The organism is Sphingomonas sp. BK481, from assembly GCF_014194875.1.
Taxonomy (GTDB): domain Bacteria; phylum Pseudomonadota; class Alphaproteobacteria; order Sphingomonadales; family Sphingomonadaceae; genus Sphingomonas; species Sphingomonas aerolata.
This window is the reverse complement of the sequence record NZ_JACIAP010000005.1, coordinates 1-230,686: the sequence shown is the minus strand read 5'-3', so window position 1 is coordinate 230,686 and position 230,686 is coordinate 1. Positions and strand designations below refer to the sequence as shown.

The following is a 230,686-nucleotide window of genomic DNA, read 5'->3' as shown; positions in this document are numbered from 1 at the left end:
CGACGCCGATACCATCGAGCACGATCCTATCGCTGCGCCTCGCGACGTGCAGCATCCCCTGCGACCGTGCCATCCGCTCCATCAACGTCGCTGGCAGGGTGTCGCGCCGTCCCGCGGTAACCGGTCCGCGGATCCATGCGCGCGCCTCGTCACCGGTCATGCGGTAACAGGTAAAGTCGGGGGTCCGCGCGGCAAGTGCGATCAATTCGCCGATCGCGCCACGTCGTTCAGCCAGGTCCTGCGAACAGAGTCGCGCGGCCGTCTCGATCGCATGGCCGACGGTATGCGCCTCGGTCGCGATCTGCACCTGCAGCAGCCGGTTTGTCCGCGACAGCGCCGCAAACGCCTCGGTCAGCCGTGCCAGGTTCCGCGCCGCGACCCCGCCGCGCTTTTCCAGCCGATCGTGCCGCGCGGTCCGCATGATCGTCACTTCGCCGATGACGCCAGCAGCGACGAACCACATCAATGGCTGAAGCGAGAGATGGAACAGATGGTCGAGATAGTCGCGCGCGCGCGTGTCGTCGTGGACATGCGCGAGCCATAGCCCCGACGCGATGGCGGCGGCAACGACGCCGGGGCCGGTGCCATAGGCGAGCGCCATCACCAGCACCGGCAGCCAATAGGGGTTGGGCTGAACGCGCGTGAAGCCGGTTTCGCCCGTTAGCCACCAGTCGAGCGCCGCCAGCGCGGCGAAGGTGAGCGCGATCTCCAAGGCAATCCGCAAGGGGCGTCGCCACCGGGCCTGCCATTTTGGCGCAGCGTCGTCGTGCGTCACTGCGTATCCCCGAGGCTGCGTGTCAGCAGCGCGCGCGCATAAAGCTGGCGGCCGGCAAAGCCCTGCCGCGCGATCGACGTGATGCCGCCGCTGCCCTCGACCCGCCACGCGACCGCGATCGGGGCGGCGAGGCCGAGGCTGGCGGTGGGGCCATCGCCGCCGAACCGATCGACGGTCCAGCCTGCGAGCGCGGTCATCTGCACCGCGCCGACCGCGCCACTGGCGAGGCCCTGGAGGGTGTGGTTCTCGCGGGTGGCCAGCGGGATGACGGCAAGGCGGTCTGCGCCAAGCTGCATACGCTGAACATATTCCGCGTCGAAGCGGTAGGTCAGCCCGAGCGCCGGGAACTGACGGCGAATGAGATAATCCACCCCGGCGCTTGCGACGATGGTGTCGCTTGCACCACTACCGTTTGCGAGGCCGTACCGGTAGGCGCCGATATCTCCTTGCGCGACCACGCCTGGCGTCAGGCGGTAGGTGACGCCGATCAGCGCGCGCGAGAGATACCCTCCCGCCAGCACCTGCGCCGGGGTCGAATAGTCGGGCATGTGGCGGGTCACGGTCGCGCGGAATTGCGCGTCGGCGGCCCCTGCCGTGATCCTGGCACCGCCACCCGTCACCGCGTCGTCAAGCGCGGCGGAGGCGAAGAGCTGGATGCGGACCGCGCCGTCGAATGCTGCGGCCAGCGACGCGTCGACGACGGTGTCGCCGGATCGCTCGGTCGGCGCGGCGGTGGCGACACTGCTGACGAGATGGCGAACGCCGCCGCCAACGTCGAGGGTGTCACCGACAGCTGCATCGATCCGCGCGGCGAATTCGGTCTGTGCGAGGTCGCTGCCGTCACGCGCGGTGATACCGATGCTGGCGGTGCCGGCTGCGGCGGCGATCGTACGCCGTGCGGCCAGGTCGTCCGCCTTGAGCGCGCGGTACTCGCGGGCGGCGCCGCGGACGTCGCCCTGCGCGAGACGCGTGTCGGCGAGCAGACGGGCGGCGCGTCGGTCGGCAGGATAGCGCTGTGCCAGCTTCGTAGCAGCGCGCAGGGCCGATCCCGGATAGCCGGCGGCCACGTCCGCCTCGATTGCAGCCAGTGCGGCGTCGGACGCGCTGTCGTCGGCGGTTTCGAGCAGCGCGGCGTCCGCGGGTGGAGAGAAGGCGAGCGCGACGACCGGGCCCGTCTGCCGCCAGCGCATCGTCCAGCCCGCCGCGGGACGGAGGACCAGGCTGTCGTCGTTCCAGCGCAGATCACCGATTGCCTCGCCCGCCGCCTCGCGGAACGCGGCGAGCCGCGCCGGCGCGATCGGTCGATCGAACCGCGCGACCAGTTCGCCGTCACGATCCTCGATCCGGACGACGGCGTCGTCGGGCCAGGCGAGCCGGGACTCGGACGTGACGATCCGGCCATCCGCAAAGACGGTCCGGGGTATGGTCAGCACCGGCGCATCCGCGAGGCAGAAAAACAGGATGATCACTGCGCCAGCACCGTCCGCGCCCGGCCCGGCTGGCCCTGCGTGATCAGCAGCCGGGCGTGCAGCGCGGCGAGCGATCGGTCCTGCGGCGTTTCGGATCGCAGCGTCTCGACCAATCTTACCGCCTCGTCCCGTCGACCGAGCTTCTCGAGCAGTTCCGCGCGCGCCCTGCTGTCGGCGGGAGTCTGGGCGAGCGCGCGTTCGAGCCAGGGGCGTGCCCCCCGCACGCCATTGATCCGCGCCTGCACGTCGGCCATCAAGCGCAGCGCGGGCAGATCGGTCGGGGTGGTCGCAAGATGCGCGTCGAGCCATTGTCCCGCAGCCTTCGCATCGCCGGCGTTCCACGCCACCCAGGCGAGATCGAGCTGATCACGCGGCGCAGCGATCCCGGCAGCGACGCGGCGTTTCGTGATCGCCGCCGCCTGTGCCAGATCGATCCGCACGGGCGCCGCAGCTGACACGGCACGGACCTGATCGGGGGACAGCGTGCGGCCGTCGAGCAAGGCCGCCAGCACCGTCCGACCAGCGGCGTCATTGCCCGCCGCGCGCGCCAGAGACAGCCGCATCAGCATCACGTCGGTCTCGTCCGCGAGCGGATGCCGGGTGACGAACGCCAGCGCCGCGCCCGGTTGATCGCGTTCGGCATAGCAGGCCAGCCAGGTGCGCTGCCGGATCGCACTGCCTTGCAGGCTCTGCTGTTTCAGCCAAGCGAGATCGTCGGATCCGGGGCGCGGACCCATCAGGTAGAGCAGGCGCTGCGCTGCCGGCGCAGTCGGTGCGAGCCCGGCCGCCGCACGCCGCAGCACCGCCGTCGCATCCCCGCGATACCCGGCCGCGATCAGGCGCTCCGCAATCGGCTCGAGCGGCGCGCCGGATGCGGTCGCATGTGCGAGCAACTCGGTCCGCAGACCGGCACGGTCGCCGGCCTCGGTCAGGATCACCTCGCGTGCCGCCTGTCTCTGCTCGACGGGGAGAAAGCCGGCTGCCCGCAATCCTGCGGCGGTGTCCTTGGAACGCGCCGCCACCCGGATGGCGAGCCAGGGATCCGCGGCGCGCCAGTTCGCGGTCGTCGTGGTGTCAAGCAACGCGATCAGATCGCGCCGCCCGGCCTTGTCGGCCCGCCGCGCAAGATCGAGCGCCAGCGCGGTATCGGGCGGCGGGATAACGTGGTTCGCCGCCGCCACGATCACCAAGTCGGGCCGATCGATCGCATAGGCTGCCGCGACGATGTCCGCAGCAGGCAGGGGGCCGCGCTTTTCCGCTGCCCGCGCGACGAGCGCGGCGGCGTTCGCATCGCGTCCGGTCCGATGAAGCAGGTCGATGCGGAGGCGCCACGTCGCGGCGGTCGCACCATCGGGCCGGGCCGCAAGATAGTCGAGCGCAACCGCCGGTCGCTTCGCAGCGACCAGATCATAGGCGACCTGAAGCGTCGACACCGGCTGGCCCTCGGCGATCAGCCGCGTCGTGAGCGTCGCGAGCGTCGCTGCGTCCGCAGTCGCGATCTGCGCCGTGATCGACGGATGCGCAGGCGGCAGCACCGGCGATGCTGGCGCCGGCATCGAACTGCGCGTGGCCAAAAAAGGCACCGGCTGCGCCCGACGAACGGCGGGGAGGATCTCGCGCTCCTTCGGCAACAGCATCAGCCCGCCCGCGAGCAGACCGATCCCGGTCAGCGCGGGCAGCAGGAGCGCAAGCCGTGCGCGGTGGCGGTCGATCCTCACCCGGCCGGCTCCGGCATGAGGCGGTCGAGCGCCAGGGTCGCGACATAGGGGCTGAACCCCGCCGCCCGCTCGCGCGCATACAGTGCCGCGACCTGTTTCGTATCCGCCGGATCCCAGTAATCCAGCGTCATCAGCGACAGCGCCGGATTCCACGCCTGTGCGGTGCGCAGGCGACCCGCTTGCCATTCCCAATCCGAATCGCTCAGCAACTCATAGTGTTTGGCCGTGAAATTCCACCGCGATGCCATCGCCTCGCCGAGCAGATAGTCGATCTTCGGTGCAACGTCGGGCAGCAGCGCATAGCCGCGGTTGAGCATGATGCGGATCTTGGGGAAGCGGGCGCACACGGCGGCGATCAGCGATACGCCTGCTGCTACCATGCCCTTGTTGGCCACCGGATCCTGCTGTTCCATCGCCTCGGCATTATCCATCGTATCGATGAAGATTCCGTCATAGCCGAGCGCGAGGATCGCGGGGACGAGCTGGTCGAGCACCGCCGCCCGCCACGCCGGATGACGCAGGTCGGCGAGCCGCGCGTCGGGCCAGTTGGGGTTGGCGGCCTTGAGCGCGCCGGCCTTTTCCAGCCCGGCGAAATAGGGTCGGTTGCGCTCGACTTCCCCGAAGCTGACATAGCCGAGCAGCGTGCTGCCCGGGCCACGAAGCGGCGCGATCGGACGCGCGTGATGCGGCTCGAGGACCAGCAGCGCGCAGCCGCGTGCCAGCACGGGGTCGGTCGCAGCCCCGTAATCGACGCCCCAGCGCGACGCGGCGTTCGCGGATGGTCCGGGCGCGGCATCCGACTGGAGCCGGCCGCCCAAGGTCCAACCAGCGGCGCCGAGTGCGAGCATCCGCTGGACGATCCTCCGCCGGGCGATATCCGTAAATCCGGTCACAACAGACGTCCTCCATGCCCCACGACGGAGGGATTGTTGCCGACAAACAGCAGATAGGTGAGGTTGACCGTCGCTTCGGCGACCATCGCGAGGCCGACCGACGCCCCGACGACGGCGCCGGCCATATAGCCCCAGCCGAACGCGGCGAACCCCGTGTCCCATTGGAGAAGCGTCGCCACGCCGCTGCCGATGGCGAAGGCGGTCCAGGTCACGAGGATCCGCCCGAACAGGTCATAATAGGCGAGCACGACCGTGGCTGCGATCACCACGAGGTGGAAGACGGTGCCGAGCGCGGTCTGGCGAAACGCGAAGACCGCGCGTGCGTCCGCGCCGATCAGCTCGAACAGCGGCACCGCGAACACCCAGGCGAGCGCCGCGACGAGGGCCTGCACCAGCAGCATGATCCGAAGTCCGTCGAACATCGTCCGCGCGAGGTCACTGCGCGCCTCCTCGATACGCTGCAGCGTCGAGGTGCCGGTACACCGGACGATCATGTCGCCGAATGCGCGATCGAACCGCGTCTCGGCGACGATCAGCAACAGCGTCAGGCCCGGCACCATCGTCAGCAGCCCCAGAAAGCTGCCCTGATCGTTGATCGGGTTCAGCCGAATCAGCCCGATCGCGCGAATGCTCTGCGGCCCTGTCCACAGGAGCCATTTGTCGATCCAGATCGCCGCGACCCCGGCAATGCCCGCCGCGGCAACGATAAGTGCGAGACGTGGCGCCATCGCGTCCCGCGTCGGCAGGACGGGCGACGCGGAGAAATGTCGGCGGATCACCGCCATGATCGCGGCGAGCGTCAGGCCGACGCCCCCGGCAATGACGGCAAGCACGGCAGAGACGTCGGGGCTTGGCAGGAGCGCCAACAGCAACGTCGCGACGCCGATGCCGAGCAGATAGGCGAGCGGAATCGCTCGGTACCGGCGCAGCGCGGTAAGCAAGGGCGCGACGATCCAGACCTGCGTCAGCCAGGCGAGGATCAGCGTCGCAAGCGCGGCCTCGCCGAGCGGAAGCCCGGCAAGGGTTCCGAACACGATCGCCCCGATCGCCAGCGCGATCCCGCCGCCGGCCGCCAGCGCGACCAGCATGATGCCCGACACGCCGCCTGCGTCCCGCGCGAAGATCCGATCCGCGGCCATCCGCGTCGCGAGAATGCCGACCGGCGCCGCGGCGAGTGCGGACAGGCTGAACGCATAGACAAGGATCGTCTGGACGGTCCGCGCGCCGCGTGCGCCGAGATGCGTGCCCAACCAGTGGGTGAGCAACGCCATCGCGACCGCGGTGATCAACCACGGTCCCGCGCTGATCACCGCACCGAATGCAGCGGCGCCGACGATCCCGCCGACACCGCCCTCGCGCGCGGTTTTCGCTAATTGAAAGCCTATGCCCGCCATAACTTCGCCGGCCTATGGCGCAGCTTACATGAAGAAATCGTTCGCGGTCAGCACGTGTTGACCGGCCAACGCGATCGAGAAATCGGCGCCCGCACCGCTGTCGATATTGCCCTCGACGACGGTGAATTCCTTCCCGCCGATCATCTGGTAGCTGTAGCGCAGCTGCCCCGGCGCGGTGAAACGCGCGCTCGTGCCGATGAAGCTGAACGCCTGATCGCCGCGTGCAAACAGCGACGTGTTGGCGTCGATCATCGACAGGTCGATCTTGTCCTGCCCGACGGTAAAGTCGGTGATCACGTCGCGCGACGCCGATGCCAGGCTGTCACCCCTGGCCTCGAACCGGAAGATGTCCGCGCCGGCACCGCCGGTCATCATGTCCAAGTCGTCGCCACCGATCAGGATGTCGTTGCCGTCGCCGCCGCTCAGGATATCCCTGCCATTGCCGCCGATCAGCGTGTCATTGCCCGCGCCGCCGTTGAGCATGTCGTTGCCGAGCCCGCCAATGAGCCGGTCGTTGCCGCCGAGCCCGTTGAGCACGTCATTGCCCCAGCTGCCGTCGAGCACATCCTGCTCACCGATGCCGTTGATCGTCTCGGAGAAGATCGTCCCGGTCTTCGTGATGCCGACCACGTCCGTCACGCCGATCGTCAGCGTCTGCGTGTCGATCGCGCCGCGTGCGTCGGTCGCGACCACCGTCACGCCGTAGATATTGTCGCGATTGGCATCGGTCGGTGCCTCGAAATCGGGCGCGTTGACGAACTTGAGCACACCCGTCGTCGCGTCGATCGAGAAATTCGCGCCGTCGCCGCCCGCACCGATCGAATATTTGATCGAATCGCCCCAGACGCTGTTGGCGTCGGTCGCGGTGATCGTCGTCAGTGCCGTGCCGTTCTCGGCGATCGACAGCGATCCCGTCGTGCCGCCCGCGAACGACGTCAACACCGGATCGACATTGGCTTGGTGACCGATTTTGACGTCGTGAACGCCGATCGCGCCGAGGTCGATGGTCAGGATCTCGCCGATCTGGCTGGCGATCGTCCCGCCGCTCACCGTCGTCCAGTCGGTCCCGGGCGCCTTGAGGTCGACCGTGACCTTGCCCTCGCCCTCGACCGTGAACGCGAGGTCGCGGCCGTCGCCGCTCAGCGTCGTCAGCGTCGCGCGCATCGGCAGCGCGGTGATGTGGGTCACGTCGTCCGCCACCGCGCCCATCGTGATCGCATAGGTCCCGCCCGCCTTGGGCAGGAACACGGTGTCCGCGTCATAGGCGTACCAGTTGGCGACACCCTTTATCACCTGGCCGCTGCTCTGGCCGTCGACGTCGAGCGAGAAGCTGCCCGTCGTCGCGCCGACCATCGCGGTGATCGTGTTGCCGACGACGGTCGAGGTGATCGTCGCATTCTGGAACGCGCTGACCCGGCCTGCCAGATCGGCAAGCGTCACGAACTCCACCCCCGCCGCGGCGGCCTGCGCGATGAAGCTGGTAAACATCTGCTTGGTGTACGGGCTGGTCGCGCCATCGCTCGCCCACATGGTCGGGCCGTAATCATGCCACGGCCACACCACGACCGGCGCATCGCCACCGGCGGTCAGCGCGGCGAACTCCTTGGCCCAGATGGCGCTGGCTTCGGCGACGGTCTTCTTCTGGAATTCGATCAGCGAAAAGTCGAACGACGTGTTCGGCGCGATATACACCTTGTCGTCCGCGGCGTTCTGCGGCGTCATATACCCGACCGCGTTGGGATAGCCCGCACCGACGCCCGAATAACCGCCGCTGAGATAGGTCACGTATTTCAGGATTTCCTGGCTCGTCGCGATCTGCTCAGGCGCGCCCGGTACCGCGGCACCGCCGACCGTCACGGTCTTGGCAAGATACGCGCTCAGCTGCTTTTCCAGCTCGGCACGCGACTGGCCGAACTCGAACGCAATCTGCGCGTCGGTCAGCAGATTGGTGTTCTCGGGATGCGTGTAGCTGTGCGAGCCGACCTCGTTGCCGGCATCGAGCAACGCCTTGTAGACGGGCAGCGAGACCGCCCAGTCGGTTGTCTGACCGTTCGCGGCATCGTTGCCGACATTGACGTAATAGCTGCCGACGAAATTATAGTCGGTCTTCCATTCGGTGAGGATCGGCAGCAGCTTGTCGTAGATACCAGGCGCGGTCCCCGCCGGATTGACCTCTTCGCGCTCCTGGCTCTGGTCCATGTCGACGCGCGACGCGAACAGGCCGCTCTGCCGCGTCATCTGCAATCCGACCGACAGGCCGTTGCCATGGACCGAATAATCGATCGCCTTCTGGAGCAGATTGTCGTCGGCCATCACCGCTTCGCTTGAGAACAGCACGTTGCGCCCGCCGGTCTGCGTCGCGATCGCCGCCGCATAGGTCTGGCCGTTGACCGTCTCGGTCGCGATCGTCGTGCCGGTTCCGCTGACGCTGGTGAACGCGTTCCAGCCGATGCCGGTATATTGGCGGATGACCTGCCCGTCGGCATAGCCGTCGAGCACCAGCTGTGATGCATCGCTCGCCTTCACGGTCACGTCGGCCGGAAAGCCGCCGGTCACGCGCGTCGCGTCGAACAGCAACTTCATCCGCGAATAGGAGTCGCCGGCCAGCGCGGCATTGTCCGCGCCGTTGGTCATGAACTCGCCCGCCGCGACCAGACCGATGCCGAATTGCGTGGTCGCCTGTTCCAGCGTCTGCGCAATCTGGTCGGCTTTGCCCGCCTCGACGTTGCGGAACGACGGGAAGACGATCGTGTCGTATCTCGCGAGCGTCGCCAGGTTGGTGAGATCGCCTTCGGTCAGGATGTCGAACGGTACGCCCGCCTGCATCGCCTGGCTCTGCGCCGCCATGAACAGCTGCGAATACGCGGTCTTGCTGAAATAGGCGTTGGCGGTCGTATCGGACCAGACGATCGCGATGCGGTGCGTGGGATCGGCGACGACGCCGGTGTCGTTGAACACGGTGAACGCGGGGTTCGAATAGCTGCCGGGCAGGAAGGCCGTGTCGTTGACGTCGTAGATCGTGTCGATCGCGTTCGGATTGCCGATCGCCGCCTTGGGGACCTTGAATTCGACGGTGGTGCGATCCGCCGACCACGCCGCCTGCAGGCCGCTGGCGATCAGCGTCTGTCCCGCCGCCCCGCTGTACAGCGAGACCGTGCCGTCGGCGGCGAAATTGACGTAGAATTCGGCACCGCCTGCGAACCCGAACACCTGATAGCCGGTGGCCGCGTTGCGATCGGTGTTGAGCCACGCGGTGGTGTTTGCGCCGATCGCGGTCGGCGCGGTCATCGCGAAGGCAAAATCCGCGCCGTCGCTGCGGGCATAGATCGCGTAGCCCGCGCCAAGGCCACGGTCGATCCGGTCGCCGGCGGTCCAGTCGTTCAGAGCGCCATCAACGATCACTGGTGTTGCGTTCGCCATTCTTCGTCCCCGCCGCGGTCACGAGCTTCATGCGTGGGCTAGGCCGCTCGTCATCAAGCTCGAGCGTCACCTAACGAAGACCGTCGGTCTTTCGAACAACTTAGATGGATGGTTAACGCAGAACGTGTATCACCATGGTACGCGATTACTGGCGGTATACCCGAGCGACGGGGCGGCGGCGTCACTTGGGTGAACCCGGATGAATGGCAAAGCGGCGCCAACGGTTACGAACATTGATCAGAAGCGCCTATCGGGTCAGGCTAACCCGGTTTAGCCAAGGTGAATTCAATCCGCTGCATGCGAATGACTAGCCGCGCCTTGTCGGCCTTGTCCTTGGCCGGTGCGTATCGATAATGCTTTATCATCGAAGAACAAGCGCCGGTATCGAATGGCGCAGAGCCGCTCGACGTTATAACCGAACAGCGTCGGATCGCGCCGTCTTCCCCGACCAGATAGCCCAGGGTGACAGCAACGGACTTCTGCCCCGCCGGCAGCTTCGCGACTTCCAGCACGATGTCTGCCGGCACCTTGGGTGTAGGGGTAGAAGCATCGAAGAAGAGCTCCATGTGCCACCGAACCCGCATTCGGTAGACACCGTACATGGGCGACCCGGTCTCGTCCGTAGCCGGCGCATATTTACCCCGCAGCACCCCGGCGGCACACGCCTTCAGGTCCAGATCCTTGGATCCGCTGGTCGAGACAACGCCGCACGTCTGAGGTTTTCCAGTCGGATCGATCAGGATCTCGACCACCGTGTAGCCGCTCTTGCCCGTACCGACTGCGCGCGAGACGTAATCGTCGGACGTGAGCATCTCACTCGCGTTGCGGACGATCACGGGCGTCAGCGTGCCCTGTCCCCCCAGCACGAGCATCACCAGCCAGAACATTCGCCTCTCCCCGTTGCGGATAGTGCTTCGTGGTAGCTGGAACCCTGGGCGGTTGACGCTTGCCTCGCTGGTCGGTTCGCACACCGCACCCGATGCCCGCAGATGAAATTCCTCCCGGCAGCGCACCCAACGGCAATCCGGGCTCCGGCAGCTAAAGCATGATCATCTGACCCTGCCGCGAGCCCGCGGCTCCGCCGGCCGAACCGATCGCATCCAAAGGGGTGCCCGTCAGGCGCGGGCGGCATGGTGCGGCGTCCCGTAACGGCGGAAGACATGGCTCTGTGCGACCCGACCCCTGCGGCTACAGACGTCCCGCTATTGGCGTTTAGGCCCAACGGCACGTCATGGGGCCGGATGACCGTGCGCCATCATGACGTCGAGCTTGCTCTTGGGCATATTGATCAAGAGCCCGTTCTTGTTTTTTGCAAAGGACGGAAAGTCCACCTCGACGCTCCCGATCGCACTCGACACGACCGCAAAGCCTTTACCGACGGTCTCGATCTTGCCGACGACGAGTCCCTTTGCGTCATGGACGTCCAGCCCCTGAATGATGTCTTTCGGCCCCGCCGGGACCGGCCGCATCGTCAATCGATTGGCGTCGGTAACGCTGACTGCGAAATCCCGGAAATTTTGCTGACGGTTGAATTCCCCCGTACCGCTGTCGTTCGCCCCGAATCCCTGCGCCGAAGGGAATTGTTGTCCCTGGGCTCCGGTTGCCGATGCGAGAACAGATGCGATCATGCCAAGCAAAAGCCCCCGCATTTCATCCCCCCATCATATTATGCAACCAGCGTATCCTGCTTTCATATCGCGGGCAATACATCGAGTCGGTCTGATAAAATAAGCAGTAGGTAATTTAATACAAAACAACTGGCAGATTAAACTGGCAATCAACCATCGGAATAGGGTTGGGATGGCGAAGTATTTGAACTGGTAACTGAACCGGGAATTGCCGAGACGACCTGGCAGCTGCCGACCTTTGGCTTAGCGCCGGTGGCGGGAGAAGAACGCCCACATTGCCTCATTGTCGACGACCGACCAGCTATGCTGCCCGCCGCGCGTCACACGCGCCGCGACGTTCGTGCCGTGCTGACAGCGGGCATAGCCCTGTTCGTAAACCGTCGCGCCGAGGTTGCGGGCATAGGGATCCGAGCAGCCGTTCAGCACGGCCCAGCGTTGCAGCGCGGTGGTTTGTGAATATTGCCAATAGGGCGCGCCGCCGCCGGTGATGGGGTTTGTGGTGTCGGCATCGCCGGCGAAGGCGAGGAGGGGCAGCGGCGCTGTCGAGCGACACGTCGCGGGATCGGCGCGTGACACATCGGATGCGAGGGGGCGTCCGGCACGCAGTCCGACCACCGGCGCGATCGCGGCGAAACGGCGTGCGGCGACGCAGCCCAGCCAGGACGTCATCCGTCCACCACCCGACAAGCCGGTCGCGTACACACGCGCGCCGTCGACGCAACCGGTTGCGACAAGCCGGTCGATCAGCCCCGTCAGATACCGGACATCGTCGCGTGCACCGCGTGCCGGCATGCTGCCCGTGACGGTCGGCACGCCGGGGATGTTCCAGACAAAGCCGCGATCCGCGACGATTCCGCCATCGGGCGCCGCGACGACGAAGCCGTGGCGATCCGCCGTCTCGGCGAGGTGGCTGTCGCGCAGCATCTCCGCCCCCGTGCCGGTGCTGCCGTGGAGCAGGACCACAAGCGGCACGGGCCCGGTCACGCCCGCGGCAGGAAGGTGAAGCATCGCGCGTTCAGGCAGGGCCTCGATGCTGCCAGGACGGCACTCGGCGAGCGCGACACCCGCAACGAAGCAGAGAGCAAAGGTAATAAGCAGACGAAATACCACCATGTGTCCGATCCTCGACGTCAGCCATCCGCGCTGAAAAGTCCCTGTAATAGCAAGGAACGCGTGTCCAGACGCGCGTCACGTCCTGCGTCGTCGGTGGATCGAGACCCCAGCGCTAGGATTGCGGCAAGTTGGCGAGGCGGCGTTCCACGCCGTTCCAGAACCGCTCGAGCCGATCGAGCGCGTGTCGCTTGATACGGTTGACCTCGTCGTCGGTCATGACCTGTACCCCGGTTGCCTGAAGGCTGCCGAAATCCTTCAACATGCGATGCGCCGTAGCCTGACAGGCCCTGACCGGATCAGTGTCGCTGGCGAGCAGCAAGGCATACAGGTTTTCCAGCACGAAGCCCTGTGCAGCCAGTGCGCCGGCCACGGCTTCGGCAAATTCGTCGTCCACTGGGCATCTCCGTCCGCCGTGCCGCGGTGTGTAGCGAAGCGCTAAGCGTTCGGAAACCGCGCTTATCGAGCGTGTTGCAGCGATGACGTCGTCGTCACGACCGCCGCGAATGATCAGGTGGCTGATGTGGGCGGTGGCAAAGGGCAGGGGGCCTCCTCAGATCGGGCGTTCCGGTGACATCGCGCCGCTAATCATCACCCCCGCGGCTGACCAGCATCCGGCAGAGTGGCTCGACCGTGCGCACGACCCGCGCCACGGGTTCGTCGCAACCCCGCGCTACCCAGTCGCGCGCCACCGCGAGGAGCCCGTGCATGGCGCCGGCACGGCACAGCGGCTCGATCGAGCCGGGGACATGGGTCGGCACCAGCGTGCCGGCGATCAGGCCGGCGAAGCTGGCCATCGAGCGTTCGAACAGCTCGTCGACCTGCGGGTCGATGCCGGACAATTCTGACAGGAAGACGCGCGCGCTGGCCGGTTCGTCGCGCAGCAGGTCGTAATAGGCGGTCAGCAGCGCGATCAGCCGATCCTGCGGCGTCCCCCCCGCCGCATCGGCCGCCGCGGCGACCCGTTGCGTCACGAACTGCGTGACCTCGCCGAATGTCGCTAGAAGCAGCGCGTCGCTATTGGCGAAGGCTTCGTAGAAATAGCGCGGGGTCAGCCCGGCCGCGCGGCAGACCGCGGTCACCGTCGTGTGCCGATAGCCCTGCTCGCCATACAGCGCGATCGCGGCGCGGATCAGCCGGCTGCGCCGTTCGAGGCGCCGCTCGCTTGCCGATGCACCGCCATAGCGCCGTCCGCCCTGGCTTGCCGCCCTCGATTTCAAGTGATAACTCCTGTTTCCAGATAACGGCGGTTGCTGTCGCACCCTTCTATCGGAGCACTCCGGCATGGCAATTGAGACTGCGTCCATCCCCTCCGGCTCCGGGACCGCGGAAGAGCTCGACATCGTGATCGTCGGTGCGGGTCTGTCGGGGATCGACGCGGGTTATCGCTTCCAGACCGAATGCCCGGGCAAGAGCTACGCGATCCTCGAGGCGCGCGATGCGATCGGCGGCACCTGGGACCTGTTCCGCTATCCCGGCATCCGTTCGGATTCAGACATGTACACGCTCGGCTTCCCCTTCCGCCCCTGGCCGAGCGACCAGGCGATCGCCGGCGGCGACGCGATCCGCGACTATATCGCCGACACGGCGCGCGCATTCGGGATCGATGCGCATATCCGCTTCGGCCGCCGCGTCGTTCGCGCCGCCTGGTCGTCCGCCGATGCGCGCTGGACGGTCGAGATCGAGCGGGACGGCGCGGCGCCCGAGCGGATCGTCTGCCGCTTCCTGTACATGGGCAGCGGCTATTATGATTATGACGCCGGCTTCACGCCGCCCTTCGAGGGGGTCGAGGACTACTCGGGGCAGCTCGTCCATCCGCAGCACTGGCCCGCCGACCTCGACTGGACCGGCAAGCGCGTGGTGGTGATCGGCAGCGGTGCGACTGCGGTGACGCTGGTGCCGTCGCTCGCCGAAAAGGCCGCGCACGTCACGATGCTGCAGCGCTCGCCGACCTATATCGTCTCGCGCCCGTCGCAGGACGGCTTTGCGCGGTGGACGCACCGGGTGCTGCCCAAAAGCATTGCCGACAGCGCGACCAAATGGAAGAGCGTCGGACTCGGCATCGCCACCTACGCCTATGCGCGTAAGCGCCCCGATCACATGAAGGCGCTGATCCTGAAGGGCGTCCGCGCGCAGTTGCCCGAGAATTACGAGGTCGAGCGCGATTTCGAACCGCGCTACGATCCGTGGGACCAGCGCATCTGCCTCGTCCCCGATGCCGACCTGTTCGAGGCGATGCGCGGCGGCAAGGCGGAGATCGTGACCGATCACGTCGCCCGCTTCACACCGACCGGCATCGCGCTTCGATCGGGCCGCGAACTGCGCGCCGATATCGTCGTTACCGCCACGGGCCTCGTCCTGCGCCTGCTGGGCGGCGTCGAGCTCGTCGTCGACGGGCAGGTCGTGAACCCCGCCGACCGGTTGATCTACAAGGGTATGATGGTGAGCGACGTGCCGAACCTGGCGCTTGCCTTCGGCTATACCAATGCATCCTGGACGCTGAAATGCGATCTGTCGGCCCGCTACGCCTGCCGCTTGCTGCGGCACATGGACGCGAACGGCTATGATATGTGCACGCCCACGCACGACGACCCCTCGGTGACACCCGAGCCGATGCTCGGCTTCACCTCGGGTTATGTTCAGCGCGCCAACGCCATCCTGCCACATCAGGGGTCCAAGGCGCCGTGGAAGGTGCATCAGAACTATGCGCTGGATCTCGCCGCGCTCAAATTCGGCAAACTGGAGGACGGGACGATGCGGTTTGACAAGGCGCGCGGTGCCGTCACTCCGGCGCCAGTCGAATCACCGCGCTCTGCCGTTTCGATCGGCGCGGTGACGGCCGCGGCGGCGATCGCAGCAGTCGGCGGTCTTGCGCTGTTCGCCAAGCTGAGCCAGCGGCGGACCGAGCGGATGATACCCGCCGATGGTGCCTTCATCGACGTCGACGGCCGCCGGATGCACTATCTCGACCGCGGCACCGGACCGACAATCGTGATGATCCATGGCCTTGCCGGGCAGATGCGCAACTTCAGCTATGCTCTGCTCGACCGGCTCGCGACCGACTACCGCGTCATCCTGGTCGACCGGCCCGGCTCCGGCTATTCGGCACCCGGCGAGACCGCGAATATCCGCGCGCAAGCCGCCCAGATCGCGCGCTTCATCGCGGCGCTGGAGCTCGAGAAGCCGCTGGTTGTCGGCCATTCGCTCGGCGGCGCAGTCGCGCTCGCGCTGGCGATCGATCACCCGGAAGCGGTCGGTGGCCTCGCGCTGATCGCGCCGCTGACCCAGCCGCAGGATAGCGCGCCGAGCGCGTTCGCGGCTCTCGCGATCGTCTCCCCCGCCGCGCGCAAGGCGGTGGCCTGGACGCTCGCCACACCCGCCGCGATCCTGGCGGGCGAGAAGGGCGCAGCCGCGGCGTTCGCCCCCGAGGCCGTGCCCGCCGATTTCGCGACGCGCGGCGGCGGCGCGCTGGTGTCGCGGCCGGCAAATTTCGAGGCAGCCTCTGCCGATCTCGTCGCTGCCAATGACGACCTGCCCGACATGGTCGCGCGCTATCACGGCCTCTGGCTCCCGATCGCGATCCTCTACGGCCGCGACGACCGGATTCTCGATCCCGAGGTACACGGCGCCCGCTTTGCCGACATGGTGCCGCACGCCGCGCTGACGCTGATCGACGGCGGCCACATGATCCCGGTGACGCGGCCCGACGAAACCGCGGCGTGGATCAGGACTCAGGCCGATCGTCTCGGCTGATCGAACCAGCCGGGGGGGCGCCGCGATCTCAGAACAGACCGTCGCAGTCGTCCGCCTCCTCTGACATCGCAGCGACCTCGGCTTCGGGCTGGTCCTGGGATGGCGAAAAGCGGGTATGCACCTGGCGTTCGCGTGCCATCGTGTAGAGTGCGTTGATCGCTTGAAAAAGCTGCTCACCGGTGGTCGAGATGCTCTGGCTCGCTTCGACCAGCGGCATCGCCAGTGCATCCAGTTTCGCGTTGATGCGCGCCAGCGGCTCGGCAACGGCGGTTTCACAGTCCAGCGTGCTGGTCATCTCCGCGACGATGTCGTGGATCGCACCCGCATCACGGTCGAGGCCGGACATGCCCTGACGCGTGAGCAACGCCCCCGCGCGAATGACCGCGAGCGCTTCGGGCAGCGACCCTGCCGTCGCTTCGTCGCCATCGGGGGGCGAGCCGATCGCGTCGGCGGCGTCGCTCAGCTGTTCAAAGGCGCTGGCGATCGATGCCGAGACAGCCTCCAGGGTGTTGACGGCACAGCGGATCTCGGTCGCGATACGCGCCAGCCCGTCGCCCTCGCGACCCATGCGGAACGAGCGCAGATCGGAATTCCACGCCATGATCCGCACGCCGCTCGTGACCCGGTGGATCGTCGTCAGCCGGTCGCCCAGGCGTCTGACGGTGGCAGAGGCTTCGGATCCCAATTGCGTCGACCGCATGTCGGCGTCGCGCAACTGCGCGGTGACCGCATCGACATCGGCGACGCTCTGCTCAAGCAGCTGCAGGAACGCGCCATCGCTCGTCCGCTCGACGCCGCTCGATTCATGCGGTGCCACCATCGTCGCGACCTGCGTTGCGATCGCGCGGAAATTGCCGCCCAACAGACGCGATTCCTTCTGGAGATCCGCGGCCGCGTCGGCGACCTGTGCCGCGAGCATCGCCATCACCTGGCCTTCGAGCGCGCTGGCGGCAGCCGGATCGCCCGCACGGTTGAGCTCGTCGACCGCCGTACCGAGCAGGCTGCAGGCCTGAGCGACATGTTCGAGCCGCTGCCGGGTGATGTCGCCGATCTGCAACGCGCCGTGCGCCGCAGATAGCTTGCTGCGAATGTCGCGGGCAATCGTCGCGATCGTCTCGGCACGCCGCGCGGCCTCGATCTGGTTCTGCTGGAGTCCGATCGCGTCCGCGGCGAGCTTGTCGGGAACATGCGGGCACAGGCGCGCGCATTCGGACGCCAGCACGCGGTTCACGTCGACGACGCAGGGAACCGTCGATGCGAGCTGCCCGACCTCCTTGCTGATCTCGTGGATTTCGCGTTCGCTGACGTCCAGTTCGGCGACCATCGCGTCGGCGAACTCGGCAAAACCATGCGCGCCAGCGGCCGCGACTTTCAGATACTGGCCGCAGATCTTCAGCAGATCGAGCGTCCGGTCGACCCGCCCGATTTCCGTCTGCACCGTTCCGCTCGCCTGCTGAAGGATGTCGAGCGAATGCTGCCGCGTCCTCTGTCGTGCGGGCAGGCTGGCGAGCTGGTCGGCATTGGCCTGCATCGTCGCAACCGCGCGGTCGGCGGCGTCCCGGTCGAGCGCATTGGTGACGCTTTCGAGGCTGCCGATCAGGTTTCCGACCGTGTCATAGGCCCGTTCCAGCGACCGCCCGGCATCGACGAAGCGCTGGTCGAGCCCGCTCGCCACGCTCTCGAGCTCGGTTGCCAGCACGCTCCACGCCGGCATTTCGTCGCCGTCCCGATCGGACTCGACAGCCTTGTGTTCGACCCGTGTCATCGTCCTAGCCCCTATTGTGCCGTTGCGTGCAAGACGTCGCGGGCGATGTGATGCAACGGGACGACCCGATCGACGCCGCCCAGCGCGATCGCTTCCTTGGGCATGCCGAAGACGATCGACGTCGCCTCGTCCTGCGCGAAGGTGCGGCCGCCCGCCTGTTTCATCTCGAGCATCCCGCGCGCGCCATCGTCGCCCATGCCGGTCATGATGACGCCGATCGCGTTCGTCCCCGCAGCGGTCGCCGCCGAGCGGAACAGGACATCGACCGATGGCCGGTGGCGCGAGACCAGCGGCCCGTCGCGGACCGCGACGAAATAGCGGGTCCCGCGTCGCTCGATCATCATGTGTCTGCCGCCGGGTGCGATCAGGACCGTGCCGGGCAGGACGGGATCGCCGTCCTCGGCTTCCTTGACGGTCACGACGCACAGCGTGTTCAGCCGATTGGCAAAAGCGCGCGTGAAGTTTTCCGGCATGTGCTGGACCACGACGACACCGGGCGTGGTCGCGGGCAGCGCCGTGAGGACCTCGCGCAGGGCCTCGGTTCCCCCGGTCGACGCGCCGAGGCATACCACGCGCTCGGTCGCGCGGTTCATCACGCGACCGCTCGGGGGCGGCAGCACCGCGTCCGCGGTGAGCTTCTGCTCGAGCCGGCCCGGCCGGCTGCCATTGGACGCTCGCAGCGAGACCCGCACGCGCGCCGCCGCCTTGATTACGTCGCGGATCTGGAGATTGTGATCCGCAAGATGCTCGGCGAGCCCGGCACGAGGCTTCACGATGACGTCGACCGCGCCCGCCTCCAATGCCTGCAGCATCGCGTCGGAGCCCTTTTCGGTGACCGACGAGCACATCACCACGGGGAGCGGGCATTGTGCCATCAGCTTCCTCAGGAACGTGATGCCGTCCATGCGCGGCATCTCGACGTCGAGCATCATCACGTCGGGCACTTCGTCCTGGATGCGGCGGGCCGCACTGAACGGGTCGGCGGCGGTGCCCATGACGGTGATCTCTGGATCCTCCTCGAGGATCGCCGCAAGGGCATGCCGCGCGACCGCGGAATCGTCGACGATGAGCACACGGATTTTTCCGGAGACGGCCATGGATCAGCTCCGCTGGAAAACGGTGTGGGCGACGGGCACGAGCGGGAGTTCGTGCCCCGTGATCGATTCCGAATGACCGAGGAACAGGTAGCCACCCGGCGCGAGCCTGCTGACGAGCTTCGAGACGACCTCATGCTGGGTCGGCTTGTCGAAATAGATGAGGACGTTGCGGCAGAAGATCAGGTGCATCGGCTCGCCGACCGGATAGACCTCGTCCATCAGGTTGAGCCGGGCGAACGCGATCGCCCGGCGCAACTCGGGTATCACGCGGACTTCGCGACGCGCCGGATCACGCGATTCCATCAGATATTTGCGCCGCAGCGCCGCCGGAACGGGCTCTGCGAGATCGGCGGGATAGATGCCGCGCCGGGCGATCTCGAGCACCTCGGTGTCCAGATCGGTCGCCAATACGCTGTAAGCGATGCCGCGGCGCGTGGCGGCAAACTGGTCGAGCAGCATCGCGATCGTGTAGGGCTCGGGCCCGGTCGAGCAGGCGACGCTCCAGGCACGGATCGTCCGCAGATAGGTCGCTTCCATGCCGGGAAGTGCCACGTCGCGCAGAAAGTCGAAATGGACCGGCTCGCGGAAGAAATCCGTCTTGTTGGTCGTCACCGCGTTGATCAGGTGGATGCCTTCCTGATCGAGATTATTGTCCGTCAGGACATGGCGACAATAGGCCTCGAGCGTATCGAACCCCAGCGCGCGTTGCCGGCGCCGCAAACGCCCTTCGAGCATCGTCCGCTTGCTCGCCGGCATCCGGATCCCGGCATAGTCGAAGATATAGTCGGCGAGCTGCGCGAACTCGCGCGGGCCGATCTGGTCCGAGGCGCTCGGCGTAGCTTTGACGATCGGGGAGATGAAGGACACGGGAGCCAGCTCCAGAAATGACGAGGGACCGTTCGAGGCGGCACCATGAGGATTGGGTGTCAGGGGGCGCGACGCGACCCCGTCATGCGGCGCTGGCGTGCAGGACGCTGACCTCGGCGCTGGAGAAGATCTGCGCGACATCGACCAGTACGACGAAACCCTCGGTCCGCTTGACCACCCCCGCAATATAGCGCGACGGCCAGCGGACGCCGATATCGGGCGCCGCGCCGATCTGGCCGCGATCGAAGGTGCTGACCTCCAGCACCCGGTCGACGACGAGGCCTAGGACCAGGTTGCGCCCGTCGACGGGGACATCGATCACGAGGATCCGCGTGCTCGGCGTCGGCGCGACTGGCGGCAGGCCGAGGCGTCGCCTCAGATCGATCGTCGTCACGCCCTCGCCGCGCAGATCGGTCAGCCCCAGCAGATAATCGGGGCCGTTCGGAATGTGGAAGGTCTCGGTCCAGTCGAGGATCTCGCGGACCAGCGTGACGGGCACCGCGAAGGTTTCGGCACCCAGCCCGAAGGTCACGGCCTGCAGCTCTCCGGCGACGCTCATGCCGCGCACCCAGCACAGGCTGCGGAGCGGGGGCGTGCCGCACCACCCGCCCGGGACCCGCGGGACCGATCAGTGGCCGTCGCCGAGCATCGTTCGATTGACCCGTACATGTCGGTCCTTCCAGCGTCAGAGGAGTGCCGGCGCGAGCACGGCGGGGGCGGCGCGGCCACCAAGCAGCGGGTCGAAGATCCGCGCGATATTGGCGAGGACGATGACGCCCTGCGGCGTCCGCACCAGCTCGCGGATGAAATCGCGGCGCCAGCGCAGGCCGACCGTGGGCGGGGTCTCGCTAGCATCGCGATGCAGGGTCGCGACCTCGTGCACCTTATCGGTGCGGATGCCGATCTGGGTCGGGACGCCGTCGACGTCGAGCTCGACCACCACGATCCGGCTGTCCATCGTCGATTCCGCCGAGGGCAGGCCGAACGCCAGGCGCAGGTCGGCGATCGGGATGATCTTGCCCCGAAAGTTCGCGACGCTCGCGACCAGCCGGTCCGCACCCGGCACGACCGTTTCGGGCAGCAGGTCCAGGATCTCCCGGACTAGGACTGCCTCGACCGCGAACTTTTCGGCTTGCAGATCGAACGTCAGCACCTCGAGCCGGCCGTCTTCGTCCCACTGGGTTTCCGTCGTGTCTTCCATGGTCATGCAACGGCGCGAAGCCGCTCCTCCTGATACTGGCCCAGCGCGACGAGCTGGACGACGTCGAGGATCAGCGCGACGCCGCCATCGCCGAGGATCGTCGCGCCGGCGAAGGTCGGGACGTTGCAGTGCACCGCCGACATCGGCTTGATCACGGTCTGGTGGCTGCCGATGATCTGGTCGACCACCAGCCCGACCCGCTCGGTGCCGGTCGCGATGATGACTATCTTCTGGTGGACGCTGGGCTTCGTCCCCGTCGCGAACATCTCGCGCAGCCGGACGAACGGAACGAGCCGATCGCGCAGCGTGATGAAGCTGCGCCCGCGCGAACGCAGGTCTTCCTCGAGGCTGAGTTCGATGCATTCCTCAACCACGGCGAGCGGAATGACGTAGCGACCGTCGCCGACCCGGATCAGCAGCCCGTCGATGATCGCGAGCGTCAGCGGGATGCGCAGCGACATCGCCGACCCCTGACCCGATACGCTCGCCACCTCGATCGTGCCGCGCAGGCTCTCGATCGTGCGCTTGACGACGTCCATCCCGACACCGCGGCCCGACAGGCTGGTGATCTGCGGCGCGGTCGAGAAGCCGGGATGGAAGATCATCTGGAGCAACTCCTGGTCGCTCACGATCTGTCCCGGCTGGAGCAGTCCGTGCGCCTCGGCCTTGGCGCGCACGCGCTCGCGGTCGATCCCGTTGCCGTCGTCACGGATCGTGATGACGACCTCGCCGCCTTCCTGACGTGCGGACAGCCGGACCTGCCCGACCTCGGGCTTTCCCGCGGCAAGGCGCCGCTCGGGCGGTTCGATCCCGTGATCGCAGGCGTTGCGGATCAGGTGGATCAGCGGATCGGCGAGCCGTTCGATCACCGTCTTGTCGACTTCGGTCGTCTCGCCGTCGGTCGACAGCTCGATCGTCTTGCCGGTATCGCGCGCGATGTCGTGGACGAGGCGGCGGAAGCGGCCGAACAGCGTGGCGACGGGTACCATGCGCAACACCATCACCGTGTCGCGCAATTCGCTCGCCAGCCGCTCGATCTCCTCGGAGATGGAGCGAAGCGCAACGTCCGTCGCGTTGCTGCCGCTGCTATGCGCGAGCTGCGACAGCCGGCTCTGGACGATGACGAGTTCGCCCACCCGGTCCATCAGCAGGTCGAGGCGTTCGGCGGGTACCCGGACGCTTTCGCCGGTCTTGGGCGCGCCGCGGCCGTTCGGGGTGGTGGCCGGGTCGCGATCCTGCACCGGTGGCATCGTGTCGACCCGTGCGGGCGGGAGCGCAGACGGCGTCGTCCCCGCGCCAGGCGGCGGCGCGGTATCCTCCACGTCGTCGCACGACGTGTCGCCGATCGCCTCGATCTGAAGATCCAGGTCGTCGAGCACGAAGATGAAGACATCCTCGAGGTCATCCCGCGACACCGCGCCGCGCACTTCGATATCCCAGCCGATATGGCATTCGGTCGGCACCAGCTCGGCAAGCGGCGGCACCTGGTCGGTCCGCGCGACGATCCGGCAGTCGCCGAGCGTGCGCAATTCATCGAGCAGCGCGAGCGGGTTGATGCCATTCTGCATCGCTTCGGGGGGCAGGCGGAGCGACAGCCGCCACCCCTGCACGACGGGCGGTGCCTCCGGCGTCGGCGCGGGCGCGCCGTCGAGCGCCGCCTGCAGCTTCGCCAGGATCGCGTCGCCTTCCGCCTTGCGGTCGGTCGCGTCGCCCTCGATCAGCGCGCGCATGTGGTCCTGCGCGGACAGGATGACCGCGATCAGCTGCGGCGTGGCGGGGGTCAGGTTCTTGCGGACGCGGTCGAAGGCGGTTTCGCAGTGATGCGTGAAGCTGGCCAGCGCGTCGAAGCCGAACATCGCGCCCGAGCCCTTGAGCGTGTGCAGTCCGCGGAACACCGCGTCGATCAGCTCGTGATCGTCCAGCCGGTGACCCAGATCGAGCAAGCCCTGCTCGACCTGTTCGAGGACTTCACCCGCCTCGACGCGGAATGCGGCGACGGGGTCGTTCTGGCTCACCGTCCGAGGACCTTGCGCACGACCCGGATCAGCTGTTCGGGGACGAACGGCTTGACCAGCCAGCCGGTCGCGCCGGCGGCCTTGGCCTGCTGCTTCATCGCATCCTCGGATTCAGTGGTGAGGAACAGGATCGGGGTACCGCATTGCGCGGGGTTCTTGCGCAGCGCGCGGATCATCGACAGCCCGTCCATGTTGGGCATGTTGAGATCGGTGATGATCATGTCGAAGCGGCTGCCGCTGGCCTTGCTCAGGCCCTGCGCGCCGTCGGCGGCCTCGCTGACGGTGTAGCCAGCCCCGGTCAGCGCCATGCGGATGGCGACGCGTATGCTGGTGGAATCATCGACGATAAGGATGGATGCGCTCATCGCGGCAGGTCTCCGTGAAACCAGAAATTCTGATCGGCTGATGGGATATCGGTGAGGAAGCCCGCGCGCCCGAGCAGCGCCGCCAGCGCGTCGTGCACCGGCTGTGCGAGGCGCAGGGACTTGCCGTCGCGTTCGGCCTGACGGCGCGCCGCGCAGACGAGCTGCAACAGGCTGACATCGGCTTCGACAACGGCGGAGAGATCGAGTTCGATCGCGTCATGCTGCTCAAGCTGCGACGCGAGGTCCGCAGCGAACGGCACCACCGAGCTGGTCGTGACGGTGGCCGGTACAAGGATGATTTGCGCCATGCGTTCCCCCATTCTCTCCGACCGGCAGCTTCGCGCGGCCGGGTCCGCTGGTTCATTATAGACGGCGGCCAAGAGGTCCGTTCCGGACCCATCGCTTATTTTCGATCAGGTCGTCATTGACGCCGCAAGGCGACCGCGCCCGACGGCGCGATCGCCTCACCACAGCGTCAGCGATTGCGTCTGATTACCGGCTAGGCCGCCCGCCTGCGCAATCCGCGCTCAGGCCGCCTGCGCGCCGAAAGCATCGTCGTCGGCGTCGGTGCCACCCTTGATTAGATCAAGCGCGAAGCCGTTCACGCGGGCCTGCTGGTCGGCGATAGAATTGGGCTTCGGCCGCTTGGCCTTGGCGCTTGGCCGGGCGGCGATTGGGCTGCGCGCGCTCACTTTGCGCTGCACGGTCGGGGCCGGCCGCCGATGGCCAAGGTCCGCGCCGCCGCCGGTCCGGAAATAGGCGATGCTGGCCTGGAGTTCCTCGGCCTGCGAGGCCAGTTCTTCCGACGTCGCGGTGATCTGTTCGGACGCACCGGCATTCTGCTGGCTGATCAGGTCGAGCTGCTGAATCGCCTCGTTGATCTGTGCCGCGCCGATATCCTGTTCGCGGCATGCCGCGCTGATCTCGGCGACGAGTTCGGCGGTGCGGCTGATGTCGGGCACCAGCTTGGTCAACATGTCGCCGGCTTCGGTCGCCGCGGCGACGGTCTGCGAGGACACCGATCCGATTTCTGCCGCTGCGACCTGACTACGCTCGGCGAGCTTGCGCACTTCCGATGCGACGACGGCAAAGCCGCGGCCATGTTCGCCCGCGCGCGCAGCCTCGACCGCGGCGTTCAGCGCGAGCAGATCGGTCTGCCGGGCAATCTCCTGGACGATGCCGATCTTCTCGGCGATCGTCCGCATCGCGTTGACCGCGCGCTGGACCGCGATGCCGCTGAGTTCGGCGTCCTTGGCGGACTGGCGGGCGATCTTTTCGGTCTGCGCGGCATTGTCCGCGCTCTGCTTGATGTTGGCGGCAATCTCTTCCATCGCCGAAGACGCTTCTTCGGCAGCCGCCGCCTGCTCGGTCGCGCCTTGCGAGACCTGCTCGGAACTTGCCGACAGCTCCTGGCTTCCGGCCGAGACGTTGTCGGCGGCGCCGCTGGCCTTGCCGACGACGTTGCGCAATTGCTCGATCATCCGCACCAGCGCCTGGCCAAGGACATCCTTGTCGGACATGGGCTGGTGCGACACGGCCAGATCGCCATCGGCAATCTTGTCGGCCAGATCGGCGCTCACCCGAAGATTGTCGACCATCCGCACGATCGCCTGTCCAAGCGTATCCTGGTCGGACAATGGCTGATGCGCAAAGCTCAGATCACCGTCGGCGATCTTGTCGGCGAGACTGGCGCTTACCCGCAGATTGTCGACCAGCGCGTTGATCGAATCCTTCATGCGGCGGTGGTCGCCCTGGCAGGGGATCTCGACCATCTCGCGCAGGTCGCCGACGCTGGCGAGGTTAAGGACGCGATTGCCCTCCTCGATCGGCAGCAGCGTCGCGTCGAGCATCGCGTTGATCCCGCAGACCAGTCCGGCGAAATCCCCGACGAAGCGCGTCTCGTCACCGCGCTGGCCGAGCTCGCCCGCCGTCGATGCCTTGATCAGCCGCTCCACCTCGCCAACGATATCGCGCAGGTTGCGCCGAAGTGTCTCGATGGTGTCGTTGATGAAGGCTTTCTTGCCGGGAAAGGCTTCGAGCGGCGCGTCGAAATTGCCTTCGCCAAACGCCTTGATGCAGGCCATCGCCTTCTTCTTCACGGCGATATGGTTGCCGACCATGGTGTTGACGCCGCGTGCCATGGTGCCGAAGTCACCCTTGAACCGGTCGGCCGCGACGATGACGTCGATGTCGCCCTTGTCGTGCTCGGAGGACATGTGGTTCAGTTCGCTGATCAGGCCCTGCAGATTTGTGCGCAGCGTCTCGATCGTTTCGTTGATGAACGCCTTCTTGCCGGGGAAACGCTCTAGCGGGGCGGCGAAATTACCCTCGCTGAATTCCCTGACGCAGGCCATCGCGGTTCTTTTGACCGCGATGTGGCTGCCGACCAGAAGGTTGAGCCGCTTCGCCATGACCGCGAACGTTCCGTGAAACTCGTCGACCGGCAGGATGGCGTCGATATCGCCCTTGTCATGCGCAGCGCTCCAGTCGTCGATCCGGGCGCTCAACTGGCCAACCGGGCGCAGCGCGCGATCGAGCATCTGGTTGATCGCGCACAGCACCGTCTGGGTCTGGCCGTTGGCGAGCGAAGTATTCGCCCGCTGTGAAAAGTCACCATCGGCAAACATGCTCTCGAGGCGCGCCAATTCGGACGTGAGGACGTCTGACGAGACGCCGCCGAGGATCTTTGCCAACATCAACGGATTCCTTTGTGCTGCATCATGTAAATCAATAGCTCAAACAACATGGCCGCGATTTGCCGCCGTCTGAATCTCACATGTCACGCCGATCTGGCCGCCGAGCGCGGAATCGGGGGACCGCCCATCAAGGTCAGCTTGATTATAGAGTGGTCAGGGCAGGGACGGTTTGGAGCGCACGACAATTTTCGCGATTGCGATCCGGTGCGCCGGGAGGCTGCCACCCGCACGTCGATGCGTGCCGGATCATGGACGTGGTCTGCGCCTGTAAATCCTGACCGGTTCTGCTAGTGGACGGCGATGCTCAAAATACGAACCAAGCGCCAGGGGATGGTAACGGCGCGCGCGCTCGATCGCCTCGTGGCCGTCGAGGCCTCGGTGAATGCTCTCGGCGACGAGGATCTGCTCGACCTTGCGGACATTTTCGCTGCGGGCGAGGCGACCCCGCTGCGCGAGATGGCGCAGGCCGAGATGCGCCGCCGCGCGCTCAGCCTGTGAAGCGATTCCCTTCACGCTTCCGGCGCCTCGATGGCGCGCTCGCCGATCTCGCTGTCGAGGAACCGATGTTGCTCACCGAGCTCGACGGCTTCCTCACCGGGCTGCTGATCTCCCCGGAGGCGATCGCGCCGAGCGAGTGGATGACCGTGATCTGGGGAAGCGAGTCCGACGGCACGCCGCCCTTCGAGGATCCGCTCGACGTGCAATGGTTCGCCGATGCGGTGGCGGCGCGACGTGATGAGATCGCGCGCGACCTTGCCCGCGGCAAGCTTCAGCCGATCTGCGACGTCGACGAGCGTGATGGCGAAGTTTTGTGGGAATATTGGATCGACGGCCTGACCGATGCAGTTGCGCTCCGCCCCGAGGCCTGGAACGCGCTGGCCGACGACCCCGCAAAGGCGGCCCCGTGGGCGCAGCTGGCAACGCTGATCGCGGTCGCGGGCAATGCAAGCGACCTCGACAGCGTTGAGATCAACGCGCTTCAGGACCGGGCGCCGGCCGAACTGACCGGAGCCGTTCAGCGCCTGTACGCAGCGCAGGGGAGCGTCGCCGGCCCGTCGTCACCCGACGCATCAACGGCGACCGCACCGAAAGTCGGCCGCAACGATCCTTGCCCTTGCGGGTCGGGGAAAAAGCAAAAGCGCTGCTGTGGCTGATCGGGGACGAGGGCGGCACGATGTGTGCCGGCCCCGCGTCCCCTCGGCCAACTCAGACGCTCTGCCGTATTACGAGAGCTCGATCTTCCCGTTCATGCCGGGCCAGTCCGAATAGCCGACGGCGCCGCCGCCATACCAATATTGCTTCGGCGCCTCGGCCAGCGGTGCACCGGTGCGCAGCCGGTCGACGAGATCGGGATTGGCGAGGAAGGGGCGACCAAAGCTGAACAGGTCGGCATTGCCTTCCGCCAGCGTCTGCTCGGCAAGCGCCAGCGTGTACTGGTTGTTGGCGATGTACGCGCCCGAGAAGCGTTTGCGCAGCGCCTGGAAGTCGACGCCGTCCGGCACGTCGCGCGTCTGCTGGGTCACGCCTTCGATATCATGGATGTACAGCAGCCCGATCTCCGACAGGGCATCGACGAACGTGTCGAAGGTCCGCCCGACCTGGCTGTCGAGCGGCGTCTTGCCCGGCTCGGTCGTGGCGGGCGAGATGCGGATCCCGACGCGGTTTGCACCCCAGACATTGACGACGGCGCGAACGACGTCGAGCGGGAAGCGCAGCCGGTTCTCGATCGAGCCGCCATAGACGTCGCTGCGCTGGTTGGTGCTGTCGCGGATGAACTGTTCGAGCAGATAGTTGTTCGCGGCATGGACCTCGACGCCGTCAAAGCCGGCGGCCTTCGCCTGTTCGGCAGCGCGGCGGTAATCCTCGACGATCGCGGGGATCTCGTCCGTCTCCAGCGCGCGCGGGGTGACGAAATCCTTCATCCCGTCGTTCGTGAAGGCCTGGCCCTCCGCCTTGATCGCGGACGGCGCGACGGGGAGGGCACCGTCGTGGAGATCGGGATGCGAGATGCGGCCGGTGTGCCACAGCTGGAGGAAGATCGCCCCGCCACGCCGATGGACGGCCTCGACGATCGGCGTCCATGCGGCGGCCTGCGCGTCCGACCAGATGCCGGGCGTCATCGCATAGCCGCGCGCCTGCGACGAGATGTTGGTCGCTTCGCTGATGATGAGGCCGGCATCGGCACGCTGCGCATAATAGTCGGCGGCAAAGTCGGGCGGGACACCGTCGTCGTTCGAGCGGCTGCGCGTCAGCGGCGCCATGACGATACGGTTCTGCAGTCGCAGATCGCCGATCGTGACGGGCTGAAGGACGGGGCTGTCGGTCTGGTCGGACATGATATGGTCTTCCGTTGGCGTGGGGAGAAGGGGGGCCGCAAGCTGTAACGCGCGAGCAGCCGCTAGATCCCGGCACGGCGGTAAGGGGAAGTGTCATCGCGACAGAACAGGACGACCTTCCGTATCCGGTTATGAGACACGGGCGCGGGTGTCGATGCTCGACCCCAACGGGATTTAGGCGATCACGGGCGGCTGTCGCTTCGGGGTCATCCGAAATCGCGTCACGAAGGCGCTCGAGGCCGCAAACGGTTCGCAACGCGGCGGGTGGGGCAGCACAGCGCCGGTCGGCGACCGCCCGACCGGCGCGTGTCGCGCTTCCCCTAAAGGGCCACCCTATAGCAGCTTGTCGAGGGTGATCGGCAGATCGCGGACGCGCTTGCCGGTGGCGTTGTAGACCGCGTTGGCGACCGCCGCCGCGACGCCGGTGATGCCGATCTCGCCGATCCCGTGCGCACCCATCGGTGTGTGGGGATCGGCGATATCGGTCCAGATGACGTCGATTTCCGGGACGTCGAGGTGCACGGGGATGTGATATTCGGCAAGGCTCGGGTTCATGATCCGGCCATTGCGTTCGTCGAACTGCGTTTCCTCCATCAGCGCCATGCCGAGCCCCATGATGATCCCGCCGCGGAACTGGCTCTTTGCCGTCTTGGGGTTGAGGATGCGGCCGCAATCGAACGATCCGAGGATCCGGCTGACGCGCGTCTCCCCAGTGACCGCATTGACCCGCACCTCGCAGAAGATCGCGCTGTGCGAGTGCATCGACCAGTGCATCAGTTCGAGCGGTTGCGACGCCGCCGCGGTGACGGTGACGCTGTCGCGCTGCGCACGCGTCAGGATCGAAGCGTAGCTTTCCCGCTGCGTCGGATCATCGATCTTCGCCAAGCCGGCATCCTCGCTGCCGACCGTATCCGCCGACAGCCCCGCGAGGGGTGAGTCGTTGCCGGCCAGCTTGAGCAGCTCGGCGACCAGCGCGTTATGCGCCGCGATGACGGCCGCACCGATCGCCGCAGTCTGCTGCGATCCCCCCGCCATGATCGCGCCCGGGATTGAAGAGTCGCCGTAGCCGACCTCGACCTGATCGAGCGACAGACCCAGTCGCTCCGCGCCGACGATCGCGGTGGTGGTCGAGGTCCCCATGCCCATTTCCGCCGCCGCGACCTCGATCAACGCGCGCACGGCATCGCCGTCCCGCGTGAGGGTGATGCGCGCCTGTGCGCCGGGCATCCGATAATAGGGATAGGTCCCGGTCGCGCAGCCCATGCCGATCTGCCATTCGCCATCGCGGCGCGTAGCCGGTTCAGGCTTGCGATCCGCCCAGCCGAAATGATCGGCGCCGTTGCGCCACGCCTTGACGATATGGCGCGACGAGAAGGCGAGGCCCGACGTCGGGTCCTTGTCCGGCTCGTTCAGGATCCGCAGCTCGACCGGGTCGATGCCCAGATCAACCGCGAGTTCGTCGACCGCGCATTCCAGCGCGAAGGTGCCGACCGCCTCGCCCGGCGCGCGCATGAAGGTGTTGGCCAGCATGTTCATCCGCGCGATGTCGACCTGCAGGCTGATATTGGGGCAGGCATAGGCGGCACGCGTGCCGAGGATGAACGGCTCGGGCATGTTGTTGTGCGGAGTCATGATCGACAGGCCGGTGTGGACCAGCGCATCGAAGTGCCCTTCCGCGGTCGCGCCGATCGCCACCCGCTGCTCGGTGAGGGATCGCCCGCCGACGACCCGGTATACACCCTCGCGCGACAGCGTGATCCGCACCGGACGGCCTGCCAGCTTCGCCGCGGCGGCACCGATGATCTGGTGATCCCACAAGCCTTTGCAGCCAAAACCGCCGCCGACATAGGGCGAGGTCAACCGGACCTTGTCGGGCTTGAGATCGAAGACCTCGCCGATCGTCTGCGCCTGTGCGGTGACCATCTGGCTCGCGTCGTGGATCACCAGCGCGCCGTCGATCCACGCGATCGTTGCGGCATGCGGTTCGATCGGGTTGTGGTTGTGGCGCGGGGTGCGATAGACCTGATCGACGACATGCGGCGCGGTGGCGAGCGCGGCGTCGGCATCGCCGATCCGGTTGTGCAGCGGCTGTCCCATGAACAGGCCCGGTTCGCGACCGTTCGCTTTCGCGTCCTCGAGGCTGGTCGTCGATGGCTCCGCGGCATAGGTGAAGCCGAGCAGCGACGCGGCATGGTCGGCCTGTTCCTGAGTCTCGGCGAGGACGCAGGCGATCGGCTGCCCGTTCCAGTGGATGCGGTCGTCCTGCAGGATCGGCAGGTCGGCGGGGCCCACCGCGGTCGGGGACGAGCCGAACATGCCCGGTGTGTTCATCCGTGGCGCGTTGAGGTGAGTCATCACCAGGACGACACCCGGCGCGGCGTCCGAGGCCGCGCTGTCGATCGCCGTGATTCGGCCGCGCGGGATCGTCGCATAGGCGAGTGCCGCATAGGCCATGTCGTCGAAGCGGAACTCAGCTGCGAAGCCTGCCTCGCCCTTGACCTTCAGCGCGCCGTCGAGGCGCGATACCGGCGTGCCGATCAGCCCGTGCTTGTGTGCGATCAGCGGATCGGGCCGGCCGCCGGGGATCCAGCTGTCGGGTGCCAGCGGAACGAGCTTCTCCATCGCGCCCTGCATCAGGCCCTGCGCCGCCTGCTTTGCGCTATCGATGATGCTCATGCCATGTCTCCCTTCGCCAGCTCGGCCAGCACCGCGGCCAGCGTTCGCGTCGCCAGTTCGGGCTTGAACGCATTGTCGCGAAGCGGCCGCGCGTCGGCGAACTCAGCGGCTGCGGCCGCCCGGAAGGCGGCCTCGCTGGCCAATTCGCCACGCAGCGCGGCCTCTGCCTTGGTCGCGCGCCATGGCTTGTGCGCGACGCCGCCGAACGCGATCCGGACGTCCGATATCCGGTCGCCGTCCATCTCGAGCGCCGCCGCGACCGAGATCAGCGCGAAGGCATAGCTCGCCCGGTCGCGCACCTTGCGATAGGTCGAGCGCGCCGCGACACCGAGCGGCGGCAGTTCGATCGCCGTGATCAGCTCGCCCGCCGCCAGCACGGTGTCGAGGTCGGGTCGATCGCCCGGCAGGCGGTGGAGCTCGCCAAAGGGCAGCGTCCGCGCGCCGTCGCGTCCCTCGATATGCACGACAGCGTCGAGCGCGGTCAGCGCAACGCACATGTCGGAGGGATGCGTCGCGACGCAGGCATCGGATGCGCCGAGAATCGCGTGAATGCGGTTGAACCCCTCGCGGGCATCGCACCCCGTACCGGGCGCGCGCTTGTTGCAGTGCGATCCGTCGGTGTCATAGAAATAGGTACAGCGCGTACGCTGCAGCAGGTTGCCGCCGACCGTCGCCATGTTTCGGATCTGCGCGGACGCCCCCGCCAGGATCGCGCGCGACAGCATCGGATAACGCGTCCGCACGCCGTGATGCTCGGCGACTGCGGTGTTGGTGGCGGCCGCGCCGATCAGCAGTCCGCCCTCTGCCGTCTGGGTGACCGCGGCGGACAGGCGGGTCACGTCGACCAATGTCTCGTGGCGGGCGACGGTCTCGCGCATCAGGTCGACGATATTGGTGCCGCCGCCGAGAAAGGCCGCGGTCTCGCCCGCACCCAGTCGCACGGCGTCGTTCACGGTATCGGCGCGCAGGTAGGTGAAAGGCGTCATGCCGCCATCTCCGCACTCTTCTCGGCGGTCGGCGCTGGCGCCATCGTCGCCTGGATCGCATCGATGATGCCGTTATGCGCGCCGCATCGACACAGATTGCCGCTCATCCGTTCCTGGATCTCGTCGCGGGTCAGGATCACCTCGGCGGCGAGGTCGGCGCTGACATGGCTCGGCACGCCGCGGCGCGCCTCCGCGGCCATGCCGATCGCGGAACAGATCTGCCCGGGCGTGCAATAGCCGCACTGGAACCCGTCATGCTCGATGAACGCCGCCTGCAACGGGTGAAGCGCCGCGGTCTCGGCCAGGCCCTCGATCGTCGTGATCTCACGTCCGTCATACTGGACCGCCAGCGCGAGGCAGGACAGGATCCGCTCGCCATCGACCAGCACCGTGCAGGCCCCGCACGCGCCCTGGTTGCAGCCCTTCTTGGTGCCGGTCAGGTGAAGCGTCTCCCGGAGGTGATCAAGCAGCGAGACACGGGGATCCGCCGGTCCCGGGACGGCGTTTCCATTGACAACGAACGACATGGCGATCTCTCCTGTGGCGCACCGCGCCGAGGGGCAGCGTACACCAGTTTATGTGTCGTGCAGATGTCTTTCAGGGGCCGGGGTGCAGCGCAAATCCAAAAAGATCAAACAGCGTGCTCGTCTCTCCGGTAAGGCAGGCGGCCAAGAGAAGCGCCGCTCGATAACCCCGGTCTCGATCGGCCGCCACGTCATCGTCGCGCCGCGCCGCGTGCGTCCCCGATCTCCAGCCAATAGCCATCGGGATCCTGCGCATAGATCTGGCGGACGCCGTCGAACCGGAGCTGCATCCTGTGCGGTGTGCCCGCAAGGTCGGTCCAGACGCGTCCGTGCTGGTCCAGCCAGGCAATGACGGTGGCGAGGTCGTCGACGTGCAGCGCCAGATGCTCGTTCCGGTTCGAGGGTGTCGGCGCCGTACGGCCGTCGAGGATGTGGAGCGCGAGGCCGTTGCCGAGATCGAGCCAGCGGCGGTTTTTGAGCGGCGTCGGGATGATCCGCAGGCCGAACGCCTCGTGGTAGAAGGTCGCGCTGCGATCGATGTCCGCGGCCTGGATCGCGACATGCTCGGCGGTCGCCGCGGGCGCCGCTGTCGTTTGCAACGCTGCGAGCGCGAGAAGAATGGATGGCACGATCATGAGGCCCGGTCCCTGAAATATGTGGTCAGCGCGTGTGTGACGATGAAGGCCCGGACCCATGCGGCGCGCCGTCGGCACCGTAGTCAAAGAAAGAACCGGGTGCGCCGCACGTGACGTGCAGCGCACCCGGTGATCGGGTCGACATCGGCAGGGGGGGGGCGCGCCGATATCGACCAGAACCGTGAAGTCATTAGAACTGGAAATTGACCGCCAGCGCGTAGGTGCGGCCGAAATAGGACGTGTAGAGCGGGTCCTGACGCACCGTGTCGACGGTCAGGCGATTGGTTTCGTCCGTGATGTTTGATACTTCGGCGATCAACTTGATATGCTCGTTGAGGTTGTACGAGGCCGATGCGTCGACGAAGATCGAACTCGCATTGGCGGTCGAATCTGCGTCGACCGAGCCGCTGGGGACGGCGGTCAGGAAGGCCGCGCGATAGTTGACAGTCGAGCGGATGCTGAACTTGTCGTCTTCATAATATAGCGTCCCGCTTGCCGTTTCGGGCGACAGCCCTACCAGCGGCGCGGTCCGGGACAGGGTCGGCGAGATGACGTAGTTGATGTTCGACCGGACCCGCGTGAAGTTGCCGAGCGCGCCGAAATTGCGCAGCACGCCGGGCAGGAAGGTGAAGGGCAACTGGACGTTGACCTCGAACCCGCGCAGTGGTCCGCCCTCCGTGTTGTTGCTGCGCTGGACGGTGAACACGTCGGTCGGGCGCAACTGCGTTCCGTTGAGCAGCGTCGCCGGCAGGCCGACATCCTGGAACGCGACCGCCTGGCTGGTCGTCTGGATATAGCTTTCGATATTCTTGTAGAAATACGCGACCGAGATCAGCGAGCCCTTGGCGAAATACCATTCGAGCGCCGCGTCGAACGTATTGGCACGGATCGGTTCGAGGAAGGGATTGCTGAAGGTTGCGGTCTGGATGACGAGGTTCGCGGAGCCTGCGGGGATCAGCTGCCCATAGGCTGGACGCGACATCACGCGCGCGACCGAGGCGCGCGCGATCAGCTCGGGCGTGATGTCGAGCGCGAGGTTCGCCGACGGCAGCCAGTCGTCATAGCTGCGGCCGACCTCCGATATCACGAACCGCGAGGGATAGAGCGACCCCGCGGGCGCAGCCGAGGTGATCGGGCCATAGGTGTCGAGCTTGGTATGGACGTACCGTACGCCCGCATCGCCCCGCAGCGCGAAGGGCAGCGAATTGGCGGTGTTGAACTTCACCATCGCATAGCCCGAGGCGTATTTCTCATCGACGCCGCCATACGTGCCCTTGGCGCATTCGAGGCTGCAATAGACATAGTTGTCGAGCCCGACCGCGTCGCGGAACTTCTCGGGATCGATCGAGACGAAATCCTGCAACAGCCCGTCCAGGTTGCTGCCGATGCCAGTCGTCACGGTGGTGAGGCTGGCGAGCGTCACGCCCGACGGCAAGGCAAGCGGCGTGTTGGTGGCGAGCTGCCGCTCGCGGGCGGTATATTTGTTGGTGCGATACTGACCGCCGATCTGCAGCGTGAAGTCGGGGGCGGCCTCCCATTCGCCGTTGAGCTCGAAGGTCTTGCTCGTGATCGTGTTGCGACGGATGAAGTTCGACAGCTGGCCGCGCTGGTCGCCATTGGCGAGCGGCGGGCCATATTGGAAGAGCGCGGGATTGGTCGTGTCGATCCCGTAGCCGATCTTCGGAATGTCGGGATTGTCGCGGAAGTCGATCGAGAAGTCGCGCGTGTCATTGGCATCGATCGCGACCTGCAGGCGGTCGACGTCGAGCCGCGACTGATTGATGCCGGCCAGACCATAGACCCGGACGGTGTCGGAAAAGCGGTGGTCGAGGTTCAGATTGACCTGGCGATAGGTCGAAGTGAACTTCTCCTGCTGCATCTCCGACCGCAGATCGACGCCGTCGAACAGCCCGTGGATCAGCGACCCATTGTCATCGACCTCGATCTCGCGAACCGACGTCAGCGGCTGGCCGTTGTTCGAGATCGCGCGCCCGAACGAGCGTGCATCGAAATAGGTGTCGAGCCGATCCACCTTGAACTGCGAATACAGGCCGTCGAGCGAGATGTCGGTATTGTCGCCAGGCTTCCATTGCAGCGTCAGCGTGCCCGCGAGACGCTGCTGTTCCTGGTCGCTTTTCGCCGGTCGCGGCAGACGGGGGAGATAGACGCCGCCGCCCGGACGACCGTTCACCCCGGTCCGGCTCATGACATAATCATAGGCCGCCGCCGTGCTCGTGCGCGGATTTCCGGTGCTGCAATCATTGGCGTCTGCGCCGATCGGCGTTCCGTTCGGCTGGGCGTAGCCGGCGGTCGGGCTGTTCGTCGCGGCCCCGCGAAAGCTGTAGCCGACCGGGGTGCAGAAGGGGAAGATCACGCCGGCGTTCGCGGTGCCCGCAGGCTGCGCCTGGCCATAGACCGTGGTCGGCACGACATCGGCGGCCGAATAGGCATATTCTGCGATATGGCGCTTCGAATAGGCGATGCTGCCGAGGATGCCGAACGTGTCGCCGAACTGCTTGGAGACCAGCGCGGACAGGCGCGGATCGGCCTTCTTGCTGATGTCGTTGTAGATTCCGCGCGCGGTGCCGGTGAGCACGAAGCTCTTCTTCTGGTCGAACGGCTTGGGCGCGCGCAGATCGACCGTCGCACCCAGCGAACCTTCCTCGACATCGGCCGACAGCGTCTTGCGGACCGACAGCGCCGAGAAGATTTCGGTCGGGAAGGTCACGAAGTCGAACGAACGGCCGGTCGCGACGCCGCCGCGAATGTCGGTGCCGCTGACCTGCGAGACGCCTTCCATGCCGTTGATGCGGACGCGCGTGAACTGCGCGCCGAGGCCGCGGACCGAGATATTGCGGCCCTCGCCGCCGTCACCGCGCGAGAGCGCGACGCCGGGGATGCGCTGCATCGACTCGGCGAGGTTGGAGTCGGGGAACTTGCCGATATCCTCTGCGACGATGCTGTCGATCGCGGCGGTCTCGTTACGCTTTTGGTTGAGTGCGTTGTTCAGCGAGGCGCGGAACCCGGTCACGACGATATCGGCGTTTTCCGGCTCGGACGTGGCCTGGGTCGGGTCGACGGGATCGGGTGAACTCGTCTGGCTGTCTGCTGGTTGCGGCACCTGACTGCCCGCGGTTCGCTGGGCCATGGCCGGCGCGGCGATCAACAGACCAATGACGCTCGTCGAGATAAGCAGCATGCGCTTATCGAAGCTCTTGTGGCTCAAGGACCCTCTCCCGATAGGCCGGTCGCGCTGAGTCGGCGCGGCCCGACATTTTGCCGCCCCAGTTTTCTAGGGTCGACGTAGGTCGTCAGGTATCAGGGCCGCAGAAATATGACAATATGGAATCATTTGGTCAGGCAAATAGTTTGACCAATATTTTGGCTCGCGTCAGACCGAGCGTCGCGCCAGGGCGCGGCGGCGCTGGACGGTCGCGGCCCGCGCGCGTTCGACGGCTTCGGTCTCGGTGACGTCGAGCAGGTGGTCGATCACACGCGCGAGGTGATCGCGCATCGCGTTGCGCGCGTCGACCGGCGAGCGGGCCTCCAGCGCGGTCAGGATCCGGCCGTGCTCGGCCATGCGGTTCTCCGTGCCGAGGCTTCCCGCCTTCGCGAGAACCTCGCGCGCGAGCGGCGAGCGGAAGCGCATGTCCCAGAAGTCGGCCACCGCGGAGATGATCACCGCATTGCCGGTCGCCTCGGCGATCGCGATGTGGAACCGGCGATCCGCGTCCTCTGCCGCGATCGTGTCGTCCTGATCCATCTGCGCCAGCAGACCGCGTAGCTCGACGAGCTGGTCCTCGGTGATCTCGGTCGCGGCGACCGCGGCGACTTCCCCTTCGAGCAGGCGGCGCGCCTCGGTGATCTCGAACGCGCCGATATCGAGTTCCTGCTCCGAGTCGTTCGATGACGATGCCAGCACGAACACGCCCGATCCCTTGCGGGCCTCGACCATGCCCTTCATCTCCAGCGCGATCATCGCCTCGCGGATCGTCGGACGACTGACCTGGAACCGCTCCGTCAGATCGCGTTCGGCGGGCAGGCGACCGCCGACCTGAAACACGCCGTCCGCGATGTCCGTCATGATCGCCTGCACGATCTTGCGGTAGAGTTTACCGCCGCCTTCAGCATCCTGCATTGCATTCCTCGTTCGATAGACGGCAGCCTGAACAGCGGCGCCGTCCCCTACATCGCGCGGACACCGGCATCGTCAAGTCCGGTAAGCCCCGAACCGGCGGAAACATCGATAAAATGCCTTACAATCTGTTTGCATGTGGCCCGACCACAAATTAGGGTTGGTTTTGGAGAGACGTACGGCAGCGACATGTCGGCGGTGAAACGATGCGAGACGACCGGACCTGTCCGGATAGGGCTGCCCAGCCTGTGCTCGCAGAGAAGAGAAAAGGGGAGGCGAATGGTTCGAGCGCTCGCAATTCTGACCTTGGCGGCCGCACCGTTGCTGCTGCAGCCGTCGGTCGACGCGGCCCCTGCGTCTCAATCCTCCACCGATCAGGCAAAAGCGCCGTGGCGCGACGTGACCCCGCGCGCGGGTCTGGCCGGCTGGCGCGCGACCGGGGGCAACGCGACCTACGCGTTCGAGAATGGCGAGCTGATCGGGCGCGCCGAGCCCGGCAAGACCAATAGCTGGCTCGTGTCCGAGGCCCAGTATGGCGACTTCATCGTCGAGTTCGACGCGAAGACCGATCCTGCGCTCAATTCGGGGATGATGATCCGCGGACAGAGCCGGCCCGATTATCGCAGCGGCGTCGTGCACGGCTATCAGGTCGAGATCGATCCGTCGGCGCGTGCGTGGAGCGCGGGCATGTACGATGAACAGCGCCGGCAATGGCTGTACACGCTCGGCCGCAACGCGCCCGCGCGGCAGACCTTTCGCTCGGGCGACTGGAACCACTACCGTGTCGAGGCGATCGGCACGCGGTTGCGCAGCTGGATCAACGGCGTGCCCGCGACCGATACCGTCGACGATGTCGACGCGCGCGGCTTCATCGCATTCCAGGTCCATGCGATCCCCGACGCGGACGCTGCGCGGCACCCCGAGGTGCGGTTCCGCAACGTCCGCGTCATCACCGATACGCCGGCGCGCTACGCGATGCCCGCGACCGCGCTGCCGCAACAGGGCTGGCTGAGCAATCGGCTGTCGGGAGAGGAGCAGCGCGAAGGCTGGAAACTGCTGTGGGACGGCAAGACAGGTGCCGGCTGGCGCAGCGCGAAGGGGACGGCGTTTCCGACGACGGGCTGGACGATGGCCGGCGGCGTGCTGCGCGTGGACGGCGGCGGCGGCGACCTCGTCACGACCCGCGAATATCGCGATTTCGAGCTTTCGGTCGATTTCAAGCTGGCACCCGGCGCGAACAGCGGGATCAAGTATTTCGTCGATGCTGGCCTGCTGAAGCGCAAGGGCGAGGCGCTCGGGCTGGAATATCAGCTGCTCGATGATGCGCGGCATCCCGATGCGAAGATGGGGCGCGACGGCAACCGGACGCTCGGCTCGCTCTACGACCTGATCGCGGCGAAGAACCTTTCCGACCCGGCCAGTCCGGGCAAGCGGATCAATCCGCCGGGCGAATGGAACAGGGCGGTGATCGTGGTGCGCGGCGCGCGTGTCGAGCATTGGCTGAACGGCTTCAAGATGGTCGAATATGACCGCGGGTCGCCGGCATTCCGCGCGCTGGTGGCGCAAAGCAAATATGCCGGGACCGCCGGGTTCGGTGAGGCCGTGCAGGGGCCGATCCTGCTTCAGGATCATGGCGACCGGGTCGAGTTCCGGTCGATCAAGCTGCGTACACTCTAAGGGGGATCAAACGATGGACCGTCGGACGATGATAAAGGGCGCGGGCGCGACGCTGGGCATGGCGATGACCGCGCGCAGCTATGCACGGATCAAGGGCGCGAACGACCGGCTGAGCGTCGCGATCGTCGGCGTGAACAGCCGCGGCCAGGCGCATATGAGCGCGTTCACCAAGGTCCCGAACGTCGAGGTCACGCATTTCTGCGACGTCGACTCGGCGGTGCTGGCCAAGCGCGCGGCGGCCTTTGCCGCGAAGGGCCATGCCGCGCCGCGGACCGAAGGCGATTATCGAAAGTTGCTCGACAACAAGGCGATCGACATCATCACCGTCGCGACGCCCGATCACTGGCACGCCAAGCTGGCGGTCGACGGGATGAAGTCGGGCCATCACGTCTATTGCGAGAAGCCGATCGGCATTGCGCCCGCCGAGGGCGAGGCGATGATCGCCGCGCAGAAGAACACCGGGCGCCAGCTCCAGGTCGGCAACCAGCAGCGTTCGAGCCCCGAGACGCGGCAGCTGCTCGCACTGGTTCAGGCGGGCGAGTTGGGCGACGTGTACGAGGCGCAGACCTGGTACGCCAATAATCGCGGATCGATCGGCAAGGGGCAGCAGGTCGCACCGCCCGTGACGCTCGACTGGGACATGTGGCAGGGCCCGCGCCCGCGCGCGGCGTACCGGTCGAACCTGGTGCCGTATAACTGGCACTGGTTCTGGCAATATGGGACGGGCGAGCTGTGCAACAACGCGATGCACGAACTCGACATCGCACGCTGGCTGATGGGGGTGACCTATCCGACGAAGGTCGAGGCGAAGGGGGCCAAGCGCTTCCACGCGGGCGACGACTGGGAGATGTACGACTCGCTGTCGCTCGACCTGAATTACGAGAACGACCGGGTGATCCGCTGGAACGGGCAGAGCTGCAACGCGATGCAGACCTATGGCCGCGGCCGCGGCGTGCTGCTGCTCGGCACCAAGGGGTCGGCCGTGGTCGATCGCAACGGGTTCGAACTCTATGATCTGGCGGGCAAGTCGATCCGGCAGGTAATGGCCAAGGCGACGTCGGAGACGACCGGCACGGTCGGCGAGGGTGTGCTCGACGTCTATCACGCGAACAATTTCGTCGATGTGATCCGCGGCAAGGCCACCACGCTCAACTCGCCGATCACCGAGGGGCATATCAGCACGACGCTCTGCCATCTGGGCAACATGGCCTATCGCACCAACAGCGTGCTGACCGTCGATCCCGCGACCGGCAGGCCGAGCAGTGCCGAGGCGATGAAGCTGTGGTCGGTCGCGTACGAACCCGGCTGGGAGGTCAAGGCCTGACGTGGGTATCGCCGCGCGGGTCGAGCGCTTCGTCGCGATGGGGACGCGGATCGAGCTTCACGTCTTCGGTGCAGGGTCTGAGGCTGCGATGGTCGCGGCACGGCGTGCGATCGAAAGCGTCGACGACGCGCTGACGATCCACCGGCCGTCGCCGACGACCGTGCTCAACGACGAACTGCTCGCCGGGCACGGCGTCGCGATCGGCGATCCGGTACTGATCGACGCGCTGGTCGCGATCGACGAGGCGCATGCGCTGACCCTGGGCCTGTTCGATCCGGCCGCCGATCGGCGGTTCGCCGGGGCGGGCTGGGGCGATCTCGTGTTCGACCGCAGCACCGCGCGGATCGCTGCGACCCGGCCGCTCGCGCTCGATTTCGGCGGCTTCGGCAAGGGCTTCGCGCTCGACCGCGCGGGCGCCGCGTTGCGCACTGCGGGGGTTGTCTGCGCGTGCCTTTCGGCGGGTGAAAGCTCGATCGCGGTGATCGGGGAGCATCCGTTGGGCGGCGGGTGGCCGTTCGCGATCCCCGATCCGTCGTGCACCGACGCGGTGCTCGTCGAGGTCGAGCTGGTCGACGAGGCGCTGTCGATCTCGACGACGGTTGGCGCGGGCACGCAGGCCCCCGAGCGCGCGGCTATGATCCGCCCCACCGATGGCGGGATCGTGACCGCGGCGCGCTGTACCGTGGCGATCGATCGCAGCGGCGGCGCTGCGGAGGCGATGAGCACCGCGCTGCTCGTCGCCGATGCGGCGCGCGCGCGACGCCTGCTCGACGCGGCGCCGGCACAGCGGTTCCTGTACGATCTTTCCAAGGCCGCGGCGCGGACCGACGACACAGCAAGGATGCAAGCGGCATGACCGACAAGGATTTCAACCTTTCACGACGATCGTTCATCGATCGCGTGCTGACGGCGACGGCGGGCGCGGGGATGGCGACGGCCGCACCCTGGGCGGTGTCCGCGGCCTCCGCGGCGGCGGGCGCCGAGCCGGTCAAGTCGAACCCGGTGCGGCTTGGCGTGATCGGCACGGGCGACCGCGGCCGCGCGCTGATCCAGAACATCGCCAAGTCGCGCAACTGCACGGTCGTCGCGATCTGCGACAGCTATGCGCCGAACCTCGTCAAGGCGCAGCAATGGGCGCCGACCGCGCGGCGCTTTGCCGATCACCGCGCGATGCTCGATGCGCGCGGGATCGACGCGGTGGTCATCGCGACGCCGCTCGACACGCATGCGAAGCTCTGCTTCGACGCGTTCGACGCCGGGCTGCACGTCTGGTGCGAAAAGGCGATGGCGCGGACGATCGCCGATTGCGGCGCGATGATCACGCACGCCAAGGCGGCGGGCAAGATCCTTCAGATCGGGCATCAGCGGATGTTCCACCCGACCTACCTCAACGCACTGAAGCGCGCGCGCGCGGGCGAGATCGGCACGCTGACACAGATCCGCGCGAGCTGGCACCGCAACAATGCCTGGCGCCGCGCGGTGCCTGCCGATGCGAACGACCGGCAGATCAACTGGCGGCTGTACCGCGACCGGTCGGCAGGGCTGATGACCGAGCTCGCGACGCATCAGCTTCAGGTCGGTAACTGGTTTCTCGACGCGGTGCCGACGCGGGTGATCGGGTCGGGCAGCATCTGTTTCTGGAAGGACGGCCGCGAGGTCTATGACCATGTCGCGCTGATCTACGAATATAGCGGCGGGCGGAAGCTGATCTACACCTCGCTGCTCAACAATGCGCGCTATGGCTGCGAGGAGCAGATCCAGGGCAGCAAGGGGACGATCGAGCCGGAGCTGGGACGCATCTATCAGGAAGTGCCCGCCAAGGTGCTGGCGTTGCAACGAATGCACAAGGACGTCGCGCGCGGGCACAAGCGCACCGTGCCGATCGGCGGCGCGACCTGGTTCCCCGAACTGCCCGTGACGACACCCGGCGAGTCGCTCGGCTGGGGCGAATATGACGAGACGATGCTGCAGTTCGACGGCTTTGGCGAGGCGGTGCGCGCGGGCAAGCCGCTGCCCGGCCTGTTGCGGCAGGCCTATCATGCGAGCGTCGCGTCGCTGCTCGGCGAGCAGGCGATGGACCGCAACCAAGCAATGACCTGGCCGACGAACCTGGTCGCGATCTGAAAGGGGATAGAGCTGTGAGCGACACCAACCGCCGGGGACTTCTCGGGCTCGGACTGACCGCAGGACTGGCCGCGGGCTTCGCCGCCGACGCGTTCGCGCAATCCGCCACGCGCGGCGACGCGCCGACCGAGGGCGCGGTGGCCAAGCCCGCGCCCGAGGCCAAATACCGCGTGCCGTTCGCGGTGATCGGGATGGACCACAACCATATCTATGGCATCACCGACGCGGTGATCCGCGGCGGCGGCGTCCTGACCGCCTTCTACGCGACCGATCCCAAGCAGATCGCGATGTTCCGCAAGCGCTATGGCGACATCAAGCTGGCGCGGTCCGAGCAGGAGATCCTCGACGACCGCGCGATCAAGCTGGTGTGCAGCGCGGCGGTTCCGGTGCTGCGCGCGCCGCTGGGCATCCGCGTGATGCGCGCGGGCAAGGATTATCTGAGCGACAAGGCCGCGGTCGTGACGCTGAAGCAGCTCGCCGACGTCCGCCGCGCGATCCGCGAGACGGGGCGCAAGTTCGCGATCATGTATTCCGAGCGGCTGGAGGTGCCCGCCGCGGTGATGGCGGGGCAGCTCGTCCATGACGGCGCGATCGGGCGCGTGATCCAGACGATCAACCTCGCGCCGCACCGCCTGTCCGCACCGAGCCGTCCCGACTGGTTCTGGGACCCGGCGCGCAACGGCGGCATCCTGACCGATGTCGGCAGCCACCAGGCGGACCAGTTCGTCTATCTGACGGGCAGCAAGCGCGCGCAGGTGCTCGCGTCGCAGACGGGCAATTTCGGCAATCCCGCGCATCCCAAGTTCGAGGATTTCGGCGACATGATGCTGAGCGGCGATGGCGGTGCGGGCTATGTCCGCGTCGACTGGTTCACGCCCGACGGCCTGTCGACCTGGGGCGACGGCCGCCTCTTCATCCTCGGCACCGAGGGCTATATCGAGCTCCGCAAATATGTGGACATCGCGGGACGTCCGGGCGGCAACCACCTGCTGATCGCGGACAAGAAGGGGACGCGCTATCTCGATTGTTCGAAGGTGCCGCTGCCGTTCGGACCGCAGTTCGTGACCGACCTGGTCGAACGCACGTCGGTGGCGCAGGATCAGGAGGGCGCGCTGCTCGCGGCCGAACTCGTGCTGACCGCGGAGGCGCGTGCGACTCCGGCGAAGCGATGACGGCGCGCCGCGGCGCGGCGGCCTGCACAGTGCTGCGCGCGTTCGGAATCGGCGTGGCGCTTGCGGCGGCCGCACCGGCCGCACCGGGGCCGGGTCGCGATCCGCTACCGCTCAGCGACTATGTCGATCCCCTGATCGGTACCGGGGACGACGACGAGGGCGACACGATCCCGGGGCCGACGCTACCCGCGGGGTCGATCCACCCCAGCCCGAACACGATCACGGCGACGACCAGCAATGCGGGCTATGACCGCGCCGCCCCGCTGAGCGGGTTTGCGCAACTGCATACGCAGGGGTCGGGCGGGGTGCCGAGCTATGGCACGTTCCTCGTCTCGCCGCAGACGGGGCCGCTCGCGACGACCGAGGCGGAGCATCTCTCGCCCAAGCGCGACGAACGCGCGCGGGCGGACGGCTACCGCGTGACGCTCGCGCGCTATGACACCGATGTCGAGATCGCGCCCGCGCATCACGCCGCACTCTACCGCTTCACCTTTCCCAGCAGCGGCGACGCGCATCTGCTGTTCGACGTGACGCGCAAGATCATGGGTGAGCTCGGCACCGCGGGATCCGAGGTGACGCTGTTTCCCGAGCAGGGCAAGATCGTCGGTCGCGTCCGCACCCGGCATTACTGGTCGCCCGCAGAGGTCGATATCTGGTTCGTCGCCAGGGTCGACGCGAAGCCGACCGCCTGGGGAGTCGAACGCGCCAACGTCCGCACCCCCGGCGCGACGCGCGCGAGCGCGCCCGCCGACCAGCCGCTACGCGCCTGGTGGACGTTCGGCAGCGCGGGTCGCGAGCCCGTCACGATGAAGATCGCGGTCTCCTTCGCCAGCGCGGCGCGCGCCGAAGAGCTGCTCGCACAGGATCTGCCCGGCTGGGACATGGCCGCGGTTCGCAGCGCGGCGGGCAAGGCGTGGAACGATGCGCTGGGGCGGATCACGATCGACGGGGTCGGCGCGGCGGACCGGCGGCGCTTCTACACCGCGCTTTACCACAGCGTCATCCAGCCGCGCGACCGGACGCAGGACCAGGCGGACAGCGAGCGCGCGTCGCCGCTTTACGACGATCACTATACGCTGTGGGACACGTACCACACGGTCTATCCGCTGATGTCGCTGATCCGGCCCAGCGTCTATGCGGGCGTGATCGGATCGTTCGTGCGGACGTGGGAACGCTATGGCGCGGCAGATACCGCGTTTATCGCCGGGCGCAATTTCCATGTCGGCCAGGCGGGCGACGAGGTCGACAATGTGATCGGCGAGGGGTTCCTGCGCGGTGTTCCCGGCGTCGACTGGCAGAAGGCGGCGAACGTCGTCCTGTTCAACGCGTTCGAGCGGCGCCGGCCGCGCTATCTGGTCGACGGCTATTTCGCGGTCGACGATCGCAGCCCCGAGGGGACGCCGCAGCGGTCGCGCTCGGGATCGGCGACGATGGGCATGGCGCTCAACGATTATTACGCGGCGAAGGTCGCGGCAGGCACGGCACACCCCGCCGAGGCCGCGCTGCTCGAGACGCGCGCGCGGAACTGGCGCAACGTCTGGGATCCGCGCGCGGCGAGCGACGGCTATACCGGGTTCGTGGGGCCACGCTTCGCCGACGGACGTTTCCAGCCGAACGATCCCAAGCGCGGCTGGGACGGCAAGACGCACGACAATTTCGGCTTCTACGAGGGGACGGGCTGGATCTACTCCTATGCTGCGGTCCACGACGTTCCGGGCATGGTCGCGATCATGGGCGGGCGCGCGGCGTTCACGCGGCGGTTGCAGCATGCGTTCGACGCGGGGCTGATCGACTTCACCAACGAGCCGTCCTTCTCGACGCCCTGGCTGTTCAGCGAGGTCGGGCGCCCCGATCTGACGAGCAAATATGCCGATATCGTCTTCCGGCGGTTTACCGCGGACGCCTATCCCGGCGACGAAGACAGCGGCGCGATGAGTTCGCATTACGTGTTCAACCGCCTCGGGCTGTTCCCGAAACTCGGCAGCGACCTCTATTACCTCCACGCGCCGCACCAGCCGCGGAGCCGGATCATGCTCGAGAGCGGGCGGACCTTCACGATCGTCGCGCGCGGGCAGGGGGCGGGGGCGCGCTACATCCGCGCGGCGCGGCTTAACGGGCAACCGCTCGACACGCCGTTCGTGTCGCAGGCCACGATCCTGCAGGGCGGGACGCTCGAGCTCGAGCTGGGTCGCACGCCGAACGACTGGGGTCGCGCGGCGTCGTCGCTGCCCTGAGACTCGATCGGCGTCAGCGCCAATGTGCGCCGGGTTCGCCGGGAACCACGGTCTTTGGTGCCGCGCTCAGCCTGCGGATCAGGTCGGTCTCCGCCTTGCGATACGGCGTGCCGTCGGCGCGGAAGACCTCGTGGAACCAGATCGTCGGCTCCTCCATCACATAGGGCTTCTTCCAGCTGTCCCAGGGCAGCCGCGTCTGCGTCTTTCCATCGACGAACCCCCAGTTCATCATCGCGACATTGTAGCGCTTGGCGATCGGCAGCGAGCCGTCGAACGTCGATCCATTGCCGCGCGCCATATATTCGGTGCACAGGATCGGCCGGTCATACGGCAGCAACTGGCGCACGCGCGCCTCGAACGTCTCGGGCCAGCTGTAATCATGGAAGCTGATGACGTCGGACTGGCCGAGCTGGAGCGTCTCCATCGGCGACAGCTTGCCGCCGGTCGGGGTCCAGTCGTCATGCTGCCACACGCCCGACGTCAGCGGCTGTGACGGGTCGGTGTCACGTGCCCAGTCGAACGCCTGCGCCAGAAGCGCGCGGACGAGCGGTTCCTTGCCCTTCTGGCCCTTATACTGGTCGGCGCCATTGTCGGGTTCGTTCCAGACGTCCCAGCCAAGGATGCGGTCGTCTTTCGCGAACGCCCCGACAATTCCCTGCACATAGGCCTTGTACGCGGGGTAGCGGCTCCGGTCGCGCAATCCCGGCAGGCCCGGACCCTGCACCCAGCCCGAATTGTGGACGCCGGGAATAGGCGGATGCTGGGGCCCGAGCTTCGGATCGGGATCCCAGCAGCTGTCGAACAGCACGAACAGCGGGCGGATGCCGTGCGCGTGCGCGATCGTCAGGAACGCGTCGATACGGCGCTTGAAGCCTTCGCTATCCTGAACCCAGAGCTGGTCGTGAAGGAACACGCGCATCGTGTTCATCCCGATCCCTTGGGCGAGGCCTAGCTCGTGATCGATCCGCTTGGGATCCCAGGTCGCCGCCTGCCACATTTCGAGCTGGTTGATCGCGGAGGCGGGGGTGTAGTTCGCGCCCACCAGCCAGGGCTGCCTCGCGTACCAGGCCTTGGCCTGCGCCTCGGTCCAGCGCGGGCGGGCATCGGCGGTGCCAACACTCAGCATAGTCGTCGCCGCGAGCGCGGCCAGCAATAGCTTGCCCATGTCTTCCTCCCCTGTCGGTCATTCTCGTTGCAGATCAGGTACGTCTGGCCGAATTAACGAAGGCCGGGCCGGTCCAACGCGGAAACGGCGAGGCAATTGCTTCTTCGTCGCACATAATTATAGGATTAGTAATAGGCGTCGCGCGGGTCAGCGTCGGCCGCGAACGGGAGCCCGGTTCTGGAAAAGCGTTTGATCTCACTCGATCGGGTGACCGCAGCAGGTTCGGTATTCGCCCTCAGCCACGTCAGTCGCGGTCGATGAGCTATACCGTCGCTGGCGACTGGGGAACGAGCAACCTGCGGCTCTACCGGATCGAGGACGGTGCGGTCGTCGATCGCGCCACGGGGCCCGGTATCGGGGACCTTGGCGACCAGACACCCGAGCAGGTGCTGCGCGCCGCGCTCGCACGCTGGCGCGCGACATCGGAGCCGCGCGCGATCCATCTCTGCGGCATGGTGGGGTCGCGCAACGGCTGGATCGAGATTCCCTATGTCGACTGTCCTGCCGATCCGGCGACCTGGGCGGCGGGATCGGCGCGTGCGACGGTCGACCGGATCCCCGTCACGATCGGCGCGGGGCTTGCCTGCACGCGCGGCTCTGGCGCACCCGATGTGATGCGCGGCGAGGAGACGCAGATCTTCGGTGCGATGGCGCTCGTTCCCGGTCTTGCATCCGGACGTCATCTGATCGCGCTGCCCGGTACGCACAGCAAATGGGCGACCGTCGAGGACGGTCGGGTGACCGGGTTCCAGACCTTCGTGACGGGCGAGCTGTTCGCGCTGCTGCGGCGGCATTCGACGTTGACGCGTGCGGCGGCGGATGATGGCGCGCCCGAGAATGACGCCGTCGGTTTCGACGCGGGCCTCGACCGCATCTCGGAGGGCGGTCATCTGCTCGGCGCGCTGTTCGAGACGCGGGCAGCGCAACTGCGCACAGGGGCCAGCGGCCGCTGGGCGCTGGGGTTCCTGTCGGGGCTGGTCATCGGCGCCGAGATCGCCGAGATCCTGCCCGCGGCCACCGGCACCATCACGCTGATCGGTGATCCGGCGCTCGCCGACCGCTACAACCGGGCGCTCGCGGCGCGCGGCCTTGGCGCTACCGTTCATACCGGCGAAGCCTGTGCGCTTGCCGGTCTTGCCTTGCTGGAGACACCATGACCGTCGATGATCTGCTCGCATCGGGTACCGCGCCCATCGTCGCCATCCTGCGCGGTGTGGCACCCGACGAGGTGCTGGCGATCGGCGAGGCGCTGGTCGAGGCCGGCATCCGCCTGATCGAGGTGCCGTTCAACTCGCCAGACCCGGCGACGAGCATCCGCATGCTGCAGCAGGCGTTCGGCGATCGGGCGGCGATCGGCGGGGGGACGGTGCTCGACATCGCTTCGGTCGAGGCGCTGGCTGCGACCGGCGGCACGATCATGGTGACGCCCAACACAAACCCCGCCGTCATCGCCCGCGGCGTCGAACTCGGGCTCGAGCCCATGCCCGGGTTCGTCACGCCGAGCGAGGCGTTCCAGGCGATCGCCGCGGGTGCACGACGCCTGAAGCTGTTTCCCGCGGTCGCGTTCGGACCCGCTTATCTCAAGTCAGTGCGCGAGATCCTGCCGAAGACCGTCCGCGTCTGGGCAGTCGGCGGCACGGGCGCGGACAATCTCGCCGATTGGCTGGCGGCGGGTGCCGAGGGGATCGGCGTCGGTGGCGCGCTCTACAAGCCCGGCGACAGCGCCGCCACCGTCGGCACGCGCGCCCGCGCGCTCGTCGCAGCGTGGCAGGCGGCGCAGTCCGTGTAACGCGGGGCTGGCAGGCGCGGTCGTTCGCTGTCTTAGGCCAGGATGGTCCGATCGATATCGGCGATCCGGCGGACGCCGGTCAGTGCCATTGCGACGCGCATCTCGCGTTCGATCAGCGTCAAGAGCAGGTCGACCCCGGCCTCGCCCCGAGCGGCCAGTGCATAAACCCAGGCGCGGCCGAGCAGAACGCCCTCCGCACCCAGTGCCAGCATCCGCACGACGTCTAGCCCCGACCGTACGCCGGAGTCTGCCAGCACCGTGACCTGGCCGCGGACCGCGTCCGCGATTGCCGGCAGTGCGCGTGCGGTCGACAGCACGCCGTCGAGCTGCCGGCCGCCATGGTTGGAGACGATGATGCCGTCCGCGCCGATCTTCACCGCCTCGCGCGCATCCTCGACGTCGAGGATCCCCTTGATGATCAGCGGCCCATCCCAGGCCGAGCGGATCCATTCGAGATCGGCCCAGCCGATCGACGGATCGAAGTTCGCGCCGAGCCAGCCCATATAGTCGTTGAGCCCGCTGTTGCTGCCGAGCACGGGTTCGAGATTGCCGAGCTTGTGCGGCCGCCCGCGCAGCCCGACGTCCCAAGCCCAGCCGGGCCGGCCCATCGCTTGCAGGACGCGCTTCAGGGGTGCACCCGCGCCCGACATGCCGGAATGCGCGTCGCGGTACCGTGCGCCGGGGACCGGCATGTCGACGGTGAAGACGAGCGCTTCCGCGCCGATCTGTTTCGCCGTGGCGATCAGGTCGCGCATGAACACCCGGTCACGGATCACGTAGAGCTGGAACCACAACGCACCCGTGCCGCTCGCCTGCTTTACCTCCGACAAGGGACAGATCGAAACCGTCGACAGGCAGAAGGGAACGCCCGCGGTGGTCGCCGCGCGCGCAGCCTGAGTTTCACCGCGCCGATGATACATGCCGCTTATCCCGACAGGTCCCAGCGCGACCGGAAGCGCCATCGTCCGCCCGAACAGCGACGTGGTCAGATCGATGTCGGCGACGTCGCGCAGCACGCGCTGGCGCAGCGCAATGTCGGCAAGATCGTCGACATTGCGCCGCAGCGTCTGCTCCGCATAGGCACCGCCGTCCGCATAATCGAACAGGAAGCGCGGCAACCGCCGTCGGGCGGCCTCGCGGAAGTCGTGCGTCGAGGCGATGATCATGACGCGATCAGTATCGCACTTCCGCCGACACAGCATAACGTTCGAGCGATGCGGGCTTCATCTCGATCGAATAGCCCGGCCGCGTCGGCGGCATATAGGCGGCATCGCGGATGACGCAGGGATCGACGAAATGTTCATGGAGATGATCGACATATTCGATCACGCGACCCTCGCGCGTCCCCGAAAAGCAAAGATAGTCGATCATCGACAGGTGCTGGACATATTCGCACAGTCCCACGCCGCCGGCATGCGGACAGACCGGCAGATCGTGCTTGGCCGCCATCAGCAGGACCGCGAGCACCTCGTTGACGCCGCCGAGACGGCATGCGTCGATCTGAACGACGTCGATCGCGCCCGCGTCCATGAACTGTTTGAACAGTACGCGGTTCTGGCACATCTCACCGGTCGCGACCTTGACCGAACCGATCCCGCGGCGGATCTTGGCATGGCCCAGCACGTCGTCGGGGCTGGTCGGCTCCTCGATGAACCACGGATTTGCGAAGGCGAGCGCGTTGACCCATTCGATCGCCTGATCGACCTCCCAGATCTGGTTGGCGTCGATCATCAGCTTGGCATCGGGACCGATCGCCTCGCGCGCGATCCGCAGCCGGCGGATATCGTCGTCGAGATCGCGCCCGACCTTCAGCTTGATATGATCGAACCCGGCATCGACCGCCTCGCGTGCCAGCCGGTAGAGCTTCTCGTCCGAATAGCCGAGCCAGCCCGCGGACGTCGTGTAGCAGGGAAAGCCCTCGGCCTTGAGCGTCGCGACGCGCTCCGCCTTGCCCTCGGCGCGCTTGGTCAGCAGTGCGAGCGCCTCGTCGGGCGTGATGCAGTCGGTGATGTAGCGGAAGTCGATCGTGCGGACGAGTTCCTCGGGCGTCATGTCCGCGACCAGCTGCCAGACCGGCTTGCCGACGCTCTTCGCCCACAGATCCCACACCGCGTTGACGACGGCACCGGTCGCCAGGTGGATCGCGCCCTTGTCGGGGCCGATCCAGCGCAGCTGGCTGTCGCTGGTGACGTGGCGCCAGAACCGCCCGGCATCCGCCGCGATCCAGTCGAGGTCGAGCCCGATCACTCGCTCGCGCAGTGCGCCGATCGCGGCGACGCAGATCTCGTTGCCGCGCCCGATCGTGAAGGTGAGGCCGTGCCCTTCGAGCCCGGCCGTGTCCGTTTCCAGCACGACATAGGCGGCGGAGTAATCGGGGTCGGGATTCATCGCGTCCGAGCCGTCGAGCGAAAGGCTGGTCGGGAAGCGGACGTCGCGAATGCGCAGCCCGGTGATCGTCGTCATGCGCGCGATTCCACGACGCGCTGGGTCTGCTCGCCAAGGCCTTCGATGCCGAGGCGCATGACATTGCCCACCGCCAGATATTTGGGCGGCTTCTGGCCGAGGCCGACGCCGGGGGGCGTGCCGGTCGAGATCACGTCGCCCGACTGGAGGCTCATGAAACGGCTGAGATAGGACACGATCTCGGCCACGCCGAACACCATCGTCGTGGTCGTGCCGTCCTGATACTTGTGACCATCGACCTCGAGCCACAGCCGCAGCGCCTGCGGATCGGGCACCTCGTCGGCCGTGACCAGCCACGGGCCGATCGGCCCGAACGTGTCGCAGCCCTTGCCCTTGTCCCAGGTGCCGCCGCGCTCGAGCTGGTATTCGCGCTCGCTGACGTCGTTGATGACGCAATAGCCGGCGACATGCGCCATCGCATCGGCTTCGTCGATATAGCGCCCGGGCTTGCCGATTACGACGCCGAGTTCGACTTCCCAGTCGAGCTTGGTCGAGCCGCGGGGCATTTCGACCGCATCGTCGGGGCCGCAGATCGCGCTCGTCCATTTGTTGAAGATGACCGGCTCCTTGGGCACGTCCATCCCGCTTTCGGCGGCGTGATCGCTGTAATTGAGGCCGATGCAGATGAACTTGCCGACCGCGCCGACGCAGGCGCCGTAGCGCGGCGTGCCGTCGACCAGCGGCAGCGTCGCCGGGTCGATCGCGGCCAGCGTCGCGATCCCCTCGGGCGTCAGCGCATCGCCGGCAATGTCGCTCACGACCCCCGACAGATCGCGGATCGCACCATCGGCATCGAGCATGCCGGGCTTTTCATGGCCGATCGGGCCGTAGCGTAACAGTTTCATGGAGCGAACGTCCTCTGGTTCTAGGTCGTGGGGAAGGGGGTGGTTAGTTGACCCAGCCGCCGTCGATGACATGGGTCGTGCCGGTGGTGAATGCACTCTCGTCGGACGCAAGGTACAGCGCGAGGGCTGCGATCTCCTCGGGGCGGCCGAGGCGGCCGACGGGCTGGCGCGCGACGAACGCAGCGGTCGCCTCTTCGAGCGGAATACCGGCCGCGGTCGCCTGCTCGGCGACGCGCTGGCGCAGCGACGGGGAGTCGATCGTGCCCGGGCAGATCGCGTTGCAGCGGACGCCGCGCAGGACATAATCCGCCGCGATCGCCTTGGTCAGGCCGATCACCGCGGCCTTGGTCGTGCCATAGGCGAAGCGATTGGGAATGCCCTTCACGCTCGATGCGATCGAGGCGAGATTGACGATCGATCCGCTGCCCTGTGCGAGCATGCCCGGCAGGAAGGTGCGGCACAGCCGGTACATCGACGTGACGTTCAAGGTCATCGAAAAGGCGAAGGCGTCCTCGTCGCAGGCCAGGATATCGCCCGCATGGACATAGCCTGCGCCGTTGACGAGGATGTCGATGTCGCCGATCTGCGCCGGCAGCGCCGCGACCGCCGCTGCATCGGTGACGTCGAGCATGATGGGCGTGACGCCCGGGACGGTCGCGAGCAGCTCGCCGTTCACGTCGGCGGCGTAGACCGTCGCACCCTGTGCGACGAACGCCTCCGCGATCGATCGGCCGATGCCCTGCGCCGCAGCGGTCACCAGCGCGCGTTTACCGTTCAGTCTCAATGGATCGTCCTCATGGTAGGGGAAAGGGGGGCGTCGGTTGCGCCGCGCGCGAACAGTGCGACGACCGCGAAACAGACCAGCGGCAACGCCATCGCGACGTGCAGGCCACCCGCTGCGCCCGCGATCAGGCCCATCACCGGCGGCACCAGCGCGCCACCGATGATCGCCATGATGATCAGCGAGGAGCCGATCGTCGCGCGCGGTCCGAGATCGCGGACGCCGAGCGCGAAGATCGTCGGGAACATGATCGACATGAAGAAGCTGGTCAGCCCGAGCGCACCGACCGCGATCCAGCCGCCCGACAGCATCGCGACCGCGCAGAGCGCGATGTTGGCGACCGCGCACGCGAACAGCAACCGGGTCGCCGGCAGCCTGTGCATCAGCGCGGCGCCGATGAACCGCCCCGCCATGAACAGCACGAGGCTGAGCGACAGGAGATAGGCGGCCGACCGCTCGGGCGTGGCGGGCAGACTGTCCTTCACGAAATCGACGAAGAAGCTCCAGATGCCAACCTGTGCGCCGACATAGAAGAACTGTGCGACCACCGCGCGCCACAGCCCCGGCGCGCGCAGGACCGTGAACAGCCCGTCATGCGCGGTGTCGTCGGTCTTCGTGTCGAGGGCGGGAAGGCGGACCAGCGCGATGGCGACGCCGACCAGCACGACGATGATCGCCAGCAGCAGATAGGGCACCTGCACCATGCGCGCCTCGGCAACGCGATACGCGACCAGCTGTGCCTGCGGCATCGTCGTCAGCGTCGCCGCGTCATGCTCGACGCCTGAGAAGATGAACAGACCGCCGATCGTCGGGGCGAGCACTGCGCCGAAGCCGTTGAACGCCTGGGCGAGGTTCAGACGCTGCGAGGCGCGCGCCGGGTCGCCGAACGCGACGATATAGGGGTTGGCGGCAGTTTCCAGGAAGGCAGCACCCGAAGCCAGCACGAACAGCGCGCCGAGAAAGGCCGCATATTCGCGGACTTCGGCAGCGGGCCAGAACAGCAGCGCGCCGATCGCGTAGAGCGCCAGCCCGGTCAATATGCCTGCGCGATACCCGAAGCGGCGCATGACCAGACCTGCAGGCAGCGCCATCACGAAATAGCCGACATAGAAGACGAACTGGATCAGGCCGGCCTGCGCGCGATTGAGGTCGAGCGCCTTCTGGAACTGGCGAATCAGGATGTCGTTGAAGTTGTTGGCAAGCGCCCAAAGGAAGAACAGGCTGGTGACGAGGATGAAGCCCGTCCGAAATCCCGGCCGGATGAAACGCCCGGTGCTCGTCGCGGTGTCAGCTATGTCGGCCATCTGGCTCGAGCCCTTCGCAGCGTGTGCCATGACATCCTCTCTTCGTCGCCTCTGGTGCGATTGCCGCCATGATAGGCCTTAAGAGAGGTTTGCATATATAAAAAATCATGTCACAGGTGAGCAACAAGCGAAGGGATGCAAAAGCCCGATGGTGAAGAGGATCGATGCGCACCAGCATTTCTGGCGTTATCGCGCGGCAGAGTATGACTGGATCCAGCCCGGCAGTCCGCTCGCGCGTGACCGGCTCCCGGTCGACGTCCGGCCCGCGCTGGAGGCCGCCGCGTTCGACGGCTGCATCGCGGTGCAGGCCTGCCACAGCGCGGCGGAGACCGACTGGCTGCTCGCGCTTGCCGAGGCAAACTCGTGGATCATGGGTGTCGTCGGATGGGTCGACCTGACCGCGCCCGACGTCGCGGCCCAGCTCGACCGTCACGCATCGCGGTCGCTTGTGGGTATACGGCATATCGCGCAGGACGAACTCGATCCGCGCTATCTGCTGCGCGAGGATGTCCTGCATGGTGTGCGGACGATCCTGGCGCGCGATCTCGCCTATGACATACTCGTTCGCGGGCCGGCACAGCTCGCCTGCGTTCCCGACCTGCTCGCAGCGACCGGGGCGGGGGCGCTGGTGCTCGATCATGGCGGCAAGCCAGACATCGCGGGTGGCGAATGGGGCGCATGGGCCCGGACGATCGCAGCCATCGCCGCCTTTCCAGGCGTCACCTGCAAGCTGTCGGGGCTGGTGACCGAGGCCGATCACGCCGCCTGGTCGCAGACCGACATCGCGCGGTATCTCGACCATCTGCTCGCCTGCTTCGGACCGGACCGGCTGATCTTCGGATCCGACTGGCCGGTGTGCCTGCTTGCCGCTGAGCATGCGGCTGTGGTCGACCTGATTGAAACCTTCGTCGCGCGCGCCTGCCCTGGGTATCGCGATGCGATCTTTGGCGGCACGGCGACGCGCGTCTACCGCTTATCACCTATCGAGGATGGACTATCATGAAGCTCGGGCTCGACGGTAAACTGGTGATCGTCACCGGCGGTGGCGCCGGGATCGGCGGCGCGATCTCGACGCTGCTCGCGGAGGAGGGCGCGATCCCCGCGATCCTCGGGCGTAGCGCGCTCGACCCTGCGTTCGAGGCGAATATCCGTGCGCTTCAGCCCGCAACGATATTCATGCGTACCGAGATGACCGACGACGCCGCCTGCGCCTCGGCAGTCGCGCAGATCGTCGCGGCGGGGCACGGCATCCACGGCCTGGTCAACAATGCGGGCGCCAATGACGGGATCGGGCTTGAGGCGGGAACAGCGGCCTTCCTCGCCTCGCTGGTCGCCAATGTCGGCCATTATTACGGCATGGCGCATCATTGCCTGCCGCACCTAAAGGCCAGCCGCGGCGCGATCGTCAACATCTCGTCGAAGACCGCGCTGACCGGGCAGGGCCAGACCAGCGGCTATGTCGCCGCCAAGGCCGCCCAGCTCGGCCTGACGCGCGAATGGGCGGCGGCGCTGGTCGGCGACGGCGTCCGCGTCAACGCGGTGCTTCCCGCCGAGGTGATGACGCCGCTCTATCGCGCGTGGATCGACACGTTCGACGATCCGCAGGCCAAGCTCGACGAGATCGCGGGCAACATCCCGCTTGGCCGGCGGCTGACGACCGATCGCGAGATTGCCGATACCGTGGTGTTCCTGCTGTCGGCGCGGTCGTCGCACACGACCGGGCAGTGGATCATCCCCGATGGCGGCTACACGCATCTCGACCGTACGCTGACCTGACCGGTCAGCCCTGCTCGTCGAGCGCGAAGATGCGTTCGGCGGGCAGCCATTTCTCGCCCGGCTGCGCGCTCGGCAACGGACGCTGGAGGCGCGACATCGCGGCTTCCCACGCGACCACGGCGGGATCGGACGCGTCGGCCGCGGCCTTTGCCTCGGGGTCGAAGTCGGGACCGGTCCGCATCATCATCACCAGCCGGTCATCGCGCTGATAGATGTCCATCGCCTCGATCCCCGCCGCCCGGATCGAGGCGAGCACGGCCGGCGGTACCGCACGATGGCGATCGCGATACGCCGCGATCAGCGCGGCATCGTCGTGAAGGTCGAGCAGAAGGCAATGCCACATGATATCGTGTTCCAGTTCGAAAGGGGTAGGCGGCGCGCTTGCAGCGATCAGCCGTCGGATTCCGCGTCCGGCGCGCCATGGTCGACGACCCGCTGATACAGCCCGTCACGCACTTCGGGGGACAGCTGCTCGGCGATCGTCGCGGCGGCGTGGCGCAGCACCGCCTGCGATGCGTCCAGCGTCACGCGCGCGCCCGGGCCATCGACGAACGGCACGGTCAACGCCGCCCGCGCGGACCCCATCACCAGAATCGGCACCGACATGTCGGTGATCGCATTCAGGACCGGACTTGGGGTGGTGTGCAGACCCTTCGCCGCGATCGCGTCCAGCTCCGCCGCCAGCGCGGCCCTGTCGAAATCCGCACCGGCCAGACGCACGTCGTCGAGCATGGCCTGGCGCACATCCGCTGACTGGAACGCCAGCAGGACGCGTCCCGACGCCGAGCGATGCAGCGGCCGGCGATAGCCAACCCGGATGGCAAAGCCCGACAGGCTGGGGGCCTCGACGCCGACGATCACGACCATCTCGGCACCCGACGCCACCGCCATGTGACAGCTCTGCCCGGTCCGCCGCGCGACCTCGCTCATCACCGGGAGCGCGATGCCGACAAGGTTGCGGACCGGCGGCTGGCTCATGCCGAGCGCGAACAGCCGGTTGGTCAGCCGATAGCCGTCATCGCCCCGCGCGATATAGCGGTGTTCCTCGAGCACCTGCAGCATGCGGAAGATCTCGCTGACCGACCGGCCGAGCGCGGTCGAGATATCCGACATGTTGAGCGGCGCGGTGGCGGCGGCCAGCAGCTCGAGGATCTCAAGCCCCTTTTTGAGCGCGGGCGCCTGATAGCGCGATTTCGTCGTCATGGCTCCCCCGGTGCGCTTTTTGCGGCTTCTACGATCACCCAAGCCAAGAACATAGCGGCTCCGTCGCAGGCTGGTAATTCAGGACCGGCCATGGCGTGCGATCGGACGCATGGCATGCCGTGACAGACCTGCTAAGGCGGCGGCATGTCGAAAAATCTCAGCACTTCCGGTACCATCGATGTCGATGGCACCACCTATGACTGGCGCCTCGAGAGCGAGCCGCAATGGTCGGACGACGATGGGTGGAAGGGGATGGTCCTTTCGCTGCTCGAAAAGGACTGCCAGCGTGAGGCGATGCTCGAATTTCCCGCCCCCAAGCGCCTGCTGAAGGGGTTGCCGCGCGGGCGGCTCCAGATCGACGATCCGACCATTTCGCGCGGTATCCGGGCGGCGTTGGGCGCAGGCTGGGAGCCGATGTCGCGCGGCAAGCCCGTGGTGTTCGTCGTCGACGCCGAGGGCAATTAAGCGCGCCCCCGCGCTACTCCTTCGGTGGGGGCGACACCTGATCGAGGACGTAGCGCGTGAAGCGGGGGAGCGGGCAGGGGTCGCCGCAGCCGGGGACCGGGATCGCGACCGTCTCTGGCGGATTCAGCGCCGACAGCGGGATGCGGTAGCGCATCTGGTCTAGCCCCTGCGCGATATAGCGGACCCGCACGACGCGCTCTCCGGTCGCGGCACGACGCCACAGTTCGAACACGAGCCCGCCACCGGGGGCCGCTTCGCCTGCAGCATAATCGCGAAGTTTCCAGTCGAGACCGAGCAGCCCGGCGAGCATCGTCACCGTGCCGTCATGGCCGCTGACGACGACGATCTTCTCCGCGTCGCCGATCGGGTCGGCCAGCGCGGTCGCGCCAGCGCCGCGCTGGAGCGTCGCGAGCAGCCGCATCGCCAGATAGCTGCTGGTCTGGCGGCCGACTTCCGGGGTGCGCGTGCGCAGGTCGATGCCGGCGCCGTGGACGGCGAGCGCCTTGCCGATCGTCGCCGCGTCGATCCCGCTCCAACCGGGGAAGGCGAGCCCGTCCGCATAGGCCATGACGAGGCTCTCGGCGATCCCGGCAACCTGCAGGCTCGGCGAGGTGAGGTCAGGCTTGCCCGTCACGTCGATCCGCATCGCGATCGGGGTATCGCCCAGCCGGCGCTGGACCCGGGTGCGCTCGGTCGTCGAGCACGGGATACGGCGGCATTGCAGCATCAGCGCCTCGAACCGATCGCGGCCGGGGGTCTGACGCGCGTCCCACGCCGCTAGATCGCCGTCGACGCGTGCGGAGATTGCCGCGAGCATCCGCGGGGTGTCGAGCGGCGCGAGCGGGGTCTGCGGCGCCTCGAACAGCGGATCGGGGGCCGCCGCCGACTGGTGGATCGGCGCAGCGCACCCCGGTGTCAGGCCGGCGGCGAGTGCGGTTGCGGTCGCCTCGGTGCGCTGCGTGTGGTTCGCCCAGTAATAGACCGCGCAGTCGCTCGCGCCGAGGAGGCCCAGCTGCCGGTAGTGCGCCGCGTACCAGCCGCCGAGCATCGTCACGAGGGTGGCACCGTTGGCGGTCAGATGCCCCGCCGGCACCGCGAAGCGCGGCCAGGCGCGGCGGCTGTAGCGCCCGAGCTCCTCCGGGCTCGACATCGCGCTGCGGACGCCGTGGCGCATGACGATGACGACGCGTTCGAGTTTGTCCTCTCGCGTCGGCGGCGTTTGAGCCGGCGCGAGGGACGAGGCGACCAGCGCAACGCCGGCCGCGAGCGAAGCGATCCGCATCAGAACTTCGCCCTGACGCCGGCCATGAACGTCCGCCCGTAATCGGTATAGCCCGCAAACTGATTGTCGCGGACATATTGCCACTGGACGCCGCCGGCCATGTTGATCCCCTGCACGACGAAGGTCACGTTCGGCGTCACCTTGTACGACATATCGAAATCGAGGCTGCCGAACGCGCTGTCGTTGTTGGCGGCGAGCCCCGCGCCGCCGACGTCGCGCAGCACGCTGCCGCGCCAACTGTAGCTCACCCGCGCACCGACGCGCTCCTTTTCGTAGAACGCGGTCAGGTTGAAGCTGTCTTTGGCGACGTCGACCAGCGCATCGCGGAAAATGCCGCCGGTCGCCAGCGCATAGGTGCCGCCGGTCTTGGTGTGCGTATAGTTGGCCTGCGCGCCAAGCCCGTCGAACGGCGCTGGCAGCATCTTGAACAGCTGCTGATACGCGATCTCGACGCCGGCGACATAGGCGTCGCCGCCGTTCTTGGGCGCGGTCAGGCGATAGGTCTGGCCGTCGAGGACGAAGTCGCGCGTCTGCTGGAAGACGAAGGTCGTGATGTCCTTGTAGAACACGCCGCCGACCAGCGCGCTGCCCGGCGCGAAATACCATTCGACCGTGCCGTCATATTGCCATGCCTCGAACGGTTTCAGTTCGGGATTCCCGCCGACCGCGGTGAGGACGGTCGGGCTCGAGTTGATCGTCAGCCGCGGCGCCAGATCGGCGAGCGACGGCCGGGTGATAACCTTCGACGCAGCAAAGCGCATCTGCAGATCGGGCGAGACCTCCGCGACCAGATTGAGCGAGGGGAGGATGTTGTCATAGGTCTTGTCGTAGCTGACGGGCAGCGCGACCTTGCCGTCATCGGCATAGCCCGACGAGGTCTGGCGCGTCCGGGCATAGCGCACGCCGATATCGCCGCGCACTGCGATGCCGGCTATGGGGAAGGCGAAGTCGGCCATGCCATAGCCCGCGACGATCTCCTCGCCGATCGCATAGCTGTTTCGCAGATCGCCGCGCGCAAGCGGTGCGGCGAGCAGCGCCTCCTTGCCGGTGGCGGCGGCGAGGAACTTGGCCGGATCGGGCATTGCCCAGCTGGTCGGCAGGGTGCCGTTCGCGCCCTTCAGGAAATCATCGACCGGGAACGGGACGAAATAGCTCGCGTCGAAATATTTGCCGGCGATGCCGCTGGTGAAATTGATGTCGCGGCGATCATAGGCGCGCGTTCTTTTCTGATATTTCACCCCCGCGCGCAGTGCGCTGACCACGCCGGTCAGGTCGCGCGTCACGTCGAGCTTTGCGGCGCGTTCGCGGTCCTTCGAATCGTTGACGCGGTATTCGATCCGCCGTCCGGGCAGCAGCGCCGGGTTCGACAGGTCGGCGTTTAACAGCGTCACGTTGGGCAGCCGATCGCCCGCCTTGCCGAAATCGAACGTCGTCGCGCCGACCGTGCCGAGCAGGCGCGTGCGGTAGATCGGCTCGGGCGTGTTCGAATAGGCCTGGCCAATGCTGCCGTCCGCGGCAATCGTCCAGCCGCCCGCCTGCCAGCGCGCGTTGGTGCCGACCAGCCAATTCTTGTACTGGAGCACCGACGTCTCGCGACCGATCTGCGTGGTCGAGGCGGTCGTCGTCGCACCGGTCAGCACGCCGTTCTCGATTACCGCGCTGCCGGGCACGATCCCGCGCGGCAGGTTGGCGCCATCCGCCGCCGAATAGGTCAGCTCGTCATAGGCGACGTTCAGCCGGCTCCAGAGGCCGTCGACGTTCAGCTCGAACCGGTCGTCGGGCTTCCACTGCACCGCGCCGTTGATGCCGATCCGGTCGCGGTTCTCGCGCTCCAGCGTCGGGCGGATCGCGGTCGGGATCAGGATCGTGGCGCTGTCGAGCGAGCCGTTGCCGTCGGTGTCGATCTTGCCGTCCGCCCAGCCGACGCCGGTGATCCGGTCCTGCCGCGTGGTGCGCTCGTCATAGACGCCCGCGATCAGCGCGCCGAACTTACCGTCCGGGCTCGCCCAGCTCGCCATGCCCGACAGTCGCGGATCGACCGCGTCGGCGAGGCGCGGCGAACTGGCCGTGGCGGATAGCGACAGCACCGGCTTCTTCAGGTCGAGCGGGCGGAAGGTGCGCAGGTTGATCGTGCCGCCGATGCCGCCTTCGTCGAGGCTCGCGCGCGGGCTCTTGATCACCTCGACCGCGGACATGAGTTCGGAGGGGAGCGTGTCGAACCGGAACTGGCGCCCGCTCTGGCCGCTGTCGCGAACATTCTCGTTCACCGCGACCGAGCGATCGTTGAGCGTCACCACCTGGAAATTGGCGCCGAGCCCGCGGATGCGGACGAACACGCCCTCGCCGCGATCGCGGACGATCGAGACGCCGGGCACGCGCTGGAGCGCTTCGGCGATGTTCTGCGCGGGAAACTTGCCGATATCCTCGGCCTTGACGACGTCGATGACGTTGGTCGCCTTGCGCTTCTGCGCCAGCGCACCGGTCAAACTGCTCGCATAGCCCGTCACGACGATCTCGCGGGTCTCGTCGGACGGCGCGGTCGCGGCGGTCTGCGGCGCTGCGGTCTCGACCGTCGCGGCAACGATCAGCGCGCCATTGGGCTGCTGGTGGACCATCAGCCCGGTGCCGGCGATCAGCCGCTCGACCGCGGCGTGCGGTGCCATCGTGCCGTCGATCGCGGGTGCGGTCCGACCGGCAACCGCAGCGGGCGTGAACAGGATGTCGATGCCGCTCTGGCGGGCGAGCGCTTCGAGCGATCGGCCGAGCGACTGGGCACCCAGATGCACGCGTACCATTTTGGCCTGCGCGATCGCCGCGGCGGGTGCAAAGGCGGTCGACAGCGCGGCGCAGGCTGCGCCCATCACGAACGAACGGCGCAGGCGCCGGCGATTGGTCGTCACGGTGTTCATCCCCCCAAGGAAGGCGGCGATACTGCCGCACCTCCTCGACGGGCGAGCCGCGATCTACCCCACCCCGCTGACGCGAATTTTTATCCGCCGAGCAGGACGGCACTGTCCATCGTTCGCAACCGCAAACCGAGCAGCGTCGCGAGCGCACGCCCCAGCGCGACATTGTCGCCCATCCGGTACATGCCGCTGACCTGCAGCCCAGCGACCGCCGGGTCGGCGATCACCAGCCGCGTCGTGCTGTACCGGTTCGCCTCCTCGGCAACCGTCGCGAGCGTATCGTCGTGGAACGCGGCACGACCGCTGGTCCAGGCCCGTGTCGCCGCAAGGTCGGGACGATCGATCACATCGTTCCGCAGCCGCGACCCGTTGGTCAGGAGGTGCGCAGCGCCAGTCGACGTCGTCGCGGCGATCGTCGCCCGCCCTTCGATCGCGGTAAAGGCCGCCCCGTCGCGCGCGTCGCATCGCAGGTCGAAGCGGCCCGCGCCGGCGGTCATCGCCCGGTCGGCCGCGGTGATCGTGAACGGGGTCGCGGATGGCGCCACCGTTAGGTCGATGCGACCTTGCGTCAGCCAGAGCCGCCGCCGCCGCTCGGTCGCGACCACATGAAGCCGGGTGACCGCGTCGAGCAGCAGGGCCGAGCCGTCGGGCAGCACGATCCGTCGCTGCTCGCCGATCCCCGTCCGATACGGCGTCGCGGCATAGGCTGCCTGGAACACACCTGTCCCCGCGACGGCCGTGACCGCGAGTGCCGCGACCCCGCCCAGCGCGCGGCGGCGCGTCACCACCGGCGCGCGCGACGGTGCGGTTCCAGGCACCATGTCCCAAAGGTCGGTCGCGCGCTCGAACCGTTCGGCCTGCTCGGGGTTCGCGGTCAGCCACTGCCGGAAGACGATCGCGTCCTGCGCGCTGACGTCGTCCGCGTTGAGCCGCGCGATCCATTCCGCCGCGGTGCGTTCGGGCGCCGCCTTGTCCGAAAACATCCGGTCTAGGGATTTGCGGCCATGCATTGCGTGCTCACCAATCCTCCGTCCAATCGACCAGGAAGGTCATCGCCTTGGCCATGTGCTTTTCGACCGCACTCTGGCTTATTCCCAGACGCGCAGCAATCTCGCGATATTTATACCCGTCGAGCCGCTGCATCAGGAAGATCTCGCGAGTCCGCGGGCTGAGATGATCGAGGCCCTCGCGCACCCGGTCAAGCCGCGCCCTCGCGATCAGCACTTCGTCCTGGATCGGCGAACAGTCGCGCAGCCATTCGATCGCTCCCGCGTCTTCGCTCGCGCCGCGAACCGCCTCGCGCCGGAATGCATCGCGGCCGCGATTGACCGCCGCATGGACGAGGAACGCCTCGTCGTTGCGCGGCGCCGCGGGCAGGGTCGCCAGGCTGACATAGGCGTCGTGGAGCAGATCCTCGCCATCCGCCCGCCGCGTCAACCGCTCGACCTGCGCGCGTAGACGTGACCAGCCCGCCCAGAGGCGACCCGCCCCCGTATCGGCCATGCTGAGCTCGGACGTCCCCATCGGCCCAGGCGGTATGCGCCCGCCGGTACAGTTTGATGACGTGCCGGCGACGGATCAGTGACACGCGACGATGCCGCGCCGGTGTCAGCCCGCGGGGCGGTGCGGCGCCTGCCACCCCCCGCCGAGCGCACGGAACAGGTCGACCTGCGCCCCCGCGATGCGGGCGTCGGCCGCGGCGAGCTCGGTATCGGTATCCGCCAGCGTCCGCTCGGCATCGAGGACGTCGAGAAAGTCGATCTGGCCTTCCCGCTGGCGCGCACGGGTGATGCGCGCGGCGGTGGCGGCGTTGTCGTGCGCGGATTGCAGTTGCGTGCGGCGATCGAGTTCGCGCGCATAGTTGGACAGCGCGGTCTCGGTTTCCTCGAGCGCGGTCAGCACGCTGCCGTCGAAGCTGGCGAGCGCGCCGCGCGTATCGGCCTCGGCGCCGGCGATGCGCGCGCGCGCCGCCGACTGGTTGACCGTCCAGTTGAGCAGCGGGCCCAGCAGCCAGCGGACCGGCCCGCCGGTGAAGACGTCGCCGACGCTGAGCGCGGTCGAGCCGATCGACCCGCCGAGCGCAATCTGCGGATAGAGCTGCGACGTCTGCACCCCGATCCGCGCGGTGGCGGCGGCGAGGCGGCGTTCGGCGGCGTGCACGTCGGGGCGGCGCGCGAGCAACATCGCGCCGTCGCCGATCGGGATCGGCCGGTCGAGACGCGGCGTGGTCGTGCGCGCGCCGGCGCTGGCGGGCAGGTCCTGCGGCGTGCGACCCGTGAGCGTGGCGAGGCGGAAGAGCGCCGCCTGACGTTCGGCTTCGATCTGCGGGATGTTCGCGGCGCGCTGGTCGCGCAGGGCAGCGATCCGGACCTGATCGAGACGCGCGGCGCGACCCGCGTCGACCCGCTTGCCCGTCAGCGTGTTCGATTTCTCGAGCAGGTCGACGATCCGCCGGGCGACCGCGAGGCGTTCGGCGGACGAGGCGGCGTCTACATAGGCGCGCGTGGTGGCGGCGACGATCGAGACCCGCACCGCATCGGCATCGGCCTGCGCCGCGCCGACGTCGCCGCGCGCGGCCTCGACGTTGCGGCGGACGCGGCCGGCCAGATCGACCTCGTAGCTGACGTCGAGCCCGACATCGTAGGTGGCGCGCTCGCGGTCGAAGCCGGGCAGGTTCTGAAGCTGCGAGGTGCGGGAGTAATTGCCGCTTCCGCTGGCGTTCACCTGCGGCTCGCGGTCGGTCTTGGCGCCGCGCAGCGAGGCGCGGGCGCTGTCGAGCCGCGCTACCGCAACGCGCAGGTCGGTATTCGCCGCGAGCGCGTCGGCGACGAGGCCGTCGAGGGCCGGGTCGCGGTACATCCGCCACCAGTCGTTATCGGGCGCGGTCGTGATCGTAGCGGCGTTCGCGGTGACGAACGATGCGGCGGCCTTGGGTGGGGTGATCGGCGCGACATAGTCGGGGCCGGCGGCGCACGCGGCGAGCGTCAGCGCCGAGAGGCTCGCGAGAAGCAGGGACTTCATGAGGCTGGTCCTATTCGGCTGGCTGAAGGGTCGCGGCGGGGGCAGCGCGACGGCGTTCGAACCGCATCGCCAGCGCCCGTGCGACGACATAGAAAGTTGGCGTGAAGAGCAGCCCGAACCCGGTCACGCCGATCATCCCGAAGAACACCGCGGTGCCGAGCGCCTGGCGCAGTTCGGCGCCGGCCCCGTCGGCGATCACCAGCGGCACCGCGCCGAGGATGAACGCGAAGCTCGTCATCAGGATCGGCCGCAACCGGTCCTTCGCCGCGCGTACCGCCGCCTCGACCGGCGACAGCCCGTCCTGCTCCTCGGCCTGCTTGGCGAACTCGACCACGAGGATCGCGTTCTTCGCGGCCAAGGCGATGAGCACGACCAGCCCGATCTGCGTGAGGACGTTGTTGTCCATCCCCCGCAAATTCACCCCGGTCATCGCCGCGAGCAGGCACATCGGCACGATCAGGATGATCGCAAGCGGCAGCGTCAGGCTCTCATATTGTGCGGCGAGCACGAGGAAGACGAACAGCACGGCCATCCCGAAGACCAAGGCGGCGGTACTGCCGGCCGCCTTTTGCTGGTAGGCGATGCCGGTCCATTCATGCGCATAGCCCGCGGGCAGCGACGCATCGGCAAGCTTCTCCATCGCCACCAGCGACTGGCCCGAGGAATAGCCCTTGGCGGTGTCGCCATCGACCTCGACCGCGGGGAAGAGGTTGTAGCGGACGACGCGGTACGGGCCGGTCTTGTCGCGGAACGTCGAGACCGAGCCGACCGGGACCATCTGGCCCGAATTGGAGCGCGTCTTGAGGTTGGCGATGTCCGCGGTGGTGTTGCGGAACGGTGCGTCGGCCTGCGCCGTGACGCGGAAGGTGCGGCCGAGCAGGTTGAAGTCGTTGACGAACGCCGAGCCGAGATAGACCTGCAACGCCTCGAACACGCGCTCCGGGGGGACGCCGAGGAGGTTGGCCTTGGCGCGGTCGACATCGGCGAAGATGCGCGGGGTGGCGGTGTCGAAGAAGGTGTAGACCTGCGCCAGGCCCTTGGTCTGGTTCGCCTTGCCGATCAGGTCGTAACTCGTCTTGCCGAGGTCGCCATAGCCGTGGCCGCCCTGGTCCTGCACCATCAGGCGATAGCCGCCGGCCGAGCCGATGCCCTGGATCAAGGGCGGCGGGACGATCAACAGCCGCGCTTCGGTGATGTCGCCGGTCGCCTTCTGCGATTCGGCCATGATGCTGGCGAGCGTGACGCCGAGTTTCTTGCGCTCGGCAAAGCTCTTGAGCGGGATATAGGCGGCAGCCGAGTTGGGGGCGAGAGTCTGCGACGGGCCGTCAAAGCCCGCGAGCATGACCGCGCCCTTGACGCCGGCGAGCGGCAGGATGCGTTTGGCGACCTTCTGCATCACCGCGTCGGTACGCTCCACCGACGAGCCGGGCGGCAGCTGGATGACGGTCAGGAAATAGCCCTGGTCCTGCGCGGGTACGAAGCCCGACGGGGTGACCATGAACACGCCGACCGTGACCGCGATCAGCGCGGCATAGGCGATCATCATCCGCTTCGGCGCGGCGACGAGGCGTGCGGTGAGGCGGCCATAGCTTTCGCTCATCCGCTCGAACCCGCGGTTGAACGCATCGCCGGCGCGGCGCAGCGTGCGCGTCACGCGGTTGCCCGAGCCCGCAGGGGCGGTGGGCTTGAGCAACATCGCGGCGAGCGCTGGCGACAGCGTCAGCGAGATGAGCAGCGAGATGATCGTCGCGGTCGAGATCGTGACCGCGAACTGCCGGTAGAATGCGCCCGAGAGTCCGGTGAGGAACACCGTCGGGATGAACACTGCGCACAGCACGAGCACGATCGCGACGAGCGCACCCGACACCTCGTCCATTGACGTGCGCGCGGCCTCCAGCGGCGAAAGCCCGTGTTCGAGGTTGCGCTCGACATTCTCGACCACGACGATCGCGTCGTCGACGACGATCCCGATCGCGAGGACGAGGCCGAACAGCGAGAGGTTGTTGAGGCTGTAGCCGAATGCGGCGAGCACCGCGAAGGTGCCGATCAGCGAGACCGGGATCGCCACGATCGGGATGATCGCCGCGCGCCATTTCTGCAGGAAGACGAGGATAACCAGAATGACGAGGATCATCGCCTCGAACAACGTGTGCTTCACCGCGTCGATCGACTGCGCGATGAACTCGGTCGGGTTGTAGATGACCTTGTATTCCAGGCCCTTGGGAAAGCGCTTCGACATGCTCTCCATCTCGGCGGTGACGGCCTGCGCCGCGCCGAGCGCGTTCGAGCCGGGACGCTGGAAGACCGCGGCGATGACGGTGGGCTTGCCGCTGAGATAGGTGTTGGCGCCGTAATCCTGCGCACCAAGCTCGACGCGGGCGACGTCCGAGACGCGGACCTGGCGGCCCTGCGCATCGGTGCGGATGACGACGTCCGCGAACTGCTTGGGATCGGTCAGGCGCCCTTGCGTCTCGACGTTGAGCTGAAACGCGCTGTTGCCCTTGTCGTACGGCGGCTGGCCGAGCGTGCCGGCGGCGACCTGGACGTTCTGTGCGCGCAGCGCTGCGACGATCTCGCCCGCGGTGAGGTCCAGCGCGGCGGCACGGCCGGGGTCGATCCAGACGCGCATCGAATAATCGCGCGCGCCGAACAGCTGCACGTCGCCGACGCCGTCGATCCGGCTGAGGCGATCGCGGACCTGGGTCAGCGCATAGTTGGAGATGTAGCCGCGATCGAGCGAGTTGTCGGGCGAAACGAGGTTCACGACCATCAGGAAGTCGGGTGACGTCTTGCGCGTCACCACGCCTAGGCGCTGGACGTCCTCGGGCAGGCGCGGCACCGCGACCGCGACTCGGTTCTGGACGAGCACCTGTGCGGCATCGAGGTCGGTGCCGATCTTGAAGGTGACGGTGATCGTCACCTTGCCGTCGCCGGTCGACTGCGACGACTGGTAGAGCATGTTGTCGACGCCGTTGATCTCCTGCTCGATCGGCGCGGCGACGGTTTCGGCGACCGTCTCGGCCGACGCGCCCGGATAGGTCGCGCTGACGGTGACGGTGGGGGGGACGATGTCGGGATATTGCGACACCGGCAGCGACATATAGGCGATCGCACCGACGATCGTGATGATCACCGCGATCACGCCCGCAAAGATCGGCCGGGTGATGAAGAAGCGCGAGAAGCGCATGAGAATTTCCTCGGTAGAGGGGCGCGCTCGATCGCTCCGTCATCCTGGTGACAATCAGGATCCAGAGCCAACAGCGTGACGTTTCGAACTCTGGATCCTGACTTTCGTCAGGATGACGGACTTTATTTGGAGAGCGTGGCCTCACCCGAGATGGGCTGGACCGACGCCGGAGCAGGCGCCCCGGTCGCGACCGCGATCCGGCCCGGCTTCGGTGCCACCGTGGCACCGGGCATAGCCATCTGCGTGCCCTGGATGATGACCCGGTCGTTCGGCCCGATCCCCGAGCGGACGATCCTGAGGCCATCGACCACCGGCCCGAGCTCGACCGGTTTCTGGCTCACGACGTTCTTCGCATCTATCGTCAGCAGGACCTTGCGCGCCTGATCGGTCTGCACCGCATCGTCGGGCACCAGCAACGCCTGTCGCGTCCCCGCACTCGCGAGGCGCATGTTGCCGAACATCCCCGGCGTCAGGAAATAACCCGGATTGGCGAGCACCGCTCGGCCGCGGATCGTGCCCGAGCGCTGGTCGAGCCCGTTGTCGGTGAAGTCGAGCTTGCCCTTCCAGCGATGCTCGGTCTCGTCCTGAAGCTGGATCTCGACCGCCGCCGGCGCCGCACCGGGCTGCCGTGCGCGCTGCGTCTTCAGGTAGAGCGCCTCCGACCCGTCGAAATTGAAGTAGATCGGATCGAGCGCGTTGATCGTCGTCAGCACGGTGCCGCCGGTGCCTTCGCCGCCCGCGACCTGGTTGCCGGCATCGACGCGGCGATCGGAGATGCGCCCGCCGATCGGCGCGCGAACCTGCGTGAAGCCGACGTCGAGTGCGCGGGCCCGTTCGCGCGCCTGCGCGGCGGCGAGTGCGGCGCTGGCAGCTTCGAGCTTGCCACGCAGCGCGTCGACCTCACCCGCCGAGACGGCTTCGTCCGCGACCAGCCGCTGCGCGCGGCCGAGGTCGGTACGCGCGAGAGACAAGGCGCTCCTGGCGCTCGCGACGTTGGCGTGCGCTTCTGCCAGCGCCGCGGCGAACGGGCGCGAGTCGATCGTGAAGAGCAGCTGGCCCTTGCGGACGATATCGCCGTCATGGAAGTGGACGCCGGTGACTTCGCCCGCGACACGCGGCCGGATCTCGACGCTGCGGCTCGGCGCGAACCGGCCGACATAATCGTCCCATTCGCTGACCTGCCGTACCAGCGGGGATGCGACCGTGACCGAGGCGGGCGGGGGCGCCGCCATAGCCGCATCGGGCTGATCGAGCAGCCGGACGCCGATCGCGCCCACCAGCGCCACGGGCACGAGCAGCATCGCGCCGCGCTGCCAAACGGGTCTGCGTCGGGGGGCAGGGGCCTCCACCGGCGCGGCGTCGGCCGTTTTGATCGGGGAAAACACGGTCATGCCGCGTCGCTCCGTGATCGATCGGCTGACGTGCACGTGAATCTGGGATATGCCATGGGATTGCCCCCCGTTGTAATGGACATGCGTCACCGATCGTCGGTGCGCGCGGCATCGACAGTCCAGATGACAAGCGTGGACGATATCCGGTCGCCGGCATTACGCCGTAACCGGTCTGAAAACTGCGGAATTCTTGGCGTTCGACTAGGACAGTGTCGGCAACTTCGCTGGCCGGAAGACGATTGACGGACGACAATTTGACCGACCGTCGGCCGGGACTGTTTGTCTACCGGCTGGTATATAAAGCGCCGCGGAAACCTGTCAACCAGATTAACATACCGGCTGGTAGTTTAATCGCGATGGCCGGGGATCGGCTATTGGACGACAAACGCCCAGCGCAATGTTCTCGCCAGATTGCGCGTGCCCGACGTGACGACGGGCCGCATCAAGGCCGGCGACCCCGCCAGCCCATGCATTCGCCGCGCCCATGCGGGCAGCAGATCGACCGCGGCCTGCATCACGATACGCTGCACGGGCAGGGCGAGCGGGTTTGCGGGTGTCTGCTCCAGCACGAACCGGGCAACCTCGCGCGTCCGAGCATCCGCGACGAGCTGCGGGCGCATCGTCTGCAGATAACGGTCCGTTCCCGCCCGATCCCGCGGCAGCGATGCGGCGCCAAGCAGTTCGCCGACCTCGGCGAACGCTGCACAATAGGCGTCCTGCTCGGCCATGCCGAGCCGGTGGTCGCCGAAACGCTGCCACGCGGCGAGGAAGCACCAGGCCTCCGAGACATGGACCCAGGCGAGCAGCGCGGGGTCGTCCGCGCGGTAGGGCGTGCCGTTAGGGAGCGTACCGGCGATGTGCGCGTGCACCGCGCGGACACGCGCGATCACCGCCTCCGCATCGGGGCGCTCGCCATAGGTCGTGACCGCGATGAACCGCGCGGTGCGCCGCAACCTGCCGAGCATGTCTGTGCGGAAGTTCGAGTGATCCCAGACGCCCGCCAGAACCGCCGGGTGCAGCATCTGCAGCAGCAGTGCCGCGACGCCGCCGACCATCATGCTGACCACGTCGCCATGCACCGTGCCGATCACCGCATCGGGCGCGAACATCGCCGCAGCGCTGCGCTCGACCGGCGCCTCGCCGCGCGCCTGGTCGTTGAACAGCGCACGCACCTGCCCGACGATCCGGGCCTTGGCGCCGGATCTGGCCCGCTCGCGCAGCAGAGTAGGAAGGTCTTTCATCATGGCATGAACGCGCGATCGGCATTTTCGCGCCTGACGACGGCGCGGCTACGGAATTGGCGGTCCGTGATTGCGCTGACGGGATCCGCGCGCGACAAGCACGCATTCGACAGGAGAATGTAATGCGTCTTGCCTTTGCCCTATTGCTGCTGCCCACCGTGCCGATCGTCCTCGCCGCCGCCCCGGCGCCGGTGGAGACCCAGCGCGTCGCGGCACAGGATGCGGCACTGCTCACATTCCTTGACAAGGCCTATGACGAACAGCTTGATCTCAGCCCGGAATCGCTGACCCAGCTCGGGCTGAAGACGCATTATGACCGGCTCGACGACTATACCGACGCGGCCGCGGTTCGCGCGCAGGCCCTGTCGGAGCGGCAGCTGAAGGCCATGCGGTCGCGGTTCCGCCCCGACGATCTGGGCGAAAGCGCGCGGGTGAGCTACCGGCTGTTCGAATATGAGGTCGACCGCGGGCGGCAATCGCTGCGCTTCCGCAAGCTGCGCTTCCCCGTCACGACCAACGGCAGCCCCGCGGGCGACATCCCGGTGTTGCTGATCAACAACCACAAGGTCGATACGCTCGCCGACGCGCAGGCCTATATCGCACGGCTGCGCGATACCGAGCGCGTCATGCGCGAGGTCAGCACGACGATGCGCGAGCAGGCGGCGGCGGGAATCATCCCCAACAAAGTCAACTTCGCACCCGCCCGCGCCGATGCACGCGCCGTGCTGGTCGGTGCCCCGTTCGACGCGGGCGCGGATTCGACGGTCATGGCCGATTTCCGCAAGAAGGTAACCGCGCTGGCAGTGCCCGCGGCGACCAAGGCGGCGTTGCTGGAGGAAGCGCGCGCGGCGCTGACAGGGCCGTTCCGTGCCGGCTATGACCGGCTGTTCGCGACGCTGGACGCCATCGAGCCGCAATCGAAGGGCAATTTCGGGGCCTGGAATCTGCCCGATGGCGCGGCCTATTATGCCGACCGGCTGAAGACCTCGACCACGACCGCGCTGACCGCCGACCAGATCCACGATCTGGGCCTGAAACAGGTCGCCGCGATCCGGCAGGAGATGGAGGCGATCAAGCGCGAGGTCGGCTTCACCGGCACGCTCGAACAGTTCTTCGACAAGATCCGCACCGATCCCCAGTTCAAATATCCCAACACCAGTGCGGGGCGCGAACAGTATCTCGGCGACGCGCGCGGCGTGATCGCGTCGGTGATGGCGGCGGCCCCCCGCTATTTCCGGACCCTGCCCAAGGCGCCGCTCGAGGTGCGCGCGGTCGAGAAATGGCGGGAGGGCACCGCGTCCACCGCCTTTTACAACCCACCGTCGGCGGACGGATCGCGGCCCGGAATCTATTACGTCAACCTGGTCGACATGAACGAGACGCAGAAGGTTCAGGTCGCCGGCATCGCCGCGCATGAGGGCGCGCCGGGGCATCATTTCCAGATCGCGCGCCAGCAGGAACTGACCGGCATCCCCAAATTCCGCAAGTTCGGCGGCTATGGCGCCTATATCGAGGGATGGGGGCTGTATTCGGAACGGCTGGCGAACGAGATGGGGGTCTATAAGGATCCCTATGCGCGGTTCGGCATGCTGTCGCTCCAGGTATGGCGCGCGATCCGGCTGGTGCTCGACACGGGCATCCATGCAAAGCGCTGGAACCGCGACCAGGCGATCGCCTATTTCAAGGCGAACAGCTCGGTGTCCGACAAGGACATCGCGCGCGAGGTGGACCGGTATTTCAACTGGCCGGGGCAGGCGACCAGCTACATGGTCGGTCAGCTCAAGATCGCCGAACTGCGCGCGCGCGCCGAACGCGAACTGGGGTCGCGGTTCGACATTCGCGATTTCCACGAAGCCGTGCTCGACCAGGGCGCGCTGCCGCTCGACGTGCTCGACGAACAGGTCGGTCGCTACATCGCCGCGCACCGGCAATAAGGGGCGCGACGATGGATCCGGACACGCCGCGCGAAGCGGACCGCCGCGCCCTGTTGAAGGGCGCGCTCGCACTCCCGGCGATCGGCTGGCCGGGCATGGCGCAGGCGGCCGTCGCCGCCGATCCGCTGACCGGGCCGGGGATATCGCTCGCACTGGCGCGGCGGCGGGCGGCACAGATCGCGCGGGTGCGCTACGCCATCTCGCTCGACGTCACCGCCGCGGACCGTGCAGTCGGGTCGGTCGTGATCCGGTTCGACCGGGTCAGGGACAGCGGCGACCTCGTCCTCGATTTCCGCGGAACGATGCTCACCGGGCTGGAGGCGAACGGCGTGGCGGTCCCGGCCACCGCGCGACGCTATGGTCATCTCGTGCTGCCCGCGCGCGTGCTCAAGACCGGAGCCAACACCGTGTCGGCGCGCTTCGAGACCCCGATCGCCAGCGCAGGGGCCGCGATCATCCGTTTCAAGGACCCGGCCGACGGGCGGACCTATCTCTACACATTGCTGGTCCCGTCGGACGCCAATCTGCTGTTTCCCTGCTTCGATCAGCCCGACCTCAAGGCCCGCATCCGCTGGGACGTGGTCGCGCCCGACGGCTGGACGGTGATCGCCAACGGGCCGGTCGCCGCGAAGACTCCGACAGGCGCCGCGACCCGCTGGCGGTTCGCGGAGACCGTGCCGATCTCCACCTATCTCGCCGCCTTTGCCGCCGGGCCCTGGGTCGGCACGACATCGGCCCCCGCCGGGGAGCAGCCGATCACGCTCTACGCCCGCCATTCGCGTACCGCCGAGGTCGATGCCGAGACACAGCTTGCGACCAATCGCGCAGCGGTGCGCTGGCTCGCCGACTGGTTCGGCATCGCCTTTCCCTTCGCCAAGCTCGACCTCGTGCTCGCGCCGGCCTTTCCCTTCGGCGGCATGGAGCATGTCGGCGCGGTCTTCTACAACGAGGACCGCTTCGTCTTCCGCGAGCCGCCGACGCTGCCGCAGCGGCTGGCGCGCGACCAGACCATCTATCACGAGATCAGCCACCAGTGGTTCGGTGACCTCGTCACGATGCGCCGGTTCGACGATCTGTGGCTGAAGGAGGGGTTCTCGACCTTCATGGCCGCGCGGATCCAGGCGGACCTGCAGCCGGACAGCAACGCCTGGACGACGTTCCTTCTGTCGATCAAGACGCCGGCCTATCGCGCCGACGCGACCAGCGGCACGGCACCGCTCTGGCAATCGCTCGACAATCTCGACGCCGCCAAGAGCAATTACGGACCGATCGTCTACAACAAGGCGCCGGCGGTCATCAAGCAGCTGGCGTTCTTCGTCGGCGAGGACGGGTTCCGGCGCGGCCTGCACCTGTTCCTCACCCGGCATGGCTATGCCAATGCGACCTGGCAGGATCTGCTCGGCGCGGTGGGTGAGGCGTCGGGTATCGATCTGGGCGCGTTCGGTCGCAACTATGTCCTGCGCGCAGGGCTGCCGCGGATCGAGACCGCGCTGACGCTCGCGCAGGGGCGTATCGAGGCGCTCGTGCTGAAACAGCGACCGGAGAGCAGGCTGCCGGGTGATCCGGGCGGCGCCTGGCCGATGAAGGTGCGCGTCCGCCTCGGCTATCACGACCGCGACGACGTCGTGCTCGACGCACGCTTCGAAGGGGCGGTCGCGACCGTCGACAAGGCCGCCGGCCTGCCCGCGCCCGACTATGTATGGGCGAACGACGACGACCAGGGTTACGGCCTGTTCATGCCCGACGACCGGACCGTCGCGTGGATCGCCGCACGCGTCGGCAGCGTGACGGACAGCCTGTTGCGCGCGATGCTGTGGAGCGCGCTCTGGGACGTCGTCCGCGACCGCCGGTTGCCGCCCGAACGCTATCTTGCGGTGCTGTTGCGCGAGCTTCCCGCCGAGCGCGACGAACAGATATCGCGTGCGATCCTTTCGCGCGGGGCCGCGGCGCTCGACGTCTATCTCACCGAGGCACGCGGCGCGGGGCTCCGGGCGGGCTGGGAGACAGCGCTGCTCGCACGGATCGACGATGCGGCGATCGGCTATGGACTGCGCAAGGATGCACTCGACCGCCTGATCGCAACCGCGCGGACGCCGCTCGCGCTCGACCGCCTCCGCGCCCTGCTCGACGGCCGCGCGCGACTGGCCGGCGAGCTTATCCGCCAGCCGACACGCTGGGCGATCGTCCGGCGGCTGATCACGATCGGCGCGCCCGACGCGGGCACGCGCTTCACCGCCGAGCGCGCGCGCGATAGCTCGACCGAGGCCGCGAAGGATGCCTTCGTCGCGGAGGCTGCATCCCCGCGGGCGGCGGTGAAGACCGCCTATTTCAAGCGCTATTTCGACGATGCCGCGCTCAACGAGGCATGGGCGAGCGAAAGCCTTGGCGCATTCAATGCGGACGGGCAGGCGGCGCTGACGATCGGGTTCCTGCGGCCGGCGCTCGATCGGCTGCTGTGGATCCGGCAGAATCGCCGCATTTTCTTCCTGCCCGCCTGGATCGACGCGTTCATCGGCGGGCAGGTGAGCCCGGAGGCGCTGCGGATCGTCGACGATTTTCTTGGCGAGCAGCGTTCGCTGCCGATCGACGTACGCCGCAAGATCCTGCTGGCGCGCGACGAGCTGGCGCGCACCGTCGCCATTCGAAAGACTTAGCCGCCGGGACGATATCGCCGCGCGACATGCCCCTTTAGCTCGTCGGGGTGGAAATAGACCGGACGCAGCGTGCCGCCGGCGTAGCGCGCGGTCTGGTCGGCGAAGTGCGGGGACGCGGGATCGCCGCTCTGGCCGCCGACCATCACCGCCGTCGCCTTCACGCGCGGTCCGAATTCGACGACCGCGACGAAGCTGTTGCCGCTGGTCCCGTAATAGCGCTTCGTCCCCGGCCAGCGCTTGGCACCGAACGATGCGAGGCTGCCCCATTGCGCGGACGTGAAGGGGATGGGCGTCGACGCGCGCGCATCGTCGAAATGCGGCTGGATCGCGTCGTCGAGCCGCTGGAAGCGGTTGATCGCCTGCCACGGCGTCCGCCAGTCGCCAAAGTCGCGGGTCAGCTCATCGACCGCCGCCGATAGCGCAGCGAGCTTGGCCTCCGGCGTGACGCGCGTGGCGATGTAGTCGGGCACGTTCATCCGCTCGGCCTGTGCGACCCCGCCGACCTCGCGCCACAACTGGTCGCCCCAGAACACTGCAAGGCTGGTCGCGACCGAGTCATAGCCCCAGCGGTGATCCCAGCGATCGAGCAGCGCGATCGGCGCTGCGAGTTTCGCCCGGCGTGGATCGCTGGCCGGCAGCGCCCGCCAGGCGTCGACCAGACCAGGGAGCAGCCGCGCAAAGGCGGGAAGGTAGGAATCATAAGCGGCAGCACGCAGCGTCTCCGCGGTCCAGCCGCGTTTCCCGGTCAGCAGCAGATCCGCATGCACCCCGCGCGCATTGCCGCCGACCTGATCCATGTAGCGGGGATAATCCGCTGCCCGCGGACTGTCGGGGCCGGCCGCGCTCCAGGGCCAGTCATTGGTGTTGTGCACCCAGCCGGTGCGCGGGTTCGCGACGCTCGGCAGCGTGGCGAGCCCATGCAGACCGCGCCAGTCGGTCGCCGGGTCACTGCCGTCGACGGGCCGGGTATAGTCGAACCGGTCACTTCTGATCGGCATGAACTGCGGCATCAGAAACGCGATCTCGCCCTTGATGTCTGCGAACAGCGTATCGTTTGACGCATTCGCCTTGCGCTGCGCGACCGCCATATAGCCCGCCAGATCAGTCGCCTTGGTCCGCAGATAGCTTTGCTCGAGCGCAGGCACGGGCTTCCACATCAGCGCGGCCGCGATCCAGCGTCCCGCCTTGCTCGCGACGATCGGGCCGTGATGCGTGCGATAGGTGGTGAAGCGGCGCGTGCCCGACGTGCCGTCGGCGTTGCGAACGCGTAAAGTGACGACCCTCGTGGTGACCGGCCGCAGCGCCTTGCCGTAGCGATAGCGGTAGCCCGCGTCGCCGCGGACGACCCGTTCGGCAAAGTCGTCGACATTGTCGACGGTTGACGAGGTGTGCATCCAGCCCGCACTCGGGTTGAAACCCTGATAGATGAAGAACTGGCCCCAGGTGCTCGCGCCATAGGCGTTGAGCCCCTGGTCGCTCGTCATCTGCGCCTCGGAGCGGAAGTAGAAGCTGGTGTGCGGGTTGATCAGCAGCAGCGCATGGCCGTTCGCGGTCAGGCGCGGCGCGATCGCGATCCCGTTCGAGCCCGACGGTTCACGCGGTACCATGCCCAGCTCCTCGGGGCTGGGCGGCGTCGGCGTGCCGTAGAAGGTCTTGAGGTCGCTCAGCGATATCCGCTCGATATCGCCGCCGATGCTGCCCTCGGTAAAGCTCAGCGCCATCCACGGCTCGAACCGGGTGAGGACCCGTGGCTTCACCTGCGGATGGGTCGCCAGATAATAGTTCAGTCCGTCAGCCCAGGCCTGCATCAGTGTCCGCAACCAAGCCGGGCTCGCCGCATAGTCGCGCTGCAGTTCGGCCGGATCGACGAACAGCCGCTGCCGCAAATCGGCCCAGACCGCGTCCTCGCCGTCCGCCTCCGCGCTCCGGCCGAGCGCGGTCAGGTAATTCGCTTCGATCCGCGCAAAGTCGTCCTCGGCCTGTGCGTAGATCAGCCCGAACACGGCATCCGCGTCGGACCGACCGCGGATATGCGGGATCCCCCAATCGTCGCGGGTGATCGTCACGCGTCCCGCCTGCGCCGCCCACCGTGCCCGCTCGGTCGGTGGGGCACTGGGCGCCGTCGTCAGCATCGCCAACAGGATCACCGGCATGCGGGCGTGTCGAAGGATCATGGCCATCGCGGCAGCCTAAGCCGCAAACCGGGGAATGACCATGCGTCGCCCCCCGCCGTCACGACGGGGTCGACACGGTGCTCCGCGGTCAGGCGGCCTGGGCGGCCATACGCGCGGCGAGCTTCTCTTCCTCGGTCCACACCTTGCGCTCGCGCGGCGGCTTGGGCGCCTTGACCTGCTTGACCGGGCCACCGCCCAGCACCGGCGCACGCTTGGTCGAGTGACGCGCGACTTCGCAATGCCATTCGTGATCGTCGTGCACGGTCAGCGTCCGCCCGATCTCGCGCTCGACGTCGTGGAGCCATGCGCGCTGCTCGGCATCGCACAGCGTGACCGCAAAGCCGCTGCGGCCCGCACGCCCGGTCCGGCCGATCCGGTGGACATAGCTTTCGGGCAGGCTCGGCAGGTCGTGGTTGAAGACGTGAGTCACCGTGTCGACGTCGATACCGCGCGCCGCGATGTCGGTCGCGACGAGGACCTGGACGGTGCCGGCACGGAACGCGTCGAGCGCGCGCTCGCGCTGGCCCTGCGACTTGTTGCCGTGCAGCGCCTCGGCGGTGATCCCCGCTTCGCCGATGAACGCACAGACGTCGTTGGCGATGTTCTTCTGGAGCGTGAACACGACCGCCTGGCCGATGTCCGGCGTGCGCAGCAGCGCGAGCAGCGCATCCTTCTTGTTCGCGGCGTCGAGGAACATCACCGATTGCTCGATCCGGTCGACCGTGGTCGAGGGCGGGGCGATCTCGACCTTCGCCGGATCGCGCAGCAGGCTGTCGGCCAGCGTCGCGATCGACTTGGGCATGGTTGCCGAGAACAGCAGCGTGTGCCGGTCCGCGGGCAAGGTCGCGACGATCCGCTCGATCGGCTTGGCAAAGCCCATGTCGAGCATCTGGTCGGCCTCGTCGAGCACCAGCGCCTCGAGCGCCGACAGGTCGCAAAGCCCCTGCTCGACCAGATCGAGCAGACGGCCCGGTGCCGCGACGATGATGTCGACGCCCGCCTCGAGCGCCTTGACCTGGTGAAACTGGCTGACGCCGCCGAAGATCGTCATCACGCTCGGCTTCAGATGGCGGCCGAAGCTCTCGAACCCGGCGGCGATCTGCGACACGAGTTCGCGCGTCGGCGCGAGCACGAGGATGCGCGCGCCGCCCTTGGGGGCAGGGCGGGGATCGGCGGCAAGCCGGTGGAGCAGCGGCAGCGCGAACGCGGCGGTCTTGCCCGTGCCGGTCTGCGCCATGCCGAGCATGTCGCGGCCCTGCAGCAGCTGCGGGATCGATTGCGCCTGGATCGGGGTCGGATGGGCATAGCCCTGTTCGGCGAGCGCCTCGAGCAGGAAGGGCGCCAGAGCGAGGTCGGCGAAGGTCGTGGTCATGGTAAAGCGGCGCCTCCGGCGCTGGGCAAGGCCGCGCCTGGTCGGGCTTAGCATTTCGGGAGCGCGCGCTGGTAGGTTTTATGCTGCACTGCGTCAACGCGGAATAGCGGCAGGGTGCCAAGGGCATTCGGTTACCGCCGACAGCGGGCAGCCCTTGAGACCAAAATGCGTCACGGACCGCCCGGATCAGACGGCCTCGCGGTCTCTGGGAAGGCCCTAAGGGATTGGCCAAACCAAAACCGGCTTGACTCGCTAACCAATCATGGCGAGATACCGGTAACATTAGACTGCGTCAGACGGTTTCATGAGGGATAGGATGAGTAAGCATGAAAGTGTCCGGCCAATGTCGCCGCCGCCAGACCGGCCGGCGGATGCCCCAGGCGCACGTGCCGCTACGGCGTTTGCCCTGAGTCAGCTCGGGTAGCCCTGCGCGCCTACCGGCTCATTAAAATACGCAAACAGCACCACGTTTTAGCCAAACCGGGAACCGCTTTCCGCGCCCCAGTACCGACTTCGTATGCCGCAACGAACGGCGACGACCCCACAGAGAGGACCCTGATCATGAAGCCATTTCGACAGCCGCGTCTGACGCGTGCAGCCTTGTTGTGCGCTACCACTCTGGCCGTATTGGCGCCGTCGATCGCGCTGGCGCAGACGGTACCGCCGCCGCAGGAGCAGGTGCCCGACAATGGTCAGGATCCCGCCCCGGCAACGCCGCCCGCGCCGCAGACCGAGGACACGCAGGGCACGCCCAGCGAGGACATCGTCGTCACCGGCTACCGGTCCAGTCTCGCCAAGTCGACCGATGCCAAGCGGGCGTCGACCGGCTTCACCGATTCGATCTTTGCCGAGGATATCGGCAAGTTTCCCGACACCAACATCGCCGAATCCTTCAACCGCATTCCCGGCATCACGATCACGCGCGACGTGACGGGTGAGGGGACCAATGTCGCGATCCGCGGGCTCGGATCGAACTTCACCAACGTGACGCTCAACGGCGCGACGATCGCGGTCGCGTCATCGGGTGCGACCGACGCGCAGGGTACGGATCGCTCGGTCGACCTGAGCTTCTTCCCGACCGAATTGTTCACCAAGCTGACCGTCAACAAGAGCTATACCGCCGACCTGCTCGAGGGCGGCGCGGCGGGCAATATCGATCTGCGCTCGGCACGTCCGCTCGACCGCGCGACGGGATTCCTGAACTATAACGTCCAGGGTACGCGCCAGTCGCCCGAGGACCGGATCGGCGCGCGCGGCGCGCTGATCGGCAGCTGGCGGACCGACACGTTCGGAATCCTGGCCGGCGTGTCGGCACAAAGGCTGTTCACCGATACGCGCGGGTTCGAGACGATTGGCTATACCAATCCGGCGCTGACCGCGGCGCAGTGCGGCGCCACGTCGGGTTGCAACACGACCGGCGGCGGCAACTGGACGATCCCGGCGGTGGTGCCCGCCGGCGCCGGTGCCGGGCTGGTCGCGGGGACGCCGATCGACCGGGCGTTCTTGCTCGCGAACAACCCCGGTGCGACGATCCAGCAGATCGACAATGCGCTGCTCCCGCGGCTCGGTCGCACGACCAGCATCCGCGGCCCGCGCGACCGGATCAACGCGATCGTCAGCACCGAATGGCAGCCGACCGATGCGCTGCATTTCTACATCGACGGTCTGTACGGCTACAAGAAGAACGAACTCACGCGTGAGAACATGGCCTGGATCGTCCGCAACGGCGCGATCATTCCGACCAACCTGACCTTCGACAATCCCGATTGCACGATCGGGTGCGTGGTGACCGGCGGCACGTTTGCAAACGCGCAGTTCTTCAACGAATTCCGCCCCTATACCGAGACGACCAAGCTGGTCAGCATCAACCCGGGCGGCGAATGGGAGATCTCGCCGACGCTCAAGGCCTCGCTGCAGGGCAATTATGCGCGGTCGACCTTCCACCGCGAGAGCCCGACCGTGGGCCTCACCACCCCGCTCGGCGTCGGCAACACGGTCACCTACAGCAACACCGGCGGAATCCCGACGATCCAGAGCGGGCTCGACCTGAACGATCCCGCGAATTTTGGCTGGAACGCGGGCAGCCGGGTCGGCATCCAGGACGAGCGGCGTCTCAACAAGAGCAAGGGCGCACGCGGTGATCTGACCTGGGGCGGCAAGGCGCTCAACCTCAAGATCGGCGGCGCGTTCGACGACGTGTCGCGACGCATTCGCGGGTTCGACAACAGCCAGGCGTGGCAGAATGCGGTCTGCGGCAACAATCCCGACGTGTTCGTCGCATCGCCCAACACCCAGCCGCCCTGCGCAGGCCTCAACGCGCCCGGCGCCGCACCGGCGGGCTATCCCAGCTATCCCGGCTATGGCACGGGCGCGACCACCGGCCTGGCGGGGCCGGTCAGCTATGGCGGCTCGCTGGTTCCCAATGCGGCGGTGCCCGGCTATCTGAAGCCCGGCCCGGCGGGGTTCGTCACGGTGGACTGGCCGGCCTTTGCCGCCGCCACCAACTATGACAGCTTCCACGACGCGGCGCCCGAGACGGGTGCGGCCAACACCGGCGCCAGCGGCGGTGCGATCCGCGAAGTCGTAAAATCCGCCTTCGCCACGCTCAACGGCGCGCAGCAGATCGGCGACAACACGCTGCGGTTCAATGTCGGTGTACGCTACGTCAACACGATCCAGACGATCACGGGTCGCGTCTCGCTGCCGGATCCGCGCAACACGACCAGCACGGGCGCGAGCCTGCCCGACGGCAGCCGCTACGTGAATATCGTCAGCGAGGTGTCGACGCGCAACGTCTATTCGAAATGGCTGCCCGCCGCGACCTTCGCCTATGACCTTGGCGACCAGGCGGTGGTGCGCGTCGCCGGCTCGCGTACGATGACGCGTCCGGACCCCTCGGCCCAGCTGCCCGGCGTCAACTTCGGTGCGCCGTCGGCGGATCAGGCGAACATCGGCAACCCGGCGCTCAAGCCGTACATGTCGACCAACCTCGATCTCGGTTTCGAATATTATACCGGTCGCGAAGGTGTCGTCAGCTTCAACGCGTTCCGCAAGTCGATCGAGGGGTTCACCAACACCGCGATCAACACCGTGCCGTTCGCGGCACTCGCGCAATACGGCATCACCTTCGACACGCTCAACGCCAACCAGCAGTTCGCGATCCAGTCGCGCGGCGGCCCCGGCGTCGCGCAGGTCCAGGTCACGTCGCAGGTCAACGTCCCCAACAAGCTGACGATCAACGGCCTCGAATTCCAGTGGGTCCAACCGCTCGACTTCCTGACCCGGATGATCGGCGTCACGGGCTTCGGCTTCAATGCCAATGCGACGATCGTCGATCAGCGCAGCGATGGCCCGGCAACGGCGTTCGGCGTGTCGCCCTTCACCTACAACATCACCGGCTTCTACGAGAAGAACGGCGTGATGCTCCGGGTGGCGACGACCTCGCGTCAGGGCGCACAGAACAGCGGCGCGGCGCAGAACGGTATCCCGGCGGCGGCGCTGTTCGGGACGGACTATACGACCTACGACTTCTCGTCGTCGTTCGATCTCGACAAGATCTTCGGCCTGGCGGGCGCACCGCAGCTGACGGTCAACGTGTCGAACTTCACCGACGCGACGCTGCGGTCCTATTTCCAGTTCGAGAATGCGACGTTCACGCAGTATAAGCCGGGACGTCAGTTCCTGATCGGCCTGCGCGGTACCTTCTAGGACCAACGGTCGGGACGGTCGCCACTGCGCGATCGTCCCGGCAGCCGCTCAAGGACCCGACGACCAGTCTGTACGCCGCCCGCTCCGGACAAAGGATTCACCCTCATGCGCATGCTCACCCTCGCTCTCATCGCGCTCGCCGGCACCAGCGTCGCGCAGGGCGGTCCGGCACAAACCTCCGCTGTGCCGTCCGACGCATCGCCCCGGTTCAGCCGGTTCAGCTATGAGGGGCGGTCGCCCGGCGCGGCACCATTGCAGCGCAACCAGTATCGCAACCCGATCCTGTCGGGCTATTATCCCGATCCGTCGGTCACGCGGGTCGGCGAGGACTATTATCTCGTCAATTCGTCGTTCGCGCATTTCCCCGGACTGCCGGTCTTCCATTCGCGCGACCTGGTGAACTGGACTCAGATCGGCAACGCGATCGACCGCCCGGATCAGCTCGACTTTACCGGCATGCGGACGTCGCAGGCGGTGTTTGCGCCCGATATCTCCTATCACGACGGCGTCTTCTACATCGTCAACACCTGCGTCGAGTGCAAAGGCAATTTCGTCATCACCGCGCGCAATCCGGCCGGCCCTTGGTCCGCGCCGATCTGGCTGCCGTTCGAGGGCATCGACCCCTCAATCTTCTGGGAAGGCGACAAGGCTTATATCGTCAACAACCGCGCCCCCGCCGAACCCCCACGCTATGACGGGCACCGCGCGATCTGGATCCAGGAATATGACTGGCGCAAGGGGCAGATGGTCGGCGAGAGCACGCAGCTCGTCAATGGCGGTGTCGACCTGTCGAAGAAGCCGGTCTGGATCGAAGGACCGCACATCTTCCGCAAGGATGGCTGGTATTATCTGACCGCCGCGGAGGGCGGCACGAGCGTCAACCATTCTCAGGTCGTGCTCCGGTCGCGGACATTGCGCGGCCGCTATGAGCCCTATGCCGGCAACCCCATACTGACGCAGCGTGATCTCGACCCCGCGAGGTCGCGGCCGATCACCTCGGCGGGGCATGCCGAACTGGTCCAGACTCAGACAGGCGAGTGGTGGGCGACCTTCCTCGCGGTCCGGCCCTATGCGGGGGACCTTTACAATATCGGACGCGAGACGTTCCTGCTCCCCGTGACCTGGAAGGATGGCTGGCCGATCATCCTGCCCAAGGGGCAGCGCGTCCCCGAAGTCGCGGCGTCGCCCAGAGTTCCTTCGCAGCGCCCGGGGCCAGTACCGACGGCCGGGGCCTTTTCCTATGTCGACGAGTTCGATGGCGATCGGCTGGCGATGCAATGGGTCGGTGTCCGCACCCCCAAGGCACCGTTTTATCGCCTCACTGGTGGAGAGCTCGTGCTCGGCCGGGGCGCGCCGATGGGCGATCTTGCGGGCGTTCCCGCCTTTGTCGGCCGGCGCCAGCAGCATGACGACGCGACGATCTCGACCACGCTGCGGTTCTCGCCAAAGACCGGCGATCGTGCCGGCCTCGCCGCGATGCAGAGCGACAAGGCGCATCTCTTCTTCGGGCTGACCCGGATAGCGGAGAAACCCGTCGTGGCTCTCTATACGACGCAGGAAGGCAAGGAGCAGCTCGTCGCAAGCGCGCCGGTCGATCCGGCGGGCCCGGTCACGCTGACGATCGACGCCACGGGGGGTACGATGCGCTTCAGCTACACGACCGGCACTACGCCGCGCACGCTCGCATCTGATGTCGACGTCCGGTTCCTGAGCACGCGGATGGCTGGCGGCTTCGTCGGGACGCTGGTCGGCCCCTACGCGTGGTCGCGCTGATCTCGCGTGGCACCGCTACGTGTCACCGCTGCGGGCGTGATGCCGGAATAAGAAAAAGGCGCGGGCCGGCTGACGTGCCGGCCCGCGCCTGAACCTCAGGCCTTCTTGCGCGCGCGCTTCGGGCTCGCGGCTGCGGCGACGTCCTCTTCCTCGTCCGGGCTATCCTCGCCCGCCTCGGTCAGCGCCTCGCCGAGCGCGCGCAGCTTTTCCTGCGACGTGTCAGCCTTTTCCGCGATCTTGGTCGTCGCGGCACCAAGCCGGTGCAGCAGCGCATGGACGCGGTCGACGTCCGGCGCGTCCTTCTCGAGCTGCTTGCGCAGCGATGCCAGGTCACGAAGAATGCCCTTGGCGCCGGGTGTCTCGATATCGGCGAGTGCGGCTTCCCAATCCTCGACCATGTCGGCGCCCTTGGCGGGCTTCGTCGCGTCGAGACCGCGATTGATCGCGTTCATCGTTCCTGCAAATTTGACGGCCATGTCTGCTCTCTCCTAGCCGGTATCGGCGAGCATCAACGCGGTCGGGCGTCACGAATGTCCCGCCATTCCTATCAACCTGCATCAACATGATCGCATTTTGTTCGGGCGCCCGCAGCGCGCGTCAGCGCAACCAGTTGCGCAGCAGCGCGGTGACCTCACCCGGTCGTTCGAGCGGGGCGAGATGACCACAGCCCCGCAGCTCGTGGAACCGCGCGCCCTCGATCAGCGTGGCCAGCGCACGTGCATCGTCGGGCGTACAGATCCGGTCGCGATCGCCCACCGCGACGAGCGTCGGCACGTGGATCGCGGCGATCGCATCGCTGATATCGGGCCGTTCGAGCAGCGCGCGTTGCTGGCGTTCGAAGACCGGCTTGCCGACCCGGTCCGCCATTGCCTGCACCGGTCCCGCCACGATCGCGGTCAGTCGCGGATCGGCATGCGGCGCGGTCGCGAGCAGCCCCTGGCCGTCGACCGTCCGCGGACGCATCGTCATCGACGCGCGCGTGCCGAACAGCGCGACCCGCAGGACCCGGTCGGGCGCCTGCCGCACCATCTCCATCGCCACATAACCCCCCAGGCTTACCCCCGAGACCGCGAAGCGCGGCGGCGCCTTGGCCAGCACGCGCGCGGCCATCGCCGACAGCGTGTCGTCCTGCGAAAGGTCATGAAACTCGGGCTCGGCGAGCGCGGCAAGATCCATGATTTGCCGTGCCCAGAGCCGCCCGTCACACCCCATGGCAGGCAGCAGCACGAGCGGGATCGGTGAACGGGTCATGCGGTGTCTCCGGTGGCGGGAAGCAGGGGGCGGATGGCGGGAGGCATCATCGGGCGGCCGGACCGGTCAGGCGACGAACGGGAAGGCGAGCGCGATCATGCCCACCACCGTCATCACCGCGCAGACCAGGATGGCCGGTACCAGCGTGAACCGCTGATGATCCGCCAGATCGATCCCGACCAGGCTGACGAGCAGATAGGTCGATGGCACCAGCGGGCTGAGCAGATGGACCGGCTGGCCCATCAGCGACGCGCGCGCGATCGCCTCGGGTGCGACGCCGTAATGCGCGCCCGCTTCGGCGAGGATCGGCAGCATCCCGAAGTAGAAGGCGTCGTTCGAGATGAAGAAGGTGAAGGGCAGGCTGAGCGCGGCGGTGATCGGCGCCATATAGGGGCCCATCGCCGGCGGGATCACGCCGACCACCGCCTTGCTCATCGCCTCGACCATCCCGGTGCCGCCGAGGATCCCGGTGAAGATGCCCGCCGCGAAGATCAGCGACACCACCGCGAGCACGTTGCCGGCATGCGCGGAGATCCGCTCCTTCTGGTCGGCGACGCCGGGGTAGTTGACGATCATCGCGATCGCGAAGGCGAGCATCATCAGCACCGACAGCGGCAGGATGCCCCAGACCAGCAGCGTCAGCAGCGTGACGACGAGGGCGGCGTTGAACCAGATCAGCTTGGGCCGGCGCGCTTCGGGATATTGCGACACCGCCATGCCGGTGAACGTGTCGGTCGCGGTGATGCCCGCTTCGCCCATGCGCGCACGCTCCTTGCGGCCGAAATACACCGCCAGCCCGACGAGGAAGGCGAGCCCTGCGATCATGCCGGGGATGAGCGGCAGGAACAGCGTCGCGGGGTCGAGCTTCAGCGCGCTTGCCGCGCGTGCGGTCGGCCCGCCCCACGGCGTCAGGTTCATGATCCCGCTCGTCGTCATCAGCAAGCAGACGAGATACAGCCGGTTCATGTCATAGCGCTTGTACAGCGGCAGCAGCGCGGCGATCGTGATGATGTAGGTGGTCGAGCCATCGCCATCGAGACTGACGAGCGCGCACAGCACGACCGTGCCGATCAGGATCCGCATCGGATCGCCGTGCACCATCCGGATCAGCCGTCCGACCAGCGGATCGAACAGGCCGGTATCGGTCATCGTCGAGAAGAACAGGATCGCGAACAGCAGCATCACACCGGTCGGCGCGAGGTTCTTGATCCCGTCGATCATCATCGGGCCGAGACCCGCGGCCTCGCCGGCGAAGACGCCGAAGATCGAGGGGATCACGATCAGCGCGACCAGCGGTGTCATCTTCTTGGTCATGATCAACGTCATGAACGTGGCGACCATCAGGAAGCCAAGCAGGGCAAGGTTCATCGCATCGTCCTAGGAAAGGGCGTGAAAAAGGGGGGTGGGGGCAAAACCCCCGTCATCCTGACGAACGTCAGGATCCAGGGTTACGGAGCGCCATCCTGTCTGGCTTTGGATCCTGACTTTCGTCAGGATGACGGAGCGGTAGATGCCGGAGACGGCGCGCCGCATCAGAACGTCACACCGACGCGCGCGCTGACCGTCTGGCCGCTGTCGTTGCCGACATAGTCGCCCGCACGATTGTCGGTGTTCCACTGGATCGCGTTGACCTGGAACCGGGTGAAGCTGTTGAGATACCAGTTCACCCCGACCGTCGCCGCCCAGCCGTCGCCGCCGGTCAGCAGGTCGCTGTAATCGAGGCTCTCGTACCGCGCGGTCAGCTCGATCGCGCCGACGCCGCCATCGAAGGTGGGTTTGAGCACCTTGGGCTGGCCGAAGCTGCCGAGCCGCGGGTTATAGGGCGGCAGGTCGCCGGTGAGGAAGAGACCACCCGACACGCTCCACGCCTTGCTGACGAAGTCGGGGCGGCCGGCGTCGAGCCGCGCATTGCGCTGGCCGGCTTCGCCCATCACCCACAAGGGCCCGCGATAGCCCCCAAGCTCGACGCCGTAGCCGGTCGTCCCGGTCCCGCCCGTCAGCGGTCCGCTCGACACGCGCAACGCGCCGTTGAAGCGTCCGCCGATCACCGTGTTGCGGGTCAGCGTACCCGCGACGGACGACAGCGATTCGTCGAACCCCCAGAGCCCGACATGAAGCACGCCGGTGTCGGACTTGATCGGATTCCAGTGCGCGCGCCCGAGCACGGTGCGGCTGTCGCCGACCGTCTGCGTGCCGTCGATCCGGTCGCCGGTGACGGTCACCGACGCGTGGCCGGTCTTCCAGAAGATCCGCGGCATCACGCCGATGCCGTAAAAGCCGCGCTGCGGGATGATCGCCGTGGCGACCGTCGTGCGCTCGAGGAACGGGGTCGAGTCCGACCCGGTCGATCCCTCGAAGCTGCGGTCGTTGAACAGATGGCCTGCGCGCACGTCGTAATCGAGACCGGGCGTGATACGGTTGCGCCAGCCGACGAACGCGGTGACGACGTCGACCTCGTTTTCGGAAAAGTCGCTTTCGAACTGATAGAAGAAATGCGTGCCGACGCCGCCTTCGAGACCGAGACGCAGCGCGCGCATCCCCGTCGTCGTGATGTTGCGGCCGTCATATTTCGATCCGAAGCTCGAGCTCACATCCGTCAGGATCCGGCCGCGCGGCTTGAAGGTATAGACGCCGTCCGCCGAGTGGAAGACCGGCAGGCCGGCACCCCATTCGGTCGTCAGGCCCGATGGATTGTCGCGTGCCGCCACGGCCTGTGCCACGCTGCGGTCGGCGGGGCCGGGAGGCGCGAGCTGCGGCGCGAACGGCACGGTCCGCCGGGGCTCGCCGGTCTGCGCGAGCTGCGGCTGCGGTGTGGCGCCGGTCGGCTGGACGGGGGCCGCGGGCGCAGCCGCCTGTGCGACGACCGCATTGGTCTCGAGCCGGTCGAGCCGCGACTTTAGCGTGGCGATCTCGGCCGCCTGCGCGCGGACCAGTGCGGCGAGGTCGGCATCGCTGGGCGCCGGTGCCCCGGTCTGGGCGAGCGCGGGTGTCGCGATGATCAGCGCGACGAGAGCGCAGCCGGTACGAAATGGGGTCATCGGGAAGAGGCTCCGTTGGCAAGAAGGGCGGTCCAGTCGCGTAGGAAGCGCTGGCGCTTGAGATGATCGAGCGTGACGAGAAGCTGCGGTCCGACCCGGATCGGTCGGGCCTGCGCAGCGGGAAGGCGGCGCGCGGGCACGTCGGTGCGGACCGGCCAGAGGCTGCGCTTTGCGAGCAGCGACTGGCCCTCGCGCGACAGCAGGAAGTCGAGGAACAGCTTGGCGGTCGCCGGGTGCGCGGCTTCGCGCGCGATGAACGCGATCCGCGACGTGACGATCGTATAGTCCTTGAGAAACGCGACGCCGATCCGCGGATCGGTGCTCGCGCGCTCGAGCGCATAGGAGCCGATGACGTTGTAGGCGATCGCCTGCCGGCCCTCGGCGACGCCGCGCAGCATCGGCTCGCTGGTCCGCGACAGGACCGGCTTCGTCGCCGCGATCGCCTCCAGCAACGACCGCGTGTCGCGCGTGATCGCCATATCCTCCGACAGATAGAGATAGCCGACATTCGAGCGTGACGGATCGAAGGTCGTCACGCGCCCGGTCAGCGCGGTGCGCTGCGTCCGCAGCAGCGCCTCCAGCTCGGCATGCGTCCGCGGCACGCGCGCCGGCGGCAGCAGCCGCTTGTTGTAGACGATCCCGATCGGCTCGGCGGTGACGCCGAAGCCCATGTTCTTCCAGACCGAGACGGCGGGCAGCGCGGGCTTTTCGGGACTGGCATAGCTTTGCGCGAAACCGTCGTTGATCAGCTTGACCTGCAGATCCATCGCCGACGACCAGACCAGATCGGCGGACAGGCGCCGCGCGCGCGTCTCGGCGACGAAGCGGCGATACATTTCGGTCGATCCGAGATCGGCGTAGAGGACGGTGATGCCGGGATAGCGTTTGCGAAACGCGGCGACCACCGGCAGCAGCTCGGCGCGATCGGCATTGCCGTAGATCCGGACCTGCCGTTCGGCGCGTGCGCTTTCGATCAGCGTGTCATAGGATCGGGGATAGCCCGCCGGACGCTGCGCCGATACCGCGGTCGCCGCGAACCCGGTCAGCGTGGCCAGCAATCCGATCGTGAGAACCATTCGTGCCATCGTCACCTCTCCTCGCCTTCCGTCTCTGTGTTCGGATAGGCAGTAGCGGTGGAATACGAATCGAAGCTGTCACCAACCTTTCACGCCCTTTTGAATCAACGAGGTAAGCCGATTTGCGCATTCTGCTGATCGAGGACGACGCCGCCCTCGCGCGCAGCATCGCGGCATTGCTGCGGGCGGGCGGCAATGCGGTCGATCATGTCGCGACCGGCGAGGAGGCGCTCGGCATCGTCGCGGGCGAGCCCTATGCGCTGGTCATCCTCGATGTCGGGCTGCCCGGGATCGACGGTTTCGCGGTGCTCGAAACGCTGCGGCGACGCGGCGAGCGCGTGCCCGTGCTGATGCTGACCGCACGCGATGCGCTGGACGACCGCGTGCGCGGGCTCGATCTCGGCGCCGACGACTATCTGCGCAAGCCGTTCGACCCCGAGGAGCTCGAGGCGCGGGTCCGCGCGCTGGGGCGGCGGCGCGGCGGCGACCCGCTCCCGGTGCTGAGCGTGGGGAGTTTGACGATGAACCGCTCGACGGGCGATGCCGATATCGCCGGCCGGGTGCTTGATCTACGCCGTCGCGAACGCGCGGTGCTCGAGGCGCTGGCGATGCGCGCGGGCCGCGTCGTGCCGCGCGAGCTGCTGATCGGCGAGGTGTTCGGGTTCGATGAGCCCGTCGGCGGCAACGCGATCGAGGTCCATGTCACGCGGTTGCGGACCAAGCTTGCCCCCGACGGACCAGGTATCCGCACCGTGCGCGGCGTCGGCTATATGCTCGATGCCGGCTGAGGCGCGTGCCCCCGCGCTGCGGACGCGCCTGCTGGTGGCGGTGCTCGGCCCGCTGCTCGCGGCGGCAATCCTGATCGGCGTGGTCGGCGCGACGCTGATCACCGATGTCGTCCGGCGCACCAGCGATCGCGTGCTCGGCGGCGCGCTCGGCGCAATCGCGGAGACCGTGCAGGTCGAGCGTGGCGAGGTCACGCTCGACCTGCCCGCCGCCGCGTTCGGGATGCTCGAGAATGCCGAACGCGACAATGTCTATTACCGCATCGCGGTCGGCGGGGACCTGCTCACCGGCTATGCCGATCTGCCCGCACCCGATCCCGCCGCGCTCGCGGTCGATGTGCCGGCCTACCGCTTTGCGCGTTATCGCGGTCAGCGGATCCGCATCGCCGAGGTCCGTCGCGACCTGCCGCGGATCAACCGGCCGGTGATCGTGCAGATCGCCGAGACGATCGACAATCGGTCAGCCCTGACCCGTCGTCTGATGATCGCGCTGCTCATCGGCGAGTGCGTCCTGGTCGGCGGTGCCGCGCTGCTGCTCCGCCCGGCGCTGGGGTGGAGCCTGCGCCCGCTGGCCCGGCTGCGCGGCGCGATCGAGGCGCGCGACAAGCGGGCGCGGCCCGACTTCTCGCCGCTCGACACGGGGCCGCTGCCGCGCGAGCTCCGCCCGCTCGCCGGCGCGTTCGACCGATTGCTCGCGCAGCTCGATACCGCGACGGTCGGTGTGCGGCGCTTCACCGCCGACGCATCGCACCAGATGCGCACGCCGCTCTCGGTCCTCAAGGTTCAGGTGGCGCTCGCGCGGCGCGGTTCGGGCGCCGAACGGCACGAGGCGCTCGACGAAATCGCCGACGCCGTGACGCGGCTCGAACGGCTCGTCACCCAGTTGCTGGCACTCGCGCGGGCGGAAGAGGCAGGGGTGTCCGCCCCGCTCGAAACCGTCGACCTGCGCGAGGTGGCCGCCGCGGTCATCACCCGCCAGATCAACCAGGCGATCGAGGCGGGGATCGACCTCACGCTCGAGACAGATCCGGTCGAAACTTACCAGGTACCTGGCCACCGGACGTTGATCTTCGAAATCCTGTCGAACCTCGTCGACAACGGCATCCGCTATAACTGCCACGGCGGGACGGTCACGGTCAGCCTCCAGACGTCGCGCGGGGAGACCGCGATCGCGGTGATCGACGACGGCCCGGGTATCGCCGACAGCCAGCGCGAGGTGGCGTTCGATCGCTTCGTCCGTCTCGGCGCGCCGGGCAGCCCGGAGGGCAGCGGGCTCGGGCTCGCGATCGTCCGCTCCGCCGTCGCGCGGTTGAACGCGACCGTCGGGTTCGGCGCAGCGGACCGCGGCACGACGATCGTCGTCCGCTTCCCCGGCACCGCAGCGGCCGGCTGACACCGCGCCCGTCAGCCGCGCAGCTTGCCCGGTGCGAAGGATTTCGGCGCCACCGCCGGGGCCGGATCCCCGGCGCCGCGATCGAACAGATGGTCGAGCATTGCCGCCATCGCCCTGTGGCCGGTATCGGTCAGGCTGACATGCACGCGCCGGTGATCCGCGGGATCGACATGGCGGCGCAGCAGCTCGGCCTGTTGCAGCCGATCGATTCGCCGCATCGTCCCCGCCGCACTGCCCCCCGACATCAGGGTCAGATCTTTCACGCAGAGCGTCTCGCCGGTGGCGGCCGCAATGAACAGGTCGATCATCATGTCCCAGGCCGGATCGACCAGCAGGTCCTGTGGCAGGAATGCGCTCATCGTCGCGCGCAGCTGGCGGGCCTGGCGCGCGCGGGCGAGCAAGGCGGGTGCGATCGGTCTCGAGGCGCCGGCGCCGGGTGCGCGCAGGTTGCGGCGTGCGACATCGGTCATCGTTCGCGCAGCGCCTCCCGCGCCCGGTTGAGGGGTTTGACGAGATACTGGAGCACGGTCTTGCTGCCGGTATGGATATCGACCGTCGCGACCATGCCGGGGGTGATCGCGAACTTCGCGCCGGCCTTGTTCGTCAGCGAATCCGCCTTGGTCCGCACGAACACGCGGTAATAGAGGATGTCGGGCTTCACCTCGTCGCGGATCGTGTCGGGCGAGATGCTGACCACGCTGCCCGTCAGGCCGCCATAGATCGAATAGTCATAGGCGGTCACCTTGACGCTGGCTGCCTGGCCGGGACGGATGAAGGCGATGTCGCGCGGCTGGATCCGCGCCTCGATCAGCAGCCGGTCGTCAAGCGGGACGATCTCCATCAGCTTGCCATTGGGGGGGACGACGCCGCCGATCGTTGACACCTCGATGTTCTTGACGACCCCGCGGACCGGCGAGCGCAGCGTGAGGCGCGAGAGCGTGTCCGACCGTCCGCGTACGACCGGCGCGAGCGAGTCGACCTGTTCGGTGACCTTCGCCAGATCCTGCCGCGCCTCGACCATATATTGCGATCGCAGATCGGCCTTTTTGAGCTCGAGCTCGGCCCGCTGGCGTTGCAGCCGCAACACCTCGACATTGCTCGCCGCGCCGACCGCGATCAGCGACTCGCCGATCCGGACCTCGCGTCCGATCAGCGCCAGGCTCTGGTCGATCAGCTGGATCGACGATTGCAGGCTGCGTCGCCGGGTATCGTGGAGCCGCGTCTCGGCGGCCTTGAGCTCGGGATAGCGGTCGAGTTCGGCGGCGAACGCCAGCGGCGTGCCGTTCGCCTCCGCCTGAAGCCGCGCGACGCTCGCCAGCGCGGCGCGATATTTGGCGGCGGTCTCGTCGACGGTCGACCCCGCCTGGGTCGGATCGAGCTGTGCGAGCAGCTGCCCCGGGGTGACGATATCGTCCTGGCGTACCGGAAGCTTGGTCAGGATCCCCCCCTCGAGCGACTGGATCACCTGTTCGCGGCTGGTCGGCACGACGCGCGCTTCGCCGGTCGCCACCTCGTCGAGGGCCGCGAACCACGCCCAGCCGAGTGCTGCCACGAACAGCGCGGCGAGGATCCAGACGAGCCGCGTCGCGGTCGCGAGCCGGACGCTGCCTTCGCCGCCGAAGAGGTGGTCGTCGTCGATCGCCCGCGCGCTCATGCCGCCGCACTCCGCGTCCCGCGCATCTGCGCGAGGATCTGGTCCTTGGGCCCGTCAAGGACGATGGTGCCGTTGTCGATCACGATGATCCGGTCGACGATCTCGAGCATCCGTATCCGGTGCGTCGCGACGATCAGCGTACGCGTCCGGCTCCACGCCCCGAGCCGCGCGATGAAGTGTCGCTCGGTGCCCTCGTCCATCGCCGCGGTCGGCTCGTCGAGCAGCGCGACGCTCGGCTGGCGAAGCAGCAGCCGCGCGAGCAGCAGCCCCTGGATCTGCCCACCCGACAGGCCTCTGCCCCCCTCCTGCACGACATGGCCCAGACCGTCGCGCAACCGCCGGACCATCCCGTCCGCGCCGACCATCGCGAGCATCTCGCTAATCTCCCGGTCCGACGCCATCGGCGCGCCGAGCGTCAGGTTTTCCCGCAGCGTCCCGTGGAACAGCCGCGAGGTCTGGGTCAGCAGGCCGATGTCGCGGCGGACATCGGCGGGATCGACCTGATGCAGCGCGAGACCATCGAGCAGCACCTCGCCCGACACCGGCTGGAGCATCCCCGACAGGCCCTGGAGTAAGGTCGACTTGCCCGCGCCGTTGCGCCCCAGCAACGCGATCCGCTCGCCCGCCGCGATGTCGAGCGTCTGGACCGTCAGTGCAGGGGGGGCGTTGGGGTCGGCATAGGTGAAGACCGCGGACCGCAGCGCGAAGTCGCCCTGGACGACGGGCAGCGGGATGCGGTGATCCGCGTCGGCGGTGTCGACGGGCAGCGCCATGATCTGGTTGAGGCTGCCCATCGCCACCTTGGCATGCTGGAACCGGCTGAGCAGCTGTGTGACCTGGGCCATCGGCGCCATCATCCGCGAGCCGAGGATCGAGGTGGCGACCAGCACGCCGGTGGTGATGTCGCCCGCGATCACGAGCGGGGCGCCGACGAAGATGATCGCGGCATAGACGCCGCTCTGGACGCTCTGGGTCCACACCGACAGGCCGTTGGTCAGCCCGCGCAGCCTGAGCTGCGCCTCGCCCGCGACCGCGGTATAGTGGTTCCACTGATGGTGGAACCGGTCCTCCGCCTGCAGCGCCTTGATGTCCTCGATACCCTGTACCGATTCGACCAGCATCGCGTTGCGCAGCGAGGATTCGCGCATCGATTCGGTCGCGTACATCCGCAGCCGGCGTTGCGCGAGCAGCCCCGGCAGCAGCAACAGGACCAGCGCGGCGAGCGGCACCAGCGCCAGCGCGCCGCCGACATACCAGAGCACGCCGAGGAACAGCAGGAAGAAGGGCATGTCCGCGACCGTCGCGACGGTCGTCGAGGTCAGCATGTCGCGCACCTGGTCGAGGTCGCGCAGCTGCGAGATGAACGTCCCGGTCGAGGTGGGGCGCGCGCGGTTGCGGACCCGCAGCGCGTGCCCGAAGACCCGGTCCGAGATGCGCAGATCGGCCCGCTTTCCAAGCACATCGACGATGTTCGTGCGGAGCGTCGCAGCACGAAATCGAAGCCGATCGCGATCAGCACCCCGACGAACAGGATCGTCAGCGTCGGGATCGAGCCCGCCGGTACGACGCGGTCATAGACCTGCATCGAGAACAGGACGCCTGCGAGCCCCAGGCAGTTGGTCACGACCGACGCGACCATGACATGGCCGTAGGACGGCGCGTCGGCCATCAATATGTCGCGCAGCCAGTGATCTTGGAATGGCCGGATATAGGCGTCGATCCGCGTGTCGGGCGCCGAGCGCGACGGCCGGGGAATGACATAGCCGGTTGCGCCGGCGGTCAGCTGGTCGATCGGCAGATGCGTCGCTCCGCCCCGGTCGCCCGGCACGATCAGTCGGGCCTGGCCCTCCGCGTCGATCCCCTCGATCAGCGCGATCTCGCCGTCGCGCAGCCGGACGATCAGCGGCAGCAGCCAGCTCGTCAGCCGCATCCCCGCGGCGGGGACGAACTGCACGCCGAGCCCGGTCGCGCGCGCGAGCGTGCGGATGCGCGCCTCGTCGTCGTCGCCCAGCTCCCAATGGGCCGCGAGCCGCGCACGCTGTTCGGACAGCGGCAGGCGATAGTGGCGGGCAACGCGGCCAAGCAGGTCGAGCCACGCGTCGATGCCGGCGCCCGGTCCGCCCGCCGCCACCGCGATCGGCACCCGATCGGCGGTCACAGCGTCACCCCGCGCACCGTCGCGCCGGACAGCGCGAATGCGTCGCGCATCCGGCCCGACAGATACAGGCAATCCACCTGGAGGCTGCGCAGGGTCTGGGCGACGTTCACCGCCTCGAACCGGACCTGCTGGAATTCCTGTTCGGCGTTGAGCAGATCGACGAGCGTGCGCGTGCCCATTTCGAGATACTGGATCCGGTACAGCCGCCCGGTCTCGCGCATGTTGGTCTGGCGCGATTGCAGCGTGGCGACGACCTGCGACAGGCTGTCGATCTGCTGGCGGGCCTCGGCCAGCCGCTGGCTGCTCTCGTTGCGGACCCGGCGCGTGGCCGCCTGCGCCGCCTCCAATTCATAGGCCGCGCCGCGCGCACGCGCGCGCGTGACGCCGCCCGCGAAGATGTTGCTCGAGACGCGCAGGCCGACATTATAGATGCTGCGATTGCCGAGCGGCGCGGTCACGTCGGTCGAGGCGTCGCCGCCGATCGACAGCGTCGGATATCGGTCCGCGCGGCTGCGGCGCAGCGCGGCGGCGGCGCGGTCTGCCTGCGCCTCGGCGGCCATGACCAGCGGCACCGTTTCCCAGGCGGGCACCGGGCCCGAACAGCTCCGCATCAGCCAGTCCGGGACGTCGGCGGACACCGCGGCAGGCGGGGCGTCGCGACCGAGCAGGAAGGCCAGATTGCTCGCCCAGCGGCGCTCCGCCGCCTCGACCGTCGCGAGGCTCGCCATCGCCGCCTCGACCCGCGCCTGCGCCTGCAGCGCATCCGATCGCGTCGCGGCACCAAAGGCGGTGCGCTTGCCGACGAGCTCGCTGATCTCGCGGATCCGTTCCGCCTGTTCGGCCGCGATGATCCGCTGTGCCGACGCGCGCTGATATTCGATCACGGCATAGGCGGTGTCACGGATCAGCGTGTCGACCGCGAGCAGCATTTCGGCACGCCCGACCCGCGTCCCGGCGCGCGCGCCCGCGATCTCGCTCGACACCTTGCCGAAATCGAACAGCATCTGCGACGCGCCCAACTGGGGTCGCGGCCGCAGGGTGCCCGATACGCGACTGTCAAACCCGCTGCCGATCCCGGCGCTGACGGTGGGGAGATAGCCCGCGCGTGCCGCCTTCACCTCCTCGCCGCGTGCCGCCAGCGCGCCCGCCGCCTCGGTCAGCGACGGATGCCAGGCAACCGCTTCGCGTGCCGCGGTTTCGAGCGTCACCGGACCCGGCGTCGCGGGGCGAGGGGTGTCGACCGCTTGCCCGGCGTTACACGGCACAGCCGCCAATAGGACGCCCGCGGCCAGCGATCGCATCGCGCTTATAGTGGAAGTGATCATTGCGTCCCTGTCCTCTGCTGGCACCAGCAAAGGACAGGGGTGCTTAACGAAACGTATAGAGTAAACAGTCTTTAAGTTGCTGAAATGGTTCTAGAAAAGACCAGTTTCGAATGCTTATACAACATGACTGGTGACAAGTCCGTTCTGATCCTGATCCGGGATAGTGGCGAGGTAATCGAACGGATCGACGACGGTGGCGATTTCGGTGACGACGATCGGATCAAACGAAACCGTATCGGGCTCTTCTCCGGTCAATGCTTGCGGTTCCGCCGCAAGATACTGTGACAGCACGTCCTCCAATTCGCCCTGACCCTCGAACAGATCATAGGTGGCGAGCCCGATCACCGGCCCGGCCGCCGCGAACGCGCCCGATTCGATGCTCTGTACCGTCAGCGCGTCGAGCGGGATGACGTTGAGGTCCCCGGCCTCCACCAGGGCGGTCACTTCCGCGAAACCGCTCGCGTCCGATGCTACCGATTCGAAGCCCGCCGCAGCGGCAGGTCCGTCGCCGGGCACGTCGATCGTCACGGTCAGCGTCGCGGTGGACAGCACGCCATTGGGCTGGACGAGCTGATAGGTGAAGCTGTCGGTGAGATCGACCGCGGAGAAGCCGAGCGTCGCGCTGGGCTGATAGGCATAGCCCCCGGTCTCATCGATTTGCAGCGTGCCATATCGGCCGGTCAGCGTGACCGGGGTGTCGCCGATCTCGGCAAACCCGCTGCCGCGATCGACGCGGATCGCCGCGAAGCTGGTATTGGTCGTGTCATTGTCGAGCAGATTGCCCGTCGCGGTCTCGCGCGTCGCCAGCGTGTAGTCGTTGAGGAACAAGGTGCTCGAGCCCAGCGATACCGTGGTGCCGAAACTCCCGACGCTAAGCGGCGCGTTGCTGCTGACCTGGTAGGAATAGCTGCCACTGGGCAGGTCGTCGAAGGTGAAGGTCGCGACGCCGCCGAGCCCCAGGTTCAACGCCGTATTGATGGTGCCGGTGCGAACGACGACTCCCTCGGCGTTCCGTACGCTGACGGTATAGGCCGGCAGTACGGAGAGCAGCCCGCCCGTTCGTGCGGCGACGATCGTGATATCCGACACCGCGGCGGGGGCGACGGTGAAACTGCCAGTGCCCGTGCCGGTGGCTTGCCCCGTCAGGATCGCCCCGGTCGACGGGAAGTCGAACGCCTGTGCGGGCGGCAGCGTGGTGACGACATTCTGGAACGTCACGTCGGCAAACGCCTGGTCGGCGACCGCAAGCGGTGCGCCGGTGATGTCCGGGCTGCCGATCGCGATCGTCAGCGTCGCGGTTTCACGCTCGCCATCGGTCGGGTCGACCAGCGTGTAGGTAAAGGTCTCGGTCCGCCCGATCGCGCCGGCATTCGCAACGGGGGTGTAGCTGTAGCTGCCGTCGGGGTTGATCCTCAGGCTGCCCCAGGCGCCGGTGACGCTGCTCCCGTCCGGTCCGACGTCGGTCGTCACGCCGTTGACCGTGACGCTGGCGACGCGGGTTCCGGGGCCCGTAACGTCGATCTCGCCACCCGGGCCCGCGTCGGTGATGACGTTGCCGGTCGCCGCGATCGGCGTTGCACCGGCAATGTCGGTAAAGTCCGAATCGATCCCGGCGACTGACAGATCGCCGAGCAGCCCGACACCCGCCGTCCCCTGGAAGGTCAGGAACGCCCGGTACACGCCCGGTCCCAGCGTCTCGGTCGCGCTGAGATTGCCGTTGAGCAGACCAATCTCGAGCAGCGAGGCCGGCCCGCTGCCGGTGACCGCGACCCACTGCGTCCCCACCAGCCGCTGCACGACCACCGCATAGTCACTGGCGGCGCCGATCGTTGCCGCCGCGTCATAGGTAAACCGTGCATCCAGGCTGTGGCCCTCCGCCACCGAGAAGCGGACGTTGCGGACCGCGAGCACCTCGGCGTCAAGGTTGACGAGGCCCAGCGAGACAAGGGCAAGATAGCGGGCGCTGCCCAGATCGACCGGGGTCGTGGTCGGCAGGAGATCGAGTCCCGCGGCGTCGACATTACCGAACGCGGCGATGTCGAACGGGGCGGCGATGCTGGCCGGGACCGAGACATTGCCCGTGGCATCCGCCTGCGTGACGCTCAACGTCCCGCCCGCCGCCTGTGCCGTCGCCAGCGTGACCGTATAGCGGCCGTCGGCATCGACGGTCGCGACGCCGATCAGCGTGGCATCGGGACTGCGCACCTCGACCCGTGCGCCGACCTCGCCCGTCCCGGTCAGCGTCGTGCCGTCGTTAGTGATGGCCGAAATGATCGGCGGCGGCGGGGCGGTGATGTCGGGCGCCGCAACGGTCGCGACGGCCGAGACATTGCCCGTGGGATCGGCCTGGCTCGCCGACAGCGTCTCGCCGTTGACCGGCGCAGGACTCAGCTGCGCGGTGTAGCGGCCATCCGCGGCGACCTGTGCGGTGCCCAGGATGACGGCACCGAGACGGATCGTCACCGTCGCACCGGGCTCGCCGATCCCGGTCGCCGTGCTGCCGTCCGGTGCGATCGTGACGACGGGCAGGGCGGGGGCGGTGTAATCGGGCGCGATCAGCACGATCGGCGCCGAGACATTGCCCGCAGCGTCGGCCTGTGTCGCCGCCAGCGTCTGGCCATCGGTCTGCGCGGGCGTCAGCGTCACCGCATAGGCGCCGTTTGCGCCGACGATCGCCGTGCCCAGACTGGTCGTATCGGCCGCGCGGATCGTGATCGTCGCGCCCGGCTCGCCCGTGCCCGTGACGACGCTTCCCGTCAGATCGAGGGTCGCCGTGGGGGCGGCGGGGGCGGTCAGGTCGGGCGCGACCGCGGTGGCGGGCGGCGAGACGTCGCCGTCCGCGTCGGTCTGCGTGACGCGGACCGTCTCGCCGTCGATCCGGGCGGGGACGAGCGCGACACGGTAGCTTCCGTCCGGACCGGCGACGCCGGTGCCGATGATCGTCCCGACCGCATCATAGACGGTGACCGCGGCACTCGCGTTCGCCGTCCCCGCCACCGCAGCGCCATCCGGGTCGACCGCGGCGCTCGGCGCATCGGGCGTAGTGTCCGCGACGAGGTCCGGTGCGGTCGCGGTCACGATGGGCGAGCCGTTTCCGGCAACGTCCCGCTGGTCGACCCCCAGCACTTCGCCGTTGGTCTGCGCCGGAACGAGCGGCACCGTATAGGTGCCGTCGCCCTGGACGACGGCCTGACCCACCACGCGGCCCAGCGGATCGCGGACGGTGACCGTCGCTCCCGCTTCGCCCGTACCGGTGAGCGTGAGTCCATCGAGGGCGACGGTGGCGAGCGGCGCGGCCGGCGCGGTCAGGTCGGCGGCGGTCAGCGTGGTCGCGGGCGACGGATTGCCCGCGGCATCGGCCTGCGACACGCTGAGTGTCTGGCGGTCGATCTGCGGGGTCGCGAGCGTAACGCTATAGTCGCCTTGCGCAGTGACGATCGCGGAGCCCAGCGGCGTACCAAAAGCATCGCGTACCGTCAGCGTCGCGCCGGGCTCGCCCGTGCCCATGACGACCGATCCGCTCGCGTCGAGCATTGCGACGGGCGCAGGCGGCGCGGTGATGTCCGGGGCCGTCACGCCGGTCGACACGGAGACATTGCCCGCCGCGTCGGCCTGCGTCACGCCGAGCCTCTCGCCATTGGCCTGCGCCGGGGTCAGCGTTGCGGCATAGCTCCGGTCCTCCGCGACGATCGCGGTACCGATCACGATGCCCGCCGCGTTGGTGACGCTGACCGTCGCACCAGGTGCGCCGATACCGGTCGCGAGATTGCCATCGCCGCTGATCGTCGCGGTGGGCGCGTCGGGTGCGGTGGTATCGGGGGCGAGCAGACCCACCGGAGCCGAGACATTGCCCGCGCTGTCGGCCTGGACGACCGACAGCGCCTCGCCGTCGAGCTGCGCTGGGATGAGGGCGACGGCATAAGCGCCGTCGGCGGCGACGATGGCGGTCCCGAGCGTCGCTCCACCAGGCGCGGTGACGGTCACGGTGGCGCCGACCTGGCCCGATCCGGTGACGACCGAACCGTCCTCGCTGATCGTCGCGGTCGGCACGCCCGGCGCGGTGATGTCGGGGGCGATCGCGGTGGCGGGTGCGGACACATTGCCCGCCGCGTCGGTCAGCGTCACGCTCAGCGTCTCGCCATCCGCCTGGGCGGGGTCGAGCGCGACGCGGAAACCGCCATCGGCGGCGACGGTCGCGGTACCGATCGCGGTGCCGGATGGATCGCGCACGGTGACGATCGTACCAGCCTCACCCGTGCCGACGACAAGGCTGCCATCGCCCTCGACGGTCGCCGTCGGCGCTGCAGGGGCGGTGACGTCGGGCACCGCGACCAGCGCAGGCGCCGAGACATTGCCCGCGGCATCTGCCTGCGTCACCGCGAGCGTCCCGCCATCGCGCTGCGCAGGGTCGAGGATCACCGCAAAGGCGCCGGCGGCGTTCGCTGTCGCGGTGCCGATCACCGTGCCGTCGGCATCGCGCACCGTGATCGCCGCGCCGGCGTCGCCCGTCCCGGTCAGGGCCGTACCCGTCTGGTCGAGCACCGCGCTGGGGGCGTCGGGCGCGGTCAGGTCGGGCGCGATCGCGGTCGCGGGGGGTGAGACATTGCCGTCGCCGTCGGTTTGCGTCACGCGGATCGTCTCGCCGTCACGCAGCGCAGGGACGAGCGCGATGCTATACTGTCCGTCGCCCGCGGCGAGTCCCGTCGCGATCACCACGCCATCGGCATCGAACAGCGTGACCGTCGCGGCCGCTACCGCGCTCCCCGTCACCGCGCTGCCGTCGATGGCGATCGTCGCGGTCGGTGCATCGGGGCCGAGATCGGCGACCAGATCGGGCGCGACGGCGGTCACCTCGGGCGAGGCATTGCTCGCGGCATCGACCTGCCGCACGCTCAGCGTTTCCCCGTCGATCTGCGGCGGAGTCAGCGGGACGGTATAGCTGCCATCGCCCGCGACGATGACCGTGCCGATCACCGCCCCGACCGGGCTGCGCACCATCAGCGTCGCACCCGCTTCTCCGGTCCCGGTCAGGCTCGCACCATCGGCGGCGACGGTCGCAGTCGGCGCGGCCGGGGCGGTCTGGTCGGGTGCGATCAGCGCGGTGGCGGTCGAGACATTGCCCGCGGCATCCGTCTGCACGACCGAGATCAGCTGGCTGTCGATCTGCGGCGGGACGAGCACGACATCGTAATTGCCGCGCGCATCGACGATCGCCGCGCCGATCTCGGTATCGTTTGCGTCGCGGACCGAGATCCGGGCGCCGGGCTCGCCGGTGCCGCTCACGATCGTCCCCGTCGCATCGAGCGCGGCGGCAGGCGCCGCCGGCGCGGTCACGTCGGGGGCGATCAGCGACAGCGGGGATGCAGCATTGCCTGCGGCGTCCGTCTGGATCACCGCGAGCCGTTCGCCATTCGCCTGTGCCGGGTCGAGCAGCACGCTATATTGTCCGTCAACCCCGACCTGCGCGGTGCCGATCGTCGTGCCGGCAGGGTCGCGGACCACGATCTGCGCGCCAGGTTCGCCCGTCCCCGTCACCAGCGTACCATCGCCGTTGATCGCGGCGACCGGCTGCGCGGGCGCGGTGAAGTCGGGCGCGATCGTGCTCGCATTGCCCGACACATTGCCCGCGGCGTCGCTCTGGACCGCCTCGACCCGTTCGCCATCGGTCTGCGCCGATCGCAACGTGATTTCATAGCGTCCGCCGGCGTCGACGCTTCCGCTTCCGAGCACAACGCCGTCCTCGCCGGTGATGGTGACGGTCGCACCCGGCTCGCCCGTGCCTGTCGCGATCGTGCCGGTGCCGTCGAGCGCGATCGTCGGCGCCGCCGGCGCGGTGAGGTCGGGCGCAACGACCCCGACCACGGGCGAGGCATTGCCCGCCGCATCCGCCTGACTGACGCCCAGCGTCTCGCCATTGGTCTGCGCCGGCGACAGCGGCACCGCAAAGGCGCCGTCCGTCCCGGCGGTCGCGGTGCCGATCACCACGCCATTGGCGTCGGTCACCGTCACGATCGCGCCCGGCTCTCCGGTCCCGTTGAGCAGCGTCCCGTCGCCGTTCACCGCAACGGCGGGTGTCACCGGCGCGGTGAGGTCGGGCGACGCGATTTGCACCGCAGCGGAGACATTACCCGCGGCGTCGGTCTGCGTGACGGCGACGCTGCCGCCACTCGCCTGCGCGGGCGACAGCGGCGTCGTAAAGCTGCCGTCCGCCGCCACCACGACGCTGGCGATCACAATGCCCGTAGCGTCGCGGACCGTGACGGTCGCGCCCGCTTCGCCGCGCCCGGTGACGGTCGCACCACCGGCGTCGATCACCGCCTCGGGCGCGCCAGGTGCGGTGGTATCGGGCGCAGCGACTTGCACGGCGGGGGAGACATTGCCCGCTGCGTCGGTCTGCGTGATGGCGAGGCTGCCGCCATTAGCTTGCGCCGGTGACAGTGGCGCAGCGAAGCTGCCGTCCGCTGCCACCGCGACGCTGGCGATCACAATGCCCGCAGCATCACGCACCGTGACGGTCGCACCCGCCTCGCCGCGCCCGGTGACAGTCGCGCCACCAGCGTCGATCGCCGCCTCGGGCGCGCCGGGTGCGGTGGTATCGGGCGCAGCGATCCGTACGGCGGGGGATACGTTACCGGCAGCGTCGGTCTGCGTGACGGCGAGATTACCGCCATTGGCCTGCGCTGGCGACAGCGGAGCCGTGAAGCCGCCGTCCGCCGCAACGACGACGCTGACGATTACCGTGCCCGTGGGATCACGCACCGTGACCGTCGCGCCGGCCTCGCCGAGCCCGGTGACGGCCGTGCCGTCGCTTGCGATCGTGACGCTCGGAGCGGCGGGGGGTGTCGTGTCGGGCGGGGTGATGACGGGCGGGGTCGTCACCGGTGGGGTCGTGACGGGCGGGGTGGCCGGATCAGGCTGGGTCGCGGGGGTATCCGAGCCGCCGCCGCCGCCCAGTGCCGCCGCCGCGCCGCCTGCCGCGACCACCCCGCCCAGCAGGGCCGCGGGCAGCGCGAGCGAGGCGCCACCACCGCCGCCCGCCGCCGCGACAAGGTCCTCGGGATCCTCGAGCGGAACGAAGCGCGGCGCGCCCGGCGCGACGCGCGCCTGCCACATGGTGCCGCCGGGTTCGTTCAGGACGAGATCATGCGGTGCGACCCCGGCATCTTCAGGATGGAAATTGGCGACCTCGACATGGTCGCCATTGGTCAGCCGGACGATGAGCGCATTGCCCTCACGCTCGAACCCCGCGACCTCGGAGCGGGCAAGGTCGAGCCGGACGACGCTCGGCGCATCAAGGCTCACGGCCTCTCCCGATACGCGCGTGACGGCCCCGGTTGCCTTCGAGATGACGTGTACGTCCATGCTTCATCCTCCTGTGCGGGTCAGCAGCGCCGCGGCGCCGACGGCCCCAGCGGGCACGTCGACGACCTTCGAAACTGCTGACTTCTCGAGAGGGACAAAGCCTGGCGCGGTCGGGGTGCCGCAACCATTCCGCTATCGGAATCAATTCCGCGGCCGTGGTGATGACACCGCGGAACACCGGCCAAAAAAAAGGCGCCGCCGGAGGATCCGGCAGCGCCCGAGATAGGATCGGTTGATCGCGATCAGATGCGGCGACGCGTCGCGGCGGTCGCGCCGGCCCCTGCGGCGGCGGCACCGATCAGCAGCGCGATCACCACCATGAACGACGTGCCCGCAGCGGCGCCGGCGGCGGTGTCGGTCGCCGACTTGGCGGTCGCGATCGTCTCGTCCTTGGTCTTGACGAACTGCGCCTTGGCGCGCGTCACCTGAGCCTGGGCTTCGGGACGGGCGATCTTGCGCTGCGCGGCGACGATGTCGACGATGCGGCTCTCGGCACGCGCGCCGTCCGGCCCGCCGCGGGCGAGTGCGGGAAGCTGCTTGGCCACTTCCTTCTGCGCCTGTTCCGACGTCATCTGAGCAGGATCCGACGGTGCGTCCGACAGATAGGCGGCCGCCTCTTCGCGGACGTCGCCCGTATCGACGCCGGCGACGTCGGCGACCTTGGGCGCGGCGGCACCGATCCCGGTCCCGGCTGCGGTCGCGACCGAGCCGACGGTACGGAACGCGCCGCCGATGATCCCGCCGACCGCCGAGGTCAGCAGGTACAGCGTCAGGATCAGCGTCACGCCCCAGACCACGAGGCCGTGGACGAGCCCGTCGAACCGGTCATGCACGCCGGCGACACGCGCCGCAGCATATCCGCCCGCCCCAAGCGCGATGATCGTCGTGACGATCCAGTACAGCCCGGCACCGATGCCGAAGCCTGCCGCGCCCGGCGTAGTCCCCTCGACCGGGTCGACCAGCGTCAGGCCGATGCCCGTGCCGAGAATGCCCAGCACGAGCTGGACCGCGATCGCGAGGACGACGCCCGCAAAGATCGCCCCCCAGGATATGCGGCTGGGCGTCTTCGCAAGACGCAGGTCGTCGGCCGGCAGAACGCCGGGTGTCGTGGTGATCGTCATAGATGCTCCTGTTGAATAATGTGCCCGCGACGGCGTCAGTCGGCGCCGTCGCGGTCGATGGAATGATCCGTTTCATGCGGCTCGGCCTGGGCCTGCTTCGCGCCGGCCTTGCTTTCGCGGCGGCCGCTGCGTTCGACACCGGGGTCGCCGATGATCTTGCCGATCGCCTCCTGGACGGAGCCCTTGGCCTGGCGTGCGCGTCCGGTCTTGCTGCCAGCCTTGCCGCCGGGTGTCGTGTCGTCGGTCATGCTGCGACCTCCTTGCTTGCCGCATCGGCCGGATGACGCGCGGGCAGCGAGTCTCCGTCGAAGCCGCGCGCGCGCGCCCAGGCGGCGGCGGCGTTGCGGCGGTTGACCCCGATCTTCGAATAGATCCGCGCGACGTGATTGCGCACCGTGTTGCCCGAGACGTCGAGCGTCCGCGCGATCGACTTGTCGTCGAGCCCGCGACAGATCAGCGCCAACACCTCGCGCTCGCGCGGAGTGAGCTCGTCGAGCCCGACGCCGACCGGATCGGCCTGCGGCGTCCGGATCCGCGCGAGCTTCTCCATGATCGACCGGCTGAGCCAGCTCGTATCCTGCATCACCGCCTCGATCGCATGGACCAGCTCGCGCTCGGATGCCTTGCGCGTGCTGATGTCGCGCATCGCCCACAGCATGCACGGTTCGCCGCCGAGCTGGATCGGCTCGCTCGAGACGATCCCGTCGATCACCTGACCCGATTTGAGCCGCAGGCGAAGCTCGCGGTCGCGGATCGGCCGGTCGGCGGCGATCTCGCCCTCGATCTCGTGCTGGATCGCACCGGTCTCCCACAGATCGACGACCCCAAGCGGCTGGTCGACGATGTCCGCCGCCGTATAGCCGGTCAGCTCGGTGAACGCCTCGTTGACGTCGCACAGCCGGTGGCCGTCGCGCGTGCCGATCGCCAGCGCGACCGGCGCGAGCGAGAAGGTGCGCGTGAACCGGTCCTCGCTGTGCCGCAGCGCGGTCTCCGCCTTGCGCCGCGGTTCGAGGTCCGCGAAGGTGAACAGCATGCACGGTTGCTCGGCCAGATCGATCGGCTGGCCTGCGACGATCACCAGCTTGGTCCCGCCTTCGGGCAGGTCGAGCTCGGCCTCCATCTGCGGAATCGTCCGGCCCTCGCACAGCCGTTGCTTCGCCACGTCGCGCTTGTCGGCATGCGCGAGGATGTCGAGATCGTAGAGCGTGCGGGCGAGCACCCCGTCGCGATCATGCCCGGTCATGTCGAGAAAACCCTGATTGACCTTCACGAATTTCAGATCGCACAGCCGGCAAATCAGCGCGGGCGCGGGGTTCGCGTTGAACGACTGCTCGAAACGGTCCTCCGCCTCGAACTGCGCCGAGACGTCCTGAATGACGAGCACGAGGCATTCGGGCTCGTCCTGGTCGTCGGTCAGGACGAGGCTGCGGACCTGATGGACCCAGCGCGGACTGTCCTCGCCCGCGACCGCCACCTCGACGACCACCTGCGAAAACGCCTCGCCCGACACGACGCGTTCGATCGGATAGTCGTCGTCGCCCAACCGGTGGTTGTTGCGATAGCGCAGCTGGAACTTCGCGCGATAGGCGTCGACCGTCGCCCCCAGATCCTCGACCGCGTCGACCCCGTGCATCGCGAGCGCCGCAGCGTTCGCCCACAGGATCGACTGGTCCGGATCGATCAGGATCACGCCCTCGTCGAGCCCCGCGATGATCTGGCGCAGATGGCGCAGATCGGCGGAGTCGCGCAGCGACTTGAGGGCGGGGGCGGCGGTCATCGGATCAGTCGCGCTGGCCGTGGACGAGCCAGGCCAGGCCATAGCCGATCGCGGCGGCGCCGAGTGCCCAGAGCAACGGTGCGTCCTCGGCGGATTCCTGCACGGTCCGCGCGCCCTGGCGCGCCAGCTGGCCGGCGCGGTCGGCGGCCTCGCGGGCGTTGCTGCCGAGCTTGTCGGCGAGCTCCGGGGCGCCATCAACGGCATCGGCGACCGCGGACTTCGCGCGGCCGTAGAGATTCTGTGCGCCGCCCGCGACCTGATCGACGACGCCGTCGACCTGCCAGTCACTGCTGCTGACGGTATCGCCGATCGTCTTTTCGACCTTGCCGCCGACATAGCGTGCGCCGCCCTGGAATTCGTCCTTGTTCATCGTCTTGTCCTTCTCGAAAGTGGGGAAACGTCAATTCGGCTCAGGGCAGGACACGGCAGGCTGCCGCGGCCTTGCCGACCTCGAGCGCGATCGCCGGATCGCGCAGTTCGGAGGCGACACGGATCAGGTCGGACGGAGTCAGCGCCCCCGGCGTCGTGTCGTTCTGCCGATACGCCGCGGCCGCCTTGCCGAGCCGCTGGAGCTGCCCGAGCGACAGGCGCGACTGGAGCCGCTCGCCGACGCAATCCGCGCGCGGCGCGTCGAGCCCGTAGCGCTGCAACCCCGAGGATATCCGCGTCGCCGGTGCCGCACAGCCGACGACTCCCGTCATCAGCACAAGCGAGGCGATCGTCGCAGACAGGCTTTTCATGATCGGGCTCCCGACATTCCAGTCGCGCAACTGCTTCCGGATCGGACGCATAAAGCCTGAAACAGGACGTAAGTTCCTGGTATTTATGCGCTAATCATGGGTACTCATATACTAGAGGATCGGCCGCCCGTGCCCGGTACAATCGCGCGAACCGGCGATGCAGCGTCACCGTGCTGGCATCGGTCGCCACGCTGGCGCGCCGCTCGTGCCAGTCTGCGCGTGCGTGGAAATAGGCGGCCTCGCCGGCATCAGTGGGCTGCGGCGGCCGGTCGTCGTCCTGATCCGTCATCGTCCTGCTTTTCTCAATGGTCGTCGCCGCGACCTTAGGCCGTCAGCGCCACCGCCGCGTGATCGGAAAGGACCAGTGCACTGGGTAGATATCCCAGTCGGCGCCGCGCGCGTCCGGCGGTCGCCCTCACGCGCGGCGGAAGCCACCGCGCCGGTTGAAGATCGCCACCGTCGCGTCGATCCCGACCGTCACGACCTGTTCGATGATCCGGTCTAGCAGCACGGATCGGCCGGCCAGCCCATGCTGGCGCAGAACGATCATGACGAGCGCGCGGACATAGGCCTGCTTCTGCGCGCCCGACAGATGGACGAATACCTCCGCCTGCTGCGTGCCGATCGCGAAGACCGAGGCGAGGCTGCGCACCAGGCTCGGATTGTCCGTGATCAGCGTCCGCAGCTCGGCCACCGCGGCAAGCGCCCCCGCATCCCGGCCCGCGACACGGTCGACGATCACGCGCAGCCCGGGCGAGAGCCGGTTCGCGCCGAGCACGAGTCGCCACGCCAGTCCGGCGAGCCATGCGGCCGCGCGGTCGAGAAGCCGGCGCAGCAGCAGCAGCGGCGGGCTCGCGATCCGCGCGCCGATGCCGAGCCGTGCGCCGGCGAGCCGATCCGTGTCCCACAGCGCGTTCTGGTTGACGTGCGCCACCGTGAAATCGATCAGCAGATCGGCACCGAGCGAGAAGACCGCCGGTTCGAGCAGGCTCGGGACCCAGGGAATGTCGTACCCGCCGCGCCGCGCGGCATAGAGGAGCGCGGCCTTGACCTGCTGGCGCTTGTAGCGACCCCGGCCCGCCTGCGTGCCGTGCAGCCGCTCGGCTTCGTCGACCAGCGTGTCGACCAGCGCGATCAGCGCAACCAGACGTTCGCCAAGGTCGCGCGCGAGGAGCACGACATCGCCGAATGCCGCATCGATACCCGGCACCGCGGCGACCTGCGACAGCCGGGCCTGCATCTCCCAAGCATCGCGGTGGAGACGCATGACGACGTCGCGCGGCAGGGCGGCAGACTCGCTATCACCGGCCAGCAGTGAGGCACTCGCGCGCAGCATCGCCGCCAGCGCTGTGCTGCCGGCCTGTTCGGCGGCGCACGCGGCCTCGCCGAACGCGCTCACGCCGACCGCCGCCAGAGCTGGACAAAGCCCGTCGCGCTCAGCGCCGCCAGGCTCCAGAGCGTGGCCGTCAGTGCGGTCGACGCCCATGCCGGCCAGCGATCGGCGGCTGGATGCGGCACCAGCAGCAGCACCGCACAGCCGACCCAGAAGATCGCGACGCCGATCAGCCGCCGCTGATCCCGCCGTACCGCGCGGTCGGCCGGTGGTTCGCGCAGATCGACCGGCACGCGGTATTGCGGCGCGGTCGCCTGTGACAGGAGCTGGTCGAGCCGGCGGGGCAACGTCGCGAGCGGTTCGATTTCGTCGAGCAGCCCGACCGCGATCGCTTGGCTGTCGGGCGCTTCGAACAGTGTCTCGATGCTACGCCGCATCATGAAGCGCTGGATGATCGCGGCAAGGTCGACCGCCGGGTCGAGCCGGCAGGCGCTGGCGGCAAGAGCGGTCATCTAGCGCAGCGCCGCCAGAAGATCGGCGGGCACGCGAAACCCGCATTTACCCGCGGCAGCGAGCCCGTCGGCCAGCGCGCGCTCGAACCACGTGCCGTCGCGCTGATCCCGCATCCTCCGCTCCAGCGTCGTGACGTGACGCGCATAGGCTGCGGCATCCGCCACCGGCCCCGCCTCGAACAGCGCCACTGCCTCGCTGGACAGTCGGGCCGGATCGCCCGACAGCAACGCGCGGACGAACCGGGGCAGCGCCTGCTGAAGCGCGCGCGACAATGGCTCGGCGGCGCCGAGATCGCCCAGGCCGATCCGGCTTTCGGGCAGGATGATTAGCGACGCCGCGCGGGGGTCGACCGGCGCTTCGTGATGAATGAAGAGCCGTTCCAGTCCCGCCTCGATGAGCCGTTGCGCAGCGGTGGGGGCGTCGATGTCGTGCCGGTCCAGCGCCGCCACGTCGTTGCGCGCGACGAGCTGTTCGACCTGGGGGAGGGGCAACCCGGCCAGCGGCGTGACGCCGATCACATGCGCGGCGTCGGGCGTGCAGATCCGCGGGACGACGACCCCGGTCCGCGTCAGCGCGCGACGCCGCCACACGAGCATCCGGCGCTGTTGCCCGGGAATGTCGAGATCGGCGGCAATCCAGCGGTGCAGATCCCGCGCCAGCGACGTCGCCGCGCGCTCGCGATCGACACCGGGTCGAAGCAGCGGGGTGACGATGGCGATAGCGGCGTCGATCGTCGCGCCGTCGGGCGCGCGTTCGGGCAGGGCGACGCGCAGAAGGACGTCGCGCCCGTCCGCACGCCGACCGAACGCGGTCCAGCATAACGGATTGCTCCCGGTCGCACCGGCGGTCCAGACCGGCAGGACCGCGTCGAGCGTCTGGTCGAGCTCCGTCGCGATCAGCGTGAGGGCCTGGGCCGGCGGTCGGACCTCGACGGGGTGGCGCAGCGTGAGCGCCCGGATCGTCTCGCGGTCGAACAGATCGATCCGCAGCGCCATCAGCTGCGAGAGACGCACCCCGCCGTGGCCCAGCCGGGCGAGCCGCACCGCGGCCTGCTGCGCGGTCGCCGCCACCCGATCAGCCCCTGGTCCATAGCGCACGCACGCCGCCGATCGCGACGAGCGCCGCCGCGCCCGCAACCACGCCGGCCGCGGGTCCGTGGGGCAAGGCGGCGGCATGCAGCGCCAGTGCGAGTGCGGCGAGCGGGAGCGCGACCGCGCGGGCATCGTCGCCACCCGGCAGCCGCGCGACGATCGGGATTGCCGGACGTCGCGTCACCGCCGCAACGGCGCGCGCGGCCTCCCCACGTGTCAGGCGGACATAGTCGACGAGGCCGCCGACCGCGGACGCGCCGCGCACGCCGATGCCCGGGCGGATATCCGCGAAGAAGCGGCGCACCGCCGCCAGCAGGTCGAACTGCCCCGGCAGCTGATGCGCGGTCGAATCGAGCAGGCCGAGCGCGCGCCAGAACAGGAGATGCTCGGGCGCCAGCCGGACCCGGTGCCGCCGCATCACCTCGAACATCAGGCCCTGGTAATAGGCCGTCAACTGGCGCTCCACCGGCGTCGCCGGATCGGTTGCGGCCTCGTGCCAGCCGCGCAGGATCGCCTGCGTCGCGCGCCGATAGGCCGCGACATCGGTCGTCGGCGCGAGGGTGACGAGCGCCGCATAGCAGTCGAACGCCGCCTCGATCCGGCCAAGCGCCAGATTCTCGACATAGGCCGCCAGCGTCAGCCGGTCCGCGCCCGAGATCTCGCCGAAAATGCCGAAATCGATTAGCGCGATTCCACCGCCGCGTTCGATCATGACGTTCCCCGGATGCGGGTCGCCGTGAAAGAAGCCGGTGACGAACAGCTGGCGAAGAAACGCCTCGCACAGTCGTTCGGCGATCACCGCCGGCGTGATCCGCAGGCGTTTGGCCTCGCCGCCGCGTGCGATGACGCGTGCCAGCGGCACGCCGACGATCAGGTCCATCACCAGCACACGTCGCGTGCTCAGCGTCCAGTGGATCCGCGGGATGCGGACGCCGCGCTCGGGATCCGCGGCGATGCGATCTGCGGTTCGGCCCTCGATCCGGAAATCGGTCTCGCGCATCGTGAAGGCGGCGATTTCGGCGACCAGCGCCTGCGCGCCGACCCCGGAAAACAGCCCTAGCCGATCCGCCAGCGCCGCGGCGGCGGCGATCAGGCGGAAATCCGCGGTCATCGTCGCGACGATGCCGTCGCGCTGGATCTTGACCGCGACCCGGGTGCCGTCGTGCAGCCGTGCGCGATGGACCTGCGCGATCGAGGCGGCGCCGATCGGTACCGGATCGAAACCCGCGAACCACGTCGCGATCGGCGTGCCGAGTTCGCCGGCGATGATCGCCGCCGCACGATCGCCCGGCATCGGCGGTACGGCGTCGAGCAGCCGGGACAGTTCCGCGCACGTCAGCGCGGAAAACAGATCGCGCCGTATCGCCAGATACTGCCCGATCTTCTCCGTGGTCACGCCCCCCGCTTCGAGCAGCCGCCGCAACCCGCGCGCGACCTCCGCCTCGGTCGAGTCGCGCTTGAGCAGGTGCAGTACCGCGGGCCGGAAGAACAGCCGTATCGCAAGCGCCGTCAGCCATGCCGCGCGGCCGATCGCCACGACCAGATGCCAGGCTCCGACCGCCGATACCCCGCGCCGCTCGCCGATTTCGTCGCTGTCGATGACCGCCGCCAGCATGTCTTGCTCCATTTCGGAGGTTTCAGACGAAGTTCTAGTCCGCAATGGAGATAGTATTAAAATCCCTTTGTTAAACTATGCCGGGATCCATGATAGTCAAGAACCAATCAAAAACACCAAGGTGTAAGTACACTGATAGCTAAATCTGCAAATCTCGAAAGGATTGGGCATGGCAAACCGTTCTGACAAACCATATCAGGGTGACAGCGACCGGCGTGATCGCGTGCAGCATGAGCGGCTGGTCAGGCGCGCCCGGGTCCGATCCCGGCGCGACCTGCGATCCCCGCGTGACTTTGCTGAGAATGTCGAGACGATCGATCGCGTCGCCGATCGCGTCGCGAATGACGTCAATGCGCTGGTGCGCGCCTGGAGCGCGGCGAACGCCGAAAGCTTCAAGGGCGCGGTCACGATCCTCGGCAATGTCGCGCTCGACCTGTTCGGCGGGGCCACGCGTGCCAGCCGCCGCCGTGACGAGGCGTATCGCGAGGACCTCGATCGGGAGGACGAGTATGCCGAGCGCGATCCCGACCGGGTGCCGGCGCCCTATGCGACGCGCCGCTCGAACGCCGACCGGATCGAGGAGGCGGGGGACGAGGTGGCCGGTTTCACCCATGCCGTATCCGACGCGCTTGCGGGCGCCGCGAGCGTCGTCTCGCGGTCCAGCCGGCGTTTCCAGGACGAATATGACAATGCGCTCGACGACGCGGAGGATGCCGACCGCGATCTGGGTCGCGAGGACACCGATCCGCGCGATCATGAGGACGGCACAGCGCCCGACGAGAGCCTGGGCGCGCCCGGGGACGACGCCGATCGCGTCGGCGACCGCCCCCCGCCGGCCGGCCCGCCGTCGACGCGCAAGCGTCGCCTCTAGACGCGGGAGGGTGCGGTGGTCGAGCGTGTGATCGCGGCGGTGCTCTGGCTGTATTGGCGTGCGAACCGCGGCTTTCTCGAGCGGTTCGCGGTCGCGCTGATCGGTCGCAATCCCGGCAATGTCCTGCTCGATCCCGACGGTCGCGCGGTGGTGCGCGAGCTCAACCGGCTGTTGAAAATGATGACGCGCGCGGTCTTCGTCCAGGCGGCGCTCAGCGTGCTCGTCATGCCGCTCTGGGTTCCGCGAAAACTGCCCTATTCGCCGCTTGCGCGTCTGCTGCTCGGCCTGTTCCTGCCGGTCTGGAGCCAAGTCTGGCGGATCGTCTTCTGCTTTCGATCCGCGGCGGGCCGGGCGCGTGTCGTCGACACGCTATTCGTGCGGCTCGGGGAGCAGGCCGCGGCCGAGGAAGACCAGCTGATCAAGAGCATCATCGTCATCGGCGCGGTCAAGACGTTGCTGAGCGGTGCCTATCTCGACCTCGACCGCACCTGGAATGGCCTGGACTATCAGCGCTTCCAGCAACGCAGCTGGACCCCGCCAAGCGGGCCGGATCTCGCCGACCCGCAGCGTACGCCCGCCTCGACGCTGTTGATGCAGCGCCGGCGGACGCTGGCGGAGGTCGCGCGCAAACCGGCCGGTTCGACGACCTATCTCGTCATCGGGTCGGGGGCAGGGGGCGCCACCGCCGCCTATTTCATCCAGCAGGCCGATCCGTCGGCGCGGATCGTGATCCTCGAGACCGGGCCACTAGTGCCCAATGACGCGCTGCCGGACAAGCTGATGGAATCCGCCGCGTCCCTGTACATGAACGGCGGCTTCACTTTGTCTGCGGACGAGAAGACGACCTTCGTCCAGGGACGCGTGGTCGGCGGCGGGACGCTGCTCAACAATTCGGTCGCCTGGAAGCCCGAGGGCGTCTGGTGGAACGACGTGGTCGTCAAGCGCTGGGAGCGTTTTGGCGTGACGCTCGATTGGGCCCGGCTCGATGCCAGCTACGACGCGATGCTCGACCTGCTCAACGTCCGACCCGTCAACCCGGTGGTGATGCCGCCGATGGCGCAGACGCTGAAGGACGGATTTGCCGCGATCGGCCAGACCGCGACCACCGTGAAGTGCAACATCCTCAACTGTATCGGGTGCGGGCGGTGCAATGCCGGATGCCGGTTCGGTGCCAAACAGTCGATGAACGAGACGACCTTGCCGAGACTCATGGCGGCGGGTGCGCTGCTGGTCCCGGACGCGCATGTCACGGGTCTGATGCTCGACGGCGAACCGGGCGCGCAGCGGTGCCGCGGTGCCTATGCGCGCGATGCCACAGGCACCGCCTTTCAGGTCGAAGCCGATCGGATCGTTCTCGCCGCGGGTGCCTTTGCCTCGACCAAGATCCTGCGGCGCAGCGGCTTTTCGGGCGCGCTGCCCGGGGTGCGGACCGTCGGCAAGCGGTTCTCGGGCAATATGGGAACCCCGGTGTTCGGCGAGTTCGCAACGCGCCAATATGGCGCCCGCGGGATCCAGGTCGGCTATGCGATCGAAATGCCGCGCGAGCGCATGGTGATCGAGACCGCCTTCGGACCGCCGTCATCGCTCGGGATGGAGGCCCCGCAATGGGGGCCCGATTTCATGGGGCTGCTCGATCGCTACAACGACGTCGCGGTGGCGGTCCCGGTGATCGGCGCGAACGCCTATGGCAGCATCAACGCCGATCTCTCGTCGAGCGGCTACACCATCTCCTATGCGCTCGACGATGACGACTGGTATCGCCTGACGCTGGGGATGAAGGCGGCGGGGCAGGCGATGTTCGCCGCCGGCGCACGCCGCGTCTGTTCGACGCGGTTCGATGCGACCTGGGCCAATTCGCCCGCCGAGCTCGACGCCTATTTCGGCGCGGTCGGCCCGCTCCAGTATCTCAAGATCACGACCGCGCATCTGCAGGGTGGCAATGTGCTCCATCCCGATCCGGCGCAGGGCGTGGTCGATCTCGACATGCGCGTCCACGGGATCGACAAGTTGTGGATCGCCGACGCCAGCATCATTCCGTCGCCGATCAAGGTAAATCTGCAGATGACGGTCATGGCGCTCGCCCATTATGCCGCGAAGTCGATCGTCGCCTGACGATCATTCATAATGGAGCAGCTTGATACGCTCGCGCTCCATTACGGACCAGCATCGCGATGTGACATTCTGCAAACCCGATATTGTGGGATCTTCTCTGAAGGAGGTCGCGGTGAGGGTTCTGGTCATGGGAAGTACCGGCTTCATCGGCGCCCGCACCGTGCGACGGCTGCTCGACAGCGGATACCACGTTCGCTGCCTCGTCCGCTCCGACCGTCGGATCGGCCGGCTCGGCGGACTCGCGGTCGAGCAGGTGCGCGGCGACCTCTTCGATGCGTTCAGCCTGGCCCGCGCGGTCAAGGGCTGTGATGCCTGCATTCATCTCGCCGGGCTGAGCGGCTGGGACCAGATCACCGGCCCGGCGGTCCATGACGTCATCCACCAGGGGACTCTCAGACTGCTCGCCGCACTCGACGACACCAGTGTCCGGCGGCTCGTCTATGTCTCCTCGACCGCCGCGATCGACGGCACCCGCAAACCCGTCGCGCTCGACGAGCGCAGCCGGTTCACGCTCGGCCAGTCCGGGCTCGACTATGCGGTCGCCAAGCATGCGGCGGAACAGGCGGTCCTCCGCCACAATGGCGGCACGCTCGAGACCGTGATCGTCAGTCCGGCGGAAACCTATGGCGCCGACGATCAGGACTGGATCACCGCGGGCAGCATCCGCGACGTGCTCAGCGGCTGGCCCGCGCTGGCGGTGAGGGGCGGCAGCTCGGTCGTCCATGTCGACGATGTCGCGGCAGGTATCGTCGCCGCACTCGCGCGGGGCGGTGCCGGCGAACGCTATATCCTGGGCGGCGACAATCTGACGATCGAACAGATCGTCCGGCTGATGCTTGATATCGCCGCGGTCCGCCGGCCCGTGGTCGTCGTGCCGTTCGCGCTGCTGCGAAGCGCGGTGGTCGCGTGCCGCCTGGTCCGGCGGGCGCCGCCGATCGAGCCGGTCCTGCTCGACTATCTCAGCCGCTACTGGTTCGTCGTGTCGGACAAGGCCCGCGCCGAGCTCGGCTATCGCCCGCGACCGGCGCGCGACGTGCTCGCGCCCGCGGTGCACTGGGTCCGCGATCAGATCGCCGAGACGCGTCGCGCCGTCCTGCGCGAAACGATCTCGGGCGAGCCGGTCGCGCATGGTGCAGGCCAGTGACCGGCGCCTCGACCCTCGTCGAGCTGCTCATCGCCAGGGCGTCCCCGGGCGGTGCGGCCGGCGCTGGGTACCGGTTCGAACGCGAGGACGGCAGCGAGGATATCCTCGACCTCGCCGCGCTCGAAACACGCGCGCGCGCGCTCGCCTCGCACCTGCTCGCGCACGGCCGGCGCGGCGACCGCGTCCTGCTCTATTATCCCCCCGGGCTCGACTTCATCATCGGCTTCTTCGCGACGGGCTTTGCCGGCATGACTGCGGTTCCGGTGCCGTGCCCACGCGGCGGGACGATCGGCGCGCTGGCCTATGCCGCGACCGCCGCGGTGATCGCGGATTGTACGCCCCGGATGGCGCTGACGACCAGCGATCGCGTCGCGGCGCTGCCCGCGGCGGCGTCTCGCGAGGGGGTCACATGGATCGCCAGTGACGCGCTGCCCCCGGTGTCCGCCGGACCCGGACCGCCGTTTCCCGCGCCGGGGCAGCGCGACCTGCCGTCGCCGGACGACATCGCCTATCTGCAATATACGTCGGGATCGACGGGAATGCCCAAGGGCGTGATGATCACGCACGCACAGGCACTCGCAAACCTCGCGGCGATCGGCGCGGCGATGGACTTGCCGGCGGGTGCGCCGGGCGTGACCTGGCTACCGCATTTCCACGACATGGGGCTGGCGGGCGGCATCCTGTTCGCATTGTATGGCGGCCATCCGCTCGTGCTCATGGCCCCGCAGACGTTCCTCAACCGGCCGGTGCGCTGGTTGCGCGCGCTGACCCGGCACCGCGGCGTCTGGAGCGGCGCACCCAATTTCGCCTATGAGTTGTGTCATCGTCACATTGCCGCGGGTGAGCGCGACGGGCTGGACCTGCGGCACTGGCGGGTCGCCGTCAGCGGTGCCGAGCCTGTCCGACGCGCGACGGTCGACCGGTTCGCCGCCGCCTTCGCGCCGGTCGGCTTCGACGCCGCGGCACTGCGCCCCTTCTACGGATTGGCCGAAAGCGTCGTGTTCGTCAGCGGCACCCGCGCCGGACGGGGGCCGCGGATGGTCGGCGCGCCCGCCGCGGACGGAGAAGCGTCGCCCACGCTGGCCTATGCCGCCTGCGGCACAGCGGCGGCCGGCCACCACATCGCGCTCGTGAACCCGGAGACTCGGGAGCGACAGTCCTTCGGATCCACCGGCGAGATCTGGGTGAGGGGCCCGAGCGTCGCCGGCGGATATTGGGGCCGCGCGGCGGAGAGCGAAGCGGTGTTCGGCGCGCAGATCGCGGGCGAGCCCGGGACGCGCTGGCTGCGCACCGGCGACACGGGGTTTCTTGATCAAGGCGAGCTCGTCGTCACGGGACGGCTCAAGGACCTGATCATCATCGCCGGGACCAATCACGTGCCGCACGATATCGAGGCGACCGTCGAGGCGGCGCACGCCGCGGTCCGCCCCGGCAATGTCGTGGCCTTTGCGGTCGAGGGCGATACCGATGCGCTGGTCGTCGCGGCCGAGCGCCCGTTGCACCAGCTCGGTCTCGGGTCGCTTGAGCTTGCCGACCTGCGCGCCGCGATCGAGCAGGAGATGACGATCGACCTGCCGCTCGAACGGCTCCTGCGCGGATGGAGCATCGCCGAGATCGCCGCCGAACGCGCCGCGCCGCCCGGAACCACGGCCGGGCGTCATCCCTGGGAAACGCTGGTCAATCCCGAGATCGGGGCATTGCTGCGCCGCTTCCGGCTCGACCGGCCGTTCACGAGCGGTGCCGGCGCTTGGCTGACATGGGACGACGGCACGCGCATCCTCGACGCGATTGCAGGGTTCGGCGCGCTCCCGTTCGGGCATAATCCACCCGAGATATGGCAGGCGCTCGACGCGGCGCGCACCGCCGCCGCGCCGAGCCTCGTCCAGCCGTCGATGAATGACGCCGCCGGAGCCCTGGCCGACGCGCTGCTGGCGATCGCGCCACCCGGGCTGCGCCACGTCTGCTTTGCGAACAGCGGCGCCGAGGCGACTGAGATCGGCCTGAAGATCGCGCGCGCGGCGACCGGACGCCCGGGCTTTCTGTCGACCACCAACGGGTTCCACGGCAAGACCTTGGGCGCGCTGTCGGTGACCGGCCGCGACACGTTCCAGGCGCCGTTCGGCGCACCCGTCCTCGACGTCGATTATGTGCCGTTCGGCGACATCGCCGCGCTCGAGCGCGTGCTCGTGGAGACCGGCACGCGCTATGCCGGGTTCATCGTCGAGCCGATCCAGGGTGAGGCGGGCATCGTCGAGCCGCCACGCGGATATCTCGCCGCCGCGGCCAGCCTGTGCCGGGCGCACGGCGTGCTGCTGATCGTCGACGAGATCCAGACCGGGCTCGGGCGCACCGGCGCCATGTTCGCCTGCGACGTCGAACGTGTCGCGCCCGACATCCTGCTCATCGCCAAGGCGCTCGGCGGCGGGGTGCTCCCGATCGGCGCGGTCCTCTATGCGTCGGGCTGCCACAGCGCGGCATTTGCGGGCAAGCACAGCTCGACCTTTGCCGGCAACGGGCTCGCCTGCCGGGTCGGTCTTGCCGCGCTCGCCCGGCTGACGGCCGATGGCGGGCGTCTCGTCGATATGGTGGCCGAGCGGGGCGCCCGGCTTGAGGCGGGGCTGCGCGGCGTGGCGGATCGCTATCCGGCGGCCCGGCTGGGCGTTCGCGGGCGTGGCTATCTCCTCGGGCTGCAGCTGCCCGCGGGCCGCGCCGCGCCCGCCGCTCACGGCCTGCTCGATATCCTCGCCGAACAGGCCATGCTCGCGCCGCTCGTCGCGAGCTATCTCCTCAACGTCTGTCACGTCCGCGTCGCACCGACGCTGCTCGGCAGCGAGGTCGTCCGGATCGAGCCGCCGCTGACGCTGACCGAGGCCGAGGCGGAGCTGATCGTCGCCGCGGTGGGGCAGGTCGCACGGCTGCTCGCGGCGGGGGATGGCGGAGCGCTCGTCAACCACCTGCTCGACGCGCCGCTGTCCGCATCCGCCATCGGTCAGACGCGGACGCCGCCGCGTCCGTCGGCGCCGTCGATCGTCGTCGCGAAGCACGACGCGCGACCCTGGGCTTTCCTCGCGCATCCGCTCGACGCCGCGGGCTTTGCCGCGATCGACGACACGCTCGCGCGCTTTTCCGTGCCGCAGCTGACCGAATTGACCGACCGGCTCGGCGGCGTGATCGCGCCGTTCGTCGCGAACACGCTGTCGGTCGAGGGGCGCGATCGCACCGCGTGCGGTACGATAATCCTCGTCCCCTGGACCGCGCAGGCGCTGGCTTGCGACCGCGCCGGCGGGCTCGCGGCGATCCGCGCGGCGGCCGAGCTCGCGCGGACCGCCGGCGCGGGTGTGGTCGGGCTGGGCGGCTATTGCTCGATCGCGTGCGGCGGCGGCAGCGACCTCGCCGGGTCGGGGGTGCCGGTCACGACCGGCAACAGCTATACCGCGATCGCCGCGGTCGATGCGATGGCGGCGGCGTGCGACCGGCTCGACCGTCCGCTGGACAAGGCGGTCGTCGGGATCGTCGGCGGTGGTGGGTCGGTCGGGCTCGGTCTCGCCTATCTGATGGCCGAGCGCGTCAGCCGGATCGTCCTCGTCGGCAATCCAGGGCACCGGCGCGCCAGCCTGGCGCGGCTGCGGTCGGCGGCGGCGGCGATCGCCGCGGCGCTGATCGCGGGGCGCGACGGGGTGAGCGGCGACCTGGCACGCCGCGCGCTCGCCTATCACGACAGGACCGGGGCGGATGCGGCCGCGGTTGCCAACTGGTTGATCCTCGCGGGCGATGTCGAGCTTGCCGCGGACCATGCCGCGCTCGCCGCCTGCGACGTCGTCTTTACCGCGACCTCCAGTCCGGACCTGATCCTGGCACCAGAACTGTTCCGTCCGAACGCGATCCTGTGCGACGTCTCGCAGCCGCGCAACATCGGCCGCGCGACCGCGACCGCGCGGCACGATCTGCTGGTGCTAGACGGCGGATTGGTCGCGGTGCCCGGCGCGCCCGATCTGGGCGTCCGCTTCGGCCTCGCACCCGGGGTCGCGTTCGCGTGCATGTGCGAACCGATGATCCTTGCGCTCGAAGGCCGGTTCGACGCCGCGCCGATCGGGCTTGGCGTACCGCTCGACTATCTTCGCGCCCTGCGCGGCTGGGGCGCGCGGCACGGCTTCCGGATCGCCGCGCCGACCAGTTTCGGCCGCCCGCTCGAGCCCGCCGACTGGCGCGCCCGCCGCGCGCATCACCTTCATGACCAAGGGGAAAAATATGCCCAACGCCCTCAATCTTGACGGCATCGCGCTCACGCGGGAGCAGGGACGCTGGTGTCGCAAGGCGGAGACGCTGGCGCGCGAGGTGCTGCGCCCCAATGCGGCCGAGATCGATCACGGCGGGGTCTTCCCCAGCGCCAATATCGACGCGCTCAAGCGATCGGGGCTGCTCGCGCTGATGATCCCGACCGAGATGGGTGGCGGCGGCGGGGACATCGTCACCGCCGCGCTGGTGACCGAGGCGCTCGCCAAGGGCTGCGTGTCGACCGCGATGATCTACACGATGCACCAGTCGACGCTGCCGATGCTGTGCGCGCTCGCCGATGCCGAACAGGTCGAGCGGTTCATCGCCCCGATCGTCCGCGGTGAGCTTCTCGGCGCGTTCGCGATGAGCGAACCGGGATCGGGCAACCGGATCTGGCACATGGACAGCCATGCGCGCAAGAACGGCCACGGCTTCATCCTCGACTCCTTCAAGTCGTTCTGCACCTCGGCGGGGCATGCCGATTTCTACCTCGTCCCGACACGCGGCAATGCCGATGCCGGAGCGACCGATCTCAGCATGTTCTGGGTCGATGGCGATGCGACCGGGATCGAGCCCAAGGGCGCCTGGGACGGCATGGGGCTGCGCGGCAATGGCAGCCGCCCGCTGCACTTCAACCAGGTGCACGTCCCGCCGATCGCCCGGCTCGGCGGCGAGACCACGGGCTTTTCGTTCATGATGGCCTATGCGCTGCCGATCTACCTGGTCGGCCTCGCGAGCTGTTATCTGGGCCTTGCCTCGGCCGCGTTCGACGGCGCGATCGCGCATGTTAAGGGGCGCGTGCATTCGGATACGCAACGCTCGCTCGCCACCGTCGAGACGGTGCAGCGCTATGCCGCCGAGATGCGCTGCCGGATCGACCAGGCGCGCGCGACCGTGCTGCGGGTCGCGCAGATGTCGGACAATGCGGTGGTCCTGTTCAACGAGTTCAACACCGCCGGGCTGCTCGACGAGATCATCCGCGACAATCCCGACGATCCCTATTTCGTCGAGCTGGCCGAACTGAAGATCATCGCCAGCGAGATGGCGGTCGATGTCGCGCATACCGCGCTGCAGGTCTGCGGGGGCAGTGGCTACAAGCGCGGGCACCTCGTCGAGCGGTGTTACCGCGACGCGCGCGCCGGCTCGCTGATGGGCCCCTCCGACGACACGCTGAAGGTGATCATGGGCAATCAGTTGCTCGGCACGCCGCAACCCTGGGCCTGAGGATATATCGCGATGACATTTGCCGCCGCCACGCAGCCTGCCATTCCCCATGAAACGCTCGATCACTGGCTCGGCGATTTCCGCGACCGCTTCAACGCCAATGTCCGTGCGGCGAAGCTGACGGCGGGCTGGAACCGCCGCCTGCTCGTCGACGCGACCGACACCGCGCGCAGCGTCGTGCTGACGGTGACCGGCACCCGCGTCACCGATATCCGCGACGGAACCGAGGGCACCGGCGACACCCCGTTCGTGACGCTGAGCGGCGAGGAGCGGACGCTGATCGAGATCTTCGCGGGCCGCTACAATCCGTCCTCGGCAGTGATCGACGGACAGCTCGAAGTCTATTCGGACGCGCGCGACAAGGTGAAGCTCGAGGCGCTCGCCATGGTCATCTGGGGGCTGTGATGGCGACCGGCCTGTCCTTTCGCGGCGAGTGGCTGTTCTATGTCGCGGTCGGCGCGGGGATGGCGCTCAGCAATTCGGCGTTCGCGATGGTCTCGGGGCTGTTCGCGGTGACCGGCACCGGGCCGGCGCTGGTCGCGCTGCTGATCGCCGGCGTGATCTGCACGGTGATCGGCGCGGCGATCGGCGAGCTGGCGAGCATGTGGCCCTCCTCGCCTGCGGTGATCACCTATTTCCGCGCGGCGTTCGGACCGGTCGCGGCCCTGGTGCTGGTCCACGCCTATCTGCTGTTCGTCGTGATGATCGCGGGGGTCGAGAGCTACGGCTTTGCGATGGTGGTGCAGGCCGCGCTGCCCGCCGTGCCATCGACGGTGTCGATCGTCGTCCTGATGACCGTCGTCGTGCTGACGAACCTGCGCGGGCTCGACCTGCCACGTCGCCTGCAGATCCTCACCGCGTTCGGGACGATGGCGGTGCTGCTTGTCACCGCCACGGCCGCGCTCTGGTTCCTGCCGGCACCGGGCATCACGCCGATGCGCGACCTGTCGACCACAGCCGCGCCCGCGGGCTGGGCAGGGCTGCCCGCGGCGATCGCGCTCGCGATCTTCATCTATACCGGCTTCGAATGGGTCACCCCGGTCGGCCTGTCGCGGCAGGCCTATGCGCGACGGGTCCCGATCGCGATGCTCGTCGCGATCGGGACGCTGCTCGTCACCTATGGTCTGTTCGTCGCCGCGCTCGGTACAAGGCTGCCGCACGGCCTGATCGCCACGAGCGCGACACCGCAGGTGCCGCTGTTCACCGCGCTGCTGGGCAGCCCCGGCATTGCGCTCGCCGTGCTGGTCGGACTCGGCGCGATCGTCTCGACGTTCAACGCCGGCATCATGGGCGGCGCGCAACTGCTCCAGGCGCTCGCGCGCGAGGGATCGCTGCCGCGGTTCGTCGCGCGGGTACAGGTCGATACGGGCGCGCCGGTCGGTGCCGTGCTCGTGCTGGGCAGCCTCGGCCTGGTCGCCGCGCTGCTGATCGCGGCGTTCGACCTGTATCTCGTCGTCGGGCTGGTCGGGTCGGCGATCATCTGCCTGATCTATGCCGCCTATGTCGGCGCGGTCGAGCGTCTGCGCCGCTGTCGCCCGGAGCTCGCCCGGCCGTTCCGCAGCCGGTTGCCGGGGGCGAGCCACTGGGCGGTGATCGTCCTGATGCCGCTGATCGCGGTGGCCTCGCTGTTCACCGTGCCCGCGATCGTGCCGCAGGCCATCGCCGGCGTCGCCGTCGCGATCCTGCTCGTCACGGTGCTCACGCTCTATTCCCGCTGGTCGCAGGAGCAGGCGGCTGTCCGCGCGCCTGTCGGTGCAGCCCGGTGACGACGCCGTCGTCCGCCCTGTCCACGCCCCGGCATGCGCGCGTCGCGGTCAGCGACGGCGCGATCGTCGCGGACTGGGCGGCCGCGACCTGCGTCATGCCGGAGCGCGGTTTCATCGACCTGTGGCTGTACGATCTGCCCGCCGCCCCGCCGCCCGACACCGGCGCGACCGATACGCACACCGCCCGCGCCAGCCGCGCGCGGCTCGAATTGCGCGGCCTGCTGGCGCGCGCGCTCGGCGCGTCCGCCGACGCGGTCGAGATCGTGTCGGGCGCGCGCGGCAAGCCGAGCATCCGGTCGCGCGGATCGGCGCCGCTCTACTTCAACACCAGCCGGAGCGGTGCGATCGCGCTGACCGCGCTCGCCCGTGACACCGAGCTCGGCATCGATATCGAATGCCACGGGCCTGACCGCGCGCCGTTCCTGTGCCGCGATCACGCACTCCCCGATTCCGAGGTGACGCGCCGCTGGACCCGCCACGAGGCGCTGGTGAAGGGCACGGGGTTCGGCCTGTCGGTCCGCGCCCAGTCGCCATTCGCCCTGTCCGCCAGCGCTGGCACGCTCCAGTTCGGCGGCACGCGCTGGACATGGCGCGACCTGCGCCTGCCCGACGGCATCGCCGCCGACGCGGCGCTCGCCTTTTGTCCTGTGGAGGAGACCGGCCGATGTGGATGAAGCACCCTCAGGTCCAGCGCATCGTCGGGCGCAGCCGGCTGCTCCGCCGCGCCGCGATCGGGCTCGCCTCGGCGATCGAGTCGTTGTCGCTGCGGGGGCCCAAGCGCGGCGACACGCTCGCGCTGATCCGCCGGAGCAAGCGCGGTCGCGAATCGCTGCTGACCGCGAACGAGTCGTTCACACTGTACGGCATCGCGCATGCGCAGGCCGCGCTCGATGGCGATCTGGCCGAGTTCGGCGTGTTCGAAGGGACGTCCGCGTCGCTGATCGCCGCCGCGGCGCCGGGGCGGGCGCTGCATCTGTTCGACAGCTTTGCCGGGCTTCCCGAACCCGGCGCGGACGAACGCGAAGTCCTGCAGCGGGGTCAGTTCGAGGCCAGCCTGCCGCGGGTACGCGCGCGGCTTGCCGATCTCGACATGGTCCGGTTTCATCCCGGCGCGTTTCCCGCCTCGGCCACCGGGCTCGACGCGCTGCGCTTCAGCTTCGTGCATCTCGACGTCGATCTCTATGAAAGCACGCTGGCCGGGCTCGCCTTCTTCTATCGTCTGCCGGCCTATTTTGCCTGCGAGGCGGCGCTGATCGAGACGATCGATGCCGTCTGGCTGATCCGCGGGCAGGCGGTGGGCTGGGCACCGCCGGCATCGAGCGGCGCGATGCTCGTCAGTGTCGGCTGGGTGGTCGCGCTGCTCGCGGCGGCATGGGTGTTCGCCGGCCAGTCGGGCAGCCCCGCCCGCGCGACGCCGACAGCGCCGATCCCGCCACGGCCAAGCGCGGCAGGCCGCTGGATCGACCGCCATTTCGTGATCGTCTGCTATGTCGTCACGCTCGCCTATGCCGGGATGAAGCTGCTGTTCGCCTATTGGTGGTGGTTCGACAGCACCGGCTTCTGGATGGCGGCGTTCCGGCCGTTTCCGGACTGGGGGACGGGGCCGGCGCTGTTCGGCGCGATCCTGCCCGCGCGGTGGATCGGCACGCGCAACCTCGCTTACGGGCTGTTCCTGCTATTCGGCCTGTGGCTCGCGGTCCGGCGCGGCGAGCCCCGGATGCTCGCGATCCTGCTGCTTCAGGGGGCGCTGATCGAAGGCTTTGACGGCCTGTGGCTCGCCAACGGCAAGTTCAACTGGCTCTGGACTGGCCAGAATACCGATTTCTACATGCGCGGCGGTTTCCTGTGGGTCCCCGACCTGCTGCTCGTCGGGATCTACATGATGACCCGGCCCGTTGGGCGCCGAGCCTGACGCGCCGCAATCATCCCGCCAGCTTGGCGTGCGCGGCGTCCTGGTGCGAGATATAGCTGTCGAGCGCGCTCGCGGCGTTGAGCATGTGCGCGCGCATCCGCCGCGCCGCCTCGTCGCCATCGCCCTCGGCGATCGCGCGCATCACCGCGTCATGCTCTGCGCGCGAGCTGGCGAGGCGGCGGTCCTGGCGCAGCTGCATCCGGCGGAAGGCGTTGAGCCGCGTCCGCACCGCGATCGCCTGGTCGGCGAGGAAATCATTGTGCGCCGCGCGGTAGATCGCCTCGTGGAACTCACGGTTGAGCGCGTCATAGGCGTCGACATCGCCGGCCACGACCGCCGCTTCGCTCGCCTCATGCACCCGCAACAGACGGCTGCGTTCGAGCGGCGTGATCCGGTAGGTGGCGAGCCGGACGCACACCGCCTCGAGCTCCGCCATCGTCTCGAACATGTCCATCACCTCCTCGGCGGTGACGTGGCGGACGATGACGCCGCGGCGCGGGCGGACCTCGACCATCCCGCTGGTCGCCAGTTGCCGCAGCGCCTCGCGGACCGGAGTACGCGAGGCGCCGTAGCGGTCAGCCAGCTGCTGTTCGTCGAGCATCGTGCCCGGCGCGAGCTCGCCCGACGAGATTGCATCGGTCAGCGCGTTGCGGATCCGGTCGGACAGCAGCCCCGTGTCTTCGCTCTCGATATCCGCCACGCTGTCAGCCCCCCACGATCGCGCGGACGATCAGATAGAGGATCGACGGCGCCACTAGGCACCCTAGCCCGGTATGGAAGGTCGCGGTCAAGGCGCCATAAGGTACGAGCCGGCGATCGGTCGCGGCAAGCCCGCCTGACACGCCGCTGACCGTCCCCATCAGCCCGCCGAACACCATCGCGCTGCGCGGGTTGTTGAGCCCGATCAGCCCGGCGACCAAGGGCGTGCCGACCATCACCATCACCGCCTTGAACACGCCCGTCGCGATCGACAGCGCGATGACGGGCGAGCTCGCGCCGATCGCCGCACCCGTGACCGGACCGACGATATAGGTCACCGCGCCCGCGCCGATCGTCGTCATCGACACCGCATCGGTATAGCCGAACGACGCCGCGACCAGCGCGCCGACGATGAACGGCAGGATCGTGCCGAGCAGCAGCGCGACGACGCCGATCAGCCCCGCCTTCTTCGCCTGTTCCACATCGACCTCGCACGCGGTGGCGACGATCGCAAAGTCGCGCAGCATCGCGCCGCCCATCAGCCCGATTCCGGCGAGCATCGGCAGATCGGCGAGCCCCTTGTGCCCGCCCGTCGCGATCCCGCCCCAGAAGGCGAGCGCGAGCCCGATCAGGATCGCGATCGCCGAGCCGTGGACCCGGCCCATCGTCAGCTTGGCGGACAGGATGTTCGACAGCCACATGACGATGCCGACGACCGCGAACGCGGTGAGCAGCGCATTGGCGGTCAGGACCTTGGTGATCATTTCCATGCGTTCGGTCCATAGCGCGGGGTGATCGGGGCGGGGGATCCGGCGGCGATCGCCATCTCGGCTTCACGCGACTCGCGCGCCTCGATCTCGTCCATCGTCTCGGGCGTGCCCGACATCCGGCTGATGATCGCGACCGCGCTGAAGCACAGCAGCAGCGCGCCGACACCCGCGATCAGCACGATCGGACCGCCCTCGACCGCGGCGACGACGTCCTGCTGCGCCGCCATCGCGACGACGATCGGAATATACAGCGCACCCCAGAAGCCGATCCCGCGCGATACGCCCTCATTGTAGCGGCCTCGGGTCTTCAGCCACATCCGCGCGGCGATCAGCAGGATCATCGCGATGCCGACCCCGCCGACATTGGCCTTCACGCCGAGCAGCACGCCGAGGCCTTCGCCGAGCACTTGCCCGATCAGCGTACAGATCGCGAGTAGTGCTACTCCGGCGATCATGCGCCGCGTCCCGCATCTGTGGCGGCAATGGGTAGGGACTCGCTCATGGCATATCCTCTCAATGTATTCGATCTGGCGTCTTATACGTCATCAAGTATGCACAGGGTTGCGTTTCGAGCAATAGCGAATACAAGGTAGCCTGAATAAGCGTCAGGAGGCGATGCGGTGCGGCAATGGAATACGCGCAAGCAAATGCGCGAGGAGCGGATCGCGGCGGGTCGGGGCTTTGCCACCGGCAAGCTGGTCGATCCCGAAACGCTCGTCGACTTTCTCGAAGCGGTGCTCAGGCCCGGTGACCGGGTCTGCCTCGAGGGCGACAACCAGAAACAGGCGGACGTGCTGGCCCGGGGGCTGGCGGCGATGGATCCCGAACGGATCCACGACCTGCACATGGTCCAGTCGGGCGTCGTCCTGCCCGAGCATCTCGACGTGTTCGACAGCGGCATCGCGAAGCGGCTAGATTTCTCCTACTCCGGCCCGCAATCGGCACGGATCGCGAAGATGCTGTTCGGCGGCAAGATCGAGCTCGGCGCGATCCACACCTATCTCGAACTGTTCGCGCGTTATTTCGTCGATCTGACGCCGCAGGTCGCGCTGATCGCCGCGGTCAGCGCGGACCGTCACGGCAATCTGTATACCGGCCCCAATACAGAGGACACGCCGACCGTGGTCGAGGCGACGAGCTTCGGCAGCGGCCTCGTGGTCGCGCAGGTCGGCGAGATCGTCGATACGCTGCCGCGCGTCGACATCCCCGGCGACCAGGTCCATTTCGTGCTCGACGCAGGGCGCCCCTTCTATGTCGAGCCGCTGTTCACGCGCGACCCCGCGGCGATGACCGAGACTCAGATCCTCACCGCGATGCTGGCGATCAAGGGGCTGTATCAGCCTTACGGCGTGCGCCGGTTGAACCACGGCATCGGCTTCAACACCGCGGCGATCGAGCTGTTGCTGCCGACCTATGGCGAGAAGCTCGGGCTGAAGGGCAAGATCTGCACGCACTGGGCGCTCAACCCGCATCCGACGCTGATCCCCGCGATCGAGGCGGGCTGGGTCGAGCAGGTCCATTGCTTCGGCTCCGAAGTCGGGATGGAGGATTATCTCGCCGCGCGGCCCGACATCTTCTTCACCGGCCCCGACGGCTCGCTCCGCTCGAACCGCGCCTTCAGCCAGACCGCAGGGCTGTATGCCTGCGACATGTTCATCGGCTCGACGCTGCAGATCGATCTTGCCGGGCACAGTTCGACGATCACCGCGAACCGCATCGCCGGCTTTGGCGGCGCGCCCAACATGGGCTCGGACGTGCGTGGCCGGCGTCATCCGAGCGCACCGTGGTTGCAGGCCGGCGCGGAGGCGGATCCCGATACCGCGGCACCGCTGCGGCGCGGCCGCAAACTCGTCGTCCAGATCGGCGAGACGTTCGGTGAGGGCAACGCGCCGCTGTTCGTCGAAAAGCTCGGCGCGCTCGAACTGGCGGAGAAGCTCGATCTCGATCTCGCACCGATCATGGTCTATGCCGACGACACCACGCACATCGTCACCGAAGAGGGCATCGCCAACCTGCTGCTGTGCCGCAATGCGGACGAGCGCGAACAGGCGATCCGCGGCGTGGCGGGCTTCACCGAGATAGGCCGTGGCCGCGACAGGGCGATGGTCGAACGGCTGCGCGAGCGGAAGATCATCCAGCGGCCCGAGGATCTTGGCATCGACCCGCTCGACGCAAACCGCAACATGCTGGCCGCGCGTTCGATCAAGGACCTGATGCTCGCCTCGGGCGGGCTCTACCGGCCGCCGAGCCGGTTCCGGAACTGGTAGGGGATACAGCATGGAAATCCTGCATTTCGATATCGCCGCGCCCGTGCCCGCGGGCGGCACGCGCGCGATGGCGCTGGTCGGCGTGGTCGCGTCGGGCAATCTGGAAGTGCTGGTCGAGCGCGGCGACGCGGCCGATCGGTGCGCGATCGAGATCAGCACCGCAGCGCACGGCTTTCGCGACCTGTGGGACGCGGTGGTCGCCGATTTCGTCGGCCGGCGCGCCGCCGGCGGCCTGCGGATCGCGATCAACGATGGCGGCGCGCGACCCGATACCGTGTCGCTGCGCCTCGCCCAGGCCGTCCGCATGATCGAGGAGCCCGAAGCATGAGCAACCTTCATCAAAGCTGGTACGAGGCAGGCGCGCGCGAGCGGATCGCGGCGCTGGTCGATGCCGGCAGCTTCACCGAATATGTCGGCCCCGAGCGGCGCGAGACCAGCCCGCATCTCGGCATCTTCGACCTGCCCGCGCAGTTTGACGACGGCATCGTCGTCGGCGCCGCGACGGTCGACGGCACGCCGATCCTGATCGCCGCGCAGGAGGGCCGCTTCATGGGCGGCGCGTTCGGCGAGGTCCACGGCGCCAAGCTCACCGGCCTGCTCCGCGCCGCCAAAGCCCTTAACCGCGATGTCGTGATCGCGTTCGACACCGGCGGCGTGCGTCTGCAGGAGGCCAATGCCGGCGAGATCGCGATCGCCGAGATCATGCGCGCCGTTACCGAAGCGCGGATCGCGGGCGTGCGCGTCGTCGGACTGATCGGCGGCCGCGCGGGCTGCTATGGCGGCGGCGGGCTGATCGCCGGCTGCTGCTCGACGCTGATCATATCCGAACAGGGCCGGATCAGCGTCACCGGCCCCGAGGTGATCGAGACCAACAAGGGCGTCGAGGAATTCGACTCGCGCGACCGCGCCCTGGTCTGGCGGACGATGGGCGGCAAGCACCGGACGCTGATCGGCGGCGCGGACCTGTTCGTCGACGACGATGCGGCGGCGTTCCGCGCGGCGATGCTCGCGGCGCTCGGGCGACCAGCCAAGGCGGGTTCCGTCCGGGACGCCTCCCCCCTCCCGGTCGGGAGAGGGGAGCGACCCGGTCTCGATCTGGCCACTCTGGACGCGGAGCAGGACCGCCTCGAACGCCGCATCGCCCGGTTCGGCGACGCCGCCGACGCCGCCGACGCCACCGACATCTGGCGCATGCTGGGCATCGACGACCCGCAAGCGATCCCCGACATGCCTTCCGCCGCCTTCGCGACCCTAGCCGCCCAGTACCGGGAGAGCGCCGATGACGCCCGCTGAGATCCTCGATTCGCTGTTTCCGGCCGGCCATGCGGTCACCGCGGAGGGCGACCTGCTGTTCGGTCGCGGCACGTCGCCCGACGGACGGGTCGTGCATGTCATCGGCGCCACCGCCCGCGCGCCGATCGGCATCGACCAGGCGATCCGCCTGTCCGCCGCGGTGCTCGCGATCGCGCGCAGCGACGACGGAGCGCCGATCCTCTTCTTCGTCGACAGCGCGAGCCAGCGGATGAGCCGGCGCGACGAACTGCTCGGCCTCAGCGAATATCTCGCGCACCTCGCCAAGTCGCTGCTCCTCGCCGAGGCGCGCGGCCACCGCACGATCGGCCTGCTCTATGGCGGCAGCGCGGCCGGCGCGTTCATCGCCACCGCGCTCGCCTGCGACACGCTCGTCGCGCTGCCCGGCGCGCATCCCGAAGTCATGGACCTCGCCTCGATGGCGCGCGTCACCAAGCTGTCGATCGATCTGCTCGAGGACAAGGCGAAGACGACCCCCGTCTTCGCCCCCGGCCTCGATAATCTGGTCAGCGTCGGGGGAGTCGCCGAGATCTGGGATCCGCAGCGCAGCCTGGCGGATCAGCTCGCGACGCTGCTCGCCACGCCGCGCGATCACGATGCGCGCGCGACGCTCGGGGCCGAGCGTCAGGGCCGGCCCAAGGCCGCGGCGATCGCGGACGAGGTGGATATGGCGGCGCGACGCTGATGCGGTTCGACCGACACCGGCTGGTCTGGATCGACCCGCAGCGCTGGCCCGCCATCCTCGCCGCGCACGGGCTCGCCAACGCCCCGGCGCTGCTGGCCGATTGGGCCAGGGACGACCGCCCCCTGATCGCGCGGCGGCCGGTCGTCGGCGAACTCCCGTGCCTGGTCCCACTGGGGTTGCCGCTGCCGCCGTCGATCGGCAAGCAGCGGCTCGCCTTTGCCGTGCCCCCCGACGCGATCCGGGCCGACGCCCCGCCGCCGCTGCTGCGTGATGCGGCGGCGGCGGCACCCCCCGCCTGGCAGGACAGCATCGCCGCGCTCGTCACGCTGGACCCGGACACGCGCTGTTTCGGCAGCCTCGCCTGGGCGCATCTGACAGGGCTGGCCTATCTGTCGCCGGGTTCGGATCTCGACCTGCTCTGGACGGTGGCGGACCAGCGCACCGCGACCGCACGTGCCCGCGCGCTTCTGACCATCGGAGCGAGCGTACCGATGCGGATCGACGGCGAATTGCTCACCCCACAAGGGCATGCGGTGCAGTGGCGCGAATGGGCGTCAGACGCACCCGATCTGCTCGTCAAGGCGGCGCACTCGAACGGCGTGACCCCGCGCGCGTCGGTGTTCGCATGACCGCGCTCGTCGCGGCGACACCTGCGGTCGACGCCGACGCGATCGGCCACGCCGCCGCTCTGTGCCTCAGGCGTGAGATCGCGACCTATCCCAAGCCCGGCCTCGTCAGCCCGGTGGATCCGGGCGCGCATGACGACATGGATGCGGTGATGATGAACCGCAGCGCCGACGCACTCGCCCCCTATCTCGCGGCGCTGGCCCAGGCGGGCGCCGCGGGGGCGGGGATGGACCGGCTGCGCGCGATCGGGATCGCGGCGGAGGCGGCGATGATGGTCGCGACGGGCGGGGTCAACACGCACCGCGGCGCGATCTTCGGCATGGGCCTGCTCTGCGCCGCTACGGGGTTCCGCGCGCGCTATGGCATCGCCGCACCGCTCGGGACGATCGTCGCGCAGCACTGGGGCGCGGAGATCCTGCGCGGGCCCGTCGCGCTGCACAGCCATGGCACCACGGTCGCGCGCCGCCATGCCGCGGGCGGCGCACGCGCCGAGGCCGCCGCCGGCTTCCCCGCGCTCTACGCCACCGCCTTGCCCGCGCTCGCCACCGCGCGGCGCCTGCGGCCCGACGACCGGAACGCGCAGGCGGTGCAGGTCCTGATGACGCTGATCGTCGGCGTCGAGGACACCAATCTCCTCTATCGCGGCGGCCCCGCCGGCCTGGCCTTCGCGCAAGACGAGGCCCGCGCCTTCCTCGCAGCCGGCGGCATCGCCGCGGAGGACTGGCGCGCCCGCGCGATCGCGGTCCATCACGGCTTCGTCGCCCGGCGGCTCAGTCCGGGGGGCTGTGCGGACCTGCTCGCGATGACGTTCTTCGTCGCGGCGCACGAAGCGTGACGCTCGCGCTGCTCTGTTCGGGGCAGGGGCGGCAGGACCGCGCGATGTTCGACCTGTTCGTCGACGAGCCCGCCGCCGCACCGATCCTGGCCGCGGCCACCGCGATCCTCGGACAGAACGTCCATCAGCTCGTCCGGACCGCCGCGGACGACCGGCTCCACGCCAATGCGACGAGCCAGATCCTGTGCGTCGCGCGCGGGCTGGCGGCGGCGACCTGTCTCGAACCAATCGGTCCGGCGCTGGTCGCGGGGTATAGCGTCGGCGAGATGACCGCCTGGGGCATTGCCGGCCTGTGGTCGCCTGCCGCCACGCTGCGGCTCACCGCGGCGAGGGCGACGGCGATGGACGCGGCAGGCGGTGCGGAGGATGGCCTCGGCTTCGTCCGCGGCCTGCCGCGCGCGGCGGTCGAGGCGCTGGTCGCGCGGTTCGACTGCGGCATCGCGATCGTCAATCCCGGTCTGCTGTTCGTGATCGGCGGCACCCGCGCGCAGGTCGCGGCCTGTTGCGACGCGGCTCTGGCGGAGGGTGCAGCAACCGCCCGCCCGATCGCGGTCCGCGTCGCGTCGCACACCCGTCGCCTGTCCGCTGCGGTCGCCCCGTTCCACGCCGCGCTGCTCGAAGCCCAGCCCGCACGGCCGATCCGGGGTCGCACGCTGATCGGCGCGACCGATGCCACGATCGTCCGCGGCGCCGCCGGCATCGCAGGACTTGCGGCACAGCTCGACACGACGATCGACTGGGCCGCCACGCTCGAGGCACTGGTCGAACGCGGCGTCGACCGCCTGCTCGAACTCGGCCCCGGCACCGCGCTTGCCGACATGGTCCGCGCCGCCTATCCGACACTCGACGTCCGCGCAGTCGACGACTTCCGCAGCCTCGCCGGAATCACCGCCTGGATCGCCCGCTGAACGTCGGGGGAGACAAGGGGAGGGTGCCGTTCGATAGGGCGGGCGGTGATGCCAACCCTTTGTTAGCTATTGCTTTATATCGTCACAGGCCGGGCAAACGGATGCTTAGGCTCCCTATCTGCTCGATTGGGCACATAGGGCTAGGATATGATATGTCGATCTCGTTCTACATCATGGCGGATAAGCCGGAAAATGAACGCGAGCGCGAAAGGGCCATTGCGACAAGCAATCTCATCGCAAGTCCGCATGTCGGCAGATTCCGGCCGATCTTGGATGCTGTCCGCGATACCCTGAAAGCAAAGTCCGCCGCCATCACCATCGTCTATCAGGACTCGACTTACGTATTGTCCGCAGCGGGTTTCGAGGCCGGCATCTATAAGAGGTCTACGTCCTTCTGTGCGCATGCCATTCTATCCCCCGACGAACTGACGATCGTTCCGGACGCGGGCGCAGACGAGCGTTTCGCCGGTAACCCCTTCGTCGACACGATCGAGGGCATTCAATTCTATATCGGTGCGCCTCTGTGCGACAAAGACGGCACCGTACTCGGGGCGCTGTGCGTCTTCGATGAAAAACCCCGTGACTTCGTCACGGACGACGACAGGGCGCGGATCATCGCGTTGAAGAAGGAAGCAGAGGCGATTGTCCACGCCATAAGCAAGCAGGCCGACGTCGATCGCGAAGGCGATAAGGAAGTCCAGTCGTCGATGCAAAGCCAGCGACCGTGATTGCCACGTGTGCGCAACGATGCAGACTGCCCGGACGAGCTTCCAGATGAATATCTATCGCAAAATCGCGAGCGATATCTCTCCGGCGCTGATAGAACGTCGTTGCGCATCCCGGCATCTCGTCAACCTGGGGGCGCTTCTGATCACCCCTCTGGGCGAAATGATACCCGCGACCGTGATGGGCGTCTCCACGCGTGGTTTTAGGGTGAAAGCGGATTATGGCGTGACGATCGGCCGATCCGTCGGCCTCGCCATTCCGGGCCTGCCGAGATATGTCGGGTGGGTTGCCTGGTCCTATCTTGGCGAATTCGGGCTGGAGGGTGCCCAGGAAATTACCGAGGACGCCGTCGAGCATATTGTCGCACTAGGCACCCCTTCGGCGATTATATAGTTCAGCAAGCTGCAGGATCCTCGATGCCCTCATTCTGGGGTCAGAAATCAGACGCAGATGACGCTGGACTGAAAAGCCGCCGACCATTGAAGGGCGGCGGCTCTATCTGGGATGAACTGCCATCGAGATCAGGCGTAAACAGTACCTGTGACGACTTTACCGATGCGCCGGCGGAGGCTGAAGCCAACTCCCCCGAAGCCGACGAGCATCATGAGCCACGTTGCCGGCTCTGGAACCGCGCCGATCGAAACGGTCGCATTCTCAGGTGCAAAATCCGTAATCTGGTTGACGTTACCCACACCGTTTCGGGGCCAGAGATTAAACCCATATTGCGTTGGCCCAAAGCCCGTGCTCGGCAGCAAGGCGAGCGGAACCCGCGCTGTCAGCATGTTTCCAGCGATGGCAATACCAGTTGGGTCCAAGGCATTTGGACCAACCGATCCGGTGCCGTTCTTCTGTATCACGATGGCTTGATTGAAGATCACATCGGGTTGACCGATCGAGGCAAAAGGCCTGGCGATGCCTGTACCGGTGTTGACGCCAAAAATGTACAGACCCGCCGTCTGCGGATCGATATCCCCGGCGAAAGTGGCGCCTAGCGTGAACAATTGCGACATACCGTCGTAGTTGACCGAAAAGCCTGTGACGTCGAGATCTGCAAAACGCGGACCCGCAGTATATGACGGAATGAAGTCGTCGGTCGGATCCATGATTGATACAGCTGCAGCGGGTGTCGCACAAATTGCCGTCAATCCAAGCATTCCAACTATGATTGCCTTGTTTATCATGGGACTATCCTCGAAAGTCGGCAACCAGCGTCGCCATTCTTTCCTTATCATAATCCGTAGTTCTCGACGATAATCCTAATGGCTTAAGACGCACTACTCCAATTGGATTATAGGAGACCTCCGCATATCCTTGGATTCGTCGGTTATTTGATGCGAATTTCCCTGAGCAAGCCGCGGAAGTGGTCCAGGTTCCCCTACCGATCGGGAAAGGTGCAGGTGCTCCACTTCCCGACGGAAGTTCTCCGGCCCGATCGTGACGGATGCGGTGTCGCGACTGGCGGCGGTCGCCGCGCCTCATGATCTACGGATGAGAAGCGCCATCGGACACGCATGATCGTGATCGATGACCAGAAATCGCATCGCGTTTGGCCATGCAGTCGAAGGCGCAGTCTGAAGCTCTGAACGTCTCGGCGAAGGAAGGGAGGGTGCTCATCGCCGGACCCGGCCTTGCCGTCACGCGCGACATAGAGGCGGCGTCCGCTTCTTCCGATCAACTGCTCGGTAGGTGCAAGTCGGCCCTTCGTCAGTCGCTCGACGCGCCCGGTCGGCTCCCCGGTCGAGCCCGTCCTCGTCCGGATAGAACGCGTGTGGATCCTAGCCCAGTCAGTGCTTCATACGTGCTTGAGCTTGTGAGCGGCGTACCCGAGTACGAGAAACGCTGCGACGGAAGAGCCGGCCCAGCCCACCAGGATCATTACCATTGAAACACCCTCTGCTCCGCGGCGCGTTTCGCACCGTCATAGCGCGCAATAAGTCCTGTTTTTGTATGGTTAACAAGACACGAAGAGTGACCCAACAGTCATTTATTTGACGACGGGCTAGGCTGGCCACCGGGTGACGTCGAGGCCCCCCGAGCTGCTCGATTGTCCTAATCTTCCTGCGCTCGCGGCCGGCGGGCAGTTGCAAACCGATTGAGAACAAAAACGGCACGATGGAGTTCAGGTGCGATCCTGATTCGCTGCCCGGATGCGTTCAATAAGAATGTAATCCCCACAAGATCGACTGCCCGAGCACGCGAAAGAGCAGGCAGGAGCCTCGCTAGCCTCCCTACGATGATAGGGCGAAACGCCGCCTAGCTGAACCAGTCCGTCACTCGCGGCCCGCCGCGACGCCTGCCAGCAGAGGAACGCCGCCACCGCGCGATCGTCCTCAACGCCGACGAGCGGGCACTGGGCGCGCGCGATCCTTGGTCACCGCGAGAGCCTCCGGATCCTGTCAGCTCGCGCGAGACAAGGCGTTGCCGCGCATCAGGTGCGGCTGCGGCCGGAAGGTTTGGAAATCGCCAGCTGCATGCTCGGATGGCTCTGCGGGGATAGTAGGCGAGGGTAATCCGAAATACCCCCTGAGCCGCCCCCGGAATGCCTGATCTGCGACGAATAGTTATGAAACGCCTGACAAGAAAAACGCGGAGATGTGGCGCATTGCTGCGACTTATTGCGGCGATATGGAGGCTGTGATTTTGGAAATTGGTGGGCCCGGCAACTATCGAACTGACGCCCTTACAAAGCCCGTGGCGGCGGGCATTATACCCCCAAGAAACCCCCACGAGCAGTGGGGTGTATTTCATGAGCGTCGAGATAGCCGCGACGGCGCCGTTTAAGCCCCGGTTCGGGATCAAGCCTATATGGCCTTACCTCGCGGATCCAATCCGGGGGCCGGCTATCATTGCCCGGTTCTGGTCTAACGTCGCCCGCCGCGGTGAAGGCGAGTGTTGGGATTGGACAGCATGCCGCGGCGGTAAAGGGCTGTACGGTCAGACGACGGTGGGAGGCGGCAGGATCCGCCGATCAAACCGGGTGGCATCGGCAATAGTTAACGGCGAAGACCCAGGCGAACGCGTTATCCGTCACACCTGCGACCGCGCGATCTGCTGCAACCCTGCGCATTTGGTGGCGGGAACCCACGAGGAAAACATGACTGACATGGTTGTGCGCGGCCGAACTGTCGGGAAGCCGCCGCTCCGTGCCAGCATGACGAAAGCGGCGTTGTGCGCGCGCAATGAGCGGCTTCTTTCGGCGCTCAATCAGATTGCGGCATCCGATTCCACTGCCAGGCGGCGGGCATTGCAGGAAATCGCCGCTGCATCTAACTCAGTGCGGCACACCGGTCGTGGTCATTCGATACACATCCCGGGTCTGCTGCGCGCCGTCAGCAGTAAGCCCATCAAACTTGCGCCACGCTGCAGCCGAATTGCAGACGCGCGTGGCCATGAATGAGCCCGTCGGCGTCATTGACCGGCAGATCTTCTTCTCTTTGGCTGGCGTCGCTACGGCCGTGGCAGGGGCTTCTGACGTTTGCGCCTTTACGCCAATGGGGGTGAGGATCAGCGCAACTGCAACGCGATATTTCATCATTCGACTCCTGCAATTCGACCGAAAGTATACGATCGACCTTCGTATGCAAGAGCGTCACTGGGACTGATGTTTTCTGACCTAGCTAGCGCGCTGCTCCGCGCCAAACTCACCGCCTCCCTCAACAGGAGGCGAGCGATCTCGGTCACTGAGTATCGTCCTGCCGTGGATCAATACACGGAACGATGTGCCGCCACTGGTCGCTGATTGTTCTACGGGAGAATTGGCATGCTGCGTACTTTGCGTCCGGAAATTCTGAACGTCTCAGCGAACGAGGGGAGGGTGCTGATTGATGGGCCGGGCGTTGCTGTCACGCTCGACATTGAAGCGGCATCAGTCCTATCCGATCAGTTGCTCGCTGGGTGCACCTCGGCACGCCGGCAACAGCGTGACGCGATCGGTCAGGTGCCCTATTCAGATCCTTGCTCACCAGTATAGCTGGCAGCGGGTTCAGTCAGGCTGGCTTGGGTCCTGACGGAAAGTAACCTAGGTTGATCTTAACCTTGTATGCCGAACGCGGGCTTGGCTCCCAAGAATTCGCTTTGTAACAAGCCGCCCCATGAACACGCCCTTTGGACACGACGCAGAAATCTTGCGTTCCGCGATCGCTTGGGCGCTTCACGTCGCCGACGTATCTAACAATCCGCTTGTGGCCTCTTTCTTAGCCGATGCACTTCACCATGCCGAGAATGACGCCTACCGCTCTTGCGCGGCCGCTGGCGCTATCTTGCCAGGGTTGAACGTGTTTGCAGTGTCTGCGGACAGTTCAGCTGGATCGGAAGTTCGGTAACCAGAGTGCGATTCAGGCACCATCTCGAGCAGTGCGGCACGCATTGCTTTGAGGGCGTTCCGTTTCCCAAATCTATCTTCGCGGGCCTTAGCGATCGTGCCGCGTTCGTCAGCCCCAGCGTTTGCCCTAGCAGTCGATCATAGGACGGGACGAACTTGCTAAGCTTCGTATTGGTCAAACCGGGCCGCAAGCCCGATGTTAAGCGCCGAATTCGGGGCCTTCCTTGTCGGGTAAAAGGCGTGGGGATCGTAGACCGATCGCTGCTCCGGCCGAGCCTGGCGGGAAAGTGGGCGCTTCAAAGCATCGGGGACCGGGTCGGGCAGGGTAGGCACCCCGCTTCCGTGCATCGTCTGAAAGTCGGCGATCGCCTCGCCTTCCGCTATCCGCTTGCCGATCAGCGGCGCGCGCTCTGCGCTGACATAGCCAAGCTGGGTGCCGCGCTCGCCAAATATGGCAACGGCGTTCTCGTCGTATGGGTTGCTCGGCTCGAAGCGCAGCTCAACCGCTACGCCAGGCGCGCACAGCATGCACTCCATGCGCCGGTTGCTCTTGCTCGTGTCCTCGTTCGGAAAGTCGATGCGATCAACGAAGGGCCGTCGCAGAAGTTCGGCGTAACGAACGCCTTTAATTGGCTATCTGGTAGGCGGGCGGTTTAAGACTGCGCACACCGCTATGCAAAAAGCAGTGAAACCTCTTGGCCTTGCTTTTTCGCACATGCACCGATTAGATTCCGGCAAAGGATATGACGCGGTCGTGAACACAAAAAATGCCCGGCTCGGAAAGCCGGGCATTTTTAACTTCAGCCGTTGTAAGGGTCATCATTGGCATACTAATGCATTGCTTTGGATCCTGCAGTATGCGGCAATTATGCCAATAGTGACCCCCAAGCTGATGGCAAAGTTAACCCCGAATGGGCTTGCCGATTGGCCAGTAGCGCATTTGAACCCCCAGATTTGAAAGTGCTTGTCTTTCGACAAGGGGATTTATGCATTGAATCTGTTTAGTAATTGCAACTCCATGCGGTTAAAGTGGATTAACTGAAAATTCTTGATGCCAATGCTGCCCGCGCATTGCCGACTACGGTATATGCGCCGGATCGACGCAGTCGCCGCACAATGCTGTTGAAAGGGGCCGTCACACTCTGGCACCGACCGATTTCGCTATCCTGCTGCGCGGCGGCTTCCCAAAAAACACGAGGGGTCAGCGCTCGGGGCAGTGATGTCAGAGACAGCGCAGGGTTGGGCGGACTGCTGGTGTGTCTACGCAACCGTTGACGGTCTCGCTGAGCGCGGCTCTTATTGGATTTTCTGCATTGTCACTCCGTCGACGTTTGACCACTTAAACACGACCCATGCGGTCCCTGGGTATCCGGACCATGGATCTGATCCGTGGCTGTGGACGGCATAAGGAAGTCGACTTCGACCAGTGCGCGCCTGACCGTACGCTTCGGTGTCGGTCAACGGCGGTCGTCGCGCCACATCAATCCCTCCGCAGCCGCAATCGCGCTGGATTGAAATAAAAACAGCCGCCAACCTCGAAAGGTTGACGGCTGCCGTCACACAGCTGGACACTGGGACCGGCTGTGAAATGTGCTTAGGCGAATGCGATCTTCGCCTGGCGACGACGAACGCGCATCGACGAGCCGATACCGCCGATACCGAACAGCATGATTGCCCAGGTACCTGCCTCGGGAACTGCTGCCGTCGGCTCAAAGGTCGCGGTGCCGGCATAGGAGCCGTTACCACGCGAGAGGCCGTTCACGACGATCTGGTTCGTCGCACCTTTTGCGATCGCCACGTTGTTGATCTCGAAAAACTCGGCCTTGCCGACAACAGTCTTCGATGCTGCGAAGCCGTTGATGAACACCGACAGGATATCAAGATCGGTCGGGCTGAAGAACCGCGTCGTGCTCGTGCTGAGCGTACCGCTAGCCAGACCGGCCTGATCGATGATGAAATTGAAAGTATCCGTGAATGCACCACGCTTGATGCCCGCCCGGCCGAAATCTGCCGAAACGGTACCATTCTTTATATCGCCGCTGACGGTGAACTCCGGGTCGTTCGGAGTGAAGTTAACTGCGTGAGCCGCTGGGGCCATCGCGAATGCGGATACGAATGCCATTGTCGAAAGAAGTAAACGCTTCATGGTGGTCCCTTTTTACGTGTTCCTTGGAGAAAAAGTAAAGGGGGCCATAGAGTTATGCAATTGCCTGAAAACGGCCACCACCCAACAATTGTGTGGTTTCGGGACAATCGTGCATCGTGAGCGGGGTGCGATGAGCGTCATGAAGTCGCGCGGCCGGATCGTTTGCATCCGGGGGCATTTTCCACGGTAAAAGCGTGCAATAGGCCCTGCTCAAACTTGGTTAACAAGACAAGAAGAATGACCTAAATCTTCAATAGTTGTTGACGGGCACACTGTTCTTCCAGCGACATTCAAACCCCCCCGAGTTACGAGGTTTTCCGAACTATCCCGTGCCTCGTTCCGCCCGGCGATGGCAGGCAGGTTGAGAACAAAAAAGGAGCAGTATAGCTCGGGCGCTACCCTGATTCGTTGTTTGGATGCGCCCAATGAGAATGCAAACGCCGCGAGTTCGACTGCCGAGCTCGCCAAAGAGCCAGGCAGGAGCCTCGCTAGCCTCTCTACGATGATAGGGCGTAACGCCGCCGATCTAAAGCGGTTCGTCAATCGCGGTTCGCCGCGACTTGCACCGCGGCGTGCGCTGCGGCGGGCATTGCCGCGATCATCGTCGCAAGGCCGCCCAGCATGATCATCGACACCCTCAAACCAGGTGCTTCCGCCGAAGCCGGAGCGGCTCCGCAAGCCGCAGAAATCCGGGCCGAGTCATGACATCTGGGGGGCAGAAACTTCCATTTGAAAAATACCCCCAAATATCCCCCCAAATGCACCGCACTCTCAGCTCGCCGTATGGAACGTGTGAGAAGAAAGACCCCCACATACCACGCGGTTCTCCGCATTCCTGACGACGTAAGGTAGTGATGATCGGAGAAATTGGTGGGCCCGGCAGGAATCGAACCCGCAACCTAGCCGTTATGAGCGGCCAGCTCTAACCGTTGAGCTACAGGCCCCACCGCCGCCTGCGTTAGCGCAAGCGTTTCCAAAGAAAAAGGGTGCCAAAGAAAAAGGGCGCTCCCGAAGGAACGCCCTTTCCGACTCCAAAACGTTGTCGAGCACAAGCGCCCGACACAGTCTTAGTTCATGTTGTCGGTCTTCTCGTCGGCAGCATCGCGGACGTTGTCTGCTGCTGCGTTCATGTTGTCGGCTGCGTTCTCGAGCACGTCGGTTGCGACAGCGTTCGAGGTGTTGTCCGCCATGGCGTCCATGTTGTCAGCCTGCATTTCCATGTTGTCAGCCAGCATGTCCGCGTTGTTCTCAACTGCGGCGGCTTCTGGCGACTTGCTGCAGGCTGCGACGGACATCAGGCCGGCGGCAGCAGCGATCAGAACGATCTTCTTCATTCGAATGCTCCCAAGCATAGTTTCACTCGCGGCCGACCCGATTGCCGTCGCGAAGCCCCGTCAAATAGCGGCCCCCGACCGGCGGTCAATCCGCTAAATTCATCGCCCAGCAAGCTTTGCGACAGTCCGATGACGGGCGGGTTGCCGCAACTGGTCACTTTCTTGGCACGACCGAGCCGATTTCCTCGGGCGCATTGGCCACGATCGCGAGCATCGTCGTCCAGGCCGCGACGTTCTGGCGAAGCTGCTCGGGATCGACCCGGTCGAGCGTATCGTCGGGCGTGTGGTGTGTGTCGAAATAGCGCGTGCCCGACTGGTTGAGGTCGATCGCCGCGACGCCGAGCGCCATGGTCGGGCCGACATCGGTGCCGTCACCGCCGACGCCTGCGCCGCGCGCGATGCCGAGCGGGGCGAGCGCGGAGGCGAGGCGATCGGCGACCGGCTTCGCGCTGTCGGGCAGGTTGGTCTCGAACCGCCAGACGCGATCCGCGCCGAAATCGGATTCGCCCGCGGTCGCGTGACGCTCGGTCCTGTGCGCCTCGGCATAGGCCTTGCCGCCAAAGCCGCCGACTTCTTCGGCACCGAACCAGACGACGCGGATCGTGCGCCGCGGGCGCGGGCCGTCGAGGATGCGCTTGGCCGCTGCCGCGGCGATCGCCACGCCGCTCGCATCGTCGATCGCGCCCGTGCCGAGATCCCAGCTGTCGAGATGCCCGCCGACCAGCACGATCCCCGCCTTGGGATCGGTCCCCGGCACTTCGGCGATCACGTTCCCCGATTCGTGCGTGCCCGTCATCCGCGGGGTCAGGACGAGCGTCATCGTGATCGGCTTGCCGCGCGTCGCGATCCGTTCGATCAGCTCGGCATCGGGCACCGACAGCGCTGCCGACGGGATCGGCGTGACGCCCTCGGGGAAGTTGGTCGTGCCGGTATGCGGATTGCGGTGATGATCGGTACCGATCGAGCGGATCACGATCGCCGCCGCACCCTTGCTCGCCGCCATCGCCGGCCCCACGAACCGTGCGGGTCCGAACGCGCCATAGCTCGACCCGTCCTGCGTCGGCTCCATCGCGTTGCCGACATAGGCGATCTTGCCGGCAAGGCTCCCCGCAGGCGCCGCCGCCAGGTCGCCATAGGTCTTGAACACCACCACCTGCGCGGTGAGCCCGCCGACCGGCGTCGCGCCCGAATTGCCGAGCGCGGTGAGCTTCAGCGCCTGCGGGAAGGGGGCGAGGATCGACCCCGTCTCGACGCCGCGCACCCAGACGGGCATCTGGTACGGCTCGATCCGCACGTTCTTGAACCCCAGCGCCTTCAGCTTCGTCACCGACCATGCGCGTGCACGCGCCTCCGCCTCGGTCCCCGCCAGCCGCGGTCCGATCTCGGTCGTCATCCCCTCGACGATGTCATAGGCGACCTCGTCCTTGAGCGCGGCATCGCGGAGTGCTGCGACCTTCGCATCGACCGGGGCAGGGGCGGGTGGTGCGGTCCGCTGTGCCATGAGAGGAACGGACAGGGTGGAGGCGGCCAATACCGCGAGCGTGTGCTTCATCATCCGCGACAGCCTATGTCGCCGCTCCCCGTTTGCCAACGGCCCGCCGCATCGCTATCTGCGCACGTCAAATCCCGCCTCATTCAAGCATGGAGCTCGGCACCCACATGGCCGTCCAGTATACCTACGTCATGAAGGGTCTGACCAAGACCTTCCCCGGTGCCGCAAAGCCCGTCCTCAACAACATCCACCTCCAGTTCATTCCGTCCGCCAAGATCGCGATCATCGGCCCCAACGGGTCGGGCAAGTCGACGCTGATGAAGATCATGGCGGGCATGGATCCCGACTTCACCGGCGAGGCCTGGGCGGCCGAGGGCGTCAATGTCGGCTATCTCGCGCAGGAGCCTCAGCTCGATCCGACCAAGGACGTGATGGGCAACGTCAAGGACGGCGTCCGCCCCGTCGCCGACCTCGTCGACCGGTTCAACGCGATCTCCGCCGAGATGGGCGATCCGAACGACGACACCGATTTCGACGCGCTGATGGAGGAGATGGGCGATCTCCAGGCCAAGATCGACGCAGTCGACGGCTGGGCGCTCGACAGCCAGCTCGAACAGGCGATGGAGGCTCTGCGCTGCCCGCCGGGCGACGCGTCGGTCGAGAATCTCTCGGGCGGCGAGAAGCGCCGCGTCGCGCTCTGCAAGCTGCTGCTGGAGAAGCCGCAGATCCTGCTGCTCGACGAGCCGACCAACCATCTCGACGCCGAGAGCGTGTCGTGGCTCGAAAACTACCTCAAGGAATATACCGGCAACGTCATCCTCGTGACGCATGACCGCTACTTCCTCGACAACGTCGTAAACTGGGTGCTCGAGCTCGATCGCGGCCGCTACTACACCTATGAGAGCAACTATTCGGGCTACCTGGAGAAGAAGGCCCAGCGCCTCAGCCAGGAAGAGCGCGAAGAGGCCGGCAAGCAGAAGGCGATCGCCGACGAGCTGGCGTGGATGCGCCAGACCCCCAAGGCGCGCCAGACCAAGTCCAAGGCCCGTATCCGCGCGTTCGACGAGCTGATGGAGAAGCAGGAGAACCGCGTCGCCGGCAAGGCCGCGATCCTGATCCAGCTGCCGTCGCGTCTCGGCGGCAAGGTGATCGAGGCGAAGGGCCTGACCAAGTCGTACGGCGACAAGCTGCTGTTCGACGGGCTCGACTTCACGCTGCCCCCGGGCGGCATCGTCGGCGTGATCGGCCCCAACGGCGCGGGCAAGTCGACGCTGTTCAAGCTCATCACCGGTCAGGAAACCCCGGACACGGGCACGATCGAGGTCGGCTCGACCGTCAAGCTCGGCTATGTCGACCAGAGCCGCGACGATCTCGATCCGAACAAGAACGTCTGGCAGGAAATCTCCGACGAGCTCGAGATCTTCCGCTTCGGCAAGCAGGAAATGGGCACGCGGGCGTATGTCGGCGCGTTCAACTTCCGCGGGCAGGATCAGCAGAAGAAGGTCGGCCAGCTGTCGGGCGGCGAGCGCAACCGCGTCCACATGGCCAAGATGCTCAAGGAGGGTGGCAACGTTCTCCTGCTCGACGAGCCGACCAACGATCTCGACGTCGAGACGCTGCGTGCGCTCGAGGAGGCGCTCGAGACGTTTGCAGGCTGTGCGGTGGTCATCAGCCATGACCGCTTCTTCCTCGATCGCCTCGCCACGCACATCCTCGCTTTCGAAGGCGACAGCCATGTCGAGTGGTTCGAGGGCAATTACGCATCCTACGAGGAGGACAAGCGCCGTCGCCTTGGCGACGCCGCCGACCGCCCGACGCGTCTGGCGTACAAGAAGCTCACGCGCTGAGCGTCTGAGACCCGCCGCGGCCCATGTTTCCGGGCTGCGGCGCCCCCCCCCATCAACCCCGTCATCCTGACGAAAGTCAGGATCCAGAGCCAAGAGGCGGGCCGCCCGTAACCCTGGATCCTGACTTTCGTCAGGATGACGAGGGCGGTGTAGGACCGAGCTGGTGCCTGCCACGCAAGCGCCATGTTGATCCCCTAACCGGGGTCGGTAGGAGACATATTGGTCCCCACGAACGGAGCAGGCGTGACAGTTATCGAACACTCCCCCGGTGGAGATGCCCCCCCGGGTGCGGGGGAGCTGCAATACCGGCTTCGCCAGCAATCGATACTGGCCGATTTCGGGATCGAGGCGCTGCGCGCGCGGGATCTCGAGCCTATGCTCCAGCGCGCCACCGAATTGTGCGGCGAAGGGATGCGTTCGAAATACTGCAAGTTCCTCGAATATCGCCCCGAGCAGGACAGCCTGTTCGTGCGCGCGGGGATCGGCTGGGCGCCGGGCGTGGTCGGATCGGCCGAGATGCGGACCGATCTCGCCTCGCCCGCGGGCTTCGCGCTCGAGACCGGCCAGCCGGTGATCTCCAACCATCTCGAGAATGAGGAGCGGTTCCGTACGCCCGCCTTCATGGCCGAGCACCATATCCGCCGCGCGATCAACGTGCTGGTCGAGACGTCGGGCAAGCGCTTCGGCGTGCTCGAGGTCGACAGTCCCGACGAGGGCAAGTTCGAGCCCGCCGACCTCGCCTTCATGCAGGGGTTCGCCAATCTGATCGGCGTCGCGATCGAGCGGCAGCAGGCCGAACAGCGCCTGAGCGACGCGATGGAGCATCAGGAGCTGCTCACGCGCGAGGCAAGCCACCGCGTCAAGAACAGCCTCGCGCTCGTCTCGGCGATGCTCAACCTCCAGATGCAGGAGGATGACGACCCGCGCATCACGCGGCTGCTCGGCGACGCGCAGGCGCGCATCACCGCGATCGCACAGACGCACGACCAGCTCTGGCGCGGCGAACAGGTCGGGATCGTCGCGCTCGACGACCTGGTCTGCGGGATCGCGACCGGGCTGGCAGAACAGGCGCCGCTGCACCGGATCGACTGCGACATCGACGCGATCCGGATCAGCGCGGATACCGCGATCCCGCTCGGCCTGCTCGTCACCGAGCTCGTCACCAACGCGATCAAATATGCTTACGGCGAGGGTGGCGGCGTCATAGCGGTGACGATTCGCAACGCCGACGGCCGGATCCTGCTGACCGTGTCCGACGACGGCGTCGGGCTGCCCGCCGATTTCGACCTCAAGGCCGCCTCGCGCAAAAGCCTCGGCATGCGGATGATCGGCAGCCTTGCCCGGCAGTTGCGCGGCACGATCGCCATCGAGAATGCCGCGCGCGGCACCTGTGCGGTCCTCGACATCCCCGACCCCAGGATCGTGCTCCCGGACTGATCGCTTGACGCGTGTATGATGTCCGTAGCACACCTCTCCCACAATGACGGGGTGGGGATGATGGACATGCTGATGATGCTAGCGGCCGCAGCGGCTGCGGTGACCGCGCCGCAGGGCGACAGGGTCAAGCCGATCGACCAGTGTTTCGCGATCTACCGCCCCGGCTCCCCAGCAGGCACGCAGGCCGCCGGAGCCGACCAGACCGTCATCGGCGCAACCCGCCAAATCATCCGCGCCATCCGCATCGACGGTCGCCCCGCCTGGGACATCGTCGTGCATCAGCGCGTGCCGATGGCGAATTTCGCGATGCGCGATCACTTCGTCTTGAACCGCGACGATCTGACGCCGATCACCTTCGACAACAGCCGGAGCGGGGTCGAGCATGTCGCGCTGCGCTACACCCCCGGTCGCATCGTCGGAACGAAGACCGACAAGGCCGTCGTCACGCCGATTGACGTTGCGGTGGCTGACCCCATCTGGGAGGGCAATCTCTGGGGCGTGACGTTCGGCGCGTTGCCGCTCGCGATGGGCAAGAGCTTCTCGCTGCCCTTCTACCAGTATGACGGCGGGATCGGCCGCTTCACGCTGACCGTCACCGGTAGCCAGAGCGTCGCGACACCGACCGGGCCCGTCGACGCCTGGACCGTCGCAGTTCTCAAGGATGGCAAGCCGAGCACCACCACGCTGATCGCGAAACGCGACGCGCGTGAACTGGGCAGCTTCGCCGCGCGGGGCGGGACGAAGCTTGGCGGCGACTGCACCGGTCTCGACTGAGCGACCGGTGCCCCCGTTCAGCGCACCCGCTTGACGTAGATCCGACCGCCGTCACGGCGTTCGGTCTGGAAATTGGGCACCGCCTCGATCAGCTCGGACAGATGGTTGAAGCCATAGTTGCGCGCATCGAAGCTCGACCGGTTGCCCGCGCGTTGGCCCAGTTCTGTCAGGCTCTGATAGCCCTTCTCGTCGCGCTTGCCCGCGTTGTACGCGTCGATCAGCAGCTTGATCAGGTCCGACCCGATCGGTTCGCCGCCGCGCGATCGGCGTGCGGCGGGCGCGGCGGGGGCAGGGGCCTTCTCGCCACCGATCGCGGGCGGCAGCGACAGCGGCATCGGCTCGGATTCGTCGTCGAGCGCGCTGACGTCGATGAAGCGCGTGCACGCCTGGCGGAACCCCTCGGGTGTGCGGCTGGTGCCAAAGCCATAGACCGGCACGCCGTCCTGGCGGATCCGCATCGCCAGCGGCATGAAGTCGCTGTCCGACGACATGATCCCGAACCCGTCGATCCGGCCGCGGAACAGCAGGTCCATCGCGTCGATCGTCATCTTCATGTCGGTCGCGTTCTTGCCCTTGGTCAGGTCGAACTGCTGCTGCGGCTCGATGCCGTGCTTGATCGACATGTCGCGCCAGCCTTTCAGCGCGGGCTTGGACCAGTTGCCATAGACGCGCCGGACGTTGACCGTCCCGAGCTCGGCAAGAACGGTCAGCACCGGGTCGAGCGTCGCCGACGAGGCGTTGTCGGCGTCGATGAGAAGGGCGACGTTGCGTGTTGTGGTATCGGCCATACCGCTGGGATTAGCCGCGCCCGCGCCCCGCGTCCACGCTCCACGCGCCGCCGCCCGCTGCGGCGAGGTAGAGGAACACGAAACAATAGAGCACCGCCGCCTCGCCGCCATTGGCGATCGGGAAGGGCCCCTGCGGTGCGTGCGCAAGGAAATAGGCCGCCGCCGACATGCCCGACAGCAGGAACGCCACCGGCCGCGTGAACAGCCCGACGATCAGCAACGCGCCGCCCACGACCTCGATGATGCCCGCGACGTAGAGCAACGGGGTCATCGCCATCGGGAAGGGCGGCAGCCCGAAGAACTTGGAAATACCGTGGCTGAAAAACACCAGCGCCACGACGATGCGCATCACGCTGAGCAGGCGGGGGGACCAGGTGGCGGGTATCGGCATGGGATCATCCTGAACGTCGTTGCGGTCCCGCTACGTCCTATGCGCGCGTGCCTGCGTCAACGCGCCGGATGGAAACGGACCGTTCAGCGATGCGAGGTCAGGGATAGGCGATCGCCACGACCTCATATTCGCGCTCGCCTGCTGGCAGGTCGACGCGGCGGACATCACCGATCGCGGCACCCCGCAGCGCGCGGGCGAACGGCGAATTCCAGCCGATCCGCCCATTGCCTGCATCGGTCTCGTCATCGCCGACCAGCGTGAGCACGCGTTCGACATCCTCCTCGTCCGCCACCGTCACGCACGCGCCGAACCAGACGCGGCTGCGGTCCTCCTGCACGGCGGGATCGACCACCTTGGCCGCCTTCATCCGCCGCGACAGCCAGCCGAGCCGCCGGTCGATCTCGCGCAGCCGCTTGCGCCCATAGATATAGTCGCCATTCTCCGACCGGTCGCCATTGCCCGCCGCCCAGGAAATCACCTCGACGAGCTTCGGCCGCTCGCTGCCGAGCAACAGCTCATATTCCTCGCGCAGCACCGTATAGCCTGCCGGGGTGATGTAGTTGGGCCGATCCATGCGTGCCGTCTCGTCCGGTTCAGCCGGGCCGGGTCTTGCCGAGATACCAGGACGTCCGTGCGACGCTGCGGCTCTTGGCGCGGGCGGGGTTCATCAGGTCGTAGACGACCGCATTCTCGATCACGCGCTGAACATAGTTGCGCGTCTCCTGATACGGGATCGCCTCGATCCAGTCGATGATGTCGACCGCGCCGGTCCGCGGGTCGCCATTGGCGCGAAGCCACTTGTTCACATTGCCGCCGCCCGCATTATATGCAGCAATCGCAAGCGGATAGCTGCCATAGTTCGCATAGATCCGCTGGAAGTAGCTCGACCCCAGCATGATCGACAGATTGGGATCGGTCGTCAGCGACGCCTGGTTGTAGGCGAGCCCGATCTTGCCCGACTGCTCGCGCGCGGTCGCGGGCATCAGCTGCATCAGCCCGCGCGCCCCGGCATGGCTGACCGCGGCGCGATCGAACTGGCTCTCCTGCCGCGAGATCGCATGGATGATCGTCCAGTTGTCCTCATAGCCCGCCGGCACGCTGACGGTCGGGAAGCCCGCTGCGGAATAGTCGCTGAGCCCGTTCGCCAGCGCGCTGCGGCCGACCATCACGCCCAGATCGGGGCGGTTGATCCGCGTCGACAGTTCGGCGGCGAGCGCGTGGTCGGTGTCGGTCGTCGCATCCGCGGCGATCTGGCGGACGAATGCGGTCTGGTCCTGCCAGTCGGCGATCTGGCCGAGGAACTTGACCGCGCGCACCGTCTCGCGCTGCTCGAACGCGGCGCGCACCGCAGGCGCGATCGCCAGGCTGGCCATCGGCGGTGGCGGGGTCAGCGCGCGGCCCATCCGCTCGGTCGCGAGCTGGCCGTAATATTGATCGCGGTAGCCGGCGGCCTGCGTGTAGAAGGCGGTGGCATCCGCCTGCCGGCCCGCCGTCTCGGCCGCGCGTCCCGCCCAGTAATAGCCGCGCGCTCGCACCACCGGCGAATTCGACCCGCGCGCATAGCGGTCGAACAGCGTCATCGCATCCGCGGGGCGGCCGAGCTGCTTCATTGCCGCCTGCCCGCCGAGCCAGGCGAGATTGGTATATTCGTCGCGCTCGGCATAGGATTTGGCCGAGATGTTCGCACCCGCCGGATAGGCATCGTCGATCTGCCGCGCGATGTCATAGGCGACCTGCCACTGGCCGTCATTCGCCGCGCCGCGCGCATTGGTCACCAGGATCTCGTACCATTCGCCCGCATTGCCCGGCCGCGCGGTCAGCGCCCGCGGCCGCGCCAGCCAGGCGCGCGCGCTCGGGCTCGCACCGCTGTTGCGCAGCCACACCGCGCGGTCGGCGACATAGCCGGCGTCGCCGCGATAGGTCTCCATCGTCGCCGCCGACAGGTCGGACGCGTTCGGCGCATTGGTCCGGAAGGCGAGCCGCGCCTCGAACAGCGCGCGCTTGGCGGGACTGACCAGCAGGATCTGGCGCTGCGCTGCGCTCGTCTGCCCCGACCAGAGCAGCGCGTCCATCCGCGCATCCTGATCGTCCGGCGACAGCGCGCCGGGAAAGCCCGTCGTCACCGCGACCTGATCGATCGGCGTCAGCCCGCCCGATCGCCATGCGGTGCGCACCGCGGCATAGGCGCGGTCGCGCTGCCCGGTCGCCTGCAATGCGCGCGCATAGGCAAGATTGCCCGCTGCGGACTGCGGCGGATAGCGCGTGAAGAACGCGACGACGCTGCCCGCCGCACCGCTGCCGATCGCCGCCTGCCGCTCCGCCGCGCGGCGATTGGCGGTCTCGTTCGGCCAGCCGGGATGCGCCATCAGGAACCCGGCATAGCTGTCGAACGGCAGTGCGTCGGTCTGTTGCAGCGCGCGCCACTGCGCGATCGTCGAGGCGATCGCGCCGTCGCTCGCCATCGGCTGCGCCTGCGGGCCGATATTCGAAAGCTGCGTTCGGTACCGGTCGAGCGTTTCCTGTCCGACCCCTGAAGATACCGCCGTGCCGGCCAAAGCCGCCAGGACGATGCTCGATTTGAACGCCAATGCTACCATGTGGACAGGATAGCAGTTCAACCCGTATCTGTCCTGAACGAAACGCCCGAATTCAGCGCGGCAGGAGCGCAATATACCGATGTTTGCAGGTTTTTCCTTTGCCGGGTCGATCCCGGCGCTCGTCACGCCGTTCGCCGCGGACGGTGCTTTCGACGAGCAGGCCTATCGCGATTTCGTCGAATGGCAGATCGCCGAGGGCTCGTCCGCGCTGGTCGCGTGCGGCACCACGGGCGAGGCAGCGACCCTGTCCTATGACGAGCATTTCCACGTCGTCCGCGTCTGCGTCGATCAGGCGAAGGGCCGCGTGCCCGTGATCGCCGGGGCAGGGTCGAACGACACGCGCGTCGCCTCGGCCAATCTGCGCGCGGCCCATGAGGCTGGCGCCGATGCCGCGCTGATGGTCCCGCCCTATTACAACCGCCCGAGCCAGGAGGGGATCTTCCGGCATTTCGAGGCGCTCGCCGCCGATGCGCCGCTGCCGATCATCCTCTACAACGTCCCCGGCCGTACCGTCACCGACATCCAGCCCGCGACGCTGGCGCGGGTCGTCACCGCCTTTCCGCAGGTGTTCGTCGGCGTGAAAGACGCCAGCGGCGTGCTCGCGCGCGTCTCGCAGCACCGCGAAGCCTGCGGGCCAGACTTCTGCCAGCTGTCGGGCAATGACGACCTCGCGCTCGCGTTCAACGTGATGGGCGGCACCGGCTGCATCTCGGTCACCGCCAACGTCGCGCCGAAGCTGTGCGCGGAGTTTCAGGCGGCCTGCCAGGCGGGCGATTTCGTCACCGCGCTCGCCTATCAGGACCGGCTCTATCCCCTGCACGACGCGCTGTTCACCGACGCGTCGCCGGGCCCGGTCAAATACGCCATGGCGCGGGTACGGGCCGGCTTCCCCGAGACGCTGCGCCTGCCGATGACCCCCGCGGGCGACGCCTCGCGCGCCGCGGTCGACGCGGCGCTGGCGCACGCCGGCCTGGTCTGATCCCCGTCCGTCATCCTGACGCACGTCAGGATGACGGGAGGACCGACAATTAACGTCCAACGCGATACGACGCCCGCTTCCCCTTCGCCCTCCGACCTCCTACATCGCGCATCCCATGGCACGCCCCAAACCCCCGACCTTCGAAAAGACCAAGATCGTCGCCGAGAACCGGCGCGCGCGGTACGACTATTATATCGAGCAGGTGTTCGAGGCGGGGATCGCGCTGACCGGCACCGAGGTGAAGGCACTGCGCGGGGGCGAAGGCTCGATCGCGGAGGCCTATGCCGAGGTGAAGGGCAGCACGGTCCAGCTCGTCAATTCGAACATCCCCGAATTCAGCCACGGCAACCGCTTCAACCATGAGCCCAAGCGGCCGCGCAAGCTGCTGCTGCACGAGCGCGAGATCAACAAGATGTTCGGCGCGGTCGCGCGCCAGGGCATGACGCTCGTGCCGCTGATGATCTATTTCAATTCCAAGGGCCGCGCGAAGGTCGAGCTCGCCCTCGCCAAGGGCAAGCAGAACCACGACAAGCGCGATTCGGTGAAGGAACAGGACTGGAAGCGCGAGCAGGGCCGGATCATGCGGGATCGTGGATAGGCCGTGACCAGGGCGCCGGTCGGTCTTTTCGGGCGCCTCGCGGCGTGGTCGCATCGCAATCTGCCGACCCGCGATTCGATGGAGCGCAACCGCCTGTTGCGCCCCGTCGCGCACCGCGTGCTCGCGCCTGAACTGTGGCGCTTCACGCGGCGCTCGGTGCCGCGCGGCGTCGCGCTCGGCATGGTCGCGGGGATCCTCGTGCCGGTCGCGCAGACCCCCGTCGCCGCGTTGTTCGCGCTGCCGTTCCGCGCCAACGTACCGACCGCCGCGCTGACCACCTTCATCACCAATCCGCTGACGACCCCGCCGCTCTGGATCGCCGCCTATTGGATCGGGTCGTGGATGCTGCGGATCGACGCGCATGTCCCCGGCCAGCCGGTCGCCGAAGCCGCCGCGCAGGCCGACTGGATCCCGTGGCTGATGCAGGCCGGCCCCGCCACCGCGCTCGGCCTGCTGGCGATCACGGTCGTCGCCTCGATCGGCGGCTATGCGCTCAGCGCGCTCGGCTGGCGGCTCTGGATTGCCCGCAAGTGGCGGCACCGCCACGATAATCGCGGATCGTAACAATCGTCACTATCTGACGCCCGACGAATTGACGGAGCGTCTTATCGGCGTAGAACACACCGCATCCTGAAGTTCTTCCCCGAGGGTCCTTGATGCGTACGTCGATTGTCACCGCCATTCTGCTCGCCTCCGCCGCAACGGTCTCGGCCCAGACCAGTCAGACCCCGGCCCGACCGCCCGCGCTCGCCGGTGCGGCCAGCGGTCCCGTCGCGCCGAAGAATGCGAACAAGCCGCAGATCGGCGATTTCGGCTTCGACATGGCCGGGCGCGATACCGCGGTGAAGCCCGGCACCGACTTTTTCGACTATGCCAATGGCGGCTGGGAGAAGGCGACGCCGATCCCCGCCGATCGCTCGTCCTACGGCATGTTCCACGTCCTCCAGGACCTGTCGCTCGAGCGCACCCGGACGATCCTCGACGCGGCGACCGCAAAGCCCGGCGACAAGGTCGGTGATTTCTACGCCAGCTTCATGGACGAGGCAGCGGTCAACGCGAAGGGTGCGGGGCCGGTGAAGCCGATGCTCGCCGCGCTGAAGACGACCACCGACAAGACCGCGCTCGTCACCCAGATTGCGAAGCTGCAGCGCCAGGGGGTCGGCGGGCTCGTCGGCGTCGGCGTCCAGCAGGACGACAAGGACCCGACCACCTATGTCGTCGGCTTCGGCCAGAGCGGCCTCGGGCTGCCCGACCGCGATTATTATCTGAAGGACGATGCCAAGCTCGCCGCGGTCCGCACCGCCTATCAGGCGTATCTCGCGCAGATGCTGACGCTCGCGGGTGAGCCCAACGCGGCCGCGCGCGCCGCGGCTGTCTTCGCGATGGAGAAGGGCCTCGCCACCGCGCACTGGACGCGGATCGAGAGCCGCGACGCGGACAAAACCTACAACAAATGGACCGCCGCCGACTTCGCGGCGAAGGCGCCGGGCTTCCCCTGGGCGCAGTACATGACCGCGATGGGCGTCACCGGCCGTCCCTTCTACCTCGTCGCACAGCCGAGCGCGCTGACCGGCGAGGCGAAGGTCTTTGCCGACACGCCGGTGAACGTCCTTCAGGACTATGCGATGCTCAAGGTGCTGCGCGCCTATGCACCCTATCTCTCGAGCGATTTCGACAAGGCCAATTTCGGCTTCTACGGCACCACCCTGTCGGGCACGCCCGAGCAGCAGGTCCGCTGGAAGCGCGGTGTCTCGACCGTGTCGGGCGCGATGGGCGAGGCAATCGGCGAGCAGTATGTCGCCAAATATTTCCCGCCGGAATCGAAGGCGGCCGCCGATCAGCTCGTCAAGAACGTCATCGCGGCGATGGGCGACCGGTTGCGCAACCTCGCCTGGATGGCGCCCGAGACCAAGACCAAGGCACTCGCCAAGCTCGCCGCCTTCACCCCCAAGATCGGCTATCCGGACACGTGGCGCGACTATTCCGCGCTTCAGGTCCAGCGCGGCGATCTCGTCGGTAACGTCGCGCGCGCCAACGCCTTCGACTATGATCGCGACCTCAAGAAGCTCGGCCAGCCGATCGATCGCGGCGAATGGTTCATGACGCCGATGACGATCAACGCCTATGCCAATCCGACGATGAACGAGGTCGTCTTCCCCGCCGCGATCCTCCAGCCGCCCTTCTTCGATCCAAAGGCGGACCCGGCGATCAACTATGGCGGCATCGGCGCGGTGATCGGTCACGAGATCAGCCATCATTTCGACGATCAGGGCCGCAAATACCTCGCTAGCGGCAAGCTCACCGACTGGTGGACGCCGCAGGACGTCGCACGCTTCAAGGTCTTCACCGACGCGCTGGTCAAGCAGTACGACGCCTATGAGCCCTTGCCCGGGCTGCACGTCCAGGGCGGCCTGACGCTCGGAGAGAACATCGCCGATCTCGCCGGCCTGACCGTCGCCTATGACGCCTATCACCGCTCGCTCGGCGGCAAGCCCGCGCCGGTGATCGACGGCACCACCGGCGACCAGCGCTTCTATTATGGCTGGGCCGGCGTCTGGCGCAGCAAGTTCCGCGAACCCGCACTGCGTCAGACCTTGCTGTCCGATCCGCACTCGCCGGGTCACCAGCGCGTCCTCACCGTCCGCAACCTCGACCCCTGGTACGCGGCGTTCGGCGTGAAGCCCGGCGAGGCCAGCTACCTCGCCCCGGCGGCCCGCGTCCGCATCTGGTAAGCTGCACGCCTACCGCCCCACATAGCCCCGTCATCCTGGGCTCGACCCAGGATCCAGAGCCACGCGCGCGGACGCCGGTGGCTCTGGATCCTGACTTTCGTCAGGATGACGTAGTTTGGAGAGAAACATGAAGACCTACATCGCCGCCGGCCTGCTCGCCGCCACCGCGATCACCGGCGTCACCGCCGCCATCTCGCAGACCGCCGAACCAACCGCCGCGCCCGCCGCGCCCACCTCGACCGGTGCGCAATATGGCAGCTTCGGCTTCGACGAGAAGGGCATGGACAATAGCGTCCAGCCCGGTGACGATTTCTACGCCTTCGCCAATGGCAACTGGGCGAAGACCACGCCGATCCCCGCGGACAAGTCGAACTACGGCGCGTTCAACTTCCTGTCCGACTTGTCCGAGACGCGCACCCGCGGCATCCTCGACACCGCGGCGAAGGATCCGAAGTCGAAGATCGGTCGCGCCTATGCGACCTTCCTCGACACCGGCACGATCGAGGCCAAGGGGCTGGCACCGATCCGGCCGTGGCTCGCGAAAATCGCCGCGCTGAAGGATCGGGCGGGCTATCCCGCGCTTCTCGCCGAGGCGGATCGCGCCGGCATCGGCGGCCCGTTCGGCAGCGGCGTCGGGCAGGACGACAAGATCCCCGAGCAATACGCCCTCTCGCTCGGCCAGTCTGGGCTCGGTCTGCCCGACCGCGACTATTATCTCAGCACCGACGCCAAGCTGGTCGAGGCGCGCACCGCCTACCGCGCGCACATCGCCAAGATGCTGACGCTCGCCGGCGAACCCGATGCCGAGGCGCGCGCCGCCGCGCTGCTGGCGTTCGAGACCGAGATCGCCCGGGTCAGCTGGACCCGAGTCGACAGCCGCGACGCGACCAAGACCTATAACAAGATGTCCGTCGCCGATCTCGCCAGGCGCGCGCCCGGCTTCGACTTCGCGGGCTATTTCAAGGCGACCGGCACGCCCGTTCCGACCGTCATCGTCGCACAGCCCTCGGCGATCACCGGCATTGCAAAACTCGTCGCGACCGCGCCGATCGGCGTGCTCAAGGACCAGCTGATCCTGCGCTCGCTCGACGGCTATGCCGATGTGCTGCCAAAGGCGTTCGATGCCGAACAGTTTGCCTTCTACGGCACCGTGCTCGGTGGCACCCCCGAGCAGGAGGCCCGCTGGAAACGCGGCGTCCAGTTCACCAGCGGCGCACTCGGCGACGAGGTCAGCAAGCTCTACGTCGCGCAGTATTTCCCGCCCGAGACCAAGGCGGCAGCCGATGTGCTGGTGAAGAACGTGCTCGCCGCGATGGGCCGCCGGATCGACAAGCTCGACTGGATGGCACCCGAAACCAAGCAGAAGGCGCATGCCAAGCTCGCCGCCTTCACCCCCAAGATCGGCTATCCCAGCCAGTGGAAGGACCTGTCCGCGCTGACGATCACGTCCGGCGACGCGTTCGGCAACGAATGGCGCGCGAACGAATGGCAGCATCAGGACAATATCGCGAAGCTTGGCAAGCCCTTGCAGCGCTGGGAATGGGGCATGACGCCGATGACGGTCAACGCCTATGCCAATTTCGGCATGGTCGAGATCGTCTTCCCCGCAGCCATCCTCCAGCCGCCCTTCTTCGATCCCAAGGCCGATGACGCGGTCAACTATGGCGGCATCGGCGCGGTGATCGGCCACGAACTGAGCCATCATTTCGACGACCAGGGTTCGAAATACGATGCCAAGGGCCAGCTCACCGACTGGTGGACGCCCAAGGACATCGCCGGCTTCAACGCGCTCACCGGCAAGCTCGGCGCGCAATATGACGCCTATGAGCCATTGCCCGGCATGCACGTGAAGGGCCAGCTGACGATGGGCGAGAACATCGCCGATCTCGCCGGGCTGACGGTCGCCTATGACGCCTATCACACCGCGCTCGGCGGCAAGGCGGCCCCCGTGCTCGACGGCTTCACCGGCGACCAGCGCTTCTATCTGGGCTGGGCGCAGGTCTGGCGTCGCAACTACCGCGAGGCGAACCTGCGGCAGCGGCTGCTGACCGATCCGCATTCGCCGTCGCAGCAGCGCGCCTCGGTCGTCCGCAATCTCGACCCCTGGTACGCCGCCTATCAGCCCAAGCCGACGCAGCGTCTGTATCTCGCCCCCGAACAGCGCGTGCGCATCTGGTGACCGGCCGCGTCCCCGACCGGGAAACCGGGCGGGGACATGATGCTTGACCCCAAACCCCCGAACAGCGGAAGAGGCATCGCATGGTTTCGCTTCCGCCCCAGACCGGCCTCGGGCCGAACCGCCGCGCCGCCCTCGTCGCGGCGGTGACGGGGATCGCCGCGTCGGGGCTGGTGCTCGGCATGATCGGCGACCTCGTCGTCGCGGCGGCCTTTCTCGCCGCGGCGATCATCGTCATCGGCGCGGTGATCGTCTGGCGCGTGCTCGCGCGCGCCGGCAGCGCCGAACTGCGCACGATCGACTGGGACTTCACGCGGGCGGTGGCGCAGGCGAGCGGCGATGCGATCGCGGTGACCGATCGCGCGGGCCGGCTGGTCTGCGCGAACGATGCCTATGACGCGGTGTTCAGCGGCTTCCCGACCCCGCCGGGGCTGCCGCTCGACGCGAGCGGCGTCGCCTTGCTCGCCGAGGCCGGACGCACCGCGTGGCGCGACGGTCACGCGCAGGCGGAACGGCTGGTCGCCAACGGGCTGCGCATCTCGGCATCGATCACCCGCGCCGGCGACGAGGCGGACATGCTCGTCTGGCGGTTCGTCACCGCGCCCGACTATGACCTCGCGCAGACCGCCGAGCGGCTGATCGACGGGCCGACCGGCGACCGGCTCGGCGGCAGCGGGATCATGGCGGCGTTGCTCAGCGCCGACGGCCGCGTCCGCGCGACCAACCGCGTGCTCCACGTCCGCGCGATCGGCGACGAGCATGAGGCGATCGAGGGCCGCGACTTCGCGCGCTTCCTGATCACCGACAATCGCGGCCTCGTCCGCTTCGCCCGCGAGGGCGGCGCGGGGACGCCGCTGCGCGTGGTGCAGGTGCCCTTTGTCGAAGGCGACGACGCCCCCGTCCTCGTCATCCTGCTCGACGACGAGGAGGATGCGCCCGCGATCGGCGCGTCCGCCTCCGCGCATGTCCGCAGCCTCGTCAGCCTGATGCCGTTCAGCATGGCGCTGGTCGATCGCGAGGGCCGCTTCATCCAGATGAACGATTCGTTCCTGCGCGCCGCCGGGGTCGTCGGCGCCGCGCCGCCGCTCTACCCCGGCGATCTCGTCGTGCGCGAGGACAAGACCGCGGTCGCCGACGCGATCCGCCGGTTCGCGGGCGGGCAGACGCATTCGACCGACATGGCGGTCCGGCTGAAGGATCATCCCGACGAGCCGGTCGCGCTGACCATCGCCGGCGCGCGCGGGCTCGGCGACGCCGCGGTCCTGCTCAGCCTCAAGGATAATAGCGAGGAATCGCGGCTGAAGCGCGAGGTGGCGCAGGCGACCAAGATGCAGGCGGTCGGCCAGCTCGCGGGCGGCGTCGCGCACGACTTCAACAACATCCTGACCGCTATCATCGGCCACTGCGACCTGATGCTGATGCGCCATTCGCCCGGCGACAGCGATTATGACGACATCCAGCAGATCCGCACCAACTCGAACCGCGCCGCCGGACTGACCCGCCAGCTGCTCGCCTTCAGTCGCCAGCAGACGCTGCGCCCGCAGATCCTGCAGCTGCCCGACGTCGTGTCCGAGGTCTCGAACCTGCTCAAGCGACTGATGGGCGAGACCGTCCGGCTCGACATGATGCACGGCCGCAACCTGGGGCCGGTCCGCGCCGATCCGGGGCAGCTCGAACAGGTCGTCGTCAATCTCGCGGTCAATGCCCGCGACGCGATTCTGTCCGCCAACCCGCGCGGCGGCGGCACGCTGACGATCACCACGCGCTCGGTCTCGGCGACCGAAGTGCGGCAGATGGCCTCCGACATCCTGCCCGTCGCGGACTATACGGCGCTGATCGTCCAGGACACCGGCACCGGGATCCCGCCCGAGGTCCTGCCGAAGATCTTCGAGCCGTTCTTCACGACCAAGGAATTCGGCAAGGGCACCGGGCTCGGCCTCTCGACCGTCTACGGCATCGTCAAGCAGTCGGGCGGCTATATCTTCGCCGAATCGCAGCCGGGGCAGGGGGCGACCTTCACCATCTTCCTCCCCGTCCACGCCGCCCCCGCCGCGCCGCGGCTCACCGCGCCCAAGCCCGCGGCCAAGCCCGCCGACCTGTGGGGCACGGGGACCATCCTGCTCGTCGAGGACGAGGACATGGTCCGCGCGGTCGCCGAACGCGCGCTCACCCGCCAGGGCTATAGCGTGCTGACCGCGGAGAATGGCGAGGCCGCGCTCGAGATCATGGCGAAGAACGGCCGCCCCGACCTGCTGATCACCGACGTGGTGATGCCGACGATGGACGGCCCGACGATGGTCCGGCACGCACGCGAGAAATATCCCGACCTGCCGATCGTCTTCATGTCGGGCTATGCCGAGGAACAGCTGCGCAAGTCGATCGATCTCGACAATGTCGAGTTTCTTCCCAAGCCCTTCTCGGTTCAGCAGCTTGCCGAAGCCGCGCGCGACGTTCTTGCGGCACGTTAAGCAACAAGATGTTGGCGCTCGGCGAAATTGCCGCCTAAGGTACAAAATATGAACGTGCCACAGCAGATCCTCATCGTAGAGGATGAACCGTTGATCGCCATGATGCTCGAGGATTTCCTCGAGGTGCTGGACAAGGGCGTCGCAGGGTCCGTCGACACCGTCGCCGATGCCCTGCACCGCATCTCGGCCGGGGGTGTCGACGCCGCGATCCTCGACGTCAACCTGCGTGGCGGTGAGAAGAGTACTCCGATCGCCGAACGGCTTGCCGAAGGCGGAATTCCCTTCGTGTTCGCGACCGGCGGTGGCGATGACGGCCTCGATCCCCGTTTCCGCGACCGGCCCCGCCTGCAGAAGCCGTTCACGATGGACGGCGTCGCCAAGGCGCTCGAAAGCCTCTGACGGTCCGCCGCGCGGGCTCTGCGGTCCTCGTCTGGCCGCGGCCGCGGCGGATAAAACTGCAAATCCATACGCAACTGTCTTGCGTAAAGGCCCCGTCTCGCGACATAGGCGGTCGCCATGACCCGTATATTCGATAAATCGCGCCTGCCGAGCCGGCATGTCTCCGTCGGTCCAGAGCGTGCGCCGCACCGCAGCTATTACTACGCGATGGGTATTCCCGAAGAGGATATCGCGCGTCCGTTCGTCGCGCTCGCATCCGCCGGCAACAACTCGGCCCCCTGCAACACCACGCTCGACGCGCAGGCCGATGCCGCGCAGGCCGGCGTCATCCAGGGTGGTGGGATGCCGCGCCGCTTCAACACGATCACCGTCACCGACGGCATCGCGATGGGGCATCAGGGGATGAAGGCGAGCCTCGTCAGCCGTGAAGTCATCGCCGACTCGGTCGAACTCTCGGTCCGCGGCCATTGCTACGACGCGCTGGTCGGCTTTGCCGGCTGCGACAAGTCGCTGCCCGGCATGATGATGGCGATGCTCCGCCTCAACATCCCGTCGGTGTTCGTCTATGGCGGGTCGATCCTGCCCGGTCGCTATCAGGAGCGCGACGTCACCGTCGTCGACGTGTTCGAGATCGTCGGCAAATATGCCGCCGGCGCCTGCCCGCTGTCGGAGGTGCATGCGCTCGAGAAGGTCGCCTGCCCGGGCCACGGCGCCTGCGGCGGCCAATATACCGCCAACACCATGGCCTGCGTCGCGGAAGCGATCGGATTGTCCATTCCTAACAGCAACATGGTGCCCGCGCCTTACACGACGCGTGAGCAGATCGCGGTGGCCGCGGGCGCTCAGGTCATGGAGTGTCTGGCCGACAACATCCGTCCACGCGACATCTGCACGCGCGAGGCCTTCATCAATGCGGCGCGAGTCGTCGCCGCGACCGGCGGCTCGACCAATGCCGCGCTGCATCTGCCCGCCATGGCGTCGGAAGCGGGGATCGAGTTCGACCTGTTCGACGTTGCCGAGATCTTTAAGACAACGCCGTACATCGCCGACCTCAAACCCGGTGGGAAGTATGTCGCCAAGGACATGTACGAGGCGGGCGGCGTCTACATGCTGATGAAGACGATGCTCAGCGGCGGATTCCTCGACGGCAGCTGCATGACCGTGACCGGCAAGACGCTGGCCGAGAATATCGACCAGGTGACGTGGAACCCCGACCAGAAGGTCATCTACGACATCAGCACGCCGCTGACCCCGACGGGTGGCGTCGTCGGCCTGCGCGGCAGTCTCGCCCCCGATGGCGCGATCGTGAAGGTCGCGGGCATGCACCGGCTTCAGTTCAGCGGCCCGGCGCGCGTGTTCGACTGCGAGGAGGACACCTTCGCCGCGGTCGAGGCCCGCGCGATCAACGAGGGCGAGGTCATCGTCATCCGCTACGAAGGTCCAAAGGGTGGCCCGGGCATGCGCGAGATGCTCTCGACCACCGCCGCGCTCTACGGCCTCGGCATGGGCGAGAGCGTTGCGCTGATCACCGACGGCCGTTTCTCGGGCGGCACGCGCGGCTTCTGCATCGGCCATGTCGGTCCCGAGGCCGCCGATGGCGGTCCGATCGCGCTCGTCGAGGATGGCGACATCATTCATATCGATGCCGAGGCGGGGACGATCGACCTCGATGTTCCCGAGGACGTGATGGCGGCACGCCGCGCGGTCTGGGTGCCGCGCAAGACCGATTACGGTTCGGGCGCGCTGTGGCGCTATGCGAAGACCGTCGGTCCGGCGTACAAGGGCGCGGTCACGCACCCGGGAGCCGCAGCCGAAACGCATGTCTACGCGGATATCTAAACGATCGCAGTATCTTGTCGGGCTTGTCTCACTCCCGCTGGCAGCCTGCGGGAGCGGCAAGCCCGACGCCGGTGATACGGCGTCGCGCCGCGACGACGCTGCCGTCATGCATGTCCCCTGCGCCAGGGGGGCCGCCGCTTTGGCCCCCGACTGCACGATCGAGCAGGCGCGCGGTGCAGATGGCGTGATCCTGACCCTCCGCCACGCCGATGGCGGCTTTCGTCGGCTACGCGTCTCGCCTGACGGCCGCGGCGTCGTGGCCGCCGACGGGGCCGAGCGGGCGCAGGTCACGGCATCCGCGCCCGGCAGCATCGACGTCGCATTGGGCACCGACCGCTACCGCCTCCCGGCGACGGTCCAGCCGGGCGCGAACGGCTCATGATCCGGATCGAGGGCCAGCTCGTCCTGACCGCCGCCGAGATGCGCGCGGCCGAGGATGCGGTGATCGCAACCGGTGTCACGGTCGAGACGCTGATGGACCGCGCGGGCACCGCGATCGCGCACGCGGTCCGCCGTCTGGCGGGATCGAACGCCATCCTGATCCTCTGCGGCCCGGGCAACAATGGCGGCGATGGCTATGTCGCCGCGCGCGTGCTCGCCGACCTGGGCGCAACCGTCCGCGTCGCCGCGCTGTCCCAACCCCGCACCGACGCTGCTAGGGCGGCAAGGGCAGGGTGGCCCGGCCCCGTCGAATCTCTCGCCGAAGCGACGCCCGCTCCCGTCCTGGTAGACGCCCTCTTCGGCACCGGCCTGAAGCGCCCTTTGGATGCTGGCACCGCCACCCCCAACGCGAGTTCCCCCGCGGAGGCGGGGGCCCAGCTGAATCCCACGCGCGCGCCTGATGGCTCAGCCTGTGCCCCCGCCTCCGCGGGGGAACATTCGGTTGCAGACCGTCTCCAAACCCTAACCACCGCCGCCACCCTCGCCATAGCCATCGACCTCCCCAGCGGCCTCGCCACCGACTCCGGCCGCGCGCTCACCACACCCCCCGTCTTCCACCTCACGCTCGCGCTCGGCGCACTCAAACCCGCGCACCTCCTCCAGCCCGCCGCACGCTATTGCGGCGAGGTCCGCCTCCTCGACATCGGCGTCCCCGTCACCAGCCAGATCGAAGTGCTCAAAAGCCCCCACCTCGCACCCCCGGGACCCGACGCGCACAAATACACCCGCGGCATGGTCGGGGTCATCGCCGGCACGATGGCGGGCGCGGCCGACCTTGCCGCGCTCGCCGCGATGCGCGCGGGCGCGGGCTATGTGACGCTGCTCGGCGAGAGCGCGGGCCCGCCGCATGCGCTCGTCCGCGCGGCGTTCTCCGACCACGCGCTCGCCAACGACCGGATTGGCGCGCTGGTCATCGGTCCAGGCCTCGGCCGTGACGCCACCGCCCGCGTCCGACTCGACGCCGCGCTCGCCGCCGGGCACCCGCTCGTCCTCGACGGCGACGCGCTCCGCCTGCTCGATCCCGACCGGATCCGCGCGCTCACCGTCCCCGTCATCCTCACCCCGCATGCCGGCGAATTCGACGCGCTCTTCGGGCGATCGGACGACGACAAGATCACCCGCGCGCGCGACGCCGCCGCCCGAACCGGGGCGGTCGTCGTCTTCAAGGGCGCGGACACCGTCATCGCCGCGCCCGACGGCCGCGTCCGGCTCGCCCCCGGCGCGAGCGACTGGCTCTCGACCGCGGGCACCGGCGACGTCCTCGCCGGCGCGATCGGCGCGATGCTGGCCGCAAGGCTCGATCCGCTCGCCGCCGCCGCCGCGGGCGTGTGGCTTCACAGCGAGGCTGCGCGTCGTTCGGGGCCGGCATTTATCGCCGATGACTTGGCGGATGCGCTCCGGTCGGCCAGAGCGTCCGTATGACCAGTGACCCAACGACCGACACCATCGTCCGCGTCGCCGCGCGCGGCGACGGCATCACCGCCGACGGCCGCCACGCCGCCTTCACCGCGCCCGGCGACACCCTCGCGGCCGACGGCAGCGTGACCCACGGCCCGCACCACCAGACGCCGCCCTGCGTCCATTTCCCGACCTGTGGCGGCTGCCAGCTCCAGCATCTCGACGATGAGAGCTACAGCGCCTTCGTCACCGACCGGATCGCCTCCGCGCTCGACGGGCAGGGCCTGTCCGCGCCAATCCGCACGCCGCACATCTCGCCGGTCCGCAGCCGCCGCCGCGCGACGCTGCATGCCGAGGCGAAGGGCGGCAGGATCACGCTCGGCTTCACCGCCGAGAAGGCGCATCTGATCGTCGACATCAAGGAATGCTGGATCCTAGATCCGCGCCTGTTCGCGCTCGTCGCTCCCTTGCGCACCCTGCTCAAGCGTCTGAACTTCCGCCGCCGTGCCGACATCCACCTGACGCTCGCGGACCAGGGCGCGGACATCCTCATCACCGGCTTCGCGCCCGAAGGCCTCCCCGCCGCCGAGGCGCTCACCCGGTTCTGCGAGGAGCACGGCATCGCCCGCGTCGCGTTCGACGATGGTCTGGGGCCGGAGACCCGCTGGGAGCCCGATGCGGTGACGATCACGCTGGGCGGCGTCCCCGTGCCGCTGCCACCCGCCTCGTTCCTCCAAGCGACCCCCGACGGCGAGGCCGCGCTCACCGCTGCGGTGATCGAGGCAATCGGTACGCCCGCCACCGTCGCAGACCTGTTCGCCGGGCTCGGCACCTTCACGCTCGCCATCCCCGCCAAGGTCTATGCCGCGGAGGGTGCGCGCGACGCGCTGACCGCGCTTAAGGCCGCCGCGCACCGTCTGCAACGCCCGGTCTTCCCCGAGCACCGCGACCTCTACCGCCGCCCGCTGACGGTGGCCGAGCTCGACCGGTTCGACGCGGTGGTGATCGATCCGCCCCGCTCGGGCGCGCGCGAACAGGCCGGCGCGCTCGCCGCGTCCAGGACCCCGGTGATCGTCTATGTCTCGTGCAACCCGGCGAGCTTCGCGCGCGATGCCAAGGAGCTCTGCGACGCCGGCTGGCGGATCGACTGGATCCAGCCGGTCGGCCAGTTCCGCTGGTCCACCCATGTCGAACTCGCTGCGAAGTTCGTTCGCTAAGGTGTTAATTTCTCAAGGATAAACCGCAGTCACGAAGAACAACCCATCGGGCGGTGCATTGAGCCCCAGCATCGCCCGATCCTTCGCCGCCAGCGCGTCCGCGACATCGCCGACCGCCCAGCGCCCCATGCCGACCAGCGCCAGACACCCGACCATCGACCGCACCTGGTGATGCAGGAACGACCGCGCCGCCGCGTAGACGAACAGCCGCTCGCCCTCGCGTACCACATCCAGCCGGTCCAAAGTCCGCATCGGACTGTCCGCCTGGCAATGCGCCGACCGGAACGTCGTGAAGTCATGCCGCCCCACCAGCGCGCGCGCCGCCTCCGCCATCGCCTCCGCATCGAGCGGCTGCGGCACCTGCCACGCCAGCCCCGCCTCGAAGCTCAGCGGCGCACGCCGGTTGACGATCCGATACTCGTACGACCGCCCGATACACGAGAACCGCGCATGCCAGTCGTCGGGCACCACCTCGCACGCCAGCACCGACACCGGCGCCGGTTTGACCAGCGCGTTCAGCCCCTCCATCAAGCGGAACGCCGCGACCGGCTTCTCGATATCGACATGCGCGCGCATCGCGATCCCGTGCACCCCCGCATCGGTCCGCCCCGCCGCCTGCACCGACACGGCCTCGCCGGTCATCTTCAGCACCGCCGCCTCGAGCGCGGCCTGGACGCTCGGCCCGTGCTTCTGTCGCTGCCAGCCCATGAACGGCCGGCCGTCAAACTCCACCGTCAGCGCGAACCGCGTCAAAGCTGGGTCCCCGAGGGAATCGAAAACCCGCGCAGCAGCTCCTCGGCCGATGTCACGCCGCGTCCGGCCCGCTGCACCAGTGTGGGCCGGATCGCACCGTCGCCGCACCCGATCGTCAGCTCGGCATTCACCGTCAGCCCCTCGCACCCGAGAAAGCTGAACGGCAAAACGTCCGCCGCCAGCACCTTCACGCGCTCGCCGGCAACCTCGAACCACGCGCCGGGCGCCGGGTTCATCGCGCGCACCAGCCGCTCGACCTCGACCGCCGACCGCTCGAAATCGACCCGCGCCTCCGCCTTGTCGATCTTGGCCGCATAGGTGACGCCCTCCTCGGGTTGCGGCCGGGCAGGGTAGGCGTCGAGATCGCCCAGCACCTCGACCATCAACCGCGCCCCCATCACCGACAGCTCGGTGGTCAGCTCGCCCGCGGTCTTGCCCGCGACCGGCGTCCGCCCCTCGAGCCTGACGGGCCCGGTATCCAGCCCAGCCTCCATCTGCATGATCCCGACCCCGGTCTCCGCATCGCCCGCGAGGATCGCACGCTGCACCGGCGCCGCCCCGCGCCACCGCGGCAACAGCGAGCCATGGACGTTCAGGCACCCGAACCGCGGCGCATCGAGCACCGCGCGCGGCAGGATCAGGCCATAGGCGGCCACGACCGCGACATCCGCCTCCAGCGCGGCAAACGCTTCCCGCGCCTCAAGCCCCTCGGGCAGCGACGCCTTGAACGACACCGGCGTCCGAACCTCGATGCCCAGCGCCTCCGCGCGAACCTGGACCGGCGACGGCACCAGCTCGCGTCCGCGTCGCCCGCCCGGTCGTGCCGGCTGGCAATAGGCCGCCACCACGTCATGCCCCGCCGTGACGAGGGCCTCCAGCACCGGCACCGCGAAGTCCGGCGTTCCCATGAAGATGATCCGCATGCCCCTCTCGAACACGCTGGCGGGGAGCGACGCAACCCCCTATCTGGTCGTGATGGCATCCCCCGAGATCGAGGCGCTGACGCAGGCGCTGGCCCGGCTCCCCGGCCTCGGCCCCCGGTCCGCACGCCGCGCCGTGCTCCATCTGCTCAAGAAGCGCGACGCCGCGCTGGGGCCGCTGCGCGAGGCGCTGACCGCGGTCGACGAGCGGCTGGAAAATTGCAGCGTCTGCGGCAATGTCGACACCACCAACCCGTGCGCGATCTGCGCCGACCCGCGCCGCGACCAGCGCTCGCTCTGCGTCGTCGAGGAGGTCGCCGATCTCTGGGCGCTCGATCGCTCGCGGCTGTTCCCCGGTCGCTTCCACGTCCTCGGCGGTCGCCTGTCCGCATTGGAAGGCATCCGCCCCGAGGATCTCAGCATCGACAATCTCGTTCGCCGGATCGAGGCGGGGGGGATCGACGAGGTCGTGCTCGCGATGAACGCGACGCTCGAAGGCCAGACCACCGCGCATTACATCGCCGAACGGATCGAACGATTCCCCGTCCGCGTCACGCAGCTCGCGCACGGCCTGCCGGTGGGTGGCGAGCTCGACTATCTCGACGAGGGCACGCTCGCCCAGGCGCTGCGCGCACGCCGCCCGATGGCCTGATCGTCGCGGCCTAACCCAAATGCTTGACGGCTCAACCCGCGGAACCTAGCTGCGCAGCATGACCGTCATGACCGTTCTCGAAGTCCCCGATCCCCGCCTGCGCCTCGTCGCGGAGCCGGTGGCGTCGGTGGACGATTCCACCCGTACGCTCGTCGCCGACATGATCGAGACGATGTACGACTTCAACGGCATCGGCCTCGCCGCGACTCAGGTCGGCGTGCAGCAGCGCGTTCTCGTCATCGACCTTCAGGAAGAGAAGGACGAAGAGGACAAGCCGATCAGGAATCCCAAGGCCTATATCAACGCCGAGATCCTTTCGGTCAGCGAAGAGATGTCGACCTATAACGAGGGCTGCCTCTCGATCCCCGAGCAATATGCCGAGGTCGTCCGCCCCGCCCGGTGCCGCGTGAAGTGGCTCGACGAGACCGGCGCCGCGCATGAGGAAGAGCTCGACGGCCTGCTCTCGACCTGCATGCAGCACGAGATCGACCATCTCGACGGCGTATTGTTCATCGACCACATTAGCCGCCTCAAGCGCGACATGGTCCTCAAGAAACTCGCCAAGGCCCGCAAGCTCGGCTGACCCGGCGCCGGTCGTTACCTCGACCGGCCAACCCAGACCAGGTCCCCGGCGAAGGCCGGGGCCCAGGCAGGGATGCCCCCGTAATCGCGGGCGGCACACGCCAAGAACACTGCCCAGCAAACACCGGAGCCCACCTGCGATAGCTCCGCAGCGAGGGGCGGCGCACCCCCAAAAGCACCACCCCGGCGAAGGCCGGGGCCCAGTTGGCACGTCCCCGGCGATAACTCACTACCGCCCGCAAAGCCCAACTCTGCTACAGTAGCGACCAAGGCCAACGCCCGCAGGTAGGAAAATCCCTCTGTCCCACCCACGTCGTTCGTGCTATGTTCCACCGATGACCTTTCAGACCGTGCCCCCCCAGCCGCCCGCGCCCAAACCCTGCCTTGCCGGGCGCCTCGCCGGAAATTGTACGGATCTCGGCGCAAAACACGCTTATCGTCTCAACATTCGCAACATTGGGACGCTGGCATGACCGAACTCGTGATCGTCGCGCTGCTCGCCGCCGCCGCCGGGTTGCTGCTCGGCTGGCTGCTGGCCTCGCGTCGTGCCGGCGCACTCGCCAGCGATCTCGCGGTCGCCAAGACCAGAGCCGCCGACTATGATCTGGTCCGCACCGCGCGCGACGCGGTCGAGCAGGAGCGCAACGCCGCGCTTCAGGATCTCGCCACGCTGCGTGCGCAGAATGCCGAGCGGGCCGGGGAGGCGGATCGCCTGCGCACCGATCTCGCGACGATCCGCGCCGACCGCGACGCCGCGCGCACCGAACTCGCTACCGAGCATGCCCGCAGCGAGGCGTTCGAGGCGCGGCTGGTCGAGTTCCGCGACGCCAAGGACGTCATGGCGGCTCAGTTCGGCGACGTCGCCAACAAGCTGCTGAGCGACGCGCAGAAGACCTTTCTCGACCGCGCCGACGCCCGCTTCCGCCAGTCCGAGGAATCCGCCGGGCAGAACCTCAAGTCGATGCTCCAGCCCGTCAGCGACCGGCTGCAACGCTATGAGGAGGGCGTCGCCAAGGTCGAGGCGGAACGCCGCGACGCGTTCGGCGATCTCAAGGGGCAGATCGAACAGATGCGGCTCGGCCAGGAAAAGGTCTCGACCGAAGCCGCCAAGCTCGTCAACTCGCTCCGCAACGCCCCCAAGTCACGCGGTCGCTGGGGCGAGCAGCAGTTGAAGAACGTGCTCGAAACCTGCGGTCTGAGCGAACATACCGATTTCCAGACCGAGGTCAGCGTCGCGGTCGGTGATGCCGATGAGCGCGCCGGCGCCCGGCTGCGCCCCGACGCGATCATCCGCGTCCCGGGCGGCCGCGCACTCGTCATCGATGCCAAGGTCTCGCTCAACGCCTATCAGGATGCGTTCGGCGCGGTCGACGAGGCCGAGCGGCTGGTCGGTCTGGCGGCGCACGCCGCGTCGATGCGCGCGCACGTCAACGGGCTCGGCAACAAGGCCTATTGGAGCCAGTTCGCGGACACGCCCGACTATGTGATCATGTTCGTCCCCGGCGAGCATTTCCTCTCCGCTGCGCTTGAGCATGATCCGACGCTCTGGGATTTCGCGTTTGAAAAGAGGGTGTTGCTCGCCACTCCTACTAATCTTATTGCGATCGCGCGGACCGTCGCCGCGGTCTGGCGGCAGGAAAAGCTCGCCAACGAGGCGCGCAAGATTGGCGAGCTCGGCAAGGAAATGCACGACCGGCTCGCCAAGGTCGCCGACGATCTGCGGAAGGTCGGGGTCGGGCTCAACAGCGCGGTGAAGAACTTCAACGGCTTCACCAACTCGTTCAACGGCCGTCTGATGGTCACCGGCCGCAAGTTCCGCGACCTCAATATCGAGACCGGCGCGCGCGATCTCGAGGACGTGTCGTCGATCGACGCGCTGGCGCTGGGCGAGGGGCCGGCACTGATCGAGAAACCGGAGACCGCGGACGTTTAAGGCGCGTTTTCAACTCTGTTGGGCAAGAACCTCATAGGCCATCACTGCGGTGGCGACCGCCGCGTTGAGGCTGTCGGCCTTGCCCAGCATCGGAATCTTGACCAGCGTGTCGCACCCTTCGGCCATCTCCGCCGGCATGCCCTGCGCCTCGTTGCCGGTCAGCAGGAAGGTCGGGGCGCCGTACGTCGCCGCCCGGTAATCGGTCTCGGTGTCGAGGCTCAGCCCGACCAGCTGCCCAGGGCCGCTGCGGAGCCAGGCCTCGAACGGCGCCCACTCGGTCTTGACGACCGGAATGGTGAACAGCGCCCCCATGCTCGCCCGCACCGCCTCGACCGAGAACGGATCGACCGACTCGCCGATCAGGATCAGCCCGCCCGCCCCGACGGCATCACCGGTCCGCAGAATCGTGCCGAGATTGCCCGGATCCCGCAGTCGCTCGGCGACCAGCCAGATCCCCGCACTGGTCCGGTCCAGATCCTCAAGTGCCGCGTCGAACTCGTCGAACACGCCGACCACCGCCTGCGGATTGTCCTTGCCCGACAGCTTCGACAGGATGTCTGGCGTCGTCTGGATCGATTCGCCACCCGCCTCCTCGACATCCATCGACAGCGCATGGACCAGCGGGTGGTTGGCACTCGCCGCGGCGTAGAAGAGCGTGCGGGGCAGGCGGCCGGTCTCGCGAGCCTCGGTCAGGATCCGCAACCCCTCGGCAAGGAACTGCCGCGCGGCCTTGCGATGTCGCTTGTCGCGAAGATCGCGGACATATTTGATCAACGGGTTCGAGAAAGCGGTAATTTCGCGAGGCATTTATCGGCCCTTCGGCGCGCGGAAACAGGGGAGGTTGGTCAGCACACGCTGCTCATGCCCGTCGCAACCCCGCGCGGCAAGCGCTGCGGGGAAGGGGGCTCAATCCTCGCCGAACTTGGCTTCGACAAGTTCGACCAGCCGGGCGACGGTTTCATCCGCGCCGTCGCCGGTCGCCGATATGACGATCGAGTCGCCCATCGCGGCCCCGAGCATCATCAGCCCCATGATCGACGTTCCCGTCACGCTCCCCGCGCCGTCCTTCTCGACCAGCACGTCGCAAGGTTGCGAGGAGGCAAGTGTGACAAACTTTGCGCTGGCCCGGGCATGCAATCCCCGGCGGTTGGTGATCAGGACCGTGCGCGCAACCGCGGTCACGCTGCCGCCTCGCCGAGAACCTCGGATGCGACGGAAATATATTTCCGGCCGGCTTCGCGTGCGGCAGCGACCGCCGCCACGACCGTCATCGCCTTGCGTGCTGACCCCAGCCGGATCAGCATCGGCAGATTCATTCCCGCGATCACCTCCACCCGGCCCCGCTCCATCAGGGAGATGGCAAGATTTGACGGGGTACCGCCGAACAGATCGGTCAGGACGATCACGCCGCGCCCCGCATCGACCTCGGCGATCGCCGTCGCGATATCCGCGCGGCGTTCCTCCATATCGTCATCCGGGCCGATCGCGATTGCCGCGACACGTTCCTGCGGGCCGACGACATGGACCATTGCGGTCACGAACTCGTCGGCGAGCCGCCCGTGGGTCACCAAAACTAGGCCGATCATATCAGACGCTTCATACTCATAAGCCGACCGGTGGTCCCTCAAGCGAGTCCTGCGGCGCGGCCCCCAGGTCGCGATGGTTTACCGTGGGCGAAAAACCCTCTGCGCGCAACCGTCCGGCGATCCGTTCGGCAACATGAACCGATCGGTGTCTCCCTCCGGTACACCCGATCGCAACGCTGACATAGGACTTGCCCTCCGCCTTGTAGCGCGGCAGCAACAGGAGCAGCAGATCCTCGATGTGGCTGACAGCGGCTTCATAGGCCGGATCGGCCATGACATATTGCGCAACCTCCGCATCCAGTCCGGTCCCAGGACGCAGCTGCGGATCCCAATGCGGATTTCGCATAAACCGCATGTCGAAGACGAGGTCAGCGTTGCGCGGTAGCCCGCGCGCGAAGCCGAACGACTGGATCGACAGCGTCGGAGCACCCTGATCGTCCTGCGCGAAGCTGTGGCGGATCTGTTGCGCCAGTTCGTTGGCCGCCAATGTCGTCGTGTCGATCAAACGGTTCGCCCAGTCGCGCAGCGGCCGCAGCATTTCACGCTCGCGCGCGATCCCGTCGCCCGCGGGGCGATCGGGGGCTAGCGGATGCCGCCGCCGCGTCTCGGAATAGCGTCGCTCGAGTTCTACCCCCGAACAGTCGAGGAACAGCGTCCCGATTTCCAGACCGTGCCGATCGCGCAGATCGCGGATACGCCCGATGATGCGATCGGCATCAAAATCGCGCGTTTGCGAGCCAATACCAATCGCCAGGGGGGTGGAATCATCCATTTGTCCCTGTGCGCGCGGCGTATCCAGCAGCCGATCGAGCAGCAGGAGCGGCAGATTGTCGACGATCTCCCAGCCCAGATCCTCAAGCGTCTTGAGAACGGTCGATTTGCCCGCGCCCGACATGCCGGTGATCAGCAGGATCGGCTTTGATTGGCGCGTCATGCGGCGAGAATTCCGTGTGTCAGAGCCAGTTCAACCTTCAGTGGAGCGGACGCCTGGCGCGGTTCGAGCAGGAGGACCGGGATATCGACACCAGCGATCCGCCGCGCCTCAAGTTCGGGCATCCGCGGAACCTGTCCTCCTAGCCGTACGAGCAGGGCGATGGGTATGTCGACAACATAGGGCATGGCGATAATGCCCAGACCCCGAACCTCGATCCGGCCTGCGATGGAAGCGGGTGGGTGTGCCAGCAACCGGGTACCCGAGCGCACCACGATGGTCTGGTCGTCGCTGACCAGCATTGCGCCGCGGTCGATCAGGCGAAGGGCGAGGTCGGATTTGCCGATGCCGGAAGGTCCTTCCAGCAGGACGCCCTGGCCGCCGATCGAGACGGTCGTCGCATGCAGGCGATCGGACGAGAGGACAGACAGAACTAGAGCTCCCTCATCGTGCATATAGCGGCAGATGGAGTACGAACCGGGCACCGCCCAGCCGATCATCGCGCGATTCGACGGTGATCGTGCCCTGATGCCCCTCGACGATGGTGCGCGCAATGGCGAGCCCCAATCCGGAGTGACGGCCGAAGGCTTCGCCGTCAGGTCTGACCGAGTGGAAGCGGCGAAAGATCGTATCGCGTGCGTCTGGAGGGACGCCCGGGCCCTCATCCTCGACACGAAGGACGACCTCGTGCGCGCCGCGCATGGCGGACAGCGTGATCAGGCCACGGTCGGGCGAGAAGGACACCGCGTTATCAATCAGGTTCTCGATTACACGCTCGAGCCGGGCGCCTTCGCCGAGCACAACGAACGGGCCATCGTCGCTGCGGTCGAAGCGAAAGCGGATTTCACGTTCGACGTCGCGAGCGAGGCGCTGCGACAGCAAGCCGTCGATCAGGCTGACCATGTCGATCGGTTCGAACTTTGCCCGGCTGAGCTGTGCGTCGAGTCGCGACGCGTCGGAGATGTCGGAGATCAGCCGATCGAGCCGATGGACATCATCCCGCACGATCGCCATCAACTGCTCCTTGAGCGCTGGATCCTGCACACGTGACAGGCCTTCGACCGCAGACCGCAAGGACGCCAGCGGGTTCTTCATTTCATGCGTCACGTCCGCAGCGAAGGCTTCGGTCGCGTCGATGCGGGCCCTGAGCGCCAGGCTCATGTCCGACAGCGCGCGGGCGAGCATCCCCAATTCATCCCGGCGCGACGGCAGCCGAGGGACAACGACCTCGCGCGCGCGTCCGAGCCGTACCCGTACCGCCGCTCGTGCCAGACGGCGGAGGGGGCGGACGATCGTTCGTGCAAGGAATAGCGAGAGCAGCACGGAGACGATCGAGACCAGCAACAGCACCATGCTCAGGCGGAAGCGTTCGATACGCACGGTGCGCGTGATGTCGCGCGCGTTCACCGTCGTCATCACCACGCCGCCGCCTGGCACGCGGGCTGCTGCCGTTATCACCGGGGTGCGGTCAGGTGCGCGCCAGACCGTCGTGGAGATGCCATGCCGCAACCGTACGTCCTCGACGTCGGGCCAGCGTTGCCGCGGCCCGCGTTCGCGGTAAAGCGGTGCGCGGGGCGCCATCACGACCACGTCGATGACCGCGTCGAGAAAGCGCGCGGCATCCTGCCCCCAGTCTTCCTTGTCCGGGTCGTGCAGCACGAAACTGCGCAGCCCAAGTGCGCGACTGTCCTTGATGATCTGCCCGTCGCGGTCGAAGACCCGGATCTGCGAGCCCGTATCCTGCGCCAGCCGAACGATGAGCGGCTCACGCAGCGCCGGATCGACTGCGGCGATTGCCTCACCGATCAGCCGCGCCTCGCGTGCGGCCTGCGCGACGCGGCTGTCGACGATCCGGCTGCGATAGGAATCGAGGTAGAAAAAGCCGCCTGCGAGCAGCAGGAGCGCAAAGATATTGACGGCGAGGATGCGCCGCGTGAGCGAGATCTGACCCGACCAGCGTAATGTCAGATCGCGACCGTCATCCTCGGTTCGATCGCCCACGTCGTCGCGCGGATCGCTCCGTCCCATGTTAATCCTCGGAGAACCGATAGCCTGCCCCATACAGTGTTTCGATCGCGTCGAAATCTGGATCGACCTGTCGGAACTTGCGACGCAGCCGCTTTATGTGGCTGTCGATCGTCCGGTCGTCGACATAGATGTCGTCCTGATAGGCGGCGTCCATCAACTGGTTGCGCGTCTTGACGATACCCGGCCGCTGCGCGAGCGTTTCGAGAATCATGAATTCCGTCACCGTCAGTGTCACGGGTTCGCCAGCCCACAGGGTCCGGTGGCGCGCCGGGTCCATGCTGAGCCGCCCCCGGTCAAGCGGCCCGGCCGCCTCGGCCTCCGTCTCCGTGCCAGGCGACCGGGTCAACTCCGCGCGCCGCAGGATCGCCCGGACCCGCGCAATCAGCAATCGCTGCGAGAACGGCTTCGCGATATAATCGTCCGCCCCCATCGCAAGGCCAAGCGCCTCGTCGAGTTCGTCATCCTTGCTGGTCAGGAAGATGACAGGTATCTGGCTCTTTTCGCGCAGCCGCCGCAACAGTTCCAGACCATCCATACGGGGCATCTTGATGTCGAAGATCGCCAGATCGGGGGGATTGTCCGTCAAGGCCTTCAGCGCGGTCTCGCCGTCCGAATAGACCCGCGTGACAAACCCCTCGGTCTGAAGGGCGATCGACACGGACGTCAGGATGTTTCGGTCGTCATCGACGAGCGCGATCGTTGCCGTCATGGTCTGGCTGTCATCTTCTTGGCGCCCGCCGGGATAAATCTCGGGCTGCGTAGGGCAAAGTGCTAACGTACTCAACCGGGGTACACCAGACCGCGGCTTGAGTTACACGCCCTCCGGTCGATTTGACCCGGATCACAGGCCCGCCTAGATCGAGCCTCAACGACATACATACGTATGCGCAAGTGTCTTATGGAGAGATGCCGTGTCTGATTTGCGAACCCCTGCCTCAGGGCTCGATGCGCAGGGAATTGAAACACATGCGGAGGTGCACTGGAATCTGGTGACCGCGCAGCTGGTCGAAGCCGCGCTCGACCGGGGTGAGGGGCGTCTGTCCGCCGACGGGCCCCTGGTCGTCGAAACGGGCGCCCATACCGGACGTTCGGCTCAGGACAAGTTCATCGTCCGCGACGCGGAAACCGAAGCGACCGTCTGGTGGGGCAAGAGCAACAAGCCGATGGCTCCGGCGCACTTTGCCGCATTGAAGGCGGATTTCTACGCGGCGCTGGCGCAGAAGAATACGCTGTTCGTTCAGGACCTATATGGCGGATCGCAACCCGATCACCGGGTGAATGTTCGCGTCGTCACGGAACTCGCCTGGCACAATCTCTTCATTCGCACGATGCTTGTCCGTCCGGAAGCGTCGGCGCTGAACGGCTTTGAAGCCGACTATACGATCATCGATCTGCCCAGCTTCCAGGCCGATCCCGCGCGGCATGGTTGCCGCAGCGAAACCGTCATCGCGGTCAATTTCACCGATCGGCTCATCCTTATCGGGGGTACGAAATATGCCGGGGAGATGAAAAAGTCGGTCTTCGGCCTGCTCAACTACCTCCTGCCGCTGGCCGGGGTGATGCCGATGCATTGTTCGGCAAACATGGGCGCAAACGGCGATACCGCGGTGTTCTTCGGGCTTTCTGGCACCGGCAAGACGACCTTGAGTGCCGATGCCAGCCGAACGTTGATCGGCGACGATGAGCATGGCTGGTCCGATACCGCCGTCTTCAACTTCGAAGGTGGCTGCTACGCCAAGATGATCCGTCTGTCGGCCGATGCCGAACCCGAGATCTTCGCAACGACCAAGCGGTTCGGAACGGTTCTCGAGAATGTCGTGATGGACCCTACAACGCGCCTGCTTGATCTTGACGATCACACGCTGGCAGAAAACAGCCGGGGCGCTTATCCGATCGATTTCATTCCTAACAGCTCGGCGGACAATATGGGTCCGGTCCCGCGAAACATCGTGATGTTGACCGCCGATGCATATGGCGTGCTCCCGCCAATTGCCAAATTGACTCCGGACCAGGCGATGTATCATTTCCTGTCGGGCTATACGGCGCGCGTCGCCGGCACCGAAATCGGCGTGACCGAGCCCGATGCGACATTCTCGACCTGTTTCGGCGCACCGTTCATGCCGCGGCATCCTTCGGTCTATGGTAACCTCCTGAAGGCACGGATCGCGCGCGGCGGGGTCGACTGCTGGCTGGTGAATACGGGTTGGACCGGGGGCAAATATGGTTTCGGTAGCCGCATGCCGATCAACGCGACGCGTGCGCTGCTCAACGCCGCGCTGGACGGAAGTCTGAAGACTGCGGAATTCCGTACGGACCCGAACTTCGGGTTTCAGGTTCCGGTGAGCGTGCAGGGCGTCGACGACGCCATCCTCGATCCGCGGACGACATGGGCAGATACCGATGCCTATGACGCGACGGCGGCAAAGCTGGTCGATCTGTTCGTCGAGAATTTCGCGCAGTTCTCGGAGCATGTCGATGCCAGCGTGATGCAGGCGGCGCCGAAGATGACCGAAGCCGTGTGACCACGCGCGCAGCCTGGTAGAACTGCGCGTGCCGGACCGGGATTCGGCGTTTAGCCATTCCCGGTCCGGCCATCGAAATTGAGCGGGCCGTCCGAGACGTTGCGACAATCATCTACTGCGGTTCCACAGCTACCGCGCCGTCCGTTACCGCGACGATCCTGACACGCGTTCCGACCGCCGCGTCGGGCCCCCGTGCGGGCCAGCTGCCGTCACCGACGAGAACACGACCTTGGCCGTCGACGAGCGCGGTCTCGACGATCACGATCTGACCGATCAACCGCGCCGCCCGATCATTCAACAGCGGATCCCCGCCCTCGACCGGATAGTCACGATACCATCGTTTGCCGATCGTGACCGCGACCACACTCCAGACCGCGAAGGCGCCAAGCTGTACGGCGACCGGCAGATCCGACAGCGCGAGCGCCATCACCGCGGTGAAAGCTGCGGCGATCGCCAGAAAGACCAGGAAAACGCCCGGAACAGCCAGTTCCGCGATCCCCAACACCAGCGCAGCGATCAGCCATGCAACGGCCGGTCCGATTCCATACATCAGCTTTTCGGCACCTCGTTGGTGTTCGAGAGTTCAAATGGTCCCCTGGGTGACGGCTTCGCTGCCGGGGTGGCTGACGGCACCGTGTCGCGCAGGGCATCCTTCGCAATCTCGCCAATGCCACCCAGCGTTCCCATCAACTGGGTCGCCTCGACGGGAAACAGGATCGTCTTCGCATTGGGCGACGTGGCGAATTTGCCGATTGCCTCGACATATTTCTGTGCGATGAAATAGTTGATCGCCTGCGCGCCGCCTTCCTCGATCGCCTGCGACACCGCCCGGGTGGCCGACGCTTCGGCAACGGCCGCGCGCTCGCGCGCCTCGGCATCACGAAAGGCCGATTCCTTGCGGCCCTCCGATTCGAGGATCCGTGCCTGCTTCTGGCCCTCTGCCCGGAGGATTTCCGAGGCGCGTGAGCCTTCCGCGTCCAGAATGTTTGCGCGCTTCTCGCGCTCGGCCTTCATCTGGCGGCCCATGGCGTTGACGATGTCGGCGGGCGGACGAATGTCCTTGATCTCCACCCGGGTGATCTTGACCCCCCAGGGCGTCGTTGCGTGGTCGACGACGCTCAGCAATCGCGCATTAATCTCGTCGCGCTTGCTCAACGTCTCGTCGAGATCCATCGAGCCCATGACGGTGCGAAGATTGGTCGTCGTGAGCTGCAGTAGCGCCTGATACAGGTCCGACACCTCATAGGCGGCCTTGGCCGAATCCAGCACCTGGAAGAACACGACCCCGTCGGTCGATATCATCGCATTATCCTTGGTGATGATCTCCTGCCCGGGAATATCGATCACCTGTTCCATCATGTTCACCTTCCGCCCTACGCGGTAGAAAAACGCCGGATAGAAATTGAAGCCGGGCCGCGCGACCGTGGTGAACCTTCCGAAATGTTCGATCGTGTACTGATAGCCCTGCCGTACGATCTTGATACTGGTCACCAAATAGAACAGCACCAGCGCCACTGCGAGCCCGGCGACAATCAACCCCATCGGAATATCCCCCATGCGTGTAGTGCCCGGCTATAGCACGGCGTGCGCAGAGGGGCCTAGCCGTGCGCGCCCGCTTTGGTTACATGGCGCGCCACCCCAAACCCAGGATCGGCAGCTTTCATGGATATCCGCCTCGGCCTCACTTTCGACGACGTCCTTCTGTATCCGGGGGAATCGGACGTGCTGCCAAGCCAGGCGGACACGCGGACCCAGGTAACGCGGGGGATAGCCCTCAATATTCCGATCCTGTCCTCCGCGATGGACACCGTGACCGAAGCGGACATGGCGATCGTCATGGCGCAGCTCGGCGGCATCGGCGTGCTTCACCGTAACCTGACGATCGAAGAACAGGTTGTCGCGGTCCGTCAGGTCAAGCGGTTCGAATCGGGGATGGTGGTCAACCCGATCACGATCAAGCCGACCGCCACTCTGGGCGAAGCGCAGGCGTTGATGGCCGGCCATCGGATCAGCGGCATTCCGGTCGTCGAGTCGGATGGCAAGCTGGTCGGGATTCTGACCAATCGCGACGTTCGCTTCGCCGGGAACCCGCAACAGCCGGTCAGCGAACTCATGACGCACGAGAACCTTGCAACAGTGTCGACCGAGGTCGGCAAAGAGGAAGCGCGCCGGCTGCTGCACCAGCGGCGTATCGAAAAGCTGCTGGTCGTCGATGCCGAGTATCGTTGCGTCGGCCTCATTACGGTCAAGGATATCGAAAAGGCCGTCATGTTCCCCGATGCGACCAAGGACGAAGCGGGCCGCCTGCGTGTCGCAGCGGCGACGACCGTCGGCGACAAGGGCTTCGATCGCACGGAGCAGCTGGTCGACGCCGGATGCGACCTGATCGTCATCGACACGGCACATGGTCATAACCGCGACGTCGGGCGTGCCGTCGAGCGGGTCAAGAAACTGTCCAACTCGGTCCAGGTCGTCGCCGGGAACGTCGCGACGGGCGACGCCACCCGCGCGCTGATCGACGCGGGCGCGGATGGCATCAAGGTCGGCATCGGCCCCGGGTCGATCTGCACCACGCGGGTGGTCGCCGGCGTCGGTGTGCCGCAGTTGACGGCCGTGATGGATTGCGCCGAGGCCGGTCACAAGGCTGGCGTACCGGTGATCGCAGATGGCGGTATCCGCACGTCGGGCGACATGGCCAAGGCGCTGGCCGCGGGCGCATCGACCGTGATGATCGGGTCGCTGCTCGCCGGGACGGACGAGGCGCCGGGCGAAACCTTCCTTTACCAGGGGCGCGCGTATAAATCCTATCGTGGGATGGGGTCGGTCGGCGCGATGGGTCGCGGGTCTGCGGATCGCTACTTCCAGGGCGATATCAAGGACCAGCTGAAGCTGGTTCCCGAGGGTATCGAGGGGCAGGTTGCGTATAAGGGGCCGGCACGCGACGTCGTCCACCAGCTCGTCGGCGGGATCAAGGCAGCGATGGGCTATACCGGGTCGGCGACGATTCCGGATCTGCAGGCTCGCGCGGAATTCGTCCAGATCACCGGTGCCGGCCTGATGGAGAGCCATGTCCACGACGTCACGATCACGCGCGAGGCCCCGAACTACCCGACGCGCTAGCATCGACGCCTCCCGATGCCGCAACGGGATCGGGAGGGCCCGCCGGCCGGGAATGTGGCAAGCGGATACCTGAAATCATTCCCTTCTGCGTCCGGGAGCGGGTAGGGGCAGGGGATGATGATGATCCCCTACCAAATCACTGCCCAATGTTGCGCGATCCCGGGAGGTCGGCCTTGACCCCGTCGGCGCGGACGCAGGCCGCGATCGAACTGCTCGACCAGATCATCGCCGCTGCCCGGGAGAGCGGCGCGGCAGCCGACACGCTGATCGCGCGCTACTTCGCCACGCGCCGCTATGCTGGGTCGAAGGATCGCCGCGCGGTGCGCGAACTCGTCTATGCGGCGATCCGGAAGGCAGGGGATCGTCCTGAGGACGGTCGTGCGGCGATGCTGCTGGTGGCCGATGCTGATCCCGCGCTGGCCGCCACCTTCGACGGCTCGACCCATGCGCCAGCACCGATCGGGAAGGACGAACCGCGCGCCAGCGCCGGCGTCGCGCCGCAATGGCTGACCAAGGCGTTGCGGGCATCGGGGCTCGATGGCGCGGCGCTCACCGATCTTGCCGGGCGTGCGACGCTCGACCTGCGCGTCAACACGCTCGTCGCGGATCGTCCCGCCGTGCTCGCCGCATTGCCCGAGGCTGAGGCGACACCGCACGCTCCCGACGGAATCCGGCTGCCGACCGGCACGAATGTCGAGGCATTGCCGCTGTTCAATGAGGGTGCGCTGGAAGTCCAGGACGAGGGCAGCCAGATAGTCGGGCTCGCGATGCAGGCCAAGCCCGGCCAAAGGATCGTCGACCTCTGCGCAGGCGCTGGCGGCAAGACGCTCGCGCTCGCCGCGATGATGGCGAACACGGGTACCGTCCTGGCCTGCGATACCGATCGTAACCGGCTGTCACGGCTGGCGCCGCGCGCGACCCGTGCGGGCGCCGCGATCATCGAGACGCAGTTGCTCAACCCAACCCGTGAGATCGAGGCGTTGAGCGAATGGGCAGGCCGTGCGGACGGCGTGCTCGTCGATGCGCCTTGTTCGGGAACAGGCACGTGGCGACGCAACCCGGAAGCGCGCTGGCGCCTGACGCCCGACCGCGTATCCAGATTGCAGTCGACCCAACAGCAGGTGCTCTCGGTCGCGGCAACGCTGGTGAAACCGGGCGGTGCATTGGTATATATCGTCTGTTCGCTGCTCGATGCAGAAGGCACGGACCAGGTTGCGTGGTTCCTGGGCGCGCATCCCGGCTGGACGACCGCGCCGCTGTCGTTGCCCGCAGGCGCTGTCCATGGCCGCGGGGTTCGCCTCGAGCCCGGCCGCGACGGCACCGACGGATTTTTTGTCGCGCGCCTTATCAGCCCATGCTAGCCAAATCCGCTGTGCCCCGCCTGGAGACCATCATGCGTTTTTCGACCGTTGCCGTTGCCGCCGCGCTGACGGTCGTGTCCGTATCGACGTCACTGAGCGGCCAACGGCCCGATACGCAGATTGATGCGCGGTCGTTGCAGTTGCTAGCGCAGGGGCGAAGCCTCAAGGCGGCCGGCAATCTCGACGGTGCGACCGACATGCTCGAAACCGCGGTCGCGGTGGATCCGCGCAATCGCGCGGCGTTCGTCGAACTGGGCAGGGTCGCAGAGGCACGCGAACTGCCGGGCAAGGCGATCCGCCTTTACCGCGAGGCGCTGTTGCTCGAGCCCAACGACGTCACCGCGTTGCAGGGGCAGGGCAGTGCGTTGGTGATGAAGGGCGCGGTCGTCCGGGCCCGCGACAACCTCGCCAAGATCCGCACCATCTGCAAGGGTCAGTGTCCCGAAGCCGTGCAGCTTGCCGCGATCATCGCCAAGGGGCCGCCCATCACGACTGCGCAGGTCGTAAAGCCCGCGACCCCCGCCAAGGACTGAGCGGAACGACCTCAGCCGCTGACGGTGAGCGGCCGTGTCTTCGCAGCGCGCGCCAGTGCCACGAAATCCAGCACCGACAAGGTCTCCGCGCGTCGCGTCCCATCGATCCCGATCCGCTCCAGCGCATCGAGAGCACCAGGCACCGACTTCAGGCTCTGGCGGAGCATCTTGCGACGCTGGCCAAAGGCGGCGCCGGTCAGCCGTTCGAGCAGGGCGAAGTCGACACCCTCGGGCGCAGCATGTGGCGTGATGTGGACGACCGCGGACATGACCTTGGGAGGCGGCGTGAAGGCCGACCTGTGGACCGGCATCGCGATCCGCGACGCGCTTCGCCATTGTGCCAGCACCGCCAGACGTCCGTAATGGTCGCTATTGGTGGTCGCGACAATCCGTTCAGCGACCTCCTTCTGGAACATCAGCGTCAGCGATTGCCACCATGGCACCCAGTCCGCCGACAGCCAGCCGACCAGCAAGGCGGTACCGACATTATAGGGCAGGTTGGAGACGATGTGTGGCTTTGTCTTGAACAACGCCGGTGCGTCGATCGCCAGCGCATCGCCCTCGATGACCGTCAACTGCCCCGGGAACGCGTCGCCCAGTTCGGCTAGCGCCGGGATACAGCGGTGATCCCGCTCGATCGCCGTCACGCGCGCACCCGCCGCAAGCAAAGCGCGGGTCAGTCCACCGGGACCTGGGCCGACCTCGAGGACTTCAGCGTCGTGCAGGTCACCCGGCACAGCGGCGATGCGCGCCAGCAATTGCCCGTCGAAGAGGAAATTCTGCCCCAGCGCCTTGCTGGCATTGAGGCCGTGCCGCGCGATCACCTCGCGCAGCGGGGGGAGGGCCGTTGCCGGGGCGATCATCGACTTTCGGCGCTTTGCGCGGCACGCCGATCAGATGCTTGGCCGGCCATCGCGATCGCCGCGATCATGGCACCCGGTTCGGCAAGGTCCTTACCGGCGATCGAGAATGCCGTGCCGTGGTCAGGCGAGGTGCGCACGATAGGCAGCCCGAGCGTGATGTTGACGCCTTCGTCGAAGTGGATGGTCTTGAGCGGCACGAGCGCCTGGTCGTGATAGCAGCAGAGTGCCGCGTCATAGGTCGCGCGCGCGCGCGGGTGGAACAAGGTATCCGCCGCAAAAGGCCCGGTCGCATCGATGCCCTCCGCGCGCAGCAGCTCGATCGCCGGGGCGATGATATCAATCTCTTCACGGCCGAGCGCGCCCTGTTCGCCCGCATGCGGATTGAACCCGGCAAAGGCGAGCCTCGGGGCCGCGATCCCGAAATTCCGCGTCAACCCGCGAGCCGTTGCCCGCCCCTTTGCGACGATCAGATCGACCGACAGCAGGGACGCGACGTCGCCGAGCGGTACATGCGTTGTGATCGGCACGACACGGAGCGACGGGCCGGCAAGCATCATCACGGCATTCTCGCCCGCGACGCCGAACCGTTCAGCGACGAACTCCGTCTGCCCGGGATGGGTGAAGCCAATCGCATAAAGCTTTGCCTTCGATACCGGCCCCGTGACCAGTGCGCGTGCTGCTCCGGTCTTAACCAGTCCCACCGCAAGCTCGAGCGCGTGCAAGGCGCAACGGGCGCCCTCGACATCCGGATTCCCGGGCACGATCTCGCCCGCGTCCTCGACGCTCAGCACCGGCAACGCACCGCCGAATACCGAGGCCGCTTCGGCAGGATCCGAGAGCCGGACCACGGGCCCGGACCAGACCCGCTCGATCGCCCGGATGTCGCCGATCGCAACGAACGGAGGCAGGTCGTGCGCAACACGCGCGGCCCAGGCCTTGGCGATGATTTCAGGTCCGATCCCCGCAGGATCGCCCATCGAGACGGCGAGGGGGCGCGACTGCGGCATGTCAGGATCAGCGATATTCGACGACGGCGTCACGACGCAGATCGCGCAGCTTCTGCTGGGCGCGCAAATTGACGCGCTGCTGCTCGAGCTGTCCCTGGATCTGTTCCGAACTCGGCAGATTGCCTGACTGCGGATCGTCGCGTCCGCACAGGACGAGGGCACGTACGCCCTGTTCGGCTGACCCGAATGGCGGGCTCGATTCGCCGACCTGCAACTTGAGCATCACTTCCTGAAGCTGCGGCGGGAGATCGCGGATCCGAACGGTATCATTGTCAACGACATCCGCGCCAATGCCCGCCGCGACCTTCTCGACGGTGCCGCAGCCGCGCAGCTCCTTCGTCGCCTTTGCGAACGCCTCTGCGCGTGCCGAGGCCTGCGCCTGCGAGGTGTTGGGCGGGAAGCGCAACGTCAGCTGCTTCAGGCTGAGCCGCGCGTCGCGTGGGTCGGCGGTCAGCACTTGGCGCTTGTCGGTCAGGTACAGGATGGAATAGCCGCCCGACACCTCGATCGGACCGGCCACCTGGCCGACCTGCATCGACTGCGTCGCCTGGGCGAGCTCCGGCGGCAGCGTCGATGCGCGAACCCAGCCAAGGTCGCCGCCGACCGCGCGGGTCGACGCCTCGGAGAATTGCCGCGCATAGGACTCGAACGGCTGCGTGCCCTTCTGGATTTCCTGGATCAGCTGGCGGGCATTGGCATAGACCTGTTGCCCGTTCGTCGCATTCCCGGCGAAGTAGATTTCCTTCAGGTTGAACTCGTCCGTACCCTTGGCCGCCTCGAGGCGGTCGATGATGCCTTTGACCTCCTCGTCACCGACGTTGACGAAGGGCTCGACACGCCGCCGCAGATAGCGCTGCCAAGCCAGTTCGCCTTCGATCTGACGCTTGAGCGAGCGATCCGACGAGCCGGTCTGCCGCAGATAGGCCGCCATGGTGGCAGGGGTCCGGTTAAATCGCTTCGACACCGCGTCATAGCTCTGCGTCAGTTCGGCGGGCGTGATCGTGATGTCGGCGGTCTTTGCCTCCTGGATCTGCAGCGTTTCGTCGATCAGCTGCCGCAGGACCTGGAGCTTCAACCGGTCGCGGTCTTCGGGCGAGAGCTTGGCGCCCTCATTGGCCATCGCGATCAACGCAACGCGTTGATCGACGTCGGTGCCGGTGATCACGGAATCGTTGACGATCGCCGTCGGCTTGCGGACGTTCGGATCGACCTTGCCGAAGATCTGAAGGTTCGTCGGCAGGTTAAGCCCGGTATTGTCGGGCACGCTCTGATCGGACACGGTCTGGCCGGATCCTCCAGCGGGCGCGGGCGCGGGCGTTGGCGCGGTCTGGGCAATGGCGCTTGCGGTCAGTGCGGCAAGGACCACAGCGCCGATTACGCGGCCACCACGCGCCGTCAGTCGAACATCATGCTTCAAGGTGTCGGTATCCCATCATCGCGTATCATCGCACGTGCCGCGCGGCCTACCCTGGCGTAGCTGAATGCGGGCTTAGCGGCCAAGATTGGTGAAGGCCAGCGTCAGCAGGAAACTGTTCCCCTTCCGCGCATCACCGGTATCGTTGTACGTCCGCCGCCACGTCGCGCCAAGCCGCAGGCAATCGTCTTCATACTGCACGCCGACACGGTGGCGGATCGGGCTGAAACCGTCGCTGACCGACAGCGGATCTTCCGACTTGTTCGTCAAATCGACGACCCCCGATCCGAAGGCCGACCAGAACCGGGCAAACTGGACACGGCCGGCGACGCGGATCTCCTCGCGGTCGCGCAAATCCTCGATCGCGGCGTCGATGTTGCGGTTCAGCTTGAGATAGCCGACGAGCACATAGGTTGCGCGCGATCCGATCGTGGCGTCGATCTCGTTGCGGCGGATCGCCAGGCTATCCTTGTCGAGCCGGTAGCGGTGCACCACCGAGACAAAGTCGCGGAACCGCAATTCGCTGCGACCGACAATATCTGAGAACCGGTCGCTGAGCCCGGTACCGTCGGGCAGGATGGTCGGGCGCGTGCCCAGGCGATAGCTCTGTCCGATATTCGTTGTGAACGCGATTCCCGGAAGGTCGAGTGCCCACTCGCCACCATAGGTAGCGCGCGAGGAATCCTCGAACCGGTCATACCCGGCAAACCGGTTCAGTGCGAACAGGTTGGTATCGTCGAGGTCGACGGCCCGCGAATCCTCGTTGGGGATGCGCGTGTTGGCAATGCTCGGTGCGGCTACGAGCTGGACACGCGGCGTGAACCGCTGCGTGCCGCCGAGGAACGTGCCGATGAAAGGCCATTTCACGTCGACGGCCGCTGCGCCGATCGCCCGCTTGTGAAATCCTTCGAGTCCGCGATAACTGACGATCGAGGTCGCGTCCGTGTTGTCCGTGTTGTAGGCGTCGGCGCGGGCGAATGCCGTGAAGGTGACTTCCTGACCCCAGTTCGTCAGGCGTCGAAGATCCCATTGCGCGCTGGCGAACGCGCGCTGCGTGTCCTGTCCGTCGGTGCGTGTCAGCGCGAGCGTGTTGAGCTGGAGCTGCACGCGGCCCCCGACCAGTCCATCGTCGAAGCGCTTGCGATAGTCGATCTCGGGAAGCGCGATCGGCTGCTGACCCTGGCTGTCGTTGACGCGCAGCGTCTGGACGTACCAGCCGGTCAGGGCAAAATAGCTGCTGTCGTCGATCCGCTCGAGGCTAGCCGTGCTGCGCAACCGGTCGTCGCGCGAGATGTCGTAGCGCCGCAGGAACGTCCGGTCGGTCGTTAGGCGGAGCGAGCCGCTGACACTCCAGTTGGGCGTCAGCTGATAGCGCGCCATGCCGTCGAGATAGCCGCGGAACGCCATGCTGGTGTCCGCCGAATTTGCCGTGGTCAGATCGTCGCTTCGGCGGCTTTCGGTCGCATAGGCGCGCAGGCTGAACGCGCCCCTGGTGCTCAGCGCGGAATAATCGGCCTGGAGCATCGGCAGCACGCTGGTGTAGAGATGCGGCGTGATGACCAGGCCCTGGTTGGGCGCGAGCTTCACATAATAGGGAATGCTGACTTCGAAACCGTTGACCCGGCTATATCCGCCATTGGGCGATAGCAGCCCGCTGTCGCTGCCCCCGCCGACGGGATTCGAGAATTTGGGTAGCGGCAGGCTGGGAAGGCCGAACAGGTGCAGGCGCGCGCCGGCGTAATAAATCCGCTTGCGGTCGGGGCGATAGGTGACGCTGACCGCGGTTATCTTCCACGTTGGCTCCTTGGGGCAACCGGCCGAGTTGACGACGGCGCAGGGCGTATATGCGGCACTGCGCAGTTCGACCGTGCCATCAGCCTCGCGCGTCCCTTGCTTGGCGGCCAGCCTGCCGCCCTGTTCGAGCACGACGAGCATGTTGTCGACGACGCCGTCTTTCAGCGAGTCGGTCAGCTCGATCGAGTCGCCATAGGCAATGTCGCCCTGGGGGTTGGTGACCGCGATATTGCCCGTCGCAAGAACCTTGCCCGTCTTGCGGTTCCACACCACTTTGTCGGCGCGCAGCCGATCGCCCTGGCGGAACATGCGGACCTCGCCAGTTGCCGTGACGATGTCGGCGTCAGTGTCATATTCAAGACCGCTGGCGCTGAACTGCACCTGATCCGGATCCGTTGGGGTCGATGAGGTCGGCGGTTCCGGAACAGGCGGCGCTGCCGGACGCGCCTGAAGATCCTGCGCGCGCGCGGACGCTGGCAGCAGTCCCGATGCGAGCAAGGCGAGCGACAGGGCGCAACCCGCCATAAGGTCGATACGCAACACGATCCGAACCAACCCCTTTTGGAACTGCGGCCGGTCGCCGCCATACCGCGCCGCCTATCGCATCGTCCGCGCGTTGCTGCAATCGCCGTGCGTCGGATCACCGCTATCCACAGGCTTGATCGGCCGCGACCTTGCTTTGCCGCCTCCGCAGCATCAGCTTAGGGGCATCTAGCCCAGTCTATTCAATGTTTTTCGAGGTCCCCATGCAGATCGATTTCACCCCCGTCGCCAAGCCCGATGCGGCCATTCTCGCCGTGCCCGTTGCCAAGGACGCACTATCCAACACGCGATGGACCGCGATCGGTGATGGCGTCAAGGCGGTAGCGATGCAGGCGGCGACCGCTGCGCGGTTCACCGGCGAAGCGGGGGCGATCATCGAGGTCTTCGTGCCGGTCGCGGACGCTGTTCGCCAAGTCTTGTTCGTTGGCGTCGGCGCTGGCAGCGACGCGGATTGGGGGAAAGCTGGCGGTGCGGTCACAGCACGCCTGCTGACGTCGGGCGCCACCTCGGTGACGATCGACCTGGGTGCCGCCGCGACGCCCCCGAGTGCTGCGGCCGCCGCCCGGTTCGCCGCAGCGGGCCTGCAGCGGGCATGGCGTTACGATGCGTATCGCACCAAGCTTGCCGAGACGTCGAAGCCGAGCTTGACGACATTCACGATCGCCGGTGCACCCGAAGGCACCGACGCGGCATGGGCTGAGCAGGCCGCGGTGAGTGGTGGCATGGATCTGACGCGGTGGCTCGTCACGTCGCCGCCGAACATTCTCTATCCCGAGAGCTTTGTCGAGAAGGTGACGAAGGACGTCGAAGGGCTGGGGCTCGAAATCACCGTCCTCGACGAAGCGCAGATGGCGGAACTCGGCATGGGTTCGCTGCTGAGCGTCAGCCAGGGCTCGCGACGCGAGGCCCGCCTGCTGGCGCTGAAATGGAACGGGGCCGCCGCCGACGTCCCGACGCTTGCCCTTGTCGGCAAGGGCGTGACGTTCGATTCGGGTGGTATCTCCATCAAGCCGGGCGCAGGCATGGAAGACATGAAGTGGGACATGGGCGGGGCAGGGGCCGTCGCCGGCGCCCTGAAGGCGCTGGCGGCCCGCAAGGCGAGGGTCAATGTGGTCGGCGTGATGGGATTGGTCGAGAACATGCCCGATGGCGCGGCGCTGCGACCAAGCGACGTCATCACGTCGATGTCGGGCCAGACGATCGAAGTCCTGAATACCGATGCCGAGGGACGGCTCGTGCTTTGCGACTGCGTAACCTGGGTGCAGAAGACGCATCAGCCTGCGACTATCGTCGATCTCGCGACGCTGACGGGTGCGATGATTGTCGCGCTTGGCACCGAGAATGGCGGCATCTTCGCCAATGACGACGCACTGGCGGACCAGTTGCTTGCGGCTGGCACGGCCAGCGGCGACACGCTGTGGCGCTTCCCGCTGTCGCCGGCCTATGACAAGCTGATCGACTCGCCGATCGCGGACATGAAGAATGTCGGCCCGCGCGGCGCAGGGTCGATCACCGCGGCGCAGTTCATCAAGCGCTTCGTCGACGAAGGCGTGAAATGGGCGCATCTCGACATCGCGGGCATGGTCTGGTCGGACAAGCCGGGATCCCACCACGACAAGGGCGCAACCGGCTATGGCGTGCGCCTGCTCGACCGATTCGTTGCCGACAATTTCGAAGGCTGAATGGCTGATATACCGTCATTCTGGCAGAGGTCAGGATGACGGGGCGGCAGTCTGACTTTGGGGGAGCAACACAATGCAGGTCGATTTCTACCACCTGACCAGCCCGCTCGACCGTGTCCTGCCGCGGATCGCCGAGCGAGTCGTGCAGACCGGCGGTCGCCTGTTGATCGTCGCTGAACCCGAGGCGCAGCGTGTCGCGCTCGATCGGCTCCTCTGGTCCTATGCGCCGGAGAGCTTCCTGCCGCATGCACATATCGGCGCGGGTAACGCCGCAGCACAGCCCGTCCTGATTGCCAGCGACGTGACGACGGCCAACGCCGCGCGCAATGTTGCGATCGTCGATGGTCGCTGGCGGGACGCGGCGCTCGATTTCGAGCGGGTGTTCCATGTTTTTGACGAAGAGGCGATTCGCGAGGCGCGGCTGGCATGGAAGGCGCTAGGCGATCGAGACGGTGTCGAGCGCCGGTACTGGAAACAGAACGATGCCGGCCGCTGGGAGCAGGCTGCCTGAAATTGGACGGCATAGGCGTTGCCTTGGGGCCGATCCGCGCCTAAGCGCCGCGCATCCAATTCCCGCCAACACAGGAGCCCGTGACCATCATGGCCGCGAACCGTACCTTTTCGATCATCAAGCCCGATGCCACCCGCCGCAACCTGACCGGTGCGGTCACCAAGATGCTCGAGGAAGCTGGCCTCCGCGTCGTAGCGTCGAAGCGCATCCAGATGACCCGCGAGCAGGCCGAAGGCTTCTACGCGGTGCACAAGGAGCGTCCCTTCTTTGGTGAGCTCGTGTCGTTCATGATCTCGGGCCCCGTCGTCGTTCAGGTTCTCGAGGGCGAGAACGCGATGCAGCGCAACCGCGACATCATGGGTGCGACCAACCCGGCGAACGCCGAACCCGGCACGATCCGCAAGGAACTCGCCGAGTCGATCGAAGCGAATAGCGTTCACGGTTCGGATTCGGACGAGAATGCCGAGATCGAGATCGCCTATTTCTTCAAGCCCGAAGAAATCGTCGGCTGATGCTCTGGCGGCTGCGACGCGCGACGGTGGGCGATGCGCCCGCCCTCTCGCTCGTCGGAGCCGCCTCGTTTCTTGACGCCTACGCAACAGCATTTGCGGGCGTCGACATCGTCGATCACTGTACGCGGAACAACAGCGTCGCGGTCTTCGAGGCATGGCTCGACGATCCGGCAACGATCGTGACGCTCGCCGAATATGAGCCGGGCCATGCCCCGATCGGCTATTCCGTACTCACGAAGCCTGCATTTCCTATCGACACCGGCCCTCGCGATATCGAACTGCGCCGCATCTACCTCATGAAGCAGGCGCAGGGATCAGGTCTCGGCGCCGCGTTGATGGACCGGGCGCTCGCTGACGCGGCTGAACGCCATTATCTCCGTGTGCTGTTGGGTGTGTGGGGATTGAACGCCCGCGCCCGCGCATTTTACGAACGCCAGCAATTCTCCGTGATCGGCACCCGGCCCTTCAGGATCGGGACGACGCCGTACACCGATCCGGTCTACGCCCGTGAAATCTGACGGTCGCAGGGGCAGGGTGCCTCGCTAGCGTTGTTGGCGTGTCCATAACGCGTCTAGCCTAGACTGATCGCCGCCACGTTGCCTGAGCTTCAAGCCTTCCAGTTTCAACGACCGGCCAAACGGAAACACACCGGCTTTAGTGCGCCAGATCACGTCGTAGATCCCGCTTGCCGAGCCCGATGCATCGCCGTCGGTATAGGTGACGGCAATGAGGACTGGCAGCCGCCCGGTCTGATCATCTTCGCCCCCATCGGTGGCTTTCAGAAAAGCTTTTTCGAACCAGTCACGCTGAATCTGATCCGTCAGGGCATCCTTGCGCTCGACGCTCAGCGCCGAGGGGAACGCGATCGTCGCCGTCTGGATGTCGTGCTTGTCGTCCCGCAGCAACATCAGCGAATCGCCATTCTCCGCCGCGACGGCTCGGATTTCGAAGCGTCGGCTTTCGCGCTGTTCGCTGTCACGCGCGCTGACCTTCTCGGCCTTGTCCGCGTTGCGCTCGGACCAGTTGCTCCACAGCGTGAGTGCCGCGATGAGCACACCGGCAACCGCGAGGACCTCTGCCAGCGTCACCCAGCGGCGGCGCGTTTCGGCGGCTTCGCGCCGTTCGGTCGATGTTTCGCGGCTCATCAGATGTCTGCTTTCGACAGGGCGTTCATCGTGTCACGAACTCGGCGAGCGTCCTGGGGTATAGCGCATGTTCCGCGGCCAGCACGCGATCTGCCAGCGCGTCGGCGTCGTCGCCTGGCAAAATCGGGACTTCGGCCTGACCCAGCACGACGCCGCCGTCGAGTTCCTCGGTAACCAGATGGACCGAGCATCCTCCGGTGGCATCGCCCGCCGCGATCGCCCTCGCATGCGTATCAAGCCCCTTGTATTTGGGGAGCAACGAGGGATGGATATTGACGATCCGGTCGCGCCATGCGGCGACGAATCCGTCGGAGAGCAGCCGCATATAGCCGGCCAGCGCGATGACCTCGACCGCGGCGTCCCGGAGTGCCCGATCGATCGCCGCCTCATAAGCCGGTTTGCCCAACCCGCGGGGAGACAGCGCAAATGTCGCTATCCGCTCGGCCTTTGCCCATGCGATGCCGGGCGCCTCCGGCTTGTCGGACGCGACGAGCACCACCTCATAAGGGCAGTCCATCGCGCGCGACGCCTCGACCAGCGCGATCATGTTCGATCCGCGCCCCGACACGAGCACGCCGATGCGCGTTCTGTCAGCCATGAGTCGCGGTCCAGTCGGCGCGCGCGCTCCACGTGCCCGCCGAACCACGCACGGTGCAGCCATGTGTCCCCGCCTCGATCCGCCCGATCGGGAATACCGTCTCGCCCGCGGTTTCCAGCGCAGCGGTGATCATCGTCACATCGTTAGCGTCGACGATCGCGACCATCCCGACGCCGCAATTGAAGGTCCGTGCCATCTCCTCCGGTTCGATAGCACCCTGCGCCTGAAGGAACGCCATGAGCCGGGACTGCTCCCAGGCATCCGCATCGACGGTTGCGTGAACGCCTTGCGGCAGAACCCGTGGAATGTTTTCAAGCAACCCACCGCCCGTGATATGCGCGAGGCCCTTGATGCGGCGTTCGCGCAGGAGCGGCAGCAGGCCGGCGACGTAGATCCGAGTCGGCGCCATCAGATGGTCGATCAGCAGCTTGTCCTGATCGAACAGCGCCGGCCGGTCGAGTTTCCACCCGCGGTCGCTGGCGAGCCGGCGGACGAGCGAGAAGCCGTTCGAATGCACTCCCGACGATGCCAGCCCGAGCATGACGTCGCCTGCCGCGATATCGCGGCCGGTCAGCATGTTGGTCCGCTCGACCGCGCCGACGCAGAAGCCGGCGAGATCATAGTCGCCGTCCGCGTACATGCCCGGCATCTCCGCGGTTTCGCCGCCGATCAGCGCACAGCCGGCCGTCTTGCAACCCTCGGCGATCGACGCGACGACGCGCTCCGCAACAGCCGCGTCAAGCTTGCCGCTTGCATAATAGTCGAGAAAAAACAGCGGCTCGGCGCCCTGGACGATCAGGTCGTTGACGCACATCGCGACAAGATCGATGCCGACGCCGTCATGCCGGTTCCATTCGATCGCCAGCTTCAGCTTCGTGCCCACGCCATCGTTCGCCGCGACCAGCAAAGGGTCGACGAAGCCCGCCGCCTTCAAGTCGAACATGCCGCCGAAGCCGCCGAGATCGGCATCGGCGCCGGGGCGTCGCGTCGAGCGGGCAAGCGGTGCAATCGCGCGCACCAGCGCGTTGCCGGCGGCGATCGAGACCCCCGCTTGAGCGTAGGTATAGGGCGTGGCGGTGTCTGGCGTATCGGTCATGATCGGTGCTGCTAGCCACATCGCGCTTGGATTTCCACGTCTGCTTCGCCAAAAGGCCCGCGTGATGCGTATCCGTGCCCTTCCCACCGCGCTTGCCGGCGCCGCGCTGCTGCTTGGCGGCGGGGCCGTGCTCGCACAGATCGAGGGCGGCAGCCGCGGCGCAGCGCCCGTCGATAGCGGGAGTGCGTACGAGGTCAGCGGCGTCATCGTCGACGTCGCGGGCCCGTCCGCCGACGCTGCCCGCTATGGCGGCTGGCGACTGGCGCAGCGCAAGGCTTGGGTGCAGTTGTCGAATCGGCTGGGCGGGGGCGGCGCGCTGGTGTCCGACGGCACTCTCGATTCGCTGGTTTCGGGTATCGTCGTCGAGAACGAACAGATCGGGCCGCAGCGTTACGTCGCCAAGCTCGGCGTGCTGTTCGACCGTAATCGGGCGGGATCGCTCCTGGGCATCTCGACTTATTCTGATCGGTCGCAACCGATGCTCGTGATACCGGTCCAATGGTCGGGCGGTGTCGGGCAGGTCTTCGAACAGCGGACGGAATGGCAGCAGGCCTGGGCACGCTACCGGACGGGCAACAGCAGCATCGACTATGTCCGCCCGTCGGGGTCGGGTCCCGACGCGCTATTGTTGAACGTCGGCCAGACGCAGCGGCCCGGCCGCGGCTGGTGGCGGACGATCATCGATCAATATGGCGCGAGCGACATTCTCGTTCCCGTCGTCACCCTCTATCGCCAATGGCCGGGTGGTCCGGTCATCGGGGTGTTCGAAGCACGTCATGGCCCCGACAACGCGTTGATCGGCCGTTTCACGCTGCGTGTCGGTACCCCGGACGGGCTGCCGCAGCTTATGGACACCGGCGTCAAGCGGATCGACGACCTGTACCAGCAGGCGCGGCGGAACGGCACGCTGCGGGTTGATTACAGTCTTTCGCCGCCACCCGCGCCCGATCCGATTGCGAGCGAAACCGCCCCCGTCGACGAAACGGCCGATGCCAATACGGCCGTCCTGACGGGTGGCACCGGCCTGTCGATCACCGTTCAGTTCGATACGCCCGCCGCGGCGGCGGTTGCCTCGACCGAAGCGGCGCTGCGGGCGATTCCTGGCGTCCGGTCGGCCGCGACGACCAGCCTCGCACTCGGCGGCGTGTCGCTGATGCGTGTCGCCTATGACGGCGATCCGGCAGCGCTCAAGGCGGCGCTCGAAGCGCGCGGCTATCAGGTGTTCGGTTCGGGCCAGACCATTCGGATTCGCCGCACCGCACAACTTCTTCCGCCGGACTTGCCTGCGGACAATGCGACGACAGGGTGAGCGCGGACCGAATGACTCAAATTGCGCTGCCGCTCGGTTGGCCGGCGGATCCCCGAGACGACGCCTTCCTTGTAACCCCTTCAAATGTCCGTGCGGCGCAGACGCTGGAGCATTGGGCGACCTGGCCGGTGATGACCGCCGTCCTGACCGGCCCGCGAAAATCTGGTCGCAGCCTGCTGGCTCGAATCTTCGCGGCCAAGAGCGGCGGGACGATCATCGACGACGCCGAACGCGTACCCGAGGCACAGCTTTTCCACGCCTGGAACCAGGCCCAGGAAGAGCAAAAACCGTTGCTCATTGTCGCCGACGCGGCGCCGCCCGAATGGAAGGTCAAGCTTCCCGACCTGCGATCGCGCCTCGCTGCGAGCCCGATCGCGGCGATCGGTGCACCCGACGACGAGCTTATGCGCTTGCTGCTTGCGCATCTGTTCGAGCGCCGCAACGTCGATGCACGGCCCGATCTCATCGACTGGCTCGCGTCGCGAATCGAGCGTAGTCATATTACCGTCACGCGAACCGTCGATGCGCTGGATCAGGAAACGATGGAACGCCGCAAGCGCTTGTCCATTAATCTTGCACGAACCACGCTGACCGAGGCTGGCCTGATCCTACGGCCGCAACTTGCCCTTGATCTGCCGCTTTTCACGTCACCTTAAGCCCCTAGAGGACCGATGAACCGTCCAGCGCATATCGTCCGCCAAGCGGAAGACGACGACGATCCCATCGGCGCTCAGCCGAACGACCGATTTTTCAACCGTGAGCTTTCCTGGCTCGCGTTCAATCGGCGCGTGATCGAGGAGGCGTGCAATCCGGCGCATCCGTTGCTCGAACGGCTTAGGTTTCTCTCTATCTCGGGATCCAATCTCGACGAGTTCTTCATGGTGCGTGTCGCCGGACTGAAGGGTCAGCAGACGCAGGACGTTGATCGTCGCTCGGCCGACGGCTTGACTGCCGGGCAGCAGCTGACCGCGATCATCCGCGAAGCGGACGCGCTGATGGAGAGCCAGCAGGCGGTCTGGGGTGATCTTCGTGTGCTGCTCGACGAGGCGGGGCTGTTTGTCCTGCGCCGCGATGCCGTCGAGGGCGAAGCCGATGACTGGCTCGAAACACATTTTCGCGAGCAGATCTTTCCGATCCTGACCCCGCAGGCGCTCGACCCCGCCCATCCGTTCCCGTTCATTCCGAACCGCGGCCTGTCGGTGATCTTCGACCTCGTCCGCCGGTCGGACAACGAACCGGTCCGCGAACTGGTCATGTTGCCGCACACCATGACGCGCTTCGTGCGGTTGCCTGGCGAGCCCGCGCGCTACGTCGCGATCGAGACGCTCCTCAAGCGGTTCGCGCCCGTGCTGTTCCCGGGCTATGAGGTGCTTGCCGCCGCGAGCTTCCGCGTCCTGCGCGACAGTGACATGGAGATCGAGGAGGAGGCGGAGGACCTTGTCCGCTACTTCGCCAACGCGATCAAACGCCGTCGCCGGGGCCGGGTGATCCGGCTCGAGCTGGAAACCGGCATACCGGACGTGCTGGCAGCCGTGCTCAAGGATGAACTGGGCGGGGCCGAGGCGATCATCACCGAAAGCGGTAACCTGCTGGGCATCGTCGATCTCGACGGCTTGGTCGAGGAGGATCGCCCCGATCTTAAATTCCCGCCCTTCACGCCGCGCTTTCCGGAGCGAATCCGTGAATTTGGCGGTGACTGCTTCGCAGCAATCAAGGCCAAGGACATCGTCGTCCACCACCCCTATGAAACGTTCGAGGTGGTGCTGGCCTTCCTGAAGCAGGCGGCGAATGATCCCGATGTCGTCGCCATCAAGCAGACGCTCTACCGCGCCGGCAAGCAACCCGCGGTCATCAATGCGCTGATCACCGCGGCCGAGGCGGGCAAATCAGTCACCGCGGTGGTCGAACTCAAGGCACGGTTCGATGAGGAGCAGAACATGGTCTGGGCCTCCGCGCTGGAACGCGCAGGGGTGCAGGTCGTCTACGGGTTCATCGACTGGAAGACCCATGCAAAGGTTTCCCTGGTCGTCCGCCGAGAGGGGCAGGCGTTCCGGACCTACTGCCATTTCGGTACCGGCAATTATCACCCCGTCACGGCCAAGATCTACACTGACCTCAGTTTCTTCACCGCCGACGCGGCGGTCGGGCGGGACGCCGCGCAGATGTTCAACTACATCACCGGCTATGTCGAACCGACGGACATGGCCCGTGTCAGCCTGAGCCCGCGGGACCTCCGTAAGAATCTGATGACCCTGATCGACGTCGAGATCGCCAATGCCCGCGCGGGGCGACCGGCAGGGGTCTGGGCGAAGATGAACTCGCTGGTCGACCCTGCGGTGATCGAGAAGCTGTACGAGGCAAGCGGGGCTGGGGTCGAAATCGACCTTATCATCCGCGGCATCTGCTGCCTCCGACCGGGTGTGCCCGGCCTGTCCGAAACGATCCGCGTCAAATCGGTGATCGGCCGGTTCCTCGAACACAGCCGGATCTGGGCTTTCGGAAACGGGAAGGCTTTGCCGAACGACGGTGCGAAGCTTTTCATCTCGTCCGCCGACTGGATGCCGCGGAATTTCGATCGGCGCGTCGAATATATGCTGCCGATCCTTAACCCGACGGTGCACGACCAGATCCTCGACCAGGTGATGGTCGCCAATCTCATCGACAACGAGCAAAGCTGGGAGCTAGGACCCGACGGCGATTATTCGCGCGTCGATCCCGGCGATCGTCCGTTCAACCTGCATCGGTATTTCATGACCAATCCGTCTCTTTCCGGCCGTGGTGCATCGCTTGCCACGAGCGCAACCGTGCCGACGCTTTCGCTCCGTCGACAGCGATGAGCGTTACCAACCTCCTGTTCGGCACCGCGACGCCAAAGGTTGAGGTCGACGACCATCCGCGCACCGGGATCATCGACATCGGATCGAACTCGATCCGGCTCGTCGTCTATCAGGGGCCGCCCAGACTGCCGGCGATCCGGTTCAACGAGAAGGTGCTGGCGGGCCTCGGCCGCGGATTGGCGGCGACGGGCACGATCGAAAAGTCAGCACTCAAGACCGCTAAGGTGGCACTTGCGCGGTTTGCCGCGGTTGCGCGTGAGATGGAGTGTTCGACGCTGCGGACGGTTGCCACGGCAGCAGTTCGCGATGCCCGGAACGGGGGTGACCTCATCGCCGCGGCAGAGGAGTTGGGGCTCAAGGTCGAGACGTTGTCGGGCGGACAGGAGGCGAGCGCTGCGGGCTATGGCGTGCTGTCTGCGATTCCTGAGGCGGATGGCATCGTCGGCGATCTCGGCGGCGGCAGCCTCGAGCTCGTACGCGTCCGCCGTGGCAAGATCGAGGACAGCGTCTCGTTCCCCCTTGGCGTCCTGCGCATCGGACCGATGCGGGCGAAGCGGGGCAAGGTGCTCGAGCGTTATGTGGCGCGGCTCGTGCGCGATGCCGGCTGGGCCGCACGCGGGCAGGGCCTGCCGTTGTATCTTGTCGGCGGGTCATGGCGGGCGCTGGCGCGGCTCGACATGGAGCTGTCGGACTATCCGCTGCCGATCATCCATCAATATCCTATGACCGCAGCGACCGTCACGCGCCTCAGCCGCACCATCCCGCAATTGTCCAAGCCGCGCCTGAAAGCCATTCCGGGACTGTCGTCCGGGCGGATCGCGACGCTCGGCGATGCCACCGCGTTGCTCGGCATTCTCATGCGCCAGCTCGGCAGCAAGACGACGATCGTCTCCGCCTATGGCCTTCGCGAAGGGCTGCTCTACGGCGACCTTAAGCCGGCGGCGCGGGCACTCGACCCCCTGATCGAAGCCGCACGCGAGGAGGGGCGACTGCTCGGCCGCTTTCCCGAACATGGCGATCTGCTCGATCGCTGGATCGCGCCGTTGTTCGTTACCGAGCCCCCGGCAGTGGCGCGCTTGCGCCACACTGCCTGCCTCCTGGCGGATGTGGGGTGGCGCGCCAATCCGGAATTTCGCGCCGAGCGCGGGGTCGAAGTTGCGTTGCACGGCAATTGGGTCGCGATCGACGCACCGGGTCGCGGTATGCTCGCCCAAGCCCTGTATACCAGCCTTGGCGGTGACCTGGCCGCCGCGGATCCCGTGGAGCGCCTGGCGACACCCGCAGAGATCCAGAGCGCGACGGCCTGGGGGCTTGCGATGCGTCTCGGGCAGCGGATGAGCGGGGGGCTCGCAGGACCGCTTAAACGCACGCGCATCGCCGATGACGGCGTATCGCTGACGCTTACGCTACTACCCGCAGATCGGGGACTCTACGGGGAAGCCGTCGAGCGGCGGCACGCGGCACTAGCCGCGGCCATCGGCCGGAAGCCGGTGCTCGCGATCGCCTGACCGGAGAGGAACGCGCAATCAGGGTCAGGCGCAGGTGAAACGCTCGATCCTGCTCGCGCCGTCGACATAGACATTCAGGCGATCCGTCCGGAAGTCCATTGTCACCGCGTCGTTCGGCGCGATCCACCGCAGCGTACGCGCGCCCGATCGGGCCAGCATCACATCCGCGCGCGCATCGCTTGCCCGCTTCCCGACCAGATCGCCCAGAGCTTCAATATTGCACGCTGCACTGGGCGGGGCTGGCGTCGCGACATCGGGTGCGCGATCGCGCATCTCGACCGGCATGCACCCGGCCGAAGCAAGCACGACGGCAAGCAGCGCCCGCTTCATGCCGCGTCCTCCGTACGGGTCATTTTCAACTTTCCGTTGATCACCGCAAAGGCCAGCCGGCCCTCGACCAGGTCCAGCGCGTCGCGGCCGAACTGGTCGAACCGCCACCCCTCCAGCATCGGCAAGCCCGTCCGTACGCCCGCGGCCAGCGCCTCGAGCTCGTCGGTCCTCGCAAGAAGTTTCGACGCTACATCAATATCTCGCGAGCGGATTTTGAGAAGGAGTTTGAGCAGATCCGCGACCAGCGAGCCCTCCTTGCCAAGACCCGGCTTGCGATCGTCGCGGGGCGGCAGCTCATCGTCGCCGAGCGGCTGTGCCTGCTCGATCGCGAGCATCAGTCGCGCCCCGATATCGTTGCCAGCCCAGGTGGCCGAAAGCCCCCGGACGCGGGCAAGGTCGGACTGTTTCCGCGGCGGGTGCCCTGCCATGTCACCAAGCGTCTCGTCCTTGACGATCCGCCCGCGCGGCAGATCCTTCGCCTGCGCCTCGAGTTCACGCCACCGCGCCAAGGCCTTCAACCGGCCGAGCACGTCGGGCTTGCGCCCAGAGATCCGAACGCGCTTCCAGGCCAGGTCGGGATCATTCGCGTAATTGGCGATATCGCCGAGCCGCTCCATCTCCTGGTCAAGCCACACGCCGCGCCCGGTCTTGCGCAGCCGCTCGAGCATCTTGGGGAAGATCTTCGACAGATGCGTGACGTCGCCGATCGCATATTCGATCTGGCGCGCATCCAGCGGGCGCCGCGCCCAGTCGGTGAACCGCGCGCCCTTGTCGACCGCGATGCCGAGCCAGCTGTCGACCAAGTTTGAATAGCCGATCTGTTCGCCCTGGCCGAGCGCCATCGCCGCGACCTGCGTGTCGAACAGCGGGAAGGGGGTCTTGCCCGTGAGGTTATAGACGATCTCGATATCCTGCCCGCCGGCATGGACGACCTTCAGCACGTCGTGATTCTCGACGAGCAGATCGAGTAGCGGCTTCAGGTCGATCCCCGGCGCCATCGGGTCGATCGCCGCGGCTTCCTTGTCGTCGGCGATCTGGATCAGGCAAAGCTCCGGGTAATAGGTGCTCTCGCGCATGAATTCGGTGTCGACGCACACATAGTCGGCGTCGGCCATGCGCGCGCACAGATTGGCGAGCGTGGCACTGTCGGAGATAAGCGGGTGGATATGCATCGCTCGTCCATAGCGAGGCTCCCCCATGTTGACAAAGGGGCGCCTTGACAAAGGCCGGTAGGGAAGGGAAGCGCGGGCCATCCAATTCCCGTCATCCCAGCAAACGCTGGGATCTCCCGTCGCAGGGCGCACCCTTGCTGCACGAGATCCCCGCAAACGCAGGGACGACGTATGAGAGACGAGACACATGCACGCCTATCGCACCCATAACTGCGCCGCCCTCCGCCCCGAACAGGTCGGCGAGGAGGTCCGCGTCTCGGGCTGGGTCCACAAGAAGCGCGATCATGGTGACCTGGTCTTCATCGATCTGCGCGATCATTACGGCATCACGCAGATCGTCACCGACGTCAGCGGCCCCGTCTTCAAGGTCATCGAGGGCCTGAAGAGCGAGAGCGTCGTCACGATCACCGGCAAGGTCACCGCACGAGCACCTGAAGCGGTGAACCCGAACCTGCCGACCGGCGGGATCGAAGTCCGCGCGACCGCCGCGACCGTCCAGTCGATGGCCGGCGAGCTGCCGATGCCTGTCGCGGGCGAGGCCGAATATCCCGAGGATATCCGCCTGCGCTATCGCTACCTCGACCTGCGTCGCGAGCGGCTGCACGCGAACATCATGCTGCGTTCGAAGGTCATCACCTCGCTGCGCAACCGCATGAACGATCAGGGCTTCACCGAATTCCAGACGCCGATCCTGACGGCGTCGTCGCCAGAGGGCGCGCGTGACTATCTGGTGCCGAGCCGCGTGCATCCGGGCAAGTTCTACGCGCTGCCGCAGGCACCGCAGATGTTCAAGCAGCTGCTGATGGTCGCGGGCTTCGATCGCTATTTCCAGATCGCCCCCTGCTTCCGCGACGAGGACGCGCGCGCCGATCGTTCGCCGGGCGAATTCTACCAGCTCGATTTCGAGATGAGCTTCGTCACGCAGGACGACGTGTTCAACGCGATCGAGCCCGTGCTGCACGGCGTGTTCGAGGAGTTCGCCGATTGGCAGGGCAAGGGACGCCAGGTCTCCGCCCTGCCGTTCAAGCGCATTCCCTACCGCGAATCGATGCTTAAATACGGCAGCGACAAGCCTGATCTGCGCAACCCGATCCTGATTCACGACGTCGGCCACCACTTCGTCGACTCGGGCTTCGGCCTGTTCGCGGGCATCGTCGCCGGCGGTGACGTGGTGCGCGCGATCCCCGCACCAAACACCGCCGAGAAAAGCCGCAAGTTCTTCACGGATATGAACGACTGGGCGCGCGCCGAGGGTCATGCCGGCCTCGGCTACATCACGCAGAAGAACGGTGAGCTGGGCGGTCCGATCGCCAAGAACCACGGCGAGGAAGCGACGCGCAAGCTGATCGCGGAGATGGGCCTCGGCCCGAACGACGGCATCTTCTTCGCCGCCGGCAAGGAACTCCCCGCTGCCAAGCTCGCCGGCGCAGCCCGCGCGCGCATCGGTGCGGATCTCGGCCTGATCGACGAGAACCGGTTCGAATTCTGCTGGATCGTCGACTTCCCGATGTTCGAATATGACGAGGACGCCAAGAAGGTCGACTTTAGCCACAACCCGTTCTCGATGCCCCAGGGCGAGATGGACGCGCTGGAGAACAAGGATCCGCTCGATATCCTGGCGTATCAGTACGACATCGTCTGCAACGGCGTGGAGCTGTCGTCGGGCGCGATCCGGAACCACCGGCCTGAGATCATGTACAAGGCGTTCGAGATCGCCGGCTACACGCAGGCCGATGTCGACACGAACTTTGCCGGCATGATCAACGCGTTCAAGGTCGGCGCACCGCCGCATGGCGGCTCGGCACCCGGGATCGACCGGATGGTCATGCTGCTCGCGGGCGAGCCCAACATCCGCGAGGTCGTGCTGTTCCCGATGAACCAGAAGGCCGAGGACCTGATGATGGGCGCACCGAGCCCGGTCAGCCCGCGCCAGCTGAAGGAGCTCAACATCAAGCTCACCGTCGATGGGCCGAAGGACCCGGCCAAGACGGTGACGCCCGCCGCTGGCTGACGCCGGGGCGGCTCTGCCGTACTGGTCATTTCCGTCCCGCCCCTGGTGGCCGCCTGATCTTCTGGAGTTTGCTTATGCCCATCGATCTTGCCCATTATGAAGCCGGCGACGCCTATGACGGCAAATACAAGCGCGATTTGGCAAAGCTTCAGAAGAGGCTTGAGCACATCCAGGTCGCGCATATCGTCAACAAGCGCCCCGCTGTGGTGATGTTCGAAGGGTGGGATGCGGCGGGGAAGGGCGGTATCATCCAGCGGTTGTCGGCCGAGTGGGATCCCCGTACTTACCGCGTTTGGCCGATCGCCGCCCCGAGCGCCGACGAGAAGGCACATCACTTTCTCTGGCGCTTCTGGAAGCGCTTGCCGGCCGATGGGAATATCGCCGTCTTCGACCGGAGCTGGTACGGCAGGGTACTGGTCGAGCGGGTCGAGGAATTCGCCACGCGTCGCGACTGGGAGCGCGGCTATGACGCGATCAACGCCTTCGAAGCGGGGCTGATCGAGAACGACACGACGCTGATCAAGATCTTCGTCCATATCACCCAAGCGGAACAGGACCGGCGGCTAGAGGCGCGGCTGCGCGATCCCTGGAAGCATTGGAAGACCGGTCTCGACGACTATCACAACCGGTCGCGACGCGAGGACTATCTCGCCGCGATGCATGAGATGTTCGCACGCACCGACACCGCGGCAGCACCGTGGATCGTCATCGACGGGAACGACAAGAAGGCGGCACGGATCGCTGCGCTGACCGTCGTCGCGGATCGCCTGGAGGGCGGAGTCGCGATGGTGCCCCCGCCGCTTGATCCCGCCGTCCTCAAGGTCGCGAAAAAGGCCCTCAAGCTCTAATCGTCGCAAGGCACAACCCCGTTTTTGGTCGCAGTCCTCTGCAGCTATATCCATTTCGGTCGAAATTCTAACGCCTTCCAAACAACTTATGTTAGCGTGAACAGCTTCCGATGATGGTTAGGCTTGCCCTAAGATAATGGGCGTGTCCGAGTAGCGGACGGCCATTCAGTGGGCGTAGGTCATGACGGAACGCGGTCGAATAGGTGTCGACACCTCAGGGGCGATTGTCGAGGTGGACGCGACGTTCTGCCACACGCTCAATGCGACAGCCGCCATTTTGCTTGGCAGCAACATGCTCGACTTCACCGCGCCTGCAGACCGCGAGCGCTGCCGGCGACTGATGCGTCGCGTGGTGCATACCGGATCCCCGATCAGCACTACCAAAAGGCTGGTCAGAACCGACTCGTCGCATCTCTGGGTGCAGGGCCATTTATCGATCGCGCCGCCAGGGACCGAGGTCTGCGTGACGATGATCTTCGAGGAAACCATGCCTGGGTCCGGCGAGGTCAAACCCGAAGCCTTGTTGAAGACGGCCCAGCTGACGCTGGACGCCCGGCGCGCGCGCGGGGCAATATTCTGCCCGTCGCTATTTGCCGACAGCGCCTGGGACATCCTGCTTGCGGCCTATGTCAGCGAGGCAGAGGGCGTTCTCCTGACGCCGACCGACCTCGAACCGATGCTCGGGGTCGGACACGCCACGCTGACCCGCTGGATTCGCGCACTCGAGGTTCAGGGGCTGATCGAGTTCGAGGCGGCCGGCGACGGGCGAGCGGGGGGCGCGGCGTTCCAGCTTACGTGCGATGCGCATCAACGGTTCGAACGGTATCTGTCCGAGCGATATGCCGTCGCGGTATCGGCTGCAACGGATCTGGAACGGTTCCGCTGACCTGGTCGGTGCGGTACGATGTAGCAGGCACGCCCGGGCTGCCATCTGCCCCATCGCGGGGGCGTTGTTACCGGCTTGGCAGGATACCGGTGATATCGGGCGAAGAACCGCATGTGTGTTGTTTCGCATAGCCGGGATCGCTATCTGCCTGCCATGAACGAGATGACCCCGCTCGCCGCGCCGCGCGCTCGAAAGCCCGACTGGATCCGCGTCAAGGCCCCGACATCCGCCGGCTTCGCCAAGACCCGCGAACTGATGCGCTCGAAAAGCCTGACGACGGTCTGTGAAGAGGCCGCATGCCCGAATATCGGCGAATGCTGGTCCAAGAAGCATGCAACGGTCATGATCCTCGGCGATACCTGCACCCGTGCCTGCGCCTTCTGCAACGTGAAGACTGGTATGCCCCGTGCGGTCGACCGGATGGAACCGCAGAACGTTGCCGATGCCGCCGCGCAGATGGGGCTGAACCACATCGTCATCACCTCGGTCGACCGCGACGACCTTCCCGATGGCGGCGCTTCGCAATTCGTGAAGGTCATCCAGGCAATCCGCGCGTCGAATCCCACTACGACGATCGAAATCCTGACGCCCGATTTCCGCAACAAGGCGCAGGCCGCGATCGAATCGATCGTCGAGGCGCGGCCCGACGTCTACAACCACAACCTCGAGACAGTCCCCCGCCTGTACCCGACGATCCGGCCTGGCGCGCGCTATTATGCCTCGTTGCGCCTGCTCGAGAGCGTGAAACGCCACGACCCGTCGATCTTCACCAAGTCGGGCGTCATGCTCGGCCTGGGCGAAGAGCGCCTCGAGATTCATCAGGTGATGGACGACATGCGCTGCGCGGACATCGATTTCCTGACGATGGGCCAGTATCTTCAGCCGACGCCACGCCATGCCAAGGTGGCCGAGTTCGTCACGCCGAAGGCGTTCGATGCCTATGCGTCGATCGCCCGGGCCAAGGGGTTCATGCTTGTCGCATCGTCGCCACTGACGCGGTCGAGCTACCATGCGGGGGACGATTTCGCGCAGCTTCGGGCGGCGCGTGATGCCAAGCTCGGGGTCGCACGGATCTGATGCCCAAGCATTCCGAAACACGCCATCTTCCCTATACACCCGAACAGATGTTTGATCTGGTCGCCGATGTCGGCCGCTACGCCGAGTTTCTGCCATGGGTCAGTGCGATGCGCGTCCGTTCGAACAGTGAGACGGAGACTCTCGCGGACATGATCGTCGGCTTCAAGGGCTTGCGCGAAACGTTCACGTCACGTGTGCAGAAGACCCGACCGACCGAGATCCTTGTCGACTATGTCGACGGTCCGCTCAAATATCTTCGCAACGAATGGCGTTTCCGCCCTGAGGAGCAGGGGTGTGCGGTCGACTTCACCGTCGACTTTGCCTTCAAGAACCGGATGTTCGAGCTGATCGCGGGGCAGGTCTTCGGTGCCGCACTGCGCAAGATGATCGGCGCGTTCGAGACTCGCGCGGCCGAGCTTTACGGTGCGACATCCTCGACCGGCAGCAAGAGTTCGAGCGCGCACAGCGCAGCCTGAAGGCGGATACCGCCGCGGCCGAGATCGCCGAAATCCTTGCGATCTGCGTCGACATCGCTGCGATCGCCGCCCTTCTCGGCACGGGCGAAGACCACCGTCCCGACCGGCTTTTTTGCCGATCCACCGCCGGGCCCGGCAATGCCTGTGATGGCGACGGCAACATCCGCGCCCGACTGCTCGAGTGCGCCCTGCGCCATGCTCCACGCGACGGCGATCGACACCGCACCGAAGGTCTCAAGGACGTCTGAGCTGATCTTGAGCAGTTTCAGCTTGGCCTCGTTCGAATAGGTCACGAACCCGATTTCGAACACGTCGGAACTGCCAGGAATTTCCGTCAGCGCCGCAGCGACAAGGCCCCCGGTACAGCTTTCAGCAACCGCGACGCGTCGTCCGAGGGCGCGATTTGCCTCGATGACCTTGCGTGCCGCGTCGATCAGCTGGGGAGGGAGAAGGGTATCCATCAGCGGCTCTCCGTTGCCGTGCAGAGCGGAAGGTCGGGCGTCGATCGATCTCCGCGGCGTGCCTTGTCAGCCTTGAGATAGCGCAGCGTCTCGACGACGATGCCAGCGGTGTTCCGCGGCGGCAGCGGCTGGAGCAGCGTCACGAGCCGATCGATCGTCCCACAGTCGCGCGCCGCGATGCGTCCGACAATCTGCGGGACGAGCAGGCTCGTCAGCAATGGCCGGGCATAGTCCGACTGGAGAAGCGCATCGACCGCAGGGTCGCTAAGCTTTACGATCGCGGCCCGAGCGGACGGCCAGGCGCGATCCGCTTCGATCTGATAGCGCGCGATCAGTGTACTGGACTGGTTGCGCACGAGGCTGGTCGCGGGAAGCCTTGCCGCGCAGACTCGGCCCGTTTCACGGATGATGTCGGGCAACGCGACGAGCGTCATCGCCTCCGCCTCGGGGCCGGTGATGCACGGGGACTGTGCCGATACCGGCGTTGCGACGAGTGCGGCGAGCGTCAGTGCGGCAGCGAACTTCATGCGCCGACACGGCCGCGATTCGAAGGGAGGCTGATTGTCGCCACTGCCTGCGCGGCAATGCCCTCGCCCCGTCCCGTGAAGCCAAGTCGCTCGGTCGTCGTCGCCTTCACGCTGACCCGGTCCGTGGTGAGGTCGAGCAGATCGGCGATCCGGGTCGTCATCGCCGACCGGTGCGGCCCGATCTTGGGCATCTCGCACAAGATGGTCAGGTCGACGAAATCGATCCGACCGCCCTTGGCCGCGATCAGCTGCGCGGCATGCTGTAAGAACTGCGCGGAGTCGGCACCTTTCCACTGTGGATCGCTCGGGGGGAAATGCGTGCCGATATCACCCGCGGCGATCGTGCCGAGCAACGCGTCGGTCAGCGCATGCAGCGCGACATCGGCATCGCTATGGCCGGAAAGCCCCTTGTCGTGCGGGATCCGGATGCCGCCGAGCCATAATTCCTCACCCGTTTCCAGCCGATGGACGTCGAAGCCCATCGCGGTTCGGCTTTCATAGGGCGCGCGCGCTTCAGCGGCGGCAAAATCGTCGGGGTGAGTCACTTTGTCGAGCATCGGATCGCCCTGCACCAACGCGACGCTGCCGCCAACCCGTCGCACCATCTGGGCATCGTCGCTGGCATCTTCACCGGCCGGCCAGGCCGCGTGCGCGGCGCGCAGCGTAGCGATCCGGAAGCCCTGCGGCGTCTGGACCCGGTACACGGCCTCGCGCGGAACGACTTCGCCGAGCATGCGACCGGTCAGCGTCGTCGCGCCACGCGCCAGCGTATCCGCTACCGGCAGCACCGGCACCGCGGCGTCGTTGTTCGCCAGCGCTGCCACTACCGCGCTGATGACTTCGGCAGGAAGAAACGGCCGGGCGGCATCGTGAACGAGAACATGATCCAAATCGGACAGGGCAGCGATTCCCCTCAGTACCGAATCCCGGCGGGTACTGCCCCCGACGATGACCGTCGCGTCGGTGACTCCTCCTGCTGCCAATACTGCCTTTGCATGGTCCAGCTGACCTTCGGCAACGACGACCCTCACGGCGTCGATCGCCGGGTGCGCGGACATTGCGGTAACCGCGTGCATGAGCATCGGCCTTCCCGCAACGGTCGCGAATTGCTTGGGGAGGGTGCCGCCAGCGCGGGTGCCGGACCCGGCTGCGACGATCAGGGCGACGGTGCGGCGCTTTGTCATGGGCGCCGATTAGCGTCTTGAGCGCGGCATCGCCAGTGCAGGCAGTCGTTCCCCATGACGTCGCGCACGACGGGAACAGCTGGACCAGCCTTGCCAGTTCCGGCATCCCGGCCTATGTTCTGCCTCTTTTTTGGGCAGCTTATGCGTAATCTCTCACCTATCCAAATCGGCTCCGTGCGGATTGAAAGTCCGGTCGTCCTCGCACCTATGACGGGCGTGACGGATATGCCGTTTCGTACGCTGGTGCGGCGATATGGATCAGGCCTCAACGTCACCGAGATGGTCGCGAGTCAGGCCGCAATCCGGGAAACCCGCCAATCGATCCAGAAGGCTGCGTGGGATCGTCTCGAAGAGCCCGTGTCGATGCAGCTGGTCGGGTGCACGCCCTATGAAATGGGCGAGGCCGCGCGGCTCAGCCAGGATCGCGGTGCAGCGATCGTCGACATCAACATGGGGTGTCCGGTCCGCAAGATCGTCAACGGGGATGCCGGGTCCGCGCTGATGCGTGACGTCAAGCTGGCGACGGCGATCATATCCGCGACGGTGAAGGCGGTCGATGTCCCGGTCACGTTGAAGATGCGTATGGGCTGGTGCCACGACAGTCTTAACGCACCCGAATTGTCTAGGATCGCAGAAGATCTCGGGGTGAAGCTGATCACCGTGCATGGCCGGACGCGGAACCAGATGTACAAGGGAAGCGCCGATTGGGGCTTCGTGCGCCGGGTGAAGGACGCGGTGTCGATCCCCGTAATCGTCAATGGCGACATTTGTTCGATCGAGGATGCCGAAGCGGCGCTCGACCAGTCAGGTGCGGACGGCGTGATGATCGGACGCGGCGCCTATGGGCGGCCTTGGCTGCTCAATCAGGTCATGACCTGGTTTGCGACCGGCCGCCGCGTGGCCGATCCGTCAATCAACGAACAATATGAAGCGATCGCAGGGCATTACGAAGCGATGCTCGAGCACTATGGGATCGAGACGGGTGTCAACATGGCCCGCAAGCATATCGGCTGGTATACCAAGGGCCTGCACGGGTCGGCGGAGTTCCGGAACCGGGTGAACCAGGTGGCGGACCCCAACCAGGTCAAGGCGATGCTGGCGGAGTTCTACGCGCCCTGGCGTCATCTTGAAGCCGCCTGAGCCGGATCGGCACGACCGTCCGGGGTTCAACGACGTCTTCGCGGCGCTGCCGGTGGCGGTGGTGGTGGTCGATCCCGACGACAGGATAGCCCATGCCAATGCGCTGGCGGAGCAATTGCTCAACCTGTCGGAACGCCTCATGGTCGGGCAGCCGATCGCGGCGATACTTCCGCCTCCCGACGAGTCACGCAAGCACGACAATCGCGGCCTTGCCGTCTTCGATACCGAGATCGCGACAGCCCGCGGCGTGAAGATCCGCGTCGACTTTGCCGAGACGATCATGCCAGATCATCCCGGCTGGCGCGCGATCACACTGCACGTTCCCGCCATCTCGCGACGGCTGGGCTATTCGGCGGACCGTACTGCGGGCGCGCGCGCGGCAGTCGGGGCCGCGGCGATGCTCGCACATGAGATCAAGAATCCCTTGTCCGGCATCCGCGGGGCCGCGCAGCTGCTCGATGCCGGCGAACTGACCACGCTGATCACGACCGAGGTGGACCGAATCGCGGCGCTGATCGATCGCATGCAGGACTTCAGCGATACGCGTCCGCTCCCGCTCGCCAGCGAGAATATCTACCCGTTGTTGACGCACGCGCGTCGCCTCGCGCTCGCCGGTTTTGCGCGCGGAATCGCGATCGAGGAGCGGTTCGATCCCTCGCTACCGCCCGCCCACATCAATCGCGACGCGCTCCTTCAGATCGTCATCAACCTTTTGAAGAACGCACGTGAAGCCGTTGCAGATCAAGCAAATCCCCTGATCATCATGACCACGGCCTATCGTCACGGGATCACCGTCAGCAGCGCGCCGGGCAAACCGCGTCTCCCGTTGCCGATCGAGATCTGTGTGTTAGACAATGGCCCCGGCGCGCCGCCCGATATCGCCGACCACCTGTTCGATCCCTTCGTATCGGGGCGCCGTGAAGGGCAGGGGCTGGGCCTCGCCCTGGTCGACAAGCTGACCCGCGATATGGGCGGGATCGTGCAATATGCGCGTGAGGGGATTCCTGAAATGACCGTTCTTCGCTTGCTGCTGCCAAGAGCCACATCATGAGCACTGTGCTGGTCGTCGACGACGACGCCGCGATCCGCACCGTCGTCGCGCAGGCGTTGCGACGCAGCGGCCACGACGTAACCGTCGCCGACAGCCTCGGCCAGCTCGAACGTGCCTTGGCGGTCGCTATCCCCGACGTGCTGATCACCGACGTGGTGCTGCCCGACGGCGACGGCATCGACCATGTCCGCAATGTCGCCGAACGCCACCCGACGCTGCCGATCATCGTCCTGTCGGCGCAGAACACGCTGACCACCGCCGTACGCGCGGCGGAGGTCGGTGCGTATGAATATCTGCCCAAGCCCTTCGATCTCGACGTCTTGTCGCGCGCGGTGACGGGGGCGCTGGCGCGGGGCGGGGTGCTGTCCGATGACCGGATCGGCGACGAAGATCGTGCACTGCCGCTGATCGGCCGGTCCGCGGCGATGCAGGACGTCTACCGGGTCATCGCACGCGTCATCTCAAATGACCTGACCGTGCTGATTTCCGGCGAATCGGGTACGGGCAAGGAACTGGTCGCCCGGGCGATCCACGACCTCGGCCAACGCAGTGCCGCGCCGTTCATTGCGATCAACATGGCCGCCATCCCGCGCGAATTGATCGAGGCCGAGTTGTTTGGCCATGAGCGCGGCGCCTTTACCGGTGCCGCGACGCGAAATGCCGGTCGTTTCGAGCAGGCGACGGGCGGCACCCTTTTCCTCGACGAAATCGGCGACATGCCGATGGAGGCGCAGACCCGGCTTCTTCGCGTGCTGCAGTCGGGCGAGTTTACAAGCGTCGGCGGTGCGCGCACGATCCGGGTCGATGTCCGAATCCTTGCCGCAACAAACCGCGATCTGGCAGCGCAGGTGGCCGCCGGACATTTTCGGGAAGACCTGTTCTATCGTCTCAACGTCGTGCCCGTCACTTTGCCTCCGCTCCGCGAGCGGCGGCAGGACGTCGCCTTGCTCGCACGACATTTTCTCGATCATGCGGCGATCCAGGGTCTGCCGCGACGTCAGTTGGCGGGCGATGCGATCACCGCGCTCGGCGCGTATGACTGGCCGGGTAATGTTCGCGAACTCGAAAACCTCATGCGCAGGCTCGCGGTGCTCGCGCGCGACGAGATCATCGGCGCGGACGCGATTCACGCGATGCTGGGTGGGCGAACGCCGACCAGCACTGCAACCGATCTCGACATCGCCGGCGCGGTGAAGGCGCTGATCGGGCGGATCGAGCGCGAAAACCCGGCAGCGCTCGACGATGGCAGTCTGTACGACCGCGTCATCGGCGAGGTCGAGCGTCCATTGATCGAACTGATGCTTGCCCGGCATGGGCAGAACCAGCTTCGCGCCGCGCGTGCGATGGGGATCAATCGCAACACGCTGCGCAAGCGTCTCGACACGCTCGGGATCGATATCAGCGGCGACATGACCGAGATGGACGCGGCAGGGTTACGCTGACCCGGCCATTATGTGGTTTCCCGGCAACAATTGTCGTTGTATCACGGCAACGATGATCGCCCCCGCGACGCTTGCCATCGAAGACGACGTGCCACCGCACCGGTTCGCAGTGACGCCTGCGCTTGAGACGCTGGTGGTCGCGCTGGCGATTACCGTCGCGGTCGCGAGCTATGTGCTCATCAGCGGCGCCAATTCACCCCAGCGTTTGATGCCGCCACCGCTGATCGCGCTACTGCTGATCGCCAATCTCGTCCCCGGCATCGCATTGCTGATGCTGCTCGGCCGGCGGGTAGCGATGCGACGCGCTGCGCGGTCCCCGGTTGGCGGTGGCGGCCGCCTGCACGTCCGGCTCGTCGCCCTGTTCTCGATCGTTGCCGCGGTGCCGATGCTGCTGGTGACGATCTTCGCGTCGCTGCTGTTTCAATATGGCGTGCAATTCTGGTATTCTGACCAAGCACGCGGGATGCTCGAAAACGCCACGGAACTCGCCCAGTCGTCCTACGCGCGCCAGCTCAGCCGCTGGGAAGAGGCGAGCGTCACGATGGCCGCGGACATGTCCAATTACCTGCGGGAGCGATCGCTGCAGAGCCCGGGCTTTTCAGGCTTTTTCTACCAACAGGTCTATTTCCGGAGCCTGTCCGAAGCCGCGCTGTTCAAGGTCACGCCACAGAACGAAATCCAGACCTTCGCGGTTGTGAACCCCTATGAAATCGACTTTACACGACAGGTGACGCCCGAGGCGATCCGCGAACTCCGGAGCGGCAAGCCCGCCGCAGTATCGGTAACGGGGGATCGTATCCGCACGATCACGATGCTGCCCGGCGCCGACGAACTCTTCCTTTATGCTGGGCGCGTCGAGGATACCAAGCTCCTGTCGGAGCAGACGACGCGCGCCAACGCCGTGCTGGCAAGCTATCGGCAGTTGCTTGCCCGGTCACGCAGCCTCCAGCTTCTGTTCAACGCAGCCTTGCTGGGTATTTCCCTGCTCATCGTTGGCGTTGCTGTCTGGATCGCGCTGGCTGTCGCGGATCGTCTGGTACGCCCCGTCGGCGAACTGGTCGATGCAGCGCGTAGGGTGGCCGAGGGTGATCTGACCGCGCGCGTGCCCGATCCGCGCAGCCGCGACGAGGTCGGCACACTGGCGCGCGCGTTCAACCAGATGACCGGTCGCCTGCAGGAGCAGAACAGCGATCTGATGACCGCGAACGACCAGCTCGAGACCCGTCGTGCGCTGATCGAGGCGGTGATGGCGGATGTTTCGGCGGGCGTCGTCGCGACCGCGAAAGACCGCGTGATCCGGATTGCGAATCGTTCGGCGATCCAGCTGCTGGGTGCGGAGGGTCTTGTCGGCAAGCCGTTGCACGAGGTTGCGCCCGAACTCGACGCGCTCGTGCAGGAGGGAGGGCGCGAAGCGATCGTTCAGGTCGGCCAGGCCGGCGATGCGCGGACACTCGCCGTCCGGATCGCGCATGCGCCGACCGGCCCGATCCTCACCTTCGACGATATCACGCAGCAACTGCTCGACCAGCGCCGCGCCGCTTGGTCCGACGTCGCCCGCCGGATCGCGCACGAGATCAAGAATCCGCTGACGCCGATCCAGCTCGCCGCGGAGCGACTGCAGCGACGCTATGGGGGCAAGATCCCCGCGGAGGACGGGACATTTGCGCGGCTCACCGACACGATCATCCGCCAGGTCGCGGACCTGCGCCGGATGGTCGATGAATTCTCGTCATTCGCACGGATGCCCAAGCCCGTCTTCCGCGAGGAATCGCTGCTCGACGCCGCACGCCAGGCGATGTTCCTCCACGAGGTGGCGCATCCGGGGATCCGTTTTCTGCTGGTTCATGACGACCCCGGTCCGATGCTCGTGTGCGATCGCCGGCAGATCGGGCAGGCTCTGACGAACATCGTGAAGAACGCGGTCGAGGCGATCGAGACCCGCGGCGATGACGAGGGCGGGGCGGTTACCATGACCCTGACCGAGACGCGCCACGATGGAACGGGGCACTGCGTCGCGATCGAAGTCGCCGACACCGGGATCGGTCTACCGGTCGAACGTGACCGGATCATCGAACCCTATATGACGACTCGGGCCCGCGGGACCGGGCTCGGGCTTGCCATCGTCAAGAAGATCATCGAGGAACATTGCGGGACGATCGCGTTTTCGGATCGTCCCGGTGGGGGCACCATTGTCACCATGAACTTCGACGCCAGAGCGCTGGTCGCGCTTGATCAGGGGGCATCCGCACCCGAGCCGGCAGGGGATGGCCAGCTCGTCGCAATGACTCGCAATCGGACATGAATTGATGGCGCTCGATATTCTCGTCGTGGACGACGAACGTGACATTCGCGAACTGGTGGCCGGCGTCCTGGAGGACGAGGGCTATCAGACGCGCGATGCGGGCGACAGCGACGCTGCGCTCGAAGCGATCGCGGCGCGGCGTCCGTCGCTCGTGCTGCTCGACGTCTGGCTGCAGGGGTCGCGCCTCGACGGGCTCGAACTGCTCGACGAGATAAAACGGCGGGATCCATCGATCCCGGTGCTCGTCATATCGGGTCACGGCAATCTCGACACCGCGGTCGCGGCGATCCGGCGTGGCGCATCGGACTTCATCGAGAAACCGTTCGAAGCCGAGCGACTGCTGCTCATGGTGGCGCGCGCGACCGAAACCGAACGGCTGCGCCGCGAGGTCGCCTCGTTACGGGCCACGGTCGGACGCGAGACCGATCTCACCGGCAATTCGGGGGCGATCAACGGCGTCCGAGCGACGCTCAAGCGCGTCGCCGCCACTGGCAGCCGTGTGCTGATCATGGGCGGGGCAGGGGTCGGCAAGGAGGTCGCTGCACGCCTCCTGCACGGCTGGAGCCTGCGCACCGATGCGCCGTTCGTGATCGTCAGCGCCGCGATGATGACCCCCGAACGTGTCGACGAAGAGTTATTCGGCGCGGAGGAGGGTGGGGACAAGATCCGCCCCGGGCTGCTCGAGCAGGCGCATGGCGGAACGCTGTTCCTCGACGAGATCGCCGACATGCCGATCACGACGCAAGCGCGGATCTTGCGGGTCCTGACCGACCAGAGCTTTACGCGGATCGGCGGTACCAGGGTCGTGAAGGTCGATGTGCGTGTGGTGTCCGCGACGGCGCGCGACCTCGTCCACGAGATTGCCGAGGGTCGGTTTCGCGAGGATCTCTATTACCGGTTGAACGTCGTGCCGGTGGCTATCCCGCCGCTCGCGGATCGCCGCGAGGACATTCCTGCGCTGGTCCAGCATTTCATCGCGCATTATGCGGCGGAACGCCGGGTTCGGACACCGGAAATCGCGCCCGATGCGATGGTTGCGCTGCAATCCTACGACTGGCCGGGAAATGTGCGTCAGCTTCGCAACGTGGTCGAACGGACGATCATCCTCGCGCCGGGCGACCGACTGGGGCGGATCGATCTCGACCTGCTGCCGGCCGAAGTCCTGGGCGATCAGGGCGACATGGGCAGCGCCGGGGGGACCGCGATCATGGGCTCGCCGCTCCGCGAGGCGCGTGAAACCTTCGAACGGGAGTATCTGCGTGTTCAGATCCGTCGGTTCTCCGGCAACATCTCGCGCACCGCGAGCTTTATCGGGATGGAGCGATCGGCGCTGCACCGGAAGCTGAAGCTGCTCGGGATCACCGAGACGCGCGACGATTGATCGCATATCTGTCGCCCGCCCCTATGGACGAAGCGGTACCGGGAACATAGATTAGACGCTCGCTCGGCAATCGGGTGATCTCCGACGCCGGGAAACGGCGCCACGCGGGCAAAGTCCCGCCAAAAACAAGGGTTATCCCATTGGCCGAAAAAATTGGCTCGCTCCAGGACCTGTTCCTCAACGCGCTGCGCCGCACCAAGACCCCCGTCACGATGTTTCTCGTCAAGGGTGTCAAGCTCCAGGGCATCGTCACTTGGTTCGATAATTTCTCGGTGCTGCTACGTCGCGACGGTCAGTCCCAGCTCATCTACAAGCACGCGATTTCGACGATTATGCCCGCGGGACCGATGGACGTCGCCGCGATCGTGAACGCCGTCGCAGAAACGCAAAAGAAGCAGCCGCTTTTGCAGGAAATTTTCCTGAACGCGGTCCGCAAGTCGGAAGACAGCGTGACCATGTTCCTGATCAACGGCGTCATGCTCCAGGGCCAGATTGCCGGCTTCGACCTGTTCTGCATGCTGCTCCAGCGCGAAGGCATGGCGCAGCTCGTCTACAAGCACGCGGTGTCCACGATCCAGCCTGCGCGGCCCCTGAACCTTGCCGAGGATCCTGACGACAGCGACGAGACGGATGCGGTGGACGACGCATGATCATGACGGCCTGGGGCAATGCGCATGAGTAGTGGTTTCGACCGTGACCGCGACGAGTTCGCCCGTGGGACGAAAGCGATCGTCGTCTTGCCCGACCAGGGTGATGCGACACGCGATGTCGACGCACGGCTCGAAGAGACGGCGGGCCTTGCCGCCGCCATTGGCGTGGAGGTGGTCGAACGGATCGCCTATCGTGTCCGCCAGGCCAAGCCCGCAACGTTGATTGGCAGCGGGCAGGTTGACCTCCTCGCGACACAGGTGCGGATGGAGGAGGCGGGGCTCGTCGTGTTCGATGCGAGCCTGAGCCCGATCCAGCAGCGCAATCTCGAAAAGGCGCTGGAGACGAAGGTCATCGACCGCACCGGGCTGATCCTTGAAATCTTCGGGGAGCGCGCGGCGACGGCCGAAGGGCGGCTGCAGGTTGAACTCGCGCATCTCGACTACCAAGCTGGCCGGCTCGTCCGGAGCTGGACCCATCTCGAGCGTCAGCGCGGCGGGTTTGGCTTTCTCGGCGGGCCCGGTGAAACCCAGATCGAGGCGGATCGCCGGCTCATCCGGGACCGGATGGCGCGGCTTCGGCGCGAACTCGAACAGGTCAGCCGCACCCGCGGCCTGCACCGGGAGCGGCGCCAGCGTGCACCCTGGCCCGTCATCGCGCTCGTCGGCTATACCAATGCCGGAAAGTCCACGCTGTTCAATCGGTTGACCGGTGCTGACGTCATGGCCGAAGACCTGCTCTTCGCGACGCTGGATCCGACGCTTCGGCAAATCCGATTGCCCGGTATCGACAAGGCGATCCTGTCCGACACGGTCGGGTTCGTCTCGGACCTGCCAACCCAGCTCGTCGCGGCGTTCAAGGCGACGCTTGAGGAAGTGGTGTCCGCCGATCTGCTGATCCACATCCGTGACATCGCGCATCCCGATACTGAGGCGCAGCGTGCCGATGTCGAGGCGGTGCTGGCGGACATCGGCGTCGACGATATGACCCCGCGATTCGAAGTCTGGAACAAGCTGGATCTGCTCGATCCTGCCGATCATGACGAGATTGCCGGGGAGGCTGCGCATCGGGAGGATGTCGTGGCGATCTCTGCGCTGAGTGGGGAAGGGGTGGACCATCTCGTCGAGCAGGTCGCTGCCAAACTGACGGATGCGCATCGCCGCTATCACATTACGCTCGATGCGACGGACGGCGCAGGCGCGGCATGGTTGCACGCGCATGGCGAGGTGCTCAGCAGTCTCGCGGACGGGCTGGCGACCACCTATGACGTACGGCTGTCCGACACCGATTACGACCGGTTCAGCCGCCGCGACGCTTGACCGCCTGCCAAAGCGCTTCCTTTTCCTCAAGCGACAAAGCTTCGAAGCCCGCACCGGCGATGTGTTCCATCGCCCGGAACCTGGCTTCGAACTTCGCATTGCCCGCGCGTAACGCCACCTCGGGATCGACACCAAGGTGGCGGGCATAATTGGTCACCGAGAACAGAAGGTCGCCGACCTCTTCGGCTAATGTGTCGGCGGTCGCTGTCACAATCTCGTCGAGTTCTTCGTGTACCTTGGCCAAGGAGCCGGCTGAATCGGGCCAGTCGAACCCGACCCGCGCAGCACGTTTTTGCAGCTTGTCGGCACGCGCCAGCGAAGGCAGGGCGGTAGCTACGCCGGCGAGGGCACTCTGGTCAGGCTTGCTCGCGCGCTCGGTCGCCTTGATCGTTTCCCAACCGGGCGATGTCTTCGCCGGACCGAAGATGTGCGGGTGTCGGCGCTCCATCTTGTCGCTGATCGCGTCGATGACGTCGGGCAGGGCGAACGCGCCGGCTTCTTCTGCGATGCGGGCATGGAACACCACCTGCAACAACAGGTCGCCGAGTTCGTCCTTCAGATCGGCAAGATCGCCGCGTTCGATCGCGTCGACGACCTCATAGGCCTCTTCGATCGTGTAGCGGGCAATTGTCTTCGATGTTTGAACACGGTCCCATTCGCATCCCGTATCCGGATCGCGCAGTCGCGCCATGATGGTCGTGAAGCGGTCAATCATGGCGGCGCTCCGCATAAAGTGAGAATAACGTGGACATCGCCGATGCTATGACAAAATCAAAAGCTTCATAACGAACCACGTCCGGTCCGATAATATACATTATGTAAAACGGACTAAGATATTTACGTGTCAGGCCTCGAGGATCTGCCCATCAAAGCCAGGCTCCACTGTGTCAGGCAGTTCGGCCCTCAAGACTGCATAGTCCATGCTGTTGTCCATATGGATAAGCGCGGTCCGCCGCGGCTTGAACGCAGCCACCCAGCCCAAAACGGCTGAGAGTTGCGGATGCGTCGGATGTGGACGACGGCGCAGTGCATCGACCACCCATACGTCCAGCCCCGTATACAGCGCGGCCATATCGTCGGTCATGATGTTGAAATCGGTCGCATAGCCGATCGCCTTGCCATCGGCCTCGAAGCGCAGACCGGCGGCGTGGATTGATCCGTGCGGCTGATCGGTAACATGAATATCTATCGCGCCGATCGTCAGATGGTCCGGAAGGACCGCCCCGGTGATCGTCGACGGATAACCGCTGCGGCCCCGGAACGCATAGGTGAAGCGATCCTCGAGCGCGGCGAGCGTCGCTGGCCGGGCAAAGCCAATCACGGGCGTGCCCATCGCGTGATAGAGCTGCCGGAGGTCATCAATGCCGTGGCAGTGATCAGCGTGATCATGCGTCCAGATGACCGCATCCACCTCGGAGACGTTCGCCGCGAGCAACTGCTCACGCATGTCTGGCCCTGTATCGATCAGGATCCGAGTGCCGGCATGCTCGACGAGTGCGGAGACGCGGGTGCGCCGGTTGCGCGGTTCGGCGGGATCGCATGCACCCCAGTCATTGCCGATCCGGGGCACGCCCGACGACGTCCCCGAGCCGAGGATCGTGATCTTCACGTGCGATGCGCCACGACCGGCGTATCTAGAAGCCGTGTCTTGGCGAACAGCGTATGGAAGTTTTCGGCGGTCCGCTGAGACAACTCGCCGACGGAGACGCCGCGCAGGTCGGCCACGAACTGCGCGGTGTCGGCGACAAAGCCGGGCTCCCCCGCCTTGCCCCGATTGGGCACGGGCGCAAGAAAGGGCGCGTCGGTTTCGATCAGCAGCCGTTCGATCGGCAAGCGCGCAGCGATCGCCTGAAGGTCGCGTGCGTTCTTGAACGTGACGATCCCCGACAGAGATATATAGAGGCCAAGTTCCAGTGCCTTGTCGGCAAATGCTGAGCTTGCCGTGAAGCAGTGGATCACGCCGCCATAGGCCCCCTTCCCCATCTCGTCCGACAGGATCGCCGCGGTATCCTCTTCGGCATCGCGGGTATGCACGACAATCGGCAGGCCGGTTTCACGCGCCGCGGCGATATGCGCGCGGAAGCTCAGCGCCTGGCGCGCGCGGTCGGAGGTCTCGCGGTAATAATCGAGCCCGGTCTCGCCCAAGCCCACGACCCGCGGGTGACGTGCGCGCTCGACCAAATGCGCCGCGTCGATCGCAGGATGGGCATCCGCTTCATTGGGATGAATGCCGACCGTCGCCCAGACATCGGTTTCACGGTCCGCGGTGGCGATCACCGCATCCCATTCACTCTCCCGCGTCGAGATGTTGAGCATCGCCGTCACACCGCGCGCCCGCGCGCGATCGAGAACCGCCTGCTGATCCTCGATCAAGCCGGGGTAATTCAGGTGGCAATGACTGTCTGCAAGCATCAGGCGTCGGTCTCCGCAGGCATCTCAAGCCGTGGAAACGCGCCGGTCGGCGCGACGATCCGGAACTCGCTCGCGGACTGCCGGTCATACCAGCCGTCATCGTCAAGCGCGGCATGATCCCGGCCCTCTGCACCGATCTGGTCGAGGACCTTGCTCGCTGCGCTCGGCACGACCGGAAGAATCGTGATGGCGAGCATCCGGATTGCGCGCACCAACGTCGCCAGCACCGTGTTCATCCGTGCCGGGTCGGTCTTGCGCAACGCCCAGGGCGCCTGCACGTCGATATACTGGTTGCAGGCAAAGACGCCCCGCATCCACGCCTCGATGGCGTGCGACAGTGCGAGCTCCGCAAAGCCGGACCTGAACGCGGCGCAGGCCGCGGTGACGTCTTCGAGCAGCGCCGCGTCGGCCGGTTCGATCGCAGTCGCCATGGGCAATGCACCGTCCAGGTTCTTGGCAATGAACGACAATGTCCGCTGGGCCAGATTGCCGAAGCTGTTCGCGAGCTCGGCGTTGACCCGCGTCACGATCGCCTCGGCCGAATAGCTCCCATCCTGACCGAAGCTGACGTCCCGAAGGAAGAAATAGCGCAGGGCGTCGACGCCGAACGCATCCGCCAGCACCATCGGATCGACGACATTACCAACCGACTTCGACATCTTCTCGCCGCGGGTCAGGAGAAAGCCGTGGCCAAAGACGCTCTTGGGCAGCGGGATGTTCGCGGACATCAGGAAAGCGGGCCAGAACACGGCATGGAAGCGAACGATGTCCTTGCCGATCAGGTGAAGGTCCGCCGGCCAGAAACGCGCGAGATTTGCGTCATCCGACCCCGTGTTCGGATAGCCCGTCCCCGTAAGATAATTTGTGAGCGCGTCGACCCAGACATACATGACGTGGCCCGGGCTTCCCGGCACGGGCACGCCCCAGTCGAAGCTCGTCCGCGACACCGAGAGGTCGGACAGGCCCCCTTCGACAAAGCGCATGACCTCATTGCGGCGGCTCTCGGGGCGGATGAAGTCGGGGTTCGCGGCGTAAAGGTCGAGCAAGGGTTGCTGATATTTCGACAGCCGGAAAAACCAGGTTTCCTCGGCGGTCCATTCGACCGGCGTGCCTTGCGGAGACCGGCGATCGGCGCCCTCCCCCGTCAGTTCAGACTCGTCGTAAAAGGCTTCATCGCGGACCGAATACCAGCCCTCATAACGATCGAGATAAAGGTCCCCGGCATCCGCCATCGCCTGCCAGATCGCCTGACTCGCCGCGTAATGATCGCTATCGACGGTCCGGATGAACCGATCATAGGATATATCAAGACGGTCCGCCATCCCGCTGAAATAGGACGACATTTCATCCGCGAACTCGCGAACGGGGACGCCGCGGTCGCGGGCGGCCTGGACCATCTTCAGGCCGTGTTCGTCGGTCCCGGTCTGGAACAGCACGTCGCGTCCGGCCTGGCGCTGAAAGCGGGCGATCGCGTCGGCTGCAACCATTTCATAGGCATGACCGATATGCGGTCGGCCATTGGGATAATGGATTGCGGTGGTGATGTAGTAAGGGTCGGCCATGTCGGCGCTCCTAGAGCATCCCCCCGAGGAGGTGAAGCCCATGCCGCCCGCTTCGTCAGGTACGCAGTGTCGCGAGAATTCCCGCCAGCTCGAAGACGGTCGCCTGCGCATCGAGCGACAGGCCGATGGCGGCGGCCGACAGATCACGCGCTGCGGCATGCGCGTCGAGGGCGGTCTTGAGCCGGCCCCCCGACCTGTCCCGCGCCGCACGCGCGATGAACGCCGGCACGCGATCGAGAAACGCCTCATAGCGGGGTTGCGACGCCTTGCCAGCTAGGGACTTCGCCAGCCGGAGCCGATGCCCGTTATCGCGATCGCCTTCGTCGGCGATCCGCGCAATCGCTTCGTCGAGGCTCGCAATATCGAGACCCGCGTAGCGCAGCGCCCTGCCCGGCGCTCCCTCACTCGCACGTACGAGGGCAGATATCTCGTCGTGGTCGAGGTCCGGCTGCGCCAGTCGCAACGTCACCGCGACCTCGTCGGGCGTCAGTGCCTCGAACCGTAAGACCCGGCACCGCGACCGGATCGTCGGCAACAACCGTCCCGGCGCATGGCTGACCAAGAGGAAGATCGTGCCGGCGGGTGGTTCCTCAAGATTCTTGAGCAACGCATTGCTGCCGCCGCGCTCCAGATCGTCGATCGCGTCGATCATGACGATCCGGCGCGGGCTCATCGATGGCGTCGTCGCAAAGAGCGGCTGGAGCGTACGGACCTGCGCGATCGTGATACTGCGCGCCAGATCCTGGTCGGGCTTGTCAGGATCCTTGGGCAGACGCGTCAGCAGCCGGAAATCGGGATGCGAACCCGCTTCGATCAGCGCGCGGGTGGGTTCGCCGGCCGGCACGGCAAACCCGCGCGACGCGGTCGACCCGCTGCGCGCATCCGCCAGCATGCGCATCGCCGCCAGCCGTGCAAAACTTGCCTTGCCAACGCCCTGCGGGCCGGTGAACAGCCACGCATGGTGAAGCGCGCCGCTGTGCATCGCCGCGGCGAAAGCGGACTGCGCCGCGGCATTGCCGATTATGTCGGTCATGCCGGCGACGGGCTCACCCGAACGGTAAACACGCGCGCCGGCACGCCAAGCCTCAACCGAACAGCCCGGTCAGCCCAGACCAGGCGCGCCCGAAGAATCCGGCTTCGGCAACGTCCTTTTCCGCGACCAGTGGCATACGCTGCTCGACCCCGTCCGGCATCGACACGACGAGATCCGCGATGTGCTGGCCCGCCTTGATCGGCGCCTTGACCGGCCCCTGATAGACGACCTTGGCGTTCAGGTTCGGCGATGTCCCCGCCGGCACGGTGACGGTCAGCGCCTTGGGCGCGATGAGGCCGACGCTCGATGAGCCGCCCATCTGCACGCTGGCCTCCTCGACCTTTCGACCCTTCGCGACGATCGGCTTGGACTGCCACGCGCGGAAGCCCCAGTCCATGAATCGTACGGACTCGTTCGCGCGCTCTGTCGAGCTCTTCAGGCCTGCGACGACCAATACCAGACGGCGACCATTCTGCTCGGCCGACCCGGTGAATCCGTATCCGGCTTCTTCGGTATGTCCGGTCTTCAACCCATCGGCACCCGCGACGCGGCCGAGCAGCGGATCACGATTGGCCTGGGTGATCGCGGTGCCGCCCATGGTCTTGCCCCAGGTAAAATCGCGCTTTGCATAGAATTGCTTGTAGAGCTGGGGATGGTTGGTGATCGTCGCCGATGCCAGCTTGGCCAGGTCATGCGCAGTGACATAGGTCACGCCGTTGTCGGGCCACCCGTTCGAGGTGCCGAAATGACTGTCCTTGAGGCCGAGCTGCGCAGCGACGCGGTTCATGCGCTCGGTGAAGGCGGGCTCCGAGCCCGAGATCGATTCCGCAAGAACGACGCAGGCGTCATTGCCCGACAATGTCACGATGCCATACAGTAGATTGGCCACGCTGACGCTCTCGTTCGCCGACAGGAACATCGTCGAACCTGCTGACGGACCATGCCATTTTGCCCAGGTCTCCGGCCGGACGGTGACCATGTGATCGAGCTTGAGCTCGCCCTTTTTGAGCATGTCGAACGCGACATAGACCGTCATCATCTTCGCCATCGACGCCGGCGGCATACGGCGATCGGCATCGCGTGCGAACAGGACCGCGCCCGACGACAGATCTTCCATATAGGCGATCGGTGCGCTGGTCTGGAACTGTGGCGCAGCGGCGATAGACGGCGTCGCAAGCGCGATCATTGCCAGCGGCGCGACGGCGATGCGGCGCCGGACCATTTGAGTAAAGGGCAGCGTGTTCATGGGCAGCTTCTTCATGGTATCCGTTACGTCAAAGAGGAACACGATGGGAGGTAGGCTCGCGGCGCCGCCGGGACCTTATCGAAGTCATAGCCGCGCTTGGCAACCGCGTCACGCCTGGCTTTGAGTCTATCGGGCACGCCGGTCAGCGCTCGACTGCATCCGACAGCAGCCCCACCGACAGCGCATAAAAATTCGAGCAATTATAGTCGAGGATCACGCGGTAATTGCTCGTGAGCAGATACGCCGTGGCGCCGGGACCGTCGGGTTCGAGCAGCGTCGCCATGACATGGTCGGCCGGCCACGAGGCGCCTTGCGTCATCACCCCCAGACCCCGCCACTCCGCGATCGTTCGCCACCCGCTGTGCCGTTCGAACACGCGCGGGCACCGCGGCGATACAAGCCGATTGCGTACCTGCGACCGATCGAATCCCTGCGGCACGGAGACCGCAACGCCCCAGGGTTGGCCGCTGCGCCAGCCGGCATTGGTGAAATAATTGCCGATTGACGCCAGCGTATCGGCCGGACTGTTCCAGATATCCGCGCGGCCGTCACCATCCCCGTCACGGGCCAGTCGAAGATAGATGGACGGCAGAAATTGCGGATTGCCCATCGCGCCTGCCCAACTGCCCTTGAGTTGTTCGCGGGAAATGCCCCGGTCGACGATCTTCAAGCCGGCAATGAACTCGCCCGCAAACAGCGATCGCCGACGCCCCTCATAGGCGAGGCTCGCGAGTGACCGCAGAATGTCGAAATTTCCGGTGTAGCTGCCGTAATTGGTCTCATGCCCCCAGATCGCGACCATGATCGATTCGGGCACACCTGTTTCGCGCTCGATACGCTGCAGCCTGCCCCGCTGCGCCCGATAGGTTTCCCGACCGCGTCCGATCCGCGCCGCGTCGACATGCTGCGCCTTGTACGGCGCGAAGGCCGGAATGGCGCTGCTCGTGCCGCCGCCCGGCTGTGCACGATCGAGCGCGATGACACGCTCGTTCAGCGTCAACGTGGGAAAGACGGAGTCCACCGTACGCGCCGTGACTCCAGCCGCCAGCGCCTGCGTGCGAAGTTGGGCGAGATAGGCCTGAAACCCCGCCTCGTCCTGCGCACATGCGGGGGTGGTGACCGCGGTCATCGCCGCGATGGTCAAAGCGCCACGTCGCAACGCACTCGATAGGATAGATTTTGCCCACATGCCGACCGCTCTGCCATAGGGGCGTCCGCATCGGAACCTCGCCTTGACGCAAGCACGGCTCGCACCAACGCGTGGACCGCCCGCCGCGCTGCTACCCTTCCCCGCCAAGGCTATCGTTCGGGCGCTGGCCCCGTCCTTCAGCGACGACTTTCCCTGCCCGCCGACACGAAGCTGCTTGCCTTTCGTCAACCGCACCCGCTAAGGGCTGCGGCGTCGGGGAGTGGCGCAGGCTGGTAGCGCACCTGGTTTGGGACCAGGGGGTCGCAGGTTCGAATCCTGTCTCCCCGACCATGTTGCGTCTGATCGCGACGAACTCGATAGTCCGAGATTATTCCATCGGTATGATGTCGACGATGTCGAGCAGGGATTCGAAGCGCGGACGGGGCAGTATCAGCCGCCAGCGCCGGTCACCGATGCGCTCCATCACACCCGCCAGGTCGCGATTTGGGTCGGTGCCGTAGCGCATCGGACGCTGTTCGTCGCCCAACGCCATGCTGCCGAGGAAGATCGCACGCGGTCGCGGAGCCGCATCTGCCCGGGATTCGCGGTACAGCGTTCCGGACGGACGTTGCGATCCCCCCAGCCGCGCGAACGTCAGGTCCCCGTCTCCCCCCGTGCGTGCTGGCTGTTCGATGCGGCACGAGAACCAGCCATAGGCAATGAAGCGTGACACGCCCGCTCCCGGCGCCCCGAGCTTGATCGTGCGACACCGATAGGTGCCGATCGGTGGCAACGGCTCGGGGAGTGCCCGGTCCGGATCGAACAATTGAGGATCCGCGGCAATCTCACGCTGCGGGATCTGCGCAAGCGCATCCATCCACGCATCGCGCCAGTCGCGCAGCCTTGCGCGGTCGGCAACCGTTGCTGCCGTGCGCCATCCTGCCCCTCGTCCGGTGGGATCGGTTCGCTCGACTTCGGGGGGCGGCGCGCTGGCGATCCGTTTTCCGCCCCCGCAGGCGACGAGCATGACGCATGTCGCCAACGCCCCGATCGCGCGTCGCGCGTCGACACGGGCACCGCCGACACCTATCATGCTGCCGTCCAACCGCCGTCCATCGACAGATTTGCGCCGGTCATCGCGCTAGCCTCGTCGCGGCACAGGAAGAGTGCGAGCGCTGCGACCTGCTCCGGCGTGACGAAGGCCTTGGTCGGTTGCGCGGCGAGCAGAATGTCGTTCACGACCTGCTCGCGTGTCATCCCCCGCGCCGCCATCGTATCCGGAATCTGATCCTCGACCAGCGGCGTCCAGACATAGCCGGGCGAGATGCAGTTGACCGTGATGTTGTCGGTCGCGGTTTCAAGCGCGATCGTCTTGGTCAGTCCGGCGATGGCATGCTTGGCCATGACATAGGCAGACTTGTTCGGGCTAGCGACCAGCGAATGCGCCGACGCCGTCGAGATGATCCGCCCCCAGCCCCGGCGCCGCATATGTGGAATCGCTGCCCGCATCATGTGCCAGGCCGACGCCATGTTGATCGCGATGATCTTATCGAAGGTCGCGACGGGAAAATCCGCAATCCCCGCAACATGCTGGATGCCCGCATTGTTGACGACGATATCGCAATTCCCCGTCTCCGCGACCGCGCGCTCTATCAGTGCGGCAATCTCGTCGGGGCGGGTCATGTCAGCGGCATCGTAAAGCGCGGTCGCGCCGCTGATCGTGCTCAGCGCCACACGCTCCGCCTCGATCGTCGCGGCGTCACCGAAGCCATTGAGAACGACACAGGCCCCCTCCCCCGCAAAGGCCCGCGCATAGGCAAGACCGATCCCCGATGTGGATCCGGTGATGACCGCCGTCCTGCCCGCCAGAAACATTGTCTCGTCCCCCATCTTGACGCGGCCCGAACATACCGCCTGCCGTATAACGCTTTGTCATGCCTTCCAAAGGTCGGCAGAATACGATTAGACCCGGCAAGCCAATCGGATGCAACTCCGCATCGTCCCATGCATTTCGTTACCACTCCAGAATGAAAGTCTTAAGACCATGCGGCTCGATGATTTCGACCCCAACATCAACGTCGAGGATCAGGGCCGCGGCGGCGGTTCGGGCGGCGGAGGCGGCGGCCTTCTGTTCGGCCTACTGCCGCTGATCGGCAGCCGTTTCGGGTGCGGCGGCATCGTCGTCGTGTTGATCGTGATGGCGCTGTTCGGCGGCCTCGGCAATATCGGTGGCATGCTGGGTGGCGGCTCGGCGCCTACCGCACCCTCCGGGCAGATAGCGCAAGGTGGGGCCGGCCGCGGCGGCGAACAGGGTTCCGGCACCGACGCGCAGTCGATCTGCACGCTGAACCCCGAGCGCCGCGCCGCGTGCAACGCGTTCAGCTCGGCGCAGAAGACCTGGGCCGCGATCTTCGCAAAAAACGGTGAACAGTTCCAGGCGCCCAAGCTCAGCTTCTTCGACGACAATGGCCGTTCAGGCTGCGGCGCGGCACAGGCGGCAATGGGGCCCTTCTACTGCCCGACCGACAACGGAATCTTCTTGGACACCAGCTTCTTCGACGAGCTGGCCAACCGGTTCGGCGCGCGCGGCGACTTTGCGCAGGACTATGTCATTGCGCATGAATTTGGCCACCACATCCAGAATCTCGTCGGCACGTCGAGCCAGGTTTCACGCGCGCAGCAGCGCGCTGGTTCGAGCGAGGGCAATGCGCTGTCCGTTCGCCTGGAGTTGCAGGCTGATTGTTTCGCCGGTGTATGGGCGGCCGCCAATCGCGACCGTCTCGAGCCCGGTGACATCGAGGAGGGCATGACCGCTGCGCAGGCGATCGGCGACGACACGCTTCAGAAGCAGGCGCAGGGCCGGGTCGTACCGGACAGCTTCACGCACGGCACCTCGGCGCAGCGTCAGACCTGGCTTCGCCGTGGTCTAGACAGCGGGGACCCGAAGGTGTGCGACACCTTCTCAGGCGCGATCTGAATGAATGCCCCCTCCCGCACTACCGGGAGGGGGCTAAATGCTCAGAGCTTGACGAGCATCTTGCCGGTATTTCCACCCGAAAACAGTCCGAGAAACGCGTCGGGCATTGCGTCGAGGCCATCATGCACGGTTTCCTGCCGCTGCAACGTTCCCGCCTTCAGCAGGGCGCCCATGTCCGTATAGAACTCCGCAGCCCGATCCATAAAATCGCTGACGATGAAGCCGCGGATCTGGATACGGTTACCGATCAGCCGTGCGAGATAGCGCAGTTCGGTTGCCGCGCCGCTGTTGTAGACGTCGATCATGCCGCAGATCGCGAACCGGGCGTGCATCTTGGCATGCGCCAATGCCGCATCCAGATGTTCGCCACCGACGTTGTCGAAATATACGTCAATCCCGCCTGACCCGACCGTGGCCACAGCCTCGCCAAGTCCCTTCACGACCGGTGTACCGGACTTGTAGTCGATCACGGCATCAGCGCCGAGCGATTTGACCCAGGCACATTTGTCCGCGCCGCCTGCCGAGCCGATCACCGTCATGCCCTTGGCCTTGGCGACCTGGACGACGGTCGAGCCCACCGCGCCCGCCGCGGCCGACACGAAGACGGTATCGCCGGACTTGGCGGCGGCAACTTCCAGCAGGCCGAAATAGGCAGTCATGCCCGGCATGCCGAGCTGCCCAAGAAACGCCTGCGGATCGACCGCCAGGTCCGGCAGCTTCTGGACCTGGTTTGCCGGCAGCGTCGCTTCGTCGCGCCATCCCGCCATATGCTGGACGAGATCGCCCGCCTTCAGACCCTCGGCCCGGCTTTCCACAATTTCACCGATCGCACCACCCTGCATCGGCTTACCCAGCTCGAACGGCGGCGTGTAACTTTTCACGTCGTTCATGCGACCGCGCATATATGGATCGACCGAGAGCCAGCGGTTGGCGATGCGCACCTCACCGTCGGCCAGCTCGGACTGTGAAACGTCGATCATCTCAAAGTCGGTATGCTTGGGCATGCCTTGTGGACGCGTTTTCAGGCTCCATGCACGGGACATTCTTCACTCCTGTCGTTGAGGTTTCATGGCTCGGGTATGGCGCAGAACGGATCCCCCGCCAAGCGGCAGAGGCACCGATTACGTGCACGTCTGCAGCGAGCCTGCCCGTCAATCGCCCGCGCCCTGATCGAAGTTCCGCCGGCCGTTGCCGAGTGCGCCCGTGCGAGCCACGTTCGGGATGAATGTCCCGTGTTCAAAACATGAGGGAGCGCGCGCGGCGGTGGATTGCATGCCGGCGGCGCGATCGCTAATATCGCAAGATCCGGCGTCGCCGGACCGCGCGGGGCCGTAGCTCAGATGGGAGAGCGCTGCAATCGCACTGCAGAGGTCAGGGGTTCGATTCCCCTCGGCTCCACCAGCGCGCGCAAGCTGTTCAAATGACGGCAAACCACTGAAAAACTTAGAGTTTTTGCAAGTGTCTAGTACAAACGTGCTAGGACGAAAGCCCATGTGTTCCCCCCTGCATCGCGCCCCCAACACCGTCTATTGTTTCCGCGTGGGGATACCTGCGGACCTAGGCCCCTTCATGTTCGCAAGGGGGAGATAGAGCATTCTTTAGGGCTAAAGGATTGGGAGTCCGCTAAGGTCGTCATACCGGACATGACGAAGGCTGCTCATGCCCTGCTGACCAAGCCAGGCGGGAGAGGGATACAACGGGAAAGCCCGCTCCCGCATCGGTCACGCAGATCTCGTCAAGGCGAGGTTGGCCACCTGGAAAGCCGAACCGGGTACTCAGGCATGGTTCGAAGCCCTGACCCAAGCCCGCAAACTTACCATGCCCGACACTATCCGCGTTCGCGAACGAGAAATTGCGGCTGCCACTCGAGCAGCGCCACTCATCGCCATCGAAGCAAAGGGTATCAGTGCCAGGGACTGCCTTGCGGCTGCACGGGAAGAAACCGCGTTACCACTGCTTGTGATGATGCGTAACTGAAGATCGACAGACCGACGCAGCACGATCAACTTGCGTCGCGTGGCGTTCGCAGAAGTCCAGCCGCGGTTCATGCTGATGTCCTGCGTTAGGGAACCTGGTGGTCGTGTCCCGCGTGGTGGTGTAGCTCAGCGGTAGTGAAGCTGACCGGCCGCGCGCTATCATCCAGCGCTGTAGCGGCCGGTCAGGTTCACGGG

Annotated in this window: 192 protein-coding genes and 3 tRNA genes (1 of these 195 cut by a window edge); 83 read left to right on the top strand and 112 right to left on the bottom strand. The window is 66.9% G+C overall.

All coding sequences use genetic code 11. The features are described from left to right. From FHY04_RS12135 to FHY04_RS12085, 11 genes are all read right to left on the bottom strand, one after another. Positions 1–775, bottom strand: partial view of a hypothetical protein gene (locus FHY04_RS12135; protein WP_183936588.1) — the 5' portion only. Its footprint begins 194 nt before the window's first position; the window shows 775 of its 969 coding nt (coding positions 1–775); it begins with the start codon at positions 773–775; its stop codon lies beyond the left edge, outside the window. Then, the gene (locus tag FHY04_RS12130; protein ID WP_183936587.1) at positions 772–2,244 is read right to left on the bottom strand and encodes a hypothetical protein; all 1,473 of its coding nucleotides are present in this window, start codon (positions 2,242–2,244) and stop codon (positions 772–774) included. The genes FHY04_RS12135 and FHY04_RS12130 overlap by 4 nt, the downstream gene beginning before the upstream one ends. Further along, positions 2,241–3,962, bottom strand: coding sequence for a tetratricopeptide repeat protein (locus FHY04_RS12125; protein WP_183936586.1), 1,722 nt, complete (start codon positions 3,960–3,962; stop codon positions 2,241–2,243). Before FHY04_RS12125 ends, FHY04_RS12130 begins: the two co-directional genes overlap by 4 nt. Further along, a complete protein-coding gene (locus tag FHY04_RS12120; protein WP_311724673.1) occupies positions 3,959–4,855 on the bottom strand; it encodes an endo alpha-1,4 polygalactosaminidase in 897 nt (298 codons plus the stop codon). Before FHY04_RS12120 ends, FHY04_RS12125 begins: the two co-directional genes overlap by 4 nt. Then, positions 4,852–6,249, bottom strand: coding sequence for an exopolysaccharide Pel transporter PelG (gene pelG, locus FHY04_RS12115; protein WP_183936585.1), 1,398 nt, complete (start codon positions 6,247–6,249; stop codon positions 4,852–4,854). The genes FHY04_RS12120 and pelG overlap by 4 nt, the downstream gene beginning before the upstream one ends. Before the next feature lie 24 nt (positions 6,250–6,273). Continuing rightward, entirely contained in the window at positions 6,274–9,651 is a 3,378-nt protein-coding gene (locus FHY04_RS22920) for a M10 family metallopeptidase C-terminal domain-containing protein (RefSeq protein ID WP_311724670.1), read from the bottom strand. Positions 9,652–9,929: 278 nt separating this feature from the next. After that, positions 9,930–10,556 carry an energy transducer TonB gene (locus FHY04_RS12105; protein WP_183936583.1) on the bottom strand — a complete coding sequence of 209 codons (627 nt, stop codon included), beginning with the start codon at positions 10,554–10,556 and terminating at the stop codon, positions 9,930–9,932. Positions 10,557–10,898: 342 nt separating this feature from the next. Further along, complete coding sequence (locus FHY04_RS12100) at positions 10,899–11,318, bottom strand: hypothetical protein (protein WP_183936582.1); 420 nt, start codon at positions 11,316–11,318, stop codon at positions 10,899–10,901. Positions 11,319–11,540: 222 nt separating this feature from the next. Then, on the bottom strand, positions 11,541–12,410 hold the full coding sequence (locus tag FHY04_RS12095; RefSeq protein WP_183936581.1) for a PHB depolymerase family esterase: 870 nt from the start codon (positions 12,408–12,410) through the stop codon (positions 11,541–11,543). Positions 12,411–12,522: 112 nt separating this feature from the next. Continuing rightward, the gene (locus FHY04_RS12090; protein WP_107933927.1) at positions 12,523–12,804 is read right to left on the bottom strand and encodes a hypothetical protein; all 282 of its coding nucleotides are present in this window, start codon (positions 12,802–12,804) and stop codon (positions 12,523–12,525) included. A 187-nt stretch (positions 12,805–12,991) separates the two neighbouring features. Further along, entirely contained in the window at positions 12,992–13,627 is a 636-nt protein-coding gene (locus FHY04_RS12085; RefSeq protein ID WP_183936580.1) for a TetR/AcrR family transcriptional regulator, read from the bottom strand. 64 nt (positions 13,628–13,691) lie between these two features. Between FHY04_RS12085 and FHY04_RS22915 the strand changes: the two genes are divergently transcribed. After that, positions 13,692–16,160, top strand: coding sequence for an alpha/beta fold hydrolase (locus FHY04_RS22915; protein ID WP_183936579.1), 2,469 nt, complete (start codon positions 13,692–13,694; stop codon positions 16,158–16,160). A 28-nt stretch (positions 16,161–16,188) separates the two neighbouring features. Here the strand turns inward: FHY04_RS22915 and FHY04_RS12075 are convergent, their stop codons facing one another. The 9 genes from FHY04_RS12075 to FHY04_RS12035 form a co-directional block, all read right to left on the bottom strand. Beyond that, complete coding sequence (locus tag FHY04_RS12075; protein WP_183936578.1) at positions 16,189–17,925, bottom strand: hypothetical protein; 1,737 nt, start codon at positions 17,923–17,925, stop codon at positions 16,189–16,191. An 11-nt stretch (positions 17,926–17,936) separates the two neighbouring features. Continuing rightward, positions 17,937–19,022: a chemotaxis response regulator protein-glutamate methylesterase gene (locus FHY04_RS12070; protein WP_183936577.1), complete on the bottom strand. Its 1,086-nt coding sequence runs from the start codon at positions 19,020–19,022 to the stop codon at positions 17,937–17,939. A gap of 3 nt (positions 19,023–19,025) precedes the next feature. Then, entirely contained in the window at positions 19,026–19,880 is an 855-nt protein-coding gene (locus FHY04_RS12065) for a CheR family methyltransferase (protein ID WP_409349163.1), read from the bottom strand. Between the two features lie 91 nt (positions 19,881–19,971). Then, on the bottom strand, positions 19,972–20,448 hold the full coding sequence (locus tag FHY04_RS12060) for a chemotaxis protein CheW (RefSeq protein WP_056408544.1): 477 nt from the start codon (positions 20,446–20,448) through the stop codon (positions 19,972–19,974). 126 nt (positions 20,449–20,574) lie between these two features. Next, the gene (locus FHY04_RS12055) at positions 20,575–21,090 is read right to left on the bottom strand and encodes a chemotaxis protein CheW (RefSeq protein WP_183936685.1); all 516 of its coding nucleotides are present in this window, start codon (positions 21,088–21,090) and stop codon (positions 20,575–20,577) included. 2 nt (positions 21,091–21,092) lie between these two features. Next, positions 21,093–23,105 (bottom strand): chemotaxis protein CheA, encoded by a 2,013-nt coding sequence (locus FHY04_RS12050; protein WP_183936575.1) that lies wholly within the window; start codon positions 23,103–23,105, stop codon positions 21,093–21,095. Further along, positions 23,102–23,470: a response regulator gene (locus FHY04_RS12045; protein ID WP_031439694.1), complete on the bottom strand. Its 369-nt coding sequence runs from the start codon at positions 23,468–23,470 to the stop codon at positions 23,102–23,104. The genes FHY04_RS12050 and FHY04_RS12045 overlap by 4 nt, the downstream gene beginning before the upstream one ends. Beyond that, a complete protein-coding gene (locus FHY04_RS12040; protein WP_167396788.1) occupies positions 23,467–23,778 on the bottom strand; it encodes a lipid asymmetry maintenance protein MlaB in 312 nt (103 codons plus the stop codon). Before FHY04_RS12040 ends, FHY04_RS12045 begins: the two co-directional genes overlap by 4 nt. A 219-nt stretch (positions 23,779–23,997) precedes the next feature. Next, positions 23,998–26,166, bottom strand: coding sequence for a methyl-accepting chemotaxis protein (locus tag FHY04_RS12035; RefSeq protein ID WP_260171476.1), 2,169 nt, complete (start codon positions 26,164–26,166; stop codon positions 23,998–24,000). A gap of 300 nt (positions 26,167–26,466) precedes the next feature. On the opposite strand from FHY04_RS12035, the gene FHY04_RS12030 reads away from it, so the two are divergent. Next, complete coding sequence (locus FHY04_RS12030; protein ID WP_043157026.1) at positions 26,467–26,664, top strand: hypothetical protein; 198 nt, start codon at positions 26,467–26,469, stop codon at positions 26,662–26,664. Continuing rightward, the gene (locus FHY04_RS12025; protein ID WP_183936574.1) at positions 26,661–27,320 is read left to right on the top strand and encodes a UPF0149 family protein; all 660 of its coding nucleotides are present in this window, start codon (positions 26,661–26,663) and stop codon (positions 27,318–27,320) included. Before FHY04_RS12030 ends, FHY04_RS12025 begins: the two co-directional genes overlap by 4 nt. Positions 27,321–27,389: 69 nt before the next feature. Here FHY04_RS12025 and FHY04_RS12020 read toward each other — a convergent pair whose 3' ends face one another. The 7 genes from FHY04_RS12020 to FHY04_RS11990 form a co-directional block, all read right to left on the bottom strand. Continuing rightward, positions 27,390–28,502, bottom strand: a complete 1,113-nt coding sequence (locus FHY04_RS12020) for an alkene reductase (RefSeq protein ID WP_183936573.1) — start codon at positions 28,500–28,502, stop codon at positions 27,390–27,392. A 333-nt stretch (positions 28,503–28,835) separates the two neighbouring features. After that, positions 28,836–31,178, bottom strand: coding sequence for a xanthine dehydrogenase family protein molybdopterin-binding subunit (locus FHY04_RS12015; protein WP_183936572.1), 2,343 nt, complete (start codon positions 31,176–31,178; stop codon positions 28,836–28,838). Continuing rightward, on the bottom strand, positions 31,175–32,164 hold the full coding sequence (locus tag FHY04_RS12010) for a xanthine dehydrogenase family protein subunit M (RefSeq protein ID WP_183936571.1): 990 nt from the start codon (positions 32,162–32,164) through the stop codon (positions 31,175–31,177). Before FHY04_RS12010 ends, FHY04_RS12015 begins: the two co-directional genes overlap by 4 nt. Further along, positions 32,161–32,691, bottom strand: a complete 531-nt coding sequence (locus FHY04_RS12005; protein WP_183936570.1) for a 2Fe-2S iron-sulfur cluster-binding protein — start codon at positions 32,689–32,691, stop codon at positions 32,161–32,163. Before FHY04_RS12005 ends, FHY04_RS12010 begins: the two co-directional genes overlap by 4 nt. Positions 32,692–32,879: 188 nt before the next feature. Next, positions 32,880–33,323: a VOC family protein gene (locus FHY04_RS12000; protein ID WP_183936569.1), complete on the bottom strand. Its 444-nt coding sequence runs from the start codon at positions 33,321–33,323 to the stop codon at positions 32,880–32,882. 190 nt (positions 33,324–33,513) lie between these two features. Further along, a complete protein-coding gene (locus tag FHY04_RS11995; RefSeq protein ID WP_221211753.1) occupies positions 33,514–36,549 on the bottom strand; it encodes a TonB-dependent receptor in 3,036 nt (1,011 codons plus the stop codon). A gap of 165 nt (positions 36,550–36,714) precedes the next feature. Further along, on the bottom strand, positions 36,715–37,461 hold the full coding sequence (locus FHY04_RS11990) for a FadR/GntR family transcriptional regulator (RefSeq protein ID WP_183936567.1): 747 nt from the start codon (positions 37,459–37,461) through the stop codon (positions 36,715–36,717). 276 nt (positions 37,462–37,737) lie between these two features. Here FHY04_RS11990 and FHY04_RS11985 point away from each other — a divergent pair, with 276 nt between their 5' ends. Genes FHY04_RS11985 through FHY04_RS11960 form a run of 6 tightly spaced genes read left to right on the top strand, consistent with a single transcriptional unit; the run spans position 37,738 to position 45,989 of the window. Next, a complete protein-coding gene (locus FHY04_RS11985; RefSeq protein ID WP_183936566.1) occupies positions 37,738–39,135 on the top strand; it encodes a DUF1080 domain-containing protein in 1,398 nt (465 codons plus the stop codon). Positions 39,136–39,148: 13 nt separating this feature from the next. Next, entirely contained in the window at positions 39,149–40,459 is a 1,311-nt protein-coding gene (locus FHY04_RS11980) for a Gfo/Idh/MocA family protein (protein WP_183936565.1), read from the top strand. A gap of 1 nt (position 40,460) precedes the next feature. Next, positions 40,461–41,315, top strand: coding sequence for an FAD:protein FMN transferase (locus tag FHY04_RS11975; protein ID WP_311724652.1), 855 nt, complete (start codon positions 40,461–40,463; stop codon positions 41,313–41,315). Beyond that, a complete protein-coding gene (locus tag FHY04_RS11970; protein WP_159511857.1) occupies positions 41,312–42,583 on the top strand; it encodes a Gfo/Idh/MocA family protein in 1,272 nt (423 codons plus the stop codon). Before FHY04_RS11975 ends, FHY04_RS11970 begins: the two co-directional genes overlap by 4 nt. A 14-nt stretch (positions 42,584–42,597) precedes the next feature. Then, positions 42,598–43,755 carry a Gfo/Idh/MocA family protein gene (locus FHY04_RS11965; RefSeq protein WP_183936564.1) on the top strand — a complete coding sequence of 386 codons (1,158 nt, stop codon included), beginning with the start codon at positions 42,598–42,600 and terminating at the stop codon, positions 43,753–43,755. Then, positions 43,752–45,989 carry a GH92 family glycosyl hydrolase gene (locus FHY04_RS11960; RefSeq protein ID WP_183936563.1) on the top strand — a complete coding sequence of 746 codons (2,238 nt, stop codon included), beginning with the start codon at positions 43,752–43,754 and terminating at the stop codon, positions 45,987–45,989. The genes FHY04_RS11965 and FHY04_RS11960 overlap by 4 nt, the downstream gene beginning before the upstream one ends. A 13-nt stretch (positions 45,990–46,002) precedes the next feature. On the opposite strand, the gene FHY04_RS11955 is transcribed toward FHY04_RS11960, so the two are convergent. Beyond that, positions 46,003–47,154: a cellulase family glycosylhydrolase gene (locus FHY04_RS11955; protein ID WP_183936562.1), complete on the bottom strand. Its 1,152-nt coding sequence runs from the start codon at positions 47,152–47,154 to the stop codon at positions 46,003–46,005. A 257-nt stretch (positions 47,155–47,411) separates the two neighbouring features. Between FHY04_RS11955 and FHY04_RS11950 the strand changes: the two genes are divergently transcribed. Both FHY04_RS11950 and FHY04_RS11945 read left to right on the top strand, forming a co-directional pair. Next, on the top strand, positions 47,412–48,311 hold the full coding sequence (locus FHY04_RS11950; protein WP_183936561.1) for a 2-dehydro-3-deoxygalactonokinase: 900 nt from the start codon (positions 47,412–47,414) through the stop codon (positions 48,309–48,311). After that, positions 48,308–48,943, top strand: coding sequence for a 2-dehydro-3-deoxy-6-phosphogalactonate aldolase (locus tag FHY04_RS11945; protein ID WP_183936560.1), 636 nt, complete (start codon positions 48,308–48,310; stop codon positions 48,941–48,943). Before FHY04_RS11950 ends, FHY04_RS11945 begins: the two co-directional genes overlap by 4 nt. 32 nt (positions 48,944–48,975) lie before the next feature. Here the strand turns inward: FHY04_RS11945 and lldD are convergent, their stop codons facing one another. Genes lldD through fucP form a run of 5 tightly spaced genes read right to left on the bottom strand, consistent with a single transcriptional unit; the run spans position 48,976 to position 54,366 of the window. Continuing rightward, the gene (gene lldD / locus FHY04_RS11940; RefSeq protein ID WP_183936559.1) at positions 48,976–50,109 is read right to left on the bottom strand and encodes an FMN-dependent L-lactate dehydrogenase LldD; all 1,134 of its coding nucleotides are present in this window, start codon (positions 50,107–50,109) and stop codon (positions 48,976–48,978) included. A 7-nt stretch (positions 50,110–50,116) separates the two neighbouring features. After that, complete coding sequence (locus tag FHY04_RS11935; protein ID WP_183936558.1) at positions 50,117–51,406, bottom strand: L-fuconate dehydratase; 1,290 nt, start codon at positions 51,404–51,406, stop codon at positions 50,117–50,119. After that, complete coding sequence (locus tag FHY04_RS11930; protein ID WP_183936557.1) at positions 51,403–52,251, bottom strand: fumarylacetoacetate hydrolase family protein; 849 nt, start codon at positions 52,249–52,251, stop codon at positions 51,403–51,405. The genes FHY04_RS11935 and FHY04_RS11930 overlap by 4 nt, the downstream gene beginning before the upstream one ends. Positions 52,252–52,294: 43 nt before the next feature. Next, complete coding sequence (locus FHY04_RS11925; RefSeq protein ID WP_183936556.1) at positions 52,295–53,035, bottom strand: SDR family oxidoreductase; 741 nt, start codon at positions 53,033–53,035, stop codon at positions 52,295–52,297. Further along, a complete protein-coding gene (gene fucP, locus FHY04_RS11920) occupies positions 53,032–54,366 on the bottom strand; it encodes an L-fucose:H+ symporter permease (RefSeq protein ID WP_183936555.1) in 1,335 nt (444 codons plus the stop codon). Before fucP ends, FHY04_RS11925 begins: the two co-directional genes overlap by 4 nt. Before the next feature lie 118 nt (positions 54,367–54,484). Here fucP and FHY04_RS11915 point away from each other — a divergent pair, with 118 nt between their 5' ends. Both FHY04_RS11915 and FHY04_RS11910 read left to right on the top strand, forming a co-directional pair. Then, a complete protein-coding gene (locus FHY04_RS11915; RefSeq protein WP_183936554.1) occupies positions 54,485–55,339 on the top strand; it encodes an amidohydrolase in 855 nt (284 codons plus the stop codon). Then, positions 55,336–56,112, top strand: a complete 777-nt coding sequence (locus tag FHY04_RS11910; RefSeq protein ID WP_183936553.1) for an SDR family oxidoreductase — start codon at positions 55,336–55,338, stop codon at positions 56,110–56,112. Before FHY04_RS11915 ends, FHY04_RS11910 begins: the two co-directional genes overlap by 4 nt. Positions 56,113–56,116: 4 nt before the next feature. Here the strand turns inward: FHY04_RS11910 and FHY04_RS11905 are convergent, their stop codons facing one another. Next, entirely contained in the window at positions 56,117–56,455 is a 339-nt protein-coding gene (locus FHY04_RS11905) for an L-rhamnose mutarotase (protein WP_031396389.1), read from the bottom strand. Between the two features lie 47 nt (positions 56,456–56,502). Continuing rightward, the gene (locus FHY04_RS11900; RefSeq protein ID WP_183936552.1) at positions 56,503–57,315 is read right to left on the bottom strand and encodes an IclR family transcriptional regulator; all 813 of its coding nucleotides are present in this window, start codon (positions 57,313–57,315) and stop codon (positions 56,503–56,505) included. Positions 57,316–57,459: 144 nt separating this feature from the next. On the opposite strand from FHY04_RS11900, the gene FHY04_RS11895 reads away from it, so the two are divergent. Beyond that, on the top strand, positions 57,460–57,780 hold the full coding sequence (locus FHY04_RS11895) for a hypothetical protein (protein WP_031441677.1): 321 nt from the start codon (positions 57,460–57,462) through the stop codon (positions 57,778–57,780). A 13-nt stretch (positions 57,781–57,793) separates the two neighbouring features. On the opposite strand, the gene FHY04_RS11890 is transcribed toward FHY04_RS11895, so the two are convergent. The 8 genes from FHY04_RS11890 to FHY04_RS11855 all read right to left on the bottom strand — a co-directional run bounded on the left by FHY04_RS11890 (position 57,794) and on the right by FHY04_RS11855 (position 70,808). Next, positions 57,794–59,062 carry a histidine-type phosphatase gene (locus tag FHY04_RS11890; protein WP_183936551.1) on the bottom strand — a complete coding sequence of 423 codons (1,269 nt, stop codon included), beginning with the start codon at positions 59,060–59,062 and terminating at the stop codon, positions 57,794–57,796. Then, on the bottom strand, positions 59,062–61,962 hold the full coding sequence (locus FHY04_RS11885) for a TonB-dependent receptor (protein WP_311724648.1): 2,901 nt from the start codon (positions 61,960–61,962) through the stop codon (positions 59,062–59,064). Before FHY04_RS11885 ends, FHY04_RS11890 begins: the two co-directional genes overlap by 1 nt. A gap of 89 nt (positions 61,963–62,051) precedes the next feature. Then, on the bottom strand, positions 62,052–62,978 hold the full coding sequence (locus FHY04_RS11880) for a FecR domain-containing protein (protein ID WP_260171475.1): 927 nt from the start codon (positions 62,976–62,978) through the stop codon (positions 62,052–62,054). Positions 62,979–62,985: 7 nt separating this feature from the next. After that, the gene (locus tag FHY04_RS11875; RefSeq protein ID WP_260171474.1) at positions 62,986–63,471 is read right to left on the bottom strand and encodes an RNA polymerase sigma factor; all 486 of its coding nucleotides are present in this window, start codon (positions 63,469–63,471) and stop codon (positions 62,986–62,988) included. A 105-nt stretch (positions 63,472–63,576) separates the two neighbouring features. Next, complete coding sequence (locus FHY04_RS11870; RefSeq protein ID WP_183936548.1) at positions 63,577–64,989, bottom strand: efflux transporter outer membrane subunit; 1,413 nt, start codon at positions 64,987–64,989, stop codon at positions 63,577–63,579. 10 nt (positions 64,990–64,999) lie between these two features. Continuing rightward, positions 65,000–68,176 carry an efflux RND transporter permease subunit gene (locus FHY04_RS11865; protein ID WP_183936547.1) on the bottom strand — a complete coding sequence of 1,059 codons (3,177 nt, stop codon included), beginning with the start codon at positions 68,174–68,176 and terminating at the stop codon, positions 65,000–65,002. Between the two features lie 122 nt (positions 68,177–68,298). Further along, the gene (locus tag FHY04_RS11860) at positions 68,299–69,567 is read right to left on the bottom strand and encodes an efflux RND transporter periplasmic adaptor subunit (RefSeq protein WP_183936546.1); all 1,269 of its coding nucleotides are present in this window, start codon (positions 69,565–69,567) and stop codon (positions 68,299–68,301) included. A 371-nt stretch (positions 69,568–69,938) separates the two neighbouring features. Next, on the bottom strand, positions 69,939–70,808 hold the full coding sequence (locus FHY04_RS11855) for an oxygenase MpaB family protein (RefSeq protein ID WP_183936545.1): 870 nt from the start codon (positions 70,806–70,808) through the stop codon (positions 69,939–69,941). 122 nt (positions 70,809–70,930) lie between these two features. Here FHY04_RS11855 and FHY04_RS11850 point away from each other — a divergent pair, with 122 nt between their 5' ends. After that, positions 70,931–72,742, top strand: coding sequence for a DUF885 family protein (locus FHY04_RS11850; protein ID WP_183936544.1), 1,812 nt, complete (start codon positions 70,931–70,933; stop codon positions 72,740–72,742). Between the two features lie 11 nt (positions 72,743–72,753). After that, complete coding sequence (locus FHY04_RS11845; protein WP_260171473.1) at positions 72,754–75,396, top strand: M1 family aminopeptidase; 2,643 nt, start codon at positions 72,754–72,756, stop codon at positions 75,394–75,396. On the opposite strand, the gene FHY04_RS11835 is transcribed toward FHY04_RS11845, so the two are convergent. Then, positions 75,393–77,576, bottom strand: a complete 2,184-nt coding sequence (locus FHY04_RS11835) for a penicillin acylase family protein (protein ID WP_183936543.1) — start codon at positions 77,574–77,576, stop codon at positions 75,393–75,395. The two genes, FHY04_RS11845 and FHY04_RS11835, sit on opposite strands and share 4 nt — an antisense overlap. An 82-nt stretch (positions 77,577–77,658) precedes the next feature. Further along, positions 77,659–78,942 (bottom strand): DEAD/DEAH box helicase, encoded by a 1,284-nt coding sequence (locus FHY04_RS11830; protein WP_031396629.1) that lies wholly within the window; start codon positions 78,940–78,942, stop codon positions 77,659–77,661. Between the two features lie 561 nt (positions 78,943–79,503). Here FHY04_RS11830 and FHY04_RS11825 point away from each other — a divergent pair. Both FHY04_RS11825 and FHY04_RS11820 read left to right on the top strand, forming a co-directional pair. Next, positions 79,504–82,650 carry a TonB-dependent receptor gene (locus tag FHY04_RS11825; RefSeq protein ID WP_221211752.1) on the top strand — a complete coding sequence of 1,049 codons (3,147 nt, stop codon included), beginning with the start codon at positions 79,504–79,506 and terminating at the stop codon, positions 82,648–82,650. A gap of 105 nt (positions 82,651–82,755) precedes the next feature. Beyond that, positions 82,756–84,423, top strand: coding sequence for a glycoside hydrolase family 43 protein (locus FHY04_RS11820; RefSeq protein WP_183936542.1), 1,668 nt, complete (start codon positions 82,756–82,758; stop codon positions 84,421–84,423). Between the two features lie 95 nt (positions 84,424–84,518). On the opposite strand, the gene FHY04_RS11815 is transcribed toward FHY04_RS11820, so the two are convergent. The 5 genes from FHY04_RS11815 to FHY04_RS11795 form a co-directional block, all read right to left on the bottom strand. Beyond that, positions 84,519–84,899: a hypothetical protein gene (locus tag FHY04_RS11815; protein ID WP_260171472.1), complete on the bottom strand. Its 381-nt coding sequence runs from the start codon at positions 84,897–84,899 to the stop codon at positions 84,519–84,521. Between the two features lie 121 nt (positions 84,900–85,020). Then, the gene (locus tag FHY04_RS11810; RefSeq protein WP_107933834.1) at positions 85,021–85,674 is read right to left on the bottom strand and encodes an alpha/beta fold hydrolase; all 654 of its coding nucleotides are present in this window, start codon (positions 85,672–85,674) and stop codon (positions 85,021–85,023) included. Positions 85,675–85,740: 66 nt separating this feature from the next. Next, the gene (locus tag FHY04_RS11805; protein WP_056408458.1) at positions 85,741–87,042 is read right to left on the bottom strand and encodes a CitMHS family transporter; all 1,302 of its coding nucleotides are present in this window, start codon (positions 87,040–87,042) and stop codon (positions 85,741–85,743) included. A gap of 164 nt (positions 87,043–87,206) precedes the next feature. Further along, a complete protein-coding gene (locus FHY04_RS11800) occupies positions 87,207–88,712 on the bottom strand; it encodes an OprO/OprP family phosphate-selective porin (RefSeq protein ID WP_183936541.1) in 1,506 nt (501 codons plus the stop codon). Further along, positions 88,709–89,797: an ABC transporter substrate-binding protein gene (locus FHY04_RS11795; protein ID WP_183936540.1), complete on the bottom strand. Its 1,089-nt coding sequence runs from the start codon at positions 89,795–89,797 to the stop codon at positions 88,709–88,711. Before FHY04_RS11795 ends, FHY04_RS11800 begins: the two co-directional genes overlap by 4 nt. A gap of 113 nt (positions 89,798–89,910) precedes the next feature. On the opposite strand from FHY04_RS11795, the gene FHY04_RS11790 reads away from it, so the two are divergent. Continuing rightward, complete coding sequence (locus FHY04_RS11790) at positions 89,911–90,576, top strand: response regulator transcription factor (RefSeq protein WP_260171471.1); 666 nt, start codon at positions 89,911–89,913, stop codon at positions 90,574–90,576. Continuing rightward, on the top strand, positions 90,566–91,966 hold the full coding sequence (locus tag FHY04_RS11785) for a sensor histidine kinase (protein WP_183936539.1): 1,401 nt from the start codon (positions 90,566–90,568) through the stop codon (positions 91,964–91,966). The genes FHY04_RS11790 and FHY04_RS11785 overlap by 11 nt, the downstream gene beginning before the upstream one ends. Before the next feature lie 11 nt (positions 91,967–91,977). Here the strand turns inward: FHY04_RS11785 and FHY04_RS11780 are convergent, their stop codons facing one another. From FHY04_RS11780 to FHY04_RS11710, 15 genes are all read right to left on the bottom strand, one after another. Next, a complete protein-coding gene (locus tag FHY04_RS11780) occupies positions 91,978–92,436 on the bottom strand; it encodes a MarR family transcriptional regulator (protein WP_183936538.1) in 459 nt (152 codons plus the stop codon). Beyond that, positions 92,433–93,620, bottom strand: coding sequence for an HlyD family type I secretion periplasmic adaptor subunit (locus tag FHY04_RS11775; RefSeq protein ID WP_183936537.1), 1,188 nt, complete (start codon positions 93,618–93,620; stop codon positions 92,433–92,435). Before FHY04_RS11775 ends, FHY04_RS11780 begins: the two co-directional genes overlap by 4 nt. After that, positions 93,617–95,080 carry an ATP-binding cassette domain-containing protein gene (locus FHY04_RS11770; RefSeq protein ID WP_311724633.1) on the bottom strand — a complete coding sequence of 488 codons (1,464 nt, stop codon included), beginning with the start codon at positions 95,078–95,080 and terminating at the stop codon, positions 93,617–93,619. The genes FHY04_RS11775 and FHY04_RS11770 overlap by 4 nt, the downstream gene beginning before the upstream one ends. A 694-nt stretch (positions 95,081–95,774) precedes the next feature. Beyond that, the gene (locus FHY04_RS11765; protein WP_260171470.1) at positions 95,775–97,103 is read right to left on the bottom strand and encodes a TolC family protein; all 1,329 of its coding nucleotides are present in this window, start codon (positions 97,101–97,103) and stop codon (positions 95,775–95,777) included. A gap of 114 nt (positions 97,104–97,217) precedes the next feature. Next, the gene (locus FHY04_RS11760) at positions 97,218–104,465 is read right to left on the bottom strand and encodes a BapA/Bap/LapF family large adhesin (protein WP_183936536.1); all 7,248 of its coding nucleotides are present in this window, start codon (positions 104,463–104,465) and stop codon (positions 97,218–97,220) included. A gap of 242 nt (positions 104,466–104,707) precedes the next feature. Continuing rightward, the gene (locus tag FHY04_RS11755) at positions 104,708–105,586 is read right to left on the bottom strand and encodes a hypothetical protein (protein ID WP_166747352.1); all 879 of its coding nucleotides are present in this window, start codon (positions 105,584–105,586) and stop codon (positions 104,708–104,710) included. Between the two features lie 35 nt (positions 105,587–105,621). Next, positions 105,622–105,834: a CsbD family protein gene (locus tag FHY04_RS11750; RefSeq protein ID WP_056408432.1), complete on the bottom strand. Its 213-nt coding sequence runs from the start codon at positions 105,832–105,834 to the stop codon at positions 105,622–105,624. Continuing rightward, a complete protein-coding gene (locus tag FHY04_RS11745) occupies positions 105,831–107,363 on the bottom strand; it encodes a PAS domain S-box protein (RefSeq protein WP_183936535.1) in 1,533 nt (510 codons plus the stop codon). Before FHY04_RS11745 ends, FHY04_RS11750 begins: the two co-directional genes overlap by 4 nt. 4 nt (positions 107,364–107,367) lie before the next feature. Then, positions 107,368–107,733: a CsbD family protein gene (locus FHY04_RS11740; RefSeq protein WP_183936534.1), complete on the bottom strand. Its 366-nt coding sequence runs from the start codon at positions 107,731–107,733 to the stop codon at positions 107,368–107,370. A 40-nt stretch (positions 107,734–107,773) separates the two neighbouring features. Next, positions 107,774–108,103: a hypothetical protein gene (locus tag FHY04_RS11735; RefSeq protein ID WP_031440051.1), complete on the bottom strand. Its 330-nt coding sequence runs from the start codon at positions 108,101–108,103 to the stop codon at positions 107,774–107,776. A gap of 94 nt (positions 108,104–108,197) precedes the next feature. Beyond that, positions 108,198–108,392: a hypothetical protein gene (locus FHY04_RS11730; RefSeq protein ID WP_183936533.1), complete on the bottom strand. Its 195-nt coding sequence runs from the start codon at positions 108,390–108,392 to the stop codon at positions 108,198–108,200. 126 nt (positions 108,393–108,518) lie between these two features. Then, the gene (locus FHY04_RS11725) at positions 108,519–109,502 is read right to left on the bottom strand and encodes a hypothetical protein (protein WP_183936532.1); all 984 of its coding nucleotides are present in this window, start codon (positions 109,500–109,502) and stop codon (positions 108,519–108,521) included. Then, positions 109,499–109,948, bottom strand: a complete 450-nt coding sequence (locus tag FHY04_RS11720; protein ID WP_183936531.1) for a hypothetical protein — start codon at positions 109,946–109,948, stop codon at positions 109,499–109,501. The genes FHY04_RS11725 and FHY04_RS11720 overlap by 4 nt, the downstream gene beginning before the upstream one ends. Continuing rightward, entirely contained in the window at positions 109,949–111,046 is a 1,098-nt protein-coding gene (locus FHY04_RS22910) for an AarF/UbiB family protein (protein ID WP_183936530.1), read from the bottom strand. Further along, positions 111,024–112,655 (bottom strand): AarF/ABC1/UbiB kinase family protein, encoded by a 1,632-nt coding sequence (locus tag FHY04_RS11710; RefSeq protein WP_183936529.1) that lies wholly within the window; start codon positions 112,653–112,655, stop codon positions 111,024–111,026. Before FHY04_RS11710 ends, FHY04_RS22910 begins: the two co-directional genes overlap by 23 nt. A gap of 169 nt (positions 112,656–112,824) precedes the next feature. Here FHY04_RS11710 and FHY04_RS11705 point away from each other — a divergent pair, with 169 nt between their 5' ends. From FHY04_RS11705 to FHY04_RS11665, 9 genes are all read left to right on the top strand, one after another. After that, a complete protein-coding gene (locus FHY04_RS11705) occupies positions 112,825–113,526 on the top strand; it encodes a hypothetical protein (RefSeq protein WP_183936528.1) in 702 nt (233 codons plus the stop codon). A gap of 15 nt (positions 113,527–113,541) precedes the next feature. Beyond that, positions 113,542–115,638 carry a GMC family oxidoreductase N-terminal domain-containing protein gene (locus tag FHY04_RS11700; RefSeq protein ID WP_183936527.1) on the top strand — a complete coding sequence of 699 codons (2,097 nt, stop codon included), beginning with the start codon at positions 113,542–113,544 and terminating at the stop codon, positions 115,636–115,638. Between the two features lie 112 nt (positions 115,639–115,750). Then, positions 115,751–116,782, top strand: a complete 1,032-nt coding sequence (locus FHY04_RS11695) for an NAD-dependent epimerase/dehydratase family protein (RefSeq protein WP_183936526.1) — start codon at positions 115,751–115,753, stop codon at positions 116,780–116,782. Further along, positions 116,779–121,053: an aminotransferase class III-fold pyridoxal phosphate-dependent enzyme gene (locus tag FHY04_RS11690; protein ID WP_183936525.1), complete on the top strand. Its 4,275-nt coding sequence runs from the start codon at positions 116,779–116,781 to the stop codon at positions 121,051–121,053. The genes FHY04_RS11695 and FHY04_RS11690 overlap by 4 nt, the downstream gene beginning before the upstream one ends. Then, the gene (locus FHY04_RS11685) at positions 121,031–122,281 is read left to right on the top strand and encodes an acyl-CoA dehydrogenase family protein (protein ID WP_159510546.1); all 1,251 of its coding nucleotides are present in this window, start codon (positions 121,031–121,033) and stop codon (positions 122,279–122,281) included. The genes FHY04_RS11690 and FHY04_RS11685 overlap by 23 nt, the downstream gene beginning before the upstream one ends. A 12-nt stretch (positions 122,282–122,293) precedes the next feature. Continuing rightward, complete coding sequence (locus tag FHY04_RS11680) at positions 122,294–122,686, top strand: SCP2 sterol-binding domain-containing protein (protein WP_183936524.1); 393 nt, start codon at positions 122,294–122,296, stop codon at positions 122,684–122,686. Further along, positions 122,686–124,047, top strand: coding sequence for an APC family permease (locus FHY04_RS11675; protein WP_183936523.1), 1,362 nt, complete (start codon positions 122,686–122,688; stop codon positions 124,045–124,047). Before FHY04_RS11680 ends, FHY04_RS11675 begins: the two co-directional genes overlap by 1 nt. Then, positions 124,044–124,721, top strand: a complete 678-nt coding sequence (locus tag FHY04_RS11670; protein ID WP_183936522.1) for a 4'-phosphopantetheinyl transferase superfamily protein — start codon at positions 124,044–124,046, stop codon at positions 124,719–124,721. Before FHY04_RS11675 ends, FHY04_RS11670 begins: the two co-directional genes overlap by 4 nt. Next, a complete protein-coding gene (locus FHY04_RS11665; RefSeq protein ID WP_183936521.1) occupies positions 124,712–125,959 on the top strand; it encodes a TylF/MycF/NovP-related O-methyltransferase in 1,248 nt (415 codons plus the stop codon). The genes FHY04_RS11670 and FHY04_RS11665 overlap by 10 nt, the downstream gene beginning before the upstream one ends. A 10-nt stretch (positions 125,960–125,969) precedes the next feature. Here FHY04_RS11665 and FHY04_RS11660 read toward each other — a convergent pair whose 3' ends face one another. The 3 genes from FHY04_RS11660 to madL are packed head-to-tail and all read right to left on the bottom strand — an operon-like array spanning position 125,970 to position 127,883. Beyond that, complete coding sequence (locus tag FHY04_RS11660; protein ID WP_183936520.1) at positions 125,970–126,659, bottom strand: GntR family transcriptional regulator; 690 nt, start codon at positions 126,657–126,659, stop codon at positions 125,970–125,972. A 4-nt stretch (positions 126,660–126,663) separates the two neighbouring features. Continuing rightward, the gene (gene madM, locus FHY04_RS11655) at positions 126,664–127,428 is read right to left on the bottom strand and encodes a malonate transporter subunit MadM (RefSeq protein ID WP_056022622.1); all 765 of its coding nucleotides are present in this window, start codon (positions 127,426–127,428) and stop codon (positions 126,664–126,666) included. Continuing rightward, on the bottom strand, positions 127,419–127,883 hold the full coding sequence (madL, locus tag FHY04_RS11650) for a malonate transporter subunit MadL (RefSeq protein ID WP_183936519.1): 465 nt from the start codon (positions 127,881–127,883) through the stop codon (positions 127,419–127,421). The genes madM and madL overlap by 10 nt, the downstream gene beginning before the upstream one ends. 165 nt (positions 127,884–128,048) lie before the next feature. Between madL and mdcA the strand changes: the two genes are divergently transcribed. The 9 genes from mdcA to FHY04_RS11605 all read left to right on the top strand — a co-directional run bounded on the left by mdcA (position 128,049) and on the right by FHY04_RS11605 (position 135,180). After that, positions 128,049–129,695 (top strand): malonate decarboxylase subunit alpha, encoded by a 1,647-nt coding sequence (gene mdcA / locus FHY04_RS11645; protein ID WP_183936518.1) that lies wholly within the window; start codon positions 128,049–128,051, stop codon positions 129,693–129,695. Positions 129,696–129,705: 10 nt separating this feature from the next. Beyond that, positions 129,706–130,023, top strand: a complete 318-nt coding sequence (gene mdcC / locus FHY04_RS11640) for a malonate decarboxylase acyl carrier protein (protein WP_159510555.1) — start codon at positions 129,706–129,708, stop codon at positions 130,021–130,023. After that, positions 130,020–130,988 (top strand): biotin-independent malonate decarboxylase subunit beta, encoded by a 969-nt coding sequence (locus FHY04_RS11635; RefSeq protein WP_183936517.1) that lies wholly within the window; start codon positions 130,020–130,022, stop codon positions 130,986–130,988. The genes mdcC and FHY04_RS11635 overlap by 4 nt, the downstream gene beginning before the upstream one ends. Continuing rightward, complete coding sequence (locus FHY04_RS11630) at positions 130,975–131,691, top strand: biotin-independent malonate decarboxylase subunit gamma (protein ID WP_183936516.1); 717 nt, start codon at positions 130,975–130,977, stop codon at positions 131,689–131,691. The genes FHY04_RS11635 and FHY04_RS11630 overlap by 14 nt, the downstream gene beginning before the upstream one ends. After that, positions 131,691–132,320 carry a malonate decarboxylase holo-[acyl-carrier-protein] synthase gene (gene mdcG, locus FHY04_RS11625; RefSeq protein ID WP_183936515.1) on the top strand — a complete coding sequence of 210 codons (630 nt, stop codon included), beginning with the start codon at positions 131,691–131,693 and terminating at the stop codon, positions 132,318–132,320. The genes FHY04_RS11630 and mdcG overlap by 1 nt, the downstream gene beginning before the upstream one ends. After that, positions 132,317–133,153: a triphosphoribosyl-dephospho-CoA synthase MdcB gene (gene mdcB, locus FHY04_RS11620; RefSeq protein WP_183936514.1), complete on the top strand. Its 837-nt coding sequence runs from the start codon at positions 132,317–132,319 to the stop codon at positions 133,151–133,153. The genes mdcG and mdcB overlap by 4 nt, the downstream gene beginning before the upstream one ends. Further along, positions 133,150–134,061, top strand: coding sequence for an acyltransferase domain-containing protein (locus tag FHY04_RS11615; protein ID WP_183936513.1), 912 nt, complete (start codon positions 133,150–133,152; stop codon positions 134,059–134,061). Before mdcB ends, FHY04_RS11615 begins: the two co-directional genes overlap by 4 nt. 152 nt (positions 134,062–134,213) lie before the next feature. Next, a complete protein-coding gene (locus FHY04_RS11610) occupies positions 134,214–134,789 on the top strand; it encodes a GAF domain-containing protein (protein WP_208403727.1) in 576 nt (191 codons plus the stop codon). A gap of 46 nt (positions 134,790–134,835) precedes the next feature. Beyond that, the gene (locus FHY04_RS11605) at positions 134,836–135,180 is read left to right on the top strand and encodes a hypothetical protein (protein ID WP_183936512.1); all 345 of its coding nucleotides are present in this window, start codon (positions 134,836–134,838) and stop codon (positions 135,178–135,180) included. Between the two features lie 128 nt (positions 135,181–135,308). Here the strand turns inward: FHY04_RS11605 and FHY04_RS22575 are convergent, their stop codons facing one another. Further along, positions 135,309–135,968 carry a PEPxxWA-CTERM sorting domain-containing protein gene (locus tag FHY04_RS22575; protein ID WP_260171469.1) on the bottom strand — a complete coding sequence of 220 codons (660 nt, stop codon included), beginning with the start codon at positions 135,966–135,968 and terminating at the stop codon, positions 135,309–135,311. A 2,090-nt stretch (positions 135,969–138,058) separates the two neighbouring features. Beyond that, positions 138,059–138,319, bottom strand: coding sequence for a hypothetical protein (locus FHY04_RS22290; protein WP_221211751.1), 261 nt, complete (start codon positions 138,317–138,319; stop codon positions 138,059–138,061). A gap of 228 nt (positions 138,320–138,547) precedes the next feature. Between FHY04_RS22290 and FHY04_RS11590 the strand changes: the two genes are divergently transcribed. Further along, complete coding sequence (locus tag FHY04_RS11590) at positions 138,548–138,757, top strand: hypothetical protein (protein ID WP_183936510.1); 210 nt, start codon at positions 138,548–138,550, stop codon at positions 138,755–138,757. A 510-nt stretch (positions 138,758–139,267) separates the two neighbouring features. Here FHY04_RS11590 and FHY04_RS11585 read toward each other — a convergent pair. The 5 genes from FHY04_RS11585 to FHY04_RS11560 all read right to left on the bottom strand — a co-directional run bounded on the left by FHY04_RS11585 (position 139,268) and on the right by FHY04_RS11560 (position 144,143). Further along, positions 139,268–139,645 (bottom strand): HIRAN domain-containing protein, encoded by a 378-nt coding sequence (locus FHY04_RS11585; protein ID WP_183936509.1) that lies wholly within the window; start codon positions 139,643–139,645, stop codon positions 139,268–139,270. A 1,057-nt stretch (positions 139,646–140,702) separates the two neighbouring features. Further along, positions 140,703–141,254: an FxDxF family PEP-CTERM protein gene (locus tag FHY04_RS11575; RefSeq protein WP_107045822.1), complete on the bottom strand. Its 552-nt coding sequence runs from the start codon at positions 141,252–141,254 to the stop codon at positions 140,703–140,705. Positions 141,255–142,122: 868 nt separating this feature from the next. After that, positions 142,123–142,198, bottom strand: a tRNA-Ile gene (locus FHY04_RS11570). Positions 142,199–142,321: 123 nt separating this feature from the next. Further along, a complete protein-coding gene (locus FHY04_RS11565; RefSeq protein ID WP_031393308.1) occupies positions 142,322–142,588 on the bottom strand; it encodes a hypothetical protein in 267 nt (88 codons plus the stop codon). Between the two features lie 154 nt (positions 142,589–142,742). Continuing rightward, complete coding sequence (locus FHY04_RS11560; protein WP_183936507.1) at positions 142,743–144,143, bottom strand: M20/M25/M40 family metallo-hydrolase; 1,401 nt, start codon at positions 144,141–144,143, stop codon at positions 142,743–142,745. A 104-nt stretch (positions 144,144–144,247) separates the two neighbouring features. Here FHY04_RS11560 and ettA point away from each other — a divergent pair, with 104 nt between their 5' ends. The 3 genes from ettA (at position 144,248) to FHY04_RS11545 (ending at position 148,138) form a co-directional block, all read left to right on the top strand. Continuing rightward, positions 144,248–145,927 carry an energy-dependent translational throttle protein EttA gene (gene ettA, locus FHY04_RS11555; protein WP_183936677.1) on the top strand — a complete coding sequence of 560 codons (1,680 nt, stop codon included), beginning with the start codon at positions 144,248–144,250 and terminating at the stop codon, positions 145,925–145,927. Between the two features lie 243 nt (positions 145,928–146,170). Next, a complete protein-coding gene (locus FHY04_RS11550; RefSeq protein WP_235188280.1) occupies positions 146,171–147,364 on the top strand; it encodes a sensor histidine kinase in 1,194 nt (397 codons plus the stop codon). 66 nt (positions 147,365–147,430) lie between these two features. Further along, positions 147,431–148,138 carry a hypothetical protein gene (locus tag FHY04_RS11545; RefSeq protein ID WP_183936506.1) on the top strand — a complete coding sequence of 236 codons (708 nt, stop codon included), beginning with the start codon at positions 147,431–147,433 and terminating at the stop codon, positions 148,136–148,138. Between the two features lie 17 nt (positions 148,139–148,155). On the opposite strand, the gene FHY04_RS11540 is transcribed toward FHY04_RS11545, so the two are convergent. The 4 genes from FHY04_RS11540 to FHY04_RS11525 all read right to left on the bottom strand — a co-directional run bounded on the left by FHY04_RS11540 (position 148,156) and on the right by FHY04_RS11525 (position 151,914). Continuing rightward, complete coding sequence (locus FHY04_RS11540; RefSeq protein ID WP_031439510.1) at positions 148,156–148,926, bottom strand: NYN domain-containing protein; 771 nt, start codon at positions 148,924–148,926, stop codon at positions 148,156–148,158. A gap of 10 nt (positions 148,927–148,936) precedes the next feature. Further along, positions 148,937–149,317, bottom strand: a complete 381-nt coding sequence (locus FHY04_RS11535) for a DoxX family protein (RefSeq protein ID WP_031394250.1) — start codon at positions 149,315–149,317, stop codon at positions 148,937–148,939. Positions 149,318–149,414: 97 nt separating this feature from the next. Continuing rightward, positions 149,415–149,891, bottom strand: a complete 477-nt coding sequence (gene greB, locus FHY04_RS11530) for a transcription elongation factor GreB (protein WP_183936505.1) — start codon at positions 149,889–149,891, stop codon at positions 149,415–149,417. 19 nt (positions 149,892–149,910) lie between these two features. Next, the gene (locus FHY04_RS11525) at positions 149,911–151,914 is read right to left on the bottom strand and encodes a lytic transglycosylase domain-containing protein (RefSeq protein WP_183936504.1); all 2,004 of its coding nucleotides are present in this window, start codon (positions 151,912–151,914) and stop codon (positions 149,911–149,913) included. 79 nt (positions 151,915–151,993) lie between these two features. Here FHY04_RS11525 and dapA point away from each other — a divergent pair, with 79 nt between their 5' ends. From dapA to FHY04_RS11470, 11 genes are all read left to right on the top strand, one after another. Then, positions 151,994–152,893: a 4-hydroxy-tetrahydrodipicolinate synthase gene (dapA, locus tag FHY04_RS11520; RefSeq protein ID WP_183936503.1), complete on the top strand. Its 900-nt coding sequence runs from the start codon at positions 151,994–151,996 to the stop codon at positions 152,891–152,893. A gap of 115 nt (positions 152,894–153,008) precedes the next feature. Further along, positions 153,009–153,491, top strand: coding sequence for an SsrA-binding protein SmpB (smpB, locus tag FHY04_RS11515; protein ID WP_031395420.1), 483 nt, complete (start codon positions 153,009–153,011; stop codon positions 153,489–153,491). Positions 153,492–153,569: 78 nt separating this feature from the next. Further along, positions 153,570–154,055, top strand: a complete 486-nt coding sequence (locus tag FHY04_RS11510) for a DUF2062 domain-containing protein (protein ID WP_042466983.1) — start codon at positions 153,570–153,572, stop codon at positions 154,053–154,055. 92 nt (positions 154,056–154,147) lie between these two features. Next, positions 154,148–156,223, top strand: a complete 2,076-nt coding sequence (locus tag FHY04_RS11505; protein ID WP_183936502.1) for a M13 family metallopeptidase — start codon at positions 154,148–154,150, stop codon at positions 156,221–156,223. 127 nt (positions 156,224–156,350) lie between these two features. After that, entirely contained in the window at positions 156,351–158,402 is a 2,052-nt protein-coding gene (locus FHY04_RS11500) for a M13 family metallopeptidase (protein ID WP_183936501.1), read from the top strand. 80 nt (positions 158,403–158,482) lie between these two features. Next, positions 158,483–160,867, top strand: coding sequence for a response regulator (locus tag FHY04_RS11495; protein WP_183936500.1), 2,385 nt, complete (start codon positions 158,483–158,485; stop codon positions 160,865–160,867). Positions 160,868–160,915: 48 nt separating this feature from the next. Next, positions 160,916–161,266, top strand: a complete 351-nt coding sequence (locus FHY04_RS11490; RefSeq protein WP_031396103.1) for a response regulator — start codon at positions 160,916–160,918, stop codon at positions 161,264–161,266. A 117-nt stretch (positions 161,267–161,383) separates the two neighbouring features. Then, positions 161,384–163,105, top strand: coding sequence for a dihydroxy-acid dehydratase (ilvD, locus tag FHY04_RS11485; RefSeq protein WP_031440068.1), 1,722 nt, complete (start codon positions 161,384–161,386; stop codon positions 163,103–163,105). A gap of 106 nt (positions 163,106–163,211) precedes the next feature. Further along, on the top strand, positions 163,212–163,487 hold the full coding sequence (locus tag FHY04_RS11480) for a hypothetical protein (protein WP_260171468.1): 276 nt from the start codon (positions 163,212–163,214) through the stop codon (positions 163,485–163,487). Then, the gene (locus FHY04_RS11475; protein WP_183936498.1) at positions 163,484–164,968 is read left to right on the top strand and encodes an NAD(P)H-hydrate dehydratase; all 1,485 of its coding nucleotides are present in this window, start codon (positions 163,484–163,486) and stop codon (positions 164,966–164,968) included. Before FHY04_RS11480 ends, FHY04_RS11475 begins: the two co-directional genes overlap by 4 nt. After that, a complete protein-coding gene (locus FHY04_RS11470) occupies positions 164,965–166,161 on the top strand; it encodes a class I SAM-dependent RNA methyltransferase (protein WP_183936497.1) in 1,197 nt (398 codons plus the stop codon). Before FHY04_RS11475 ends, FHY04_RS11470 begins: the two co-directional genes overlap by 4 nt. A gap of 12 nt (positions 166,162–166,173) precedes the next feature. On the opposite strand, the gene truA is transcribed toward FHY04_RS11470, so the two are convergent. Beyond that, positions 166,174–166,914, bottom strand: a complete 741-nt coding sequence (gene truA, locus FHY04_RS11465) for a tRNA pseudouridine(38-40) synthase TruA (RefSeq protein WP_183936496.1) — start codon at positions 166,912–166,914, stop codon at positions 166,174–166,176. Continuing rightward, a complete protein-coding gene (gene fmt / locus FHY04_RS11460; RefSeq protein ID WP_183936495.1) occupies positions 166,911–167,837 on the bottom strand; it encodes a methionyl-tRNA formyltransferase in 927 nt (308 codons plus the stop codon). The genes truA and fmt overlap by 4 nt, the downstream gene beginning before the upstream one ends. 52 nt (positions 167,838–167,889) lie before the next feature. On the opposite strand from fmt, the gene recR reads away from it, so the two are divergent. The 3 genes from recR (at position 167,890) to rmuC (ending at position 171,001) form a co-directional block, all read left to right on the top strand. After that, positions 167,890–168,486, top strand: a complete 597-nt coding sequence (recR, locus tag FHY04_RS11455) for a recombination mediator RecR (RefSeq protein ID WP_031393413.1) — start codon at positions 167,890–167,892, stop codon at positions 168,484–168,486. A 58-nt stretch (positions 168,487–168,544) separates the two neighbouring features. Beyond that, positions 168,545–169,069: a peptide deformylase gene (def, locus tag FHY04_RS11450; RefSeq protein WP_031438987.1), complete on the top strand. Its 525-nt coding sequence runs from the start codon at positions 168,545–168,547 to the stop codon at positions 169,067–169,069. 468 nt (positions 169,070–169,537) lie between these two features. Next, positions 169,538–171,001 carry a DNA recombination protein RmuC gene (gene rmuC, locus FHY04_RS11445; RefSeq protein WP_183936494.1) on the top strand — a complete coding sequence of 488 codons (1,464 nt, stop codon included), beginning with the start codon at positions 169,538–169,540 and terminating at the stop codon, positions 170,999–171,001. Positions 171,002–171,010: 9 nt separating this feature from the next. Here rmuC and FHY04_RS11440 read toward each other — a convergent pair whose 3' ends face one another. The 7 genes from FHY04_RS11440 to FHY04_RS11410 all read right to left on the bottom strand — a co-directional run bounded on the left by FHY04_RS11440 (position 171,011) and on the right by FHY04_RS11410 (position 176,255). Then, entirely contained in the window at positions 171,011–171,808 is a 798-nt protein-coding gene (locus FHY04_RS11440) for an RNA methyltransferase (RefSeq protein ID WP_183936493.1), read from the bottom strand. 99 nt (positions 171,809–171,907) lie between these two features. Then, positions 171,908–172,183 (bottom strand): HPr family phosphocarrier protein, encoded by a 276-nt coding sequence (locus FHY04_RS11435; RefSeq protein WP_031393409.1) that lies wholly within the window; start codon positions 172,181–172,183, stop codon positions 171,908–171,910. Continuing rightward, on the bottom strand, positions 172,180–172,587 hold the full coding sequence (locus FHY04_RS11430; protein ID WP_031393408.1) for a PTS sugar transporter subunit IIA: 408 nt from the start codon (positions 172,585–172,587) through the stop codon (positions 172,180–172,182). The genes FHY04_RS11435 and FHY04_RS11430 overlap by 4 nt, the downstream gene beginning before the upstream one ends. 16 nt (positions 172,588–172,603) lie before the next feature. Further along, a complete protein-coding gene (gene rapZ, locus FHY04_RS11425) occupies positions 172,604–173,521 on the bottom strand; it encodes an RNase adapter RapZ (protein WP_183936492.1) in 918 nt (305 codons plus the stop codon). Continuing rightward, positions 173,518–173,973, bottom strand: coding sequence for an HPr kinase/phosphorylase (locus tag FHY04_RS11420; protein WP_183936676.1), 456 nt, complete (start codon positions 173,971–173,973; stop codon positions 173,518–173,520). The genes rapZ and FHY04_RS11420 overlap by 4 nt, the downstream gene beginning before the upstream one ends. After that, a complete protein-coding gene (locus FHY04_RS11415) occupies positions 173,963–175,546 on the bottom strand; it encodes a stimulus-sensing domain-containing protein (protein WP_260171467.1) in 1,584 nt (527 codons plus the stop codon). Before FHY04_RS11415 ends, FHY04_RS11420 begins: the two co-directional genes overlap by 11 nt. 1 nt (position 175,547) lies before the next feature. Then, complete coding sequence (locus tag FHY04_RS11410) at positions 175,548–176,255, bottom strand: response regulator transcription factor (protein ID WP_031393404.1); 708 nt, start codon at positions 176,253–176,255, stop codon at positions 175,548–175,550. 211 nt (positions 176,256–176,466) lie between these two features. Here FHY04_RS11410 and FHY04_RS11405 point away from each other — a divergent pair, with 211 nt between their 5' ends. Beyond that, complete coding sequence (locus FHY04_RS11405; protein ID WP_221211759.1) at positions 176,467–178,068, top strand: phosphoenolpyruvate carboxykinase; 1,602 nt, start codon at positions 176,467–176,469, stop codon at positions 178,066–178,068. 112 nt (positions 178,069–178,180) lie between these two features. Here the strand turns inward: FHY04_RS11405 and FHY04_RS11400 are convergent, their stop codons facing one another. Continuing rightward, positions 178,181–178,618, bottom strand: a complete 438-nt coding sequence (locus tag FHY04_RS11400) for an NfeD family protein (protein ID WP_183936489.1) — start codon at positions 178,616–178,618, stop codon at positions 178,181–178,183. Then, the gene (locus FHY04_RS11395; RefSeq protein WP_183936488.1) at positions 178,618–179,610 is read right to left on the bottom strand and encodes an SPFH domain-containing protein; all 993 of its coding nucleotides are present in this window, start codon (positions 179,608–179,610) and stop codon (positions 178,618–178,620) included. Before FHY04_RS11395 ends, FHY04_RS11400 begins: the two co-directional genes overlap by 1 nt. 120 nt (positions 179,611–179,730) lie before the next feature. On the opposite strand from FHY04_RS11395, the gene guaB reads away from it, so the two are divergent. From guaB to FHY04_RS11380, 3 genes are all read left to right on the top strand, one after another. Next, the gene (guaB, locus tag FHY04_RS11390; protein WP_031393400.1) at positions 179,731–181,188 is read left to right on the top strand and encodes an IMP dehydrogenase; all 1,458 of its coding nucleotides are present in this window, start codon (positions 179,731–179,733) and stop codon (positions 181,186–181,188) included. A 173-nt stretch (positions 181,189–181,361) separates the two neighbouring features. After that, a complete protein-coding gene (locus FHY04_RS11385) occupies positions 181,362–182,549 on the top strand; it encodes an RsmB/NOP family class I SAM-dependent RNA methyltransferase (protein ID WP_183936487.1) in 1,188 nt (395 codons plus the stop codon). Positions 182,550–182,581: 32 nt separating this feature from the next. Then, positions 182,582–183,082: a tetratricopeptide repeat protein gene (locus FHY04_RS11380; protein ID WP_031393398.1), complete on the top strand. Its 501-nt coding sequence runs from the start codon at positions 182,582–182,584 to the stop codon at positions 183,080–183,082. A gap of 11 nt (positions 183,083–183,093) precedes the next feature. Here the strand turns inward: FHY04_RS11380 and rsmA are convergent, their stop codons facing one another. From rsmA to FHY04_RS11360, 4 genes are all read right to left on the bottom strand, one after another. After that, complete coding sequence (gene rsmA, locus FHY04_RS11375) at positions 183,094–183,945, bottom strand: 16S rRNA (adenine(1518)-N(6)/adenine(1519)-N(6))-dimethyltransferase RsmA (protein ID WP_183936486.1); 852 nt, start codon at positions 183,943–183,945, stop codon at positions 183,094–183,096. Next, positions 183,942–184,952, bottom strand: a complete 1,011-nt coding sequence (pdxA, locus tag FHY04_RS11370) for a 4-hydroxythreonine-4-phosphate dehydrogenase PdxA (RefSeq protein ID WP_183936485.1) — start codon at positions 184,950–184,952, stop codon at positions 183,942–183,944. Before pdxA ends, rsmA begins: the two co-directional genes overlap by 4 nt. 7 nt (positions 184,953–184,959) lie before the next feature. Then, complete coding sequence (locus FHY04_RS11365; protein ID WP_409349162.1) at positions 184,960–186,303, bottom strand: peptidylprolyl isomerase; 1,344 nt, start codon at positions 186,301–186,303, stop codon at positions 184,960–184,962. 138 nt (positions 186,304–186,441) lie between these two features. Beyond that, positions 186,442–188,685: an LPS-assembly protein LptD gene (locus FHY04_RS11360; protein ID WP_183936675.1), complete on the bottom strand. Its 2,244-nt coding sequence runs from the start codon at positions 188,683–188,685 to the stop codon at positions 186,442–186,444. A gap of 221 nt (positions 188,686–188,906) precedes the next feature. Between FHY04_RS11360 and FHY04_RS11355 the strand changes: the two genes are divergently transcribed. The 4 genes from FHY04_RS11355 to FHY04_RS11340 all read left to right on the top strand — a co-directional run bounded on the left by FHY04_RS11355 (position 188,907) and on the right by FHY04_RS11340 (position 191,926). Next, on the top strand, positions 188,907–190,385 hold the full coding sequence (locus FHY04_RS11355) for a leucyl aminopeptidase (protein WP_183936483.1): 1,479 nt from the start codon (positions 188,907–188,909) through the stop codon (positions 190,383–190,385). 73 nt (positions 190,386–190,458) lie between these two features. After that, entirely contained in the window at positions 190,459–190,896 is a 438-nt protein-coding gene (locus FHY04_RS11350) for a DNA polymerase III subunit chi (RefSeq protein ID WP_183936482.1), read from the top strand. A gap of 89 nt (positions 190,897–190,985) precedes the next feature. Continuing rightward, positions 190,986–191,408, top strand: coding sequence for a nucleoside-diphosphate kinase (gene ndk / locus FHY04_RS11345; RefSeq protein WP_031393391.1), 423 nt, complete (start codon positions 190,986–190,988; stop codon positions 191,406–191,408). 26 nt (positions 191,409–191,434) lie between these two features. After that, the gene (locus FHY04_RS11340; protein ID WP_311724578.1) at positions 191,435–191,926 is read left to right on the top strand and encodes a GNAT family N-acetyltransferase; all 492 of its coding nucleotides are present in this window, start codon (positions 191,435–191,437) and stop codon (positions 191,924–191,926) included. A 24-nt stretch (positions 191,927–191,950) separates the two neighbouring features. Here the strand turns inward: FHY04_RS11340 and FHY04_RS11335 are convergent, their stop codons facing one another. The 3 genes from FHY04_RS11335 to purM are packed head-to-tail and all read right to left on the bottom strand — an operon-like array spanning position 191,951 to position 194,247. Continuing rightward, on the bottom strand, positions 191,951–192,553 hold the full coding sequence (locus tag FHY04_RS11335; protein WP_183936480.1) for a hypothetical protein: 603 nt from the start codon (positions 192,551–192,553) through the stop codon (positions 191,951–191,953). Between the two features lie 25 nt (positions 192,554–192,578). Next, on the bottom strand, positions 192,579–193,151 hold the full coding sequence (purN, locus tag FHY04_RS11330; protein ID WP_183936479.1) for a phosphoribosylglycinamide formyltransferase: 573 nt from the start codon (positions 193,149–193,151) through the stop codon (positions 192,579–192,581). After that, positions 193,144–194,247, bottom strand: coding sequence for a phosphoribosylformylglycinamidine cyclo-ligase (gene purM, locus FHY04_RS11325; RefSeq protein ID WP_183936478.1), 1,104 nt, complete (start codon positions 194,245–194,247; stop codon positions 193,144–193,146). Before purM ends, purN begins: the two co-directional genes overlap by 8 nt. 64 nt (positions 194,248–194,311) lie before the next feature. Here purM and FHY04_RS11320 point away from each other — a divergent pair, with 64 nt between their 5' ends. From FHY04_RS11320 to FHY04_RS11305, 4 genes are read left to right on the top strand one after another with little or no spacing between them, the layout of a single operon-like run. Further along, a complete protein-coding gene (locus FHY04_RS11320; protein WP_183936477.1) occupies positions 194,312–195,556 on the top strand; it encodes a heavy-metal-associated domain-containing protein in 1,245 nt (414 codons plus the stop codon). An 11-nt stretch (positions 195,557–195,567) separates the two neighbouring features. Then, a complete protein-coding gene (locus tag FHY04_RS11315; protein ID WP_183936674.1) occupies positions 195,568–196,212 on the top strand; it encodes a DnaA ATPase domain-containing protein in 645 nt (214 codons plus the stop codon). A gap of 15 nt (positions 196,213–196,227) precedes the next feature. Then, on the top strand, positions 196,228–198,393 hold the full coding sequence (locus tag FHY04_RS11310; RefSeq protein ID WP_031439008.1) for an RNA degradosome polyphosphate kinase: 2,166 nt from the start codon (positions 196,228–196,230) through the stop codon (positions 198,391–198,393). After that, positions 198,390–199,901: a Ppx/GppA family phosphatase gene (locus FHY04_RS11305; protein WP_183936476.1), complete on the top strand. Its 1,512-nt coding sequence runs from the start codon at positions 198,390–198,392 to the stop codon at positions 199,899–199,901. Before FHY04_RS11310 ends, FHY04_RS11305 begins: the two co-directional genes overlap by 4 nt. 24 nt (positions 199,902–199,925) lie before the next feature. Here FHY04_RS11305 and FHY04_RS11300 read toward each other — a convergent pair whose 3' ends face one another. Together FHY04_RS11300 and rnd are read right to left on the bottom strand one after the other, a co-directional pair. Beyond that, the gene (locus FHY04_RS11300) at positions 199,926–200,231 is read right to left on the bottom strand and encodes an I78 family peptidase inhibitor (RefSeq protein ID WP_260171466.1); all 306 of its coding nucleotides are present in this window, start codon (positions 200,229–200,231) and stop codon (positions 199,926–199,928) included. Next, positions 200,228–201,403, bottom strand: coding sequence for a ribonuclease D (rnd, locus tag FHY04_RS11295; RefSeq protein WP_031393380.1), 1,176 nt, complete (start codon positions 201,401–201,403; stop codon positions 200,228–200,230). The genes FHY04_RS11300 and rnd overlap by 4 nt, the downstream gene beginning before the upstream one ends. 187 nt (positions 201,404–201,590) lie before the next feature. Here rnd and aspS point away from each other — a divergent pair, with 187 nt between their 5' ends. The 5 genes from aspS to FHY04_RS11270 all read left to right on the top strand — a co-directional run bounded on the left by aspS (position 201,591) and on the right by FHY04_RS11270 (position 206,701). Continuing rightward, positions 201,591–203,414: an aspartate--tRNA ligase gene (gene aspS / locus FHY04_RS11290; protein WP_183936475.1), complete on the top strand. Its 1,824-nt coding sequence runs from the start codon at positions 201,591–201,593 to the stop codon at positions 203,412–203,414. 74 nt (positions 203,415–203,488) lie between these two features. Next, positions 203,489–204,262: a polyphosphate kinase 2 family protein gene (locus tag FHY04_RS11285; RefSeq protein WP_159510600.1), complete on the top strand. Its 774-nt coding sequence runs from the start codon at positions 203,489–203,491 to the stop codon at positions 204,260–204,262. A 181-nt stretch (positions 204,263–204,443) separates the two neighbouring features. Next, positions 204,444–205,148 (top strand): PAS domain-containing protein, encoded by a 705-nt coding sequence (locus tag FHY04_RS11280; protein ID WP_183936474.1) that lies wholly within the window; start codon positions 204,444–204,446, stop codon positions 205,146–205,148. 153 nt (positions 205,149–205,301) lie between these two features. After that, positions 205,302–206,225: a lipoyl synthase gene (lipA, locus tag FHY04_RS11275; protein WP_031393377.1), complete on the top strand. Its 924-nt coding sequence runs from the start codon at positions 205,302–205,304 to the stop codon at positions 206,223–206,225. Further along, positions 206,225–206,701: a type II toxin-antitoxin system RatA family toxin gene (locus tag FHY04_RS11270; RefSeq protein WP_031393376.1), complete on the top strand. Its 477-nt coding sequence runs from the start codon at positions 206,225–206,227 to the stop codon at positions 206,699–206,701. The genes lipA and FHY04_RS11270 overlap by 1 nt, the downstream gene beginning before the upstream one ends. Here FHY04_RS11270 and FHY04_RS11265 read toward each other — a convergent pair. Genes FHY04_RS11265 through FHY04_RS11255 form a run of 3 tightly spaced genes read right to left on the bottom strand, consistent with a single transcriptional unit; the run spans position 206,644 to position 208,873 of the window. Beyond that, positions 206,644–207,162, bottom strand: a complete 519-nt coding sequence (locus FHY04_RS11265; RefSeq protein ID WP_031439016.1) for a CinA family protein — start codon at positions 207,160–207,162, stop codon at positions 206,644–206,646. The two genes, FHY04_RS11270 and FHY04_RS11265, sit on opposite strands and share 58 nt — an antisense overlap. Beyond that, on the bottom strand, positions 207,162–207,689 hold the full coding sequence (locus FHY04_RS11260) for a hypothetical protein (RefSeq protein ID WP_166747415.1): 528 nt from the start codon (positions 207,687–207,689) through the stop codon (positions 207,162–207,164). Before FHY04_RS11260 ends, FHY04_RS11265 begins: the two co-directional genes overlap by 1 nt. After that, positions 207,686–208,873: a bifunctional 2-C-methyl-D-erythritol 4-phosphate cytidylyltransferase/2-C-methyl-D-erythritol 2,4-cyclodiphosphate synthase gene (locus FHY04_RS11255; RefSeq protein WP_183936473.1), complete on the bottom strand. Its 1,188-nt coding sequence runs from the start codon at positions 208,871–208,873 to the stop codon at positions 207,686–207,688. Before FHY04_RS11255 ends, FHY04_RS11260 begins: the two co-directional genes overlap by 4 nt. 141 nt (positions 208,874–209,014) lie before the next feature. On the opposite strand from FHY04_RS11255, the gene dusB reads away from it, so the two are divergent. The 7 genes from dusB to hflX all read left to right on the top strand — a co-directional run bounded on the left by dusB (position 209,015) and on the right by hflX (position 218,156). Then, positions 209,015–210,013, top strand: coding sequence for a tRNA dihydrouridine synthase DusB (gene dusB, locus FHY04_RS11250; RefSeq protein ID WP_183936472.1), 999 nt, complete (start codon positions 209,015–209,017; stop codon positions 210,011–210,013). Further along, positions 210,000–211,064 carry a nitrogen regulation protein NR(II) gene (locus FHY04_RS11245; protein WP_221211750.1) on the top strand — a complete coding sequence of 355 codons (1,065 nt, stop codon included), beginning with the start codon at positions 210,000–210,002 and terminating at the stop codon, positions 211,062–211,064. Before dusB ends, FHY04_RS11245 begins: the two co-directional genes overlap by 14 nt. Continuing rightward, complete coding sequence (gene ntrC / locus FHY04_RS11240; protein WP_183936471.1) at positions 211,061–212,506, top strand: nitrogen regulation protein NR(I); 1,446 nt, start codon at positions 211,061–211,063, stop codon at positions 212,504–212,506. Before FHY04_RS11245 ends, ntrC begins: the two co-directional genes overlap by 4 nt. 52 nt (positions 212,507–212,558) lie before the next feature. Next, the gene (locus FHY04_RS11235) at positions 212,559–214,808 is read left to right on the top strand and encodes an ATP-binding protein (protein WP_183936470.1); all 2,250 of its coding nucleotides are present in this window, start codon (positions 212,559–212,561) and stop codon (positions 214,806–214,808) included. Between the two features lie 4 nt (positions 214,809–214,812). Next, positions 214,813–216,189, top strand: a complete 1,377-nt coding sequence (locus tag FHY04_RS11230; protein ID WP_031393368.1) for a sigma-54 dependent transcriptional regulator — start codon at positions 214,813–214,815, stop codon at positions 216,187–216,189. Positions 216,190–216,263: 74 nt separating this feature from the next. Continuing rightward, positions 216,264–216,839, top strand: coding sequence for an RNA chaperone Hfq (hfq, locus tag FHY04_RS11225; RefSeq protein ID WP_261362599.1), 576 nt, complete (start codon positions 216,264–216,266; stop codon positions 216,837–216,839). A gap of 24 nt (positions 216,840–216,863) precedes the next feature. Then, on the top strand, positions 216,864–218,156 hold the full coding sequence (hflX, locus tag FHY04_RS11220) for a GTPase HflX (protein WP_183936469.1): 1,293 nt from the start codon (positions 216,864–216,866) through the stop codon (positions 218,154–218,156). On the opposite strand, the gene mazG is transcribed toward hflX, so the two are convergent. The 7 genes from mazG to FHY04_RS11185 all read right to left on the bottom strand — a co-directional run bounded on the left by mazG (position 218,137) and on the right by FHY04_RS11185 (position 225,538). Further along, a complete protein-coding gene (mazG, locus tag FHY04_RS11215) occupies positions 218,137–218,886 on the bottom strand; it encodes a nucleoside triphosphate pyrophosphohydrolase (protein WP_409349160.1) in 750 nt (249 codons plus the stop codon). The two genes, hflX and mazG, sit on opposite strands and share 20 nt — an antisense overlap. A 114-nt stretch (positions 218,887–219,000) precedes the next feature. Next, positions 219,001–219,765: an MBL fold metallo-hydrolase gene (locus FHY04_RS11210; RefSeq protein WP_183936467.1), complete on the bottom strand. Its 765-nt coding sequence runs from the start codon at positions 219,763–219,765 to the stop codon at positions 219,001–219,003. Continuing rightward, positions 219,762–220,568, bottom strand: coding sequence for a TatD family hydrolase (locus tag FHY04_RS11205; protein ID WP_183936466.1), 807 nt, complete (start codon positions 220,566–220,568; stop codon positions 219,762–219,764). The genes FHY04_RS11210 and FHY04_RS11205 overlap by 4 nt, the downstream gene beginning before the upstream one ends. After that, positions 220,568–222,130 carry a methionine--tRNA ligase gene (gene metG / locus FHY04_RS11200; protein ID WP_183936465.1) on the bottom strand — a complete coding sequence of 521 codons (1,563 nt, stop codon included), beginning with the start codon at positions 222,128–222,130 and terminating at the stop codon, positions 220,568–220,570. Before metG ends, FHY04_RS11205 begins: the two co-directional genes overlap by 1 nt. A gap of 55 nt (positions 222,131–222,185) precedes the next feature. Continuing rightward, positions 222,186–223,163 carry an AAA family ATPase gene (locus tag FHY04_RS11195; RefSeq protein ID WP_183936464.1) on the bottom strand — a complete coding sequence of 326 codons (978 nt, stop codon included), beginning with the start codon at positions 223,161–223,163 and terminating at the stop codon, positions 222,186–222,188. A 52-nt stretch (positions 223,164–223,215) separates the two neighbouring features. Further along, a complete protein-coding gene (locus FHY04_RS11190; protein ID WP_031393360.1) occupies positions 223,216–224,385 on the bottom strand; it encodes a serine hydrolase in 1,170 nt (389 codons plus the stop codon). A gap of 166 nt (positions 224,386–224,551) precedes the next feature. Continuing rightward, positions 224,552–225,538, bottom strand: a complete 987-nt coding sequence (locus tag FHY04_RS11185) for a lytic transglycosylase domain-containing protein (RefSeq protein WP_260171465.1) — start codon at positions 225,536–225,538, stop codon at positions 224,552–224,554. A 274-nt stretch (positions 225,539–225,812) separates the two neighbouring features. On the opposite strand from FHY04_RS11185, the gene FHY04_RS11180 reads away from it, so the two are divergent. Further along, positions 225,813–225,889: transfer RNA gene (locus tag FHY04_RS11180), tRNA-Pro, on the top strand. 37 nt (positions 225,890–225,926) lie between these two features. Here the strand turns inward: FHY04_RS11180 and FHY04_RS11175 are convergent. Further along, the gene (locus tag FHY04_RS11175) at positions 225,927–226,631 is read right to left on the bottom strand and encodes a DUF4893 domain-containing protein (RefSeq protein ID WP_260171464.1); all 705 of its coding nucleotides are present in this window, start codon (positions 226,629–226,631) and stop codon (positions 225,927–225,929) included. Continuing rightward, positions 226,628–227,413 carry a 3-hydroxybutyrate dehydrogenase gene (locus tag FHY04_RS11170; RefSeq protein WP_183936670.1) on the bottom strand — a complete coding sequence of 262 codons (786 nt, stop codon included), beginning with the start codon at positions 227,411–227,413 and terminating at the stop codon, positions 226,628–226,630. Before FHY04_RS11170 ends, FHY04_RS11175 begins: the two co-directional genes overlap by 4 nt. Positions 227,414–227,582: 169 nt before the next feature. On the opposite strand from FHY04_RS11170, the gene FHY04_RS11165 reads away from it, so the two are divergent. Next, positions 227,583–228,515, top strand: a complete 933-nt coding sequence (locus FHY04_RS11165) for a neutral zinc metallopeptidase (protein ID WP_183936462.1) — start codon at positions 227,583–227,585, stop codon at positions 228,513–228,515. A 41-nt stretch (positions 228,516–228,556) separates the two neighbouring features. On the opposite strand, the gene FHY04_RS11160 is transcribed toward FHY04_RS11165, so the two are convergent. Further along, positions 228,557–229,558, bottom strand: coding sequence for an NADP-dependent oxidoreductase (locus FHY04_RS11160; RefSeq protein ID WP_183936461.1), 1,002 nt, complete (start codon positions 229,556–229,558; stop codon positions 228,557–228,559). Between the two features lie 282 nt (positions 229,559–229,840). Here FHY04_RS11160 and FHY04_RS11155 point away from each other — a divergent pair. After that, positions 229,841–229,916 (top strand) — tRNA-Ala (locus tag FHY04_RS11155). Positions 229,917–230,686: the final 770 nt, after the last annotated feature.

Excerpts from the sequence above, each read along its gene's own strand:
- pelG (WP_183936585.1), bottom strand. The coding sequence starts at position 6,249 with ATGGCGGGCATAGGCTTTCAATTAGCGAAAACCGCGCGCGAGGGCGGT.
- FHY04_RS12105 (WP_183936583.1), bottom strand. The coding sequence starts at position 10,556 with ATGTTCTGGCTGGTGATGCTCGTGCTGGGGGGACAGGGCACGCTGACG.
- FHY04_RS12100 (WP_183936582.1), bottom strand. The coding sequence starts at position 11,318 with ATGCGGGGGCTTTTGCTTGGCATGATCGCATCTGTTCTCGCATCGGCA.
- FHY04_RS12095 (WP_183936581.1), bottom strand. The coding sequence starts at position 12,410 with ATGGTGGTATTTCGTCTGCTTATTACCTTTGCTCTCTGCTTCGTTGCG.
- FHY04_RS22915 (WP_183936579.1), top strand. The coding sequence starts at position 13,692 with ATGGCAATTGAGACTGCGTCCATCCCCTCCGGCTCCGGGACCGCGGAA.
- FHY04_RS12075 (WP_183936578.1), bottom strand. The coding sequence starts at position 17,925 with ATGACACGGGTCGAACACAAGGCTGTCGAGTCCGATCGGGACGGCGAC.
- FHY04_RS12070 (WP_183936577.1), bottom strand. The coding sequence starts at position 19,022 with ATGGCCGTCTCCGGAAAAATCCGTGTGCTCATCGTCGACGATTCCGCG.
- FHY04_RS12060 (WP_056408544.1), bottom strand. The coding sequence starts at position 20,448 with ATGAGCGTCGCCGGAGAGCTGCAGGCCGTGACCTTCGGGCTGGGTGCC.
- FHY04_RS12055 (WP_183936685.1), bottom strand. The coding sequence starts at position 21,090 with ATGGAAGACACGACGGAAACCCAGTGGGACGAAGACGGCCGGCTCGAG.
- FHY04_RS12045 (WP_031439694.1), bottom strand. The coding sequence starts at position 23,470 with ATGAGCGCATCCATCCTTATCGTCGATGATTCCACCAGCATACGCGTC.
- FHY04_RS12040 (WP_167396788.1), bottom strand. The coding sequence starts at position 23,778 with ATGGCGCAAATCATCCTTGTACCGGCCACCGTCACGACCAGCTCGGTG.
- FHY04_RS12035 (WP_260171476.1), bottom strand. The coding sequence starts at position 26,166 with ATGTTGGCAAAGATCCTCGGCGGCGTCTCGTCAGACGTCCTCACGTCC.
- FHY04_RS12030 (WP_043157026.1), top strand. The coding sequence starts at position 26,467 with ATGCTCAAAATACGAACCAAGCGCCAGGGGATGGTAACGGCGCGCGCG.
- FHY04_RS12020 (WP_183936573.1), bottom strand. The coding sequence starts at position 28,502 with ATGTCCGACCAGACCGACAGCCCCGTCCTTCAGCCCGTCACGATCGGC.
- FHY04_RS12015 (WP_183936572.1), bottom strand. The coding sequence starts at position 31,178 with ATGAGCATCATCGATAGCGCAAAGCAGGCGGCGCAGGGCCTGATGCAG.
- FHY04_RS12010 (WP_183936571.1), bottom strand. The coding sequence starts at position 32,164 with ATGACGCCTTTCACCTACCTGCGCGCCGATACCGTGAACGACGCCGTG.
- FHY04_RS12005 (WP_183936570.1), bottom strand. The coding sequence starts at position 32,691 with ATGTCGTTCGTTGTCAATGGAAACGCCGTCCCGGGACCGGCGGATCCC.
- FHY04_RS12000 (WP_183936569.1), bottom strand. The coding sequence starts at position 33,323 with ATGATCGTGCCATCCATTCTTCTCGCGCTCGCAGCGTTGCAAACGACA.
- FHY04_RS11990 (WP_183936567.1), bottom strand. The coding sequence starts at position 37,461 with ATGCAGGATGCTGAAGGCGGCGGTAAACTCTACCGCAAGATCGTGCAG.
- FHY04_RS11985 (WP_183936566.1), top strand. The coding sequence starts at position 37,738 with ATGGTTCGAGCGCTCGCAATTCTGACCTTGGCGGCCGCACCGTTGCTG.
- FHY04_RS11980 (WP_183936565.1), top strand. The coding sequence starts at position 39,149 with ATGGACCGTCGGACGATGATAAAGGGCGCGGGCGCGACGCTGGGCATG.
- FHY04_RS11970 (WP_159511857.1), top strand. The coding sequence starts at position 41,312 with ATGACCGACAAGGATTTCAACCTTTCACGACGATCGTTCATCGATCGC.
- FHY04_RS11960 (WP_183936563.1), top strand. The coding sequence starts at position 43,752 with ATGACGGCGCGCCGCGGCGCGGCGGCCTGCACAGTGCTGCGCGCGTTC.
- FHY04_RS11955 (WP_183936562.1), bottom strand. The coding sequence starts at position 47,154 with ATGGGCAAGCTATTGCTGGCCGCGCTCGCGGCGACGACTATGCTGAGT.
- FHY04_RS11950 (WP_183936561.1), top strand. The coding sequence starts at position 47,412 with ATGAGCTATACCGTCGCTGGCGACTGGGGAACGAGCAACCTGCGGCTC.
- FHY04_RS11945 (WP_183936560.1), top strand. The coding sequence starts at position 48,308 with ATGACCGTCGATGATCTGCTCGCATCGGGTACCGCGCCCATCGTCGCC.
- lldD (WP_183936559.1), bottom strand. The coding sequence starts at position 50,109 with ATGATCATCGCCTCGACGCACGACTTCCGCGAGGCCGCCCGACGGCGG.
- FHY04_RS11935 (WP_183936558.1), bottom strand. The coding sequence starts at position 51,406 with ATGACGACGATCACCGGGCTGCGCATTCGCGACGTCCGCTTCCCGACC.
- FHY04_RS11930 (WP_183936557.1), bottom strand. The coding sequence starts at position 52,251 with ATGAAACTGTTACGCTACGGCCCGATCGGCCATGAAAAGCCCGGCATG.
- fucP (WP_183936555.1), bottom strand. The coding sequence starts at position 54,366 with ATGGCACACGCTGCGAAGGGCTCGAGCCAGATGGCCGACATAGCTGAC.
- FHY04_RS11915 (WP_183936554.1), top strand. The coding sequence starts at position 54,485 with ATGGTGAAGAGGATCGATGCGCACCAGCATTTCTGGCGTTATCGCGCG.
- FHY04_RS11910 (WP_183936553.1), top strand. The coding sequence starts at position 55,336 with ATGAAGCTCGGGCTCGACGGTAAACTGGTGATCGTCACCGGCGGTGGC.
- FHY04_RS11905 (WP_031396389.1), bottom strand. The coding sequence starts at position 56,455 with ATGTGGCATTGCCTTCTGCTCGACCTTCACGACGATGCCGCGCTGATC.
- FHY04_RS11900 (WP_183936552.1), bottom strand. The coding sequence starts at position 57,315 with ATGACGACGAAATCGCGCTATCAGGCGCCCGCGCTCAAAAAGGGGCTT.
- FHY04_RS11895 (WP_031441677.1), top strand. The coding sequence starts at position 57,460 with ATGTCGAAAAATCTCAGCACTTCCGGTACCATCGATGTCGATGGCACC.
- FHY04_RS11890 (WP_183936551.1), bottom strand. The coding sequence starts at position 59,062 with ATGCGGATCGCTTCGCTCGCGGCCGGCGTTGCGCTGGTCGCCTCGTCC.
- FHY04_RS11880 (WP_260171475.1), bottom strand. The coding sequence starts at position 62,978 with ATGCATGGCCGCAAATCCCTAGACCGGATGTTTTCGGACAAGGCGGCG.
- FHY04_RS11875 (WP_260171474.1), bottom strand. The coding sequence starts at position 63,471 with ATGGCCGATACGGGGGCGGGTCGCCTCTGGGCGGGCTGGTCACGTCTA.
- FHY04_RS11870 (WP_183936548.1), bottom strand. The coding sequence starts at position 64,989 with ATGAAGTCCCTGCTTCTCGCGAGCCTCTCGGCGCTGACGCTCGCCGCG.
- FHY04_RS11865 (WP_183936547.1), bottom strand. The coding sequence starts at position 68,176 with ATGCGCTTCTCGCGCTTCTTCATCACCCGGCCGATCTTTGCGGGCGTG.
- FHY04_RS11860 (WP_183936546.1), bottom strand. The coding sequence starts at position 69,567 with ATGACCGTGTTTTCCCCGATCAAAACGGCCGACGCCGCGCCGGTGGAG.
- FHY04_RS11855 (WP_183936545.1), bottom strand. The coding sequence starts at position 70,808 with ATGAAAGACCTTCCTACTCTGCTGCGCGAGCGGGCCAGATCCGGCGCC.
- FHY04_RS11850 (WP_183936544.1), top strand. The coding sequence starts at position 70,931 with ATGCGTCTTGCCTTTGCCCTATTGCTGCTGCCCACCGTGCCGATCGTC.
- FHY04_RS11845 (WP_260171473.1), top strand. The coding sequence starts at position 72,754 with ATGGATCCGGACACGCCGCGCGAAGCGGACCGCCGCGCCCTGTTGAAG.
- FHY04_RS11835 (WP_183936543.1), bottom strand. The coding sequence starts at position 77,576 with ATGGCCATGATCCTTCGACACGCCCGCATGCCGGTGATCCTGTTGGCG.
- FHY04_RS11830 (WP_031396629.1), bottom strand. The coding sequence starts at position 78,942 with ATGACCACGACCTTCGCCGACCTCGCTCTGGCGCCCTTCCTGCTCGAG.
- FHY04_RS11825 (WP_221211752.1), top strand. The coding sequence starts at position 79,504 with ATGAAGCCATTTCGACAGCCGCGTCTGACGCGTGCAGCCTTGTTGTGC.
- FHY04_RS11820 (WP_183936542.1), top strand. The coding sequence starts at position 82,756 with ATGCGCATGCTCACCCTCGCTCTCATCGCGCTCGCCGGCACCAGCGTC.
- FHY04_RS11815 (WP_260171472.1), bottom strand. The coding sequence starts at position 84,899 with ATGGCCGTCAAATTTGCAGGAACGATGAACGCGATCAATCGCGGTCTC.
- FHY04_RS11810 (WP_107933834.1), bottom strand. The coding sequence starts at position 85,674 with ATGACCCGTTCACCGATCCCGCTCGTGCTGCTGCCTGCCATGGGGTGT.
- FHY04_RS11805 (WP_056408458.1), bottom strand. The coding sequence starts at position 87,042 with ATGAACCTTGCCCTGCTTGGCTTCCTGATGGTCGCCACGTTCATGACG.
- FHY04_RS11800 (WP_183936541.1), bottom strand. The coding sequence starts at position 88,712 with ATGACCCCATTTCGTACCGGCTGCGCTCTCGTCGCGCTGATCATCGCG.
- FHY04_RS11795 (WP_183936540.1), bottom strand. The coding sequence starts at position 89,797 with ATGGCACGAATGGTTCTCACGATCGGATTGCTGGCCACGCTGACCGGG.
- FHY04_RS11785 (WP_183936539.1), top strand. The coding sequence starts at position 90,566 with ATGCCGGCTGAGGCGCGTGCCCCCGCGCTGCGGACGCGCCTGCTGGTG.
- FHY04_RS11780 (WP_183936538.1), bottom strand. The coding sequence starts at position 92,436 with ATGACCGATGTCGCACGCCGCAACCTGCGCGCACCCGGCGCCGGCGCC.
- FHY04_RS11775 (WP_183936537.1), bottom strand. The coding sequence starts at position 93,620 with ATGAGCGCGCGGGCGATCGACGACGACCACCTCTTCGGCGGCGAAGGC.
- FHY04_RS11765 (WP_260171470.1), bottom strand. The coding sequence starts at position 97,103 with ATGATCACTTCCACTATAAGCGCGATGCGATCGCTGGCCGCGGGCGTC.
- FHY04_RS11760 (WP_183936536.1), bottom strand. The coding sequence starts at position 104,465 with ATGGACGTACACGTCATCTCGAAGGCAACCGGGGCCGTCACGCGCGTA.
- FHY04_RS11755 (WP_166747352.1), bottom strand. The coding sequence starts at position 105,586 with ATGACGATCACCACGACACCCGGCGTTCTGCCGGCCGACGACCTGCGT.
- FHY04_RS11750 (WP_056408432.1), bottom strand. The coding sequence starts at position 105,834 with ATGACCGACGACACGACACCCGGCGGCAAGGCTGGCAGCAAGACCGGA.
- FHY04_RS11745 (WP_183936535.1), bottom strand. The coding sequence starts at position 107,363 with ATGACCGCCGCCCCCGCCCTCAAGTCGCTGCGCGACTCCGCCGATCTG.
- FHY04_RS11740 (WP_183936534.1), bottom strand. The coding sequence starts at position 107,733 with ATGAACAAGGACGAATTCCAGGGCGGCGCACGCTATGTCGGCGGCAAG.
- FHY04_RS11735 (WP_031440051.1), bottom strand. The coding sequence starts at position 108,103 with ATGAAAAGCCTGTCTGCGACGATCGCCTCGCTTGTGCTGATGACGGGA.
- FHY04_RS11730 (WP_183936533.1), bottom strand. The coding sequence starts at position 108,392 with ATGACGGATCAGGACGACGACCGGCCGCCGCAGCCCACTGATGCCGGC.
- FHY04_RS11720 (WP_183936531.1), bottom strand. The coding sequence starts at position 109,948 with ATGACCGCTCTTGCCGCCAGCGCCTGCCGGCTCGACCCGGCGGTCGAC.
- FHY04_RS11710 (WP_183936529.1), bottom strand. The coding sequence starts at position 112,655 with ATGCTGGCGGCGGTCATCGACAGCGACGAAATCGGCGAGCGGCGCGGG.
- FHY04_RS11705 (WP_183936528.1), top strand. The coding sequence starts at position 112,825 with ATGGCAAACCGTTCTGACAAACCATATCAGGGTGACAGCGACCGGCGT.
- FHY04_RS11685 (WP_159510546.1), top strand. The coding sequence starts at position 121,031 with ATGCCCAACGCCCTCAATCTTGACGGCATCGCGCTCACGCGGGAGCAG.
- FHY04_RS11680 (WP_183936524.1), top strand. The coding sequence starts at position 122,294 with ATGACATTTGCCGCCGCCACGCAGCCTGCCATTCCCCATGAAACGCTC.
- FHY04_RS11675 (WP_183936523.1), top strand. The coding sequence starts at position 122,686 with ATGGCGACCGGCCTGTCCTTTCGCGGCGAGTGGCTGTTCTATGTCGCG.
- FHY04_RS11665 (WP_183936521.1), top strand. The coding sequence starts at position 124,712 with ATGTGGATGAAGCACCCTCAGGTCCAGCGCATCGTCGGGCGCAGCCGG.
- madM (WP_056022622.1), bottom strand. The coding sequence starts at position 127,428 with ATGGAAATGATCACCAAGGTCCTGACCGCCAATGCGCTGCTCACCGCG.
- madL (WP_183936519.1), bottom strand. The coding sequence starts at position 127,883 with ATGATCGCCGGAGTAGCACTACTCGCGATCTGTACGCTGATCGGGCAA.
- mdcC (WP_159510555.1), top strand. The coding sequence starts at position 129,706 with ATGGAAATCCTGCATTTCGATATCGCCGCGCCCGTGCCCGCGGGCGGC.
- FHY04_RS11635 (WP_183936517.1), top strand. The coding sequence starts at position 130,020 with ATGAGCAACCTTCATCAAAGCTGGTACGAGGCAGGCGCGCGCGAGCGG.
- FHY04_RS11630 (WP_183936516.1), top strand. The coding sequence starts at position 130,975 with ATGACGCCCGCTGAGATCCTCGATTCGCTGTTTCCGGCCGGCCATGCG.
- mdcG (WP_183936515.1), top strand. The coding sequence starts at position 131,691 with ATGCGGTTCGACCGACACCGGCTGGTCTGGATCGACCCGCAGCGCTGG.
- mdcB (WP_183936514.1), top strand. The coding sequence starts at position 132,317 with ATGACCGCGCTCGTCGCGGCGACACCTGCGGTCGACGCCGACGCGATC.
- FHY04_RS11610 (WP_208403727.1), top strand. The coding sequence starts at position 134,214 with ATGTCGATCTCGTTCTACATCATGGCGGATAAGCCGGAAAATGAACGC.
- FHY04_RS11605 (WP_183936512.1), top strand. The coding sequence starts at position 134,836 with ATGAATATCTATCGCAAAATCGCGAGCGATATCTCTCCGGCGCTGATA.
- FHY04_RS22575 (WP_260171469.1), bottom strand. The coding sequence starts at position 135,968 with ATGATAAACAAGGCAATCATAGTTGGAATGCTTGGATTGACGGCAATT.
- FHY04_RS22290 (WP_221211751.1), bottom strand. The coding sequence starts at position 138,319 with ATGAAATATCGCGTTGCAGTTGCGCTGATCCTCACCCCCATTGGCGTA.
- FHY04_RS11590 (WP_183936510.1), top strand. The coding sequence starts at position 138,548 with ATGCTGCGTACTTTGCGTCCGGAAATTCTGAACGTCTCAGCGAACGAG.
- FHY04_RS11585 (WP_183936509.1), bottom strand. The coding sequence starts at position 139,645 with ATGGAGTGCATGCTGTGCGCGCCTGGCGTAGCGGTTGAGCTGCGCTTC.
- FHY04_RS11575 (WP_107045822.1), bottom strand. The coding sequence starts at position 141,254 with ATGAAGCGTTTACTTCTTTCGACAATGGCATTCGTATCCGCATTCGCG.
- FHY04_RS11565 (WP_031393308.1), bottom strand. The coding sequence starts at position 142,588 with ATGAAGAAGATCGTTCTGATCGCTGCTGCCGCCGGCCTGATGTCCGTC.
- FHY04_RS11560 (WP_183936507.1), bottom strand. The coding sequence starts at position 144,143 with ATGATGAAGCACACGCTCGCGGTATTGGCCGCCTCCACCCTGTCCGTT.
- ettA (WP_183936677.1), top strand. The coding sequence starts at position 144,248 with ATGGCCGTCCAGTATACCTACGTCATGAAGGGTCTGACCAAGACCTTC.
- FHY04_RS11545 (WP_183936506.1), top strand. The coding sequence starts at position 147,431 with ATGCTGATGATGCTAGCGGCCGCAGCGGCTGCGGTGACCGCGCCGCAG.
- FHY04_RS11540 (WP_031439510.1), bottom strand. The coding sequence starts at position 148,926 with ATGGCCGATACCACAACACGCAACGTCGCCCTTCTCATCGACGCCGAC.
- FHY04_RS11535 (WP_031394250.1), bottom strand. The coding sequence starts at position 149,317 with ATGCCGATACCCGCCACCTGGTCCCCCCGCCTGCTCAGCGTGATGCGC.
- greB (WP_183936505.1), bottom strand. The coding sequence starts at position 149,891 with ATGGATCGGCCCAACTACATCACCCCGGCAGGCTATACGGTGCTGCGC.
- FHY04_RS11525 (WP_183936504.1), bottom strand. The coding sequence starts at position 151,914 with ATGGTAGCATTGGCGTTCAAATCGAGCATCGTCCTGGCGGCTTTGGCC.
- dapA (WP_183936503.1), top strand. The coding sequence starts at position 151,994 with ATGTTTGCAGGTTTTTCCTTTGCCGGGTCGATCCCGGCGCTCGTCACG.
- smpB (WP_031395420.1), top strand. The coding sequence starts at position 153,009 with ATGGCACGCCCCAAACCCCCGACCTTCGAAAAGACCAAGATCGTCGCC.
- FHY04_RS11510 (WP_042466983.1), top strand. The coding sequence starts at position 153,570 with ATGGAGCGCAACCGCCTGTTGCGCCCCGTCGCGCACCGCGTGCTCGCG.
- FHY04_RS11505 (WP_183936502.1), top strand. The coding sequence starts at position 154,148 with ATGCGTACGTCGATTGTCACCGCCATTCTGCTCGCCTCCGCCGCAACG.
- FHY04_RS11500 (WP_183936501.1), top strand. The coding sequence starts at position 156,351 with ATGAAGACCTACATCGCCGCCGGCCTGCTCGCCGCCACCGCGATCACC.
- FHY04_RS11495 (WP_183936500.1), top strand. The coding sequence starts at position 158,483 with ATGGTTTCGCTTCCGCCCCAGACCGGCCTCGGGCCGAACCGCCGCGCC.
- FHY04_RS11490 (WP_031396103.1), top strand. The coding sequence starts at position 160,916 with ATGAACGTGCCACAGCAGATCCTCATCGTAGAGGATGAACCGTTGATC.
- ilvD (WP_031440068.1), top strand. The coding sequence starts at position 161,384 with ATGACCCGTATATTCGATAAATCGCGCCTGCCGAGCCGGCATGTCTCC.
- FHY04_RS11480 (WP_260171468.1), top strand. The coding sequence starts at position 163,212 with ATGCATGTCCCCTGCGCCAGGGGGGCCGCCGCTTTGGCCCCCGACTGC.
- FHY04_RS11475 (WP_183936498.1), top strand. The coding sequence starts at position 163,484 with ATGATCCGGATCGAGGGCCAGCTCGTCCTGACCGCCGCCGAGATGCGC.
- FHY04_RS11470 (WP_183936497.1), top strand. The coding sequence starts at position 164,965 with ATGACCAGTGACCCAACGACCGACACCATCGTCCGCGTCGCCGCGCGC.
- fmt (WP_183936495.1), bottom strand. The coding sequence starts at position 167,837 with ATGCGGATCATCTTCATGGGAACGCCGGACTTCGCGGTGCCGGTGCTG.
- recR (WP_031393413.1), top strand. The coding sequence starts at position 167,890 with ATGGCATCCCCCGAGATCGAGGCGCTGACGCAGGCGCTGGCCCGGCTC.
- def (WP_031438987.1), top strand. The coding sequence starts at position 168,545 with ATGACCGTCATGACCGTTCTCGAAGTCCCCGATCCCCGCCTGCGCCTC.
- rmuC (WP_183936494.1), top strand. The coding sequence starts at position 169,538 with ATGACCGAACTCGTGATCGTCGCGCTGCTCGCCGCCGCCGCCGGGTTG.
- FHY04_RS11440 (WP_183936493.1), bottom strand. The coding sequence starts at position 171,808 with ATGCCTCGCGAAATTACCGCTTTCTCGAACCCGTTGATCAAATATGTC.
- FHY04_RS11430 (WP_031393408.1), bottom strand. The coding sequence starts at position 172,587 with ATGATCGGCCTAGTTTTGGTGACCCACGGGCGGCTCGCCGACGAGTTC.
- rapZ (WP_183936492.1), bottom strand. The coding sequence starts at position 173,521 with ATGACGCGCCAATCAAAGCCGATCCTGCTGATCACCGGCATGTCGGGC.
- FHY04_RS11420 (WP_183936676.1), bottom strand. The coding sequence starts at position 173,973 with ATGCACGATGAGGGAGCTCTAGTTCTGTCTGTCCTCTCGTCCGATCGC.
- FHY04_RS11415 (WP_260171467.1), bottom strand. The coding sequence starts at position 175,546 with ATGGGACGGAGCGATCCGCGCGACGACGTGGGCGATCGAACCGAGGAT.
- FHY04_RS11410 (WP_031393404.1), bottom strand. The coding sequence starts at position 176,255 with ATGACGGCAACGATCGCGCTCGTCGATGACGACCGAAACATCCTGACG.
- FHY04_RS11400 (WP_183936489.1), bottom strand. The coding sequence starts at position 178,618 with ATGTATGGAATCGGACCGGCCGTTGCATGGCTGATCGCTGCGCTGGTG.
- FHY04_RS11395 (WP_183936488.1), bottom strand. The coding sequence starts at position 179,610 with ATGGGGTTGATTGTCGCCGGGCTCGCAGTGGCGCTGGTGCTGTTCTAT.
- guaB (WP_031393400.1), top strand. The coding sequence starts at position 179,731 with ATGGATATCCGCCTCGGCCTCACTTTCGACGACGTCCTTCTGTATCCG.
- FHY04_RS11380 (WP_031393398.1), top strand. The coding sequence starts at position 182,582 with ATGCGTTTTTCGACCGTTGCCGTTGCCGCCGCGCTGACGGTCGTGTCC.
- rsmA (WP_183936486.1), bottom strand. The coding sequence starts at position 183,945 with ATGATCGCCCCGGCAACGGCCCTCCCCCCGCTGCGCGAGGTGATCGCG.
- pdxA (WP_183936485.1), bottom strand. The coding sequence starts at position 184,952 with ATGCCGCAGTCGCGCCCCCTCGCCGTCTCGATGGGCGATCCTGCGGGG.
- FHY04_RS11360 (WP_183936675.1), bottom strand. The coding sequence starts at position 188,685 with ATGGCGGGTTGCGCCCTGTCGCTCGCCTTGCTCGCATCGGGACTGCTG.
- FHY04_RS11355 (WP_183936483.1), top strand. The coding sequence starts at position 188,907 with ATGCAGATCGATTTCACCCCCGTCGCCAAGCCCGATGCGGCCATTCTC.
- FHY04_RS11350 (WP_183936482.1), top strand. The coding sequence starts at position 190,459 with ATGCAGGTCGATTTCTACCACCTGACCAGCCCGCTCGACCGTGTCCTG.
- ndk (WP_031393391.1), top strand. The coding sequence starts at position 190,986 with ATGGCCGCGAACCGTACCTTTTCGATCATCAAGCCCGATGCCACCCGC.
- FHY04_RS11335 (WP_183936480.1), bottom strand. The coding sequence starts at position 192,553 with ATGAGCCGCGAAACATCGACCGAACGGCGCGAAGCCGCCGAAACGCGC.
- purN (WP_183936479.1), bottom strand. The coding sequence starts at position 193,151 with ATGGCTGACAGAACGCGCATCGGCGTGCTCGTGTCGGGGCGCGGATCG.
- purM (WP_183936478.1), bottom strand. The coding sequence starts at position 194,247 with ATGACCGATACGCCAGACACCGCCACGCCCTATACCTACGCTCAAGCG.
- FHY04_RS11320 (WP_183936477.1), top strand. The coding sequence starts at position 194,312 with ATGCGTATCCGTGCCCTTCCCACCGCGCTTGCCGGCGCCGCGCTGCTG.
- FHY04_RS11315 (WP_183936674.1), top strand. The coding sequence starts at position 195,568 with ATGACTCAAATTGCGCTGCCGCTCGGTTGGCCGGCGGATCCCCGAGAC.
- FHY04_RS11310 (WP_031439008.1), top strand. The coding sequence starts at position 196,228 with ATGAACCGTCCAGCGCATATCGTCCGCCAAGCGGAAGACGACGACGAT.
- FHY04_RS11305 (WP_183936476.1), top strand. The coding sequence starts at position 198,390 with ATGAGCGTTACCAACCTCCTGTTCGGCACCGCGACGCCAAAGGTTGAG.
- FHY04_RS11300 (WP_260171466.1), bottom strand. The coding sequence starts at position 200,231 with ATGAAGCGGGCGCTGCTTGCCGTCGTGCTTGCTTCGGCCGGGTGCATG.
- rnd (WP_031393380.1), bottom strand. The coding sequence starts at position 201,403 with ATGCATATCCACCCGCTTATCTCCGACAGTGCCACGCTCGCCAATCTG.
- aspS (WP_183936475.1), top strand. The coding sequence starts at position 201,591 with ATGCACGCCTATCGCACCCATAACTGCGCCGCCCTCCGCCCCGAACAG.
- FHY04_RS11285 (WP_159510600.1), top strand. The coding sequence starts at position 203,489 with ATGCCCATCGATCTTGCCCATTATGAAGCCGGCGACGCCTATGACGGC.
- FHY04_RS11280 (WP_183936474.1), top strand. The coding sequence starts at position 204,444 with ATGACGGAACGCGGTCGAATAGGTGTCGACACCTCAGGGGCGATTGTC.
- lipA (WP_031393377.1), top strand. The coding sequence starts at position 205,302 with ATGAACGAGATGACCCCGCTCGCCGCGCCGCGCGCTCGAAAGCCCGAC.
- FHY04_RS11270 (WP_031393376.1), top strand. The coding sequence starts at position 206,225 with ATGCCCAAGCATTCCGAAACACGCCATCTTCCCTATACACCCGAACAG.
- FHY04_RS11265 (WP_031439016.1), bottom strand. The coding sequence starts at position 207,162 with ATGGATACCCTTCTCCCTCCCCAGCTGATCGACGCGGCACGCAAGGTC.
- FHY04_RS11260 (WP_166747415.1), bottom strand. The coding sequence starts at position 207,689 with ATGAAGTTCGCTGCCGCACTGACGCTCGCCGCACTCGTCGCAACGCCG.
- FHY04_RS11255 (WP_183936473.1), bottom strand. The coding sequence starts at position 208,873 with ATGACAAAGCGCCGCACCGTCGCCCTGATCGTCGCAGCCGGGTCCGGC.
- dusB (WP_183936472.1), top strand. The coding sequence starts at position 209,015 with ATGCGTAATCTCTCACCTATCCAAATCGGCTCCGTGCGGATTGAAAGT.
- ntrC (WP_183936471.1), top strand. The coding sequence starts at position 211,061 with ATGAGCACTGTGCTGGTCGTCGACGACGACGCCGCGATCCGCACCGTC.
- FHY04_RS11235 (WP_183936470.1), top strand. The coding sequence starts at position 212,559 with ATGATCGCCCCCGCGACGCTTGCCATCGAAGACGACGTGCCACCGCAC.
- FHY04_RS11230 (WP_031393368.1), top strand. The coding sequence starts at position 214,813 with ATGGCGCTCGATATTCTCGTCGTGGACGACGAACGTGACATTCGCGAA.
- hflX (WP_183936469.1), top strand. The coding sequence starts at position 216,864 with ATGAGTAGTGGTTTCGACCGTGACCGCGACGAGTTCGCCCGTGGGACG.
- mazG (WP_409349160.1), bottom strand. The coding sequence starts at position 218,886 with ATGCGGAGCGCCGCCATGATTGACCGCTTCACGACCATCATGGCGCGA.
- FHY04_RS11205 (WP_183936466.1), bottom strand. The coding sequence starts at position 220,568 with ATGCTTGCAGACAGTCATTGCCACCTGAATTACCCCGGCTTGATCGAG.
- metG (WP_183936465.1), bottom strand. The coding sequence starts at position 222,130 with ATGGCCGACCCTTACTACATCACCACCGCAATCCATTATCCCAATGGC.
- FHY04_RS11195 (WP_183936464.1), bottom strand. The coding sequence starts at position 223,163 with ATGACCGACATAATCGGCAATGCCGCGGCGCAGTCCGCTTTCGCCGCG.
- FHY04_RS11190 (WP_031393360.1), bottom strand. The coding sequence starts at position 224,385 with ATGGTCCGGCGCCGCATCGCCGTCGCGCCGCTGGCAATGATCGCGCTT.
- FHY04_RS11185 (WP_260171465.1), bottom strand. The coding sequence starts at position 225,538 with ATGACCGCGGTCACCACCCCCGCATGTGCGCAGGACGAGGCGGGGTTT.
- FHY04_RS11175 (WP_260171464.1), bottom strand. The coding sequence starts at position 226,631 with ATGATAGGTGTCGGCGGTGCCCGTGTCGACGCGCGACGCGCGATCGGG.
- FHY04_RS11170 (WP_183936670.1), bottom strand. The coding sequence starts at position 227,413 with ATGTTTCTGGCGGGCAGGACGGCGGTCATCACCGGATCCACATCGGGG.
- FHY04_RS11165 (WP_183936462.1), top strand. The coding sequence starts at position 227,583 with ATGCGGCTCGATGATTTCGACCCCAACATCAACGTCGAGGATCAGGGC.
- FHY04_RS11160 (WP_183936461.1), bottom strand. The coding sequence starts at position 229,558 with ATGTCCCGTGCATGGAGCCTGAAAACGCGTCCACAAGGCATGCCCAAG.